At 58.6% G+C, this 229,483-nt stretch carries 206 protein-coding genes, 3 tRNA genes and 4 pseudogenes (2 of these 213 running past the window's edge); 102 read left to right on the top strand and 111 right to left on the bottom strand.

What is annotated here, in order from left to right; all coding sequences use genetic code 11:
- The 8 genes from hutH to hutC form a co-directional block, all read right to left on the bottom strand.
- A protein-coding gene (hutH, locus tag ACEN8E_RS01235) for a histidine ammonia-lyase (RefSeq protein WP_495591113.1) crosses the window boundary here: on the bottom strand, positions 1–214 show its 5' portion. 1,310 nt of this gene lie to the left of the window's left edge; 214 of the gene's 1,524 nt are visible here — the first part of the coding sequence; the start codon lies at positions 212–214; its stop codon lies off the left edge, out of view.
- Between the two features lie 141 nt (positions 215–355).
- The gene (locus ACEN8E_RS01230; protein ID WP_008018926.1) at positions 356–1,186 is read right to left on the bottom strand and encodes a quaternary amine ABC transporter ATP-binding protein; all 831 of its coding nucleotides are present in this window, start codon (positions 1,184–1,186) and stop codon (positions 356–358) included.
- Complete coding sequence (locus ACEN8E_RS01225; protein ID WP_034148578.1) at positions 1,183–2,034, bottom strand: ABC transporter permease; 852 nt, start codon at positions 2,032–2,034, stop codon at positions 1,183–1,185. Before ACEN8E_RS01225 ends, ACEN8E_RS01230 begins: the two co-directional genes overlap by 4 nt.
- Before the next feature lie 70 nt (positions 2,035–2,104).
- Positions 2,105–3,073 (bottom strand): ABC transporter substrate-binding protein, encoded by a 969-nt coding sequence (locus ACEN8E_RS01220; RefSeq protein WP_085717910.1) that lies wholly within the window; start codon positions 3,071–3,073, stop codon positions 2,105–2,107.
- Positions 3,074–3,142: 69 nt separating this feature from the next.
- On the bottom strand, positions 3,143–4,615 hold the full coding sequence (locus ACEN8E_RS01215) for a purine-cytosine permease family protein (RefSeq protein WP_495591112.1): 1,473 nt from the start codon (positions 4,613–4,615) through the stop codon (positions 3,143–3,145).
- Positions 4,616–4,769: 154 nt separating this feature from the next.
- Positions 4,770–6,452: a urocanate hydratase gene (hutU, locus tag ACEN8E_RS01210; RefSeq protein ID WP_008018930.1), complete on the bottom strand. Its 1,683-nt coding sequence runs from the start codon at positions 6,450–6,452 to the stop codon at positions 4,770–4,772.
- A gap of 496 nt (positions 6,453–6,948) precedes the next feature.
- Positions 6,949–7,518, bottom strand: coding sequence for a HutD/Ves family protein (locus tag ACEN8E_RS01205; RefSeq protein WP_495591111.1), 570 nt, complete (start codon positions 7,516–7,518; stop codon positions 6,949–6,951).
- Positions 7,515–8,225 carry a histidine utilization transcriptional repressor HutC gene (gene hutC / locus ACEN8E_RS01200; protein WP_162135916.1) on the bottom strand — a complete coding sequence of 237 codons (711 nt, stop codon included), beginning with the start codon at positions 8,223–8,225 and terminating at the stop codon, positions 7,515–7,517. The genes ACEN8E_RS01205 and hutC overlap by 4 nt, the downstream gene beginning before the upstream one ends.
- A 146-nt stretch (positions 8,226–8,371) precedes the next feature.
- Here hutC and ACEN8E_RS01195 point away from each other — a divergent pair, with 146 nt between their 5' ends.
- Entirely contained in the window at positions 8,372–9,736 is a 1,365-nt protein-coding gene (locus ACEN8E_RS01195) for a formimidoylglutamate deiminase (protein WP_495591110.1), read from the top strand.
- Between the two features lie 109 nt (positions 9,737–9,845).
- Here ACEN8E_RS01195 and ACEN8E_RS01190 read toward each other — a convergent pair whose 3' ends face one another.
- Together ACEN8E_RS01190 and ACEN8E_RS01185 are read right to left on the bottom strand one after the other, a co-directional pair.
- Positions 9,846–10,415, bottom strand: coding sequence for a lipocalin family protein (locus ACEN8E_RS01190; protein WP_495591109.1), 570 nt, complete (start codon positions 10,413–10,415; stop codon positions 9,846–9,848).
- A gap of 30 nt (positions 10,416–10,445) precedes the next feature.
- Positions 10,446–10,700 carry a hypothetical protein gene (locus ACEN8E_RS01185; protein ID WP_007975531.1) on the bottom strand — a complete coding sequence of 85 codons (255 nt, stop codon included), beginning with the start codon at positions 10,698–10,700 and terminating at the stop codon, positions 10,446–10,448.
- Positions 10,701–10,731: 31 nt separating this feature from the next.
- On the opposite strand from ACEN8E_RS01185, the pseudogene ACEN8E_RS01180 reads away from it, so the two are divergent.
- Positions 10,732–12,021, top strand: a pseudogene (locus ACEN8E_RS01180) (HAMP domain-containing protein); the annotation flags it as partial.
- A 90-nt stretch (positions 12,022–12,111) separates the two neighbouring features.
- Positions 12,112–12,876 (top strand): methyl-accepting chemotaxis protein, encoded by a 765-nt coding sequence (locus ACEN8E_RS01175; protein ID WP_407515169.1) that lies wholly within the window; start codon positions 12,112–12,114, stop codon positions 12,874–12,876.
- Positions 12,877–12,993: 117 nt separating this feature from the next.
- Here ACEN8E_RS01175 and ACEN8E_RS01170 read toward each other — a convergent pair whose 3' ends face one another.
- From ACEN8E_RS01170 to ACEN8E_RS01150, 5 genes are all read right to left on the bottom strand, one after another.
- The gene (locus ACEN8E_RS01170; protein ID WP_495591108.1) at positions 12,994–13,596 is read right to left on the bottom strand and encodes a DUF924 family protein; all 603 of its coding nucleotides are present in this window, start codon (positions 13,594–13,596) and stop codon (positions 12,994–12,996) included.
- A gap of 3 nt (positions 13,597–13,599) precedes the next feature.
- On the bottom strand, positions 13,600–14,610 hold the full coding sequence (locus ACEN8E_RS01165) for a class 1 fructose-bisphosphatase (protein WP_495591107.1): 1,011 nt from the start codon (positions 14,608–14,610) through the stop codon (positions 13,600–13,602).
- Positions 14,611–14,884: 274 nt separating this feature from the next.
- Positions 14,885–16,258 carry a DUF3999 domain-containing protein gene (locus ACEN8E_RS01160; RefSeq protein ID WP_495591106.1) on the bottom strand — a complete coding sequence of 458 codons (1,374 nt, stop codon included), beginning with the start codon at positions 16,256–16,258 and terminating at the stop codon, positions 14,885–14,887.
- Positions 16,255–19,437 (bottom strand): DUF2339 domain-containing protein, encoded by a 3,183-nt coding sequence (locus tag ACEN8E_RS01155; protein ID WP_495591105.1) that lies wholly within the window; start codon positions 19,435–19,437, stop codon positions 16,255–16,257. Before ACEN8E_RS01155 ends, ACEN8E_RS01160 begins: the two co-directional genes overlap by 4 nt.
- 194 nt (positions 19,438–19,631) lie before the next feature.
- The gene (locus tag ACEN8E_RS01150; protein WP_495591104.1) at positions 19,632–22,082 is read right to left on the bottom strand and encodes a glycogen/starch/alpha-glucan phosphorylase; all 2,451 of its coding nucleotides are present in this window, start codon (positions 22,080–22,082) and stop codon (positions 19,632–19,634) included.
- Between the two features lie 257 nt (positions 22,083–22,339).
- On the opposite strand from ACEN8E_RS01150, the gene ACEN8E_RS01145 reads away from it, so the two are divergent.
- Positions 22,340–22,777, top strand: a complete 438-nt coding sequence (locus tag ACEN8E_RS01145) for a YkgJ family cysteine cluster protein (protein ID WP_008018944.1) — start codon at positions 22,340–22,342, stop codon at positions 22,775–22,777.
- A 189-nt stretch (positions 22,778–22,966) separates the two neighbouring features.
- On the opposite strand, the gene typA is transcribed toward ACEN8E_RS01145, so the two are convergent.
- Together typA and thiI are read right to left on the bottom strand one after the other, a co-directional pair.
- Positions 22,967–24,787 carry a translational GTPase TypA gene (gene typA, locus ACEN8E_RS01140; RefSeq protein WP_429369727.1) on the bottom strand — a complete coding sequence of 607 codons (1,821 nt, stop codon included), beginning with the start codon at positions 24,785–24,787 and terminating at the stop codon, positions 22,967–22,969.
- Between the two features lie 139 nt (positions 24,788–24,926).
- The gene (thiI, locus tag ACEN8E_RS01135; protein ID WP_495591103.1) at positions 24,927–26,381 is read right to left on the bottom strand and encodes a tRNA uracil 4-sulfurtransferase ThiI; all 1,455 of its coding nucleotides are present in this window, start codon (positions 26,379–26,381) and stop codon (positions 24,927–24,929) included.
- 330 nt (positions 26,382–26,711) lie between these two features.
- On the opposite strand from thiI, the gene glnA reads away from it, so the two are divergent.
- The 6 genes from glnA (at position 26,712) to ntrC (ending at position 32,626) form a co-directional block, all read left to right on the top strand.
- Positions 26,712–28,118 carry a type I glutamate--ammonia ligase gene (glnA, locus tag ACEN8E_RS01130; RefSeq protein WP_429369729.1) on the top strand — a complete coding sequence of 469 codons (1,407 nt, stop codon included), beginning with the start codon at positions 26,712–26,714 and terminating at the stop codon, positions 28,116–28,118.
- Positions 28,119–28,297: 179 nt separating this feature from the next.
- Positions 28,298–28,720, top strand: coding sequence for a cupin domain-containing protein (locus ACEN8E_RS01125; RefSeq protein WP_495591102.1), 423 nt, complete (start codon positions 28,298–28,300; stop codon positions 28,718–28,720).
- A 25-nt stretch (positions 28,721–28,745) separates the two neighbouring features.
- The gene (locus ACEN8E_RS01120) at positions 28,746–29,261 is read left to right on the top strand and encodes a DUF4124 domain-containing protein (protein ID WP_495591101.1); all 516 of its coding nucleotides are present in this window, start codon (positions 28,746–28,748) and stop codon (positions 29,259–29,261) included.
- Positions 29,258–29,878 (top strand): DUF4124 domain-containing protein, encoded by a 621-nt coding sequence (locus ACEN8E_RS01115; RefSeq protein ID WP_495591100.1) that lies wholly within the window; start codon positions 29,258–29,260, stop codon positions 29,876–29,878. The genes ACEN8E_RS01120 and ACEN8E_RS01115 overlap by 4 nt, the downstream gene beginning before the upstream one ends.
- 229 nt (positions 29,879–30,107) lie before the next feature.
- Positions 30,108–31,193, top strand: a complete 1,086-nt coding sequence (glnL, locus tag ACEN8E_RS01110; protein ID WP_008018951.1) for a nitrogen regulation protein NR(II) — start codon at positions 30,108–30,110, stop codon at positions 31,191–31,193.
- The gene (gene ntrC, locus ACEN8E_RS01105) at positions 31,190–32,626 is read left to right on the top strand and encodes a nitrogen regulation protein NR(I) (protein ID WP_495591099.1); all 1,437 of its coding nucleotides are present in this window, start codon (positions 31,190–31,192) and stop codon (positions 32,624–32,626) included. Before glnL ends, ntrC begins: the two co-directional genes overlap by 4 nt.
- A gap of 555 nt (positions 32,627–33,181) precedes the next feature.
- Here the strand turns inward: ntrC and ACEN8E_RS01100 are convergent.
- Positions 33,182–33,622, bottom strand: a complete 441-nt coding sequence (locus ACEN8E_RS01100) for a hypothetical protein (protein ID WP_495591098.1) — start codon at positions 33,620–33,622, stop codon at positions 33,182–33,184.
- On the opposite strand from ACEN8E_RS01100, the gene ACEN8E_RS01095 reads away from it, so the two are divergent.
- Complete coding sequence (locus ACEN8E_RS01095; RefSeq protein ID WP_495591097.1) at positions 33,621–34,076, top strand: tRNA (cytidine(34)-2'-O)-methyltransferase; 456 nt, start codon at positions 33,621–33,623, stop codon at positions 34,074–34,076. The genes ACEN8E_RS01100 and ACEN8E_RS01095 overlap by 2 nt on opposite strands.
- 131 nt (positions 34,077–34,207) lie before the next feature.
- Here the strand turns inward: ACEN8E_RS01095 and secB are convergent, their stop codons facing one another.
- From secB to ACEN8E_RS01080, 3 genes are read right to left on the bottom strand one after another with little or no spacing between them, the layout of a single operon-like run.
- A complete protein-coding gene (gene secB / locus ACEN8E_RS01090) occupies positions 34,208–34,693 on the bottom strand; it encodes a protein-export chaperone SecB (RefSeq protein ID WP_057397192.1) in 486 nt (161 codons plus the stop codon).
- A gap of 56 nt (positions 34,694–34,749) precedes the next feature.
- Positions 34,750–35,004: a glutaredoxin 3 gene (grxC, locus tag ACEN8E_RS01085; protein ID WP_008018956.1), complete on the bottom strand. Its 255-nt coding sequence runs from the start codon at positions 35,002–35,004 to the stop codon at positions 34,750–34,752.
- A gap of 1 nt (position 35,005) precedes the next feature.
- Positions 35,006–35,419: a rhodanese-like domain-containing protein gene (locus tag ACEN8E_RS01080; RefSeq protein WP_495591096.1), complete on the bottom strand. Its 414-nt coding sequence runs from the start codon at positions 35,417–35,419 to the stop codon at positions 35,006–35,008.
- A 152-nt stretch (positions 35,420–35,571) separates the two neighbouring features.
- Here ACEN8E_RS01080 and gpmI point away from each other — a divergent pair, with 152 nt between their 5' ends.
- The 4 genes from gpmI (at position 35,572) to ACEN8E_RS01060 (ending at position 40,774) form a co-directional block, all read left to right on the top strand.
- Positions 35,572–37,101, top strand: coding sequence for a 2,3-bisphosphoglycerate-independent phosphoglycerate mutase (gene gpmI, locus ACEN8E_RS01075; RefSeq protein WP_495591095.1), 1,530 nt, complete (start codon positions 35,572–35,574; stop codon positions 37,099–37,101).
- Between the two features lie 241 nt (positions 37,102–37,342).
- Positions 37,343–38,638 (top strand): murein hydrolase activator EnvC family protein, encoded by a 1,296-nt coding sequence (locus tag ACEN8E_RS01070; RefSeq protein ID WP_495591094.1) that lies wholly within the window; start codon positions 37,343–37,345, stop codon positions 38,636–38,638.
- A gap of 34 nt (positions 38,639–38,672) precedes the next feature.
- Positions 38,673–39,995, top strand: a complete 1,323-nt coding sequence (locus tag ACEN8E_RS01065) for a S41 family peptidase (protein WP_495591093.1) — start codon at positions 38,673–38,675, stop codon at positions 39,993–39,995.
- Between the two features lie 2 nt (positions 39,996–39,997).
- Positions 39,998–40,774 carry a divergent polysaccharide deacetylase family protein gene (locus tag ACEN8E_RS01060; RefSeq protein WP_495591092.1) on the top strand — a complete coding sequence of 259 codons (777 nt, stop codon included), beginning with the start codon at positions 39,998–40,000 and terminating at the stop codon, positions 40,772–40,774.
- A 147-nt stretch (positions 40,775–40,921) separates the two neighbouring features.
- Here ACEN8E_RS01060 and ACEN8E_RS01055 read toward each other — a convergent pair whose 3' ends face one another.
- The 7 genes from ACEN8E_RS01055 to ACEN8E_RS01025 form a co-directional block, all read right to left on the bottom strand.
- Entirely contained in the window at positions 40,922–41,677 is a 756-nt protein-coding gene (locus tag ACEN8E_RS01055; RefSeq protein WP_495591091.1) for a substrate-binding periplasmic protein, read from the bottom strand.
- Between the two features lie 78 nt (positions 41,678–41,755).
- Positions 41,756–42,526 carry an imidazole glycerol phosphate synthase subunit HisF gene (hisF, locus tag ACEN8E_RS01050; RefSeq protein ID WP_007897430.1) on the bottom strand — a complete coding sequence of 257 codons (771 nt, stop codon included), beginning with the start codon at positions 42,524–42,526 and terminating at the stop codon, positions 41,756–41,758.
- 9 nt (positions 42,527–42,535) lie between these two features.
- Positions 42,536–43,273, bottom strand: a complete 738-nt coding sequence (gene hisA / locus ACEN8E_RS01045; protein WP_007972753.1) for a 1-(5-phosphoribosyl)-5-[(5-phosphoribosylamino)methylideneamino]imidazole-4-carboxamide isomerase — start codon at positions 43,271–43,273, stop codon at positions 42,536–42,538.
- A 42-nt stretch (positions 43,274–43,315) separates the two neighbouring features.
- Positions 43,316–43,576 (bottom strand): DUF2164 domain-containing protein, encoded by a 261-nt coding sequence (locus ACEN8E_RS01040; RefSeq protein WP_495591090.1) that lies wholly within the window; start codon positions 43,574–43,576, stop codon positions 43,316–43,318.
- Complete coding sequence (gene hisH / locus ACEN8E_RS01035; protein WP_495591089.1) at positions 43,577–44,215, bottom strand: imidazole glycerol phosphate synthase subunit HisH; 639 nt, start codon at positions 44,213–44,215, stop codon at positions 43,577–43,579.
- The gene (gene hisB, locus ACEN8E_RS01030) at positions 44,215–44,808 is read right to left on the bottom strand and encodes an imidazoleglycerol-phosphate dehydratase HisB (protein WP_003186751.1); all 594 of its coding nucleotides are present in this window, start codon (positions 44,806–44,808) and stop codon (positions 44,215–44,217) included. Before hisB ends, hisH begins: the two co-directional genes overlap by 1 nt.
- A gap of 264 nt (positions 44,809–45,072) precedes the next feature.
- Positions 45,073–46,737: an OFA family MFS transporter gene (locus ACEN8E_RS01025; protein ID WP_495591088.1), complete on the bottom strand. Its 1,665-nt coding sequence runs from the start codon at positions 46,735–46,737 to the stop codon at positions 45,073–45,075.
- A gap of 228 nt (positions 46,738–46,965) precedes the next feature.
- Between ACEN8E_RS01025 and ACEN8E_RS01020 the strand changes: the two genes are divergently transcribed.
- From ACEN8E_RS01020 to ACEN8E_RS00970, 11 genes are all read left to right on the top strand, one after another.
- Positions 46,966–47,370 carry an acetyl-CoA sensor PanZ family protein gene (locus ACEN8E_RS01020; RefSeq protein WP_495591087.1) on the top strand — a complete coding sequence of 135 codons (405 nt, stop codon included), beginning with the start codon at positions 46,966–46,968 and terminating at the stop codon, positions 47,368–47,370.
- 78 nt (positions 47,371–47,448) lie between these two features.
- Entirely contained in the window at positions 47,449–49,680 is a 2,232-nt protein-coding gene (locus ACEN8E_RS01015) for an AsmA family protein (RefSeq protein ID WP_495591086.1), read from the top strand.
- Positions 49,677–50,744, top strand: coding sequence for an A/G-specific adenine glycosylase (gene mutY / locus ACEN8E_RS01010; RefSeq protein WP_495591085.1), 1,068 nt, complete (start codon positions 49,677–49,679; stop codon positions 50,742–50,744). Before ACEN8E_RS01015 ends, mutY begins: the two co-directional genes overlap by 4 nt.
- The gene (locus ACEN8E_RS01005) at positions 50,741–51,013 is read left to right on the top strand and encodes an oxidative damage protection protein (protein WP_007972770.1); all 273 of its coding nucleotides are present in this window, start codon (positions 50,741–50,743) and stop codon (positions 51,011–51,013) included. Before mutY ends, ACEN8E_RS01005 begins: the two co-directional genes overlap by 4 nt.
- Before the next feature lie 103 nt (positions 51,014–51,116).
- Positions 51,117–51,192 (top strand) — tRNA-Phe (locus ACEN8E_RS01000).
- Positions 51,193–51,355: 163 nt separating this feature from the next.
- Positions 51,356–51,799, top strand: a complete 444-nt coding sequence (locus ACEN8E_RS00995) for an Arm DNA-binding domain-containing protein (RefSeq protein WP_495591084.1) — start codon at positions 51,356–51,358, stop codon at positions 51,797–51,799.
- Positions 51,786–52,994, top strand: coding sequence for a tyrosine-type recombinase/integrase (locus tag ACEN8E_RS00990; protein WP_495591083.1), 1,209 nt, complete (start codon positions 51,786–51,788; stop codon positions 52,992–52,994). The genes ACEN8E_RS00995 and ACEN8E_RS00990 overlap by 14 nt, the downstream gene beginning before the upstream one ends.
- A gap of 97 nt (positions 52,995–53,091) precedes the next feature.
- Positions 53,092–53,790, top strand: a complete 699-nt coding sequence (locus tag ACEN8E_RS00985) for a hypothetical protein (RefSeq protein WP_495591082.1) — start codon at positions 53,092–53,094, stop codon at positions 53,788–53,790.
- A 125-nt stretch (positions 53,791–53,915) separates the two neighbouring features.
- Entirely contained in the window at positions 53,916–54,134 is a 219-nt protein-coding gene (locus ACEN8E_RS00980; RefSeq protein ID WP_495593258.1) for a helix-turn-helix transcriptional regulator, read from the top strand.
- Positions 54,134–55,006, top strand: a complete 873-nt coding sequence (locus ACEN8E_RS00975) for a toprim domain-containing protein (protein ID WP_495591081.1) — start codon at positions 54,134–54,136, stop codon at positions 55,004–55,006. The genes ACEN8E_RS00980 and ACEN8E_RS00975 overlap by 1 nt, the downstream gene beginning before the upstream one ends.
- On the top strand, positions 54,985–56,835 hold the full coding sequence (locus tag ACEN8E_RS00970) for a DUF927 domain-containing protein (RefSeq protein ID WP_495591080.1): 1,851 nt from the start codon (positions 54,985–54,987) through the stop codon (positions 56,833–56,835). Before ACEN8E_RS00975 ends, ACEN8E_RS00970 begins: the two co-directional genes overlap by 22 nt.
- A 1,130-nt stretch (positions 56,836–57,965) precedes the next feature.
- On the opposite strand, the gene ACEN8E_RS00965 is transcribed toward ACEN8E_RS00970, so the two are convergent.
- The 9 genes and pseudogenes from ACEN8E_RS00965 to ACEN8E_RS00925 form a co-directional block, all read right to left on the bottom strand.
- Complete coding sequence (locus tag ACEN8E_RS00965) at positions 57,966–58,568, bottom strand: Cap15 family cyclic dinucleotide receptor domain-containing protein (RefSeq protein ID WP_495591079.1); 603 nt, start codon at positions 58,566–58,568, stop codon at positions 57,966–57,968.
- Between the two features lie 8 nt (positions 58,569–58,576).
- On the bottom strand, positions 58,577–59,134 hold the full coding sequence (locus ACEN8E_RS00960; RefSeq protein ID WP_495591078.1) for a mCpol domain-containing protein: 558 nt from the start codon (positions 59,132–59,134) through the stop codon (positions 58,577–58,579).
- An 851-nt stretch (positions 59,135–59,985) separates the two neighbouring features.
- Positions 59,986–60,939, bottom strand: coding sequence for an anti-phage phospholipase (locus ACEN8E_RS00955; RefSeq protein ID WP_495591077.1), 954 nt, complete (start codon positions 60,937–60,939; stop codon positions 59,986–59,988).
- A 34-nt stretch (positions 60,940–60,973) separates the two neighbouring features.
- Complete coding sequence (locus tag ACEN8E_RS00950) at positions 60,974–62,101, bottom strand: nucleotidyltransferase family protein (protein ID WP_495591076.1); 1,128 nt, start codon at positions 62,099–62,101, stop codon at positions 60,974–60,976.
- Between the two features lie 632 nt (positions 62,102–62,733).
- Positions 62,734–63,324: a hypothetical protein gene (locus tag ACEN8E_RS00945; protein ID WP_495591075.1), complete on the bottom strand. Its 591-nt coding sequence runs from the start codon at positions 63,322–63,324 to the stop codon at positions 62,734–62,736.
- Positions 63,325–63,418: 94 nt separating this feature from the next.
- On the bottom strand, positions 63,419–64,192 hold the full coding sequence (locus tag ACEN8E_RS00940) for a DUF4062 domain-containing protein (protein ID WP_495591074.1): 774 nt from the start codon (positions 64,190–64,192) through the stop codon (positions 63,419–63,421).
- 115 nt (positions 64,193–64,307) lie between these two features.
- Positions 64,308–64,481 (bottom strand): hypothetical protein, encoded by a 174-nt coding sequence (locus ACEN8E_RS00935; protein WP_495591073.1) that lies wholly within the window; start codon positions 64,479–64,481, stop codon positions 64,308–64,310.
- A 570-nt stretch (positions 64,482–65,051) separates the two neighbouring features.
- Positions 65,052–65,996: a hypothetical protein gene (locus ACEN8E_RS00930; protein WP_495591072.1), complete on the bottom strand. Its 945-nt coding sequence runs from the start codon at positions 65,994–65,996 to the stop codon at positions 65,052–65,054.
- 401 nt (positions 65,997–66,397) lie between these two features.
- Positions 66,398–66,742, bottom strand: a pseudogene (locus tag ACEN8E_RS00925) (LexA family protein); the annotation flags it as partial.
- 181 nt (positions 66,743–66,923) lie between these two features.
- Between ACEN8E_RS00925 and ACEN8E_RS00920 the strand changes: the two are divergent.
- A complete protein-coding gene (locus ACEN8E_RS00920; protein WP_495591071.1) occupies positions 66,924–67,745 on the top strand; it encodes an HNH endonuclease in 822 nt (273 codons plus the stop codon).
- A 75-nt stretch (positions 67,746–67,820) separates the two neighbouring features.
- Here the strand turns inward: ACEN8E_RS00920 and ACEN8E_RS00915 are convergent, their stop codons facing one another.
- Positions 67,821–68,615: a hypothetical protein gene (locus ACEN8E_RS00915; RefSeq protein WP_495591070.1), complete on the bottom strand. Its 795-nt coding sequence runs from the start codon at positions 68,613–68,615 to the stop codon at positions 67,821–67,823.
- A 1,019-nt stretch (positions 68,616–69,634) separates the two neighbouring features.
- On the opposite strand from ACEN8E_RS00915, the gene ACEN8E_RS00910 reads away from it, so the two are divergent.
- The gene (locus tag ACEN8E_RS00910) at positions 69,635–70,714 is read left to right on the top strand and encodes a hypothetical protein (protein ID WP_495591069.1); all 1,080 of its coding nucleotides are present in this window, start codon (positions 69,635–69,637) and stop codon (positions 70,712–70,714) included.
- 71 nt (positions 70,715–70,785) lie between these two features.
- Positions 70,786–71,592: a TSUP family transporter gene (locus ACEN8E_RS00905; protein WP_495591068.1), complete on the top strand. Its 807-nt coding sequence runs from the start codon at positions 70,786–70,788 to the stop codon at positions 71,590–71,592.
- A 30-nt stretch (positions 71,593–71,622) separates the two neighbouring features.
- Here ACEN8E_RS00905 and ACEN8E_RS00900 read toward each other — a convergent pair whose 3' ends face one another.
- Positions 71,623–72,072, bottom strand: a complete 450-nt coding sequence (locus tag ACEN8E_RS00900; protein WP_495591067.1) for a carboxypeptidase regulatory-like domain-containing protein — start codon at positions 72,070–72,072, stop codon at positions 71,623–71,625.
- Positions 72,073–72,324: 252 nt separating this feature from the next.
- On the opposite strand from ACEN8E_RS00900, the pseudogene ACEN8E_RS00895 reads away from it, so the two are divergent.
- From ACEN8E_RS00895 to ACEN8E_RS00880, 4 genes and pseudogenes are all read left to right on the top strand, one after another.
- A pseudogene (locus ACEN8E_RS00895) lies at positions 72,325–73,382 on the top strand (PDDEXK nuclease domain-containing protein).
- Between the two features lie 68 nt (positions 73,383–73,450).
- Positions 73,451–74,413, top strand: coding sequence for an alpha/beta hydrolase family protein (locus ACEN8E_RS00890; RefSeq protein WP_495591066.1), 963 nt, complete (start codon positions 73,451–73,453; stop codon positions 74,411–74,413).
- A gap of 38 nt (positions 74,414–74,451) precedes the next feature.
- On the top strand, positions 74,452–74,868 hold the full coding sequence (locus tag ACEN8E_RS00885; protein ID WP_495591065.1) for a hypothetical protein: 417 nt from the start codon (positions 74,452–74,454) through the stop codon (positions 74,866–74,868).
- Between the two features lie 6 nt (positions 74,869–74,874).
- Positions 74,875–75,324, top strand: coding sequence for a hypothetical protein (locus ACEN8E_RS00880; protein ID WP_495591064.1), 450 nt, complete (start codon positions 74,875–74,877; stop codon positions 75,322–75,324).
- A gap of 71 nt (positions 75,325–75,395) precedes the next feature.
- On the opposite strand, the gene gabP is transcribed toward ACEN8E_RS00880, so the two are convergent.
- A complete protein-coding gene (gene gabP, locus ACEN8E_RS00875) occupies positions 75,396–76,787 on the bottom strand; it encodes a GABA permease (protein WP_495591063.1) in 1,392 nt (463 codons plus the stop codon).
- Positions 76,788–76,944: 157 nt separating this feature from the next.
- Positions 76,945–77,235, bottom strand: coding sequence for a hypothetical protein (locus ACEN8E_RS00870; RefSeq protein WP_495591062.1), 291 nt, complete (start codon positions 77,233–77,235; stop codon positions 76,945–76,947).
- Between the two features lie 115 nt (positions 77,236–77,350).
- Between ACEN8E_RS00870 and ACEN8E_RS00865 the strand changes: the two genes are divergently transcribed.
- From ACEN8E_RS00865 to ACEN8E_RS00795, 15 genes are all read left to right on the top strand, one after another.
- Positions 77,351–78,124, top strand: coding sequence for an ABC transporter ATP-binding protein (locus ACEN8E_RS00865; RefSeq protein ID WP_007972784.1), 774 nt, complete (start codon positions 77,351–77,353; stop codon positions 78,122–78,124).
- Positions 78,125–78,137: 13 nt separating this feature from the next.
- On the top strand, positions 78,138–78,884 hold the full coding sequence (locus tag ACEN8E_RS00860; protein WP_495591061.1) for an ABC transporter substrate-binding protein: 747 nt from the start codon (positions 78,138–78,140) through the stop codon (positions 78,882–78,884).
- 78 nt (positions 78,885–78,962) lie between these two features.
- Positions 78,963–79,658, top strand: coding sequence for an ABC transporter permease (locus ACEN8E_RS00855; protein ID WP_085717865.1), 696 nt, complete (start codon positions 78,963–78,965; stop codon positions 79,656–79,658).
- The gene (locus ACEN8E_RS00850; protein WP_495591060.1) at positions 79,655–80,344 is read left to right on the top strand and encodes an ABC transporter permease; all 690 of its coding nucleotides are present in this window, start codon (positions 79,655–79,657) and stop codon (positions 80,342–80,344) included. The genes ACEN8E_RS00855 and ACEN8E_RS00850 overlap by 4 nt, the downstream gene beginning before the upstream one ends.
- Positions 80,325–81,554, top strand: a complete 1,230-nt coding sequence (locus tag ACEN8E_RS00845; protein WP_495591059.1) for a methyltransferase — start codon at positions 80,325–80,327, stop codon at positions 81,552–81,554. Before ACEN8E_RS00850 ends, ACEN8E_RS00845 begins: the two co-directional genes overlap by 20 nt.
- A gap of 343 nt (positions 81,555–81,897) precedes the next feature.
- Positions 81,898–82,722, top strand: coding sequence for an FkbM family methyltransferase (locus ACEN8E_RS00840; RefSeq protein WP_495591058.1), 825 nt, complete (start codon positions 81,898–81,900; stop codon positions 82,720–82,722).
- Positions 82,723–82,800: 78 nt separating this feature from the next.
- Positions 82,801–82,876 (top strand) — tRNA-Thr (locus tag ACEN8E_RS00835).
- Positions 82,877–83,036: 160 nt separating this feature from the next.
- Positions 83,037–84,356: a tyrosine-type recombinase/integrase gene (locus tag ACEN8E_RS00830; RefSeq protein ID WP_495591057.1), complete on the top strand. Its 1,320-nt coding sequence runs from the start codon at positions 83,037–83,039 to the stop codon at positions 84,354–84,356.
- Positions 84,357–84,433: 77 nt separating this feature from the next.
- Positions 84,434–84,847 (top strand): hypothetical protein, encoded by a 414-nt coding sequence (locus ACEN8E_RS00825; protein ID WP_495591056.1) that lies wholly within the window; start codon positions 84,434–84,436, stop codon positions 84,845–84,847.
- Positions 84,848–84,925: 78 nt separating this feature from the next.
- Entirely contained in the window at positions 84,926–85,198 is a 273-nt protein-coding gene (locus ACEN8E_RS00820; RefSeq protein WP_495591055.1) for a helix-turn-helix transcriptional regulator, read from the top strand.
- Positions 85,199–85,273: 75 nt separating this feature from the next.
- Positions 85,274–85,684 carry a virulence-associated protein E gene (locus ACEN8E_RS00815; protein WP_495591054.1) on the top strand — a complete coding sequence of 137 codons (411 nt, stop codon included), beginning with the start codon at positions 85,274–85,276 and terminating at the stop codon, positions 85,682–85,684.
- Positions 85,681–86,991 (top strand): AAA family ATPase, encoded by a 1,311-nt coding sequence (locus tag ACEN8E_RS00810; RefSeq protein ID WP_495591053.1) that lies wholly within the window; start codon positions 85,681–85,683, stop codon positions 86,989–86,991. The genes ACEN8E_RS00815 and ACEN8E_RS00810 overlap by 4 nt, the downstream gene beginning before the upstream one ends.
- The gene (locus ACEN8E_RS00805; protein WP_495591052.1) at positions 86,988–87,284 is read left to right on the top strand and encodes a hypothetical protein; all 297 of its coding nucleotides are present in this window, start codon (positions 86,988–86,990) and stop codon (positions 87,282–87,284) included. Before ACEN8E_RS00810 ends, ACEN8E_RS00805 begins: the two co-directional genes overlap by 4 nt.
- Positions 87,281–87,580: a hypothetical protein gene (locus ACEN8E_RS00800; RefSeq protein ID WP_495591051.1), complete on the top strand. Its 300-nt coding sequence runs from the start codon at positions 87,281–87,283 to the stop codon at positions 87,578–87,580. Before ACEN8E_RS00805 ends, ACEN8E_RS00800 begins: the two co-directional genes overlap by 4 nt.
- 275 nt (positions 87,581–87,855) lie before the next feature.
- On the top strand, positions 87,856–88,341 hold the full coding sequence (locus ACEN8E_RS00795; protein ID WP_495591050.1) for a hypothetical protein: 486 nt from the start codon (positions 87,856–87,858) through the stop codon (positions 88,339–88,341).
- A gap of 207 nt (positions 88,342–88,548) precedes the next feature.
- Here the strand turns inward: ACEN8E_RS00795 and ACEN8E_RS00790 are convergent, their stop codons facing one another.
- The 3 genes from ACEN8E_RS00790 to ACEN8E_RS00780 all read right to left on the bottom strand — a co-directional run bounded on the left by ACEN8E_RS00790 (position 88,549) and on the right by ACEN8E_RS00780 (position 90,882).
- Positions 88,549–88,884, bottom strand: a complete 336-nt coding sequence (locus tag ACEN8E_RS00790) for a hypothetical protein (RefSeq protein ID WP_495591049.1) — start codon at positions 88,882–88,884, stop codon at positions 88,549–88,551.
- 712 nt (positions 88,885–89,596) lie between these two features.
- The gene (locus ACEN8E_RS00785) at positions 89,597–90,043 is read right to left on the bottom strand and encodes a hypothetical protein (RefSeq protein WP_480458897.1); all 447 of its coding nucleotides are present in this window, start codon (positions 90,041–90,043) and stop codon (positions 89,597–89,599) included.
- A 383-nt stretch (positions 90,044–90,426) separates the two neighbouring features.
- A complete protein-coding gene (locus ACEN8E_RS00780; protein WP_008020769.1) occupies positions 90,427–90,882 on the bottom strand; it encodes an Hsp20 family protein in 456 nt (151 codons plus the stop codon).
- A gap of 588 nt (positions 90,883–91,470) precedes the next feature.
- Between ACEN8E_RS00780 and ACEN8E_RS00775 the strand changes: the two genes are divergently transcribed.
- Positions 91,471–91,833, top strand: coding sequence for an NUDIX hydrolase (locus ACEN8E_RS00775; protein WP_495591048.1), 363 nt, complete (start codon positions 91,471–91,473; stop codon positions 91,831–91,833).
- Positions 91,834–92,436: 603 nt separating this feature from the next.
- Here ACEN8E_RS00775 and ACEN8E_RS00770 read toward each other — a convergent pair.
- From ACEN8E_RS00770 to ACEN8E_RS00725, 10 genes are all read right to left on the bottom strand, one after another.
- Positions 92,437–93,147: an SDR family NAD(P)-dependent oxidoreductase gene (locus ACEN8E_RS00770; protein ID WP_057712436.1), complete on the bottom strand. Its 711-nt coding sequence runs from the start codon at positions 93,145–93,147 to the stop codon at positions 92,437–92,439.
- A gap of 44 nt (positions 93,148–93,191) precedes the next feature.
- Positions 93,192–93,848, bottom strand: coding sequence for a DsbA family oxidoreductase (locus ACEN8E_RS00765; protein WP_495591047.1), 657 nt, complete (start codon positions 93,846–93,848; stop codon positions 93,192–93,194).
- A complete protein-coding gene (locus ACEN8E_RS00760) occupies positions 93,845–94,066 on the bottom strand; it encodes a tautomerase family protein (protein WP_111286693.1) in 222 nt (73 codons plus the stop codon). The genes ACEN8E_RS00765 and ACEN8E_RS00760 overlap by 4 nt, the downstream gene beginning before the upstream one ends.
- 279 nt (positions 94,067–94,345) lie before the next feature.
- Positions 94,346–94,636: a helix-turn-helix domain-containing protein gene (locus ACEN8E_RS00755; RefSeq protein ID WP_495591046.1), complete on the bottom strand. Its 291-nt coding sequence runs from the start codon at positions 94,634–94,636 to the stop codon at positions 94,346–94,348.
- Entirely contained in the window at positions 94,636–94,950 is a 315-nt protein-coding gene (locus ACEN8E_RS00750) for a hypothetical protein (protein ID WP_495591045.1), read from the bottom strand. The genes ACEN8E_RS00755 and ACEN8E_RS00750 overlap by 1 nt, the downstream gene beginning before the upstream one ends.
- A 168-nt stretch (positions 94,951–95,118) precedes the next feature.
- Entirely contained in the window at positions 95,119–96,405 is a 1,287-nt protein-coding gene (locus ACEN8E_RS00745; RefSeq protein WP_495591044.1) for an OprD family porin, read from the bottom strand.
- Between the two features lie 259 nt (positions 96,406–96,664).
- On the bottom strand, positions 96,665–97,336 hold the full coding sequence (locus ACEN8E_RS00740; RefSeq protein ID WP_495591043.1) for a DsbA family protein: 672 nt from the start codon (positions 97,334–97,336) through the stop codon (positions 96,665–96,667).
- Positions 97,337–97,564: 228 nt separating this feature from the next.
- Positions 97,565–97,777, bottom strand: coding sequence for a hypothetical protein (locus ACEN8E_RS00735; RefSeq protein WP_085717852.1), 213 nt, complete (start codon positions 97,775–97,777; stop codon positions 97,565–97,567).
- 244 nt (positions 97,778–98,021) lie between these two features.
- Positions 98,022–99,128, bottom strand: a complete 1,107-nt coding sequence (aguA, locus tag ACEN8E_RS00730) for an agmatine deiminase (RefSeq protein WP_495591042.1) — start codon at positions 99,126–99,128, stop codon at positions 98,022–98,024.
- A 275-nt stretch (positions 99,129–99,403) separates the two neighbouring features.
- Positions 99,404–102,316: an aminotransferase gene (locus ACEN8E_RS00725; protein ID WP_495591041.1), complete on the bottom strand. Its 2,913-nt coding sequence runs from the start codon at positions 102,314–102,316 to the stop codon at positions 99,404–99,406.
- Positions 102,317–102,506: 190 nt separating this feature from the next.
- Between ACEN8E_RS00725 and rfbC the strand changes: the two genes are divergently transcribed.
- The 4 genes from rfbC to ACEN8E_RS00705 all read left to right on the top strand — a co-directional run bounded on the left by rfbC (position 102,507) and on the right by ACEN8E_RS00705 (position 106,840).
- Entirely contained in the window at positions 102,507–103,052 is a 546-nt protein-coding gene (gene rfbC / locus ACEN8E_RS00720) for a dTDP-4-dehydrorhamnose 3,5-epimerase (RefSeq protein WP_495591040.1), read from the top strand.
- A gap of 93 nt (positions 103,053–103,145) precedes the next feature.
- A complete protein-coding gene (locus ACEN8E_RS00715) occupies positions 103,146–104,954 on the top strand; it encodes a sensor histidine kinase (protein ID WP_495591039.1) in 1,809 nt (602 codons plus the stop codon).
- The gene (locus ACEN8E_RS00710; RefSeq protein WP_495591038.1) at positions 104,951–106,345 is read left to right on the top strand and encodes a sigma-54-dependent transcriptional regulator; all 1,395 of its coding nucleotides are present in this window, start codon (positions 104,951–104,953) and stop codon (positions 106,343–106,345) included. The genes ACEN8E_RS00715 and ACEN8E_RS00710 overlap by 4 nt, the downstream gene beginning before the upstream one ends.
- A gap of 39 nt (positions 106,346–106,384) precedes the next feature.
- On the top strand, positions 106,385–106,840 hold the full coding sequence (locus tag ACEN8E_RS00705) for a thioesterase domain-containing protein (protein WP_495591037.1): 456 nt from the start codon (positions 106,385–106,387) through the stop codon (positions 106,838–106,840).
- Between the two features lie 65 nt (positions 106,841–106,905).
- Here the strand turns inward: ACEN8E_RS00705 and cysQ are convergent, their stop codons facing one another.
- Positions 106,906–107,733, bottom strand: a complete 828-nt coding sequence (gene cysQ, locus ACEN8E_RS00700) for a 3'(2'),5'-bisphosphate nucleotidase CysQ (protein ID WP_495591036.1) — start codon at positions 107,731–107,733, stop codon at positions 106,906–106,908.
- Positions 107,730–108,296, bottom strand: coding sequence for an ADP compounds hydrolase NudE (nudE, locus tag ACEN8E_RS00695; RefSeq protein WP_008019034.1), 567 nt, complete (start codon positions 108,294–108,296; stop codon positions 107,730–107,732). The genes cysQ and nudE overlap by 4 nt, the downstream gene beginning before the upstream one ends.
- A gap of 88 nt (positions 108,297–108,384) precedes the next feature.
- Between nudE and yrfG the strand changes: the two genes are divergently transcribed.
- Positions 108,385–109,047, top strand: coding sequence for a GMP/IMP nucleotidase (gene yrfG, locus ACEN8E_RS00690; RefSeq protein ID WP_495591035.1), 663 nt, complete (start codon positions 108,385–108,387; stop codon positions 109,045–109,047).
- Positions 109,048–109,140: 93 nt separating this feature from the next.
- Here yrfG and lysM read toward each other — a convergent pair whose 3' ends face one another.
- Complete coding sequence (lysM, locus tag ACEN8E_RS00685) at positions 109,141–109,581, bottom strand: peptidoglycan-binding protein LysM (protein WP_495591034.1); 441 nt, start codon at positions 109,579–109,581, stop codon at positions 109,141–109,143.
- 128 nt (positions 109,582–109,709) lie between these two features.
- On the opposite strand from lysM, the gene ACEN8E_RS00680 reads away from it, so the two are divergent.
- From ACEN8E_RS00680 to ACEN8E_RS00665, 4 genes are all read left to right on the top strand, one after another.
- Positions 109,710–110,597: a LysR family transcriptional regulator gene (locus ACEN8E_RS00680; protein WP_495591033.1), complete on the top strand. Its 888-nt coding sequence runs from the start codon at positions 109,710–109,712 to the stop codon at positions 110,595–110,597.
- Positions 110,598–110,689: 92 nt separating this feature from the next.
- Positions 110,690–111,529: a formate dehydrogenase accessory sulfurtransferase FdhD gene (fdhD, locus tag ACEN8E_RS00675; RefSeq protein WP_495591032.1), complete on the top strand. Its 840-nt coding sequence runs from the start codon at positions 110,690–110,692 to the stop codon at positions 111,527–111,529.
- On the top strand, positions 111,526–113,874 hold the full coding sequence (locus ACEN8E_RS00670; RefSeq protein WP_495591031.1) for an FdhF/YdeP family oxidoreductase: 2,349 nt from the start codon (positions 111,526–111,528) through the stop codon (positions 113,872–113,874). The genes fdhD and ACEN8E_RS00670 overlap by 4 nt, the downstream gene beginning before the upstream one ends.
- Positions 113,875–114,234: 360 nt before the next feature.
- Positions 114,235–114,720 carry a glycine zipper domain-containing protein gene (locus tag ACEN8E_RS00665; protein ID WP_495591030.1) on the top strand — a complete coding sequence of 162 codons (486 nt, stop codon included), beginning with the start codon at positions 114,235–114,237 and terminating at the stop codon, positions 114,718–114,720.
- A gap of 68 nt (positions 114,721–114,788) precedes the next feature.
- Here ACEN8E_RS00665 and ACEN8E_RS00660 read toward each other — a convergent pair whose 3' ends face one another.
- The 3 genes from ACEN8E_RS00660 to ACEN8E_RS00650 form a co-directional block, all read right to left on the bottom strand.
- Positions 114,789–115,211, bottom strand: coding sequence for an acyl-CoA thioesterase (locus ACEN8E_RS00660; RefSeq protein WP_495591029.1), 423 nt, complete (start codon positions 115,209–115,211; stop codon positions 114,789–114,791).
- Between the two features lie 91 nt (positions 115,212–115,302).
- Entirely contained in the window at positions 115,303–116,529 is a 1,227-nt protein-coding gene (locus ACEN8E_RS00655; protein WP_495591028.1) for a 3-hydroxyacyl-CoA dehydrogenase, read from the bottom strand.
- 145 nt (positions 116,530–116,674) lie between these two features.
- On the bottom strand, positions 116,675–118,609 hold the full coding sequence (locus ACEN8E_RS00650; RefSeq protein ID WP_495591027.1) for a RecQ family ATP-dependent DNA helicase: 1,935 nt from the start codon (positions 118,607–118,609) through the stop codon (positions 116,675–116,677).
- 455 nt (positions 118,610–119,064) lie between these two features.
- Between ACEN8E_RS00650 and ACEN8E_RS00645 the strand changes: the two genes are divergently transcribed.
- From ACEN8E_RS00645 to ACEN8E_RS00625, 5 genes are all read left to right on the top strand, one after another.
- The gene (locus ACEN8E_RS00645; RefSeq protein WP_495591026.1) at positions 119,065–119,355 is read left to right on the top strand and encodes a hypothetical protein; all 291 of its coding nucleotides are present in this window, start codon (positions 119,065–119,067) and stop codon (positions 119,353–119,355) included.
- A 405-nt stretch (positions 119,356–119,760) separates the two neighbouring features.
- Complete coding sequence (locus ACEN8E_RS00640; protein ID WP_495591025.1) at positions 119,761–120,057, top strand: hypothetical protein; 297 nt, start codon at positions 119,761–119,763, stop codon at positions 120,055–120,057.
- Between the two features lie 204 nt (positions 120,058–120,261).
- Positions 120,262–120,756 carry a helix-turn-helix domain-containing protein gene (locus tag ACEN8E_RS00635; protein ID WP_495591024.1) on the top strand — a complete coding sequence of 165 codons (495 nt, stop codon included), beginning with the start codon at positions 120,262–120,264 and terminating at the stop codon, positions 120,754–120,756.
- A complete protein-coding gene (locus ACEN8E_RS00630; protein ID WP_495591023.1) occupies positions 120,753–122,030 on the top strand; it encodes a type II toxin-antitoxin system HipA family toxin in 1,278 nt (425 codons plus the stop codon). The genes ACEN8E_RS00635 and ACEN8E_RS00630 overlap by 4 nt, the downstream gene beginning before the upstream one ends.
- Complete coding sequence (locus ACEN8E_RS00625) at positions 122,027–122,380, top strand: DUF1493 family protein (protein ID WP_495591022.1); 354 nt, start codon at positions 122,027–122,029, stop codon at positions 122,378–122,380. Before ACEN8E_RS00630 ends, ACEN8E_RS00625 begins: the two co-directional genes overlap by 4 nt.
- Positions 122,381–122,437: 57 nt before the next feature.
- On the opposite strand, the gene ACEN8E_RS00620 is transcribed toward ACEN8E_RS00625, so the two are convergent.
- The 3 genes from ACEN8E_RS00620 to ACEN8E_RS00610 form a co-directional block, all read right to left on the bottom strand.
- Positions 122,438–123,979 (bottom strand): phosphoenolpyruvate carboxykinase, encoded by a 1,542-nt coding sequence (locus ACEN8E_RS00620; RefSeq protein ID WP_495591021.1) that lies wholly within the window; start codon positions 123,977–123,979, stop codon positions 122,438–122,440.
- 180 nt (positions 123,980–124,159) lie between these two features.
- Positions 124,160–125,062: an Hsp33 family molecular chaperone HslO gene (hslO, locus tag ACEN8E_RS00615; RefSeq protein WP_495591020.1), complete on the bottom strand. Its 903-nt coding sequence runs from the start codon at positions 125,060–125,062 to the stop codon at positions 124,160–124,162.
- Between the two features lie 216 nt (positions 125,063–125,278).
- The gene (locus tag ACEN8E_RS00610) at positions 125,279–125,683 is read right to left on the bottom strand and encodes an RNA-binding S4 domain-containing protein (protein ID WP_495591019.1); all 405 of its coding nucleotides are present in this window, start codon (positions 125,681–125,683) and stop codon (positions 125,279–125,281) included.
- Positions 125,684–125,898: 215 nt separating this feature from the next.
- On the opposite strand from ACEN8E_RS00610, the gene rimB reads away from it, so the two are divergent.
- Entirely contained in the window at positions 125,899–126,378 is a 480-nt protein-coding gene (gene rimB, locus ACEN8E_RS00605) for a retropepsin-like aspartic endopeptidase RimB (protein WP_495591018.1), read from the top strand.
- Positions 126,375–127,280, top strand: coding sequence for a 30S ribosomal protein S6--L-glutamate ligase (gene rimK / locus ACEN8E_RS00600; RefSeq protein WP_007972871.1), 906 nt, complete (start codon positions 126,375–126,377; stop codon positions 127,278–127,280). Before rimB ends, rimK begins: the two co-directional genes overlap by 4 nt.
- A gap of 168 nt (positions 127,281–127,448) precedes the next feature.
- Here the strand turns inward: rimK and ACEN8E_RS00595 are convergent, their stop codons facing one another.
- On the bottom strand, positions 127,449–128,762 hold the full coding sequence (locus tag ACEN8E_RS00595; RefSeq protein ID WP_008003227.1) for an ATP-binding protein: 1,314 nt from the start codon (positions 128,760–128,762) through the stop codon (positions 127,449–127,451).
- Positions 128,763–128,877: 115 nt separating this feature from the next.
- Complete coding sequence (gene ompR, locus ACEN8E_RS00590) at positions 128,878–129,618, bottom strand: osmolarity response regulator transcription factor OmpR (protein WP_007972873.1); 741 nt, start codon at positions 129,616–129,618, stop codon at positions 128,878–128,880.
- Between the two features lie 361 nt (positions 129,619–129,979).
- Between ompR and ACEN8E_RS00585 the strand changes: the two genes are divergently transcribed.
- The 7 genes from ACEN8E_RS00585 (at position 129,980) to tauD (ending at position 138,358) form a co-directional block, all read left to right on the top strand.
- A complete protein-coding gene (locus tag ACEN8E_RS00585) occupies positions 129,980–132,301 on the top strand; it encodes a Tex family protein (RefSeq protein WP_495591017.1) in 2,322 nt (773 codons plus the stop codon).
- Positions 132,301–132,684, top strand: a complete 384-nt coding sequence (locus ACEN8E_RS00580) for a PaaI family thioesterase (protein WP_007972875.1) — start codon at positions 132,301–132,303, stop codon at positions 132,682–132,684. The genes ACEN8E_RS00585 and ACEN8E_RS00580 overlap by 1 nt, the downstream gene beginning before the upstream one ends.
- 255 nt (positions 132,685–132,939) lie before the next feature.
- Positions 132,940–134,523, top strand: coding sequence for a glutamate--cysteine ligase (gene gshA, locus ACEN8E_RS00575; protein ID WP_495591016.1), 1,584 nt, complete (start codon positions 132,940–132,942; stop codon positions 134,521–134,523).
- 239 nt (positions 134,524–134,762) lie between these two features.
- Positions 134,763–135,740 carry a taurine ABC transporter substrate-binding protein gene (tauA, locus tag ACEN8E_RS00570; RefSeq protein WP_495591015.1) on the top strand — a complete coding sequence of 326 codons (978 nt, stop codon included), beginning with the start codon at positions 134,763–134,765 and terminating at the stop codon, positions 135,738–135,740.
- Between the two features lie 15 nt (positions 135,741–135,755).
- Positions 135,756–136,550, top strand: a complete 795-nt coding sequence (gene tauB / locus ACEN8E_RS00565; RefSeq protein ID WP_495591014.1) for a taurine ABC transporter ATP-binding subunit — start codon at positions 135,756–135,758, stop codon at positions 136,548–136,550.
- Positions 136,547–137,380 (top strand): taurine ABC transporter permease TauC, encoded by an 834-nt coding sequence (gene tauC, locus ACEN8E_RS00560; RefSeq protein ID WP_495591013.1) that lies wholly within the window; start codon positions 136,547–136,549, stop codon positions 137,378–137,380. The genes tauB and tauC overlap by 4 nt, the downstream gene beginning before the upstream one ends.
- A 135-nt stretch (positions 137,381–137,515) precedes the next feature.
- A complete protein-coding gene (gene tauD / locus ACEN8E_RS00555; protein ID WP_495591012.1) occupies positions 137,516–138,358 on the top strand; it encodes a taurine dioxygenase in 843 nt (280 codons plus the stop codon).
- Positions 138,359–138,496: 138 nt separating this feature from the next.
- Here tauD and mgrA read toward each other — a convergent pair whose 3' ends face one another.
- The gene (gene mgrA / locus ACEN8E_RS00550) at positions 138,497–139,534 is read right to left on the bottom strand and encodes an L-glyceraldehyde 3-phosphate reductase (RefSeq protein WP_495591011.1); all 1,038 of its coding nucleotides are present in this window, start codon (positions 139,532–139,534) and stop codon (positions 138,497–138,499) included.
- A 237-nt stretch (positions 139,535–139,771) separates the two neighbouring features.
- On the opposite strand from mgrA, the gene ACEN8E_RS00545 reads away from it, so the two are divergent.
- A complete protein-coding gene (locus ACEN8E_RS00545; RefSeq protein WP_495591010.1) occupies positions 139,772–140,032 on the top strand; it encodes a hypothetical protein in 261 nt (86 codons plus the stop codon).
- 24 nt (positions 140,033–140,056) lie between these two features.
- Here the strand turns inward: ACEN8E_RS00545 and betT are convergent, their stop codons facing one another.
- Together betT and epsC are read right to left on the bottom strand one after the other, a co-directional pair.
- Positions 140,057–142,018: a choline transporter BetT gene (gene betT, locus ACEN8E_RS00540; protein ID WP_495593257.1), complete on the bottom strand. Its 1,962-nt coding sequence runs from the start codon at positions 142,016–142,018 to the stop codon at positions 140,057–140,059.
- Between the two features lie 355 nt (positions 142,019–142,373).
- A complete protein-coding gene (gene epsC / locus ACEN8E_RS00535; RefSeq protein ID WP_429369867.1) occupies positions 142,374–143,300 on the bottom strand; it encodes a serine O-acetyltransferase EpsC in 927 nt (308 codons plus the stop codon).
- A gap of 190 nt (positions 143,301–143,490) precedes the next feature.
- Here epsC and ACEN8E_RS00530 point away from each other — a divergent pair, with 190 nt between their 5' ends.
- The 11 genes from ACEN8E_RS00530 (at position 143,491) to ACEN8E_RS00480 (ending at position 155,018) form a co-directional block, all read left to right on the top strand.
- Complete coding sequence (locus ACEN8E_RS00530; RefSeq protein WP_495591009.1) at positions 143,491–144,483, top strand: D-cysteine desulfhydrase; 993 nt, start codon at positions 143,491–143,493, stop codon at positions 144,481–144,483.
- Positions 144,484–144,817: 334 nt separating this feature from the next.
- Positions 144,818–145,618: a cystine ABC transporter substrate-binding protein gene (tcyJ, locus tag ACEN8E_RS00525; protein ID WP_495591008.1), complete on the top strand. Its 801-nt coding sequence runs from the start codon at positions 144,818–144,820 to the stop codon at positions 145,616–145,618.
- A complete protein-coding gene (gene tcyL / locus ACEN8E_RS00520; protein ID WP_495591007.1) occupies positions 145,618–146,283 on the top strand; it encodes a cystine ABC transporter permease in 666 nt (221 codons plus the stop codon). Before tcyJ ends, tcyL begins: the two co-directional genes overlap by 1 nt.
- 4 nt (positions 146,284–146,287) lie before the next feature.
- The gene (gene tcyN / locus ACEN8E_RS00515) at positions 146,288–147,043 is read left to right on the top strand and encodes an L-cystine ABC transporter ATP-binding protein TcyN (RefSeq protein ID WP_495591006.1); all 756 of its coding nucleotides are present in this window, start codon (positions 146,288–146,290) and stop codon (positions 147,041–147,043) included.
- A gap of 484 nt (positions 147,044–147,527) precedes the next feature.
- The gene (locus ACEN8E_RS00510; protein ID WP_495591005.1) at positions 147,528–148,292 is read left to right on the top strand and encodes a hypothetical protein; all 765 of its coding nucleotides are present in this window, start codon (positions 147,528–147,530) and stop codon (positions 148,290–148,292) included.
- 231 nt (positions 148,293–148,523) lie between these two features.
- Positions 148,524–149,756: an SfnB family sulfur acquisition oxidoreductase gene (locus tag ACEN8E_RS00505; protein WP_495591004.1), complete on the top strand. Its 1,233-nt coding sequence runs from the start codon at positions 148,524–148,526 to the stop codon at positions 149,754–149,756.
- A gap of 23 nt (positions 149,757–149,779) precedes the next feature.
- A complete protein-coding gene (locus ACEN8E_RS00500) occupies positions 149,780–150,973 on the top strand; it encodes an SfnB family sulfur acquisition oxidoreductase (RefSeq protein ID WP_495591003.1) in 1,194 nt (397 codons plus the stop codon).
- Positions 150,973–152,331, top strand: coding sequence for an LLM class flavin-dependent oxidoreductase (locus ACEN8E_RS00495; RefSeq protein WP_495591002.1), 1,359 nt, complete (start codon positions 150,973–150,975; stop codon positions 152,329–152,331). Before ACEN8E_RS00500 ends, ACEN8E_RS00495 begins: the two co-directional genes overlap by 1 nt.
- A 119-nt stretch (positions 152,332–152,450) precedes the next feature.
- Positions 152,451–153,260, top strand: coding sequence for a MetQ/NlpA family ABC transporter substrate-binding protein (locus tag ACEN8E_RS00490; protein ID WP_492587438.1), 810 nt, complete (start codon positions 152,451–152,453; stop codon positions 153,258–153,260).
- A gap of 2 nt (positions 153,261–153,262) precedes the next feature.
- Positions 153,263–154,384 (top strand): methionine ABC transporter ATP-binding protein, encoded by a 1,122-nt coding sequence (locus tag ACEN8E_RS00485; RefSeq protein ID WP_495591001.1) that lies wholly within the window; start codon positions 153,263–153,265, stop codon positions 154,382–154,384.
- On the top strand, positions 154,374–155,018 hold the full coding sequence (locus ACEN8E_RS00480; protein WP_057712488.1) for a methionine ABC transporter permease: 645 nt from the start codon (positions 154,374–154,376) through the stop codon (positions 155,016–155,018). The genes ACEN8E_RS00485 and ACEN8E_RS00480 overlap by 11 nt, the downstream gene beginning before the upstream one ends.
- 145 nt (positions 155,019–155,163) lie before the next feature.
- On the opposite strand, the gene ACEN8E_RS00475 is transcribed toward ACEN8E_RS00480, so the two are convergent.
- On the bottom strand, positions 155,164–158,013 hold the full coding sequence (locus ACEN8E_RS00475; RefSeq protein WP_495591000.1) for an RHS repeat-associated core domain-containing protein: 2,850 nt from the start codon (positions 158,011–158,013) through the stop codon (positions 155,164–155,166).
- A gap of 152 nt (positions 158,014–158,165) precedes the next feature.
- Here ACEN8E_RS00475 and ACEN8E_RS00470 point away from each other — a divergent pair.
- From ACEN8E_RS00470 to ACEN8E_RS00460, 3 genes and pseudogenes are all read left to right on the top strand, one after another.
- A pseudogene (locus ACEN8E_RS00470) lies at positions 158,166–158,252 on the top strand (outer membrane lipoprotein carrier protein LolA); the annotation flags it as partial.
- Positions 158,253–158,615: 363 nt separating this feature from the next.
- Positions 158,616–158,954: a DUF6124 family protein gene (locus ACEN8E_RS00465; protein WP_495590999.1), complete on the top strand. Its 339-nt coding sequence runs from the start codon at positions 158,616–158,618 to the stop codon at positions 158,952–158,954.
- Between the two features lie 156 nt (positions 158,955–159,110).
- Positions 159,111–159,740: a class I SAM-dependent methyltransferase gene (locus tag ACEN8E_RS00460; RefSeq protein WP_495590998.1), complete on the top strand. Its 630-nt coding sequence runs from the start codon at positions 159,111–159,113 to the stop codon at positions 159,738–159,740.
- 103 nt (positions 159,741–159,843) lie between these two features.
- Here the strand turns inward: ACEN8E_RS00460 and ACEN8E_RS00455 are convergent, their stop codons facing one another.
- Genes ACEN8E_RS00455 through ACEN8E_RS00445 form a run of 3 tightly spaced genes read right to left on the bottom strand, consistent with a single transcriptional unit; the run spans position 159,844 to position 165,052 of the window.
- Entirely contained in the window at positions 159,844–162,891 is a 3,048-nt protein-coding gene (locus ACEN8E_RS00455; RefSeq protein WP_495590997.1) for an efflux RND transporter permease subunit, read from the bottom strand.
- Positions 162,888–163,952 (bottom strand): efflux RND transporter periplasmic adaptor subunit, encoded by a 1,065-nt coding sequence (locus ACEN8E_RS00450; RefSeq protein ID WP_495590996.1) that lies wholly within the window; start codon positions 163,950–163,952, stop codon positions 162,888–162,890. Before ACEN8E_RS00450 ends, ACEN8E_RS00455 begins: the two co-directional genes overlap by 4 nt.
- Positions 163,949–165,052, bottom strand: a complete 1,104-nt coding sequence (locus ACEN8E_RS00445) for an efflux RND transporter periplasmic adaptor subunit (protein ID WP_429369898.1) — start codon at positions 165,050–165,052, stop codon at positions 163,949–163,951. Before ACEN8E_RS00445 ends, ACEN8E_RS00450 begins: the two co-directional genes overlap by 4 nt.
- A gap of 175 nt (positions 165,053–165,227) precedes the next feature.
- Here ACEN8E_RS00445 and ACEN8E_RS00440 point away from each other — a divergent pair, with 175 nt between their 5' ends.
- Both ACEN8E_RS00440 and ACEN8E_RS00435 read left to right on the top strand, forming a co-directional pair.
- Positions 165,228–166,424 carry an AAA family ATPase gene (locus ACEN8E_RS00440; protein ID WP_495590995.1) on the top strand — a complete coding sequence of 399 codons (1,197 nt, stop codon included), beginning with the start codon at positions 165,228–165,230 and terminating at the stop codon, positions 166,422–166,424.
- Positions 166,425–166,952: 528 nt separating this feature from the next.
- Complete coding sequence (locus ACEN8E_RS00435) at positions 166,953–167,915, top strand: IS110 family transposase (protein WP_495589505.1); 963 nt, start codon at positions 166,953–166,955, stop codon at positions 167,913–167,915.
- A 92-nt stretch (positions 167,916–168,007) separates the two neighbouring features.
- Here the strand turns inward: ACEN8E_RS00435 and ACEN8E_RS00430 are convergent, their stop codons facing one another.
- The 10 genes from ACEN8E_RS00430 to ACEN8E_RS00385 form a co-directional block, all read right to left on the bottom strand.
- Complete coding sequence (locus tag ACEN8E_RS00430) at positions 168,008–168,790, bottom strand: MetQ/NlpA family ABC transporter substrate-binding protein (RefSeq protein ID WP_007972924.1); 783 nt, start codon at positions 168,788–168,790, stop codon at positions 168,008–168,010.
- Between the two features lie 178 nt (positions 168,791–168,968).
- Positions 168,969–173,675 (bottom strand): RHS repeat domain-containing protein, encoded by a 4,707-nt coding sequence (locus ACEN8E_RS00425; protein ID WP_495590994.1) that lies wholly within the window; start codon positions 173,673–173,675, stop codon positions 168,969–168,971.
- Positions 173,676–173,707: 32 nt separating this feature from the next.
- Positions 173,708–174,796: a hypothetical protein gene (locus tag ACEN8E_RS00420; RefSeq protein ID WP_495590993.1), complete on the bottom strand. Its 1,089-nt coding sequence runs from the start codon at positions 174,794–174,796 to the stop codon at positions 173,708–173,710.
- Positions 174,797–174,968: 172 nt separating this feature from the next.
- A complete protein-coding gene (locus ACEN8E_RS00415) occupies positions 174,969–175,895 on the bottom strand; it encodes a sigma 54-interacting transcriptional regulator (protein WP_495590992.1) in 927 nt (308 codons plus the stop codon).
- Between the two features lie 54 nt (positions 175,896–175,949).
- A complete protein-coding gene (locus tag ACEN8E_RS00410) occupies positions 175,950–176,531 on the bottom strand; it encodes an alpha/beta hydrolase (RefSeq protein WP_007972928.1) in 582 nt (193 codons plus the stop codon).
- 285 nt (positions 176,532–176,816) lie between these two features.
- Positions 176,817–177,218, bottom strand: a complete 402-nt coding sequence (locus ACEN8E_RS00405; RefSeq protein ID WP_007972930.1) for an ExbD/TolR family protein — start codon at positions 177,216–177,218, stop codon at positions 176,817–176,819.
- A gap of 1 nt (position 177,219) precedes the next feature.
- Positions 177,220–177,945, bottom strand: a complete 726-nt coding sequence (locus ACEN8E_RS00400; protein ID WP_495590991.1) for a MotA/TolQ/ExbB proton channel family protein — start codon at positions 177,943–177,945, stop codon at positions 177,220–177,222.
- 44 nt (positions 177,946–177,989) lie between these two features.
- Complete coding sequence (locus tag ACEN8E_RS00395; RefSeq protein ID WP_495590990.1) at positions 177,990–178,799, bottom strand: energy transducer TonB; 810 nt, start codon at positions 178,797–178,799, stop codon at positions 177,990–177,992.
- A 261-nt stretch (positions 178,800–179,060) separates the two neighbouring features.
- Entirely contained in the window at positions 179,061–181,421 is a 2,361-nt protein-coding gene (locus ACEN8E_RS00390) for a TonB-dependent receptor (RefSeq protein ID WP_495590989.1), read from the bottom strand.
- Between the two features lie 133 nt (positions 181,422–181,554).
- Positions 181,555–182,475, bottom strand: coding sequence for a TauD/TfdA dioxygenase family protein (locus ACEN8E_RS00385; RefSeq protein ID WP_495590988.1), 921 nt, complete (start codon positions 182,473–182,475; stop codon positions 181,555–181,557).
- 183 nt (positions 182,476–182,658) lie between these two features.
- On the opposite strand from ACEN8E_RS00385, the gene ACEN8E_RS00380 reads away from it, so the two are divergent.
- Positions 182,659–183,579 (top strand): LysR family transcriptional regulator, encoded by a 921-nt coding sequence (locus ACEN8E_RS00380; protein ID WP_495590987.1) that lies wholly within the window; start codon positions 182,659–182,661, stop codon positions 183,577–183,579.
- A gap of 121 nt (positions 183,580–183,700) precedes the next feature.
- Here the strand turns inward: ACEN8E_RS00380 and ACEN8E_RS00375 are convergent, their stop codons facing one another.
- Positions 183,701–184,714 (bottom strand): ABC transporter substrate-binding protein, encoded by a 1,014-nt coding sequence (locus ACEN8E_RS00375; protein WP_495590986.1) that lies wholly within the window; start codon positions 184,712–184,714, stop codon positions 183,701–183,703.
- 404 nt (positions 184,715–185,118) lie between these two features.
- Between ACEN8E_RS00375 and ACEN8E_RS00370 the strand changes: the two genes are divergently transcribed.
- From ACEN8E_RS00370 to ACEN8E_RS00360, 3 genes are read left to right on the top strand one after another with little or no spacing between them, the layout of a single operon-like run.
- Positions 185,119–186,717 (top strand): ABC transporter permease, encoded by a 1,599-nt coding sequence (locus tag ACEN8E_RS00370; RefSeq protein ID WP_495590985.1) that lies wholly within the window; start codon positions 185,119–185,121, stop codon positions 186,715–186,717.
- The gene (locus ACEN8E_RS00365; protein WP_495590984.1) at positions 186,714–187,529 is read left to right on the top strand and encodes an ABC transporter ATP-binding protein; all 816 of its coding nucleotides are present in this window, start codon (positions 186,714–186,716) and stop codon (positions 187,527–187,529) included. Before ACEN8E_RS00370 ends, ACEN8E_RS00365 begins: the two co-directional genes overlap by 4 nt.
- Positions 187,530–187,544: 15 nt before the next feature.
- On the top strand, positions 187,545–189,155 hold the full coding sequence (locus ACEN8E_RS00360) for an arylsulfatase (protein WP_495590983.1): 1,611 nt from the start codon (positions 187,545–187,547) through the stop codon (positions 189,153–189,155).
- Between the two features lie 102 nt (positions 189,156–189,257).
- Here the strand turns inward: ACEN8E_RS00360 and ACEN8E_RS00355 are convergent, their stop codons facing one another.
- Entirely contained in the window at positions 189,258–190,331 is a 1,074-nt protein-coding gene (locus ACEN8E_RS00355; RefSeq protein ID WP_495590982.1) for a fatty acid desaturase, read from the bottom strand.
- Between the two features lie 100 nt (positions 190,332–190,431).
- On the opposite strand from ACEN8E_RS00355, the gene ACEN8E_RS00350 reads away from it, so the two are divergent.
- Positions 190,432–191,436 carry an AraC family transcriptional regulator gene (locus tag ACEN8E_RS00350; protein ID WP_495590981.1) on the top strand — a complete coding sequence of 335 codons (1,005 nt, stop codon included), beginning with the start codon at positions 190,432–190,434 and terminating at the stop codon, positions 191,434–191,436.
- Here ACEN8E_RS00350 and ACEN8E_RS00345 read toward each other — a convergent pair whose 3' ends face one another.
- The 3 genes from ACEN8E_RS00345 to ACEN8E_RS00335 all read right to left on the bottom strand — a co-directional run bounded on the left by ACEN8E_RS00345 (position 191,437) and on the right by ACEN8E_RS00335 (position 193,706).
- The gene (locus tag ACEN8E_RS00345; RefSeq protein ID WP_495590980.1) at positions 191,437–192,663 is read right to left on the bottom strand and encodes a type II toxin-antitoxin system HipA family toxin; all 1,227 of its coding nucleotides are present in this window, start codon (positions 192,661–192,663) and stop codon (positions 191,437–191,439) included. It lies immediately after the preceding gene.
- On the bottom strand, positions 192,656–192,904 hold the full coding sequence (locus tag ACEN8E_RS00340; RefSeq protein ID WP_495590979.1) for a helix-turn-helix domain-containing protein: 249 nt from the start codon (positions 192,902–192,904) through the stop codon (positions 192,656–192,658). Before ACEN8E_RS00340 ends, ACEN8E_RS00345 begins: the two co-directional genes overlap by 8 nt.
- Positions 192,905–193,019: 115 nt before the next feature.
- Positions 193,020–193,706, bottom strand: coding sequence for a Crp/Fnr family transcriptional regulator (locus ACEN8E_RS00335; RefSeq protein ID WP_495590978.1), 687 nt, complete (start codon positions 193,704–193,706; stop codon positions 193,020–193,022).
- 83 nt (positions 193,707–193,789) lie between these two features.
- Between ACEN8E_RS00335 and ACEN8E_RS00330 the strand changes: the two genes are divergently transcribed.
- On the top strand, positions 193,790–194,320 hold the full coding sequence (locus tag ACEN8E_RS00330; protein WP_495590977.1) for an Mpo1 family 2-hydroxy fatty acid dioxygenase: 531 nt from the start codon (positions 193,790–193,792) through the stop codon (positions 194,318–194,320).
- A gap of 9 nt (positions 194,321–194,329) precedes the next feature.
- Here the strand turns inward: ACEN8E_RS00330 and ACEN8E_RS00325 are convergent, their stop codons facing one another.
- The gene (locus tag ACEN8E_RS00325; protein ID WP_495590976.1) at positions 194,330–196,087 is read right to left on the bottom strand and encodes a sensor histidine kinase; all 1,758 of its coding nucleotides are present in this window, start codon (positions 196,085–196,087) and stop codon (positions 194,330–194,332) included.
- 31 nt (positions 196,088–196,118) lie between these two features.
- Between ACEN8E_RS00325 and ACEN8E_RS00320 the strand changes: the two genes are divergently transcribed.
- Both ACEN8E_RS00320 and ACEN8E_RS00315 read left to right on the top strand, forming a co-directional pair.
- Positions 196,119–196,772, top strand: coding sequence for a response regulator (locus ACEN8E_RS00320; protein ID WP_495590975.1), 654 nt, complete (start codon positions 196,119–196,121; stop codon positions 196,770–196,772).
- 186 nt (positions 196,773–196,958) lie between these two features.
- On the top strand, positions 196,959–197,579 hold the full coding sequence (locus ACEN8E_RS00315) for a LysE family translocator (protein WP_495590974.1): 621 nt from the start codon (positions 196,959–196,961) through the stop codon (positions 197,577–197,579).
- Between the two features lie 117 nt (positions 197,580–197,696).
- Here ACEN8E_RS00315 and ACEN8E_RS00310 read toward each other — a convergent pair whose 3' ends face one another.
- The 6 genes from ACEN8E_RS00310 to dibA all read right to left on the bottom strand — a co-directional run bounded on the left by ACEN8E_RS00310 (position 197,697) and on the right by dibA (position 203,957).
- Positions 197,697–198,686 carry a sulfate/molybdate ABC transporter ATP-binding protein gene (locus ACEN8E_RS00310; protein ID WP_495590973.1) on the bottom strand — a complete coding sequence of 330 codons (990 nt, stop codon included), beginning with the start codon at positions 198,684–198,686 and terminating at the stop codon, positions 197,697–197,699.
- A gap of 3 nt (positions 198,687–198,689) precedes the next feature.
- Positions 198,690–199,559: a sulfate ABC transporter permease subunit CysW gene (cysW, locus tag ACEN8E_RS00305; protein ID WP_008019109.1), complete on the bottom strand. Its 870-nt coding sequence runs from the start codon at positions 199,557–199,559 to the stop codon at positions 198,690–198,692.
- Between the two features lie 12 nt (positions 199,560–199,571).
- Positions 199,572–200,390: a sulfate ABC transporter permease subunit CysT gene (gene cysT, locus ACEN8E_RS00300; protein ID WP_007972956.1), complete on the bottom strand. Its 819-nt coding sequence runs from the start codon at positions 200,388–200,390 to the stop codon at positions 199,572–199,574.
- Positions 200,391–200,459: 69 nt separating this feature from the next.
- The gene (locus ACEN8E_RS00295) at positions 200,460–201,473 is read right to left on the bottom strand and encodes a sulfate ABC transporter substrate-binding protein (RefSeq protein WP_223463259.1); all 1,014 of its coding nucleotides are present in this window, start codon (positions 201,471–201,473) and stop codon (positions 200,460–200,462) included.
- 73 nt (positions 201,474–201,546) lie between these two features.
- Positions 201,547–201,729 (bottom strand): sulfur starvation response protein OscA, encoded by a 183-nt coding sequence (gene oscA, locus ACEN8E_RS00290; protein WP_007975618.1) that lies wholly within the window; start codon positions 201,727–201,729, stop codon positions 201,547–201,549.
- Between the two features lie 287 nt (positions 201,730–202,016).
- Positions 202,017–203,957, bottom strand: coding sequence for a phosphodiesterase DibA (gene dibA, locus ACEN8E_RS00285; RefSeq protein ID WP_495590972.1), 1,941 nt, complete (start codon positions 203,955–203,957; stop codon positions 202,017–202,019).
- Between the two features lie 148 nt (positions 203,958–204,105).
- Here dibA and desA point away from each other — a divergent pair, with 148 nt between their 5' ends.
- Together desA and ACEN8E_RS00275 are read left to right on the top strand one after the other, a co-directional pair.
- Complete coding sequence (gene desA / locus ACEN8E_RS00280) at positions 204,106–205,290, top strand: delta-9 fatty acid desaturase DesA (protein ID WP_008019116.1); 1,185 nt, start codon at positions 204,106–204,108, stop codon at positions 205,288–205,290.
- 216 nt (positions 205,291–205,506) lie between these two features.
- Positions 205,507–206,496: a sensor domain-containing diguanylate cyclase gene (locus tag ACEN8E_RS00275; protein ID WP_495590971.1), complete on the top strand. Its 990-nt coding sequence runs from the start codon at positions 205,507–205,509 to the stop codon at positions 206,494–206,496.
- A 130-nt stretch (positions 206,497–206,626) separates the two neighbouring features.
- Here ACEN8E_RS00275 and ACEN8E_RS00270 read toward each other — a convergent pair whose 3' ends face one another.
- The 3 genes from ACEN8E_RS00270 to gabD form a co-directional block, all read right to left on the bottom strand.
- Entirely contained in the window at positions 206,627–207,841 is a 1,215-nt protein-coding gene (locus ACEN8E_RS00270; protein ID WP_495590970.1) for an HDOD domain-containing protein, read from the bottom strand.
- Positions 207,842–207,977: 136 nt separating this feature from the next.
- Complete coding sequence (gabT, locus tag ACEN8E_RS00265) at positions 207,978–209,255, bottom strand: 4-aminobutyrate--2-oxoglutarate transaminase (RefSeq protein ID WP_008019119.1); 1,278 nt, start codon at positions 209,253–209,255, stop codon at positions 207,978–207,980.
- A 184-nt stretch (positions 209,256–209,439) separates the two neighbouring features.
- Entirely contained in the window at positions 209,440–210,882 is a 1,443-nt protein-coding gene (gene gabD / locus ACEN8E_RS00260; protein WP_495590969.1) for an NADP-dependent succinate-semialdehyde dehydrogenase, read from the bottom strand.
- Between the two features lie 348 nt (positions 210,883–211,230).
- On the opposite strand from gabD, the gene ACEN8E_RS00255 reads away from it, so the two are divergent.
- A tRNA-Arg gene (locus tag ACEN8E_RS00255) sits at positions 211,231–211,307 on the top strand.
- A gap of 580 nt (positions 211,308–211,887) precedes the next feature.
- On the opposite strand, the gene ACEN8E_RS00250 is transcribed toward ACEN8E_RS00255, so the two are convergent.
- The 4 genes from ACEN8E_RS00250 to ACEN8E_RS00235 all read right to left on the bottom strand — a co-directional run bounded on the left by ACEN8E_RS00250 (position 211,888) and on the right by ACEN8E_RS00235 (position 219,032).
- A complete protein-coding gene (locus tag ACEN8E_RS00250) occupies positions 211,888–212,478 on the bottom strand; it encodes a hypothetical protein (RefSeq protein ID WP_495590968.1) in 591 nt (196 codons plus the stop codon).
- Between the two features lie 98 nt (positions 212,479–212,576).
- Entirely contained in the window at positions 212,577–215,945 is a 3,369-nt protein-coding gene (locus ACEN8E_RS00245) for a tetratricopeptide repeat protein (RefSeq protein ID WP_495590967.1), read from the bottom strand.
- A gap of 57 nt (positions 215,946–216,002) precedes the next feature.
- Entirely contained in the window at positions 216,003–217,166 is a 1,164-nt protein-coding gene (locus tag ACEN8E_RS00240) for a patatin-like phospholipase family protein (RefSeq protein ID WP_495590966.1), read from the bottom strand.
- 30 nt (positions 217,167–217,196) lie between these two features.
- Positions 217,197–219,032, bottom strand: a complete 1,836-nt coding sequence (locus tag ACEN8E_RS00235) for a hypothetical protein (RefSeq protein WP_495590965.1) — start codon at positions 219,030–219,032, stop codon at positions 217,197–217,199.
- Positions 219,033–219,338: 306 nt separating this feature from the next.
- Here ACEN8E_RS00235 and ACEN8E_RS00230 point away from each other — a divergent pair, with 306 nt between their 5' ends.
- Positions 219,339–219,521 carry a hypothetical protein gene (locus ACEN8E_RS00230; protein WP_495590964.1) on the top strand — a complete coding sequence of 61 codons (183 nt, stop codon included), beginning with the start codon at positions 219,339–219,341 and terminating at the stop codon, positions 219,519–219,521.
- A gap of 580 nt (positions 219,522–220,101) precedes the next feature.
- Here ACEN8E_RS00230 and ACEN8E_RS00225 read toward each other — a convergent pair.
- The 4 genes from ACEN8E_RS00225 to ACEN8E_RS00210 all read right to left on the bottom strand — a co-directional run bounded on the left by ACEN8E_RS00225 (position 220,102) and on the right by ACEN8E_RS00210 (position 221,711).
- On the bottom strand, positions 220,102–220,410 hold the full coding sequence (locus tag ACEN8E_RS00225) for a type II toxin-antitoxin system RelE/ParE family toxin (RefSeq protein ID WP_495590963.1): 309 nt from the start codon (positions 220,408–220,410) through the stop codon (positions 220,102–220,104).
- Positions 220,407–220,706: a type II toxin-antitoxin system Phd/YefM family antitoxin gene (locus tag ACEN8E_RS00220; protein ID WP_495590962.1), complete on the bottom strand. Its 300-nt coding sequence runs from the start codon at positions 220,704–220,706 to the stop codon at positions 220,407–220,409. The genes ACEN8E_RS00225 and ACEN8E_RS00220 overlap by 4 nt, the downstream gene beginning before the upstream one ends.
- Before the next feature lie 118 nt (positions 220,707–220,824).
- The gene (locus ACEN8E_RS00215; RefSeq protein WP_495590961.1) at positions 220,825–221,094 is read right to left on the bottom strand and encodes a hypothetical protein; all 270 of its coding nucleotides are present in this window, start codon (positions 221,092–221,094) and stop codon (positions 220,825–220,827) included.
- Positions 221,095–221,150: 56 nt separating this feature from the next.
- The gene (locus tag ACEN8E_RS00210) at positions 221,151–221,711 is read right to left on the bottom strand and encodes a YbhB/YbcL family Raf kinase inhibitor-like protein (RefSeq protein WP_495590960.1); all 561 of its coding nucleotides are present in this window, start codon (positions 221,709–221,711) and stop codon (positions 221,151–221,153) included.
- A 139-nt stretch (positions 221,712–221,850) separates the two neighbouring features.
- On the opposite strand from ACEN8E_RS00210, the gene ACEN8E_RS00205 reads away from it, so the two are divergent.
- Positions 221,851–223,383 carry an FAD-dependent oxidoreductase gene (locus ACEN8E_RS00205; protein WP_495590959.1) on the top strand — a complete coding sequence of 511 codons (1,533 nt, stop codon included), beginning with the start codon at positions 221,851–221,853 and terminating at the stop codon, positions 223,381–223,383.
- A 69-nt stretch (positions 223,384–223,452) separates the two neighbouring features.
- Here ACEN8E_RS00205 and ACEN8E_RS00200 read toward each other — a convergent pair whose 3' ends face one another.
- The 6 genes from ACEN8E_RS00200 to ACEN8E_RS00175 all read right to left on the bottom strand — a co-directional run.
- Positions 223,453–224,958 (bottom strand): YdgA family protein, encoded by a 1,506-nt coding sequence (locus tag ACEN8E_RS00200; protein ID WP_495590958.1) that lies wholly within the window; start codon positions 224,956–224,958, stop codon positions 223,453–223,455.
- 286 nt (positions 224,959–225,244) lie between these two features.
- The gene (locus ACEN8E_RS00195) at positions 225,245–225,880 is read right to left on the bottom strand and encodes an NADH:ubiquinone oxidoreductase subunit N (RefSeq protein WP_495590957.1); all 636 of its coding nucleotides are present in this window, start codon (positions 225,878–225,880) and stop codon (positions 225,245–225,247) included.
- A gap of 92 nt (positions 225,881–225,972) precedes the next feature.
- Positions 225,973–227,421 carry an efflux transporter outer membrane subunit gene (locus ACEN8E_RS00190; RefSeq protein WP_495590956.1) on the bottom strand — a complete coding sequence of 483 codons (1,449 nt, stop codon included), beginning with the start codon at positions 227,419–227,421 and terminating at the stop codon, positions 225,973–225,975.
- Positions 227,418–228,305 carry an efflux RND transporter periplasmic adaptor subunit gene (locus ACEN8E_RS00185; protein WP_495590955.1) on the bottom strand — a complete coding sequence of 296 codons (888 nt, stop codon included), beginning with the start codon at positions 228,303–228,305 and terminating at the stop codon, positions 227,418–227,420. Before ACEN8E_RS00185 ends, ACEN8E_RS00190 begins: the two co-directional genes overlap by 4 nt.
- On the bottom strand, positions 228,302–228,511 hold the full coding sequence (locus tag ACEN8E_RS00180; protein ID WP_007987399.1) for a DUF1656 domain-containing protein: 210 nt from the start codon (positions 228,509–228,511) through the stop codon (positions 228,302–228,304). Before ACEN8E_RS00180 ends, ACEN8E_RS00185 begins: the two co-directional genes overlap by 4 nt.
- Positions 228,508–229,483, bottom strand: partial view of an FUSC family protein gene (locus tag ACEN8E_RS00175; RefSeq protein WP_495590954.1) — the 3' end only. Its footprint extends 1,097 nt past the window's final position; only the last 976 of its 2,073 coding nucleotides appear in the window; the start codon falls outside the window, past its right edge; its stop codon occupies positions 228,508–228,510. Before ACEN8E_RS00175 ends, ACEN8E_RS00180 begins: the two co-directional genes overlap by 4 nt.

The raw sequence follows: 229,483 nt of genomic DNA, 5'->3' as shown, positions 1-229,483 counted from the left end.
GCAGCGAAACGTTGCACAACGCGCCCAGGCCGGTGTTGATGCCATAGGCACGTTCGCCGCTGGTGACGATGCGCTGGACGATGGCCTGGGCGTTTTCGATACGCGCCCAGATCGGCGCCGACAGCTCAAGCTGTGCGCCATGACGAGCCACGGCGACCACATCCCGCCAAGTGACCTGCGCCTCGGTGATAACGATTTTTTCGGCCTGGGACATCATTAACCTCGTGCGTACAACCTGAATATTGATGCAGCTCTGCCGCCGCCTTCGCGAGCAGGCTCGCTCCCACATTGGAACGCGATCAACTGTGGGAGCGAGCCTGCTCGCGAAGGGGCCAGCACAAGCACCGCAAGTTTCTTAAACCACCGCCGCCCGACGCTGCACAAAGCGGTCGACATACTCATCCGCCGGCGAATGCAGGATCTCTCTCGGCGTGCCGACCTGGATCAGGCGGCCGTCCTTGAGGATCGCGATGCGGTTGCCGATGCGCACGGCCTCGTCGAGGTCGTGGGTGATGAAGACGATGGTCTTGTGCAGGGTCTTTTGCAGTTCCAGCAACTGATCCTGCATCTCCGCGCGGATCAGCGGGTCGAGGGCGCTGAACGCTTCGTCCATCAGGATGATGTCGGTGTCCGCCGCCAGGGCGCGGGCCAGGCCCACACGCTGACGCATGCCGCCGGAGAGCTGGTGCGGGTATTTGTTTTCGTAGCCCTTGAGGCCCACGGTGTTGATCCAGTGCAGCGCGCGCTCGGCGCACATGGCTTTGCTTTCGCCACGGATTTTCAGGCCGTAGGCGACGTTCTCCACCACAGTCTTGTGCGGCAACAGGCCGAAGCTCTGGAACACCATGCTGATCTTGCGTCGACGAAATTCGCGCAGCGCTTCCATGTCGTATTGCAGGATGTCCACACCGTCCACCAGGATCGCGCCACTGGTCGGGTCGATCAGGCGGTTGAAGTGGCGTACCAGGGTCGACTTGCCGGAGCCGGACAGGCCCATGATCACGAAGATCTCACCGCTGCCAATGCTCAGCGACAGGTCGTTCACACCGACCACGCAGCCGGTTTCGGCCAGCACCTGGTCCTTGGTCTTGCCCTGGCCGACCATGGCCAGCGCGTCCTTGGCACGGTTGCCGAAAATCTTGAAGACGTTCTTGACTTCGATCTTGCTCACGGTTGCGTTGTTCATTTGCTCACCTCATGCCGTGCGCGACCGTACGCCTGTGTAATGCGGTCGATCACTACAGCCAGAATCACGATCGCCAGACCGGCTTCAAGACCACGTCCGACGTTGAGGGTCTGAATCCCCACCAGCACGTCTTCACCCAAGCCACGGGCACCGATCATCGAGGCGATCACCACCATCGACAGGGCCATCATGGTGGTCTGGTTGATCCCGGCCATGATGCTTGGCAGGGCCAGCGGCAGTTGCACGCCGAACAGTTGCTGCCAGCGGTTGGCACCGAAGGCGTTGATCGCTTCCATCACTTCACCGTCGACCTGGCGAATGCCCAGATCGGTCAGGCGGATCAGCGGTGGCGCGGCGTAGATCACCGTGGCGAAAATCGCCGGGACCTTGCCCAGGCCAAACAGCATCAGCACCGGGATCAGGTACACGAAGCTCGGCATGGTCTGCATGATGTCCAGCAACGGCATCAGCACCGAACGCAGGCGATTGCTGCGTGCCGAGAGAATGCCCAGCGGAATGCCGATCAGTACCGAAATGATCGTCGCCACCATCATCAGCGCCAGGGTCTGCATCAGCTTGTCCCAGAGGCCGACCGCACCCACCAGGAACAGCAGGCCGACGATCACGGCCGTGGTCACGACTTTACGGGTCGCGTGCCAGGCCACGCCCGCCACGATCGCCAGCATCAGCCACCAGGGCGCTGCGCGCAGCAGGCCTTCAAGATTGACGATGGCCCACAACAGGGTGTCGGAGATGTGCCGGAACACGTCGCCGTAGTTGGTGACCAGTGAATCGACCCAACCGTTGACCCAGTCGGCGATGGAAAAGGTAAAGCTTTCGGGAAACATAAGAGACTCTCAATCAAGGGGTTGCGATCAAGCATTCGGCTGCCGCTTGTGGCAGCCGGAGAGGCTCGACCTACAAGGCCGCGTCGATTTTCTTGGCTGCGTCGTCGCTCACCCACGCGTGCCAGACTTCAGGATGTTCCTTCAAGAAGATCTTGGCCAGTTTTGGCGACTCGATTCGCTCTTTGGTCATGCGACCCAGGTTCTGGTTCAGCAGGTCGATCGGCAGGTTGACCTTTTCCAGCACGGCCACCAGTTCCGGAGCTTCGTCGTGGAAGGTCTTGGACAGGCCGACCTTGATGGTCACGCTTTTGTCCACGCCTGGCTTCTCTTCCAGCTTGACCACGTCGACCTGGCCCATCAGCGGGGTTGGCGACCAGTAGTAGAACAGGATCGGCTCGCCACGCTTGTAGCTCGACAGCACGGCGGCATCCAGCGCCGGGCCGGTGCCTGGGCGGAAGTTGGTGTAGGTGCTTTCCAGACCATAGCTTTTCAGCATTTCACTGTTGTCCAGCTCACAGGTCCAGCCAGCCGGGCAGTTGTAGAAACGGCCCTTGGAGGGTTCTTCGGCGTCCTTGAAAATCGCCGAGTACTTGCCCAGGTCTGCAATGTTTTTCAGGTCCGGCGCCTTGGCTTCCAGCTTGCGCTTGGCGTCGCCTTCGATCACGTAGCGCGGTACGTACCAGCCTTCAACGGCACCCACCACTGGCGCGCCGACACCGACGACCTTGCCGGCCTTCTCAGCCTTGTTCCAGACTTCGCTGCGGCCGACCCACTCTTCGGCAAACACCTGGATGTCGTTGCTGCTCAGGGCGTTTTCCATGGTGATGGAGTTGCCCGGCAGGCTGTCGGTCTTGCAGTCGTAGCCTTTCTCCAGCACGACTTGCAGCACGTCGGTCAGGAGCATGGCGCTTTCCCAGTTCAGGCCGGCAAATTTCACCGGTTTGCCCGATTCGCACCAACCCGCCGCCTGAGTGGCGCCAGCGCTGGCCAGCAGGCCCATGGAAAGCAATGTGGTCAGCAGGGTCTTGTTCGATTTCATTGTTGTGACGCTCCTAATCATGAATTGGCTTACGGCAGTCAAGAGGCATCCAGCCCTGTCCACGTCCAATCAGGCCTGCGCCGCAGCGCGACCGGCTTCGCTTTTTTTAGGTTGTACAACGCTGTCCTGCTCGACCGGCAGAATCAATTGATCAGGCACTGTGCCGTGCCATTTTTTAGCACACAGGTAATACAGGGCTGCGGGTAGCACCAGGCCGATGACCCAGGAAATATCCACATCACCCAGGGCCGCCACCAGCGGGCCGGTATAGAACTTGGTGGAAATGAACGGCAACTGCACCAGCACACCGAACACATAGACGCTGATACCGAGAAGGTTCCAACGACCATAGCGACCATTCGGATCGGCCAGCGCCGGTACGTCATAGCGCTCGCGAGTGATGCAGTAGTAGTCCACCAGGTTGATCGCGCTCCAGGGGGTAAAGAACGCCAGCAAGAACAGGATGAAAGATTTGAACGCGCCGAGGAACGAGTGCTGACCGAGCAACGCCATCAGGGTCGCAGCACCGACGATAACCAGCACGAAGACCAGACGCTGCAAGCGCGTTACCTTCAGGTCACCACGGAAACCGCTGATGATGGTCGCGATGCACATGAAGCTGCCGTAGGAGTTCAGCGTGGAGATGGTGACCTTGCCGAACGCGATGCTGAAGTACAGCAGCGCAGCAGTGGCACCGGTACCACCCAGACCAACGATGTAGGCCACTTCGTGGCCGGCGTATTGCCCGTTTGCCGAAGCGGCAGCGAACACGCCGAGGACCATCGCCACCTGCGCACCAATGACCGAACCTGCACCTGCGGCAAAAAAAGTTTTCACCGCGGAAATCTTGCTCGGCAGGTAGCGAGAATAGTCAGCCACATAAGGGCCGAAGGCGATCTGCCAGGACGCCGCGAGCGATACCGCGAGCAAGAAACTGCTCCAGCTGAAGTGGCGGATTTGCAACAGTGCGCCAACGTCAACCTGGCTCATCAGACGGCTGAACAGATAAACAAATGCAATCACGCCAATGACACTGGCAACACGGCCGATCCAATGGATCACCCGATAACCGAGCACCGTGACCAGCACGATGACACTGGCGAAAAGGAGGATGCCGACGGTGTCGCTGACGCCAAACAACTGGCCCAGCGCCTGACCGGAAAGTACGGTGCCCGTTGCAGTGAAACCGAGGTACATCAGACAGACCAGCACGATCGGGATGGCCGCGCCATAGACGCCGAACTGCACACGGCTGGAGATCATCTGCGGCAGGCCAAGCTTGGGACCTTGCGCCGCATGCAGCGCCATGACGCCACCGCCGAGCAGTTGCCCGATCAACAGTCCGATCAGTGACCAGAACACATCACCGCCCAGCACCACGGCCAGGGCCCCGGTGACAATCGCGGTGATTTGCAGGTTGGCACCCATCCACAGGGTGAACTGGCTAAACAGACGACCGTGTCTTTCCGCTTCCGGGATGTAGTCGATCGAGCGTTTCTCGATCAACGGTTTGCTGCCTGCACGCTCGCTGTTAACAGCCATGGTTCAACCTCTGTGGATTGTTCTAATGGTTCACTGAGAGTCTGTTGCTTCTTTGTGGGAGCGGGCTTGCCCGCGATGACGTCGGCACCTTCAACATCAATATCAGCAGTGCCACCGTCATCGCTGGCAAGCCAGCTCCCACAGTTTTTTTGTGTTATTTGCCGGTAATCATCGGCAGGTTCAGCCCTTGTTCCTTGGCGCAGTCGATGGCGATCTGGTAACCGGCATCGGCGTGACGCATGACACCTGTGGCCGGGTCGTTATGCAGGACGCGAGCGATACGCTCGGCCGCTTCATCAGTACCGTCGCAGACAATCACCATGCCCGAGTGCTGGGAGAAGCCCATGCCGACGCCGCCGCCGTGGTGCAGGGACACCCAGGTCGCACCGCTCGCGGTGTTGAGCAGGGCGTTGAGCAGTGGCCAGTCGGAGACGGCATCGGAACCGTCCTGCATCGATTCGGTTTCGCGGTTCGGGCTCGATACCGAACCGGAGTCCAGGTGGTCGCGACCGATCACGATTGGTGCGGACAACTCACCGCTGCGCACCATTTCGTTGAACGCCAGACCCAGCTTGGCACGCAGGCCCAGGCCAACCCAGCAGATACGTGCCGGCAGACCCTGGAAGCTGATGCGCTCGCGGGCCATGTCCAGCCAGTTGTGCAGGTGGGCGTCGTCCGGGATCAGTTCCTTGACCTTGGCGTCGGTCTTGTAGATGTCTTCAGCGTTGCCCGACAGTGCAGCCCAACGGAACGGGCCGATACCGCGGCAGAACAGTGGACGGATGTAGGCCGGTACGAAGCCTGGGAAGTCGAATGCGTTTTCCACGCCTTCTTCTTGTGCCATCTGACGGATGTTGTTGCCGTAGTCGAAGGTCGGGATGCCTTGCTTCTGGAATTCCAGCATCGCCTTGACGTGCACGGCCATCGATTGCTTGGCGGCTTTGATCACAGCTGCCGGCTCGGTCTTGGCACGAGCGCGGTACTCTTCCCAGGTCCAGCCAGCCGGCAGGTAGCCATTGAGCGGGTCGTGGGCGCTGGTCTGGTCGGTGACCATGTCCGGACGCACACCGCGACGGACCAGTTCCGGCAGGATTTCTGCCGCGTTGCCCAGCAGGGCGATGGAAATCGCTTTGCCTTCTTTGGTGTATTTGGCGATGCGCGCCAGCGCGTCGTCGAGGTCTTTGGCTTGCTCGTCGACATAACGGCTTTTCAGGCGGAAATCGATGCTGACCTGCTGGCATTCGATGTTCAGCGAGCAAGCGCCGGCCAGGGTTGCAGCCAGAGGCTGGGCGCCACCCATGCCGCCCAGGCCAGCGGTCAGTACCCACTTGCCGGTCAGGTTGTCGTTGTAGTGCTGGCGACCGGCTTCAACGAAGGTTTCGTAGGTGCCTTGGACGATGCCCTGGCTGCCGATGTAGATCCAGCTGCCGGCGGTCATCTGGCCGTACATGGCCAGGCCTTTAGCGTCCAGTTCGTTGAAGTGTTCCCAGCTCGCCCAGTGCGGTACCAGGTTGGAGTTGGCGATCAGCACGCGCGGGGCGTTGCTGTGGGTCTTGAACACGCCGACCGGCTTGCCGGATTGCACCAGCAGGGTCTCGTCGTCGTTCAGGTTGGTCAGGCTTTCGACGATCTTGTCGTAGCATTCCCAGTTACGGGCAGCGCGACCGATACCACCGTAAACCACCAGTTCTTTAGGGTTCTCGGCAACTTCCGGATCGAGGTTGTTCATCAGCATGCGCAGCGGTGCTTCGGTCAGCCAGCTCTTGGCGGTCAGCTTGTTACCGCGGGCAGCACGGATTTCAACGTCACGAAACTTAGTAGGTTTATTGTCAGTCACGAAAAGAACTCCTCAGCAATCAATCCAAACCAACCCAGGCAGTGGGCGAGCAAGCCAATGGGCATCAGTGCACACCGGCGAATCAGTGGACGATGGTTGAGTCCTCGCGACTCATACACATACGTCTTTACTTGTACATACAAGCATATGCAATCAAGCGGCCAACTTGTTGGATGCGCATTCAAGAAAAAATCGGAAATGGCTGCAGAGCGCCTGGAACAAGGGTTTTGGCGTAGATGAAATTTTTCGGGGGGATTTTTTGGAGGATAGCCGGGTTGTTACTTGAGCGTGGTTTTGCGCCACGCTGGGGCGTTCGGTAACAAAGTGGTGCGCAGGGGGAAACGATCTGAGGGATAAAACAACATCGCGGGCAAACCACGCTCCCTGTAGGAGCGAGCTTGCTCGCGATGGTCGTGAACGATAACGCGTAGAACCAGATGCCCAGCGGCGAATTTGGTTTTTTCGCGAGCGAGCTCGCTCCTACAGGGATGGTGTATCAGCGTGCAGTCAGCTCGATCACACAGCAGGCAGCATTGCTGGCGACTTCCAGCAGGCCAGTGTTGCCGACAAGTTGCAGGCAATCATGACGACCCAGCTGCGAAGCACTGTTACCGACCTTCACCTCAAGCGCATCGCTGACACTGAACACCAGCACAGTCCCGGCCTCGCTGAAGAACCGCTGCTCACCGCTCAGCCATTGCAGCCGTGCGCTGTAACGCTGCGGCGCGTAGATCAGGTTGAAATCGCGAATCGGCCCACCCAGCAAGGTGCAGGACACCTGGCTTTCACCGCTGAAGGCAAACGGATCGATGGGTAACAACGCCCGCGTGACCTGACCATCCACGGACAAAGTCATGCCATCACCCTGCAACACGGTGATGATCCGCTCGTAACCGGCGAAGGTGGAAAACCCGCCCGACTCGCCGATGTCGGCAATCGACAGGCGCCAGCCAAACCCGTCCAGGCCGGTGCCGGCATCGCGGGTGATTTCTTCAGTACTGCCGCCGCCGTTTTTCCAGGGCATGCGCGGGTAATCGACTGCTCTTAAAACCTTCAGGCTACTCATTTGTGAAACCGACCTTCCAGACGATGACGGGAACCGGGGTGGATCAAGCGGGCGGCGGTCACCGGCTGGCGGCCGGACCAGGTGCGGCGACGGATCAGCAGGCACGGCTCGCCCTTTTCAATCTGCAGCAACTTGCACTCGGACGGCTCGGCCAGGATGGCCTCGACCACGTGCTCGCCTTCGGTCAGCGGCGCGACCTGGTTGAGATAGGCGTAGGGCGTTTGCAGGGTGAAGTCCTGCTTGAGGTAGTCCGGCGCCACCAGCGCATTGACGAAACGGTCTTCGATTTGCACCGGAATGTCGTTTTCGAAATGCACGATGAGCGAGTGGAATACCTTCTGCCCTTCGCGCATGTCCAGGGCCAGGGCGCGCTCGGAGCCGGCGGCCTCTTCTTCAAGGGTGATGACCTTGCAGGTGTGGCGATGACCGCGAGAGGCGATTTCGTCGGCGATGTTGTGCACTTCGAACAGAGCGGACTGGCTTTTCGGCTCGGCGACGAACGTGCCGACGCCTTGCATGCGCACCAGCAGACCGTCGGCAGTCATCTCGCGCAGTGCGCGGTTGATGGTCATGCGACTGAAGCCAAGCTGGCTGACCAGCTCGCTTTCCGACGGCACGCGGTAGTGCGGCGGCCAGTTTCCACTGTCGATTTGCTGGGTGATCATCTGTTTGACGCGGGCGTACAAGGGCGCCGGACTGTCGCCCATGTTCGCGGCCAACGGAGAAACTGGAGGCGGAGTCGGCACGGTTAATCCTTGTTCGTTGAAAAGAGATTGCTAGCTTGCCGGAGTTTACCGGGCAGGCAAACGTCTGTATATGTATATACAAATAACACACGATGGGGTGCTGAACCATGTCCGCCTTCTTTGCCGAACGCGCGCTGCTGCCTAGTGGATGGGCCAACAATGTACGTCTTGAGGTCAACGCCGACGGCGTATTGACCCATATCCAGGCCGATTCCCATGCAGATGGCGCCGAGCGGTTGAGCGGCCCGCTGCTGCCGGGCATGCCGAACCTGCACTCCCACGCCTTCCAGCGGGCCATGGCCGGGCTGGCGGAAGTGGCGGGCAATCCGAACGACAGTTTCTGGACCTGGCGCGACCTGATGTATCGCCTCGTCGGAAAAATCAGCCCGGAGCAACTCGGCGTCATCGCTCGTCAGCTGTACATCGAAATGCTCAAGGCCGGGTACACCTCGGTAGCAGAATTTCACTACGTGCATCACGACAGCAACGGTCAGCCTTACGCCGATCCGGCCGAACTGGCCCTGCGCATCAGCCAGGCTGCCAGCTCAGCCGGTATCGGCTTGACCCTGCTGCCGGTGCTCTACAGCCACTCCGGTTTCGGAGGCCAGGCGCCGAACGACGGTCAGCGCCGTTTTATCAACAGCACGGAAAATTACCTGAAGTTGCAATCGCGCCTGCAACCGGTCCTGGCGCAACAACCGGCGCAAAGCCTGGGCCTGTGCTTCCACTCGCTGCGCGCGGTCACGCCGCAGCAGATCAGCGAAGTGCTGGCGGCCAGCGACAAGCAATGCCCGGTGCACATCCACATCGCCGAACAGCAGAAAGAAGTCGACGACTGCCTGACCTGGAGCGGTCGTCGTCCGCTGCAATGGCTGTACGAAAACATCGACGTCGATCAGCGTTGGTGCCTGGTCCACGCGACCCATGCCAACGCGGAAGAAGTCACGTCGATGGCCAAGAGTCGCGCCATCGCCGGCCTGTGCCTGACCACCGAAGCCAACCTGGGGGACGGGATTTTCCCGGCGGTGGATTTCCTCGCCCAGGGCGGCCGCATGGGCATCGGTTCCGACAGCCATGTGTCATTGAGCGTGGTGGAAGAATTGCGCTGGCTGGAATACGGCCAGCGTCTGCGCGACCAGCGGCGTAATCGTTTGTATGGCGCGGATCAGCCAATGGTCGGCCGCACGTTGTTCGATGCGGCGCTGGATGGCGGCGCTCAGGCGCTGGGCCAGCCGATTGGCGCACTGGAAGTCGGCAAACGCGCCGACTGGCTGGTGCTCGACGGCAACGATCCGTATCTGGCGACAGCCAGCGGCGACGGGATTCTCAATCGTTGGTTGTTCGCGGGTGGCGATCGTCAGGTGCGGGATGTACTGGTCAATGGCCAGTGGGTGGTGCGGGATGGGCGGCATGCTGGCGAAGAAGAAAGTAGCCGCGCCTTCACCCGGGTACTGCGCGAACTTCTAGGCTGACATCGAACAATACTGTAGGAGCGAGCTTGCTCGCGATGGAGTGTCAGTCGGCACCAATGCGCCTGATACACCATCGCGAGCAGGCTCGCTCCTACAAGGGTATGTGCAATCAGTCCGAGGTCTTGGCCATCTGCTGTTCCGACGCCCGCCAGATCAGCCTCGTGGTGTCGTAACCCTGTTGACGCGCCTTGCTCAGCAGCTCCTCACGCACCACACCGTTCACGGTCGGCGAGCGCGACAACAGCCACAAATATTTCCGGCTTGGATCCCCGACAATGGCGGTCTTGTAGTCATCGCTGACGTACAGCACCCAGTATTCGCCCTTCGCCGTACCCGGAATCAGCCTGGAGAACCAGGTATCGAATTCGACCCACAGCTTGTCGTTCTTGCCGGGTTCCTGTGGAAAAGCCGTGCCCTTGACCTCTTCCCATTGCCACTGCGCCGTCAGGCAGCGGTTCAGCACCGCTACGTTACCGTCAGGCTTGAGCGTGTAATGGGCTTCGGATTGCGCGCAGTCGCGCTGGAAGTACATCGGCATGCGGGCCAGCTCGTACCAGGTGCCCTGGTAGCGCTTGAGGTTGACGCTTTTGACAGTCTTGGGGGCCAATGAGTCCTGGCCAGGCGTGGCACAGCCGGCCAACATCAGGCCGGCAAAAAGGATGATCAATAACTGTTTCATTATTTTTCTCCCGTGGGCAAACGCCCCGGTTTACTTCAGGCCTTGGCCGGAAAACATCAGCACTTTGTCACCGGCGAACTGCACGCTGATAAAGCTGTTCTTGTCGCCCCAGGTGCAGCTGGACATGCCGAGCGCGCCTGAACAATCGGCGGGTTTGCCCAACAGGGTTTCCACATCGGCCTTGGCCATGCCGGCCGAGAGCTTCGAATAGTTTTCCTGATTGACCTTGCTGCAGGCAGCCAGCAACACGCAGAACGAAAGCAGGGCGATGGAACGCAACGACATGGTGAAACTCCGGGGGGCGTAGGGGATTGGCATGGCTGCCAAGCTGAAGCTTAGAAGAGAAAACCCCTGTGAGGTTCCGTGCCCCGCAGGCTATTTATCGGGCCATTCGTCTACCTTTTGCCGAAAATCAACCAACTTCCTTGTTCATCGAACATTTCGTCGTTTTTCAGCAAATCCGCCTAATCTTTGGCGCCGTTCAGTCGACATACAGGCAACGCAAAGCCACGTCGCTGGCATTTGCTCCCCCCCTTTTGTAGACCAGCCCCTCTGCGGTAGCTCATCCATGACCAGAAACATGAAGTTCAGCCACAAGATCTTGTTGGCTGCCGCCCTAGTGGTGGCCGTCGCATTCGCTTGTTTCATCCTGTTCAACGACTATCGCCAGCGCGAAACCTTGCGCAACAGTACCGAAGCCTCGATGCAGGAACTCGGCAGCCTGACCACCAGCAACATCCAGACCTGGCTGGAAAGCCGCATGCAATTGCTGCAGTCCATGGCCCAGCAGATCACCGCCGATGGCAATGCGCCCGCTGGCCTGAAACGGATCATCGACCTGCCCGCCTACACCGGCAATTTCCAGCTCAGCTACTTCGGTGGCTCCGACGGCGTGATGTTCTCGGTTCCGGCGGGCAACCGCGCGGCGGACTACGACCCTCGCGCCCGAGGCTGGTACAAGGCAGCCAATAGCGCCCAGCAGACCATCGTCACCGAACCGTACATTGCCGCGTCTTCCGGCAAGCTGGTCATCACCGTGGCCACCCCGGTGCAGCATCAGGGCCAGATGATCGGCGTCGCTGGCGCCGACATTGACCTGTCCAGCGTCAGTGCGATCATCAATTCATTGAACTTCGGCGGCCACGGTCATGCGTTCATCGTCGGTGCCGACGGCAAGATCCTGATTCACCCCGACAGCAAGCTGGTGCTCAAGAGCCTGGCCGAGGCCTATCCGAGCGACACCCCCAAAGTCAGCCCCGGCATGAAGGAAGTCGAGATCGACGGCAAGCGCCAGTTCATCTCGTTCACCCACGTCAACGGCGTGCCATCGGCGGACTGGTATGTGGCGCTGGTACTCGACCAGGCAACGGCGTTCTCGATGCTCAGCGAATTCCGCACCTCGGCGATCATTGCCATGGTGATTGCCGTGGTGATCATCATCGCCCTGCTGGGCATGCTGATCAGCCTGCTGATGCAGCCGCTGCTGACCATGGGCCGCGCCATGCACGACATCGCCGAAGGCGAAGGTGACCTGACCAAACGCCTGACCATTCACGGCCACGACGAATTCGGCGCGCTGGGGCTGTCGTTCAACCGCTTCGTCGAGCGAATTCATGCCTCGATCATCGAAGTGTCCTCGGCCACCGGCCAGGTCAACGAGGTGGCCTTGCGCGTAGTGGCCGCGTCGAACTCGTCGATGTTCAACTCCGACCAGCAAGCCTCGCGCACCAGCAGTGTGGCAGCGGCCATCAACCAGCTCGGCGCCGCCGCCCAGGAAATCGCCCAGAACGCCGCCCTCGCCTCGCAACATTCCAGCGATGCCCGCAGCCTGGCCGAAGACGGCCAACAGGTGGTGGATAAGACCATCGCGGCAATGCAGCAGCTGTCGGCCAAGATCAGCGATTCGTGCGGCAACATCGAAACCCTCAACAACAACACGGTCAACATCGGACAGATTCTGGAGGTAATTACCAGCATCTCCCAGCAAACCAATCTGCTGGCACTGAATGCCGCCATCGAAGCAGCGCGAGCCGGTGAAGCCGGTCGTGGTTTTGCCGTGGTGGCCGATGAAGTGCGCAACCTCGCTCACCGCACCCAGGACTCGGCGCAGCAGGTGCAGACGATGATCGAAGAGTTGCAAGTCGGCGCCCGGGCAGCGGTGGGCATCATGACCGACAGCCAGCGCCAGAGTGAAAGCAGCGTCGGTATCGCCAACCAGGCCGGCGAACGCCTGGGCAGCGTGACCCAGCGCATCGGTGAGATCGATGGCATGAACCAGTCGGTGGCCACTGCGACGGAAGAACAGACGGCGGTGGTGGAGTCGATCAACGTCGACATTACCGAAATCAACACGCTGAACCAGGAAGGTGTGGAGAACCTGCAGTCGACCTTGCGGGCGTGCGCCGATCTTGAGCAGCAGGCGGCGCGGTTGAAGCAGTTGGTGGGTAGTTTCAGGATCTAAGGCGCTCTTGCGGGCCCCTTCGCGAGCGGGCTCGCTCCCACAGTAGATCGCCAGTGCGACAAAGATCCCTGTGGGAGCGAGCCTGCTCGCGAAGACGGCATCAGCCGCAACGAAAAACTAGAACCGAGACCCGGGTTTCGACAGAAACGCCAACTCCTCAGCCGTAGACTCCCGCCCCAACACCGCATTGCGATGCGGAAACCGTCCAAACTGCGCAATCACTTTCTGATGCCGCTCGGCATAGTCCAGATAATCGCTGAACAGTGCCCGATCAGTCTCCGGTTGCTGCGCCACCAATTCGATGTAGCGCGAGACACCTTCGTTCTGCACCGCGAGGTTTTCGCTGTGCTCGAACACCAGGAGGATGAATACCCGCTGAATCGGCTGCAATTGCCGGTCGAAATCCGCGGCAATGCCTTGGGCTACCAGTTTCTGCGCCCGCAGGTCGCCTGCAAAGGCTTTGGGAGTATCGCGAAAGATCATTCGCGGGAGTTGATCGAGCAGCAGCACCAGGGCCAGCCAACCTTCGGGACGTTGCATCCACTCGGTCAATCCGCCGGCCAGAGCCTGCTCGACCCAGTCCCCGAAACGCTCGCGCGCTTCGAGGTCCTGGCTATCGCGCTTGCCGAACCATAACCTGCCCTTCTGCGCCGCCACTTCGCTCGCCGATCCGGAGCTTCCGAACCACCAATCAAGCAACGGCTGCCAAGGCGCGGTCATGGTTTATTCCTTGTGGTAAGCCGTGACGCGGGCAACTTCTTCTTTCGAACCGAGGAACACCGCAACACGCTGGTGCAGGCCTTCCGGCTGGATGTCGAGGATGCGCTGGTGACCGTTGGTGGAAGCGCCGCCCGCTTGTTCCACCAGGAACGACATCGGGTTGGCTTCGTACATCAGGCGCAGTTTGCCCGGCTTGGATGGCTCGCGGCTGTCGCGTGGGTACATGAACAGACCGCCGCGGGTCAGGATGCGGTGCACGTCGGCGACCATCGCAGCGACCCAGCGCATGTTGTAGTTCTTTTTCAGCGGGCCTTCATCGCCTGCCAGCAATTCGCCGACGTAGCGCTGTACCGGTGCTTCCCAGTGACGCTGGTTGGACGCGTTGATGGCAAATTCCTGGGTGGATTCAGGAATGGTGATGTTTTCGTGGGTCAACACGAAGCTGCCCATTTCACGGTCCAGGGTGAAACCTTTCACGCCGTGGCCCAGAGTCAGGATCAGCATGGTCTGCGGACCGTAGATCGCGTAACCGGCAGCTACTTGCTGGGTGCCTGGCTGCAGGAAGGCCTTTTCATTCAAGGGCTCGTTCTGGCTCAGGTATTCGTTCGGGCAACGCAGCACCGAGAAGATGGTGCCGACCGGGGCGTTGATGTCGATGTTCGACGAACCGTCCAGCGGGTCGAATACCAGCAGGTAGGCGCCTTTCGGGTATTTGCCCGGGATCTGGTAGGCGTTGTCCATTTCTTCGGACGCCATGCCGGCCAGGTGACCGCCCCATTCGTTGGCTTCGAGCAGGATCTCGTTGGAGATCACGTCGAGTTTCTTCTGCACTTCGCCCTGGACGTTTTCAGTGCCCATGCTGCCCAGAACACCACCCAGGGCGCCTTTGGACACGGCGTGGTTGATCTCCTTGCAGGCACGCGCCACCACTTCGATCAGGAAGCGCAGATCGGCAGGAGTGTTGTTGCTGCGGGTCTGCTCAATCAAATAGCGACTCAAGGTAACGCGGGACATGGACGGCTCCGGTGGAATGGGGGGGCTAAAAACCCGCGCAGTTTAACGCGAGTCGGGGCGCATTTCCTCCTATCAGACGTGATCGGCTGAAGAGAGTTCATGCGCGGGGATGAGCGTAGTTGGAAAAGGGCTGGATGTGGGCCTGGGAATTGCGGTCATTTCGGCATTCTCAGTGACTGGGCGAATGCATTCGCGAGCAGGCTCGCTCCCACAGGGGTACGAATTCCAACTGTGGGAGCGAGCCTGCTCGCGATTGGGTGCGCAGCACCCACTATCAGGATTTGGCCGGTGGTTTGCGCAGCAGACTGAACGCCATCGCCACCAGGAACACCACGCAGAGCAACAACACCGCCCACAAGCCGAATTTTTTCCAGTTGGTGTCGATCGGCGCAGGCGTGGTGCCTGTCGACGGCTTCGTTGCCACCGACCCGACATCCACCATGGCCCGGCCCAGAGTCGCGAGTTTCGCCGGGCTGTAATCCGGAATCAGCGTCGACAGCGGCAAGTTCGCCGCCTTCGCCGTCGAATTCCCCACGGCCAGCGTGTAAGGCCCTGGCCCGCGCGCCAGAAACACCAGTTGCGTGGCGCGCACGGCAAACCTCAGCGTCGGTGCCTGATCACCCAGGCCGCCGCCGCGTTCGTCCACGTCCAGTTTCAATTGCTGCACGATTTGCCCTGACAACTGCAATTCGTTTTGCACCACATCCTGACCGTTCTGGGCCAGCCGATAGAGCAGACCGCTGCCCAACGGCTGCCATGGCAGGCTGCTGTCGCGCCGACCAGCCAGGCTCACCGGCGCCAGGCTGTTGGGCTGGCTCAACTCGACCTGTACTCGCTCGACATTCAGCCCCATCGGCAACTGCCAGGTATATTCACCCGCCTTTACGCTGCTGCCGGCCAACGCCTGGGACCAGACCAACGGCAATGGCAGGCTGCGGGTACTGGCGCTTAGCAGTTGCGCCGAGGTCAGTGTCGGCGCCGAATGCGGCGTGATCCACAACAATCGCAAGTAGCGCGCCGACTGGCCCGGCAAGCCGACTTCATGCTGTTCGACCCGCTCGTCGGAAAAAATCAGGCGCGCCACCTGCCCTTCGCCCCAGGACTGCCAATGTTGCAAATCGTCGCTGGCTTCGAGGGTGAAACGCTGGAAGCCATCGCGCTCGTTGGTCCAGTCGAGAATCAATTGCTGCAACGGTGCCTTGATCGCGGACGCGTCGAGCAACCAGCCGCGCAACTCCTCTTCACCCGCTTCCAGCTGACTGGAGGGCTGCACTTCGATCAAGGTGCCATTGGTATTCGATTGCACTCGCACGCTCGGCGCGGTTTCAGTGGCGTCCACCGAGCTGTACAACGGAAACCATTTCACCTCGTTCAAGGTGCGGGTTTCGCTGCTCTGCGCCGCCTCACGGGCCAAGGCATAAGCCTGGACATCGCCCACGGCATTGAACACACGCACATCGCTCAGGTCAGCCTGTCGTGCATTCAGTTGTACGCTCAGGGGCAGTTCAAGGCGATACCAAGGGCCTTCACCCGCCACCGCCAAGGGCACCTGAGTGGTGAAGTCCGCCGGTTTTTCCTGAGCAACCGCCGACAACACCACACCCATTGCAACAACGCCCAGCCAACCCAGCTTCAGCTTCTGACTCAAGACGACACTCCTTCGGATTCCGGGGCCGGTTTCTCTGTATCCAGCACAGCTTCGGCGCGTTTTGGCGGCAGCGGGGCGAAATAGCCCACCACCAACAGCAACACGCCGACTCCGATAAACGACACGATTCGCGCCAGCCCGCCGCGATTGCTCAATTCAACAAAAAACAGCTTGGCCACGACCACGCCGATCAAGGCAGCACCGATCAGCCAGACTTCACGGCGGCGACGCAAATGGCCGCCGATCATCAGGCTCAGGGCCATCAAGGTCCAGACGATGGACAGGCCGGCCTGCACACGCATCGACTCCAGCAACGGACCCAGCTCGAACGGCACCCCGCTCCAATGGTGCGCCGTACGCATGACCAAGGAAGTGAAGAACATGAACAGCGAGGCACCTGCGACCCCTTGCGTGATTTTAGTGGCGTAATCCTCGCGGACCGCCAGTTGTGTCATGGCGCTGCGGGACCAGACGTAGACACCGAACAACGCGAACAACAGGCCCAGTTCCAGCGGGTTGATCAATGGCAGGTAGGGCAGTGGCTCGGCATTGCCGTCACTGGCGACATTCGCCAGCCAGAACCAGCCGAGCATCAGCAACGCCAATGGCGCGGCAGCGTATACACGGTATTCCCTCGAATACGTCGACACTGGCCACGGCCACGCACGAGGTGCCGCCGCCAACAGCAGATAAAGACTTGGCAAGATCGCCCAGCCCAGCCAGCGCCAGGCGTTGTATTGCTCGGACAACACCAGCAAGCCGTAACGCAGCTCCAGAGCCAGCACCCCCATCAACAGCCAGCAGCCGAGCACATGGGCGACGCTTGGCACGAGCGCCGGCAGCACGGCCGCCAGGCGTCGCAGGGACACGAAATGCACGACGAACACGGCGGCCCACGCCAGCCAGCCGAAGTTGGCCGCCGGGTGATAACGCGGATGCCAGGCCGCGAGCAGCACCAACGCCGCCGCGGGAATCAACACCGTGCAGAGCACCCCCAATGACGGCCAACTCAGGCGCAGTGCCAATACCGTCCACAGCGCAACACTTGCGGCAGCGATGCTCAACAACAAGGTCGCCTGCATCGGCAACGACGCAAAATGCTGCACCTCGATGACCCAGGCCAACGCCCACCAGCCTGCGCCCCACACCAGCAACGCCCGGGACAACCACAACAGACTCGGCCCTTCCAGCGCTCCACGCACATGACCCATCTGCAAACGCCAGGCTCCGACCATCGCAGCCAGCCCCAGCATCAGCGGCGCCCAGAACCCGCCATGGGCCAGGGGGCGCAGGTCTTCACTGAACAACGGTCCTGTCGTCAGGAACAGCGCGCCACCCAACAATTGCACAGCGAGTGCGGTGTACACGAATGTGCGCGATGCCAGGTGCAATCCCGCAAACAGCGTCAGCGCCCCGGCCAAGGCCCAACTGATCACCGTGCCGTGGCTGAAGAAAAACAACGGCGCCAGCAAATAGAGAAACGCCAGCCCGAGGCAAGCCAGGACTGGCAGGCCTTTCGGTTCCCAAGGCCTGATCTGTTCCGGCAAGGCTTTACGCAACTGGTAGAAGCTGAACAGCAACGCGACACCCAGCAACAGAGCGCCTAACGGTACACCGCCGAGCAGGCTGCTCTCGCTGCTGTGCAACTCGCCGAGAAACGCCAGCGCCGCCGCCAATTGCAGCAGCAAGGCAAAGGCCCGGGCCAAGGGCCTTTGCTGGCGCAGACCGAGCCAGAAGATCCCCGCGCCTTCCACCGCCCACGCCGCCGTCGTCCAGCGTGCATCGAGCCCCAGCGGAATCGCCAGACTGGCGAAGATCACGCCCAGGGCCAGGCAGGTTTCCCCCAGCAACAGGGTGCGCCCGGCCATCAGCCAACGGGCGAGCCCCATGTAAATCATGCCCAGCGCCAGAGCGCTGAACGCCGCAGCGAACTCCAGATGCTGCACCAGTGCGAACTGCAAGCCGAAACCCACCAGCGGCGGGCCGAACAGCAACGTGCCGTCGACGTAATCACCCTTGCGCGCCGACCACTGCAGCAGCGCTTCGCGACTGCCCTCCACTGGTGCATCGCTCATCTCCATTAGCTTACGCCGGGCGAACAGCAGACCGATGGCCAGGTACATCAGGAAAAACACAATCAGGAACGGCTCGGTGCTCCACAGCAACTCCGGCGAGTAGGAACGCAGGCCCCAGGCGAAACCGATGCCGAAAGTGCCGGTGAACCCGATGACATTCAACGGCCGCCAGGCCTTGAACCAGGCGATGACAAGGATGCCGGCATTGAGCAGGACAAAGTAGCTGAACAGCGCGACATGACTGCCGGCACCGGTGGAGGCCAGGATGGGCGCGGCGAATCCGCCCAGTGCGGCAGCGGCGGCCAGCCCCAGGGAGTCCTGGGTAATGGCGAGAATCGCCGAACAGACCGTCACCGCCACCAGCAGACCGAACGCCGCCGAAGGATCGAGTAACGGATGCAGGCGCATCGCGGCAAACACTGTCAGGTACAACACGGCAATCCCGGCGCCTTGCAGGATCAACGCGTAACTGCTGTTGCGGGCCCGCAACCACCAGCCCAATCCGAGCAAGCCCAAGGCTGCGGCGGCCACGCCGGCGTAGCGCAACTCAAGCGGCACCACCATGCCTTCGGTGGCGTAGCGCAGCAGAAAGGCCAGGCCGAGGAACAGCAACACCACGCCGACCCGCAGCACGGTATTGCCGCCGAACAGCCAGGCCCGTGCGCGGCTGATGGCGCGATCGACAAGGTTCGGGCCACGTGGCGTGACAGGCGGTTGCGCCTGGCGAGCGGCCGGCTCGGATCTCCAGGCATCGACAGTCGGGCGACTGATTTCGCTGGCCGCTGCGGGGATCGGCTCGAGTTCGGGTGGCAGTTCCCAGATCAATTCCGGGGTTGCGGCAGGGGCTTCATCAAGGATGGCTTCAGGGGATACAGGCGATTCGTGGGTTTCCGGCGCCTTGACGCCCGAGGCTTCGAGCACCGCCAACCGTTGCTCGACCGCTTGTAGCGCACGTTGCTGCTCGGCTGCCCGAATGTCCATACGAGCAATTCGAACGGCCTGGCCGATACCCAATCCGAGTAGTGCGCCCAGCAGTACGGCACTGAATGACTCGTCGAGCATCCAGCCGAGCACCAGCCCTGTCAGCATGAAAATCCATTGCATGGTCGATATCCCTAGGCAGCCCCATCATGGGGCAAGTCCAAGCGGTACAGCGTCTGATCAGTCTAGTGTGAAAACGCCACAATCCCTTGTGGTGCGTTCAGAATCCGATCAACCCTGCCGCCCGGTAATCCGGCGCCTAGTATATCGATCCGGCCCGGCAACAACCGGGCCTTGCTCGCAGTTCCGGCTGAAAACTACTCCAGTGCCTTCCAGATTTCCGTGGCGTACTCGCGAATGGTCCGGTCCGACGAGAACCAGCCCATCCGTGCCGTGTTCAACACTGCTGAACGCCACCATTCCTTGGAATCGTGCCAATGGGCTTCGACGCGCATCTGCGCGTTCCAGTAGGAGTCGAAATCGGCGCAGACCAGGAAGCGGTCGTAATCCACCAGCGAATCGATCAACCCGGTGTAACGGGACGGATCATCCGGGGAGAACACCCCGCCTCGAATCGCTTGCAGCACATCGTTCAGACGATGGGACGCAGCGATGTCCGGTACGGCACTGAATTCATGGTTCTGCTTGCGCGCTTCCACCTGCTGCGCGCTGAGGCCGAAGATGAACATGTGCTCGGCGCCGATGCGTTCGCACATTTCCACGTTGGCCCCGTCCAGGGTGCCGATGGTCAGCGCGCCGTTCAGGCCGAATTTCATGTTGCTGGTGCCTGACGCCTCGAAACCGGCGGTGGAGATCTGCTCGGACAAATCCGCCGCCGGAATGATGCTCTCCGCCAGGCTGACGTTGTAGTTGGGCAGGAACACCACTTTGAGCAAACCGCGCACGGTCGGGTCGTTGTTCACTACCCGGGCGATGTCGTTAGTCAGTTTGATGATCAGTTTGGCCTGGTGATAACTCGCGGCAGCCTTACCGGCGAAGATCTTCACCCGTGGCACCCAGTCGATTTCAGGTTCCGCGCGGATCGCCTGGTACAGCGCCACGGTGTGCAACAGGTTGAGCAACTGGCGTTTGTACTCGTGGATTCGCTTGACCTGCACGTCGAACATCGCCGCCGGGTTGACCGCCACACCCAGCCGCTCATGGATCAGGTACGCCAGGGCTTTCTTGCTGTGCAGCCGTTGCTCGGCAAACGCCTTGCGAAAGGCACTTTTCTCGGCGAACGGTTCGAGGGCGAGCAAACGCTGTTCCGGGTTGTCCCGCACTTCGGAGCCCAGGGTGTCGACCAGCATCGAGGTCAGCTCGGGGTTGGCCTGGTACAGCCAGCGGCGGAAGGTGATGCCGTTGGTCTTGTTGTTGATTCGTTCCGGGTACAGCTTGTGCAATTCGGAAAACACCGTCTTGCGCATCAGTTGAGTGTGCAAACCGGACACACCGTTGACGCTGTGGGAGCCGAGAAACGCCAGGTTGCCCATGCGCACCCGACGACCGTTGTCCTCCTCGATCAGCGACACCGCGCGCAGCACGTCGAAGTCATGGATACCCTTGGCTCGAAGCGAGTCGATATGATGGGCGTTGATCAGGTAAATGATCTGCATGTGCCGCGGCAACATGCGCTCCATCAAGCCGACCGGCCAGGTTTCCAGCGCTTCGGGCAGCAATGTGTGGTTGGTGTAGGACAGCGTATCGACTGTGACCTGCCATGCCGCATCCCACGCCACGTCATAGACGTCGACCAGTTGCCGCATCAGTTCAGCCACGGCAATCGAGGGGTGAGTGTCATTGAGCTGGATCGACGCGTGATCGCCCAGGGTCAGCACCGAGGTGTGCATGTTGCGATGGCGGCGCAGCAGATCCTGCAATGAGGCGGCGACGAAGAAATATTCCTGACGCAGGCGCAGCTCCTGGCCGGCCTCGGTGCTGTCCGCCGGGTACAGCACCCGGGAAATACTTTCGGCCCGGGCCACTTCAGCCACGGCGCCCAGGTGGTCACCGGCGTTGAAACGCTCCAGATGCAGGTCTTCCATGGCCCGGGCACGCCACAGGCGCAGCGTATTGACACTCGCCCCGCGCCAGCCGACCACCGGTGTGTCATAGGCAATGGCCCGTACGGTTTCCGCAGGGTGCCAGACTTGCCTGGACTTGCCGTTTTCATCGGTCACGGTTTCAACGCTGCCGCCAAAACCGATCGGGTACACCACTTCCGGCCGCTCGAACTCCCACGGGTTGCCGAAGTCCAGCCAGTGTTCGGTCTGCTCCTGCTGCCAGCCGTCGACAATCGCCTGGCGGAACAACCCGTGTTCATAGCGGATGCCGTAGCCATGACCGGCGATGCCGAGGGTCGACATGCTTTCCAGGAAACACGCCGCCAGACGCCCGAGGCCGCCGTTGCCCAAGGCCGCATCGGGCTCCAGCAAGCGGATGCGCTCAAGGTCGACGCCGAGTTCGGTCAGGGCTTCGCGGGCCACGTCGAGCAGGCCGAGGTTGCTCAGGCTGTCGAACAGCAGCCGACCAATGAGAAACTCCAGGGAAAGGTAATAGACGCGCTTCTGACCCTTGCGGTAGATCTGCCGCGTATGGTCCATCCAGTGCTCGACCATGTGGTCCCGCGCGGCCAGGGCAATGGCTTCGAACCAGTCATGGTCGAAGGCGTGATCCGGGTCTTTACCCACTGCATAAGTGAGTTTGGTCAAGACGGCGTCGCGGAATGCGGCCACCTCTGCTTCGCGAACAAGTGGTTCTTGAGTCATCGATAGGACCTCGAGCGAGCTTGGAATTGTCTGAGCCTAGACGGTCTGACAGGTGGTAGAGGCTCTGGTTCGGCAGTTTTTCCCTTGAATACGAGCTGGATCGACAATGCGTTGTCATGTGTCTGAATGAATGCAGGGCCCGTGCCGTTTTTTCCGATTATTTGCACCGCTTGCGAAAAAAACTGGCGAAAGGTTGTTCAAAAATCCACCAGTCCCGGTATGATCGCGCGCCCTGATGCACACGCTGGTAACAAACCATGATGAAGCCGAACCTGATCGCTGCCGCAGAGATCGACCGCCTCGATACCTGGGCCAAGTACTCTGCCCCGATGTGCGGCTCGTGCATGTCCAGCTGCTGCACCCTGCCTGTCGAGGTCAAGATCAAGGATCTGATCCGCATCGGCGTGGTCGACGAGTTCGAGCTGGGCGATCCGCCGAAGAACATCGCCAAACGTCTGCAAAAGGAAGGTCTGGTCGAACGTTTCAACCAGAAGTCCGGAATCTTTACCCTCCAGCGCATGAGCAACAACGATTGCCTGTACCTGGATCGTAAGAGCCGTCTGTGCACTATTTATGAAAAGCGCCCGGATACTTGCCGCAACCACCCGAAAATCGGCCCGCGGCCGGGGTATTGCGCGTACAAGCCGAAAGAAGTGGAGCGCGAGCGCAATTCGCGGAGTATCGAGCGGTTCTGATACCTCCCGAAATTTTCGGCGGCTGATCGGCCGCCTTCGCGAGCAGGCTCGCTCCCACATTGAAATGCATTCCATTGTGGGAGCGAGCCTGCTCGCGAAGAGGCCGACACAAACACCGCACAAATCGCAGACAAACAAAAACGCCCCCGGTCTCTCGACCGGGGGCGTTTTTTTAAGCCTGGCTAAATCTTACGCCTTGGCTTTCTTGGCAGCGCGGGTACGCTCGCTTTCGTCCAGGATCTTCTTGCGAAGACGGATGGACTTAGGAGTCACTTCGCACAGCTCGTCGTCCTGGATGAATTCCAGAGCCTGTTCCAGGGTGAAGCGAACAGGTGGAACCAGGGCGATGGTTTCGTCTTTACCCGAAGCACGCATGTTGTCGAGCTTCTTGCCCTTGGTAGGGTTGACGCCCAGGTCGTTGTCACGGCTGTTCAGACCAACGATCTGGCCGTTGTAGATTTCCTGACCGTGTTCAACGAACAGCTTGCCACGTGCCTGCAGGGTTTCCAGGGAGTAGGTCAGAGCCTTGCCGGTTTCAACCGAAACCAGAACGCCGTTCTGACGGCCGGACATGTCGCCGGACTTCATCACGTCGTAACGGTCGAAGATCGAGGTCAGGATGCCAGCACCGTTGGTCAGGGTCAGGAACTGGTTACGGAAACCGATCAGACCACGAGCAGGGATGTTGTATTCCAGACGTACACGGCCCTTGCCATCCGGCACCATGTTGGTCAGGTCGCCCTTACGCAGGCCCATCTCTTCCATCACCTTGCCCTGGGATTCTTCCGGCAGGTCGATGGTGACGTTTTCGTACGGTTCGTGCTTCACGCCGTCAACCAGACGGATGATCACTTCCGGACGGCCTACAGCCATTTCGAAGCCTTCGCGACGCATGGTTTCGATCAGTACCGAGAGGTGCAGTTCGCCACGGCCGGAAACCTTGAACTTGTCAGCCGAGTCGCCTTCTTCAACGCGCAGTGCAACGTTGTACAGCAGCTCTTTGTCCAGACGCTCCTTGATGTTACGGGAGGTCACGAACTTGCCTTCTTTACCGCAGAATGGCGAGTCGTTTACCTGGAAGGTCATGGAAACGGTTGGCTCGTCGACGGTCAGAGGCTTCATCGCCTCCGGGGTGTCCAGCTGGCACAGGGTGTCGGAGATGAACAGCTCGTCCATACCGCTGATGCACACGATGTCGCCTGCAGCCGCTTCTTCAACGTCTACACGGTGCAGACCGTGGTGACCCATCAGCTTCAGGATACGACCGGTGCGCTTCTTGCCGTCGGCGCTGATAGCAACAACCGGAGTGTTCGGCTTGACGCGACCACGAGCGATACGACCAACGCCGATAACACCCAGGAAGCTGTTGTAGTCCAGTGCGGAGATCTGCATCTGGAACGGACCTTCACGGTCAACAGCCGGCGCCGGTACGTTGTCGACGATCGACTGGTACAGCGGGGTCATGTCGTCAGCCATTTCGTTGTGGTCCAGACCGGCAATACCGTTCAGGGCCGAGGCGTAGACGACTTTGAAGTCCAGCTGTTCTTCGGTGGCACCCAGGTTGTCGAACAGGTCGAAGATCTGGTCCAGAACCCAGTCCGGACGCGCGCCTGGACGGTCAACCTTGTTGATGCACACGATCGGACGCAGGCCGGCTTCGAAAGCCTTCTTGGTCACGAAACGGGTTTGCGGCATAGGGCCGTCTTGAGCGTCAACCAGCAGCAGAACGGAGTCGACCATCGACATTACGCGTTCAACTTCGCCGCCGAAGTCGGCGTGGCCCGGGGTGTCCACGATGTTGATGTGGTAGCCGTTCCAGTTGATGGCGGTGTTTTTCGCCAGAATGGTAATACCGCGCTCTTTTTCCTGGTCGTTGGAGTCCATCACGCGCTCGTCGTTGAGCTCGTTGCGCTCCAGGGTGCCGGATTGACGCAGGAGTTTGTCTACCAGGGTGGTTTTACCATGGTCAACGTGGGCAATGATGGCGATGTTGCGTAGATTTTCGATCACTTGTGTATCTCGATCAGAGGATTCGGTGTGCTGACAAGTCTTGGCAGCGATTAACAGTAGCGTCCGTGAAAGCCGTTACAGCTTGACGGCGGCATCGGGGGGCCGGTGACGCAAGCCACAGGCAAACAGCCCCGGGCACTTAGCTCGGTCGATAAACGCGCACATTGGCATGCCCCTCACTGAGCAAATGGTGGGCATGCAGGCGACTCATCACGCCTTTGTCGCAATACAGCAGGTACTGGCGAGTAGGGTCCAGTTCCTTGAAACGAGCGTTCAGTGCATAAAACGGCATCGTTTGTACCTCGATGCCAGCAAGGTCCAGCGGGTCGTCTTCAGCGGCATCCGGGTGACGGATGTCGATGACGATCTGACCGGCCAGCGCTTCGCTGACTTCTTCAATCTGCAAGTCCTGGCCCAATTCGTCGATCACGCGATCGATCGGCACCAGCTTGGCGTTTTCGAGCGCACGCTCGAGCACCGCCATATCGAATTCTTTCTCTTCGTGCTCGACACGGTAGCGTTTGGCGGCCGTCTTCGGATTGACCGAGATGACGCCGCAGTACTCCGGCATGTGTCGGGCGAAATCGGCGGTGCCGATCTCGTTGGCCGTGTCGATGATGTCCTGCTTGTGGCTGGCGATCAGCGGGCGCAAGACCAGTTTGTCGGTCACGCAATCGATCACGGACAAGTTCGGCAACGTCTGGCTCGACACCTGGGAGATCGCCTCACCGGTCACCAGCGCTTCGATGTGCAGTCGATCGGCAATTTGGGAGGAAGCGCGCAACATCATACGCTTCAATACTACGCCCATATGACTGTTATCGACTTTGCCGAGAATTTCTCCCAGCACTTCTTCGAAAGGCACACTGACAAATAACACGCGTTGGGAGCTGCCGTACTTCTTCCAGATGAAATGCGCGACTTCCATCACGCCCAATTCATGGGCTCGCCCGCCCAGATTGAAGAAGCAGAAATGCGCCATCAGGCCGCGACGCATGATCTGGTAGGCCGCAACGGTGGAGTCGAAGCCGCCGGACATCAATACCAGCGTCTGCTCCAGGGCGCCCAACGGATATCCGCCGATGCCGGTGTGCTGGCTGTGGATCACGAACAACCGTTGGTCGCGAACTTCGATCCTGACTTCGATTTCCGGCTTTTTCAGGTCGATCCCGGCGGCACCACACTGACGGCGCAACTGGCTGCCGACATATTTTTCGATATCTATCGAGCTGAATGGGTGCTTGCCGGCGCGCTTGCAACGTACCGAGAAAATCTTGCCGGCCAGCGCATCACCGTAGTGCTGCTTGCACTTTTCAACGATGTCGTCGAAGTCGCCCAGCGGGTACTCGTCGATTTGCAGGAAGTGCGCGATGCCTGGCATGCAGCTCAGGCGCTCGCCCATCTCTTTCAGGGCCTTGGGGTCGCTGATACGGGTTTCCAGCTCGAGGTTGTCCCACACGCCGTTCACCACCACGGCCGGGTCCAGATCGCGGAGCACGGCACGGATGTTCTTGGCCAACTGGCGGATGAAACGCATCCGTACCGGGCGGCTCTTGATGGTGATCTCTGGGAAGACTTTTACGATTAATTTCATGGAAACAGCGCGCGCGAGGCCTGCCGAAAAAGGGGGGCGCGGATTATAGCGGAAATTGCTCAAGGTTTAACCAGTTAATGTGCAGAAACCTTTTCGCGCACCAAAACGGGTCACTTTTCAATTTCGGCGCTACATTAAGGGGCGGTATTTTTCGCCTTGAAAGAGCTTTGCACCTCTATAAGCGTGAAATTGGGGCAAAAAACCCATGCTGGGGCACTGGCATGCAATTTGCTCCCTTGTGAGGCAGGTTGCCTTGGCAGAGTATTCGCGCCGGCATCACAAACATTAAAGGGCATCCACTACCCGCCCTAATCCACCCCGGAGGACAGTATGTCGAAGTCGGTTCAACTCATTAAAGATCATGACGTCAAGTGGATTGATCTGCGCTTCACGGACACCAAAGGCACTCAGCACCACGTGACCATGCCGGCTCGCGACGGGCTGGATGAAGACTTCTTCGAAGTCGGCAAGATGTTCGACGGCTCCTCCATCGCTGGCTGGAAAGGCATCGAAGCTTCCGACATGATCCTCATGCCGGACGACAGCACTGCCGTACTGGACCCGTTCACCGAAGAGCCGACCCTGATCCTGACCTGCGACATCGTCGATCCTTCGAGCATGCAAGGCTACGATCGCGACCCACGTGCGATCGCCAAGCGCGCTGAAGAACACCTGAAAGCCTCCGGCATTGGCGACACCGTATTCTGCGGCCCGGAGCCAGAGTTCTTCATCTTCGACCAGGTGAAGTTCAAGTCCGACATTTCCGGTTCCATGTTCAAGATCTACTCCGAGCAAGGTTCGTGGATGTCCGACCAGGACGTGGAAGGCGGCAACAAAGGCCACCGTCCAGGCGTCAAAGGCGGCTACTTCCCGGTTCCACCGTTCGACCACGACCACGAAATCCGTACCTCCATGTGCAACGCACTGGAAGAAATGGGCCTGACCGTCGAAGTTCACCACCACGAAGTGGCAACTGCCGGCCAGAACGAAATCGGCGTCAAGTTCAACACCCTGGTGAAGAAAGCCGACGAAACCCAAACCCTGAAGTACGTCGTGCACAACGTTGCCGATGCCTACGGCCGTACCGCTACCTTCATGCCTAAGCCGCTGTACGGCGACAACGGTTCGGGTATGCACGTACACATGTCGATCTGGAAAGATGGCAAGAACACCTTCGCAGGCGAAGGCTATGCCGGCCTGTCCGATACTGCCCTGTACTTCATCGGCGGTATCATCAAGCACGGTAAGGCCCTGAACGGCTTCACCAACCCGGCGACCAACTCCTACAAGCGTCTGGTTCCAGGCTTCGAAGCTCCGGTAATGCTGGCCTACTCGGCTCGCAACCGTTCCGCTTCGATCCGTATTCCTTACGTGTCGAGCCCGAAAGCCCGCCGTATCGAAGCGCGCTTCCCGGATCCGGCTGCCAACCCGTACCTGTGCTTCGCCGCACTGATGATGGCTGGCCTGGACGGTATCCAGAACAAGATCCACCCTGGCGATGCCGCTGACAAAAACCTGTACGACCTGCCGCCTGAAGAGGCGAAAGAGATCCCACAAGTTTGCGGCAGCCTGAAAGAAGCCCTGGAAGAGCTGGACAAAGGTCGTGCGTTCCTGACCAAAGGCGGCGTTTTCAGCGACGACTTCATCGACGCTTACATCGCTCTGAAAAGCGAAGAAGAAATCAAGGTTCGTACCTTCGTACACCCACTGGAATACGAGCTGTACTACAGCTGCTGATCCGGTAGCGCCTGCGCAAGCGGCGTGACAAAAAAGAGGCCTTCTTCGGAAGGCCTTTTTTGTGGGCAACTTCCGACAATAAAGTTAGACATCTCTTCGGGCACACACAGCATCGTCCGGCATCAACTCATCTGAATGACTCGTAGGCTGTTCGCTACCTGCAATCAACGGATGGAATGATGAAAACCTTCCCACTCAAGGCTCTACTTGCCGCTCTCGCCGCACTTACCCTTCTAGGCTGCACCACAAAATCCCCATCGACGGACATCAAACGAGAAATACTGCTTCAAAGCAGCAAGTCGTGGGATGGCACACCTTACATTCGCTACCCGGATACCGCGCCCGAACTGACCGTGCTCAAACTCGTGATCCCCGCCAATACCCAACTCCCCTGGCACACCCACCCCATTCCCAATGCGGGCTACATTCTCTCGGGCGAACTAATGATCGAGGACAGGAACAGCGGCCAGACCAGACGCCTCAAACAAGGCGAAGCGCTGGCCGAAATGGTCAATATCACTCATCGCGGAGTCACCGGCGATGAACCGGTAGAACTTGTTGTGTTCTATGCTGGCAGCGAGGGCATCCCATTAGCGGAGTAGCCTTTGCTCCACACAGGGAGTCTGAATGCGGCCACTTTTATTACTTCTACTGCTGTCCTTCATGTTTCCTGTGATGGCCCAGATCTACAAATACACCGATGCCGTCGGCAATACCGCCTACAGCAATCAACCGCCCGATGGCGTTGACGCCCGGGCCGTTGATTTGCCACCGATCAACAGCATCGAGCATCAACCGCCCGTCGATCCGGCACAACCTCTGACAGGCAATAACACCGAGCCGGCCCATCACGCCTACGAAAAACTGGAACTTACCGGCCTGCCCACCAAAGCAGCGCTACGCGCCAACAACGGCACTTTCACGATTAACGTACTGATCAAACCGCGCCTGCAAGGCTCCCATCTGTTACGTCTGCTGCTGGATGGCCAGCCCTACGGCCAGCCAGGTAATGTACCGCTCCTGCAACTGGTGAACATCGATCGCGGCGAACACCGCCTCGCCGTGCAAGTGATCGACGGCGAAAAAGTAGTGCAGCAAAGCCCCACCACGACCTTCACCGTGCAACGAGTACATGCGCCTTGAAGACCTGGTTGCTGATCGCCTGCTTCATCGCGCTGCCCGCGTCGGCGCAGGTCTTTACTTACGTTGACTCCCAAGGCAATCAGGTTTTCACCGACCAGCCCAAACCCGGTAACGCCAGGCGTGTACCGCTGGCAAAGAGCATTCGAATGGCAGCCGACCCCACCCGTGCCGAGCCGTTGATTGCCCAAGGCAACCCTGAAGCACAAGTGCCGTTCCACTATGACGTGCTGCGCATTCTGGTCCCGGAACCCGATGCGACCATCCGCAGCAACGCCGGCGAAGTCATCGTCAGCGCCACCAACGAGCCCGGCCTGCAACACGGTCACCGCTACCGGTTGTTGCTCGACGGCCAACCCACTGCCGAACCCGGCCCGAGCCCGGTATTTCCGTTGAGCAACATCGATCGCGGCAGCCATACCTTGTCCGTGGAAATCCTTGATGAGCAGGGACGCATCGTCGAACGTACCGCCAGCCAACCCTTCCATATGCAGCGCACATCCCTCGCCCAGAAGCGCAAGATCAAACCCTGCACCCTCGATGACTACGGCCGGCGGCCGGAATGCCCCGTCAGCGACAAACCCGCCGAAGAAAAAAATCCTTTCTTGCGACTTTTTTAACCTCGTTCAGGTTTGCGCACTATATTGGTGCAATAGCTTGCACCGTACTCACATTCCAACCCATTTTGGTTCGAAACTACCCGCGAAAGCTGACAAAGCGCCACGCAAACGAGCGTCAAACGCCTGTTTCAGGCGCCGAACGCTTCTTTTCGGAGCCTTGGTTTGGTTTTTGCATTTTGCCCGTATCAGCGCTGTTTCTTGCGCATGCTCTGCCCAAAAAGAGGTCCCGATGACCATTAGCGACGCACTCCACCGTTTGCTACTCGATAACCTCACCACCGCCACCATCCTGCTCGACGCCGAACTGCGCCTCGAGTACATGAACCCGGCGGCGGAGATGCTGCTGGCCATCAGCGGCCAGCGCAGCCATGGGCAGTTCATCAGTGAATTGTTTACCGAATCGGCCGAAGCGCTGAATTCGTTGCGCCAGGCCGTCGAACAAGCGCACCCGTTCACCAAGCGCGAAGCCATGCTCACCGCCCTCACCGGCCAGACCCTGACCGTTGACTACGCAGTAACGCCGATCCTGAGTAATGGCGACACGATGCTGCTGCTCGAAGTTCACCCTCGTGACCGCTTGCTGCGGATCACCAAGGAAGAAGCGCAGCTGTCCAAGCAGGAAACCAGCAAGATGCTGGTGCGTGGCCTGGCCCATGAAATCAAGAACCCCTTGGGCGGGATTCGCGGTGCGGCACAATTGCTGGCCCGCGAGCTGCCGGAAGAAAGCCTGCGTGACTACACCAACGTCATCATCGAAGAAGCCGACCGCCTGCGTAATCTGGTGGATCGCATGCTCGGCTCCAACAAGTTGCCGTCACTGGCCCTGTGCAATGTCCACGAAGTGCTGGAGCGTGTCTGCCAGCTGGTGGAAGCCGAAAGCCAGGGCTGCATCACCTTGGTGCGCGACTACGACCCAAGCATCCCCGACGTGTTGATCGACCGCGAACAGATGATCCAGGCCGTACTGAACATCGTGCGCAACGCGATGCAGGCCATCAGCAGCCAGAACGAACTGCGCCTGGGCCGCATCAGCCTGCGCACCCGTACCATGCGCCAGTTCACCATCGGCCATGTGCGCCATCGCCTGGTGACCAAGATCGAGATCATCGACAACGGTCCGGGCATCCCTGCGGAACTTCAGGAAACCATTTTCTTCCCCATGGTCAGCGGTCGTCCGGACGGTACCGGGCTGGGCCTGGCCATTACCCAGAACATCATCAGCCAGCACCAGGGCCTGATCGAATGTGACAGCCACCCCGGCCACACCACTTTCTCGATCTTTCTGCCACTGGAACAAGGAGCCACATCGACATGAGCCGTAGTGAAACCGTGTGGATCGTCGATGACGACCGTTCTATCCGTTGGGTCCTGGAAAAAGCCTTGCAACAGGAAGGCATGACCACGCAAAGCTTCGACAGCGCCGATGGCGTGATGAGCCGCCTGGCGCGCCAGCAACCGGACGTGATCATTTCCGACATCCGCATGCCCGGCGCCAGCGGCCTGGACCTTCTGGCGCGGATTCGCGAACAACACCCACGGCTACCGGTGATCATCATGACCGCGCACTCCGATCTGGACAGCGCTGTCGCGTCCTATCAGGGCGGCGCCTTCGAGTACCTGCCCAAGCCGTTCGACGTCGATGAAGCGGTTTCCCTGGTCAAGCGCGCCAACCAGCACGCCCAGGAACAACAAGGCCTGGAAGTCGCCCCGACCCTGACCCGCACCCCGGAAATCATCGGCGAAGCACCCGCGATGCAGGAGGTGTTTCGCGCCATCGGCCGCCTGAGCCACTCCAACATCACCGTGCTGATCAACGGCGAATCCGGTACCGGTAAAGAACTGGTGGCCCACGCCCTGCACCGTCACAGCCCGCGGGCAGCTTCGCCATTCATCGCACTGAACATGGCGGCGATCCCCAAAGACCTGATGGAATCCGAACTGTTCGGCCATGAAAAAGGCGCGTTCACCGGCGCAGCCAACCTGCGTCGCGGGCGCTTCGAACAGGCGGACGGCGGCACGCTGTTCCTCGATGAAATCGGTGACATGCCGGCCGACACCCAAACCCGCTTGCTGCGCGTACTGGCCGATGGCGAGTTTTACCGCGTCGGCGGTCATGTCCCGGTGAAGGTCGATGTGCGCATCATCGCTGCGACTCACCAGAATCTGGAAACCCTGGTGCATGCCGGGAAATTCCGTGAAGACTTGTTCCATCGCCTCAACGTGATCCGCATCCACATCCCGCGCCTGTCGGATCGTCGCGAAGACATCCCGACCCTGGCCAGGCACTTCCTCAGCCGCGCAGCGCAGGAACTGGCCGTCGAGCCGAAGTTGCTGAAAAGCGAAACCGAGGAATACCTGAAGAACCTGCCGTGGCCCGGCAACGTGCGGCAGTTGGAGAACACCTGCCGCTGGATCACGGTGATGGCTTCGGGTCGCGAAGTGCACATCGGCGACCTGCCGCCGGAGCTGCTGAGCCTGCCGCAGGATTCGGCCCCTGTGACCAACTGGGAACAGGCCCTGCGCCAGTGGGCTGACCAGGCACTGGCTCGCGGTCAGTCAAGCCTGCTCGACAGTGCCGTGCCGGCCTTCGAGCGGATCATGATCGAGACTGCGCTCAAACACACCGCCGGCCGCCGCCGCGATGCCGCTGTTTTGCTGGGCTGGGGGCGCAACACCCTGACCCGCAAGATCAAGGAATTGGGGATGAAGGTGGATGGCGGGGATGATGATGAGGGGGATGAGGGTTAATTAACCCGGTTCTTCACTGACAGTCACATCCCATTCGCGAGCAGGCTCGCTCCCACAGTGGATTTACAGTGTATTCACTATCGGGTGAACACTACCGAACCCTGTGGGAGCGAGCCTGCTCGCGAAGCTTTTAGAGCTATCAATGCACCGCCGCAATGCACCGTGAACCGCAATCGCGCACAGCAACCGATCCGAAACCCTGCCTGCGTTCACAACCGAACCCCTATTGAAAAAACACGAAAGCCCCGGATTACGGGGCTTTCGGCGTTTTTAGGCGTTTATTTGTTTCACAGTATTAAAACCTGGCACGCCCCCTGCAATAACCCTTTCAGGTGAATCAGTTCACCTGACCGGTTTCGGGGGCCTTGGTACAGGCAGGCCGGGGATTCCCCTCTTTACACCGGGCTCACACCGCCTCCGCGACGAGCCCAACCGTTTTGGGGCCCTTGATACAGGCAGGTCAGGGGTTCCTTCTTTACTCCAGGCTCAAACCGCACTCGCGACGAGCCTCCCGTTTCGGGAACCTTGGTACAGGCAGGCCGGGGATTCCCTCTTTTATTGCTCCCGGAGATGGATCTCCAGCCGCCAGCGGTCGTTGACCTCGCTACCAGCCCACTCGCCCTGCAGGGGCCGGGCCGCCACCAGTGTCAGCAACACCCCCCCATCGCTCAAACGCACCCGCCAGTTCACGTCCTTGCCGTCGAGCTTGAGCTGGCCTTTCTGCGCCTTGCCCTCGGCGCCAAACAGCAGCGCGACACTGCCATCAACCATTTCGCCGTGGGTCTTGGGTTCATTGTTGAACCACACCACCAGCCCATCGTTCGTCACCTCGACCTGCTGCAACTGACTGGGGTCTGGCGTAGTCAGGCGACCGATCATCATCCCGACCATCACACCGACAATCGCCAGCGAGCCCATCACCGGCAGGAATAGTTTCGAACGCACGCCTTCTGGCGGCGTAGAATGCGCGTCATCTTTACCTTCGGAGCCGTGCATGTTTCACGTCATCCTTTTCCAACCAGAAATTCCGCCGAACACCGGCAACGTTATCAGGCTGTGCGCCAACAGTGGCTGCCACCTGCATTTGATCGAACCGCTGGGCTTCGAGATGGACGACAAGCGCCTGCGCCGCGCCGGTCTCGATTACCACGAGTATGCCACCCTGCAACGCCATGCGGACCTGGCCAGCTGCCTGGAAAGCCTGGGCAATCCGCGAGTGTTTGCCTTCACCACCAAGGGTTCGCGTCCGTTCCACGACGCCAGTTTCGTCCCCGGCGATGCGTTCCTGTTCGGCCCGGAAAGTCGTGGACTGCCTGCCGAGGTGCTGGACGCCTTGCCCTCCGAGCAACGCCTGCGTCTGCCGATGCGCGAAGGCTGCCGCAGCCTGAACCTGTCCAACACCGTGGCGGTGGCTGTTTACGAAGCCTGGCGCCAGAACGGCTTCACGTAACAGCGCATAACAAATGTGGGAGCGAGCCTGCTCGCGAAGAGGGTGTGTCAGGCGACATTGATGTCATCTGATACACCCTCTTCGCGAGCAGGCTCGCTCCCACATTGAATTTGCTGCGGTACTTGAGCCGTTTACTGAACGGTCGGAGTCTCGCCAGCAGCCTGCATGCGTTGCAGCTCTTGTGCGTACAGCGCGTCGAAGTTCACCGGAGCCAGCATCAGTGCCGGGAACGAACCACGGGTCACCAGGCTGTCCAGGGTTTCGCGAGCGTACGGGAACAGGATGTTCGGGCAGAACGCACCCAGGGTGTGGCTCATCGAAGCATCGTCCAGGTTCTTGATCAGGAAGATCCCGGCCTGTTGCACTTCGGCGATGAACGCCACTTCGTCACCGTTTTTCACGGTAACCGACAAGGTCAGTACGACTTCGTGGAAGTCGGCTTCCAGGGTCTTCTGACGGGTGTTCAGATCCAGAGCGACGCTCGGCTCCCACTGCTGGCGGAAGATCGCCGGGCTTTTCGGAGCTTCGAAGGACAGGTCACGCACATAAATGCGCTGCAAGGAGAATTGCGGTGCAGTTTCTTCTTCGTTCGCAGCAGTGTTCTGTTGGTCAGTCATCGCAGATCCTTCTTGATCCAGGGTTCTTGTAGGTTTGCTTGTTTGGGGTATTGCCGTCAGGCCTTGAGCAGCGCGTCGAGCTTGCCGGCGCGCTCCAGGGCGAACAAATCATCACAACCGCCGACGTGGGTGCTGCCGATCCAGATTTGCGGCACGGACGTACGTCCGGCTTTCTGGGCCATTGCAGCGCGCACCTGCGGCTTGCCATCGACCTTGATCTCTTCGAAGGCCACGCCTTTGTTCTCGAGCAGGTACTTGGCTCGCGAGCAGTAAGGGCAGTAATCGCTGGAATAGACGACGACGCTGCTCATATCACTTCACCAGCGGCAGATTGTCGGCTTTCCAGCTGGAAATACCGCCGGACAGCTTGGCGGCAGTGAAGCCGGATTTCATCAGTTCGCGAGCGTGGGTGCCAGCAGTCTGGCCCATGGCGTCGACCAGGATGATGGTCTTGGCCTTGTGCTTTTCCAGTTCGCCAACGCGGGCGGCCAGTTTGTCCTGGGGAATGTTCACCGCACCGACAATGTGACCGGCGGCGAAATCCTTGCTCGGACGAATGTCGACCACGACGCCCGCGTCCTTGTTGACCAGGCCGGTCAGTTCGCCAGTGCTCAGGCTGCGGCCGCCGCCCTGCATTTGATAGGCCAACAGCAGGGCCGCCAGAACGACGAAGATACCGACGAGAATGTAGTGGTTAGTGGCGAATTCAATCAGGTGAGCAACCATCGAAGGAGGTTCCAGGGCGTTAAAATGTCGGCCAGTATACACAGCCCCTATGGTGGGCCAAACCCCGTCCGGCGGTGACGTGGCCGGAACTTCGCTTTAAACTGCGACTCCCTTTTCCATTACCCCTTTTACCTCAGCCACGAGTGGATTCCATGACTACCACGCCTAAACCTTTGGTCCTGATGATTCTCGACGGCTTCGGTCACAGCGACAGCCCCGAATCAAACGCCATTTTCGCGGCGAAGAAGCCTGTACTGGACCGCCTGTGGGCCACTGTGCCAAACGGCCTGATCTCGGGCAGCGGCATGGACGTCGGCCTGCCGGACGGCCAGATGGGCAACTCCGAAGTCGGCCACATGAACCTGGGTGCCGGCCGCGTGGTGTATCAGGATTTCACTCGGGTCACCAAATCGATCCGCGACGGCGAGTTCTTCGAGAACCCGACCATCTGCGCCGCCGTGGACAAAGCCGTCGCCGCCGGCAAAGCCGTGCATTTCATGGGCCTGCTGTCCGATGGCGGCGTGCATAGCCACCAGGATCACCTGGTCGCCATGGCCGAACTGGCCGCCAAGCGCGGCGCTCAGAACATCTACCTGCACGCCTTCCTCGACGGCCGCGACACTCCGCCGAAAAGCGCACAATCGTCGATCGAACTGCTCGATGCGACCTTCCAGGCCCTGGGCAAAGGCCGGATCGCCAGCCTGATCGGCCGTTACTACGCCATGGACCGCGACAACCGTTGGGACCGTGTGTCCCAGGCCTACAACCTGATTGTCGACGGCCAGGGCGAATTCAACGCCGCCACCGCTCAGGACGGCCTGCAAGCGGCCTACGAGCGTGGCGAGAGCGACGAGTTCGTCAAAGCCACATCCATCGGTGAGCCGGTAAAAGTCGAAGACGGCGATGCCGTGGTGTTCATGAACTTCCGCGCCGACCGCGCCCGCGAGCTGACCCGCGTGTTCGTCGAAGACGGCTTCAGTGAGTTCGAGCGTGCCCGCCAGCCGAAACTGGCCGGTTTCGTCATGCTGACCCAATACGCCGCCAGTATCCCTGCACCATCGGCCTTCGCCGCCGGCAGCCTGGAAAACGTGCTGGGCGACTACCTGGCGAAAAACGGCAAGACCCAGCTGCGCATCGCCGAAACCGAAAAGTATGCTCACGTGACCTTCTTCTTCTCGGGCGGCCGCGAAGAACCGTTCCCGGGCGAAGAGCGCATCCTGATTCCATCGCCGAAAGTCGCCACCTATGACTTGCAGCCGGAAATGAGCGCACCGGAAGTCACCGATCGCATCGTCGAGGCCATCGAAAACCAGCGTTACGACGTGATCGTGGTCAACTACGCCAACGGCGACATGGTCGGCCACAGTGGCGTGTTCGAAGCGGCGGTCAAAGCCGTTGAATGCCTGGACCTGTGCGTGGGCCGCATCGTCGATGCACTGGAAAAGGTCGGCGGCGAAGCCTTGATCACCGCTGACCACGGTAACGTCGAGCAAATGTCCGACGCCTCCACCGGCCAGGCGCACACTGCGCACACCACCGAGCCGGTGCCGTTCATTTATGTCGGCAAGCGCGACCTGAAGGTCCGCGAAGGCGGCGTGCTGGCGGACGTGGCGCCCACCATGCTGAAGTTGCTGGGCCTGGAGCAGCCGGCGGAAATGACCGGGACTTCGATTCTGGTGTAATCCAGCCTTACCAGCGCCGCAATACCCTGTGGGAGCGAGCCTGCTCGCGAATACGGACTGTCAGTCGACACCGACGTTGCCTGACACCCCCTATTCGCGAGCAGGCTCGCTCCCACAGTAGTTTTAGGGTGTTTTCAAATGCAACTTTGCTCCAGTTATCACACAGTCAGAAATGGGCATTTTTTTTGCCGCCCATGGCGGGCATACTAGGCCGTCCCTTTCCCTGGTGCCGCCCGCCCCTATGCTTCGCGTCCTGATAGCCCTAGCTCTGACATGCCTGCTCCAACCGGCCTTTGCTGACGAGCGCGCAGAAACCCAACAACAGTTGGACGCCACGCGTCAGGACATTGCCGAGCTGAAGAAACTGCTGGGTAAACTGCAGGAAGAGAAGTCCAGTGTGCAGAAAGAGCTCAAGGGCACCGAAACCGAAATGGGCAAGCTCGAGAAGCAGGTCGAAGCCCTGCAAAAAGAGCTGAAGAAAAGCGAAGCCGAGCTGCAGCGCCTCGATGCAGAGAAAAAAAAACTCCAGAGCGCGCGTACTGAACAGCAACGACTGATCGCCATGCAGGCCCGCGCGGCCTACCAGAACGGTCGTCAGGAATACCTCAAACTGCTGCTCAACCAGCAAAACCCGGAAAAGTTCGCCCGCACCCTCACCTATTACGATTACCTGAGCCAGGCTCGCCTGGAGCAGCTGAAGAGTTTCAACGAAACCCTGCGCCAACTGTCCAATGTCGAGAAAGACATCGCCATGCAGCAGGCGCAACTGCTGGTTCAGCAAAGCAGCCTCGACACCCAGCGTGGCGAACTCGAGAAAGTCCGCCAGGAGCGCCAGCGAGTCCTGGCCAAACTCAATGACGACGTAAAGGCTCGCGATCAGAAACTGGCGGCGCGCGAGCAGGATCAGGCAGACCTGTCTAAAGTCCTTAAAACCATTGAAGAAACCTTGGCCCGCCAGGCCCGTGAGGCAGAAGAAGCGCGGCAAAAAGCGCTGATTGCCCAGCAGGAAGCTGAAAAAAAGCGTTTACGTGAGGCGCAGGCGCTGGCAGATGCCAACGACGATGCCCCACGCAAACCGGCCAGGTCGACTCCCGGCGCACTGGTTTCCAGTTCCGGCGAGACCTTTGGCGGCCCGTTTGCATCAACCCGCGGCAAACTTCCCTGGCCTGTCGATGGTCGACTGTTGGCGCGCTTCGGTGAAAACCGTGGCGATGATGCCCGGACCAAGTGGGATGGTGTGATGATCGGCGCGTCCGCCGGCAGTGCGGTGCATGCCGTACACGGTGGTCGCGTGGTGTTCGCCGACTGGTTGCGCGGTGCCGGGCTGCTGGTGATCCTCGACCACGGCAACGGTTATTTGAGTCTGTACGGTCACAACCAGACGCTGCTCAAGTCTGCGGGTGATGTTGTAAAAGCCGGTGAGCCTATTTCCACTGTCGGTAACAGTGGCGGGCAGGACACACCAGCGCTGTATTTCGCAATTCGTCAGCAGGGTCACCCGAGTGACCCGGCGCAATGGTGCCACGCGCAAGGATAGGCGTTGAGTCACCTACATTAGGAGTTCGTTCGACATGCTGCATTTGTCCCGCCTTACCTCGCTGGCCCTGACGATCGCCCTGGTGATCGGCGCGCCTCTGGCGTTTGCCGCACAACCAGCGCCGGCGGTTGCGCCTGCAGGCACTGCTGCGACCACCAAGGCACCTTTGCCGCTGGATGAGTTGCGCACCTTTGCCGAGGTGATGGACCGGATCAAGGCCGCTTATGTCGAACCGGTAGACGACAAGACCCTGCTGGAAAACGCCATCAAGGGCATGCTCAGCAACCTCGACCCGCACTCCGCCTACCTCGGCCCTGAAGATTTCGCCGAGCTGCAGGAAAGCACCAGCGGGGAATTCGGCGGCCTGGGCATCGAAGTCGGCGCCGAAGACGGCTTCATCAAGGTGGTGTCGCCAATTGACGACACGCCAGCCTCCAAGGCCGGCATTCAGGCCGGCGACTTCATCGTCAAGATCAACGGCCAGCCTACCCGTGGCCAGAGCATGACCGAAGCCGTCGACAAGATGCGCGGCAAGATCGGCCAGAAAATCACCCTGACCCTGGTACGCGACGGCGGCACGCCGTTCGACGTGACCCTGGCTCGCGCCGTTATCCAGGTCAAGAGCGTGAAGAGCCAGTTGCTGGAATCTGGCTACGGCTACATCCGCATCACCCAGTTCCAGGTCAAGACCGGTGAAGAGGTTTCCAAGGCCCTGGCCAAGCTGCGCAAAGACAACGGCAAGAAGCTCAAGGGCATCATTCTCGACCTGCGCAACAACCCGGGCGGCGTGTTGCAGGCGGCGGTGGAAGTGGTCGACCACTTCATCACCAAGGGCCTGATCGTTTACACCAAGGGCCGCATCGCCAACTCCGAGCTGCGCTTCTCTGCCACCGGCAAGGACGAAAGCGAAGCCGTGCCAATGGTCGTGTTGATCAACGGCGGCAGCGCCTCGGCTTCGGAAATTGTCGCCGGCGCCCTGCAGGACCAGAAGCGCGCCGTGCTGATGGGCACCACCAGTTTCGGTAAAGGCTCGGTGCAAACCGTGCTGCCGCTGAACAATGACCGCGCATTGAAGATCACCACGGCGCTGTATTACACGCCGAACGGTCGCTCCATCCAGGCCCAGGGCATCGTCCCGGACATCGAAGTGCGCAAGGCCAAGATCACCAGCGAACAGCAAGACGGCGACTACTTCAAGGAAGCTGACTTGCAGGGCCACCTGGGCAACGGTAACGGCGGCGCCGATAAACCGACCGGCTCCAGCAGCAAAGCCAAGCCGATGCCACAGGACGATGATTACCAATTGGCCCAGGCCCTGAGCCTGCTCAAAGGGCTGAGCATCACGTCCGGCCGTTGAGGGTGCGCCTGCGTTACGTTCTCGGTCTGCTTTGCTGTCTGGCGGGTGTTGTTCACGCAACGCCCGCCTCGACCACGCCGCAAAAAGCCTACCTGACCCTGATCATCGATGACCTGGGGCAGAACCTGCCCCGGGATCGCCGTGTGCTGGCCCTGCCCGGCCCGGTGACCGTGGCAATCATGCCCGACACACCCCACGCCACCGAATTTGCCCGCGAAGCCCATCGCGCCGGCAAAATCGTCATTCTGCACATGCCCATGGATCCGGCCACCGGACCGTTCGCCTGGCACCCCGAGCTGCCCATCGATGAGCTGGAAAAGCGCCTGAATGCGGCGTTCAAGATGGTCCCGTACACCAGCGGCATCAACAATCACATGGGCAGCCGCATGACCGCACAACCCGCCGCCATGGCCTGGCTGATGGCGGACCTGCAACGACGGCACAAGCTCTTCGTCGACAGTCGCACCAGCGCCCAGACCGTGGCTGCTGCCGAAGCGCAGAAGATTGGTCTGGCGAGCGTGTCGCGGGATGTTTTTCTCGACGATGAACGGACTGAAGCGGCAATCTTCACCCAGTTGCAGACCGCGATCAGCCTCGCGCACAAGCAGGGCTCGGCAGTGATGATCGGGCACCCGTATCCACAGACGCTCGCGGTGCTTGAGCGCGAATTACCCAAGCTCAAGGCTCAGGGGATCGACTGGATCGACATCAAGCAGATGATCAGCGTACGCGGCAATCGGGCAACGGCCGCACATGGGAAGGACGGGGTGTACCGCTAATCCGCTACACCACCAGACAACTGTGGGAGCGAGCCTGCTCGCGAAGGGGTCATCACAGTCGATGCATATGGCGACTGTCAAACCGCTTTCGCGAGCAGGCTCGCTCCCACATGGAATTGTGCCCGGCACAAGATTTGGCGATTGGCGTTAGAGATACTGCGCCATGATCTCGTCCACCCGCCCTTCCTTGCGCATCTGATCCAGCGCCGCCTGGAGCTTGGCCACCGTCTCGTCCGGCACGTCCTTGTTCAGTGCCAGGTACAGTTCGGCACTGTTGAAGCGCAGTACGGTTTTCAACCCGCTAACCCCTTCCTGGCGCGCCAGATAGCGCCCGGCCGGATCGCCAGTGGCCCACAGGTCGATCTGACCGTTGACCAGCTTCTTCGCATTGTCCTGATCGCGCAGCACGACGATCGGATTGAGCCCCTGCTTGGCCAGCGTCTCGGCGATCGCATCGCCCTTGTAGGCGCCAATCTTGTATTTACGTGCGTCATTCAGGGTTTCGAGGGTGATCTTGCTGTCAGCCTTGGCCAGCATGATCCAGTCGTCCGGGCCGATCGGACCGACCCACTTGAATAGCTTTTCGCGATCCGGCAGCCGCGCCATGACGAATACGCCGTAACCGGGTTTCTCGAGGGTGAGTTTGTAGATCCGCTCCCAAGGGAAACGCAGCGTCAGGCTGTAGGTAATGTCGGCGCGCTTGAATATCTCGCGGACGATATCGGTGGCGATGCCATTGATGTTCTCGTCCTGAGCGAAGTTCTTGCCATTTTTCGCCATGTTGTACGGCGGGAAGTTTTCCGTCAGCAACACCATGTCGGTATCGGGACTGTCTTTAGCGTGCGCCCCGGTGACCAACAATAGAGAAGCACTGGCGAGGGCTAGAAGGAGGCGTCTAAGCATGTCTGGCTACCGAAATCCATGGCGTACCCAAGAGTGCCTTGAGCACGCCATGATGTCCACTGGCCTGCATTGGATTGTCTAACGCATCACAATGCCGCGATGGGCCATATAGGCCTTGGCTTCCTGCACGGTGTATTCGCCGAAGTGGAAAATACTCGCCGCCAATACCGCGCTGGCGTGGCCTTCAAGGATGCCGTCGGCCAGGTGTTGCAGGTTGCCGACACCGCCGGAGGCGATCACCGGAATGCCCAGCGCATCGCTGATGGCGCGGGTAACGCCCAGGTCGAAACCGTTTTTCATGCCGTCCTGGTCCATGCTGGTCAGCAGGATCTCACCGGCGCCCAGGCCTTCCATCTTCTTCGCCCACTCAACGGCGTCGAGACCGGTTGGTTTACGACCGCCGTGGGTGAAGATTTCCCAGCGCGGGGTTTCGCCCGGCCCGGAAACCTTCTTCGCGTCGATGGCAACCACGATGCATTGCGAACCGAAATGCTGCGCGGCTTCGCCGACAAACTCCGGGTTGAACACTGCGGCGGTGTTGATCGAGACCTTGTCCGCGCCGGCATTGAGCAAGTTGCGGATGTCCTGCACGGTGCGTACGCCGCCGCCCACGGTCAGCGGGATGAACACCTGGCTGGCCATGCGTTCTACGGTGTGCAGCGTGGTGTCGCGGCCGTCGACACTGGCAGTGATGTCGAGAAAGGTAATTTCGTCGGCGCCCTGCTCGTCGTAGCGACGGGCGATTTCCACCGGGTCACCGGCGTCGCGGATGTTTTCGAACTTCACACCCTTGACCACCCGGCCGTTATCCACGTCCAGGCAAGGGATGATGCGTTTGGCCAGCGCCATGGTCAGTCCTCAGCCTTTGTACGAATCGCAGAAAGCTTGCGCTTCAGCAACGTCGAGGGTGCCTTCGTAGATCGCCCGACCGGTAATGGCACCGATGATGCCTGGCGCCTTGGCGTCGAGCAGGGTCTTGATGTCACCCAGGTTGTGGATACCGCCGGAAGCGATCACCGGGATCTTCGTGGCAGCAGCCAGCGCGGCGGTGAACGGCACGTTGCAGCCCTGCATCATGCCGTCTTTGGCGATGTCGGTATAAACGATCGCGGATACGCCGTCGGCTTCGAACTGTTTGGCCAGGTCGATCACCTGAATGGTGCTGATTTCAGCCCAGCCGTCGGTAGCCACGAAGCCATCTTTGGCGTCCAGGCCGACAATCACCTTGCCCGGGAACGCACGGCAGGCTTCAGCGACGAACGCTGGATCCTTCACCGCTTTGGTGCCGATGATCACGTAGCTCACGCCCGCTTTCACGTAGTGTTCGATGGTTTCCAGGGAACGGATGCCGCCGCCGATCTGGATCGGCAGGTTCGGGTAGCGCTTGGCGATGGCAGTGACCACTTCGCCGTTGACCGGCTGACCTTCGAAGGCACCGTTCAGGTCGACCAGATGCAGACGACGGCAACCGCCCTCCACCCACTTGGCAGCCATGCTCACCGGGTCATCGGAGAACACTGTGGAATCTTCCATGCGGCCCTGGCGCAGACGAACACAGGCACCGTCTTTAAGATCGATAGCGGGAATAATCAGCATCTGGCAAACCTTCAAAATTGAATGTTCAGCTTGGCTCGGAAATCAGTTTTTCTCGAGCGCCCACAGGTCGCTTTCGATGCTTTCGAACCTCTCTTTGAGGTGCGCCTGCACATCGAAAATCGCCCTGTTGTAATAGTGCGGAGCAATTTCGCGGGTAAACAGCTCAAGAATTTCAGCTGCTTCGAACGAACCCAGGTCCAGTTCGAAGCGATCCTCCATGAACCGCTTGATCTTGCGATTGGCCTCGCTCTCCTGTTCAGGAGTGAGGGTCAGGATCGGCGGTTTGGATTTCTTGGCGGCCATTTACCAGCGACCGTCCCACGCAGCGAAGTTCTGCAGCAACTGCAGGCCATGGGTATGGCTTTTCTCCGGGTGGAACTGCACGGCGAAACGCGAGCCTTCGGCCAGCGCCGCGGCGAAATCGACACCGTAGTGACCGCCACCCACCACCTGCCGCGCGTTGGCGGCAGTGATGTAGTAGCTGTGCACGAAGTAGAACCGCGCCAGGTCCGGGATGTCGTGCCACAGCGGGTGACTCACCTTCTGCTTCACTTCGTTCCAGCCCATGTGCGGGACTTTCAGGTGTTCGCCGTCCTCGACCAGATCCTTGCCGAAGAACTTCACCTGACCCGGGAACAGGCCAATGCAGTCGACACCGTCGTTTTCTTCGCTGGTGTCGAGCAAGGCTTGCATGCCCACGCAGATACCAAGGAACGGACGGTCCTGGCTGACTTCACGTACCAGCGAATCGAAACCGAGGCGACGGATCTCCGCCATGCAATCGCGAATGGCGCCAACGCCTGGGAAAACCACCCGGTCGGCCTCGCGAATCACGTTCGCATCGCTGGTGATCAGGACCTTGCCGGCACCGACGTGCTCGAGGGCCTTGGCCACCGAGTGCAGGTTGCCCATGCCGTAATCGATAACCGCGACTGTCTGCATTACAGCACGCCCTTGGTCGAAGGCATTTGCCCGGCCATGCGGTCATCGAGCTCGACGGCCATGCGCAGGGCACGGCCGAAAGCCTTGAACACGGTTTCGATCTGGTGGTGGGTGTTGTGCCCACGCAGGTTGTCGATGTGCAAGGTGACATTGGCGTGGTTGACGAAGCCCTGGAAGAATTCCTGGAACAGGTCAACGTCGAAGCCGCCGACGGTGGCACGGGTGTACGGAACATGCATCTGCAGGCCTGGACGGCCGGAGAAGTCGATCACCACGCGCGACAGCGCTTCATCGAGCGGCACGTAAGCGTGACCGTAGCGACGGATGCCTTTCTTGTCGCCGATGGCTTTGGTGAAAGCCTGGCCGAGGGTGATACCGACGTCTTCCACGGTGTGGTGGTCATCGATATGCAGGTCGCCCTTGCTGACAATATCCAGGTCGATCAGCCCGTGACGGGCGATCTGGTCCAGCATGTGCTCAAGAAAAGGAACACCGATATCGAATCGGGCCTTTCCGGTGCCATCGAGGTTGATCGAGGCTTTGATCTGGGTTTCCAGAGTGTCGCGCTCGACAGACGCCTTACGTTCGGCCATCACCAGCTCCGCAAAATCATTGGGCGAAAAAGGCAGCCATTATAGGCGTGCGGGCGCCAAACAGAAACACGGGAGGTGATATCGCTGACGGAATGAATCCGGGGGTGTCGGCGATGTACATGTCCATACAAGCCATCTAGAGGCAACATAAAAATAATTGTGGGAGCGAGCCTGCTCGCGAAGAGGCCCTCACATCCAACATCACTGTCGACTGTCAGGCCGCATTCGCGAGCAGGCTCGCTCCCACAAGTGCGATGCGATTACTTAGTGGAACAACACTGCTGTTTTTTGCAGGGTCACCCACACACCCCACGCCAACGGAATGCCAACCACCAACCAGGCTGCAACAGCCAAAGGCTTGGTGCCGGCAGCCGCTTTCCACTCCAGCACGGTGCTGCTGTCAGCGCCCTTGTCATGGCCCAGCGCCTGTTCAGCGGCCAGTTCGGCGTCGGTCATGAAGTATTTGTCGGCCACCGGACGAACCAGCAGATTGCACAGGAAACCCAGCACCAGCAGGCCGGCGAGGATGTACAGGGTGATGTCGTACGCCGCTGCCCGCTCGACGCCAATGCTCAGCTGATATTCACGCAGGTAGTTCACCAACACCGGACCCAGCACGCCGGCAGCAGCCCAGGCGGTCAGCAGACGACCGTGGATCGCACCGACCATTTGTGTACCGAACAGGTCCGCCAGATACGCCGGAACAGTCGCAAACCCACCGCCATACATGGACAGGATGATGCAGAACGCCGCCACGAACAGCGCGATGCTGCCCAGATGACCAAGGTTCGGAATCAGTCCGTACAGGGCAAAGCCCAGGGCGAAGAACACGAAGTAGGTGTTTTTGCGGCCCAGGTAATCCGAGAACGAAGCCCAGAAGAAACGCCCGCCGATGTTGAACAGGCTGAGCAAACCGGTGAAACCGGCTGCGATGGCAGCAATTGAAGCAAGCTGCGAGGCGTCGAGCTGACCGAACGCCAGGTCATTGCCCAGCAACTTGCCCGCGAACACTTCCTGCAACAGCGGCGACGCCATGCCGAGGATGCCGATACCGGCGGATACGTTCAGGCACAGCACCAGCCATACCAGGCGAAATTGCGGCGTCTTCCAGGCCACATTCACGTGAACATGACGATGAGTGATCATCGCGTTGGCGGCTTTTTTCACCGGGGCGGTCCAGCCTTCCGGCTTCCAGCCGGTTGGCGGAACGCGGTAGGACAGCGCGCCACCGATCATGAACACGAAGTAGATCGCGGCCATCACCAGGAAGCTCTGCCACACGCCGACGCTGGTTGGCGAAGCGAAATGCCTCATCAGCGCCGCCGCCAGCGGAGCGCCGACCATTGCGCCGCCACCGAAGCCCATGATCGCCATGCCGGTCGCCATGCCGCGCTTGTCCGGGAACCATTTGATCAGGGTCGAGACCGGCGAGATGTAGCCCAGGCCCAGGCCGATGCCGCCAATGACCCCGGAGCCGATCCACATCAGCCAGATCTGGTGGGTATACACACCCAAAGCGGAAATCAGCAGGCCGCCGCACCAGCACAGAGCCGATACGACACCGGCCTTGCGCGGTCCGGCGTGTTCCAGCCAGCCACCCCAGATGGCAGCCGAGCAGCCCAGGAAGATGAAGAACAGGGTATAGATCCAGCCGAGCATCGAGATCGGCCAGTCACACTGGGTCGAAAAGACTTGTGCGATAAAACCCGTGCCTGGCGCACAGGCCACCGGGGCGGTGATGCCCAGCGCCTTGGACAGCGGCAGCCAGAACACCGAAAAGCCGTAGGCCATGCCGATGCACAAGTGAATGGCCAAGGCGGCCGGTGGTACCAGCCAGCGGTTGAAACCGGGCTTGGCGATGATCCGCTCTTTGGACAGGAACGCAGGCTGGCTGGCACTGAAGCCGTCCGCCGTGATGCTCGTAGTCATTGTGTTTCCCCCAATTATCAGTAGGGTTCGCCAGCCACGGTCTACTCCAGGCCTTTATGTACGCAGGCATGACCTTTTTTCTTGGAGCGTCTTGTTGTGCGACAACATGCCGCAGAATGGCGGACGAACGGGCAAAGGTTACCATCTGCAAGTGGCAGAAAAACCAAACTGACATCACCTTTTGTACGTTATCCGATCTCTTTCACCCATGACCTCACAGGAATCACCATGCCGATCATTGTCGAGCCGCTGAACCAAGCCACGCCCCAGGATCGGCAGGATCTGCAGAAGATCTACCGCGACGCTCCAGACTGGCTGTTCACTCCGTTTTCCGGAGAAGCGCAATTGATCGAAGACTGCTTGCGAGACGGCACACTGATCGCCGGACGCTTCAATGATCGCCTGCTGGGCGCGGCCCGTTTGCAACGGCACCAAGACGCCTGGCACTTGTCACAAATTTGTGTGCGGAAAATTACCCGTCGCCGAGGTGTTGCCGAGCGCCTGGTGGCCGAAGCCCTGAAAATGGCCGCGCAATCGGGCATGCCCCTGCGCCTGCTCGCGCCTGCCGGGCATCTGGAGGCACAGGCACTGGCCGCCAAGCTGAAATTGCCGCTGGATGCACTGCCGCAGTGATCGCTGACCGGTCGTCCGTTCCGGGGCGCTATACTCCTCGGCTAAATTTTGAATTCGACTATCTACAAGGACTCGCCCATGAAAGCGTTCGGCAAAATCCTGGGTCTGGTACTTCTCGGGCTGTTGCTGATCATTGTGGCGCTGGGCTTTGCCCTGACCCACCTCTTCGATCCCAACGACTACAAAGACGAGATTCGCCAGATTGCCCGCGACAAGGCCCACATCGAGCTGACGCTCAATGGCGATATCGGCTGGAGCCTGTTCCCGTGGCTGGGTCTGGAACTGCACGACGCCAGTGTCGCGACCATGGTCAAACCGACCGAACCGTACGCCGACTTGCAGATGCTCGGCCTGTCGGTGCGTGTACTGCCACTGCTGCGCCGTGAAGTGCAGATGAGCGACGTGCGCGTCGAAGGCCTGAACCTGCGCCTGAACCGCGACAAGGATGGTCACGGCAACTGGGAGGACATCGGCAAGCTGCCTGCAACGGCCAAGACCGACGCGACCAGCACCCCGCCAGCCGCTGTCGAACCTGCGCCCGAAGCCAGCGTCGCGGCGGAAAAGCCGCCTCAGCCGATCCGCCTGGACATCGACAGCCTGACCGTGAACAACGCACGGGTTGAGTACACCGACGAACGAACCGGCAAGAGCTTCAGCGCCGAAAGCATTCAGTTGAGCACCGGCGCGGTTCACGACTCCGTCAACATTCCGCTCAAGCTCACGGCGTTCCTGTCTGCCAACCAGCCGGCACTGCGGGTTCGTACCGAGCTCAATGGTGAGGTGCGTATCGCACGTGCCCTGCAGCGTTATCAGTTCGAAGACATGAAGTTGTCCGGTGAAGTGAGCGGCGACCCGCTGCAAGGCAAGACCATGACGTTTTCCGCCCAGGGCCAGCTGGTGCTGGACAAGGCCGCCAACGTTGCCGAGTGGACCGGTATCAAGATCTCCGCCAACCAACTGCGGGCGCTGGGTGAACTGAAAGTCAACGACCTCGACAAGACCCCACAAGTCAGCGGTGGTATCTCGATTGCCCAGTTCGACCTGGCGAAATTCGTCGACAGCATCGGCCAGAAACTCCCGGCCATGGCCGAAGGCAGCCTGAGCAAAGTCGAGCTGGTCAGCCGATTGGCCGCGACACCGACCAGCCTGGCGCTCGACAACCTTAACCTGAAAGTCGACGACAGCACCTTCAGCGGCCGCATTGCCGTCGAAGACTTCGCCAAGCAATCGCTACGCGCTGTGCTCAAGGCCGACACCTTCAACGTCGACCGTTACCTGCCACCGAAATCCGCCGAGGCCAATACCGCCACGCAGGTACGCCAGGCCGAAGTCGCCAGCACCGAAGCCGACGCCATGGCTGGCGCGGGCAGCACACCACTGCCACCCGCACCGACCAAGGAAGCGTGGAGCAGCGAGCGTCTGTTGCCAGTGGAACGCTTGAGCAAGCTCGATGTGGACGCCGACCTGACCTTCGGCCAGTTGACCCTGAAAAAACTGCCGATCCATAACGCAGCGCTCAAGGCCACCGGCCAGGGCGGCCTGCTGACGCTGGCCAACCTGCGCGGCGATCTGTACGAGGGCAACTTCGAAACCGCCGGCACGCTCGATGTGCGCCAGCCAGTGCCGGCGCTGAACCTGCAGACGAAGATCAGCCGGGTGCCGGCAGAAAAAATCCTCGAAAGCCAGGGCAAGAATCCGCCGGTCAAAGGCCTGATCACGCTCAACAGCAACCTGACCGGCAACGGCAACAGCCAGAAAGCGCTGATCGAAACCCTCAATGGCAACGCCAGTATCGTCATCAACAATGGCGTGCTGCTCAATGCCAACCTCGAGCAACAGCTGTGCAAAGGCATCGCCACGCTCAACCGCAAAACCCTCAGCGGCGAGCCGCGGGGCAAGGACACACCGTTCCAGGAGCTCAAGGGCAACCTGACCTTGCGTAATGGCGTAGCCAGCAACCCGGACCTGAAAGTGCGCATCCCGGGCATGGCCGTCAACGGTGACGGCGATATCGATCTGCGAGTGCTGGGCATGGACTACCGCGTCGGCATCATCGTCGAAGGCGATACCAGCGCCATGCCGGACCCGGCCTGCCAGGTCGGCGACAAGTTTGTCGGTATCCAGTGGCCACTGCGCTGCCGCGGCCCCCTGGAGCTGGGCGCCAAGGCTTGCCGCGTGGATAACGAACGCATGAGCCAGGTCGCGACCAAGGTGGCTGGCGACAGGATCAGCGAAAAAATCGAGGAAAAATGGGGCGACAAAGTCGACCCGAAACTGAAAGACGCACTCAAGGAACTGTTCAAGCGATGAGAGCCGAGCAGTTTTCAACGGCGGTGCTGGACTGGTTCGACCGCCACGGCCGTCACGATTTGCCTTGGCAGCAAGGCATCAACCCGTATCGGGTATGGGTCTCGGAAATCATGTTGCAGCAGACCCAGGTCAGCACCGTGCTGAACTACTTCGACCGCTTCATGGCCTCGTTGCCAACGGTCGAAGCCCTGGCGGCGGCACCGGAAGACGAAGTGCTGCACCTGTGGACTGGCCTGGGTTACTACACCCGTGCGCGCAATTTGCAGAAGACCGCGAAAATCGTCGTCGAGCAGTACGGCGGCGAATTTCCCCGGGACGTGGAAAAACTCACTGATCTGCCGGGCATCGGCCTGTCCACCGCTGGCGCGATTGCCAGCATCAGCATGGGCCTGCGCGCGCCGATCCTCGACGGCAACGTCAAACGGGTGCTGGCGCGCTTTACCGCGCAAGAGGGCTACCCCGGTGAACCGAAGGTCGCGAAACAGCTCTGGGCCAACGCTGAGCGCTTCACGCCGCACGACCGGGTCAACGCCTACACCCAGGCGATGATGGACCTCGGTGCCACGCTCTGCACCCGCAGCAAACCGAGCTGCCTGTTGTGTCCGCTGGAAAAGGGCTGTGAGGCGCACATGCTTGGCCTGGAAACCCGCTACCCGATCCCCAAGCCACGCAAGGCCATCCCGCAGAAGCGCACGCTGATGCCGATGCTCGCCAACGCCGACGGCGCCATCCTGCTTTACCGTCGCCCCTCCACGGGCCTGTGGGGCGGCTTGTGGAGCCTGCCGGAACTCGACGACCTCGACGACCTGCCGCACCTGGCAGCGCAGCATTCGCTGGAACTGGGCACACAACAGGCTTTGCCGAGCCTGGTGCACACCTTCAGCCATTTTCAGTTATCCATCGAACCCTGGCTGGTTCAGGTCCAGGAGACCGGCCATCTCGTGGCCGAGGCCGACTGGCTCTGGTATAACCTCGCCACCCCGCCGCGCCTGGGCCTTGCCGCCCCGGTCAAGACCTTGCTCGAACGCGCGGCCGCCGTATTGAACGCAGGAGAGTCGTCATGACCCGCACCATCATGTGCCGCAAGTACAAAGAAGAATTGCCAGGCCTGGAGCGCGCGCCCTTCCCGGGCGCCAAAGGCCAGGACATTTTTGACCACGTCTCGGCCAAGGCCTGGGCCGACTGGCAGAAGCACCAGACCCTGCTGATCAACGAAAAACGCCTGAACATGATGAACGCCGAAGATCGCAAATATCTGCAGGGCGAAATGGACAAGTACTTCTCCGGCGAGGATTACGCCAAGGCCGAAGGCTACGTGCCGCCGTCGGAATAACCCCGATTTATCGGGGGTCGGAACGTAAGCGACGGTAATAATTAAATTTTTTTTGAAAACTTGCTTGACGACCCCCTGAAAAACCCGTTTAATGCGCCCCGTTGCCCAGATAGCTCAGTCGGTAGAGCAGGGGATTGAAAATCCCCGTGTCGGCGGTTCGATTCCGTCTCTGGGCACCACCTTTCGTTTTCAGGTGATGCCAAGCACACCTGAAAACATACGAGAAGCCCGCCTAGTGCGGGCTTTTTGTTGTCTACGCTTTCCATAACGTCCCTTGCAAGCCCAAACAAATGGGGGCTTAATCGGGGGCATCTCGGTTCGGTCGAAAAATAGGCCCCCAGAATGGACGCAAAACTGGACAGCAAGGCCCCCGCAGCGCTACCGCCCAAAGCAAGATCGTACAAAACGGCAATCCGCCAAGGGCGTTATCTGCTGACCACGCCGACCAGTCCCAAGCTGTGGCACTTCAAGTTCCACTTCCAGCGCCGGGAGAAAACCCTAGCCGTTGGCGCCTTCCCTCCTGTCACACTGGCGCCGGCCATCCGGGCCAGGGACGACGCCCGTACTGCCATTAGGGCCGGCACCACCCCCTCCGCTACCCACAAAGCCGAACACACCACGCTGCGACCCCGCGCAAAAGCCTTTCGCCTGGTGATGACGCGAGAAAACTCATTGGCCATCGACACACCCCGCCAGATTCTGAACCTGACGCCCAAGCAGTCCGCCACCGGCCGCGCCCTCCTGCTTGCGGTTGAAACGGAGGGCACCCGCCATGCCGCTCACTGATAGCGCAATCAAGACCGCCAAGCCCAAGGAAAAGCCGTACAAGCTGGGCGACGCCCAAGGGCTTTATCTGGAGATCACGCCAAACGGCTCCAAGCTGTGGCGCCTCAAATACCGAATAGCCGGCAAAGAGAAAAAGCTGGCCCTTGGCATCTACCCCAGCGTCACCCTCGCCCAAGCCCGTCAAAGACGCGAGACAGCGCGCGGGCAGCTGGCCGAAGGCATCGACCCCGGCGAGCAGAAGAAGGCCGCCAAACAAGCGCATAGGGTCACGGGACTTACCTTCGAGACGCTGGCGCGGGAGTGGTTCACCTACAACTCGCCCCGCTGGGCAGAAAGCACGGCCCGTAAAGCCAAGCTGTATTTGGAAAACGACCTGATCCCCGGTACCGGATCGCGCCCAGTGAAAACCATAACTCGGCCCGAGCTGGTGGAGTTGGTGCGTAAGGTGGAAGCACGGGGTTCGCTGAACGCAGCCGGCAAGGTTCGCCAATGGCTACACCAGATTTTCCGCTTTGGCTTGGCCAGCGGCGCGGTGGACACCAATCCGGCCACCGACCTGAGTGTGTTAGCAGCCCCAGCAAAAGCCGTACGCCGGCACCCGCACATTACCTTTGCCGAATTGCCCGAACTGCTGGGCAAGATCGACAGCACCAATATCAGCAGACTGACCCGCTGCGCCATTCGACTGCTTGTGCTCACGGCCGTGCGCCCTGGCGAATTGCGTGCCGCTCAATGGTCAGAGTTCGACCTTGATGGCGACACCTGGACGATACCAGCTGAACGGATGAAAGCCCGCCGCCAGCATCTGGTACCCCTGCCGCATCAAGCCGTAAAAATCCTGCGCCAACTGCAAGAGATCACCGGGAAATATCCGCTGCTTTTCCCCGGTCAGCAGAAAGCAGATCGGCCAATGAGCGAGAACACCATCAATAAGGCGCTGCGCCTTATGGGCTACGCAGGCCGTCAAACTGGCCACGGCTTCCGCCACCTTCTGAGCACCGAACTTAACGAGCGTGGCTACCACAAGGACTGGATTGAGCGCCAGCTGGCCCATGGCGACGAAGACGAAATCCGCGACACCTACAACCACGCCACCTATTTGCCGCAGCGGGAAATCATGATGCAAGAATGGGCCGACTTAATCGACGCCCTGTGTGCGGGCGCCAACGTGGTGAGCATCAAGCGCAAGGCTTAACGGCATTGGCTGGCCAAGCCCAGTGGGGCGAAATGCGGGCCCCCACCCGCTTGGCCAGCCGATCAATTCAGGATGGGGCGCCTGGGAGGGCGTGACGATGGAGAAGCTGTATCGGGTTTTTGAGTGGCTGGAGTATGAACAAGCCAAGGATTACTTAACGCGCCTTACCGGGGTGCCAATTGATACAGACGCAATGTTTCAATTGATCGAGGAGGGCGGACTCCCAACTTGGTGTGACATGACCTTTCAATGCGGGATTACTGACTCCGAACCGGAGGAATACATCTTCCCGGTTGAGCGTTACGTCAAAGTTACCCGCTATCAGCACGGCTTAATTTACTTCACCAATGGCGACGGTGAGCAAGCGACGGTCACCTCGGGATTTTACGACTCCGGAACGCCAAATGAGGCTGGGGTGTGGAGATTCAAACCTGCCGACGTCGAAGCCCTTGCCACCAAAATGAATGCGACAGCAGAACAATCAAGCCCCTATGCCGCCGAGATTGAAGACCTGCGCCAAAAACTTGAACAGGAACAAGCTGCTAGAACCGCCGTCGAACAGCAATCGCCGGCGACGGATAAAGCCATTGACCCACGTGAGCGCGCCACCTTTGAGCGCTTACTGTATGTACTTGCGCGAGAGGCTAAATACCGACTTGAGCAGCCGTACGCCGACGAGGCATTGATCCAACAGTTCGCCGCCACCATCGGCGCGAAAGTGCCTACAGGGAAAGGCAAAATTGCCGAAAAGCTGAAAGCCGCCGCAGCCCGTTTTGATAAAGACCGGAACGAATAGTCCAACCCTAGTAGGGAATTGCGCGCCCCTAGTAGGGAATTGCCCGCCCCTACTAGGACACAACCCCACCCCCGATCCATACCGTGTGAGCCATGTTCACAACGCCACCCAAGGAGGCGCACAACATGGCCGCAACCACCACCCCACTACCCCGCCGCTTTATCAAGCTGGCCGAAACTAAAACCCTGACCACTCTTTCCACATCCGAAATCTACCGGCGCATTGCCGCTGGCACCTTCCCCACTCAAGTCAACCTCGGCCCGAAGTCCGTTGCATGGATCGAAGCCGAGGTACTGGCCTGGTGCGAGGCGCGCATCGCCGCCAGCCGTGGGGAGACCGTATGATGGATAGCACAGTTGCTTTCCGTGATGCCTTGCAAAACGTCTATGGGCCACTTGATTGGCTGCCGATACCAGACGGCGCCATCCAGCGCTTCCATGTGCCAGGCGACAATCCAAGTACCCGGAACGGCTGGTATGTGCTGTTTCTGGATGACATCGCCTGCGGCGTGTTCGGGAGCTGGAAAGCGGGAGGCTCGCAGACCTGGCGTAGCCGCAAGCCAGCTGATCATTTGGAGACTCAGTTAGTCGACCAGCGCATCGAGCAGGCCCGACGTCAGCGGGAAGCTGATCAGCACCAGCGCCAGCAGGTTGCCGCCGAATATGCCAACGGACTGTGGCGCAACTCCCGCAGTGCCGATCCCAAGCACCCTTATCTAGTGGCAAAAGAGGTGCGTTCTTATGCCCTGCGTCAGGCCGGTGACGTGCTGCTGGTGCCGCTGACTCGTGACGACCGGTTGGTAAACCTGCAACGCATCTACCCGAACGGCGCTAAGCGCTTCTTGCGTGGAGGCATGATCAAGGGCTGCTGCTCACTTATCGGCACGATTCAGCCGGACCAGCCGCTCTACATCTGCGAAGGCCGGGCAACCGGCGCAACGCTCCACGCCGAAACCGGCGCCACCGTGGCCTGCGCCATGAATGCCGGCAACCTGCTGGAAGTCGGCCAACGCCTCCAGCGCCAGCACCCAGATGCCGTGTTGATCGTAGCCGGCGACGACGACCGCATGACCGAAGGCAATCCCGGACGCACTTACGCCATCAAGGCAGCCGCTGCGCTTGGCTGTCCCATGGTCTTTCCACCCTGGTGCGGCAGTGAGCCGCTGACCCTTTCTGACTTCAACGACCTGCGCCAATGGCAGGAGGCCAACCAATGACCCTGACGGATGAAAGTGATCTGGCCTTCGATTTTTCCGAGGGAGCCGAGAGAACCGAAGGAACCGCCAGAAATGGCGGGGTTTCCAGCGGTTCCCTCAGCGAAAAGGTAGAGGGCGCCAAGGGAACCGCACTGGTGCCCGAGGCCAAGCATCCGGAGATCGAGCGCCCCGCCTTTCGCGTCTATGACCATCCAGACAAGACCCTGGGCGGCACCTACTCGGCAGGCGTGTGGTGGCATGGCACCAAGGAGGAAAAGGGCAAGCCGGTAAACTATGACAAGCGCGTATGTTCGCCGCTGCACGTCGAGGCTGTCACCTCAGGAGACGGGGTCGACTTCGGGCGCCTGCTGCGTTTTCGCAACACCTTGGGCTACTGGCGCGAATGGGCCATGCCCATGCAATTGCTCAAGGGCAGTGGCGAGGATATGCGAGGAGAGTTGCTGAACATGGGGGTGGAAATCGACCCCGACGCTTTCAAGCTGCTGAACCGCTACATTCAGGGCCAGCACCCCAAGCGCCATTTCGTTGCAGCCACTTCCACCGGCTGGCATTCACCTACCCTGTTTATTATGCCCCGACAGAACATCGGCAAGGGTGACGCCATCTATCAGAGCGAGACGGCGAACTTCGACGACTACCGCCAGGCCGGTACCCTAGAGGGCTGGCAAGCCGAGATCGGTACACGCTGCGCCGGTAATCCGTTGCTAATGTTGGCCGTCTGTACAGCCTTGGCCGGGCCGTTGCTGTATCACTTGCAACGCCACGGTGGCGGCTTCCATATCGTCGGGGACAGCTCCACCGGCAAGAGCAGCGCCATTCAGGCCGCCGCCTCGGTCTGGGGACATGGCGAACAGTTCAAGCGTACCTGGCTCGCCACCGGCAACGGCCTAGAGGGGATAGCCGCCCAGCGTAATGACACACTGCTGGCTCTGGACGAGATAGGTGAGGCCGACCCACGGGAGATTGGCGCCGTGATCTATTCCCTGGCCAACGGCACCGGCAAGGCCAGAGCCGGGCGTACCGGAGCCGCACGGGCGACCCGGCGTTGGCGGGTAATCCTGTTGTCGTCTGGCGAGCTGGGGCTGTCCGCGCACATGGCCGAGGGCGGAAAGCGCAGCCGGGCCGGGCAGGAAATCCGTCTGCTGGACATACCGGCACGTCGCACTTTTGGCGCCTGGGATGAGCTGCATGGGCTGCCGGGTGGACGGGAATTTTCCGACGCCATTCAGCGCGCCAGCGTGACCCATTACGGGCACATCGGCCCGAACTTTATCCGCAAGCTGCTGGAGTGCGGCGAGGCCGACGATCTGCCGGCAGTGCTCGCCAAGCTGTGCGAGTCATACCCCAGCGGCAGCGGCCAGGAAAGCCGCGCGGCTGAGCGGTTTGCCATTGTTGCTTTGGCGGGAGAGCTGGCCATTGAGTGGGGATTGCTGCCGACCCCGGCTGGCGCTGCCCGTGACGCCATGCTGGTGCTGTTTGATGCTTGGCGAAACAGTCGGGGGCAAGGCCAGGGCGAGGACGCGACAATCCGAGCCAGTTTGTGCGACTTCATCTCTCGCCACGGCGATGCGCTGTTCTCTGAGCTGGGCGGGGACGCCATAGTCAGAGATCGCGCCGGCTGGTGGAAAAATGAGGGGGAGCGCCGCGTCTGGCTGTTTACCCCCGAAGGGCTGCGCCGAGCGGTGCCTGGCTTCGATGTGACGCGCATCCTGGACGCCATGGACGCTGCCGGGTGGATCACCGAACATAACGCCGGCAAGCGTGCCAAACGAGTAAAGGTGGATGGGCGCAATCCATCGCTGTATCACCTCGCCCCACTGGAGGTGTGACATGGGTCGGCTCTTGGACTTAGCCAACCGCCTGGCCGGGGCAGCAGTTCCCCCGGTTCCCTCACTGAAGTTTCAGAGTGAACCGCTACAACCCGCGCCAGTACTGGAGGTTCCCCCGATTCCCTCGGCTCCCCCAGAAAAACACAAAGTCGAGCAGCCAGCGCAACCCGGCGCGAACGACCACCCAGCTCAGGGGCCATCCAAATTAGAGGCAAGTCGATGGCTTGGTCATGTTGCTCGCCTGCTGGGATGCTCGCCGGCATATCTGCTGGGGCGGGGTTTTCTGACTACTGATGACGTGGCCGAGCTGTGCGGCACACACCCACGCTTTGCCGCCCGCCTGATCCGTAGCCATCCGGCATGGTCACCACCAGCACCAATGGCTAACCCGACAATCGAGCAGCATGACGCCGGGGAGCCGAAGCACATCTACCACAGCGCCGCAATGGTATCGCCTGAATGGCTCGAGGCCCGTGACCAGTACCATCGCCACTTGTTCGCCTGCCGCACCTGCTATGCGCCGGCAGACCATTACTGTGTAACAGGTGCCGAGTTGCACGAGCGGTATAACCAGACGCCAATGGAGCCAAGACCATGACCCAGAATATCGTAATCACCCCGGCCGCTATCGCATCAAGCCAGGCACCTGCTACCCGATTTGTTCATGACGTGTTCGGGCCGAAGCTGCTGCCACAACTGCGCGCAACGTGAGGGGCGTCGTTAGCGAAGTCGACTGGCACTGGGGGCCTTGGGGAAATGCAAAAGGTACTCCCAAGACACCACCCCATTGCGGGTAAAACGTGGGCTAATGCTGGATTACATACGACTCGGCCAGGAATGGCGGTGGTTGTTTAGTTGTCCGGCATCAACACCCACCTACCGGACGCTTGGGATGACCAAAGGGCCACCTTGGGCAGGGGGTGTTGATTTGCTTTTGATGTCGAAAGCATCAGGAATGTACCTTCCCCCTCTAATCGCGTTGAGTACGTTTTGACGGGCAGAGAACGGCCAGAAGCGGTCATTGCGTACCTGCGACATCCCTGTTCGCTGGGGCGTCATTCCACCCATTTTTGTCCGTTTACCTCCTCTGTAGATGTACCGAAGGAATAAGCTAAAACCACTCTTAGGCGTCAATAATAAGAAACGTCGGCATTAATATCTGTAGATACGCGCTTTATTGATATTCTGCCGACTGACTTTCGGTCAGTATAATACTTTCCTGAAAGCACAAGCGCTGAGCCATCCTCAATAACATCAAAAATTGTCGAGCCAACGTAATCTCCCCATGATGGGTTTTTGGGTGTGGACCGATAGACATAGTAGAGCTTCTTTTTGTTAAGCTCTATCGTAGGCGTTGTTTCAAGAGTTACAGACTTCACTGTTTCGCCATGCATATCTATTTCAGTGACTAGAAGGGCTTGCTTTATAATGGCTCTGACCTCAAAACTCTTTTGCTCTTCTGTAGTAACTTGACCAACCCATACACCATTTAAATCTGGATAAAGGTCTTTTTTGAAAACCCTTGCTACAAACCAGATTTTCCGAGACATAAATGGCGATAATAATATAAACATCACCACCGTGGATGCAGCAGTCGAGATCGCCGTAAGCTTAGAGATACTTATATTAGCGCCAGTTAGCTTTTGCACAATAACGTATGCTGCAACCGCAATAAAAATAGAGATCAAGACGACAAATTTTAATAGCAAATCAAATCTGACAATTCTAAACATGTATCGCCCTATTTAAGTGAGCTAAAGTTTGAAATTTGATTCTTTCCGTTACTTTTTGAGTTTATCAAAGCCACATACGCCTCCCTCAAACTGGAGCCAACGCCTGCTGAAAAGGTAATTTCGTTAGTGGGGCACGAACTTATGACAAAGAACAGCTCCTCGAAATTGCAATCAGTGTTTGTTCTTGCAACAACACCGTCTGCGGCTCTAAAAATCACATCAAAGCCTTTTGATTCTAATAAGGCTGCAATTTTTAAGGTGGACTCTTCAATCTGCCTGCTAATTAGCTTTAACTTGCCCACGTCGTTGCTTAGGTAGCAGGATGTTATTTTTCTTCCTATATCATCGCCGTCAATAGATATATATTTCAAGGTTATAGTTCGCAAAGGGACCAAGTCACTGATCATATCATGGTTTGCAGGCGCATTTGTGACGCTGTAAACAGCACCGAAGCGCAGCGAAAGGAACCAAGCTAGAGGAAAGTTTGGCTCCGGTTGACTGCTGTGGTAATCATCACCACGCAGACGCCCAGAAGAAACTTGCAAGGACCATGCGGGCTGCAGCATCAACTTGCACCCATGACTCAAGAATGGCTGAGGGAGGACGCTGCTCTGCCAGTTGGAGAAGGAAGGCTTTAGACGCCACAGCAGGTCTGGATACTGCTTCCTTGAATGGTTCTGACGTTGCTGCCCTGAGCGCTTTGACTTCGCGCTCAAACTCTGCCTCAACTGGACCTGCCCTGAACCTCTTGATGATGGGCACGAGCGTGCGAATATTGTCATGAACTAGAATCACGAGCACTGCTGCAGCAATTGGCCAGGCGAGTGATTCAACGAGCTTAGAAACGAAGGCATCCAGTCCATATGTGGGGCCTCACTATAGGTAGAGGTAGGCGACAGAAGTGGCGTAATATTTTTCGCCATTTGTGTCGCATTACATTCCTTGTCCATGCGCAATCGCAGTAGCGATCATCGAGCACGACGATGGCTCATTGTCTGGGTGCCTGTCCCTGACTCTTCAAAGTATTCAAATCGCGATTGGAGTATATGGTTTTAGTTGAAGGATGATACAAAACACCTGTACGGCGTCAAAACCGGCAAGCGTCTGATAACCTTAAATTATCCAAGTGATGCCAAGAGCCACAAAACTAAACTTTCGGTCGAAAAATCGCCGAGAAACTTTCCATAGGTGGAACCCGACAGGGACCCAGCAGATCACTACCGGTATAGTCTCGATTGAGTGAAGTGATGAAGCCCGACGGCTGCATTGGGTTGCCAATGATCATTCGCGATAGACCGTTTCGACCCAGAGCGAATGGCCAGATTGGCTACCGAGCCAAGCAAGAATCATGACCCCACTCTGCCAGAAATATATTTCGGTGCTGATAATCGCTGCATTTACAGCCTAGTCAAAATGCTTAGGGACTCTCCATTAAATAAGACCTAAGCGTATTTTCACGCTGCGAAAACGAGTCTCGACCACGCTGAAATAGTATATCGAGCTTATCTAGATTATGCTCCAGCAAATCGGTGGCCATATGAGGCTCAGTAAATGAATCGCTAATTCTTATCGTTTCAATGTCATTAAACAATATACTCCTTAGCTGATCCATAGACTGGGTATTTATCTCCAGTGTTTTCTGGAGCAACCGGACGCTAACCATGCGACTGACGAGTCTTTCAATAATAGAGCCCCTTGGTTTCGGATAAAATCCAACCCCAACACTTACAACTCGAATGTCAGACTTTGATTTATTAAGACTTTTTACTGCGTCTGCGATGGCGTAGAGAGTCGGGTTGTTAGCGCAAAAGCCGCCATCAATCAGTTGGATTTTTTCTCCGAGACTTGTGCAAACGGTGGTAGGCTCAAAAAAAGGAAAGGCCGAGCAGGATGCTCTGATTGCATCTTTCATCGGAACACCGAAGCCGGGAACAAAGCTAGCCTGCCTTCCGTGAGCCTGCTTCGGGTCACTTTTGAAAATCATCGGACGCTCTTGAACCCAGCGAGAAGCGACAACTCCAAGGCCTGTTTTAACATCACTAAATGTGGTTTGCCCAAACACCTCTTCAGCCAGTTTTAAAAGTGACGCAGTTCGACCGGAGCGCGAGTTATGTTTCATCACCTTCGGAACATGCTCGCGATACAGTTTCAAAATACAATCAACGTCATATCCGATGGCAATTAGAGATGCAATAATCGACCCTGTACTTGTCCCAAAAACCAAATCAAATGTCTGATGAAGTTTCTTGCCCGTTAGAGATTCGATTTCCTTAAGCACTCCTAGTGTATAAAACCCTTTCGCCCCACCTCCGTCTAAAGAGAGAATCCTGAATGGGCGCGCTGTTGTATTCTGCGTCTCATTATCAGTCATAATAAAAATCCCGATCCTGTAGTGCCAGGCTTAATTAGTCAAACACTGTATCCGCCACGATGCGGCGTTCAAGGATGCTAGTATCAACGGTGGTATTCCAAGGCTCAATCTCCTTGGCGATAGAAAGTGAAAGTTCTCGAAGCTCGTTTCTAATCAAAACCAAAGCAGGTAATCGTGCTGGAGTATCAAAGATTTTCCGGGTGCCATTCGGTACGCTGAGTGAGTTGCGATATTCAGGGGCACCGATCAAAAAAGTAAAGAAATCCTCGACTCTAAGGACCAATGCAACACGTTGATAAACTGGTACGTTAAGGCGGTCTCCCATATGGAAGGCTAACGCCGTTAGGTCATAACTAGACAAACCTTTCCCAATTTTCTTGTCTGTCTCGTCCATGTCTGAAACAAGAGTTTTCAATAATCTGATTACACACTTAACATTCCCTGAGTAACGAGAGTCCTTGAGGTTGACCTCTTCAATATGTTTGAACGGGAAGTTTGTAATAAATGCATCGTCAGACTTGCTAAAGATCTTTATTCCTCGATCAGCCTGGCTTCTAGTGCGCTGATAATCAACACCATCAAACCAAACGGCAGGAACAATGTCTACTGGAACGCGGAGGCTTCCCCCGTCCATGGCTATGGATTTGTCATTGTTTACGATATTTGCAACAGGGAAGTTTTCAGGAAGAATTATTTCAGATTTCTTCCGAATATCTTTTATTATCTGTAAAAGAGACCGAGAGTCGCTAGCAGCCACGTACGCAGTTGAACTAACGTGAGGACGTTCTACGAACAGCGTGTCACGTTCGACGATGAGCATGTCAACGTCAGAAGCCCCTTTGATATGTATGTTTAACGCCACTGACCCTTGAAGTACACTAGTAACGTTCTCATTCCGTGTCTCAAGAGATTTTATGAGACTATTAGCGACTCGCTGCCCCTCAGATTTTGAAATTTCAGTGCCTCGCTTAGAAACTGGTGCCATCGCGCCGACCACGTACTTTATACCTATCGACTCCTTCAGGCCTTCATAACTCTCAAATGATTCGTTAAGAGATTTTGAAAGCGATCCATTTATTGAATCAAGAGCGACTCCAGTGCTTGCCGATTCGGTGAAGGCGCGGCGCTGTCTTAGTGAGTTGAGCCTACGGTTAAAATCCATTTATTTTCCCAGTGATAATTAATGTGTTGTATAAGCCACCGAAGCAATCACTTCAGGCGCTCTTGCGTTACATAAAGAAGAGGTGTCGTGGCCCAATCGCCTCTCCGATCCACTCTGTATACCAATCCATTTCTGTCTCTGACTCTTGGGCTGACCTCTGCCTTCGGTGAAGCTTTGACGGCTCGCGATCCAACCTTCGCAATCCTGTTCCACCTAAGCAGCCCTGTTCAAACGGTGCCTCAGAATCTCACGACGTTTGCGCATGGGCAATACGCCATTACGCTGATAAGAGTCGTTGAGTGAGTCCTGAATTTTAGCCAGCAGTTTCCAGATGGAGAGGACCGTTTCTGCCGTTCGCCAAAGGCAGCTATGGGTCCAGGCTTTGTGAAAACGTCATCGCCGAATCGAACAGGGCGTTTCTATATGAAATCCGTAAGTGTTTGGCTGGTTGGCAGCGCTAGATTTTGCGTATAGGCGTGATTTTCGCCCTGTTTATGGACGCCCTAAAGGCTCGGCTACGTTTTCACACAGCCTGGGTCGATTTCGGCCGGTTGCGACAGGCAGAAACGACCCTTTGCAGGCATTCATAACGTTTTGGCTAACGGGGCGCGGGACACGGTCACAATGAGCGGCTAGTTAGCCCATGGCACATTCGACCCATCAGGTATGAGGATAAAGTGGGCCTCACCGTCTGGTGACGCGAATGTTTTGGGTAAGAACAAATTCAGAAAAGGGAAATGGTGAATATTCTGAGAGCGATAATAGAGAAGAAGCAGGACGAGTAATGCGGCGCTGGCATTTAGAACATTTTTGAGACTCGCCTGCTTGAAGTGCTCGGATCGATGGTGCTTAACTTTGTTGTTACCTTTCCACCAATCTGGAGGTGATTCATTTTCCTCCCAGTTTGACCAAGGACGGAATACCATGCCATACCTAGGCATCTCAACAACTGCGAACGGCAGCATAGGTAATGCTTCGCACAAGACTGATTGGTAGGAATTAATGCTAATAGCGTTACGTGCTGGGGTAATGCTCTTACAAAGACTCTTTGCGATTACATCGACTTCAGCGGCCGCAGTCATTAATAGGCGTGCAAGCTCAATGGAGTAGACACCTTCATTCTCTGGAGAAAATTCAATCCAGCGTGAGAGGCCTTGAATGTCTGCCTCAAGACAAAGAAAGTAGTTCAAATAAGGATGTACTTCGTGGTGGACGATGCTCATGCGGAGCCCTCTTGGGGTTAACGTTTAGGTTAAAGGGGCGGTGGCAGGTCGTCCCTGAGAGCGAAGCAAACGATTTGAACCGCTAGTTAGGTATTCATTTACTGGATTCTGACCTGTGGCGTTGAACAATATTGACTAGGATTTTTTCGACTGCCATGAGTCCGTCGACAGCATCGTCAAGAGGCATTGTGGTGCCACGGCTCAGTACAAATGCTGCCGCCATATTGTCACCGCCGATGATGAGTTCAAGCGCTTCACGCAATATAGAGTCCGGCACGTCATGCTTGAAAATCTCTGAGGTCTGGCTCTTGAGGTACTCAAAGCGCGGTGGTGTGAGTGGATGCCGCTTGACTACGTTAGCAGCAAGCTGGGATAGGACTTGAGCTGTGGGTTGCTTTGCCATCGCCCTAAGCAACCGCACAATATCCTGAGTGACTTTTGCGGTTAGATCTTCGGCTGACGAGAAGAAATTGATAACATGAGTGCTCTTTAGCTTTTCTTTTAAAGAGAGTAGCTTCTCCGCTGAAGCGCCAGTATCAACATGTTTTGGAAGTACAGGGTGTGTACTCTCGTCAATTATGTAAATAAGACTTGGGAGACGAAGTGCCTGGGCCTCCTCATACTCTAGTTGAGTAAGAGACTTATAAGATACTGGGTCGATATACCCGTATCGCATGGAGAAAATCCCAATATACGCGCTGGATGAGCGAACGAGGCGGAGGCATTCCTCTTTGGGTGTGTCGGGGAGAGCACCGAAAACCTCCATTGCTTTAGAGTCAATCTCCAGTTTGGAAATGGCTTCGCGTACAAGTTGGCGATGCCGTTCTAAGTCTACAAATGTGGAGCTAACGAAGATCGATTTTGGCATAGGAAATCTAAATATTAAATTAAGGGGTAGCGACACACCGTTCCAGCGAATGAAATGGACGGCTCCAGGGCCTTGCCAAGCTTCCGATATTGAGCAAGATAACTGCTAGAGTTAGTTACTCGCCATGTTCAAAGCAATCACCTTGATCCATCTCGTCATCATCATTGTTTCCTTGGTATGCGTCATTGTTTGGGTTGAGTTGATTGGAGTGATTATCCATGCTTGAATCATAAGCATCATTGTTTGGGTTCATGCAATCACTACGGTCATCATTCGGTGTTCTGCTCATCTTGTTGCTCCATTCGTAATGGTATTTGCGGAAAGTAAAGCGACTTTCATCGTTCGGTGACAAAGAAGCCCAACTCTAAATAGACCCCAAATGGGTCGATAGCGCCTTCACGAGCCTGGTGGATAACATTCTTTGCTCCCTCATCTATCCCTGACTAGCTCGGGCATCGAGACGGTCGGGTGACCACTGAAGGAAGTTACGCACCATGGGCGGAAAGCCCGATCAACTCCGACAACCATCCAAGCATAGCTGCTCATTTGCTGATCGCTCCGTCCACCGTCTACTTTTGGCCGATTTCTGCCCCTTACGAAGGGCTCTGATCGACCCAAAGCCGCCCTTCGTGAAGGGCGGAGATCGGCCAGAAGCAGTCAGTGAGGAAAGTCAGCTTTCGACCCATAACTCCCCTTCAGGAAGGGCAGATAACGGCCTGAAGTGGACTGTCCTCAGCGGCTTAGTAGGCCTCGACTAACGCTTTAAGGTAGCTACTAGAGACGATTCATCAAGCGGATAGGATGCTGAAAGCGCAGCCCATCCGAGGTGTTGGTCAGCGCCGCTCACGGCAAAACACTTTCAGGAGTAGGGATTAAGGTTCGGGTTGAGCATTTCGGCTGAAATTCCCATCTCGCCCAAAGTGCTAATTAGTAGCTCGCGCTTTCTTTTCGCGATTTCTGCCGACACCTCAGGTGGAATGTCGTAATCTAAACTTAGCCATAATGATTGGAATACTTTAAGTCCTTCGAATAGTGCCGGTTGGCCATCCTGGATCTTACTGTGAACCGCTCTAATAATATGTAGTTCTTCGTATTCGCCATCCGCGCTGGGAGATTTTTCGGCTAAGTCAGCAAGGATTCTATTGGCGTACAAGCGCTTCTGAACTTTGAATGCTCTGTCGATGATAGTTCGCGGCTCCATCGCTTTGCGATATGCCTGTTCGCCCCCTATTGAGCCATCTTGAAGGCCAAACTGGACTTCGAAAAACGACAACATCCCGCTGATGCAGATAGACACCCGCTCGTTCGCTGGTGGGTATTTTGGCGAGGTGATATTGAAATAAGTACAGGACAGAGTGGCCAAGGCCGAGGCCAGCGCATCGAGGCGGCTTCCAGCATTTTTTGCGCCCGGAAGGTCGCCGAAACGCAGCAGCGTCTTGTCGCCAATGGTCATAACAACCATAGCTAACTTCGTGCCGAAATAGTCCGCCCACATCTCTAGAGCTCGTGACTCTAAGACTGACTCGTCGCGGTGCTCGTTATGACGATGAAGGTAGTGGGCTGTTTCATGCCCTAGTATCAATAAAAGAAGTGCCAGATCCTCGAAGGAGTCGACCGCTTTCTCCAGCATTTCCACGGGTAACTGGATGCGTGCAGTTGGGCCAGACCCTTTACACGTTGGAGCGAAGCCCGATGTCTCCACACGTAGTTCAAAATGATATCCCGTCTCGAAAAAGTCCTCGATGTCGGCCTTGAACGCATCAACTACATCTTGTCCAGTCAGGGTAGACTCTAAATCGCTCATGGGGAAACTCATGTCCGGTAAATAGGACGCCAGCTTAACGTTTTCAAATGAAAACCGTCTTGAAAAAACGAGTGTCCGTTTCTGGCCGTTCTCTGCCGATCATGGTTACAAAGCGTGCTGGTCAAATCCGATGCAATCGGTGGTCAGAACGAATGCAAATGACTGGTCAGATCGAATGCAAGCGGATGGTCAAGTGGAGTGCAATTTCGCAGTAGGCTCACCTGGCCCAAAAAAGCCGCTTCAACTAACGTTGAAGCGGTTCTTTTTGAAAAAAAGTTACTTTGCGAAAAAAATTTCCTATATAGGTCGTCGGAATTGAGTGCGTTTTTATAAAGCGTGATGAGCGTGGTTGCCGGGTACGCGAAACCCTTTATCTTTACGGCTTTCAGCGCGGCGGATATTTGGGGGTTTTCAGACAGCAAAATCACTTCGGTACCGCGCACGCACAGCCGTTTGCACACCGGCTCATTGTTGAGCAGAGCCACCACAATATGGCCGTGGACGGGCTCCAGCGAGCGGTCGACCACCGCCAGATCCCCGTCAAATATCCCCGCACCTTGCATGCTGTCGCCGCTGATCGAAGCCAAGTAAACATGCGGCGTCCGAATGTTCAGGACTTCATCCAGCGAGATCTGCTGTTCGATGTGATCCGCCGCCGGCGACGGAAACCCGGCCGGGATTTTGAACAGGCACAACGGCAGCGGCACGCCACCTTGGAGCAGTTGGCCATGGATGGAAAAACTCATAACGCACGACTTCAGTTAGCTGTACGGATGTACAGTTAGCTGCGCTCCGTGCTTGCGGTCAATTTTATCTGTGTTTGGCAGACCAACGGACGGACACATCTTTTTTATAGGAGTGCTATGACCAAGACGGAAAATGGCTGATTGATAGCGTAGACATACTGCAAATAAGAAACTATTGTACGTGCAAAATAAGCATCTACTACAAAATGGTAAGTATATGAGTGGGTATTTAACAGCTTGTCATGTTTTTAATTTTTCTGAGTCGTACGCATATGCTGACAAGGTGCGAAAAGCAATTTTTGAAAATGACTTTCCGGTTGATCCATTAGATGTTGCCAATGATTTGGAAGTGCAAGCCGCGAAACCTCAGCAGAGAACTATTTTACACGATTACATTGATTATGTAATTCGTGAAGACTTGAGTTTTTATTTTGGCGGCAGTGGATGGGAGTATGAAGATGTAACTCCTGTGTTTGCCATGCTGGATTCGCATGGCATTCACTATATGACATTAGAGGAATATGTAGCGGAACAATATCGCGACGATGAGACGGGAGAAACGGTAGCAGTCACAAATGATCTTATGGATAAGATGAAATTTCAGTACCTTAGTGAGTATTTAGAAGATATCGCTATGGACGGCCTCTCTTCTCTATTGGTGACAGAAGTTTTTACATTGCTTTTTGCTGATCGTGAAGCAATGAAAGCTTTTAATCTCAGGATAGCTGATAGCCTGGAAGAGCGAACGCCTCGATGCACGTACTGGCCGAAATGGCTAGAGCGGGCGTTATTTTGTAGAGAAAAAGGTCTATGTGCAATTTGTAAGACGGATTTAACATCTTTGTTCCATACCTATGGAAAACTGGCTATTGACCATATAGTTCCTATCGCCCTTAAAGGGGTGAATGACCCTACCAATTTGCAAATTCTTTGCGGAAAGTGCAATGGTGAAAAAAGTGGAATAACAGTGGTTACGTCAAATTCTATGCCAGTATTTTGGTAGGTATTTTCCTAAAAATCATACGTCTATACATTTTGGCGTCGACCTTATGGCGCCATAATGCTAAGCCGCAGACCTTTAACTGTTGCGAGTTTCCTCGCGTGCAGGGGCACCGCCGGACTCTGAATTGACATACATTTTCAATAGATCAAAAAACCGCTGAGATTCGGTGGGTAACGACGACTGCGCACAAATTCCATCATAATAAACACCGACGGCCTCACGTGCCGTTTCCAGGCTGGAAGACTTTGCGTATTCATTTTTTAAAAGTTCGGAAAACTTTGCGCGACTCATTTTCATTTCCACCTCGTTGTAGGCGAGACGCACAATTGTGGTTAATGAGTTTGTAAGTTCAAAGTTAAAGTAAATCGAAAACAGCGCAAAGAGTCCGCTCATTTCAGCCGTAATTTCTCGGAAGTCTGCGTAAGCTGAGTGCGCTTGTTCCATATACTCTTGGTGCTTATCCCAATACATTTTGTGCGCGGCACTGTTTTCTTCATCTTTCGTAATGCCGGCCGCAGCAAGCGCTAACTCCCGCTCAGAAATCAGCATTTGATATCTTTTAACTAAATTTATAACTTTCGCTACGTCGGTTACAGATTTTTTGAATGTCTCAATTTTTAATTTTGATTCTTCACGTGCCCAAAGGTGCGCTTGTTGCTCTTGCCATAATGTAAGTTTGTAATTCTCAAACTGCTTGGCATGTTCACCTTTGACTGATTCGATTTTATCGGTAATTGCTTCTATGTCTTCCTTGGTAGCTAGATTTTTCCCTTTCTCTCTTGAGTAGCTAGTTAAGTAATACTGTGCGATCAAAAATATTGCACCACCACTCACAAAACTCATAAATTGAGTCAACTGTTCCGAAGCCATCCAACTATCCTCTAAATTACAAATTGCCGTGATCGTATGGCAAATGCCGAAGCAATACCAAACTCTATGTCAAAAGCACGCATTCGTGCCGAATGCGCCGGTTACTCCGGCGTTTGCAGCGCTACCACTGCCGCCTCACCTGTGGTTGCCGCTCGTCTGGCCCTAGGTTCTTTAGTTCCATGCGATCTACCGCGAACGATCGCTATGGGTCGAAAACGGCTATTCACATATGGCTGCTCTTGGCCGTTTTCTGCCCGTTACCACAGGCAGCTTTTGGCCGATTTGTGCCGGTCACGATCGATACTGAGCAGCCTGAGCTGACGATCAAGGTTGTCTACGAAACCAGGGGCGATTCACTGGTGCTGCTTGAAAGAGGCCTTAGGGAGGGGGCAGGGCAAAAGTCTGGAGCCTTCGCTTCAAAGACCGCTCCGGAAGGCCTGTCCTCATAAATCCGTTGAATTTTCTGGCAGCGATGATCCAAACCGGCATTACGACTACCAGACTTAAACAGTGGATTGTCGAAAGTCTGCCTCGTGCATGCATGTAGTCGGTAAAGTGGTGGGAATTGTCAGCGTGGATCGATCTGGAGAACGGGGGTACTTTTCATATTGGGGGCCTTTTTGGGGGCACCAAAAAACCCCATAAAGGCTCACCGCAAGCAAATACGTGGCCTGCAGCCTATGGTTCGATTCCGTCTCTGGCACCAAATACCGAAAACCCTGAATCGCAAGATTCAGGGTTTTTTTATGCCTGCGATTTGATCAGGCACCGGCCCAGTCACCTTCGAAGCGACAATTCCCCACGTCCTATCGCCGCCCCTACTGGCATCCGCATCGGTTGCCGGGGCCGACTCCTGAAAAACTTCCGGTATTGAAGATCCCCCTTCCTGGCAGTTTCTGGCTTTAGGAACGCTCCGTATGCTTTAACGGAAACGGATGACATACGCTGATCATCGGCTTGTGCAGAATCGGAGGAGGAGCTGCCAGATAACCGGGAGCAGATTCACAACAGGGAAGACAATGACAGAGGCCATTCATCCAGACGTCGAAAGCACTGAGTTTTTTACCGAACAGGAAATCAGAACTTTCAGCTTTGATACTCAGCAGTCAGCATTGCTTCACAAATTCGCCAAAAAACTGGCCGCCATCGGCGGGCCCCAGGCGCCAGGAGCCAAGTCCAAGGCGTCTCTGGCAGCGACCGAGTTAAAATTCTCGTTTTCGAAAAACCAATGTGAACTGCTGGCCGCTTATTCCGATGGCCTTGTCTCCGTGTTGATTTTTGAAGGGCTGCAAAAAATCACCGATGTCAGCCCTCCAAATGAACTGCCAGATCTGGCATCCCTGGAAAATCGTTATGACATCCTTTGCCTGGCTGCCCGCAATCAGATCTTGTTGAAACTGGTGGATAACATTGCCTTTGCCTACGACATGGACAATGAAGGAAAACTGGTTCGACTGGTGGCCAACTTCAAGGGCGGCGGACTGACCAGAATCCCTGCCGAACCGGACATCAAAGAACTGAGTTCCCATTCCGGCCTCGCGCTTGGCCCGCATACAGAGGCGCCTTACTGGTGCGCCGTGAACGCGAAAGACGGGCATTCACCCTCTCCGTCGTCGCTCATACTTTCCGCCCTGTGGAACCCGAGCCTGGAGCCTACGCGAGTCATTCCACTACCTCCCATTCTCGAAAAAATTGGCGTCACCAACTGCCTCGCTCTGACCACGGAGAACTTCCGCTTCACTCGTAGTGACTCCTTTGTCATTGGCAAAGGGGAAGATGGCCGCAACGTTTCGATTCTGGAGTTCGACGACAAGACAGGGTTCGCAGCCCGCTTTAACTCGTATCGCTTTTCGGTCAATGACAACGTCTCGACCTTTGTGAAAAGGGCTTACACCGCCCTTTGCCAAGGTGTGGGTGAAGCAACTCCGGTCGAATACACGCTGACCCAGGAGTCAGCCATGGTCATCAACAACATCCGGGCTCTGCACTGTCGCGATGTCATCAAAGACAACAGAAGGGTCCTGGTTCGTATTTTCGGACTTTCAAAATTTTCTTCCCCCCTCGTTGTTTCACAGGACCCGCTAGTGCTGCAGGGCTGATTTTCATGTGTTCAGGCAGTTGAACGACCCGTCATGCGGTTACTGGTCAATAACCATAAAGAGAGAATGTAATGTCCTGGGATGTAATTGGCATGTTGGCGCTCGTCGCTTTTTGCGCCGGCTTTTTTGATGCGATTGCCGGTGGTGGCGGTTTGATCACCTTGCCTGCATTGTTCCTGGCAGGTGTAGATCCGATCAGTGCAATTGCCACCAACAAATTCCAGGCGGCTTCGGCAACTGTTTCGGCAACTGCAACCTTTGCCCGAAAAGGAATGATCGAGTGGCGCGAAGGCCGATTCCTGGTTATCTGCGGATTTATTGGCGGTGCCAGTGGTGCCTTGCTGGTCAGCTCTATTGATAAGCGCTATCTGGAAGTCTGCGTGCCTATCATGCTGATTCTGGTAGCCATCTATTTTGCGCTCTCTCCAAAGTTGGCCAGTGAAGATCGACGCAAGAGAGTCGGTGTTCTGCTCTTTTCGTTTACCGTGGCGCCGATCCTGGGCTTTTACGACGGCATATTTGGCCCCGGTGTGGGCTCATTCTTTACTGTCGGATTTGTCATGCTCTGCGGCTTGGGCATGATGCGGGCCATGAGCTTTACCAAACTTGCCAATGCCTCATGCAATCTCGGCTCTCTGTCGGTCTTCATTACCAAAGGTGTGATTATCTGGCCGGTAGCCATAGCCATGGCTTTGGCAGCCTTCGTCGGCGCTCAATTGGGCGCACGGGCTGCTGTCCGGGTAGGACCACGGTTGATCAAACCCATGTTGATCGTGGTCTGCTGCGCCTTGGCCATCAAGCTGCTGAGCGTAGAAACCAACCCTTTACGCGTTGCACTCATCCAAGCCTACGCGGGTGTTAAAAACGAAAAGCCCTGAATCGCAGGATTCAGGGCTCAGAGCCTCTCGTCAACTCGCATCCTTCCAGTGGAAAACCAGACTACGGGCTGCACCACTGCCAACATCGGCAACGTCATGCCGTGTTTCGCCGTTGCGCGTCGCAATGACCGTGTATTTGCCGGCTGGCAGTTTCACGTAAACCAGCGGACCGGCGTCATTGAGCGTCAGCACGGTTTGCCCCGGGGCTTTCTGGATAACGACGCTCACGTCGGGAATGTATTCATTTTGCGATCCGACCGAGAACGTCATGTGCAGGTTATAGCCGGTGGTTCGCTGGATGGCCTTGGACTCATCCTGGCCGATACCGCCGGACAGGTAGGCGATGCCGTTTTGCTCCTGCCGCTGCACCTGTACGCCAGCGTTGTCGACTGGATCAAGGCTGGCGGCGGGCAATATCGAAGGAAACATCAGCACGCCGACGGCGGTGAGAGGTAACAGAAGTGAATGGAGGGGTTTCATGATGACGCCTCCCGGGTTCCGCAGAACCCAATCGTTACACTCTTTGGATTTCCGGGTGGAGGGGGCGTTTTAGATTGATTGGGCCTGAGTACGAAACGTACTACACCATTTGTTCCTCAGCCCTCGCCCGGATTTAGACCCGTCCTGCCGAAGAGCCCGGTATTTCCTGCCTGCTTTTCAGTAACTCCCGGCATCCTCGAAGGGCGGTCACTTGCCATGCTCTTCGCTGCTCAATCTGCTGCGGAAGACCTCATGACAGCCCTTACACCCAACGACACTCACGACCCTCATCTCGCATCACTGCTTGGCAACCTTGGCAAATTGATCCATCAGGCACGTCAGAAGGCGCTTCGGGCGGTCGATACCGTTCAAGTGCAAACCTGTTGGCAGATCGGTCGGCACATCGTTGAGTTCGAACAGAATGGCGCGCGACGGGCGAGGTATGGCAAAGAGTTACTGTCAACCTTGGCAAAAGTGCTGACTGAAAAATTCGGAAAAGGATTTGACGCCTCCAACCTTCGTTACATGCGCCTGTTCTATCAAGCCTTTCCAATTCGTGACGCACTGCGTCACGAATTGAGCTGGACCCACTACCGTCGCCTGCTTCGGGTCGACAACGACAGTGCTCGCCTCTGGTACATGAACGAATCAGCCACCCAAAACTGGTCCAGCCGCGCTCTGGAACGCCAGATCAACACACTGTATTACGAACGCCTGCTGGCAAGCCGTGATCGCAGCAGCCTCAAGCAGGAGGCCGCTACCAACATTCAGAACATGAAAGCCAGCCCCGGGATTTCATCCGTGATCCGGTAGTGCTGGAGTTTCTTGGTCTACCCAATGCCGGAAAGCTTCAGGAAAGCGAGATCGAACAAGCGTTGATCGAACAACTGCAGAGCTTCTTGCTGGAGCTGGGCAAGGGCTTCGCGTTCATTGCCCGCCAGCAACGCATCAGTACGGACAGCAAAGACTTCTACATCGACCTGGTGTTCTACAACTACCTGCTCAAGTGCTTCGTCATCTTCGATATCAAGCGCGGTGAACTGACCCATCAGGATGTGGGGCAGATGGACATGTACGTACGCATGTACGACGACCTGAAACGCGGCGTGGAAGACGGCCCCACTGTCGGCATCATTCTCTGTGCGCAAAAGGATGAATCCGTGGTGCGTTACTCGGTGCTTGAAGGAAACGAACAACTGTTCGCCAGCAAGTACAAGCTTGTCCTGCCGACTGAGGAGGAACTCCGTAACGAGCTGGATCGGGAACGGGCGGCTCTTGAAGAACGACTGCTCGATCAACCACGGCGTTGAGGCCAATGGATTGTTCATCAACGCCATGAAGACTATCGTTGGCAGCTACCCGCAAAGGACTGACGCCAATGAATTTGCAGGACACGCCTTCACTGGCCCCCACTCCCGTCGAGTTGCCGCGGCCGACTACCACGCCCGGCGAACCGTTCAAGGAAACCGCCGCGGACGGTTTCATCCTCGGCGGCTTCACCTGGCGGCACCCCTCCCTGGACGCCGCTCGCCCGGTCGTCATCATCAATGCCGCCACCTCGGTCCGTTGTCGCCATTACTCGCGCTTTGCCGACTACCTGTTCGCCCACGGCTTCGATGTCATCACCTATGACTACCGCGGCATCGGCGAGTCGCGGCCAGGATCGCTCAAGGGGCTTCAGGCCTCGTGGTCCGATTGGGGTGCGCTGGATTTCGAGGCGATGCTCAAGCGCGCACAGCGTGAATTCCCCGAGCAGCCGATCAATGTGGTCGGCCACAGCTTTGGAGGCTGTGCAGCGGGCCTGGGAGCCTCCGGGCAACTAATCCGGCACTTGGTGACGGTCGGCGCACAATTCGCTTACTGGCGCGACTATGCGCCCGCTCATCGCTGGCGGATGTTCGGCAAGTGGCATGTGGTGATGCCGCTGGTGACGATGCTGTGCGGTTACTTCCCCGGCAAACGGCTCGGCTGGCTGGAAGACACACCTGCCGGCGTGGTCCGTGACTGGAGCACACCCACCGCTCGCTACGAGAAGCGCCCCAGCGGCCAGGGCATCCATGTCAGAAACTTCGCCGCCGTCACCGCAAAAGCCCTGGCCATCAGCATCAGCGACGATCCCTATGGCACAATCCCGGCGATCGAACGCCTGCTCGCCTACTTCACTGGCAGCACAAACACCCACCTGCGCATAGCTCCCGAAGACATCGGCGAAAAAGAAGTTGGGCATTTCGCCTTTTTTCGCAGCGCATACCAAGCCACACTATGGCCCATTGCATTGTCCTGGCTGCAAAACGGCGAGCTGGCCCCCGGCACACCCGGGCAAACGGTGCCACGCAGCTGAGCCGCACGCCCCTTTCAACGAATGACGGAACGACACCCATGGCCTCCGCCAACAAGCAGCACAAACGCGCCTCCCGCGCCAAGGCCAAGGCCAAGCAGAACCGCACCCAGCGGGCTGCCGCGCCGGTCGAACTGGACCCGAACGATGATCGCATCGACTTCGAATCGGTGGACCTGACCGAACTGTTCAAGAAAATGATCGACGCCGAAAAGATCAGCCAGCAAGCCATGTGCATAGCCTTCCTCGAAGACCCGCTGCTGGAACTGGTGTACGAGCAGGAAGGCGAAGAAGGCGCGATGGACTTCATCCTTGCCGCGCTGATCGAGTATCGCCAATGGTCCACTGAAACCGACGAGGCCGGCGCCCTGGCGTGGATCGAATCACCGGCCTTCCAGGCTGACTACGTGGCGGCGTCCGACGCCATTGCCGCGCAAACCCAACAGAAACCGGACTGAGTTCCCATGGCCTCCCTGAACAAGCAACAGAAACGCGCCAAGCGCGCAAAAGCCAAAGCCAAGCAAATCCGCATGGTCGGCCGTAAATCCCCGGCACTGGACAGCGACCTGGATCTCCCGGAGCCGATCCCGGACTACACCCTGGCGATGTTCAGCAAAATGCGTGACGCGGAAGCCATCAGCCGCAGCGAAATGCTCTCCGTGCTGCTGACGAACCTGGCCTTCATCATCATCGACCATCCAGAACTGCTGGACATGGAAAACGCCGACGACGAAGGCATGGCCGCCACCCACCTGGCCGCCGACATGCTGATCGACTACCGCATGTGGGCCGACGGCATGGACCGCGACGCCGCCCAGGCATGGCTGAGCGAGCCGCAGTTCATCGCCGATTTCGGCGCTGCACTGGATGTCTACCGCGAGTCGCTGGAAGCGCCGGAAGAAAAAACCGAGTAAAGGTTACGACTCAAACAAAAACGGCCGCTTGTCATCACTGACAGCGGCCGTTTTGCGTTACGCGGTATGAATCAGTTCAACACCACCGCGCCACTTTTTTCCAGCTTGCGACGGCGAGCCACCAGCAAACCAGCAGCCACCACCAAGACACTGAGCAGGCCAGTCGCGAGGATTTCCACGCGATGAGCTTCCTGGAACAACATGATGGTCAGGGCGCCCACGATGAAAATGATCACCGCGTAGGTCAGGCCCGGGAACAGCCACATGCTGAAGACGATTTTCTCGCCACGAGCCATGCGCTGTTTGCGCATGCGCAGTTGCGAAATCGCGATCACCAGGTACACCAGCAGCGCGATGGCGCCGGAGCTGGCCAGCAGGAACTCGAACACCGCCGCCGGGGCCACGTAGTTGGCGAAAGTTGCCAGGAACGCTGCGCCAGTGGACATCATCACCGCCCAGTAAGGCGTGCCACTTTTGTTGGTGCGGGTGGACATGGCCGGCGCATCGCCGCGCTTGCCCAGGGAGAACAACATCCGCGACGAGGTGTAGAGCGCCGAGTTCAGGCAGCTGGTCACAGCGACCAGTACCACGATGTCGACGATCATCTTTGCGTTAGGGATGCCCATGCGCTCAAGCACGGTCTGGTAGGAGCCCAGGCTTGCCAGAACAGGGTCGTTCCACGGCACCAGGGCCACGACGATGAAGATCGATACGAGGTAGAACAAACCGATCCGCCAGATCACCGAGTTGGTGGCCTTGGAGATTTGCTTGCCAGGGTTCTTCGATTCCGCGGCCGCGATGGTCACGATCTCGGTGCCCATGAAGGAGAACATGGTGGTCAGGATGGCACCCAACACTGCGCCCATGCCGTTTGGCAGGAAGCCCTGGGTGTCGAACAGGTGCGAAACACCGCTGACCTGGCTGCCCGGCAGGAAGCCGAAGATCGCCATGACGCCCAGAACGATGAAACCGATGATGGCCAACACTTTGATCAGGGCGAACCAGAACTCGAATTCACCGTAGTTTTTTACGCTGAACAGGTTGGTCACGGTCAACAGCATGGTGATGACCAGGGCGAAGGCCCAGATGTCCACGCCAGGGAACCAGGCGTGCAGGATGGTCGCGGCGGCGTTGGCCTCCAACGGGATCACCAGGACCCAGAACCACCAGTAGAGCCAGCCGATGGTGAAGCCGGCCCAGTGACCGATCGCGCGATCGGCATAAGTCGAGAAGGAGCCGGTGTCTGGCGATGCCACCGCCATTTCACCGAGCATGCGCATCACCAACACCACCAGCATGCCGGCAGCAGCGTAGGCCAACAGTACGGCCGGGCCTGCGGCCGCGATGGCGTGACCCGAGCCGACGAACAGGCCGGCACCGATAACCCCGGCAATCGACAGCATGGTCACATGACGCGGTTTGAGCCCCTGTTCGAGGCCGTTAGAGCTTTGGGTACTGCTCATTGAAACTACCTTTGTAAGGAAAAGCGAATGCGTGCATCCCGTTCCGGTTTCTCTCTTGTAAAAAGAAACCAACGGGCTGTTCCGGAATCTGCACGCAATATTTGCGCCAAAATGTTTCAAAAGCGTCTACCCCGGCGATTTCGACTCGACCGGACAGTCATCGCAAGCCCTTGAAATCAATGGCACTTTGCCAGAACGTTACCCTGCGACCCACTTTGGGAACGAAATTGCACACCGGAAACACATCTAAAAACGACACGGCGCACGATAAAAGTGCGGATCTGCCACGTTCGGCCGGATAGCGCTTCCAACCCCCCGCCAAAGCTGGCAACATCGCGCCTTTTTTTGCGGCAGCCACCACGCTTTCCATCGACAGGCAAGGTTCAAACGGCCGTTCGGTTGTTGATGGGGCGACAGTCTGCTGCGCCGATGCGACAACCTGCCACACGCCAGCCGTTTACCGTCCGTAGCGCTGTTGGCTGCCATTGAAACGCTATGCTAGGTTGGCCGCCTCGCCAGGAAGGCCGGCAACAGCAGGAGCGCAACATATATGAGGAACGCACATGGCTGAGGCCACGCCCGCGCTTGAAATCCGCAACTTGCACAAACGCTACGGTTCGCTGGAGGTGCTCAAGGGCATCTCGCTGACCGCCCGCGACGGCGACGTGATCTCGATCCTGGGTTCTTCCGGCTCCGGCAAGTCCACGTTCCTGCGTTGCATCAACCTGCTGGAAAACCCGCACCAGGGCCAGATCCTGGTCGCCGGTGAAGAACTCAAGCTCAAGGCCGCGAAGAACGGTGAACTGGTTGCCGCCGACGGCAAGCAGATCAATCGCCTGCGCAGCGAAATCGGTTTTGTGTTTCAAAACTTTAACCTGTGGCCGCACATGAGCGTGCTCGACAACATCATCGAAGCCCCGCGCCGCGTGCTCGGCCAGAGCAAGGCCGAAGCCATTGAAGTCGCCGAAGCCCTGCTGGCCAAGGTCGGCATCGCCGACAAGCGTCATGCCTACCCCGCGCAACTGTCCGGTGGCCAGCAACAACGGGCGGCGATTGCCCGCACCCTGGCCATGCAGCCCAAAGTCATCCTGTTCGATGAACCGACCTCCGCGCTTGACCCGGAAATGGTCCAGGAAGTACTTAATGTCATCCGCGCACTGGCCGAAGAAGGCCGCACCATGCTGCTTGTGACCCACGAGATGGGCTTCGCCCGCCAGGTCTCCAGCGAAGTGGTGTTCCTCCACCAGGGCCTGGTAGAAGAGCAAGGATCGCCACAGCAGGTGTTTGAAAACCCGCTTTCGGCGCGCTGCAAACAATTCATGTCCAGCAACCGCTAACGGAGCTACCCACATGCAGAAGTACAAAAAGGCCTTCATGGCTGCAGCCGTCACCCTGGCGTTCAGCGCCGGTGCCATGGCCGATACCCTGAAGATGGGCATCGAAGCGGCTTACCCGCCGTTCAACAATAAAGATGCCAGTGGCAATGTCGTCGGCTTCGACAAAGAAATCGGCGACGCCCTGTGCGCCAAGATGAAAGTCGAGTGCACCGTGGTCACCTCCGACTGGGACGGCATCATCCCGGCCCTGAACGCCAAGAAGTTCGATTTCCTGATCTCCTCGATGTCGATCACCGACGAGCGCAAGCAAGCGGTGGACTTCACCGACCCGTACTACTCCAACAAGCTGCAGTTCATCGCCAAGAAAGACATCGACTTCAAGACCGACAAGGATGCGCTGAAGGGCAAAGTGATCGGCGCCCAGCGCGCGACCCTGGCCGGTACCTGGCTCGAAGACAACATGCCGGGCGTTGAAACCAAGCTCTATGACACCCAGGAAAACGCTTACCTCGACCTGACTTCCGGTCGTCTGGACGGCATCCTGGCTGACAAGTACGTCAACTACGAGTGGCTGAAAAGCGACGCTGGCCGTGACTACGAGTTCAAGGGCGATCCGGTGGAAGAAAGCGACAAGATCGGTATTGCCGTGCGCAAGAAAGACCCGATCCGCGAGAAGCTGAACGCCGCGCTCAAAGAAATCGTCGCTGACGGCACCTACAAGAAAATCAACGACAAGTACTTCCCGTTCAGCATCTATTGATTCTGACCTGCCGGACCGGCGCGACCGTTTGACGGCGCCGGTTCTCGGCATTGCCTGCCGCGATTTGAAAAGAAATCCATGATTATCGACCTCTACGGATTCGGCCCGGCGCTCGCCGCTGGCGCGCTGATGACTGTGAAACTGGCACTCTCGGCCCTGTGCCTGGGGCTGGTGCTCGGTCTGCTCGGCGCCTTGGCCAAGACTTCCCCGTACAAGCCGCTGCAGTGGCTTGGCGGCACCTATTCGACCCTGGTTCGCGGCATCCCGGAATTGCTCTGGGTGCTGTTGATCTACTTCGGCACGGTCAACCTGATGCGCGCCCTGGGCGAGTTCTTCGGCAACCCCGACCTTGAACTCAATGCCTTTGCCGCCGGCGTGATAGCGCTGGGCCTGTGCTTTGGCGCCTACGCCACGGAAGTGTTTCGAGGTGCGATCCTCGCCATCCCCAAAGGTCACCGTGAAGCAGGCGTGGCGTTGGGCCTGTCGAAATTGCGCATCTTCACCCGGCTGATCATGCCGCAGATGTGGCGTATCGCCCTGCCCGGGCTGGGCAACCTGTTCATGATCCTGATGAAAGACACGGCGCTGGTATCGGTGATCGGCCTGGAAGAAATCATGCGTCATGCGCAAATCGGCGTGACCGTGTCCAAGCAACCGTTCACCTTTTATATGGTCGCCGCGTTCATGTACCTGGGCCTGACGATTCTTGCCATGACCGGCATGCACTTCATGGAAAAACGCGCCGCTCGCGGCTTCGCGAGGAGCGCCCAATGAACTGGGAAGTCATCATCAAGTGGCTGCCGAAGCTGGCCCAGGGCGCAACGCTGACCCTGGAACTGGTGGCCATCGCCGTGATCGCCGGATTGCTGCTGGCCATTCCGCTGGGCATCGCCCGTTCGTCGCGCCTGTGGTGGGTGCGCGCATTTCCCTACGGCTACATCTTCTTTTTCCGTGGCACGCCGCTGCTGGTTCAACTGTTCCTGGTCTACTACGGCCTGGCGCAGTTCGACCTGATCCGTAACAGCTCGATGTGGCCGTACCTGCGCGATCCGTTCTGGTGCGCCACGGCGACCATGACCCTGCACACCGCCGCCTACATTGCGGAAATCCTGCGCGGCGCCATTCAGGCGATTCCACCGGGTGAGATCGAAGCGGCACGGGCGCTGGGCATGTCCAGACCCAAAGCGCTGTTCTACATCATGCTGCCGCGCGCCGCGCGCATCGGCCTGCCGGCCTACAGCAACGAAGTGATCCTCATGCTCAAGGCCAGTGCCCTGGCCAGCACCGTGACCTTGCTGGAACTGACCGGCATGGCCCGCACCATCATTGCCCGGACCTACCTGCCGGTGGAGATATTCTTCGCCGCGGGCATGTTCTACCTGCTGATGGCCTATGTGCTGGTGCGTGGCTTCAAGTTGCTGGAGCGCTGGTTGCGCGTCGATGCCTGCCAAGGGCGTTGATAGCTGCGTGTTGACGGGCGAGGCGCTACTCGCCCGCTTCACTGCGCTGGATGCTTTTCTCACAGAGCATCAGGCGTTGTGGAAACCTCGCCCGTTCACTTATCTGCAACTACCTTGGGAAGCGTCCTACCCGGAGCTGGCCGGATGGCTACGCGGGCGAACGCTGGAAGACGCCGAAAACGCTCACAACCAGCCGGCTCTACTGCACGCCCCCGAACCCTTTGCATCGCTGGCAACGAAGTCAGTTGCTTTAAGTGCAGTGGATGAATTGCCTGCACGCACGCTCGAAGCGGCCAGCCATCGATTGAACGTCGATGTGCCGGGGCGCAAATGGCAACAGATCGAAGCGTTCGCCAGCCGCTTGCAGTTTTCCGAGACACCACAGCATTGGCTGGACTGGTGCTCGGGCAAGGGACACCTGGGGCGCCGCCTGCTGCAACCGGGGCAGCAACTGACGTGCATGGAATACGACCCGGCCCTGGTAACCAGCGGTCAGGCACTCAGCCAACGCCATCACCTGCGCGCGCTGCATATTGAACAGGATGTGCTCGCAGCAAACGCAGCCTCCTTACTGAGTGCCTATCACACCCCCGTCGCGCTTCACGCCTGCGGTGACTTGCATGTGCGACTGATTCAACTCGCCAGCGCCAAAGGCTGCAAACAACTCGCCATTGCGCCGTGCTGCTACAACCGGATCAGTCTTGCCGAATACGCGCCGATTTCCTCGACCGCCCAAGCCTCCGGCTTACAACTCTCCCTCGACGACCTCGCGTTGCCCATGAGCGAAACCGTTACCGCCGGTGCCCGCGTGCGACGTCAACGCGACACCTCCATGGCCCGGCGTCTGGGTTTCGACTTGCTGCAACGGCAACTGCGCGGCATTGACGAGTACTTGCCTACCCCTTCCCTACCCACTGCCTGGCTGGACAAAACCTTCGCCGATTACTGCCATCATCTGGCCGCACTCAAAGAGTTATCCACAATCGGCCCGCAAGACTGGCCAGGCGTCGAAGCTGCCGGCTGGCAGCGACTGGCCGAGGTGCGCAACCTTGAGCTATTACGCGGACTTTTCCGACGTCCGCTGGAGCTTTGGCTGGTCCTTGACCGGGCACTTTTCCTCGCCGAACAGGGTTACAGCGTCCGCGTCGGCACCTTCTGCAAAACCCCGCTCACGCCGCGTAATTTTCTGCTCCTGGCCGAACGCGCTTAAACACGCCCAGCCTGTGGATAACTCTGTTGATGGAATTATCGTGGATCCAAGATCCATGCCAGTTTCAGGGCAAAAACAACACTGTTCATTTTTTGTACACACGCATAAAAAATCGAAAAAACAGGCATTTGCGGACAAATGAGAACAGCTCCACAAATTCGGCCTAAACCCAGTGCGCTTCCAACGGCATTGTGCATAAGCATTTAATGAAAACGACATAAACGCCTAATCCCGGACCGCGGACAGGGGGATTTGCGCCGTTTCATTACTCTTGTTATACACACACGCAAGGGCGCCAACAGCGCGGCCACGAACAAGAACATTCTTCCGACAGGATGCGCCAGTGACGTTCATTTCCTACGCACAGAATTTCGAAGACATACGCCTGTGGCGCGCCCTCAAAACCATCGAGAACGGCTTCTACATCGACGTAGGGGCAAACGATCCCACCCATGACTCGGTCACCAAGGCGTTCTACGACAACGGCTGGAGCGGCATCAACGTCGAACCGATGCCCAACTACTTCCAAGCCCTGTGCCAGCAACGCCCCAAAGACACCAACCTGCAATGCGTGGCCGGCGAAAGTGCCGACAGCCTGACTTTCTACGGCATCGCCGGCACCGGCCTCTCGACCGCCGACCCGGCCATGGCGCAAATGCACAAAGACGCCGGCATGGACGTGCGCAGCCAGACCGTCCAATCCCGCACCCTGGCCTCCATCTGCGAAGAACACGCCCGGGGCCGCGCCATTCACTTCCTGAAGATCGACGTCGAAGGCCACGAAGAGACCGTCCTGCGCGGCATGGACTTCACCCGGTGGCGGCCGTGGGTCATCCTCATCGAAACCCCGTGGGAGCGCGACCAGACCTGGGAAACCCTCGTCACCGGCGCCGGCTACCAGTCCATCCTGTTCGACGGCATCAACACCTACTACCTCGCCGAAGAACACCTGAACCTCAAACCCGCCTTCGACATCCCGCCGTGCAACCTGGACGAGTTCCAGTTCTGCAAAGGCCACAACTTCAGCCACCCCGTGAGCGACGCCGAACACCAACTCGCCGCCGCCCTGCAGCGCGCCGAACAGGCCGAAGCACAGCTGCGCGCAATGCAAAACAGCCGAGCCTGGAAAGCCATTCAGAAACTCAAGAAAACCCTGCTGCGCGCCTGAGCTGAAGCCCGAACAAAAATAGTCAAAATTCAGGGGTTTACAGAAGCTATCCAATCGCTATAATCGTCGCCCTGACACGCCGGTATAGCTCAGATGGTAGAGCAACTGACTTGTAATCAGTAGGTCCCGGGTTCGATTCCTGGTGCCGGCACCATTATCATGCTTTCACATGCTCACGCATGACCAGAAAGCAGTCACAAGCCCCGCCTAGTGCGGGGTTTGTCGTTTCTGGGTGTATATTTATGCACCCGGATACCTTCACTGTTTAAGGGTACGTGAAGGGGTACGCCGGTTCGATTCGGAGACATACCCCTATGGCGCGCACCGCAACCCCCCTTTCCGACTCCAAGTGCGAGGCAGCCAAGCCCCTCCGCGACAAGGATGACAAGCTATTCGACGGCCAAGGCCTGTACCTGCTGATCAAGCCCTCTGGCGTGAAGACTTGGCGGTTCAGGTTCTTCCGGCCTGATGGCCGCGAGGGGCTGGCTACGTTCGGCAACTATCCGGCGCTAGGGCTGAAGGCTGCACGACAGCGTCGAGCGGAAGCCCTGGAGCTGCTGGCCCACGGGCAAGACCCCATGGAACACGCCAAGCAAGCGAAGGTCGAGGCGTCCAACGCCCGCAACCACACCTTCAAGGCGCTGGCGCTTCAGTGGCACGCCACGAACGCCCGCAAGTGGTCGGAGGGTCACGCGCATAACGTCTTGCGCCGACTGGAAACCCACCTCTTCCCCAGCCTTGGAGCCCGCCCCGTCTCCGATTTGAAAGCCCGCGACCTGCTGACTCCGCTCAAGGCCGTGGAAAAGCTCGACTCCCTGGATCTAGCCAGTCGCCTGCGCCAGTACCAGGACGGCATCATGCGTTACGCCGTCCAACACGGGCATATCGACAGCAACCCGGCCCGCGACCTGGTAGGCGCGACCGCCACGGGCAAAACCAAGCGCCGCCCAGCACTGCCCTTCGATCAAATCCCCGACCTACTGGATCGGCTCGAAGTCTACAAAGGGCGCCCACTCACTCGGCTGGCGGTTCACCTGGCGCTGCTGTTGTTCATCCGTTCCAGTGAACTGCGCTTCGCTCGCTGGCCTGAGATTGATCTGAAGCGGGGTGTCTGGACTATCCCCGGCGAGCGGGAGCCCATCGAGGGCGTGAAGTACTCCCACCGGGGCGCCAAGATGGCCACGCCCCACGTGGTGCCGCTGAGCCGACAGGCCATCGCCATGCTTAAGCAGATACAGCAGATCACCGGACACCTTGACCTGGTGTTTGCCGGCGACCACCACCACTGGAAGCCGATGTCGGAGAACACCGTGAACAAGGCCCTCAGCCTGATGGGGTACGACACCAAGACGGAATTGTGCGGCCACGGCTTCCGGGCTATGGCCTGTTCAGCCCTGACGGAATCCAGGCTGTGGAGCATGGACGCGGTAGAGCACCAGATGAGCCACCAAGAGCGCAACAAGGTGCGTGGTGCCTACACCCACCTGGCTGAACACATGGAAGAACGCCGGCTAATGATGCAGTGGTGGGCCGATTATCTGGACGCCAATCGGAAACAGCACATTACCGCATACGACTTTGCCCACCCCCAGGCCGAAGGCGCCGACAACGTGGTGTCGATCCTGCGCGTCTAACTCACTCTCGAAGGCGCACCTCTATCTGACCTGTTGATCTACTCTTCACACAGGCTCATGTAGAGGAACGCCGACCCATGAAAGAAGACGAAAAACAGCAGGCGCTCAACGAGCTTTCCCAGCGACTCGCTCAGCCGTTTCAACAAATCACTCAGATACTTCAACCCCTCGCCAAGTCAATGGAGCGCATAGGTGCCAACCTCCATGCCGCTAAAACCGAGATATATAGGCATCTTGACGAATTAACACTTGATGAATGTCTGGATCTCATACAGCACCTGGAGCGGTTGCGCGAACAAAGAAAAGCAGGCGGACATGCGAGAGGTGAGCAGCGGAAACAAGAAGCCCAGGTGAAGCGCGACAAAGTAACAACCATGTGGGAAAGCCTGAAAACAACACCTGAGCGTGATCGCGTTGGAATTATTGTCCGGAAAACCGGCATTCCCAAGAGCACTGTAATGGGGTATTTGAAGTCCGAATGGCTCAAGTAAAAAAGGTGCGACAAGCTTAAGCATGTGGAACTTGTACCTCCTAAGGTCTGGTTGTACCGACCAACTAGGAGATAAAACATGTTCTCATACGCGCCTCTCGAAAATCGTCTGATCCCGCAAACAGCCTTCTATGCAGCGCTGGGAATGTCTCGCTCTGGCGGGGAAAAACTCAAGCAAAAAGACCCCACGTTTCCAAAACCAATCAAGTTCAGCGAGACCCGCCAGGGTGCCGTTTACTACTCCCTGGCCGAGGTCGAAGCGTACCTGGCGGCCAAGATCGCAGCACGCGACACTGGGTACAAAATGAGTAAGGAATCAACCCCCAACTCGCCTCCTGAACAACCCCTGTAACCGCCCATAACGACCCAACTTGCATATCAGCGGGGCGCTCCCGGCTTGCCCGGAAAACGCCCCGGAGGACTGGCCATGTCCAAAAAACAGATATCCCAAAAACAAAGCCCGCTGGGGAACGGGCTGGATAAAGTGCTTAGTTGTCTCGGCAAAGTTAAACCTGCTGGAACCAACAAGTGGAAGGCTTGCTGTCCAGCACATGACGACAAGAACCCAAGCTTGGCAATTACTGAATCTTCGGACGGTACGGTTTTGCTCAAGTGCTGGGCCGGGTGTACCGCTCAAAGTATCGTTTCGGCTATCGGTCTGGAGTTGCGCGATTTGTTCCCTGGTTCAAAGCAGGAGCGTCGCGGGCCAAGTAAGGCAGCTATTGAACATGAGCGCATGGTCTATCTGATCGGCCAGTCTCTCCAGCAACAGGGGAAGTTGGCCGGTGACGATCTGGAACGCTTCAACCTCGCCAAGCAACGCTTGGGGGTCATATGACTGCTGATCGTTTTGCTAACGAGTGGGCAGAACCCGAAGCATCGGTGTGGAAGGTCAATCTGGTGAGTGCGGCCAATATCAAACCGGTGGCGATTCGCTGGCTTTGGCATGGGTGGTTGGCCAAGGGGAAGTTGCACATCCTGGCTGGCGCTGGCGGTGCGGGTAAAACCACTCTGCTGATTGGCCTTATCGCAGCAATTACCAAAGGTGGGCGCTGGCCGGACGGGAGCCGCTGCAATGAACCAGGCAACGTCATTATCTGGTCAAGCGAGGATGACCCCCGCGACACGCTGGTGCCGCGTTTGATTGCTGCGGGTGCTGACCTGAACCGGGTTCACATCATCCGAGGTTGCCTCAACGCTCAGGGCGAGGCTGACCCATTCGATCCATCGAACGATATCGGCTTGCTGCGCGACAAGGTGCGCGAGCTGGGCGGTGTATCGCTGCTGATGCTCGACCCCATCGTCAGCGCCGTGAAGGGGGATATGCACAAGGCCAATGACGTGCGTCGGGCACTGCAAGGCGTGGTGGATTTTGCCGAGCAGAACCTTTGCGCCGTAGTGGGGATATCTCACTTTGCCAAGGGTGGCGCTGGATCGTCGCCGGCTGAACGGGTGATCGGCTCACAGGCATTCTCGGCGCTGGCGCGGACGGTGCTGGTAGCTGCCAAGCAAGAAGACTCCGATATGCGAGTGCTGGCGCGGGCGAAGTCCAACATCGGCACAGATGAAGGTGGCGTGTCCTACACCATCGAGCTAGTGGATATAGGCGAAGGGATCGAAACCACTCGGGTGGTGTGGGGCGATCTGATCGAGGGATCGGCCAGGGAGATTCTCGGAGGTGTGGAGGCTACGGGTGATGAGGAACCGACAGACACAGACGACCCGGGCGATTGCCTCTATCGAATATTGAAAGATAAGCCGCTGGAAAGTAACGAAGCCAAGTCACTGATGAAGCGGAACGGGTACACCGAAAAACAGATCCGCCGCGCGCGGGAAAAACTGTTTGTTGTGACAGCAAGAACGGGTAATAACAAAGATGTTAAGTCCTACTGGTCACTCCCTCAGGCAGGCGGCCCATTCGCGCTCTTTCCTCCACTCATGCCCTCGGAGTCCCGCTCGTGCCCATCCTTAGGTGTGGGCACGAGTGAAGAAAAAGGGCACGAGCGGATAAAAGGGGCACCAGTGCTTGGCTCAGAAGACCACCAAGAATCTATGAAGACCGCCAGCCAAAACAGTGAAGGCCTTCTGGAAAAAGTGACTTCCTTCGAAGAAGCTGAAGTGGGCGATGATGAGGTGGCCATATGAGCACCGCCATCGACTACTTGGCGCAGTTCGGATTGTCGGCCCGTAAGAAGGGGAGCCGGGTTGTGGTATCGCCCCGGACATTGGTCACGGATGACCTGCTGAAGTACATCCGCGCCCACCGCTTGGAGTTACTTGCCGAGCTGTCAGCGAATGACGGTGTTGAGCGTAGGTGTTTCTGGCACGTCGTTCGCAATGGCAAATCGATCTGCACGATGGTCGGTGAGCCGAGCACCTACGCGGAAGCAACCCAGGAAGTGAAAGCCCGATGGATTGATGCCGAGGTGAAGCGATGATCTGCGCAATGATTGCGGGGCATCTGAGAAAGCACCCGGCGGGAAAGGTTTGCCTAAAGAAAACCACCGAGCTGTTTTACGTGACTCACCCAAAGGTGCCAAAGACGCTGCTGGGGCCATTTCTGACCAAGGCCGATGCCGAGTGCGGCCTTGTGGTTATGCGCTGCGCCGATGCCATGGTGACGGCCTGCCTGGTCGATTCAATCGACGACATTACTTACGGCCATGCCGTGAACAACGGAAGGGTTTGTCGGGCCTTTGCGGGCGCTGATGGCGAGGAGGTGCTCCATGGCTAGTGTCATCCCAATGAAGCGCAAAGTGACCCACCAGGTAAGCACATCGACAGCACCAGCTATACGCTACTGGTAGAAACCCTGGCCGGCTTCATGGATCTGCGCCAATAGCGGGATGCCAATCAAGTAATGCCGCTGACTCCAGGGGCTGAGGTAGCCCTTATCAAACGACCAGAGCAGCGAGGGTCCTTGCCTTCAGAACGTTATCAACCAAACTCTTCTGGCCTGTTAGGCACCAGTGAGGGGTCTATTTTTCATTAAGCTTTCTGAGGAACCATATGTCGCATCTAGAAGATCTCATTGCCGAGTACTACGACTGGTCTGGTTACTTGGTAAAAAGGAACCTCAAGGTTGGCAGACTCACTCATGGGGGCTGGGAGATGGAGTTGGACATTCTGGCATTTCATCCAACAACCAAACACCTTGTCCATGTAGAGCCATCCATCGACGCGCACTCGTGGGAAACCAGAGAACGCCGATTCAAAAAGAAATTTGAGTCAGGCGAGCGACACATGTTCATCAGCGTATTCCCGTGGCTAGACCCGACAACTCCAGTTGAGCGAATCGCCGTGCTTGTCTCTCATCCTAAAGATCGAAACGAGCTATGTGGCGCGAAGATCCTGTCAGTTGACGAGTTCATGTTTCAGGTAAAAGAACGGGTGAGCGCCTGCGGAAAAATGGTAAGGAACGCTATTCCTGAGCAGTACCCATTGCTCCGCACCATTCAACTAACAATGCAGGGCTATTACAAATGCATAGACTGACGGAAAAACCCAGGCATCCATATTCACAACACCTCGCCTCATAGCGGCACGTCATTTACGTGCGCCCCCCGGGTATAGGTTCTCCTGACCTGAAACCCATCACGGGTAATTCGAAGGCCGATATTCGCCGAGTTCATTACGAAAAACTAGTGACCAGTAACAGGCTAGATTCCCCAGCCCACACCCCAGTAGAGTGGGACACCTCTGTCATCCTCGACCACGCATGCGCAGGAATATCCGCAACTGCTCGCAGCGAATATCAGCCTCCAACTCTGGCGTAGCCCGCCGAACTCTCTCGCGCCCGACGTCCGCCTCAAGCAACCCCACCGCAGTGTCGTACTGCTTGGACTTGATTGCAGCTTGCTGCACCGCGCTTCGGACCGGCGCCAGCCTGCTATACAGCTTTTCCACTAACCCCCCGAATCCGGGCAGGCGTGCGGGGTAGGAGATGCCTGCGCCGCAGAAGAACACCACGCGCCCCTCCTCGTGCGCCTGCAGCAAGCTTTCGGGAATGTTGGGGCCATTTTGGACGAACTGCGGCATTCAGCGGACCTCGGAAATCATCCGCACCAAGGTAACTGGCAGCAGCGAGACGCCGGCTTCAGTGATAGCGGGGGGCTTGATCTTAAGGGAAGCGACATCGCCTGGCTGGCGGTCGAAGGGTTTTCGGTTGGCCCGGGGAGCCACGGGATTTGCACCGGTATCAGGCTGTGTGATCAGTCCATCTCGCATTGGCTCTCCCTGAGTACTTTCCAGACGGCATAAATCACGAAACCACCAGTCTGGCACAAACAGTCATATGTATGTGCAGTCGACGTCGGCAGTTTCGGCGTGTGCACGACCATTGCGAGTTCACCTCCCCTAGAAGGTTTTCTCGGAAAAGCTTCGTCGGTCAACAACGTCCGCTTTGGGTCGCTTTCAACCGGTTGCGACAGGCAGAAAACGGCCAGAAGCTGCCTCTCACCAAGGGCAGCCATCAGCCAGTAGCGGACGGTGGGCAGAGTGACGGCAAATCGGTTGTAGGGATGATCAGCTTCACAAGCACGGCAGCGTTACAAAACGCAAAGCGAGCATAACCACGCGTTGCACCTCTTCATCGCCCTCGATACCAGCGAAGGCAACAATGCACTGAGGTAGAACGATGTATGGAGTGTGGCTAAATTCGTTTTTTAACGGTTGTGGTTAGACGCTCTACCAAAAGTAGAACTTGGTCAGGGTTATCGCGTCGCACGAGGTGTGCCAGCGGGTGTAAATCTCATTGACGGCGCTCTTTGGGCTTCGAGGCTAGCTTGGTCTCCAACTCAAAAATCTGCCTATCAATTTCTGCCAGCAGAGCACGTAACAATTTCTGCTGTCCTCTGCAGAAGTCCAAGCGGTATTGATTTTCAGGCTGTCGTCGCTCAGTAAGAAACGTTTTGAAGTCGTCTTCAAGGGCAGCTACAGAGTTGGCGTAAGATTTACTGGCTTCTTTGGTATTTTCTGCACCAGTCCTGGAGGTGCCAGAAGAATGGATAGCGTACCTATCAATCCAACTATTGAGGCTGGTAATGTTGGTTTCGTATGGTTCGCCTTTTGAGTTCATAACAAACTTACGCTTATTAGGTTTCTCGCCAGCAGCTGTAGCTTGAGCAACATGCTCTAACCACTTTTCAAGTACCAGTCTCCTCTTCGTTTCCCGCTCCAGCATCACCGACCAAGACATATTGCCTCCCCTGCTCTGCGTTGGACCGCTCTCAACGTCCGTGAGCACAACCCTTAAAGTGTAGCTCAAGCCGCCCAGCCGGGTGAAATCAAGCCGGGCTCAAGCAAGCCTAATACTTAATGATTTGCAATATAAAACTGTCTAACGGACTGCTATCGGCCAAAAGCTACCTCTCATATGGGCTCTACGATATCGGGACCGATTCATCCTGATCTGCCAGGCCATCGACTCCAATCTGGTGGTTCGTAAAGCTAGACTATGCTCGTGGAATCGTTCAATTAGGAGATATTCGTGGGATATCTTTTGAGAGGCCAGAGAATGTCTTTTATTGGCCGATTCTGCAGTTAAGAAAGGCGCTCCGAAGAGCGCCTCGTTTACTGCTATCAGTTGATTTGTTTCAGATCAGACTTCCCCGAGCCATCAATGTTGATGCGCCGAGGCTTTGCTTCCTCTGGTACAACCCGCAGCAGATCAATGCTCAACAGCCCATTGGACAACGATGCATTTTGAACCTCAATGTGATCCGCTAAACGGAAAGACAGTCGAAATGCACGTTGAGCGATTCCCTGATGAAGGTAAATCGTCTCCTGATCGCTTTCTCGCTTGCCACCGGCGATGGTCAAAACCTCCTTCTCGACTTGAATGTCCAAATCCTCCTCACTCAGACCCGCCGCAGCTATGACGATTCGATAATGATCGTCACCGTGCTTCTCGACGTTATGAGGTGGGTAGGTAGTCGAGGCCGCCTCGCTGCGTAGCGCGGATTCAAAAAGGTCGTTGAAACGATCAAAGCCTACCGACTGACGGAACAGTGGGGCCAACGAAACGGTACTAGCCATAGCTAAATCTCCTGAGTTTTCTCCAAGTGATTTATGGCGCGACCCGGTTTCGGCATCGCGTACAAAAATATATAGCGATGTGAGAAAAACGATTCAAGAGGAGCAAAAATAATTTTTTATTCTCAAAAGACGAAGGCATCAACGAGGTCATTTATATTGGCCAAAGGCATCGGCTTGGCACGCCCTTTATCGCTTCGAAAGCTGACTGGTTGCCGGAAGGGCAAACACTACAACCGGGACGACCTCAATAACCAATACAGAGCTAGACAACTTACTGAGAAACGAAAGCCCCAAAGTCGCAGTTAAAGTTATTGACGTTTGCCAATCTGGACCCCCTACATAAAAGATGAATCGCCCCTGATTTTGTAGACGCAAATGACTGGCAGCAATGGGTCGGTTGCGGCCCTTCGCGACAGGCAGCAATCGGCTGAAGCGGTCAGTCGCCAAAGTCATATCAAATTCACTGATTGGTAAAGCAATCTGGCATTTTTTCGAGTTAGGTTGGCTCTTATATTGCATTCGTCGAGAAACGCGCCCTAAAAATGGCATTTTCATTACAATTCAATGACAAGCGTTTCTGGCCAGAAGATGAAAATCAGAGCTACAGTCATATGCGAGAGAGATAGGGAGATCTTGCTCGTTCGCAAACAGAAATCAAAATGGTCTTTGCCTGGTGGCAAGGTGGAGGCTGGCGAAGCTATCGCTGGAGCTGCCGCCCGAGAACTCCAAGAAGAAACCGGGCTAAATGTTGATCAGCTCCTGTACATTTTTGAGTTCGATGCAGGCAACACTCGCCACCATGTTTTTGAGGCCTCTGTTCCAGATACCGAAACCGCCGCACCTCAAAACGAGATTATTGAGTGCATTTGGCATTCCTTGAGTACGATTCAAGACCTAAACACAAGTGAAGCTACGAAATCAATTGTCAGATCATTTCTACGGCGCCTCTAGTCCCCGTTGAATCACCCCTTCGCATCATTCCGAATGACAGCAATGGGTCGGCAGTTGCCGTTCATGATGACCAAATATGTTAGGAGTCGCCGCAGCGCATAGTTAGGACTTCAACCCCGTATCCAGTCTTAAGATACAAAAAGAGTGACCATCTGTCCTACGCTTGCAGAAAGCCAGCAGTAAGGTGAACAGTCATGCAGTGCACTATCAGCGAGATCGCCCGCCGCGCTGGCATATCGAAGGCCGCGATCATTAAGGCGCGCAATGAGGGACGCCTTCCCGAGTCACTGTTTACCATGAACGAGCTCGGTATCACCTGTATCGCGGATACTGATCTGGCAGAGCGGGTACTACGGCGAACCATTGGTCAAAGGATCAGTAGCACGATACGTATGCCTAGATGCTGCTGACCATACGTCGCCTCGAAGTACTTTCTTTTTTAGAGGTACGCGAAGGGGTACGTCGTTGCTTTCAACCTAGCACTTACCAGTGCTTATGCGGCCTACAGGTACCATGTTCGATTCCTGGTGCCGGCACCATACAAAACAAAGCCCCTGCAGAAATGCAGGGGCTTTGTTGTTTCCGGGGTTTGGCAAAGCGCTTTCAGTGACCCGCGCTCTGACCACCGTCCACGTGCAGGATTTCGCCAGTGACGAACTTGGCGCCGTCCAGATACACGACCGCTTGTGCAATATCATCGATCTCGCCCATATGCCCGACCGGGTGCAGGTTGCCCAGCGCTGCGTGGGTTTCTTCGCCGTGCATCGGGGTTTTGATGATGCCCGGGCTGACCGCGTTCACGCGAATCCCGCGCTTGGCGTATTCGATGGCCAGGGATTTGGTTGCCGCGTTGAGACCGCCTTTGGTCAGCGATGCCAATACCGATGGCACGCCGTCGATGGCGTGGTCCACCAGGCTGGTGGTGATGTTGACGACGTGGCCGCTGCCCTGCTTTTCCATTTCGGCGATGGCGAGTTGGGTGATGTAGAAGAAGCCATTGACGTTCACCGACAGCACATTGGCGTAGTCTTCTGCGGTGTACGCGGTGAACGGCTTGGCGATGAAGATCCCGGCGTTGTTGACCAGGGTATCGATGCGACCGAAACGGGAAATCGCTTCACGGATGACGCGCTGGGCGGTTTCCGGCTCGCCGATGTCGCCGGCCACGGTGAGAATGTCCGGGTCGGTGGACGGCTTGATCGAGCGCGAAGTGGCGACGATGCGGTAGCCGAGTTCACGAAAGGCTTTGACCATACCGTCGCCAAGCCCTTGGGATGCGCCGGTGATTACGATGACTTTTTTCGAAATGCTCATGATGAAGACCTCTGACAATAAAAAGTGGGGTAGAAAATCTGTAATCAGGCTTCGGCCGGTGCCTTGGCCATTTGTCGCAACATCTGTTCGTAGTACTCGACCGATTGCGAACCGGACACCAGGTGGCGACCGTTGAGCACCATGGCCGGGACCGAATTGATGCCGCGCTGCCGGTAGTACGCTTCAAGTTCTCGCACCTCTTCTGCGAACGCGCCGGACGCCAGCACCTCTTGCGCCCTTGCCCCATCCAGCCCCGCTTCAGTCGCCAGACGCACCAGCGTCGGCTGATCACTCGGGTTCTGGCCTTCTCTGAAGTAGGCTTGCAGCAGCACCTTCTTCAACTCGATCTGCCGCCCTTCCTGCAACGCCCACAGCAACAAACGGTGTGCATCGAAGGTGTTGTAGAAATGCGTGCGCTTCTCCAGATCGAATTTGAAGCCGATGGCCTCGCCGCGAGCGACCTGCATGGCCTTGCCGGCGGCGACGTCGGCGGCCGTTCTCCCGTACTTGCGCATCAGGTGCTCGACCGCTTGCTCACCCTCGGCCGGCATATCCGGGTTCAACTCGAACGGTTTGTAGGTCAGCTCGACCGAGATGTCCCCGGCCACGTTCTCGATCGCTTGCTCCAGCGCCGTCGCCCCCAGTGCGCACCAGGGGCACACCACGTCGGAGATGAAATCGATGGTGACGGAGGACGTCATGATTTCCCCTCCGCCTCGGCCAGTTGCTTGCGGTACTGGGTGGTGGTGATTCCGGCGTAACCCCAGTTATCGGTGTCGACTTCCTCGATCACGATGTGGGTCAGGTCAGGGCGTTTGTTGAGGACGCGTTCCAGTGTTTCAGTGATCTCGGCAATCACCTGAGCTTTCTGCTCAGTGGTAACGCCATCGCGGGTGATGCGTACGCTTACGAAAGGCATGAGGGAAACTCCAGTGACCTTCCCGTCGGGATGATGGGAGAGGCGTTGGAGCTCAATTTATGGAGTTTGCTGGAAGGGATAAAGGTGGGGGCGGGAACTTCATTCGTTACGTAGTGTAATGAGTTGGGCATGCCTGGAAAGGCAGGGCTGTAAGAGTCATCCCGGACACGTCCAGATCAATGTAATCCGTCGTCCAACAGAAAACGCAGCCTGAAGTGGCTGCGCTTTTTGTGAAGGGGGGACATGAAACGCTGAAATCATTAAGCTGAAATCGACTGATCAGCAACCCAACGCTGCAAGTACATGCTCCGGGTCGTTATGAATCGCTCGCAACAGTGCACGGGCTGGTCCCTCAGGATCACGACGTCCCTGCTCCCAATTACGCAATGTTCCCACGGGAACATCAATTCGCTTGGCAAATGCGGCCTGGGAAAGTCCCGTTGCGAGGCGAATTTTTTTGACCTGTGCAGCATCGACATGGAATTCACGCGATGGTTGCCGCTCACCACGGTCGATCTCATCCATCTGCGTCATGCTTTCAACAAGACGATCGAAGAGATTTTTCTCCATTATTTCCATCCTTTATTGATGGCACAAAGAACTGCTTTTTCTCTATCCGAAAGGGAATCTTGAATCCCTTTGCGGTAAATCAGTAGCAAACGTATCTGAAAAGCAGAGGTTACGTGATAGTAGATCACTCTTACGCCACCGCTTTTGCCCCTGCCATGCGCGGCCCAGCGGATTTTTCTAAGCCCGCCGGTACCCTCGATCAAAGCGCCAGCCTCGGGATGTTCGGCGAGATACTGCTGAAACTCTCCATATTCGTGATCGCCCAGATGACTTGGTAGGTCAGCGGTAAAAATCGGCGTCTCGATGAAGATCATGCAGTCCCTGCTGTGCGTCAATGGCGTATAGCATGAATTCTAGGTGCCAGGATAGATAAGGGGCAATTAGTCTTTCGTTTCAGCGTTTTTATTCAAAAAAAAGCCCCGAACCAGTCGGAGCTTTTTCATTCTCAGCCTTTGATCAGGCCTCGATTCCGCAACCGATCATCAAAAGACGTTGATCGGGTAATCCACGAACACACGCACTTCGTTGCCGCTGACATTGTACTCGCTCGATTTCTGCGACACGCGCAGGACCGAGCTGCGCAGTTTCACGCTGAGGTCTTTGGCCGGGCCGCTTTGTACGACGTATTTGAACTGGTTGAAGATCTCGCGCTCGGTGCCGCCTTCGCTGGTGGAGGTGGTGATGTTGTCACCGCGCACGTAGGCCACGTTGTAGCTCAGGCCCGGTACACCGAAGGTGCTGAAGTCCAGGCCGTAGCCGACCTGCCAGCTGCGTTCGTCTTCAGCGTTGAAGTCGGACCAGTAGGAGTTCGCCAGGTAGATGGTGTTGCCACCGTCGCCAATGCGGCCTTGGTCTTTCTGGTAGCCGCCGTAGGCGTAGCCCAGGTTGCTGTCGCCGGTGCTGCGCTGGTGCGCGAGGGTGAACGAGTGCGGGCCGGAGATGAAGGTCGCCGCCAGGCTCCAGATCTTGTTGTCGTCGCCGGTGATACCGTTGTCGCGAACGTAGGAATCTTCCAGCTTGGTGCGGTAGCCGTTGAAGTCCAGGGTCAGGGACTGATCCTTGTCGATCGGGAACACGTAGTTGGCGTTCACGTATTGTTTCTTCAGCACGTCTTCGACGTCGGAAGCGTACAGCGCGGCCTTGAATTGCTCGGTGAACTGGTAGCTGCCGCCCAATACGTTGATCGACTTCAAGCCACCGCTGTCACGACCTTCAGCACTTTTGCGCGATTCGGCGGTGAAACGCCCGGCGTCCAGTTGCAGGCCTTTGATCTCTTTGGAGGTGATCAAGGTACCGGTATAGCTTTCCGGCAGCAGGCGCGAGTTGTCGTAGTTCAGCACCGGCAGGGCCGGCATCTGGTCGCCGTAGGTCAGGGTGGTGCTGGACAGGCGGAACTTGATCGCCGCGCCGCCCTTGGACAGATCGTCAGCCGGCTGGCCGCTGTCGCCCTTTTTGAAAAAGTCGATGCCTTGCGCGCCGCTACGGTCTTCGCTGCGTTCCAGGTTCAGTGCGTACAGACCGAAAGCATCCACACCCACACCGACGGTGCCTTGGGTGAAGCCGGACGAGAACGTGCCGATGGCTGCCTGGCCCCACTCGGATTTATCCGGGTTGCCGTCTTTGAAGTCACGGTTCATGTAGGCGTTGCGCAGCAGCACTTTGAGGCTGCTGTCTTCAACAAAACCCTTGGATTGGGCCTGGTCGTTCGCCATGGCCTGTGTAGCACTCAACATCCCCAGAGCGATCAGGCTGATTCGCTTGTTCAACATTTTGTTTTTTCCTTGATTCGGTAGATACGCGCTGTGTCGAACGGCCGAATCGGCGCTATCGCGCTCTTGTTTCAATGCGAAAACAAAAAGGCCCGCCCACGATTTCTCGCGGCGGGCCTTTTATTGTTTTTGAGTTGTGGCGGTCGGCCACAGGCGTTGGGCCGAATCGTAGCTGCGCCCTCAATAATGTGTCAATTTCATGAATCGTCTTTAAATAGGCAAAAAACGTCTAAGAAACTGCTTTACGTGGCAGGAATATTCAATCAACACAGCCATCCAGGCCACAGGCTGCTACAGCAATGGATGCCCCCTGATCGGGCAGCGACTGACTCAGCCACTGCGCAAATGCCTGGGGTTTGCCCAGCCATGGTCCGATATCGATCAGGGTGAACTGGTCATTGTCCTCAAGCACCAGGGTCGGAAAACCCTGCCCGCCCACCTTGGCCAGGAAAGCCCGGCTGTTGCGGATATGGCCTTCGGTGTCGGCCGCCCTGAAGGCTCTTTCGAAGGCTTGACGGTCCAGCCCCATGCCGTGGGCCAGTTCAAACAGTACCGATTCGTCGGCGATGCGGCGCCCCTCCACGTAGTGAGCACTTTGCAGATGCCCCAACAACTCCAGCCCGCGACCTCCCATCTGCTCGGCAGCCAGCACCGCAGCGATGGGTGGGGCCGAATCGAACACAGCGGTGTGATCACGCAGCAAACCTTCGAAATAGGCCTCACCGAACGGCTGTCCGCTGTATTCGGCAATGCGCCGGTCATGGGGCAAAACGTAATTGCGCAGCTGTGGCGAAACCTTTTGCCGATTGGCCCCCGTCATCATGCCGCCGCCGTGGGCAATCACGGGCAGCACAGCCTGGGCGGCCTGCACCAGCGGTTTGGCGCCGTAGCACCAACCGCACAACGGGTCGTAGATGTAATGCAGGATCATGGAAAAGCTCCGACAGAAATGCAGGAAAATTCGATGTCGGCAGATTAGTGCCATAGCGGCCCCGGAAAAATGCCGGATTGGCTTTCAGTCTGTTGCTTGAATCGGTCGAATGGCAGGATTAAGGCAGTTGTTCCCCCAATGGTCAGTGGTGACTGAAAAAATCCGCAAGCAAAAAAAAACGCTGCCATCCCGGCAGCGCTTTTTTTGATCAATCCGTTGTTGTTCTTCTTATCCTTCCATTACATCCCACAACGCATCCAGTTCTGCTTCGCTGAATAAACCAGCAGGGTAACGCTCGATCATCGTCCGGCGCGGATCAGTTTCGCTGATCTGACGCGTTCCATTGGACTTGAACCAGTGCGCCAGAATCTGGAGCGATTCACTATTGACTGCCAGGGGATGCAACGCCTTGTCGCTCACTACATTTACTTCGGCGTTCATTTCAACGCTCTCTCCCGGTTTGTGAGCGGCTAACTTATCCAAGGTTTATGACAGAACATCGAAGTCCTCCCCCTCCCCGAGTTGCAACAGCAGGGATACAAGAGCTGTGCCAAGGTTTCTGAAGTGTGACAAAACGGATACAAAAAAGCCCGCAACCCTGAAGGGCTGCGGGCTCTGAGCAATTCAGCGAGCTGATTGGCAGCCTGAGGGATTTCGCAATCAACTCAAGCTGTTACAACCTCACTCACTCGTTGTGCGGCGCGGGTTGTTGCTGGGTAAGGCAGTGAATATTGCCGCCCCCCAGTAACAGTTCCCGACCGGGCACCATGACCACTTCGTGTTGCGGGAACAGGTTCTGCAAGATTTCCTTTGCCGGGCCATCCTGCGGGTCGTCAAAGCTCGGCGCGATGATGCCGCCGTTGACGATCAGGAAGTTCACATAGGAACCGGCCAGACGAACCGTCGGGTTACGCTCCTGGGTCCCATCGACCGGATCGACACCGGCACATTCTTCCTCGGTCGCAAACAGCGGACCCGGAATCGGCATCTTGTGCACCGTGAACGGGCGGCCCTTGGCGTCGGTGCTGCCTTGCAGCACTTTCATCGCGGCCTGGCAGCGCGGGTAGTTAGGGTCCTGTGGATCATCGGTCCATGCCAGCAGCACTTCGCCCGGGCGCACATAGCAGCAGAAGTTATCCACATGGCCATCGGTTTCGTCGTTGAACAAGCCATCCGGCAGCCAGATGATTTTATCCACAGCCAGGTTCGCACTCAGGACTGCTTCGATTTGCGCGCGATTCATGTGCGGGTTGCGATTGCGGTTGAGCAGGCACTCTTCGGTGGTGATCAGCGTGCCTTCGCCGTCAACGTGAATCGAGCCGCCTTCGAGCACGAAGCCTTCGGTGCGGTAGCGCGCGCTGCGCTCGATCTCGAGGATCTTGCCGCCGACCTGCGAGTCTCGGTTCCACGGTGAATACAGACCGCCGTCAAAACCGCCCCAGGCATTGAAGTCCCAGTTCACGCCACGGACTTCGCCACTGTTGTTGATGACGAAGGTCGGACCGGAGTCGCGAACCCAGGCGTCGTCGCTGGACATTTCCACCAGGCGAATATTCGGCACGTCCAGACGGGCACGGGCGTTTTCGTATTGGCCGGCGGAAACCGCCACGGTCACCGGTTCGAAACGGGCGATGGCTTTGGCCACTGCCACGTGCGCGGCTTGCGCCGGCTTGCCTCCCAGGCGCCAGTTGTCCGGACGCTCGGGCCAGATCATCCAGGTCTGGGTTTGGGGTGCCCATTCGGCTGGCATGTAGAAACCGTCGGCGCGAGGGGTGCTGTTCAACGTGGTCATGGCTCAGGACTCCGGAGTGGCATTGATACCTGACAGAAATGGAAGCGTATGTGTAAACGCCGTGGGCTGTGGCGACTTTATATCCGATAAATATCGGCTTTTAAAGCACCATCAATCCACAGTTACAAAAATTATCGACAAAAAGCCGATATCAATCGAACAAACACTGCCCTTTATGTGGGAGCGAGCCTGCTCGCGATGGGGTCGTGTCAGTCAACAGAGACTTCGACTGTCAGACCGCTTCGCGAGCAGGCTCGCTCCCACAAAGGGCGTGTTTACAGACCTTCCGCCAGCACCTTCGACAGCATGTCCACAAAGAAATCCACGCTCTGGCGCGAAGTGACCATCGGCGGCTTGATCTTGAGGATGTTCAGGTAATCGCCGGTCGGTTGCATGAAGATCCCCAGTTCACGCAAGCGATCGCACAGTGCTGTGGTTTCTTCGGTGGCCGGCTCCAGGGTTTCGCGGTTGCGGATCAGTTCGACGCCCAGATAGAAACCGGAACCATGTACCGCGCCCACTAACGGATGAATATCGATCAACGCTTCGAGGCGCTTCTTGAAGTGCCCGCCAACGACCTGGGCGTTCTCCCAGAGTTTTTCCTCTTCCATCACATCCAGCACGGCCATGCCGACCTGGCAACTGACCGGGCTGCCACCGGCGGACGAGAAGAAGTAACCCTCGGCCTCCAGCGCCTCGGCGATTTCCCGGCGGGTGATGACCGCGCCCAGTGGCTGGCCGTTGCCCATGCCCTTGGCCATGGTGATGATGTCCGGCACCACGCCCTGCTCTTCGAAGCCCCAGAAGAACTCGCCCATGCGCCCGTAGCCGACCTGCACTTCGTCGGCGATGCACACGCCGCCCTGGGCCCGAACCATTGCATAGACTTGCTGCAAATAGCCCGCCGGCAGCGAAATACCGCCGGCATTGCCGTACACCGGCTCGCAGATGAACCCGGCCAGTTGGCGTTTCTGCCCGGCGATTTTCGCCAGGTTGTGCTCGACGCTTCGCACATAATCCGGCGCGCTGTCCGGCCCGCGGAACTCACCGCGATAGGTGTTTGGCGCGGTCACCGGATGCACCCAGTCCGGGCGGCTGCTCAAGGCCTTGGGGTTGTCGGCGATCGAAGTCGACACCGAGTCAGCCCCTACCGTCCAGCCGTGATAGGCCTCCAGCACACTGAGCATGTCGCGGCCGCCGCTGTAGGCCCACGCCAGGCGAATCGCCAGGTCGTTGGCCTCGCTGCCGCTGTTGACCAGGAACACACGGTCCATGCCATCAGGGGACAGCTTCAGCAAACGTTCGGAAAACTCGGCCACGGCCGCGTAGTTGAAGCGCGAGTTGGTGTTGAGCAATGACCACTGGCGACTGGTAACCGCCGCCATGCGCGGGTGACCGTGGCCCAATACCGCAACGTTGTTGAGCATGTCGAGGTAGGAACGCCCCTGCATGTCGATCAAATGGTTGCGCCAGCCACGCTCGATGCGCGGCGGGTCGACGTAATAGTGCTTTTGCGTACGGGCGAAACTGGCGTTGCGGCGGGCCAGCAAGGTCGCTCCGTCGAGTTCTGCTTCGGCGTCACAAGCCAGCCCCAGCAGCGCGGCAGGTGATGGGCACAGCGCCTGCCAGGCGGCTGCGCGCGATGGCGTGCAGAACAACGGCGCACCGATCGAGTCGCCACGGCACAACTGCACGATCAAAGGCCCGTTGACCGAACCCAGCACCTGGCCTTTGACCAGCGCCGCGCCGCTGTGCAGCGACGGCGTGACGCCCCAAAGCCGCACACTCAAGTGCGGACCGTCCAGTTGCAGCACGCCGGCGGATGGGTGATGCACCACCCCGGCAAACGGCGCTTCGACCGCCGTGCCCTGAGGCACACGCAACTCGACGTGCAACGGGCAAGTATCAGGCTCGGTGGCATTGTCCGGGCGGGTGCGGGACAAGCGGTATTGTCCGTAGCGACTGGCCGCCAGGCCATGTGCCGCAGCCGCTTCATCCAGCAGGCGCTGGTCGACGCCCTCCTGCTCCCAGTTCCCGGCCTCGAAATGCGGGCTGAGCACACCCAGGTCGATCAAGGCGAACTCACGCCCCACCAGGCTCGGCAACAACGGCGCAAAACCTTCACTGCCGATGGCCGGGAGACTCTGGCCGACGGCCGTGAGAATCGCCGCCTCCATCAATGCCAACGGCACCGACGTGGCCACACGGAAGATTTCCCACTCATGGACCAGGTTATCGCGGCTGTAGGCATTGCCCGGATCGATGCTGACCTGCTGTTCGCCACTGAGTACCAGCACCGCTGCACGAGCAACGATCAGCGGCCACAGCGCCAGCAGTTCTTCGTGTTGTAACGGATTGACCGCGTGATACGCCTGTACCGCTGGCAAGATGCAGAACGGATCGCCCTCGCCATGATGCAGCAGCGCGGCGCAGGTCACCGACAGATCGGTTATGCGCCAGGTGCGCACCAGGTCGCCGAAATCGATCACGCCTTGCAGCTGCCAGTGGCGTTGCGCATCGCGCTGCCACACCACGTTGTCGTCGGTGATGTCCATGTGAATGGCCTGCACCGGCAGTTTGTCTTCCAGTGCCTGCAAATGCCGCTCGGCTTGCCCGGACGCTTCGACGATCAGTTTGCGCTGGCCTTCATCCTTGATCACCGGCAGCAAGTGCGCGATCAGGGCGTGAGCATGGCGGGCGTCCCACTGCAGGGTTCGCACCAGCCCCGGATGGTCGAAGTCCGCCAGGGCCAGGTCCATTTCACCGCACAGGCGACCGAAGCCGGACACCACCGTCGGGTTGAAATGGCTGAGGTTCGTCAGCGGCTGGCCTTCGATGTAATCGAGCAGGCGAACGTGCACTGCCTGGCCGCCAACGTCCAGAGACAGCAGGTCTGCACCGTTTTTCGCCGCGATGACACGCGGCACATGGACATCGGGATGCTCGCCCAGGTGCTTGAGCCCGGCATGCTGCGCCTCAAGCTCAAGTACCGAGTAGTCGCCACGGCAGATTTTCAGGACGAAACGTCCCCGCTCGCTATCAACGCGGTAGTTCAGGTCTTGCTGGCTGCCAAGGGCCTGCAACCTGCCGCTGAGCCCGTAGTGTTCTTCCAGCAGCTCTAGCGCTTGCTCCGCAGACACCTGCGGGCTGGGCAAACTGGCGCGATGAATCAACGTGGCGAGCGACATACAACGACCCCTGAAATTTTATTAGGTGCCTATATCGCCACTGCTCAGGGCGATACGCAACCCCCCGGGGCCGGTACTCGTCGTTTACAGGGTCTGGAACAGGCCGGCAGATTTTTACTTGAACACTCGCCCCTGTCGGCGCTTTGCGCAAGAATGGCGGCCATCAAACGCACGCTGCTGGAGAACCACCATGAATGTAGTGACCACCGACCTGCCCGGTGTTCTGATCCTCGAACCCAAGGTCTTTGGTGACGAGCGTGGTTTCTTCTACGAAAGTTTCAACGCCCGGGCCTTCAAGGAGGCCACCGGACTGGAGACTGAATTCGTTCAAGACAATCACTCCCGCTCACAGAAGGGCGTGCTGCGCGGCCTGCATTACCAACTGGAAAATACCCAGGGGAAACTGGTTCGCGTCACGGTCGGTGAAGTGCTGGACGTAGCCGTGGACATCCGTCGCAGCTCTGCGCACTTCGGTAAATGGGTCGCTGTGCGACTGTCCTCCGACAATCATCGTCAGCTCTGGGTCCCGGAAGGTTTCGCCCACGGGTTCGTGGTATTGAGCGAATTTGCCGAGTTCCTTTACAAAACCACCGACTACTACACGCCATCCGCCGAGCGCAGCATTCGCTGGGACGATCCGGACCTGGCCATCGACTGGCAACTGGAAGGCACGCCGCAGCTATCGGCGAAAGATCAGGCCGGCGTATTTTTCAAGGACGCCGACGTTTTTGCCTGAAAGGCCGGCTGAAGCGCTCCTATCAGGATGCACCTGACCCAAGGTGCGCAAGCCTAGGCATAATGCGCCTGTACCCACAGGCGCATGCTGCTCATGAAACCGACTCTCCCCCCCAGACCCCGTTGGCGCAGCCTGGCCCTGCTGGCACTGTGCCTGGCGCCGCTACTGTGGCCACTGGAGCATCTCGCCGAGCGTTATTACCGCAGCGAGCTGGCCAGCCAGAATCGTCAGACCCTGGACCTCTACGTCGCCAACCTGCTGGGTACCCTGCACCGCTATGAAGTGTTGCCGCAGATCCTCGGCGACCTGCCGGCCCTGCGCGCCGTTCTCGGAGCACCGGACGATGGCGTCACCCAGGGCAACGCCAATCGCCTGCTGAAAAACATCGCGACCCAGACCGGCGCCGAAGTCATGTACCTGATGGACGCCACCGGCAAGACCCTGGCCGCCTCCAACTGGGACAAGCACGACAGTTTCGTCGGGCGCAATTTTTCCTTCCGGCCGTATTTCAGCGAAGCCATGGCCGGGAAGCTCGGGCGCTTTTTCGGCCTGGGCACCACCTCAGCCAAGCGCGGTTACTTCTTCGCCGCCGGTGTGCGCGACGGCGAAAAAATCGTCGGTGTGCTGGTGGTCAAGGTCGACCTTGACCACACCGAGAGCCTCTGGGGTAAAACCCCTGAACAACTGCTGCTGACCGACCACAACGGCGTGGTCATTCTCACCTCGCGGCCGGAGTGGCGATTCCGCTCGACCCGCCCGTTGAACGAGGAAGAAAGCAAAGCCATCACTGCGATTCAACCCTACCCGACCCGCGAGCCCAAATCGCTGAAGCTCAATCCCAATGCCTGGCTGACCCAGACCCAACAGATCGCCGAAACCGGCTGGAATGTCAGCATCCTCGCCCCGCGTACTTTGATCGACCGCCCGGTGCGCACGGTAGTGGCCATCGGTGGGGCAACGCTGCTGGTATTGATGCTGTTGCTTGGCCTGATGATGCAGCGCCGTCGCCATTACCTCGAACGCATTGCCTTCGAAGCCAAGGCCCGCCGCGAACTGGAAGGTCGGGTCGCCGAACGCACCAGCGATCTCGAAGGTCTGAACCGGCGCCTGAAACAGGAGGTGCTGGAGCGCGAACAGGCCCAGCAGGAGCTGGTACGCGCCCAGGATGACCTGGTGCAGGCCGGTAAATTGTCGGCACTGGGCACCATGTCGGCGAGCATCAGCCACGAACTCAATCAGCCGCTGGCAGCGATTCGCAGCTATGCGGAAAACGCCGAAGTACTGCTCGATCACCAGCGCACCGACGATGCCCGCGGCAACCTCAAGTTGATCAGCGAGTTGACCGGCCGCATGGCCTCGATCATCGCCCACCTGCGCGCCTTCGCCCGGCGCGACCGCCACGCCCCGGAAAGCGTCGCCCTGCAACCGGCGCTGGACGATGCCCTGGCCTTGCTGGCCAAGCGCCGACGCAGCATGGACGTCGAACTGATCCGCGACTTGCCCGCCGCCACCCTGTGGGTCGAGGCCGGGGAAACCCGTCTGCGTCAGGTACTCGGCAACCTGCTGGCCAACGCCCTGGATGCCCTGACGGAAAAAGGACCGCCACGTAAACTCTGGTTGAGTGCCCAATCCACCGCCGATGGCGTCAACCTGTACATTCGCGACAACGGCCCCGGTTTTTGCCTGGAAGCCCTTGGGCGCGCCAGCGAGCCGTTCTACACCACCAAGACCCGCACCCAGGGCCTGGGTCTGGGGTTGGCGATCTGCGAAACACTGATGCGCGCCTTCGGCGGTGAACTGTCGTTCGCCAATCACAAGGAAGGCGGCGCCCTGATTACCCTGAAGCTGCGCGCAGGCGCACCGGGCGTGAGCCTGCAACCGTCCGAGGACCGAAGTGCATGACCATCGACAACCGCATTCAGGTCGTGTTGATCGACGACGATCCCCACTTGCGCCAGGCCTTGAGCCAAACGCTGGATCTGGCCGGCCTGAAAATCCTGCCGCTGGCCGAAGCCAAGGGCCTGGCCGCGCAACTGGAGCGCGACTGGCCGGGCGTGGTGGTCAGCGACATCCGCATGCCCGGCATGGACGGTCTGGAGCTGCTGACCGAACTGCATGCCCAGGACCCTGAGCTGCCGGTGCTGTTGATCACCGGCCACGGCGATGTACCGCTGGCAGTGCAGGCCATGCGTGCCGGGGCCTATGACTTTCTGGAAAAACCCTTCGCCAGCGACGCCCTGCTCGACAGCGTGCGCCGCGCGTTGGCCCTGCGCCGGCTGGTGCTGGACAACCGCAGCCTGCGGCTGGCCTTGAGCGACCGCAATGAGCTAAGCGCCCGTCTGGTTGGCCACTCACCCTCGATGCTGCGCCTGCGCGAGCAGATCGGCGCCCTGGCCGCGACCAAAGCCGATGTGCTGATCCTCGGCGAAACCGGCGCTGGCAAAGAAGTCGTGGCCCGGGCACTGCATGATTTATCGAACCGTCGCAGCGGACCGTTCGTGGCGATCAATGCCGGTGCCCTGGCCGAATCAGTGGTCGAAAGCGAGCTGTTCGGCCACGAGCCGGGCGCCTTCACCGGCGCGCAGAAACGGCGCATCGGCAAGTTCGAATTCGCCAACGGCGGCACCTTGTTCCTCGATGAAATCGAAAGCATGAGCCTGGATGTGCAGGTCAAATTGCTGCGCTTGCTGCAAGAGCGGGTGGTCGAACGCCTGGGCGGCAATCAACTGATCCCGCTGGACATCCGCATCATCGCCGCCACCAAGGAAGACCTGCGCCAGGCGGCGGACCAAGGACGTTTCCGTGCCGACCTGTATTACCGCCTGAATGTCGCGCCATTGCGGATTCCACCGCTGCGTGAACGAGGCGAAGACGCCCTGATGCTGTTCCAGCATTTTGCCGATGAAGCCAGTGCCCGCCACGGCTTGCCGCCCCATGAACTGCAACCGGGGCATCGGGCCTTGCTACTGCGCCATACCTGGCCCGGCAACGTGCGCGAGCTGCAAAATGCGGCGGAGCGTTTTGCCCTCGGGCTGGAACTGGCCCTCGACAACAGCACGCCCGATGGCAGCGCTGGCAACAGGGTCGAAGTCATCAGCGGCGGTTTGAGCGAGCAGGTGGAGAACTTCGAAAAAACCCTCATTGCCGCCGAACTGGCACGCCCGCACAGCTCCGTGCGCAGCGTCGCCGAAGCCCTCGGCGTTCCGCGCAAGACCCTGCATGACAAACTGCGCAAACACGGTTTGAGCTTCTCGGACAGTGGTGCCTCGGCCCACCCCGACGACCTCGACTGAGCTACCGTCCAATCATCCACTTCAAGCAAGAGGCCCCTAATGAGCCGCGACAGTCGACAACTGGAATCAGTCCTCCATCACGACATTCCCCTCACCCGGGACATGGGCCTCAAGGTGCTCGACTGGCATGACCAGCAACTGCGCCTGCACTTGCCGCTGGAAGCCAACGTCAATCACAAGAGCACCATGTTCGGCGGCAGCCTGTATTGCGGCGCGGTACTGGCCGGTTGGGGCTGGCTGCATTTGCGCCTCAAGGAAGAAGGCATTACAGACGGGCACATTGTGATTCAGGAAGGGCAGATCAGTTACCCGCTGCCGGTAACGGGCGATGCCAACGCCATTTGCCAGGCGCCGGATCCGGTGATCTGGAAGAAATTCCTGAGCACCTTCCAGCGATACAGCCGAGCGCGATTGACGCTGCATACGCGGGTCGTCAATGAAGGCCGTGAAGAGGATGCGGTGAGGTTTGTCGGGCAGTACGTTCTGCACCGCTGATTCGCATTGGGTACATAACTTGTGGCGAGGGAGATTGCCCCCCTTGCCACAAAGTCAGGGCAATTTCAGGACCGGGCCAACTCCAGCAGTTTCTCCCGCCACGCTGCCTTTGCCGGCAACGCCAGGAAGAATGAATTCAACAGCGATTCCCGCGCCGGATAGCTGAACGGCTCGCCGCTCAACTCCAGCACCTCGCCGCCGGCACCTTCCAGCACGCCTTGCGCTGCCGCCGTGTCCCACTGCGAAGTCGGTGCCAGGCGCGGATAGCAATCCGCGGCCCCTTCGGCCAGCAGGCAAAACTTCAGCGAACTGCCGATATTGGCCAGTTGCAGCTCGCCCAGGCTGGCGCTCAATCCAGCCAGCAAACGCTCCTGCTCCGGGCTCGAATGGCGACGGCTGGCCACCACGGTGAACGACTCGCCTGGCGCTAACGCATCACGCACCTGAATCACCACAGGCGTGCCACCTTTATCGCCGCGCCAGGCACCGAGGCCGGCGCCACCGACATAGAAGCGGCCGTTGGTCGGCATCGACACCACACCGAACACCACTCGACCGTTTTCGATCAGGGCGATGTTGACGGTGAACTCTTCGCTGCCGCTGATGAACTCCTTGGTGCCATCCAGCGGATCGACCAGCCACCAGCGCTGCCAGCCGGCACGCACGCCTTGGGGAATATTGGCGTCCTCTTCGGAGAGCACCGGGATGCTTGGATCGAGCGCCGTCAGCCCGGCCAGAATCAGGTGGTGCGCGGCCAGGTCAGCAGCGGTCACCGGCGAATCATCAGCCTTCGCCGTAACGGCCGTGCCTGTACGCCAGAACGGCAGGATCGCCTCACCAGCCTGCAAGGCCAGCTCGATGACCGGTGCCATCAATGGATGCGGAAAATTCATGGCTGGAACGCTCCACGCTGAGTCAACAGGTCTCGGGCCAGATACAGCGCCGCCAAGGCACGGCCTTCGGTAAATTGCGGGTTTTGCGCCAGCGCCGAGAGTTCACGCAGATTGACCTTGTCCACCCGCATCGGCTCGGGCTCGTCGCCTTCCAGGCGCTCTTCGTAGAGGTCGGTCGCCAGCACCACCTGAATTTTCTGGCTCATGTAACCGGGGGACAGCGATAACTCGGTCAGGTGCTCCAGCTGCCGCGCGCCGAACCCGGCCTCTTCCTTGAGCTCACGCTCGGCTGCCGCCAACACGTCTTCACCCGGCTCGATCAAACCCTTGGGCAAGGACATTTCATATTCGTCCGTGCCACCGCAATACTCCTCGACCAGCACCGCATGCTCGGCATCGAGCATCGCCACGATCATTACCGCGCCGTACCCGGCCCCTTTGCCGACCAGGCGCTCATAGGTGCGTTCCACGCCATTGGCAAAGCGCAACTTCAGCTCCTCCACGCAGAACAATCGACTGGTGGCGACAATTTCGCGGGCGAGTATGGTGGGTTTCTGGCGCATGCAAAGCTCCTTGGCGTGAACGCGCTACTATAACGCGGCTTTCCCGATTGTTTACGCCAGAAATCTTTCTACTGCCCGAGACGTTGCCATGCCTTCATTACCCTGGTCCGACATCGATACCGTTCTGCTGGACATGGACGGCACGCTGCTGGATCTGCATTTCGACAACCATTTCTGGATGGAGCACCTGCCCCGGCGTTACGCCGAACTGCACGGGGTCAGCCGGACCATGGCCGAGATGGAATTGCAGCCATTGTTCGAGCGCAATGCCGGCCAGTTGCAGTGGTACTGCCTGGACTTCTGGAGCGCGGAACTGAAGCTGTCGGTGCGCGACCTGAAACTGGAAACCGCGCACCTGATCGCCCTGCGCCCGGATGCCGACACCTTTCTGGCGGCGATCAAACGAGCCGGCAAGCGCGTGGTGCTGATCACCAACGCCCATCGGGATGCGCTGTCGTTGAAGCTGGAAAAAATCGAACTGGCGCCCTACTTCGAACGCTTGATCAGTTCCCATGACTACGGCTTCCCCAAGGAAAACCCGCAGTTCTGGGATGCACTGCAAGCCGACATCGATTTCGATCCGGCGCGCAGCCTGTTCATCGACGATACCTTGCCGATCCTGCGTAGCGCACGGGACTTTGGCGTGGCGCACCTGTTGGCCGTGCGCGAACCAGACAGCCACAAAGGGCCGAGGGATACGGCGGAGTTTGCAGCGGTTGGGGATTATCGGGATTTGATAGCTGGTCTGTGAGACCGGGTCGCCTGCTTCGCGAGCAGGCTCGCTCCCACAAAAAACGCACCTGGCCTGTGGGAGCGAGCCTGCTCGCGAAAGCGGTCTTGAAGGTTACTCAGGAATCCGCAACGACTGCCCCGGATAGATCTTGTCCGGGTGCGACAGCATCGGTTTGTTGGCTTCGAAAATCTTGTTGTACTGGTTGGCACTGCCATACACGGCCAAGGATATGGCACTTAGCGTGTCGCCCTTTTTCACGACCACAAAACGCGCGGCAGCAACTGCAGGCCCGGTCACGGTAATCTGATCATCCACGCTGCCAACCCCGGCAATATTGCCCACCGCCAGCAGGATCTTTTCCTTCTCTTCCTGGCTCGCCACTTCGCCAGTCACCGTCACCTTGTCACCATCGACCGTCGCCTGCACATTCGGATTACCCAGGCCGACTTTGCTGATGTGTTCTTTCAACTGTTCACTGGCATTGGCATTGCCTGGCGTCAGAAGATCCAGCAGTTTTTCACCTGCTTCCTTCACAAAGCTCAAAAGACTCATGGTGCGCTCTCCTTGGGTTTGAGGTTCCAGACGTCAAAGCCTAGACCACGGCTGTCACCTGCGAATCCAACCCGACCAATGACCCCGCTTGCGATAGAATCCGCCCCTTCACGCGCCCAGGAGCGAAGATGGACATCAAGCAGCTGAAATTCCTCATCGCGCTCGACGAAACCCGCCATTTCGGCCAGGCCGCCGCACGCTGCCACATCACCCAGCCGACCCTGTCCATGCGCCTGCGCAGCCTCGAAGAAGAACTCGATTTGCCGCTGGTCAATCGCGGCCAGCGCTTCGAAGGCTTCACCGCGCCGGGCGAGCGGGTGCTGGCCTGGGCACGTACGGTGCTGGCAGCCTATGACGGTTTGTACGCCGAAGCGGCCGCCTGTCGTGGCAACCTGGTCGGCACCTTGCGCCTGGGCATGGTGCCGCTGTCGAGCTTCGACCCACTGCCGCTGCTGCAACGCCTGCATGCCGAGCACCCGAACCTGCGCTTCGAGCTCTCGGCGCTGAGTTCGGAGCAAATCCTCGAACAACTGGCGAACAATCGCCTGGACCTCGGTGTTTCCTATCTGGAACGCCTCGACGCCGAACATTTCGATTCCCTGGCCTTCAGCGAAACCCGCATGGGGTTGCTCTACGACCAGCGCTTCTTCACCTTTGGCGAGGCACCGCTCAGCTGGGAATCATTGATCGAACTGCCACTGGGCATGCTCACCAGCGGCATGCACTTTCGCCAATCCATCGACCATAACTTCCACAGCCGCGGCCTCACCCCACAACCGTTGCTGCAGACCGACGCCGTTCATCAACTGCTGCAAGCCGTGCATGGCGGCCTGTGTTGCGCCGTGATGCCATTGGAGGGTGGCCTCGAAGGGCTGACCGAACACCTGCGCCTGCAACCGATCGAGAGCGCCCAGACCCTTGGCCGCCTGGGGCTGATCATGCGACGCAGCGCGCCACGCTCGGCCCTGGCGGAAGCCTGTTTCGCGATCTATCGGCAATCGCAGACGAACTCTTGATCGACGGCATCTATCGGTAGATCAGTAATAGCGATTAGACGCGACAAGTTGCCGCGCCTAGTCTTAAAGCTGATCAATCCGTCGGTGATGCCATGAACGCCAAGCGCCCAGCCTGCGCGGCGCCTGCCCCCCAAACGCCCGCGCCCGCCGCAAGCCAGACGTACAGTTACAGCAACCTTGAATACTCGGAATCGGACAGCACCGCGCTGGCCGAGGAAGTCGCGTTGGCGATTGCCTACAACGGCATCAGCCAGGCCGTCATGCTGGTGACGCCAACGGACCTCGAAGACTTCATCGTCGGTTTCAGCCTGGGCAGCGGCATCATCATCGACGCCACTGATATTTATGACCTGCAACTCAGCGGCTCAGGGTCAGCGCAATACGCGCAAGTGACCATCGCCAACCGCGCCTTCTGGAACCTCAAGCAACAGCGTCGGCAACTGGCCGGCACCAGTGGTTGCGGGTTGTGCGGTGTGGAAGCGGTCGAGCAGGCATTGCCAGACCTTCAGGTATTGCCTGGCGCCCCGCTGCCGCCGGCTGAATGGCTCGATGGCCTGCGCCAGCGCATCGGCGCCTTCCAGCCTTTGGGCCAGCATTGCGGTGCGGTGCACGCGGCGGTGTTCATGAACGGTCAAGGCGAGTTGCTGCTGGGGCGCGAAGACATCGGTCGGCACAACGCCCTCGACAAACTGATTGGCGGGCTGATCCGGCAAAAAATCCCGACCGCTGGCGGGTTGGTGATTGTCACCAGTCGTTGCAGCCTCGAATTGATCCAGAAGGTCTTGCGCGCCGGCATCCAGACCCTGGTCAGCCTGTCGTCGCCCACCGGCCTTGCCGTGCAATGGGCCCGCCGCCACAACCTCAACCTCATCCATTTGCCACAGAAGAATGCACCGCGGGTGTACAGCCCAACGTCGGAGAACCAAGCGTGAGTCAACACCGTCAAGCCGACCAGACACCTGTTCCTCGCTACAAACCCTACAAAGGCCCGGCCGGTGGCTGGGGCGCACTGATCAGCGTCGCCCAGGCCTGGTTGACCAGCGACAACGCACTGAAAAACCTGCGCATCATGCTCAAGACCAACCAGAACGGTGGCTTCGATTGCCCGGGTTGCGCCTGGGGTGACTCTCCGGAAAAGGGCATGGTGATGTTCTGCGAGAACGGCGCCAAGGCGGTGAACTGGGAAGCGACAAAACGCCGGGTCGACGCCAGATTCTTCGCCAGGCACAGCGTCACCTCGCTGCTGGAGCAAAGCGACTACTGGCTCGAATATCAGGGCCGCCTGACCGAGCCGATGAGCTACGACGCCGAAACCGACCGCTACAAGCCGATCAGCTGGGACGACGCCTTCGCGCTGATCGCCAAACACCTGAACGGCTTGTCGAGCCCGGACCAGGCCGAGTTCTACACCTCGGGTCGCGCCAGCAACGAAGCAGCCTATCTTTATCAGCTGTTCGTGCGCGCCTACGGCACCAACAACTTCCCTGACTGCTCGAACATGTGTCACGAGGCCAGCGGTGTCGCGTTGTCGCAAAGCGTCGGCGTCGGCAAAGGGACCGTGACCTTCGACGATTTCGAACACGCCGATGCGATTTTCGTCTGGGGCCAGAACCCCGGCACCAACCACCCGCGGATGCTCGAACCACTGCGCGAAGCGGTGAAGCGCGGCGCTCAGGTGGTGTGCATCAACCCGCTCAAGGAACGTGGCCTGGAACGCTTCCAGCACCCGCAGCACGCATTCGAAATGCTCACCAACGGCGACAAGCCAACCAACACCGCGTTCTTCCGCCCGGCCCTGGGCGGCGACATGGCGATCATGCGCGGCATGGCGAAATTCCTCCTGCTGTGGGAGCGCGATGCACAGCGCAGCGGCGCCCCGGCGGTGTTCGACCACGAATTCCTCAATGAGCACAGCGCCAATGTGCTGGAGTACCTGGCGACCATCGACGAAACACCGTGGGAACAGATCGTCGAGCAGTCGGGCCTGACGCTGGTAGAGATCGAACAAGCGGCGCGCATGTACGCCAAGAGCAAGAACGTCATCATGTGCTGGGCCATGGGCATCACCCAGCATCGCCACTCGGTGGCGACCATCCAGGAAATCGCCAACCTGATGATGCTGCGCGGCAACATTGGCCGGCCGGGTGCCGGTCTGTGCCCGGTGCGCGGCCACAGCAACGTGCAGGGCGACCGGACCATGGGCATCAACGAACGGCCGCCGGCGGCGTTCCTCGATGCCCTGGAACGTCGCTTCCAGTTCAAGGTGCCACGCCACAACGGCCACAACGTGGTCGAAGCCATTCATGCGATGGCTGAAGGCCGGGCGAGAGTCTTCATCGGTCTGGGCGGCAATTTTGCCCAGGCAACGCCGGACAGCCCGCGCACGTTCCAGGCCCTGCAAAACTGCGACCTGACCGTGCAGATCAGCACCAAGCTCAACCGCAGCCATTTGACCCATGGCAAGGACGCACTGATCCTGCCGTGCCTGGGTCGCACCGACATCGATATCCAGACCGAAGGCCCGCAAGCGGTAACCGTCGAAGATTCGTTCAGCATGGTCCACGCCTCCAATGGTCAGCTGCAGCCACTGTCGAACCAGATGCGCTCGGAACCGGCGATCCTGGCCGGCATCGCCGCCGCAACCCTGGGCAACCACCCGGTGGACTGGAACTGGCTGGTAGCAGACTACAGCCGTATCCGCGACCTGATCGCCGAGACCATTCCAGGCTTCACGGATTTCAATGAGAAGGTCAGGAATCCGGGCGGTTTCTACTTGGGCAACAGCGCTGGCGCACGCAAGTGGAGCACCGCCTCAGGGCGGGCCAATTTCCGTCCGAACGTGCTGCCCGAAGACCTGGTGCACGAACGCACCCGCGCCACCGGTGTGCTGCCGGACCTGATCATGCAATCGATGCGCTCCCACGATCAGTACAACACCACCATCTATGGTCTCAATGATCGTTATCGTGGCGTCAAGGGCCAGCGCGATGTGCTGTTCGTCAACGAAGCGGACATCATCCGCCTGGGCTTCAAGCCGGGGCAGAAGGCGGACATCGTTTCGCTCTGGGACGATGGCGTTGAACGTCGGGTGAAGGGCTTCACACTGCTGGCGTTTGACATCCCGGCCGGGCAAGCGGCGGCCTACTATCCGGAAGTGAACCCGTTGGTGCCGCTGGAAAGCATCGGTGATGGCAGTCATACACCAACATCGAAGTTCGTGGCCATCCGGCTGGAAGCGGCAAGCGAAACCGGGTTGATCATGGCCAGGTCGGCGTAACACGCTGTCTGAACTGCCCCCTTCGCGAGCAGGCTCGCTCCCACATTTGAGCTTCGGCGAACACAGCATTTGTGTTCTACCCGGTTCTACTGTGGGAGCGAGCCTGCTCGCGATGGCGTCGGATGATTCAATGCTGATTTCAGCACCGCTTGAACCATTTCCAATAACCCACAAAAAAGGCCGTTTCCTCATGAAAACGGCCTTTGCGAAGTAGTAAAAGACCCGCAAAAAAACGTTAAGTTCCGCCCAAAAAACAGTAACTTGCAATATTGTATACAGGTCGTGTTATTCGTCGGATTTCGATTGTCACGCCCATTCCAGAGCCTCAGGATCGCGCCGTCATCCCCTAGAGGTTCCTCCATGAAGTACTCCTCGATTCTCTTGTTGTCCCTTGGCCTGGTCAGCGGTATCGCGTCTGCTGGCGGCACCACCGAAGCCGGTGTAGGCGGCGCATTGGGCGGGGTTCTAGGCTCGGTCGTCGGCCAGTCGCTAGGCGGCAGTACAGGTTCCACCATCGGCGCGGCCCTGGGTGGCGCGGGTGGTAGTGCCGTCGGCGCAAACAAACACAGCCGTGGCGAAGCAGCCATTGGCGGTGCCTTGGGTGCTGCAGGCGGTAACGTGGTCGGCCGCAGCATGGGCGGCACCACCGGCAGCCTGATCGGCGCCGCAGCAGGCGGCGGCGTCGGTGGCGCGCTGGGTAACCACATGGGCAAAGAGTACGATGATGAGGGCAGCGATCGTCGTTACTATCGCGGCCATGACGATCGTCGTTACTACCGTGACGGCCACCGTCACCACGGTCATGCCTATGGCCACCGCAAGCATCGCTGGCACGACGACGACTAAGGCATCCATCGCCTCGCTATAACTGGTCCAGCAAAAATCGCAGCCCAAGGGCTGCGATTTTTTTTGCCTTACTGAACCACCAGACGTTCCAGCGCCCCACGCAACCCTGAAGGAATCGCCACGGGTTGATTCGACGCGCGATCGACAAACACATGCACGAAGCGCCCCGCCGCACAGGCTTCATCTTCCCCTTGCTTGAACACCGCCAGTTCGTATTGCACTGAGCTGTTGCCCAACTTGCCCACCCGCAGGCCGATCTCGATGCGATCCGGGAAGGCAATGGAAGCAAAGTAATCACAAGCCGAGCTCACCACGAACCCCACCACCTCGCCGTCATGGATGCTCAGGCCACCGACTTCGATCAGGTAGGTGTTCACCGCTGTATCGAAGAAGCTGTAGTAGGTGACGTTGTTGACGTGACCGTAGGCGTCATTGTCGTGCCAGCGGGTGGTGATGGGCTGGAAGTGCGGGTAGTCGGTGCGTTGGGGCATTAGCGTTGATTCCTCGGTGGGTTCGCCAGTCTAAGGCGAAACCGCGGTGTATTCATCGCGAGCAGGCTCGCTCCTGCAAGCGCCACATCAATCACTTGTCGGCAAAGCCCTTGCCGGCCGCCTCCAACTCCCCGATCAACCGCGCCGGTTGCCAGTGATCGCCCTGACGCGTTTCAAGGTCCATCAAGCGCCGATGAATGTCCGCCAACCCTTGCTGATCCGCCCAGGCCATCGGCCCGCCCTTGTCCGCCGGGAAACCGTAACCGTTGAGATAGACCAGATCAATGTCATGGGCTGACCCGGCAATGCCTTCCTGCAGGATCTTCGCGCCTTCATTGACCAGCGCCAGCAAGCAGCGCTCGAGAATTTCCTCCGGGCCGATCACACGACGGTGGAACCCCAATCTTTCGCTGACTTCCAGCACCAGCGCATCCACCTGTGGATCATGTTCAGCCTGACGACTGCCCGGCTCATAGTGGTAATAGCCATTACCACTCTTCTGACCAAAGCGCCCCATCTCGCACAGTCGGTTATCCACCTGAACCTCTGGCGCGTCCTGCCCGACACCGGACAGTTGCCGGGCGCGCCACTGCAGGTCGACGCCGACCACGTCGAACATGCGGAACGGTCCCATGGCGAAACCAAACTCTTGCAGCGCTGCGTCCACCTGATAGGGATAAGCGCCTTCCAGCAGCATTTTTCGCGCTTCGAGCACATAGGTATTGAGCATGCGGTTGCCAATGAAACCGTCGCAGTTGCCCGCCACCACACTGACCTTGCCCATGCGCTGGCCGAGCGCCAGCGCGGTATCGAGCACTGCTGGCGTCGTTCGTGCACCGCGGACGATTTCCAGCAGCTTCATGATGTGCGCCGGGCTGAAGAAATGCAGGCCCAGCACTTGCTGCGGCCGGCGCGTGACCGCCGCGATAGCGTCGATGTCCAGCGCCGAAGTATTGCTCGCCAGGATCGCTTCAGGTTTGAGCAGGCCATCGAGCTCGCGGAATATTTTCTGCTTGAGCTCAAGGTTTTCGTACACCGCTTCAATGACCAGGTCGACATCGCGGATGGCCGCATAATCGTCTGCCGCCTTGATGCGGGCGACACGGGCATCGGCTTCACCCCGCTCAATCCGGCCCTGGCGCACGTTGTGGGCGTAAGTGTCCGCCACGGTGGCCAGCGCTTGGTCCAGCATTTGCGAGTTGTTGTCGACCCACTGCACGGCCACGCCGGCATTGGCCAGGCACATGACAATGCCACGGCCCATGGTGCCCGCGCCGATCACGGCGGCGCGCTGAATGTTCGACGGTGTCTGGCTCATGCTTTGTTCTCTTGTTGGCGATCCGAAGACAGCCATCACCATAGTCAGCCACCGGGCTTTTTTGAAATTTATTCCTGTGATGAGCAACATTCAGCGGATGGATGTGCCCCATTGAATACACCGCAAAACCCTGTGGGACCACAGTTCAGCCTGCCAGATGTTGCTCTGCCCACTCGCGCACCTCGGCATACGGGTAATCCTCCAGCGCCGCGAACCCGGCAACCATCCGCGCCTTGAGCCTGGTGAACAGCGGCACGCTGATCCCGCACAGAAACCGTGTCACGCGCTCAGCCGAGGGCACATTGCCCGCGTGCTGCTCGTGCCTGTGGATAAAACCGCCACACAGCGCCTCGAAATTTTTATCCACAAGCGCCGGCAATTCCGGTGGAGCCGGTAGCCGCGCCACTTGCCCATGACACACCGAACAATGGCCACATTGCTGCGGGGCATTGTGATCGCCGAAGTACTCGGCCAGGCGATAACCCAGGCATTGGTCGGTGGCGAACAGATCCAGCATCGCGTGAATCCGCGCGATCTCGGTGTGCTCATGGCGAGTGAAACAGCCGTGCAGTTCCTCGCTCAACGCGACGCTGTCGAACCCGTTTTGCAGCACGCTGTAGACCTCGGTCATCTGCTTGCTTTCGAGCTCCACCCAGCCCTTCTCCTGGAAGTAATCCAGCGCCTTGACCACCCGAGTGCGCTCGGCCTGATACTGCTCGTACAACGCCTCGAAATTCACCGTTGCCCAGGTACGGGCGCGGCTGGAGGTCTGGATGATCGCCGCGACAAAATCCCTGCGCTCGCCTTCGAAATGCGCCAAAAGTGCCTCGGGCTCCTGCACATATTTGAATCGGTACTCGGCGTAGTACGCATAGCGCGGGGCAATCAACCCGCGCAATTCGAGTTGCACCAGCAAGGTCTTGAGCGGCAACAGGCGAATATTGCTCTGATCCGCCAACGGTCCCAGCAGAAACTCCCACTGCCCTTCGGGGGCTGCGGCATGCATCTCGTCCAGCACGCAACGGATGCCATCCAGCTCGGGCGTGTCACCGTAGACGAAGTTCTCCAGCACGTTGAGGCTGTCGCGGTTGGCCAACACCAGGCAATCCGACGGCTGCCCGTCACGTCCGGCGCGGCCGATTTCCTGGCTGTAGTTTTCGATGGATTTTGGCAGGTCGAAATGCACCACGTTGCGGATGTCGCTTTTGTCGATGCCCATGCCGAAAGCGATGGTGGCGACGATGCAATTGGACTGCCCGCCCATGAATCGCCGCTGGATCGCTACCCGTTGTTCATGGGGCAACCCGGCGTGATAGGCCTCGGCCTGAATGCCATTGCGGTTCAGGTGTTCGGCAATCTGCTCGGCGGTTTTCTGCAGGGTAACGTAGACGATGCTCGGCTGATCCGGACGCTGGCTCATCCACTCGACCAGGCGTCTGCGCTTGTCCGCTGCGCGAACCGGCTCCACCAGCAAATTCAGGTTCGGGCGATAGAAACCGGTGGTCACTACGTCCTCGGCGGCGATGGCGAATTTCGCCTGCATGTCGGCGATGACCTTGGGTGTCGCCGTGGCGGTCAGCAGCAGCACCTGAGGAATATTGAACTGGCGTTGATAGTCGGGAAGCTTGAGGTAGTCCGGACGAAAGTTATGCCCCCATTCGGAGATGCAGTGCGCCTCGTCCACCACCAGCAGCGAGATCGGTACTTGCTGCAGGAAATGGCGAAAACGCTCGTTCTTCAAGCGTTCCACCGAGATCATCAGAATCTTCAACTCGCCGGACCTGGCACGGGCCATCACATCGCTGGCGTCATCGCGGCTCTGGGCCGAATCGATACTGCCCGCCGAGATGCCATGGCGTTGCAGGAACGCCAGTTGATCCTGCATCAACGCCAGCAACGGCGAGACCACCAGCGTCAGGTGCGGCAGCAACACCGCTGGCAATTGGTAGCAAAGGGATTTGCCGGAACCGGTGGGGAAAATTGCCGCCGCCGAACGCCCGGCCAGCACGGCACTGACCGCCGCCTCCTGACCAGGTCGAAACTGTGGATAACCGAAAACCTGTTCCAGGGTGTTGTGCATAAGCTGTCACTCCGTTGACCGCCGCAGCGCCAAAAGCCTGGCCGGCGATCGCAGCGAGTCGAGAAAAGGTCGGGGGCAAAAACGATACGGGATGATACAGCGGATGGCTGGAAAGGCTTGAGGAATCGGGTAACCGACAGATCGCTTTCGCGAGCAGGCCAAAACACCCACCGCAAAACTCGAAACACCCGACATTGTCCGAGACCCCCTCTACCGAGATTGACTGCGAAGCAACTGAAACCGCTGTAAGCATTTTTACCCATCGCCATTTCACGTTGAAAACCCACCAACAACCTGTAGTCCGCTTCCTCTAAATATGACAAAACCCTTACAAAGCCTGTCGATCTCAGCCGTATTGTCCCGTAACACCATACCCTCCTATAGTTTCCGGCGCGGCTGAAAACAGTGTCTCGGCCTGCCGGGAACACTTGCCGATTTCGCACAGGACCCACTCAATGAAAAACCCCGACTCACTGACAGCCCGCTACCGCCCACTCAAGACCCGCTACAGCGAAACCCCGGTGCTGGTCATCGATACCGAGGCCGACCCCTTCGAGATCCTCGACGCTGCCCGACAACGCATCCGCGCCGCCAGCGACCTGCTCGAAACCCTTTATTGCACGTGCTTCAACCAGGCCGAAGCGAGCGACATCCCCAAGATCGTCAGCGCCCTGTACTTGCTGACACAGGACGGCAACGACCTGCTCGACATCGCCCGGCAGCGCTTGCCGAAACTCGCCATCTGAAAAACACCGCAATCCCCCTGTGGGAGCGAGCCTGCTCGCGAAGAACGATAACGCGGTGCAGTGTGGATAAGTCCGTCAGCAACGACCTATGAAAGCTTCGGCAAGGTCCTACAAAACAAGACACCTTGTCGGCTGTCACCAGCCATTGGCAAAAACATATAGTCCGGCCTATCGCTGCCAAATAAGCGATCAGGTTTGGTCACCTGAGAACAACGCACATAGTTGTGCCATCATTCGCGCCGCGGACATCCATGTCCTCACAGCGCGTTGTCATGGCGGCTGTGTGCGGGACGCCTTCGGGCGAGCCGATTTGTTGTTCTCGGTTGACCAAGCCTGCGCACAGTCCGCCTCCCATCGTTTGGTCACGGTGCTGGCGGTTACTTAACAACAAACCGAGTACATGCCATGCCAACTCTGAACCCGTTTCCAAATCGCTACCGCCCACTCCACACCAACCTCACCGATTCCCCGCCCCTGATCATCGACACAGAAGCCAACCCGCAAGACATCCTCGAAGCCGCCCTGCAGCGCATACGGGCCTCCAGCGGCTTGCTGCAAACCCTGCACTGCCAATGCTTCAAGCACGGCGACCTCGAAGACATCCCGCACATCACCCATGCCCTCTACCTGCTGACCCAGGACGACTGCGACCTGCTCAAGGTTGCCCAGCAACGCATGCTCAACTGGAAAGCCCCAGCCTGACGCCAATCATCAGAGCGAAAAAGTGGAATTATTCTGACTGTTTCAATATAAAACAGCTGGAATAATGGCAGTTACAAGGCACTCCTTAAGGAAATCAACGTCAAGAGAATGGTGCCTTTTTCAATACCCCAATCGCAGCTCACCCTTTCCTTTAAGTGCTATTATTCTGGCAGTTATAGCGCCTTAATGAAGGAATATTGGCACATGGCCAAGAAGACAGCTCCACTCTTGCCCGCCACTTCCAGACTACTTTCCGAGTTCGGCGAGCGGCTGAAACTCGCTCGCCTGCGCCGCAAACTCACCGCCAAACAAGTCGCCGAGAGGGCGGGCATGTCACTGACAACCTTGCGCTCCCTGGAATCAGGTGGCTCAGGGGTGACCATCGGAGCCTACCTGTCTGTCATGCAGGTTCTGGGTCTGGAAAAAGACTTGAATAGGCTCGCGGCAACCGATGAGGTGGGTCGTCAACTGCAGGACGCACGACTGAAACCCAAGGCAACCTCAGTGAAAGACTCGAACCGACGAGTACGCAGAATAAGCGCAGTTAAAAAGACCTCTCCAATACCTGAAAAAGACACTGGCGCAATTGAAAGTGCCACCCGGACAGAGGATCTCTCCGCTGACTTCCCCTTCAACACCCACTCACTTTCCAGTCTGTTGACCAAGAAAAAAACCAAGCCCGCGACAGGTGAAAAATGACGCAGATTGCGGTGTATGCCGATTGGGAATCCTTGAACGGGCCCAGACGCCTCGGTTTCTTGCACGCCCGCAAGACCCGCTCCTCGGATGTCTTCGAATTTGAATACGACGCTGTGGCGCTGGCAGATCCCGAGTTGAACTTCACACCGCTGGACCCTCGAATCGGCCTCTATGAAGGTCGTCAGTTCCCAGGGCAACATCAAAGCCGGTTTGGCGTGTTCGCTGATTCAAGCCCGGATCGGTGGGGTCAATTGTTGATGAAGCGGCGGATGGAGCGAGATGTTCGCGATGGATTGCTTGCAAAAGGTAGCAAGCTTTACGAGTCGGATTTCCTGTTAGGCGTACATGATCTCTATCGGGTCGGCGCGATCCGCTACAAGCTCAATGACGAAGGCAACTTTCTCGATGATCGCAATGGCGTGGCCGCTCCACCGTTCATTGAGCTGCGGGCTTTGGAGCAAGCAAGCCGAGCTCTGGAAAACGACCCGGACAACACCTCACTCGACGGCCGAGAGTGGCTGAGAATGTTGATCGCACCCGGAGGTTCGCTGGGTGGCGCCCGCCCCAAGGCCAGCGTTGCCGACGAGCGCGGTCACTTGTGGATCGCCAAGTTCCCCAGCACACGCGATGACTATGACATTGGCGCTTGGGAGCTCGTGGTAAATGCCCTGGCCAATCATTGTGGCCTGCGAGTCGCGACCGGCATCGCCCGACGCTACACCAGCGATCATCACTGCTTCATGGTCAAGCGCTTCGATCGCACCGAACGGGGCGACCGACTGCACTTTGCCTCGGCCATGACCATGACTGATCGAGTTGACGGTGACGATGCCTCTGTCGGCGCGAGCTACCTTGAATTGGCCGAAGTGCTCATGGAACATGGTTCGCAAACCAACGCAGACCTGCGGGAGTTGTGGTCTCGCATTGTCTTCAACATCCTGGTTTCCAACACTGACGATCACCTGCGCAACCATGGCTTTATCCTTGATCCGGGTCGGGGATGGCGATTGTCTGCCGCCTATGACATGAACCCGGTGGCCCACGCCGACGGCTTGAAGCTCAACATCACCGATACCGATAACGCACTGGATCTGGAACTGGCCCGGGAAGTGGCGGAGTATTTTCGGGTCGGTCGTGCGGATGCAGAAAACATCATCGACAATTTCAAACAAGTCGTCAGCCAATGGCCAACGCTAGCGGGCGCTCTGGGGCTGTCGAAACGTGAGCAGGACAATATGACGCCTGCATTTCGATTGGCGGAACCTACGCAATGAACCTCGCCCCCAACTTCCCCGACGACCACTCAATGCAGCAACTCATGCAACTGCTGCACGAAGAAATCGGCCTGCCCGAGCGCAAAACAATCAGCCTTGCCACCTCGATCAATTTCGACCTCGGTTGCAATGGCGTCGATGCCCGGCACTTGATCGAATGCCTGGAAGATCTATTCGCCATCGATTTCGTGGATTTCGACAGCTATCGCTACTTCCAGCCCGATGGCTTTGACGTGAATCTAAAGCGAAAAGCCAAGGGTCGCGGCGAGAAGTTGCCCTTGACCATCGACATGCTCTACCAGGCCATCAAGGTCCAACGTTGGGACACGCAGGTGTTGGAAGGCCAGTAACGACGGACACAAAAAAGCCGCCCCAAGGGGCGGCTTTTTCTTTAGCTCAATCCAGCATTACAACTTTGGACCGGCAGCCTTGATCGCGTCGCTCACTTCGAACTTCTTGAAGTTCTCGATGAACAGGCCGGCCAGTGCTTTGGCGGCTTCGTCGTAGGCGGCCTTGTCGGCCCAGGTGTTGCGTGGGTTCAGCAGGCCAGTCTCAACGCCCGGTACGGCCAGTGGCACGTCGAGGTTGATGGTGTCCAGGTGCTCGGTCTCGGTACCGATCAGCGCGCCGCTCTGGATCGCTGCGATCACTGCGCGGGTGGTCGGGATGTTGAAGCGTTTGCCGACGCCGTAGCCACCGCCGGTCCAGCCGGTGTTGACCAGGTAGACCTTGGAGCCGAAGCCGCGGATGCGCTTGATCAGCAGTTCAGCGTATTCACCGGCCGGACGCGGGAAGAACGGTGCGCCGAAGCAGGTGGAGAAGGTCGACTTGATGCCGCTGCCCGAACCCATTTCGGTCGAACCGACCAGCGCGGTGTAACCGGACAGGAAGTGGTAGGCCGCTTGCTCTTCGTTGAGGATCGACACTGGCGGCAGAACGCCGGTCAGGTCGCAGGTCAGGAAGATCACAGCGTTAGGCTCGCCACCGAGGTTCTTCTCGGAACGCTTGGCAACGTGCTCCAGCGGGTACGCGGCGCGGCTGTTCTGGGTCAGGCTGACATCGGCGTAGTCGGCGTGCTTGGCGTCGTCGATAACGACGTTTTCCAGGACCGCGCCGTGCTTGATGGCTTTCCAGATAACCGGCTCGTTCTTCTCGGACAGGTCGATGCACTTGGCATAGCAACCGCCTTCGATGTTGAACACCACGCCCTCGCCCCAGCCGTGCTCGTCGTCACCGATCAGGTAACGGCTTTCGTCGGCGGACAGGGTGGTCTTGCCAGTGCCGGACAGACCGAAGAACAGGGTCACGTCGCCTTCTTCGCCGATGTTGGCGGCGCAGTGCATTGGCAGCACGTCAGCGGCCGGCAGCAGGAAGTTCTGCACCGAGAACATGGCTTTCTTCATTTCACCGGCGTAACGCATACCGGCGATCAGCACTTTCTTCTGGGCGAAGTTGATGATCACGCAACCGTCGGAGTTGGTGCCGTCACGCTCTGGTACGCACTCGAAGTTGGCAACGTTCAGCACCTGCCACTCTTCACGACCGGCCGGGTTGTACTGGGCCGGGTTGATGAACAGGCAACGGCCGAACAGGTTCTGCCAGGCGGTCTGGGTGGTCATCTTCACGGCCAGGTAGTGGTCGGAAGCCGCACCTACATGCACGTGGGAAACGAAATGCTCTTGCGCGTTGTTGAATGCCTCAACGCGAGCCCACAGGGCGTCGAACTTGTCGGCCGGGAACTTGCGGTTGATCGGGCCCCAGGCGATAGCGGCCTGGGTGCTTGGCTCTTCAACGATGAAACGGTCGACTGGCGAACGGCCGGTACGGTGACCGGTACGAACAACCAGTGCGCCGGTATCGGCAAGCTCGCCTTCACCGCGGTTGAGGGCTTCTTTAACCAGATCATCAACACTCAGATCGGTGTACACGGCGTTATTGGCTTGCGTCATGAGGTTCCCCGTCGGCCAGTGGCCGAGTGCTCCAAACGTTTTTGTAGTAGAAAGTCGTGCACTACTACCGCGAAAAAAGTGGGCCGGATTATGCCAGAAAAGCCCAAAAAGAGTAGGCCCCTCCTGTCGTAACGGCGTTAATCCGGCGGCAGCCAGTGAATTTACCTGCGCTGAACCGTTTTAGTGACGGGTATCTGACGGCGTCTCGACACCCGCACCGATAAACAATTGGGTGACATCGGCAGTATCGAACAGGTAGCGCTGGTTACAGAACTGGCAATCGATCTCGATGTTGCCACCGTGCTCCACGACCAGTTGCTGCGCGTCTTCCTTACCCAGACTGACCAGTGCATTGGCCGAACGTTCGCGCGAGCAGCTGCAGCGAAAGCGCAGTTTTTGCACGTCGAACAAGCGCACCTGCTCTTCATGATAGAGACGATGGAGCACGGTTTCGTTGTCCAGGCCCAGCAGTTCATCAGCGGTCAAGGTAGTGGCCAGGGCGGTGAGGTGCTGCCAGCTGGCGGCGCGTTCTTCTTCGTCTTTCAGGCGGTCGGCGGGCAGTTGCTGCAGCAACAGGCCACGGGCGCGACGGCCATCGGCGCAGAGCTTGATGCGCGTACCGATCTGCTGCGACATGACGAAATAGTTGGTGAAGCAGTCGGACAAGGTTTCACCGTCAAGATCGACCACGCCCTGGTAACGCTGGCCCTGTCTCGGGTCGATGGTCAGCGTCAACGAGCCATCCGGCATCAAATCGGCCAGGGTTGCGTCGGGAGCGATACGGTCCGCGTCGTAACGGGCCAGGCCACGGATGTCGCGCTCGCTGGAGCACTCGATCATCAGCAGCGGGATCGGGCCTTCGGAACGGGCTTGCAGAATCAGCAGGCCATCGAACTTCAACGTGCCGACCAGCAACGATGCGGCCGCCATCAGTTCGCCGAGCAGTTGCGCGACCGGCTCCGGATAGGCGTGCTTGGCCAGGACTTCAGCGTAGCTGAGCTCCAGCGAAACCAGCTCGCCACGGGTGTCGCTGTCATCGAAGATGAAGCGTTGGGTGAAGTCGTTATCCGGTAAGTCGGTCATAAGTCTGGTATCTGAAGTGGTGACAATAGTGGTTACAGAATTCGACGCTAGGCCTTGGCTATAGCGCATTGCTGCCTGGTTATGGCTTACAGGTCGGTGGCTGTGCGCGCTTTTCGACGAATGGCACATGCACGACAGGCCAATTACCTCATATGGCTACGCGCGGGTGCAATTACAAGTCTTGTGCTGATCGATGTGATCAGCGGCCCCGGCCAATCATTCGTTGCTGCCACCGCGAAACTTGAACAGATCCCGTCGCTGTTTCTTGCTTGGTTTACCGTCGGTGCTCACGCCCAGGGCTCCTGCCTTTCTTTGTGCCGCGGCCTCTTCGCGCTTGGCAATGCTGGCCTGCGTTTCGGCATACAAGGTCTGCGCCTCCGGAGCGCCACGGCGAACGATCGACAATACCTGGACCACCACCGTGCGCTCATCGAAACCGGTGCGAATCACAAATTCATCTCCGACCCGTGGCTCTTTACCCGGTTTGCAGCGTTCGCCCCGGCAATGCACCTTGCCGCTTTCAATCGCCGCCTTGGCCAAGGCGCGGGTTTTGTAAAAGCGTGCAGCCCACAACCATTTATCGAGGCGGACTTTATCGTCCTCTTCGTTTTTTTGTGCCATGGGATTTCCTCATTCTGAAATATTGGTGAACTGTACTACCGTTTCTGTCGTACCAAGAATTTCACCGTCCCGGATTACAATGCTGACATTCCATAACCTCCCGGGGTGCTGGAAATCCGGGCCGTAGATATCTGTCGCCTTTTAACCATTATTCTGCGTGAATACCGCGAATCTGGCCGCCTGCGGCCACCGCGGTTTCTACCGGTTGAGCAATTTTGAAGACATTTGACCATTTGACCGTTGTCGGTCTGCGCGAGTGGGTGGCGCTCCCGGATTTGGGAGTCGCGGGCCTGCGGGCAAAAATCGACACCGGAGCCAGCACCTCCAGCCTGCACGCCACCGACATCGAGACGTTCGACCGCGAAGGCGAGCCGTGGGTGCGCTTCACGGCGCACCTGGGCACCGTGGTGCAGTTGCGTCATCGCCGCTGCGAGGCACCGCTGGTGACGAGAAAAACCATTAAAAGCTCTAATGGTCAGGCGCAGGTGCGATATGTGATCAGCACCACCCTGGCCCTCGGTGATCGGGTCTGGCGGGTCGAGTTCACCCTGGCCTGCCGCAAGTCCATGCGTTATCGCCTGCTGCTCGGCTCCAAAGCCCTGATCGATGGCCAGTTGGTGGTCAATCCGGGCATTAAATATGTACAAGACAAGCCGGTGTTCCCGGTATCTACCTTCTCCACAGGTGTTGCATGAAGATCGCTGTGCTGTCGCGGAACCCGCGTCTGTATTCCACCCGCCGCCTGGTTGAAGCCGGTACTGAACGCGGCCATGAAATGGTGGTGGTCGATACCCTGCGTGCCTACATGAACATCGCGAGCCACAAGCCGCAGATCCACTACCGCGGCAAACCGCTGGAGGGTTTCGATGCGGTGATTCCACGGATCGGTGCATCCGTGACCTTTTATGGCTGCGCAGTGCTGCGCCAGTTCGAGATGATGGGAGTATTTCCGCTCAACGAATCGGTGGCCATTGCCCGTTCACGGGACAAGCTGCGTTCGCTGCAATTGCTGTCCCGTCGCGGGATCGGTTTGCCGGTGACCGGATTTGCCCACTCCCCCGATGACATTCCCGACCTGATCGAAATGGTCAACGGCGCGCCGTTGGTAATCAAGGTGCTGGAAGGCACCCAAGGCATCGGCGTGGTGCTGTGCGAAACCGCCACGGCCGCAGAATCGGTGATCGAGGCGTTCATGGGCCTCAAGCAGAACATCATGGTTCAGGAGTACATCAAGGAAGCCGGCGGTGCGGACATTCGCTGCTTCGTCGTCGGTGACAAGGTGATTGCAGCGATGAAGCGCCAGGCCAAGCCCGGCGAGTTTCGCTCCAACCTGCATCGCGGTGGCAGCGCGAGCCTGATCAAGATCACACCCGAAGAGCGCATGACAGCACTGCGTGCAGCAAAGGTCATGGGGTTGGCGGTGGCCGGGGTGGATATCCTGCGTTCCAATCACGGGCCGCTGGTGATGGAAGTGAATTCCTCGCCCGGCCTTGAAGGGATTGAGACCACCACCGGGAAGAATGTCGCGGGGATCATCATTGAACATCTGGAGAAGAATGGTGGGCCGAACATGACCCGGACCAAAGGGAAGGGTTAACCTTCGGGCCCTGTGGCGGCAGTGAGGCCGCCTTTGCGGGCAAACCCGCTCCCACAGGGTTCTTCAGTGGACATAAAATTTGTGTTCAACACGATCATTGTGGGAGCGGGCTTGCTCCGGGCGGCGATCCGACGAAGAGGCCATTAGCCTCACCGAAGAAATACGGCCTTAAACGGCATCCCGCGGCAGCATCAACCCCAACGGCAACCGCACTCGCGCTTCCAGGCCACCACCCGAGCGGTTACGCAGTTCAACGTTACCGCCATGCATCGAAGCAATCCGCTTCACGATTGCCAATCCCAACCCGGTGCCTTTGCCACCCCGGGCACGATCACCCCGGGTGAACGGGTTGAAGATCGCTTCCAGTTCCGACGGATCAATACCGGCACCACGGTCCATGACACTCAGCACCACATACGGCGCGCTGGTATCCCCGGATACATACGCCGCCACCTCCACACCACTGCCGGCATGATGCAACGCATTGCCGATCAGGTTGTTCAGCAGTCGTTTCATCGACACCCGACGCAACGGAAACGGCTGAATCGGCTCCAGGCGCAGCCGCACTTTCTCTTCATTCTGGTTGTAGGGCGCAGCGACTTCGCGGACCAGGTCGCTCAAGTCAACTTCTTCCACCGACTCGTCGCGCCCGTCGCGAATGAACGCCAGGAACTGATCGAGAATCGCATCCATGTCTTCGATGTCGCGCACCATGTCGTCGGTCAGATCGGTGCGATCACCCATCAACTCCAGGGACAGGCGCAAGCGGGTCAAGGGCGTTCGCAAATCATGGGAAACACCGGCCAGCATCAGCTCACGCTCGCGACCGGCCTGTTCGACGTCTTCGGCCATCTGGTTGAAGGCACGGTAAACCTCGGTCATCTCGCTCGGCGTATCACTGATCGGCAGGCGCACGCTGCGCCCCTGGCCGAGTTGCCTTGCGGCATACACCAGACGCTTCAACGGTTGATTGAGCTGGCTGACGAAGATCCAGGCCGAAGCGGTGGAAAGCAGACCAATAGCGAGGAACCAGCCCAGCACGTTCCAGATTTTCTGGCCGCGCAACGGATGGGGGTAAAGCGGTACTTTCAGCCAGCCATCACCCAGGCTTGGCGCCCGAACCCACAGCGCCGGTGGCGAATGCATGCGCAGCCGGACTTCAGTGTCGGCCCCCAGCTCCGCCTGCATCTGCCGCTGGTAGATCTCGCTGTAAGGCCAGTGTTGTTCGCCTTCCGGCACACCGGCACCCACCACCCGGATCAGGGTCGCGGCCTCGGCGATCTTGCCGCGGCTTTCTTCATCGGCAGCCCAATAGGCGCGCAGCGTCAGGGCGACGCCATGGCTGTACTGACGGTCCACCAGCACATCTTCGTTCATCAGCAGATAAACCAGGGTCAGCGCCTTGGAGAAGAGTACGACGATCAGCACCAGCCAAAGGGTGCGGGAGAAGAAGCTCTGGGGGAACCAAACGGGGGTTTTCATGGATAACCGTTAAACACTTGCAGGAGCGAGCGATGCTCGCATATTGCGGATCGCGAGTCTGCGGGCGTGATCAATTGATCCCTTGCCCGCTGGACCCGCTCCTACAAATCGCCAATCACTTGGTGGCGGTTCCATCCGGAACAAACACGTAACCCACACCCCAGACAGTCTGGATGTAACGCGGTTTGGAAGGATCGGGTTCGATCATCCGGCGCAGACGGGAAATCTGCACATCGATGGAACGCTCCAGGGCATCCCACTCGCGGCCACGGGCCAGGTTCATCAACTTGTCGCGGGTCAACGGTTGACGCGCGTTCATCACCAGGGCCTTGAGCACGGCGAACTCACCGGTGGTGAGCATGTGCACTTCTTCGCCGCGCTTGAGCTCGCGGGTGGCCAGGGACAACTCGTAGTCACCAAAGGTCACGCTTTCGTCTTCGCTGCCCGGGGCGCCCGGCACCGGCGCCGACTGGCGACGCAATACCGCTTTGACGCGAGCCATCAGCTCATCCGGGTTGAACGGCTTGGCCAGGTAATCGTCGGCGCCCAGTTCCAGGCCCTTGATGCGGCTCAGCTCGTCGCCCTTGGCGGTGAGCATGATGATCGGAATCTGGTTGTTCGCGTTGCGCAGGCGGCGGCAGGCGGTCAGACCGTCTTCACCGGGCAACATCAGGTCGAGGACGACCAGGTTGAACACTTCGCGCGCCAGCAGGCGATCCATTTGCTCAGTGTTCGGTACGGCGCGGGCGCGATAGCCCTTGCTGACGAAAAAACGTTCCAGCAGGCTGCTCAGCCCAGGATCGTCGTCAACGATAAGAATTTTTTCGCCTTCAGCAGTTTGTGCAGTGCTGCTCATTGGATGCTCCTTTGATCTCGGCACGCATTATGGCGTAGCTGCCGTTATACGCACCGTGTGCATTGTTAGCAGATTTTTCCTTCAACGCCAGAAAACCGGCCATTGCACCGGCAACCCGCGATGCCCCCGAATGCCATAACGCTGGTTATAATGCGCGGCCTTTTGTGTCAGGCAACGTCAGACAGGTACTACAGACGGACGCTATTTTTTTTCATGGCGTCGGCAGTAATTGTTCGATTTCACGGGTCAACGGGATACCTTTTGATCCAGGTAGCGGCGCAGGCCAGGCCGCTCAACCAGACTCGCCAAGGCCCTATCTCTGCGCCTGCGAGCCTGCTTTCACAATTTGTCAGGTGGTTTTATGGACAGCATCAACAGCCGCATCGCCGAGGAACTCGGTGTACGCCCACAACAGGTCGAAGCGGCCGTCGCGCTACTCGATGAAGGCTCTACCGTTCCCTTCATCGCCCGTTACCGGAAAGAAGTGACCGGCAGCCTCGACGATACGCAATTGCGTCATCTGGAAGAGCGCCTGCGCTACCTGCGAGAACTCGACGAACGGCGTATCAGCATCCTTGCCAGCATCCAGGAACAGGGCAAGCTGACGCCGCAACTGGAACGCGACATCAAGCTCGCCGACACCAAGACCCGTCTCGAAGACTTGTACCTGCCGTACAAGCAGAAACGCCGCACCAAGGGTCAGATCGCCCTGGAAGCCGGCCTCGGCGAACTGGCCGACGGCCTGTTCAACGACCCGTCCCTGAGCCCGGAAAGCGAAGCGGCACGCTTCATCGACGCGGAAAAAGGCGTGGCCGATGTGAAGGCTGCCCTCGAAGGCGCCAAGTACATCCTCATGGAGCGCTTCGCCGAAGACGCAGGCCTCCTGGACAAGCTGCGCAACTACCTCAAGCAGGAAGCCACCCTCAGTGCCCGTGTGATTGCCGGCAAGGAAGAGGAAGGTGCGAAGTTCCGCGACTACTTCGAACACGACGAACCGCTCAAGAGCATGCCATCGCACCGTGCGCTGGCGATTTTCCGTGGCCGCAACGAAGGCATTCTCAGCTCCTCGCTGAAAGTCGGCGACGAATTGCCGGGCACCATGCACCCGTGCGAGGGCATGATCGGCCAGCAATTCGGCATCCAGAACCAGAACCGCGCCGCCGACAAATGGCTGGGCGAGGTGGTGCGCTGGACCTGGAAGGTCAAGCTCTACACCCATCTGGAAACCGACCTGCTGGGCGAGTTGCGCGATGGCGCGGAAACCGAAGCGATCAACGTCTTCGCCCACAACCTGCACGACCTGCTGCTGTCGGCCCCGGCCGGCCCGCGCGCCACCCTGGGCCTCGACCCGGGCCTGCGCACCGGTTGCAAAGTGGCCGTGGTCGACTCCACCGGCAAGTTGCTGGATCACGCCACGGTTTACCCGCACGTACCGCACAACAAGTGGGACCAGACCCTCGCCGTGCTCGCTGCGCTGTGCGCCAAGCACTCGGTGGACCTGATCGCCATCGGCAACGGCACCGCCAGCCGTGAAACCGACAAACTGGCCGCCGAACTGATCAAAAAATACCCGGCCATGAAAATGACCAAGGTCATGGTCTCCGAGGCCGGCGCATCGGTTTACTCGGCGTCGGAACTGGCTTCCAAGGAATTCCCGGACCTCGACGTGTCGATCCGTGGCGCGGTCTCCATCGCTCGTCGCCTGCAGGATCCACTGGCGGAACTGGTGAAGATCGACCCGAAATCCATCGGCGTCGGCCAGTACCAGCACGACGTGTCGCAGCTGAAGCTGGCCCGCGGTCTGGATGCGGTGGTCGAGGACTGCGTGAACGCCGTTGGCGTGGACGTGAACACCGCTTCCGTGGCGCTGCTGGCACGGATCTCCGGCCTCAACGCGACACTGGCGCAGAACATCGTCAGCCACCGCGACGAGCACGGCGCGTTCAAAACCCGTGCAGCGCTGAAGAAAGTCGCACGCCTGGGTGAGAAAACCTTCGAACAGGCCGCCGGATTCCTGCGCGTCATGAACGGCGAAAACCCGCTGGACTCGTCAGCCGTTCACCCGGAAGCCTATCCACTGGTTCAGCGCATTGCCGCTGAAACCGACCGTGATATCCGCTCGCTGATCGGTGACGCCGCGTTCCTCAAGCGTCTCGACCCGAAGAAGTACACCGATGAAACCTTCGGCCTGCCGACTGTCACCGACATTCTGCAAGAGCTGGAAAAACCCGGTCGCGACCCGCGTCCAGAGTTCAAGACCGCCGAGTTCCAGGAAGGCGTGGAAGATCTCAAGGACCTCGAACTGGGCATGATCCTCGAAGGCGTGGTAACCAACGTGACCAACTTCGGCGCCTTCGTCGACATCGGCGTGCATCAGGACGGTTTGGTACATATCTCCGCACTTTCGGAGAAGTTCATCAAGGATCCTCGCGAAGCGGTGAAGGCCGGCGACGTGGTGAAAGTGAAGGTCATGGAAGTCGACATCCCGCGCAAACGCGTAGGCCTGTCGATGCGCATGAGCGACACCCCGGGCGAGAAGATCGACGGCGCTCGCGGCGCACGTCCGGGGTCGGCGCCACGCCAGTCCCAGAACACTGCCCCGCGCAAGGAAACCACGGCAGCACCGGGCAACAATGCCATGGCTTCACTGTTCGCCAACGCCAAGCAGTTGAAGAAACGCTGATGGACATTCCCGCCGGACTGACCGAAAGCGCGTTTTTCAAGCTGTTGGGCTGTCGCCTGCACAGCCTGGAAACCGGGGTGGCGCAAGTCGCCCTGGCGCTGGAACCGGAGCTGCGCAATCGCGGCGGCAAGCTGCACGGCGGGGCCTTGTTCAGTCTGGTGGACATTGCCATGGGGCTGGCCTGCTCCAGCACACACGGTTTTGATCAGCAGAGCGCGACCATCGAGTGCAAGATCAACTACATCCGCGCCGTCTCCGACGGCGAGGTGATGTGCACGGCGCGGGTGATCCACCCGGGTCGCCGCACGCTGGTAGTCGAAGCCGATGTGATGCAGGGCGACAAACTGGTCGCAAAAGCACAAGGCACGTTCGCTGTCCTGTAGCTAGTCGTCATCGATTTGAGTTAATTTCAGCGTAATGACCTGTAGGAGCGAGCTTGCTCGCGATGAACGTCAGGGCGCCGTTTGCACTCAGGCACCCCTCGTTATCGTTAACCTCCATCGCGAGCAAGCTCGCTCCTACAGGGTATGGGCCTGCGCGGTCCGAAAACCAGGCGAAAACGCCAGTTTCAACTTCACCCTTGTAGACCGTCTTGCCCACCCCCATATTGGGGCGACTGACGCGTGAAGGAATCCAACTTGAGCGAACTTCTCAACCGCCGCCTGGCCCTGCTCGGCGAGCGCGCTAACCTCTCTCTGCTCGAACAGTGCCTTCACGGCATCGAACGTGAATGCCTGCGCGTGACCGGCGAAGGTCGCCTGGCGCAAACGCCGCACCCGGAAGCATTGGGTTCCGCGCTGACCAACGAACAGATCACCACCGACTATTCCGAGTCGCTGCTGGAGTTCATCACTCCGGCCCTGCCCGACCCGGCGGACACGCTGGCGAGCCTGGACAGCATTCACCGTTTTGCCTACAGCAAGCTCGGCAACGAGTATCTGTGGAGCCCATCGATGCCGTGCCCGTTGCCGGCCGAGGAAGACATCCCGATCGCCTATTACGGCACGTCCAATATCGGGCAGCTCAAGTACGTGTACCGCAAGGGTCTGGCCCTGCGTTACGGCAAGACCATGCAATGCATTGCCGGCATCCACTACAACTTTTCCCTGCCGGAAAAACTCTGGCCGCTGCTCAGGCAGGCCGAAGGCTTTGTCGGCACCGACCGCGACTTTCAGTCGTCGTCCTACATCGCACTGATCCGCAACTTCCGCCGCTACAGCTGGCTGCTGATGTACCTGTTCGGCGCCTCGCCGGCACTGGACGCCGGCTTCCTGCGCGGTCGCTCGCATCAGCTGGAGCAACTGGACCCGAGCACCCTGTACTTGCCGTACGCCACAAGCTTGCGCATGAGCGACCTGGGTTACCAGAGCAACGCCCAGGCCGGCCTGACGCCGTGCTACAACGATCTGGCCAGCTACACCGACAGCCTGCGCAAAGCGGTGGCCACGCCGTATGCGCCGTACGTCGAAGTCGGCACCCACCAGGATGGCGAGTGGGTACAGCTCAACACCAACATCCTGCAGATCGAAAACGAGTACTACTCCAACATCCGCCCGAAACGCGTGACCTACACCGGCGAGCGTCCTATCCAGGCGCTGATGGCCCGGGGCATCCAGTACGTTGAAGTGCGCTGCCTGGACATCAACCCGTTCCTGCCGATGGGCATCGACCTTACCGAGTCACGCTTTCTCGATGCGTTCCTGCTGTACTGCGCGCTCAATGACAGCCCGCTGCTGACCAACACCAGTTGCGGCAACGCGACTTCGAACTTCCTCAGCGTGGTCAAGGAAGGCCGTCGTCCAGGCCTGCAACTGCAACGGGATGGCCATCCGGTTGACCTGAAGGAATGGGCCGGCGAGTTGCTGGAGAAAATTGCGCCATTGGCCGCGATACTCGACCAGAGCCATGGCGGCGATGCCCACAGCAAGGCGCTGGACGCCCAGATGGCCAAGGTCCAGGACTCGTCCCTGACGCCGTCGGCACAGGTGTTGGCGGCCATGGCCGAGCACAATGAGAGCTTTGCCCAGTTCTCCCTGCGCCAGAGCCAGGCCCATGCCGAGTTCTTCCGCAGCGAGCCGTTGGCGCCTGAGGAGCAAGCCCGCTTCGAAGAACTGGCGCGTTCATCGCTGGCTCAACAGGCTGAGCTGGAGCAGAACGAAGTCGGTGATTTCGATGTGTTTGTCGGGGCCTACCAGGCGAGCATTCTGGCGATCAGTAATTAACCTCTGAAGGTCCTTCGGACCTTATCGTCGGAACGCCGCCCGGAGCAGGCTCGCTCCCACAGTGGATCTTCACCATAGAACCCTGTAGGAGCAAGCCTGCTCGCGATTGACCGCAAAGCGGTCACTCTTACAGTCTCCCGTTACTAAGCTAATTCGAAAAAGTTATTTATTTTAGATTTCTTAGATCATTTAGTCTCTTTCTCACGCCGACACTCGGTCGCATGATAAGGAGCTTTCTGATGAAACTGACTTTCCCTCTACGCTTGCTGGCGGCCGCTTCCCTGGCGACAGCGAGTTTCCTGGCCCAAGCGGCCGACATCACCGTCGCCTACCAGACCACCGTCGACCCGGCGAAAGTCGCCCAGGCCGATGGCGCCTACGAAATAGCCACCAAGGCCGATATCAGCTGGCGTAAATTCGACAACGGTGCCGACATCATCGCCGCCATCGCCTCCGGTGACGTGCAGATCGGCTACCTCGGCTCCAGCCCCCTGACCGCCGCCATCACTCGCAAAGTCCCGGTGGAAACCTTCCTCATCGCCACCCAGATCGGCGCCGCCGAAGCCCTGGTCGCCCGCGACGGTTCCGGGATCAAGACCCCGCAAGACCTGATCGGCAAGAAGATCGCCGTGCCGTTCGTGTCCACCGGCCACTACAGCCTGCTCGCCGCGCTGAAGCACTGGAACATCGACCCCTCGAAAGTCACCGTACTCAACCTGGCTCCGCCCGCGATCATTGCCGCCTGGAAACGCGGTGACATCGACGCCACCTACGTCTGGGACCCGGCCCTTGGCGTGGCCAAGGAAAACGGCAAGGTACTGATCACCTCTGGCGAGCTGGCCAAGTTCGGCGCACCGACCTTCGATGCCTGGATCGTGCGCAAGGACTTCGCCGAGAAGCACCCGGAAATCGTCACCGCGTTCGCCAAAGTGACCCTGGACGCCTACGCCGATTACCGCAAGGACCCGCAAGCCTGGCTCGCCAACCAAGGCAACGTCGACAAGCTGGTGAAACTTTCCGGAGCCAAGGCCGGCGACATTCCTTTGCTGCTGCAAGGCAACGTCTACCCGCTGGCGGCTGACCAGGTGATCACCCTCGGCACGCCGACCACCAAAGCCATCACTGACACCGCCGCGTTCCTCAAGGAACAAGGCAAGGTCGAGGCGGTACTGCCGGACTACGCGCCATACGTCAGCGCCAAGTTCATCACCAACTGATCGGGAGTCAATGCGATGGCCTTGCTACAGCTGGAGCGCATCAGCGCACAGTACCCCGGCAGCCCTACACCTGTGCTGGCGGATATCTCCCTGAGCCTTGGGCCCCGGCAACTGCTGGTCGCCCTTGGCCCGTCCGGCAGTGGCAAGACTTCGCTGTTGAACCTGATTGCCGGTTTCGTCGAGCCCAGCGCCGGGCGCATCACCCTCGACGGCGTGCCCGTCAAAGGCCCGAGTGCCGAGCGCGGCGTGGTGTTCCAGGACGACGCGCTGCTGCCGTGGCAAGACGTCCTGGCCAACATAGGCTTCGGCCTTGAGCTGGCCGGCATCGCCCGGGACAAGCGCGAGGCCCGCGCCCGGGAAATGCTCGCCCTGGTCGATCTTTCCGGGTTTGAACAACGCCGCATCTGGCAGCTTTCCGGCGGCCAGAAGCAGCGCGTCGGCCTGGCCCGCGCCCTCGCCGCCGACCCGCGTGTGTTGCTCATGGACGAACCTTTCGGCGCCCTCGACGCGTTCACCCGTGAACAGATGCAGGAGCTTTTGCTGCAAGTCTGGCAACGCACCGCCAAACCGGTATTCCTGATTACCCACGACATCGAAGAAGCCGTGTTCCTCGCCACCGACCTGATTCTGTTGGCGCCTAGCCCGGGGCAAATCGTCGAGCGCCTGAGGCTCGACTTCGGTCAGCGTTATGCCGCCGGTGAGTCGGCACGGGCGATCAAGTCCGACCCGCGTTTTATCGAAACCCGCGAACACGTACTCGCCAAAGTGTTCTCCCAACGCAGCGCCGCCACGCGGCAGGAGCGCGCATGAGCAGTTACGAAATTCCCGTCGCAGCGATAGAGCCAGGCACTCCCGTGACTGCGGCACGACGCAGCTTGAGCACGCGCTGGATCAGTGTGCTGACACTGGTCGCCCTGGTTGTTTTCTGGTGGGCCGTAACGGCAACCGGCTTGATCGAGCCGTTGTTCTTGCCACCGCCTTCCGCTGTCTTGCAAAAAGGCTGGCTGCTGGCGACCTCGGGTTACATGGACTCAACCCTGTGGCAACACCTCGGCGCAAGCCTGGGCCGTATCGGTCTTGGCCTTGGTTTTGCGATTCTCACCGCCGTGCCGGTGGGAATCGCCATCGGCGCCAACCGTATCGCCCGTGGCGTGCTCGATCCGCTGATCGAGTTCTACCGGCCGATTCCACCACTGGCCTACCTGCCACTGATCGTGATCTGGTGCGGCATTGGTGAGTTGTCGAAAGTGCTGCTGATCTACCTGGCCATTTTCGCCCCGATCGCCATCGCCACCGCGACCGGCGTGCGGACTGTCGACCCGGCGAAATTGCGCGCTGCACAGTCCTTGGGCGCGACACGGGCGCAGTTGATTCGCCACGTCATCCTGCCGAGTGCCTTGCCGGACATCCTGACCGGTGTGCGCATCGGCCTCGGCGTAGGCTGGTCGACGCTGGTCGCCGCCGAACTGATCGCCGCCACCAGTGGCTTGGGCTTCATGGTGCAGTCGGCCGCACAGTTCCTGGTCACCGATGTGGTGGTACTGGGGATTCTGGTGATCGCACTGATCGCCTTCGCCATGGAGATGGGCCTGCGCGCCCTGCAACGCAAACTGGTGCCGTGGCATGGCCAGGCGCACTGATAACTGAACAAGCCCCTGTAGGAGCGAGCTTGCTCGCGATAGCGGTACATCAGTCAAAGCCATATTGCCTGACACACTGCAATCGCGAGCAGGCTCGCTCCTACAGTTGGCACCTCCAGATTTAAGAGAATCACCATGAGCCAACTGACCATCGTCCCCCTAAGCTCTGCCCTCGGCGCGCAAATCAGCGGCATCGACATCAGCCAGCCGCTGAACGTTGAACAGCGCGATACCATCGAGCAGGCACTGCTCAAGCATCAGGTGCTGTTCTTCCGCGACCAGCCGATCACGCCCCAGCAACAGGCACGCTTCGCCGCGAACTTCGGCGACCTGCACATTCACCCGATCTACCCCAATGTGCCGGAACAACCGCAAGTGCTGATCCTCGACACCGCCGTCACCGACGTGCGCGACAACGCGATTTGGCACACCGACGTGACCTTCCTGCCGACCCCGGCCCTGGGTGCGGTGCTCAGCGCCAAGCTGCTGCCGGAGTTTGGCGGCGACACGTTGTGGGCCAGCGGGATTGCGGCGTATGAAGCCCTGTCCGCACCGATAAAAGCCTTGCTGGAAGGGTTGACCGCCACCCACGACTTCACCCGCTCATTCCCGCTGGAGCGCTATGGCAACACGCCCGAAGCCCTGGCCCAATGGGAAGAAGCACGGCGCAAGAATCCGCCGCTGTCACACCCGGTGATCCGCACGCACCCGGTCAGCGGGCGCCGCTCGTTGTTCGTCAATGAAGGCTTCACCTCGAAGATCAACGAACTGTCGGAAACCGAAAGCGAGGCGATTCTGAAGTTTCTGTTTGCCCACGCCACGCGACCTGAATTCACCATTCGCTGGCGCTGGCAACAGGACGACATCGCGTTCTGGGATAACCGCGTGACCCAGCATTACGCGGTGGATGATTACCGGCCAGCGCGGCGGGTGATGCAGCGGGCGACGGTGTTGGGGGATGTGCCTTTCTTTCGCTGAAATCTTTGCTGTCAGGACTGGCCTCATCGCGGGCAAGCCCGCTCCCACAGTGCCCGTGTCGTACACAAAGTCTGTGAACACAGCTGAACCTGTGGGAGCGGGCTTGCCCGCGAAGGGGCCGGAACAGACGCTGAAAAATTATTCGGCTGTAGAAGGCTTCTCCCAAAGATTGATCCCGCCCTCTTGGGCAAACCGGTCAATCTCCGCCAGTTCCTGCGCACTGAAGCTCAGGTTCTTCAACGCCCCGACGTTCTCGATGATCTGCTCCGGCCGGCTCGCGCCGATCAATGCCGAAGTCACCCGCGGATCGCGCAGGGTCCAGGCCAGCGCCAGTTGCGCCAGGCTCTGGCCACGCCGCTGGGCGATTTCATTGAGTGCCCGCACCTGGGCGATGTTGTCCTCGGACAAGTGCGACGCCTGCAACGAACCACCACCCGGGCGATTGACCCGCGCATCCGTCGGCACGCCGTTGAGGTATTTATCGGTCAGCAATCCCTGCGCCAGCGGCGTGAAGGCAATCACGCCCGTGCCGAGTTCGTCAGTGGTGTCCAGCAAGTCTTTTTCAACCCAGCGATTGAGCAGGTTGTAGGCCGGCTGGTGGATCAGCAACGGGACTTTCCATTCCTTGAGCAACGCGGCCATTTCCCGGGTTTTCACCCCGGAATAGGACGAGATGCCGATGTACAGCGCCTTGCCCTGTTGTACCGCTGTCGCCAGTGCGCTGGCGGTTTCTTCCAGCGGCGTGTCCGGGTCGAAACGGTGGGAGTAAAAGATGTCGACGTAGTCCACGCCCAGGCGTTGCAGGCTCTGATCGAGGCTGGCCAGCACGTACTTGCGCGAGCCGCCACCTTGACCGTAAGGCCCCGGCCACATGTCCCAACCGGCCTTGCTGGAGATGATCAGTTCGTCACGGTACTGCTTGAAGTCTTCGCGCAGTAGACGGCCGAAGTTGATCTCGGCACTGCCATACGGCGGGCCGTAGTTGTTGGCCAGGTCGAAATGGTTGATGCCCAGGTCGAACGCCGTGCGCAGTAACGCGCGCTGGGTATCGATCGGCGTGCTGTCGCCGAAGTTGTGCCACAGGCCCAGGGACAGCGCCGGCAGCACCAGCCCACTGCGGCCCACGCGGCGATAAGGGATGGAGTCGTAGCGGTTTTCGGCAGCGGTGTAAGTCATCGAATCCTCTCTTGTCTGTCTTGAATCTGGTATCGACTGCTTCACGAGTCGCCCAGCATACGCCCGCACGGACAGCAAAAAACCGCGGATTCGACTAAATGCTGAATCGTTTCACAAAAAATTGATCAGCTCGCAGAATTCAACAAAACAGCGACAGGCTTGCGTGATCAGGGGCGACTGGAACAAAGTCGCCAAAGCAACGAAGAAGCGATAGCTATCGCAAGGAGGGAAGCCGCCATGCACACCACGATCATCATCACCTTCGGCCTGGCCTTGCTCGCCCTGATGCTGTTCATCGGCGAGAAAGTCGGCTTCAGCCGCCAGACCCTGACCTACGCTTTTGTGGTGCTGTGGCTGGCGCTGACAGTGATCAATGGTGCCATCGGCGTGGTGAGCGCGGGCCAGTCGTTGAGTACGGAACTGGGGATCGGCACGGTGGTGTTCAGCATTCCGGTGGCGGCGCTGGTGTTGTTCATGGTGCTGAGCGCCGAGGGCTGAAAAGCCCCGGTGCCCTGCCCGCGATCAACGCACCAGATGCAGGAACTGCATGTGTCGTTCGTACTGGTCGAGAATGTCGTTGATGATCTGTTCCTTGGTGTAACCCACCAGATCGTAGTCCTGGCTGCCCTCGCTCAAATGCACTTCGGCCCGGTAGTAACGGCGGTTGTTGAGTTGCTTGGAACCCATGCCGCCACGGGCAAACGACGGCGTGAAATAGCCGCGCATCTGCACTTGATAAACGAACGGATGCTGATCGCCATGGCCGATTTCCAGGCTGACGCTGTCATTGGCCGGGCCCGGGTGCATCTCGACGTGCAAACCCTTTTCGACGAATACGGCAGACACCTCTTCAATGGCCGGGCGCACTGTCGTATCGAGGAAACGATAGACCTCATCCCGCGAAGGGAAATGCACCGCCTGGCTCAAGCGCTGGCGCCAGCCGCCCTTGCCACGTCGGGATCCCGAGACCGGTGCCAGTGAATGCATCTGCGCAATCCGCTTCTGCGATTCCAGGTAAAACGCCTTGTGCAACCCCCACATCATCAACAGCAAGATCAACGAGAACGGCAGCGAGGTCAGGACCACCGCGGACTTCAACGCATCGATGCTGCCCGAGAACAGCAATGCACTGGTCACCAGCGCAGTCATTGCGCCCCAGAACACCCGCAGCCATTTCGGCCCGTCTTCATCGTGATTGCCGCCCTTGGCGGACAGCGTCGACAGCACCACGGTGCCGGAGTCGGCGGAGGTGACGAAAAACACGAAGCTGATGAACACCGTCACCGCGATGACGGTTTTGCTCCACGGGTAGGTTTCCAGCAGCAAGTAGAGCGTCATCGACGGGTTGTCGATGGCCGACATGCCGAGCGCGCTCATGCCATGGTTGAGCACTTGGTCGATGGCGCTGTTACCGAAAATCGACATCCACGCCAAGGTGAAGCCGAGCGGAATCAGCAGCACGCCGAAAACGAATTCGCGGATGGTCCGGCCACGGGAAATGCGTGCGATGAACAGGCCCACGAACGGCGACCAGGCAATCCACCAGGCCCAGTAAAACACGGTCCAGCCACCCAGCCAGTCGCTGGGTTTGTCGTAGGCGTACAGGTCGAAACTCTTCATCGGCAAGGCGCCGAGGTAATCGCCGAGGTTCTGGATCAGGGTGTTGAGCAAGTGCTGCGTGGGGCCGGCGAACAACACGAACAGCAACAGCGCACAGGCCAGCAGCATGTTGATGTCGGACATGACCCGCATGCCCTTGTCGACGCCGGATACGGCAACGATGATCGCCGCCCCCATCATCAAGGTGATCAGGCCGACCTGAATCCATTGGGTATGGGCGATGCCGAACAGGTAGTCCAGGCCCGAGTTGAGGTGCAACACGCCGAAGCCCATGTCGGCACCGAGGCCGAACACCGTGGCAATGATGCCGAAGCCATCCACTGCATAGCCGATGGGGCCATTGATGCGCTTGCCGATCAGCGGGTACAGCGCCGAACGCAGGGCCAGGGGCAGATTATGCCGGTAGGCAAAGTAGGCCAGCGCCATGCCGACAAAGGCGAACACGCCCCAGCCATGCAGGCCCCAGTGCAGAAACAGAATCTGCATTGCCTGGCGCGCCGCATCCGCGGTACCCGCCTCGCCTTGCGGCGGTTGCAGCATGTGGGTCAGGGGCTCGGACACGCAGAAGAAAAACAGGGTGATGCTGATCCCCGCGGCGAACAGCATGCCGGCCCAGGACAGATAACTGAATTCGGGCTCGTCGTGGTCGGCACCGAGCTTGATCTTGCCGTAGCCGGACAAGGCGGTGACCACCACGAAGACCAGATACAGGGTCATCGCCAGCAGGTAATACCAGCCGACCGTGTTGGCCGCCCAGTTTTGCGCCGCCAGCAACCAGGCACCGGCCTGCTCGGGCATGGCGATGACAACGACACCAAACAACAGAATGAAACTCGCCGAGAACCAGAACACCGGCGGATTCATGCGGATCAGACCGCCTGGAGGGATGGACGATGCACTCATGTACGGTGCACCTCGAAGGGTAGAAACGTGGCTGTGGAAATCGGACTCAGCAAAGGCAAGCCTCCTGTTGTGAGCGGGCAGCGAACCGCCGGTTTAACTTGAATGAACGTTCAAGTTAAACATGGATAGGGGGCTAAGGACTAATCGCAGGGCTGGGCGGTACTGGTTGTACGCTAGCTCAAGGGAGGAAACATGGGGGATTTAAAAGCTTCGCGAGCAGGCTCGCTCCCACAGTGGATTTGTGACCGATGCACACACCCTGTGGGAGCGAGCCTGCTCGCGAAGAGGCCGGATCATTCAGCGAAGATCCCGCCCCTTACTTCTGCGCCCCATCATCATGCTGCAGATTCGCCTGGGTCAGGTTGCTGCCCGCCGGCACGCTGCGGGTCAACCAGACATTGCCGCCGATGGTCGAGCCCTGGCCGATGGTGATCCGCCCCAGAATCGTCGCCCCGGCATAAATCACCACGTCATCCTCGACAATCGGATGCCGCGGCTGGCCCTTCTGCAGCTGACCGTCTTCGTCGGCCGGGAAGCGCTTGGCACCCAACGTCACCGCCTGATAAATCCGCACGCGCTCGCCGATGATCGCGGTTTCGCCGATCACCACGCCAGTACCGTGGTCGATGAAGAAGCTGCGGCCGATCTGCGCGCCGGGGTGAATGTCGATGCCGGTGGCCGAGTGGGCGATTTCCGCACTGATCCGCGCCAGCAACGGCAGCCCGGCACGGTACAAATGGTGGGCCAGGCGATGATGAATCACCGCCAGAATCCCCGGGTAGCACAACAGTACTTCATCGACACTGCGCGCCGCCGGGTCGCCGTGATAGGCCGCCAGCACGTCGGTGTCCAACAGACTGCGCAATCCCGGCAGGGCGAGGGCGAAGTCCTGAATGATCTGGATGGTCCGGGATTCGACTTCGGTATCGGCCTGGGCACTGTGGCGCGCGGCGTAGCGCAATTCGAGCCGCGCCTGGGCCAACAGCGCATTCAGCGCTACATCCAGCGTGTGACCGACGTAGAAATCTTCGCTCTCTTCGCGCAGGTCAACCGGCCCCAGGCGCATCGGGAACAGAGCACCGCACAAGGCTTCGAGAATCTCTGCCATGGCCGCCCGGGAGGGCAGTTCGCGGCCGCCCTGCTCGCCGCTGGCCCGGCCGTTTTGTGCGCGCCACTGTTCACGCGCCGTGCGCAGCTGGCTGACGATGGTCTGCAATTGCCAATGGCTGGAACGCTCACTCACGGTAAAAACTCCTCACGGGCGACCGGACTGTCTGGCCGCACTGACGGCAATTACTTTACGGCAAGGGTCGCAAGGCAAATTAAGAACCAATAGTGCTGTGCTCAGTTCGATTGGCTATAAGCGATTGGCGGTTGCCCAGGCTTTGGGGCGTGCCTATAGTCCTGAGATCTTCAACGGCCAGTACGGACCCATGATCAAACAACAGCTCGCCCGCTTTAACCGCCTTGACCTGCTCGGTCAGCCCACCGCCCTGGAAAAACTCGAACGCCTGTCGACCTGGCTGGGTCGCGACGTGTACGTCAAGCGCGATGACCTGACGCCGCTGGCGATGGGAGGCAACAAGCTGCGCAAACTCGAATACCTGGCCGCCGATGCGCTGGCCCAGGGTGCCGACACCTTGATCACCGCCGGCGCGCTGCAATCGAACCACGTGCGCCAGACAGCCGCCATTGCCGCCAAGCTGGGTCTGGGCTGCGTAGCCCTTCTGGAAAACCCCCTCGGTACCGATGACAGCAATTACACCGGCAATGGCAACCGACTGCTGCTCGATTTGTTCGATGCCAAGGTCGAACTGGTGGAAAACCTCGACAACGCCGACGAACAATTGCAAGCCCTGGCCGGCCGGCTGCGCAGCAACGGCAAGAAGCCGTACCTGGTGCCGATCGGTGGCTCCAATGCGCTGGGTGCTCTGGGTTATGTGCGTGCGGGGCTGGAACTGGCCGAACAAATCAAGGACACCGGCCTGACCTTCGCCGCCGTGGTCCTGGCCTCGGGCAGCGCCGGTACCCACAGCGGCCTGGCACTGGCCTTGAGTGAAGTGCTGCCGGATCTGCCAGTGATCGGCGTGACAGTCTCGCGCAGTGATGAAGATCAGCGGCCCAAGGTTCAAGGCCTGGCCGAACGCACCGCCGAGCTGCTGGGCGTGAACCTGCCGGAGGCTTTCAAGGTCGAGCTATGGGATGAGTATTTCGCCCCGCGTTATGGCGAACCGAATGCCGGAACACTGGCGGCAGTGAAGCTGTTGGCGGGTCAGGAAGGCTTGCTGCTGGACCCGGTCTACACTGGCAAGGCCATGGCGGGCTTGCTGGACGGGATCGGGCGTCAGCGTTTCGACGAAGGACCGATTATCTTCCTGCACACCGGTGGGGCGCCGGCGTTGTTTGCCTACAAGGATTTCCTCTAACGGCGACAACCCTGTGTAGGAGCGAGCCTGCTCCGGGCGGCGTTCCGACGATGGACGACGGTGCACCGCGGGGTGTCTGGTTGCCAGCGTTATCGTTGACGACCATCGCGAGCAGGCTCGCTCCTACAGTAAAAAACGTAATCTATTCCAAAATAGAATAACCAGAAGATTAATTATTATTTTCTAATCTAAAAACGCCATCATATAGTCATGCTGCAGGCGAATTTCGCGAGAGACGCATACGCTGCTTTAAGGCAGGATATCGCAGTCGTCAAAATCCCGAATTTGCCAAATTTCCTTAAGCGTCTTCCATAAGAAAACACAGGGGCTTGTCATGAATTTTTCCGCACTACGTCGCAATCTGCTGGTGGGCTCGCTGGGCCTGGCACTGAGCGCCGGCCTGATTGGCCAAGCCGTTGCCGGTGAGCAACTGAAACAGATCAAGGATAAAGGCGTTATCAACGTCGGCCTGGAAGGCACTTATCCACCGTTCAGCTTCGTCGACGCCGATGGCAAGCTTTCGGGTTTCGAGGTCGAGCTCTCCGAAGCCCTGGCCCAGAAGCTGGGCGTCAAGGCCAAGATTCAGCCAACCAAGTGGGACGGCATCCTCGCCGCCCTGGAGTCCAAGCGCCTGGACGTAGTGGTCAACCAGGTGACCATCTCCGAGGAGCGCAAGAAGAAGTATGACTTCTCCGAGCCGTACACCATTTCCGGGATTCAGGCGCTGGTGCTGAAGGACAAGGAAGCTGCGCTGAACATCAAGAGCGCCGCTGACCTGACCGGCAAGAAAGTCGGCGTGGGCCTTGGCACCAACTACGAACAGTGGGTCCGCGCCAACGTGCCGGGCGCCGACGTGCGCACCTATGACGATGATCCGACCAAGTTCGCCGACCTGAACAACGGCCGTACCGACGCCATCCTGATCGACCGCCTGGCCGCCCTTGAATACGCCAAGAAAGCACCAAAAACCGTCGCTGCCGGCCAGGCGTTCTCTCGCCAGGAATCCGGTATTGCCCTGCGCAAAGGCGAGCCGGAACTGCTGGCTGCCGTGAACAAGGCCCTCGACGAGCTGCGTGCCGACGGTACCCTGGCGAAGATCTCGGAAAAGTACTTCCAAGCTGACGTCACCAAATAATGGAAGCAGCTTTCCAACTCGCACTGGACTCCGCGCCCTTTCTGCTCAAGGGCGCGTATTTCACGGTCATCCTCAGCCTGGGCGGGATGTTCTTCGGCCTGGTGATGGGGTTCGGCCTGGCGCTGATGCGCCTGTCGCGCTTCAAATCGGTCAGCTGGCTGGCCCGCATCTACGTGTCGTTCTTTCGCGGCACGCCGTTGCTGGTGCAACTGTTCGTGATCTATTACGGCTTGCCGCAATTGGGTCTGGAACTTGATCCGCTGCCGGCGGCCCTGATCGGCTTCTCGCTGAACATGGCCGCCTATGCCTGTGAAATCCTGCGCGCCGCGATCGGTTCGATCGAACGCGGCCAGTGGGAAGCCGCTGCCAGCATCGGCATGACCCGCGCGCAAACCCTGCGCCGGGCCATCCTGCCGCAGGCCATGCGCACTGCATTGCCGCCGCTGGGCAACAGCTTCATTTCACTGGTCAAGGACACGGCGCTGGCAGCCACCATCCAGGTGCCGGAGCTGTTCCGTCAGGCGCAACTGATTACCGCCCGGACTTTTGAAGTCTTCACCATGTATCTTGCCGCCGCACTGATCTACTGGATTCTGGCCACGGTGCTGTCGCACCTGCAGAACCAGTTGGAAGCGCGGGTCAATCGGCACGACCAGGAGTCCTGACCCGATGATTGTCGTGGAAAAACTGACAAAGCAGTTCAAGGGTCAAGTGGTGCTCAACGGCATCGATCTTGAGGTCAAGGAAGGCGAGGTGGTGGCTATCATCGGCCCAAGCGGTTCGGGCAAGACCACCTTCCTGCGTTGCCTGAACTTTCTGGAAGAACCCACCAGCGGCCGGATCAAGGTCGGTGATATCGAGGTCGATACCAGCCGTCCCCTGAACCAGCAGCAGAGCCTGGTGCGGCGCTTGCGCCAGCACGTGGGTTTCGTGTTCCAGAACTTCAACCTGTTCCCCCATCGCACCGCCCTGGAAAACGTCATCGAAGGCCCGATCGTGGTGAAAAAGATCCCGCGCGCCGACGCCGTTGCCCTGGGTAAAAAACTCATGGCCAAGGTAGGCCTGGCGGGCAAGGAGGACGCCTACCCGCGTCGCCTCTCCGGTGGCCAGCAACAGCGCGTGGCGATTGCCAGGGCGCTGGCGATGGAGCCCGAAGTGATCCTGTTCGATGAGCCGACCTCGGCCCTCGACCCGGAGTTGGTGGGCGAGGTGTTGGCGACCATTCGCGGCCTGGCCGAAGAGAAACGCACCATGGTGATCGTCACCCACGAAATGGGTTTTGCCCGCGACGTGGCCAACCGTGTGGTGTTTTTCGACAAGGGCGTGATTGTCGAGCAAGGCGAAGCGAAGGCGTTGTTTGCCAATCCGAAAGAAGAGCGAACCAAACAATTTCTGAGCAAGTTCCTGAATAACGGTCACAACTAACTACCCTGCACAACAACGGTTAACTTCCATGGATGGAAGTGACACCCCTCGAAATGCACCTCATTAATACCAAACTAAACCCATCCATTCGACACACATACCCTGTACGCGCACGCGGTACATATATATGCATCGCAACAATTAAACAGCGCCATTCCAATTAGACTCTTCATGACAGGACTGTGCCAATTACTGGCACAAAACCACCCGTATCTCGCCGCTTTCAGCAGACAAATTCGACGCAGTGACATGGTTTACTTACTTGGCAGCGTAGGAACTTTCTGAATAACAGTGCGCACCACTTATGACTAACAAATCTTATTGACAGCGGATCTTCCTGACTCTTATCTAGTCTCCTGCCAGCAACATTCATCACGCTTGAACCATTATTTCAACTCGAAGTAATGAATGGCTTTTTCGCTTCGATTTTTAGTTTTTTGATATTCCAGAAACGGACTTCGTTGCAAGACTTCAAGGAGACTTCATGAAAAGCACCTCGAACAAATCCGGGTTTGCCGCCCCGACCCTGGCGCAATCCAACAAGGCCGGCATCAACGTCACTTGTGCAGCGCACCTGCTGATCGATGTGGCGCCCTACCCCGCCATGGACGCAGGTGACCTGGTCGAACTGTTCTGGGACAACTGCTACGTGGCCTCCCGCGTGCTGACGGCCAGCGATGTCGGCCAAACGGTGCAACTGAGGGTGCCTGAAAGTTTTGTCGCCAACGGTACTTCGCGCCTTCACTACCGGGTCATGCAGGTTGGTCGGGGCCCGGCGATTTCGGAAAGCCGCAACGTGCAGATCAAGCTCGACTGCCCGGGCGGCCAACCCTCAGCGCTGTGCGGTGATGAAAACCAGTGCCTGGCACCGGTGAGCATTCCCGAGGCGATTCGCCGTCAGGGAGTCAATCCGAGTCAGGTCAAACGCGGTGTTCCCTTGACCATCGAGCCGTACCTGAACATGGCCGTCGACGACGAAATCACCCTGCGCTGGGGCGATGTGCGCATGGACCTGCCACGACTCAAGCCCGCCGATGTGGGCCAGCCGATCCAGGTCTGGATACCGCCGGCCATCATCCTCGAAGCCGGCGAGGATCTGCGACTGGAAGTGACCTACTGCATTCTCGACAGGGTGGGCAACAACTCGCGCTGGGCACCGCCCCGCACGCTGAAGATCGGTTGCGCCAATCCTTATCTGAAAGTCCCACCGAAAAAAGCGCTCAAGGCCGCCGAATCCCGCAAGCAATGAATACAGGGGTCCCTCACATCAGCGGGATCATCCTTCTATCTATATTCCTATAAGTTAGTTCAAAAAATATTTATACACGTTTAGGGTATATGAACCGGACCACCGGACATTCTTGTTTTCATGCGCTGCCACAAGCGGCGCTTCCATGAGATGTGAGGTAGGTATGGTCCGGAACACAATCACCCCAGTGCAGATCGCCAGGGCATTGCGTGCAGCCAAGGAGCGGCACTGATGTCCAGTCTGGCAGATGCAATCGTCCAGAGTGACCTGGACATCGCCCCCCTTTTGTTGCCCGCACAAGTCTTGCGCAACGATGCCCAAGCCATCAAGGCGGCCCATGAACTGGCGCAGGTGGCCCGCCTGCAAGCGGCCAAACGCGACCAGCAGCGCAAGCTCCCATGGTCTGAAATCGAACAGTTCACCCGCAGCGGCCTGGGCAGCATTTCCATCCCCCGCGAGTACGGTGGCCCGCAGGTTTCGTTTGTCACCCTGGCCGAGGTCTTCGCGATCATTTCCGCCGCCGACCCGGCGCTGGGGCAGATCCCGCAAAACCAGTTCGGCATTCTTAACCTGATCCTCGGCAGCGCCACCGAAGCGCAGAAAAGACAACTGTTCAAAAGCGTCCTCGATGGCTGGCGCATCGGCAATGCCGGGCCGGAACGCGGCACCAGAAACACCCTTGAACTGAAGGCACGCCTCACCGCCGATGGCATCCTCAACGGCCAGAAGTTCTATTCCACCGGTGCCCTGTTCGCCCATTGGGTTGCGGTCAAGGCATTGAATGACGACGGCAGGCAGGTGCTGGCGTTCATCCGTCGTGGCACGCCGGGATTGCGCATTGTCGATGACTGGTCCGGCTTTGGTCAGCGCACCACCGCCAGCGGCACGATCTTGCTCAACAACGTGCGAGTCGACTCCGAACTGGTTGTGGATAACTGGAAGATCAACGACACGCCGAACATTCAGGGTGCCGTCTCCCAGTTGATTCAAGCGGCCATCGACGCCGGTATCGCCCGAGGCGCCATCGACGACGCCATCGACTTCGTGAAAACCCGCGCCCGGCCGTGGATCGACGCCAAGGTCGAGCGGGCCAGCGATGACCTGTACGTGATCGCCGATATCGGCAAATTGAAAATCGAATTGCACGCCGCCGAAGCACTGCTGCGCAAGGCCGGCCAAGTACTTGATCAAGTCAGCGCCGCGCCGCTCACCGCCGAGTCCGCCGCCCGCGCCTCGATTGCCGTGGCCGAAGCCAAGGTACTGACCACCGAGATTTCGTTACTGGCCAGTGAAAAGCTGTTCGAACTGGCCGGCAGCCGCGCAACCCTCGCCGAATTCAACCTCGACCGCCACTGGCGCAATGCCCGCGTGCACACCCTGCACGATCCGGTGCGCTGGAAGTATCACGCCATCGGCGCCTATCGCCTCAACGGCACGCTGCCTAATCGGCATTCCTGGATCTGACGACCAGACATCTGGAGAACAACATGACAAATTCTCAGCACGTCGCGGTCATCACCAGCGATGAACAAGCCCTGATCGTCGCCAGCGACCTGGCCGAAGACTTCAGACGCGACAGCGCCCTGCGTGACCGCGAGCGCCACCTGCCACACCCGGAACTGGAAGTATTTTCCCGCTCGGGCCTGTGGGGCATCAGCGTGCCGAAAGAGTATGGCGGCGCCGGCGTTTCCAACGTCACCCTGGCCAAGGTCATCGCCTTGATTGCCCAGGCCGACGGCTCGCTAGGGCAAATCCCGCAAAACCATTTTTATGCCCTCGAAGTGTTGCGGGTGAACGGCAACCACGCGCAGAAAAAACGTCTTTATGCCGAAGTACTGGCCGGCCAGCGCTTCGGCAATGCATTGGCCGAACTCGGCACCAAAACCGCACACGATCGCATCACCAGCCTGACTCGCGACGGCAGCGGCTATCGCATCAATGGTCGCAAGTTCTACGCCACCGGTGCGATTTACGCCCAACGCATTCCCACCTCGGTGGTGGATGAAAACGGCGTGCAGCAACTGGCGTTCGTCCCGCGCAACAGCAAGGGCCTGAGCGTGATCGACGACTGGAGCGGCTTCGGCCAGCGCACCACCGGCAGCGGCTCGGTGGTCTTTGAGGATGTGTTTGTTGCCGCTGAAGATGTGATCCCCTTTCAAAGCGCCTTCGAGCGCCCGACCCCGGTCGGCCCGCTGGCGCAAATTCTCCATGCCGCCATCGACACCGGTATCGCCCGCGCCGCGTATGAAGATGCGCTGCATTTCGTGCGCACCAAAACCCGGCCGTGGATCGACGCCACCCACGAAAAAGCCACGGACGATCCGCTGACCCTCAAGAGCTTCGGCCACCTGAGCATTCGCCTGCACGCCGCCGAGGCTCTGCTGGAGCGTGCGGGCGAATACCTCGACAAGGCCCAGGCCGACACCCATGCCGAGACCGTCGCGGCCGCGTCGATTGCCGTCGCCGAAGCCCGCGCCCTGAGCACCGAAATCTCCCTGGCCGCCGGCAGCACGCTGTTCGAACTGGCCGGCAGCCAGGCGACCTTGATCGAACACGGCCTCGACCGCCACTGGCGTAACGCCCGGGTGCACACCCTGCACGATCCGGTGCGCTGGAAGTATCACGCCGTAGGTAATTACTACCTCAACGATGAAAACCCGCCACTGCGGGGGACCATCTGATGGCCGGCACTAAAAAGAAGATCCTGCTCAATGCGTTCAACATGAACTGCATCGGGCACATCAACCATGGCCTGTGGACCCATCCACGGGATAACTCGACGCAGTACAACACGATCGAATACTGGACCGAACTGGCACAGTTGCTGGAGCGCGGGCTGTTCGACGGCCTGTTCATCGCCGACATCGTCGGGGTCTACGACGTCTATCAGAACTCGGTGGACGTGCCGCTCAAAGAGTCGATCCAGTTGCCGGTCAACGACCCGCTGCTGCTGGTGTCGGCCATGGCGGCGGTAACGAAAAACCTCGGTTTCGGCCTGACCGCCAACCTCACCTACGAAGCGCCATATCTGTTCGCCCGACGCCTGTCGACCCTGGATCACCTGAGCCGTGGCCGAGTTGGCTGGAACATCGTCACCGGCTATCTCGACAGTGCGGCCAAGGCCATGGGCCTGAGCGAACAGGTCGAGCATGACCGTCGCTACGACCAGGCCGACGAGTACCTGGAGGTGCTCTACAAACTCTGGGAAGGCAGTTGGGAAAACGGTGCGGTGCTGAACGATCGGCAGCAACGGATCTACGCGCAGCCCGAGAAAGTGCACAAAGTCGAGCACAAGGGCGAGTTCTATCAGGTCGAGGGTTATCACCTCTGTGAACCCTCGCCGCAGCGCACGCCGGTGCTGTTCCAGGCCGGCAGTTCGGATCGCGGCTTGCTGTTCGCCGGGCGCCATGCCGAGTGCGTGTTCATCAGCGGCCAGACCAAGGCGTCGACCAAGGCGCAGGTGGACAAGGTGCGCGCCAGCGCCGTCGGCGCCGGACGCAACCCCGAGGACCTCAAGGTGTTCATGGGCCTGAATGTGATCGTCGGCGCCACCGAAGACCTGGCCTGGGCCAAGCACGCCGAATACCTGAGCTACGCCAGCGCCGAAGCCGGCGTGGCGCATTTTTCGGCGTCCACCGGGATTGATTTTTCTCTGTATGAAATCGACGAACCGATCCAGTACGTGAAGAGCAACGCGATCCAGTCCGCCACCAAACACCTGCAAAACAACGACTGGACCCGGCGCAAATTGCTCGAACAACACGCCCTCGGCGGTCGCTACATCACCGTAGTGGGCTCGCCTGAGCAGGTGGCCGATGAGCTGGAATCGTGGATCGCCGAAACCGGGCTGGATGGCTTCAACCTGACCCGCATCGTCACGCCGGAAAGCTATGAGGATTTCATTGAGCTGGTGATTCCTGAACTGCAACGGCGGGGGTCGTACAAGACTGCGTACGACAGCGGCAGCTTGCGGGAAAAGCTGTTTCGCGAAGGGGCGTTTTTGCCTGAGCAACACACGGGATCGGCGTTTCGCCGCTAGAAGCTTCGCGAGCAGGCTCGCTCCCACATTTGGAATGCATACCCCTGTGGGAGCGAGCCTGCTCGCGAAGAGGCCCGACCCAACACCACAAATTCTATGCACTGACTGGATAACTCATCATGAAAAAGCACTACCTCTCTCACCCAGTCAAAGCACTGGCCCTGGCCCTCGGCCTGTTCAGCTCGGTGACTTTCGCCGCCGACGCGCCACTGAAAATCGGCACCACCGCCGCCTTCGCCATTCCCCTGGAGGCGGCCGTCGAAGAGGCCGGCAAACAAGGCCTGAAAGTCGAACTGGTGGAGTTCACCGACTGGATCGCACCGAACGTCAGCCTCGCCGCCGGCGACATCGATGTGAACTACTTCCAGCACATCCCGTTCCTGGAAAACGCCAAGGCCGCTTCGGGCTTCGACCTGGTGCCTTTCGCACCGGGAATCATCAACAACGTCGGCCTCTATTCGAAAAAATACAAAAGCTTCGACGAGCTGCCACAAGGCGCCAGCGTGGCCATCGCCAACGACCCGATCAACAGCGGTCGCGGCTTGCAGCTGCTGGCCAAGGCCGGGCTGATCACCCTCAAGCCCGGCGTCGGCTACAAGGCCACCGAAGAAGACATCATCGCCAACCCGAAGCACATCAAGATCCTCCAGGTCGAAGCCGTGCAACTGGTACGTGCCTATGACGATGCCGATCTGGTGCAGGGCTACCCGGCCTACATTCGCTTGTCGAAAACCTTCGATGCAGGCTCCGCGCTGCTGTTCGACGGCCTCGATCACAAGGAGTACGTGATTCAGTTCGTGATCCAGCCCAAGAGCAAAACCGACCCGCGCCTGATCAAGTTCGTCGACATCTACCAGCACTCACCCGCAGTGCGTGCCGCGCTGGATAAAGCTCACGGCAAGCTGTATCAAGCCGGCTGGGAAAGCTGAGCATGACTGCCGCCATCCAACGGCGACTGGAGATTCCAGAGCCGCAAAGTGCCGAACGCACTGAGCTGCATCCCGAGCTGAACCATGCCCACGTCCGCTTCATCGGCCTGGGCAAAACCTACAACGGCCAGCAAGGGCCGGTGGCTGCCCTGCACGGCATCGACCTGGCGATCCAGCGTGGCGAAGTGTTCGGCATCATCGGCCGCAGCGGTGCCGGCAAATCGTCGCTGATCCGTACCATCAACCGCCTGGAGCAACCGAGTAGCGGTCGGGTGCTGATCGATCAGGTCGACATCGGCGAGTTCGACGAAGACCACCTGGTGGCGCTGCGTCGGCGCATCGGCATGATCTTCCAGCACTTCAACCTGATGTCGGCCAAGACTGTTTGGCAGAACGTCGAGCTGCCGTTGAAAGTCGCTGGCGTGCCGAAGGAACAACGCGAGCAAAAGGTCCGTGAACTGCTGGAACTGGTCGGCTTGCAGGCCAAGCACATGGCTTACCCGGCGCAGTTGTCCGGCGGGCAGAAACAGCGCGTGGGCATTGCCCGGGCGCTGGTGCATGACCCGCAGATCCTGCTGTGCGACGAAGCCACCTCGGCGCTGGACCCGGAGACCACGCAATCGATCCTCGGCCTGCTGCGCGAGATCAACCGGCGCCTGGGGCTGACCATCGTTTTGATCACCCACGAGATGACGGTGATCCGCGAGATCTGTGATCGGGTGGTCGTGCTCGAACACGGCCGCATCGTTGAGCAAGGGCCGGTGTGGGAAGTCTTCGGCAATCCACAGCATGAGGTCAGCAAGACGCTGCTCGCGCCGTTGCAACACGCATTGCCGCAAGAACTGCAAAGCCGTCTGTTGGCGCAAGCGACATCCCCCGATGCCGCTGTGGTCCTGCGCTTGCAGTTCACCGGCAGCCAACGCGACGAACCGGACCTGGCAGCACTCTTCAGCGCGCTCGGTGGCCGAGTGCGCTTGCTGCAAGGTGGCGTGGAAAGGATTCAGGGGCATGTGCTTGGGCAACTGCTGCTGGCGGTGACGGGCTCTTCCCTCGGTGCCGAAGAATTGCGTCAGCGCGCCAGCCAATGGGCGCAACAGGTGGAGGTACTGGGTTATGTGGTTTGATCGCTTGCTGCAGGGTTTTATCGACACCTTCCTGATGGTCGGCGTGTCGTCGTTGATTGCGTTGTTGGCGGGCATTCCGCTGGCCGTGATTCTGGTCACCAGTTCCAAGGGCGGCATCTACGAAGCCCCGGCGCTGAACCGCGCTTTGGGCGCATTCGTGAACCTATTCCGCTCGGTTCCTTTCCTGATCCTGATGGTCGCTTTGATTCCGTTCACCCGGCTCATCGTCGGCACCACTTACGGCGTATGGGCTGCCGTGGTGCCGCTGACCATCGCGGCTACGCCGTTCTTTGCGCGTATTGCCGAGGTCAGCTTGCGCGAGGTCGATCACGGATTGGTCGAAGCGGCGCAAGCCATGGGCTGCCGACGCTGGCACATCGTCTGGCATGTGCTGTTACCGGAAGCGCTGCCCGGGATTGTCGGCGGGTTCACCATCACCCTGGTGACCATGATCAACTCCTCCGCCATGGCCGGGGCGATTGGTGCGGGTGGCTTGGGGGACATTGCGTATCGGTATGGGTATCAGCGGTTCGATAGCCAGATCATGTTGACGGTGATTGTGCTGCTGGTGGCGTTGGTGGCGGTGATTCAGTTGGGTGGGGATCGGTTGGCGCGAGGTCTGAACAAGCGTTGAACCAGTTGAATCTGAGCGGGTATATCGGTCCCGCTCAGGTATTGATGCAGGCGCCTCTTCAGAAGCTGTGCTCGATAACTACCGATGGCGCTCAGGACATTCCATTCGCAACCCCACGCAAGACTCGTTGAAAAAATCGGAGGCTTCAGTAGTAGGCAATAAAGTTTCCAATGCCTCTATCTGGAGCGCCAGGAGTTGAACGCGTCATGAGAAATGCACCTTCTTCGCCGACAACCCCAAGCGCAACCGAAAAACCTCCATCAAGATTTACCGACTGCCCACCAGCCCTGTTTAACCTGTCGAGCCTGGCCATAACCATGGACCATTCGGGCATTGTATAACCTGGAGATAATGGAGTTCGTAGCGTGGTTGCGCCCATTGCTAACCGTGTACGTTGCCCAGCGACCAATGGCTCCGGAAGGCTGATTGCGGAACGGGCATTGGGTTCACTCGCATGACCCAGTTTGCCCGGCGTACTGGCGTGTTCAGCGTACCGAAACCTCGGCTCGCTCAGCATCTCCTGGGTGAAGGTCGCCTTCCCTTGCCTTGAAAGCACAGGTCCAGAGTGAATCATCGATTGGTCGCTCATCCGGATCTTCGCGTAATTCGATCTATAAACTGAAGGAACATCGACATACTCTCTTCGTTTATGGTCAATAACATTGAAACCCACTGACGCATAAGTCGGGATATTCATGCTTACCCGGTGGTCCATGTTGAAAAAACCGCCGTTTATATACGCGACAGAGCCCTCACTTCTTATTTTGGCCTCCGCCTTGATAGCACTCCCCGATAATGATTGGAGATGAACCGGACGAACGCCTCCGGCAATTTTTCCTCGCAAGGAAACATCAATCGACAAGTACGAAAGCCTCCTGTCACTGTCAATATCCCGTGTGAGGCCAACGCCCATGCGGTTGAACAATTCATTTCCGCCAGCGATATCAACAGCGATTATTCCCTGTGCGACGGTTCGAACCCGAACTCCAGTATTGGAAGTCGCCACTGCAGCGTAAACTTCTCTCCATCTCCGTCTCGCCGATTCTGCTGTCAATCCGTCAGGATCAAAAAAATTCATCGGATTGTTGCCGACCATCTCGAATACGTTGAGTCCGTCCCTTGCCGGATCTGGGCTCACCCACCGCAGCAACCACGGCGCGTAGTACCGATAACCGTAGTAATAGAGCCCCGTTGCATCCAACTCTTTGCCCGAATAACGGATGGTCTTGTACTGCGCCACCAGCGCACTTTTGCCCGCCCAGCAGGCTGTGCCACCGAAAGGATAGTAGTGTTCCCGGGTCAGTACGCCCGCCTCGTCGTCCAGTTCCAATGTACTGGAACCGAGGTGATCACTGAGGCTGTAGCGCAGTTGATCGTCGTGTGCGCCTTGGGGCCAGTGCAGCGCCCGCACGTTGCTGCGCCCGGCTTCGACGCTGATGACGTGATGTTCTTCACCATCGGCCTGACGGTGGATGTCCAGACCGGGGAGGTAACGGACCTCACTGCGCAGGGTACGGCCGCTGCTGTGGGCGAATCTCGTTTTACGCAAGCGATGGCCGGGGCGGTCGTAGCGGTAGCATTCGTAGTCGTCGGGCCCGGTTTCGCGCTTGACCAACGTCACGCGGTTCAATTGGTTGCGGATGTCCCAGAGCATGGATTGCCCGCGTTGCAGTTCCCGTTGGTTGCCACCTGCATCGAAACCCAAGGCGATTTCAGGCTCGCCCGGCAGCGAGCCGTCGTCCCGTTGCGCGAGGCTGCGGTTACTTCGTGCCGAGGTGAACATCGAGAAGCCGGGCGCCCCGCTGTGCTGGCGGGTGAGCAGATTGCCGCCCCGGTCGTACTCGAAGCGTTGGGTGTAATGGCGCCGCTGGTTGGGGTCCAGCGGTGTGGGCAACAGTTCCGGTAGCGTCGGGCCATGGCTCGGTTGGCTGACCTTCCAGCCGTTGGCTTCGACCAGTTGATACAAGCTGTCGTAGCGGTAGCGGTTAATCGGCTCGATGCGCTGGTTGTTGAAATGGCTGACGGGTTGGGACCGGTCGTGCAGCTCGACGATGTTACCCACCGGGTCGTAGAAGTAGTTCAGGTCCTGCAAGGGTTTCTGGTTGCCGACCGCTGCCGTTAGCCGGATCAACCGCCCGTCATCGGCAGCGTAGTCGGCGCGGGATATCACGCCATTGCCGGCGGTTTCGCGTTCGACCTGATCCTGGGCGTTGTAGCGGATGTCGTTGACCAGGCGTTGCGGCAGTTTTCCAGAGGCCGCCAGTTGTAGCCAGGCCCCACTAAGCTTGCTGGCCACGTCGTAGCCAAAGCTGCGAACGTTGCCCATCGCATCGACTTGTCGCTGAAGCTCTCCGCCAGGGTTGAACGTGTGGCGAGTGGTGAACGCTTGATCTTCCAGCCTTGTCTCGCGCTCCTCGATGCCCGGGGGCCAATCCGGTAATTCGAGGTCCGCGAGAAAACGTCGATCTTCAACCAGCACGGCACCGGCAAGCCCGTAGGCTCGGCAGATTTGAACGCCGGTCGGATCGTCATGGCGGATCAACTGCCCGCACTGGTTATGTTCGGCGAAAACAGGATCGGCGCCACCATAGGTCAAGCGCTCCACCACGCGAGGCAGTTCTCCTGCAGCCCGCTCCGTGACGGAAACCGGACGTTGCTGATCGTCAAAATCAATGTGACGCTGACTGCCTCGTGCATCCCAGAACGAACCGGGCGAACCTGCCTGATCCAGCAAACTCAACTGCCAGCCGGCATCGACGCTGTCTGTCAGCAACGGTTGAGCGCTCAGGCTGTAGAGCGTGGTCAGGTTCGGTGCCGTGCCCCACAACCGCGGATCCCAGGACTCGACCAAGCGCCCTGCCGCGTCGAAGCCTTGCCGGGTGATGCGTGGATCAATCACCGGGAGGTCGGGATGACGGCAATAGCCGACGCTGCGAACCGACAGGGTACGTGGATCGACGACCGACAGCGTGGGGGTCGCAGCGTGGGGGTTCATTGCGTTGTCGGTCCTTCGCTCTGCCTGAGAACAGACTGAGCCTTTTTTCGCCGGACCGAAACTGTAAGAAGTTACAGTTCGGCGCCTGTGAAATCGCCATCGTCGGAACGCCGCGCGGAGCCTCGACAAGCGGTAGCTCTGTAGGAGCGAGCATGCTCGCGATGGAGGTCAACGATAACGCGGGCAACCTGATTCCCCGTGGCGCCCTCAGGTTTTTCGCGAGCAAGCTCGCTCCTACACGAGTGGCGGTTCAGACGATATTTCGTACAAAGAAATCAGCGTTTCCGAAGGCTCGTTCCCTTTCCTTTGCAGGACATTTCCTAGATCATTTCGCTCGCTTGCGCCTGCCAAATCCGGTGGCTAATCTCGGTCCGTCACTGCTCATCAGTGATCGGGTTTAGTAGCCCGGAACAATAGGCGCATAGCGATTCCATGCTCATGTCCGGCGATTTGCCGCATGCAGAATTTGGTGGCTGTGCGTGGGGCATCTTCGGGTGCACCGGTTTTCCTATTGACCGGCCTACTAACCTGCGTACAGCCGCCACCCAATCGTTTAGTAGGCGATACGTGATGGCTCCGATGCAGCAATAGGAGTGACACTCATGGAAAAATCCGTACCCGATCCGCCTCCGGAAACATCCGCCGACGAAACCAGAGATCGATCAGCGCTCTACCGTGCGATTGATTTCTACCTGACCGGCGATCAACCCACCCGACCTGATGAACTGCGCTTCTACAACGTCAGCAAAGACGTGAGTTTCGAAGACACCCAGCTCTATGTTGCCGATCTGCTGCGCTGTGCCTCGGTCAATGCGTACCAATGTGGCGATCAACTCAAGGGCGCCGACCGTGCGATGGTGTACTCGATCTGGCATTTGCTGGAGATTGCCAAGGCGATGGTGGATCACTCCATTGAATGCCTGGGGATGAAAAAGGACTGAGCCATTTGTTGTCAGTTCCACCGCCATCGCGAGCAGGCTCGCTCCTACAGGGGTACGCGATCAACTGTGGGAGTGAGCCTGCTCGCGATGGGCTGCGAAGCAGCCCCCGGCGCCATGGCGTATATTCGACAAATCCCAATTGCCTGCGCAGCCGACATGAAACAGACGCCCATCGATCTTGAGCAGATCACCGCCACCACTCTCGGCCACTACAACGCGGTCGCCGAAAGCTTCCGCGAAGGCACCCGCGACCACGACGTCAGCCAGAACATCGATGCGCTGTTGCGGCACATTCAGGGCGAGGCGCCGTTCGACATTCTCGACTTTGGCTGTGGGCCGGGCCGGGATTTGCAGACGTTCACTCGGATGGGCCACAAGGCAGTCGGTCTCGACGGTTCGGAAAAGCTCGCGCAGTTGGCCCGTGAAGACAGCGGTTGTGAGGTGTGGCAGCAGGATTTCCTGAAGCTCGATCTGCCGACCGAACGCTTCGACGGGATCTTTGCCAATGCGGCGCTGTTTCATGTGCCGCGTCAGGAATTGCCACGGGTGTTGAAGCAGTTGTGGGGAACGCTGAAACCGGGTGGCGTGTTGTTCAGTTCCAATCCCCGTGGTGACAATCAGGAAGGCTGGAACGGGCCACGTTATGGGTCGTACCACGACCTGGCGGCCTGGCAGCAATTGTTGATCGAGGCGGGGTTTGTCGAGCTTGAGCATTACTACCGGCCGGCAGGGTTGCCGCGGGAGCAGCAGCCCTGGTTGGCGAGTGTCTGGCGTAAATATGCGTAGTCAGTTCGGCCGCCTTCGCGAGCAGGCTCGCTCCCACAGGTGATCGCGTTCAACCTGTGGGAGCGAGCCTGCTCGCGAATAGAGCGCGCAGCGCTCGCCTTTACTACGCCGCTTTCTTCGGCTCGCGAATCTTGTACCAGGCCACATACAGCGCCGGCAAAAACAGCAGCGTCAGCAAGGTGGCGATGACGATCCCGCCGATCATGGCGTAGGCCATCGGCCCCCAGAACACTTCCCGGGCAATCGGGATCATGCCCATGCTCGCCGCTGCCGCGGTCAGCAGGATCGGCCGACGCCGATGCTCGGTGGCCTGCACCACCGAGTCCCACGGCGTATAACCCTTCTGCTCGTACTCCTCGATCTGGGTCACCAGGATCACCGAGTTACGGATGATGATACCGATCAGCGCCAGAATACCGAGGATCGCCACGAAGCCCATGGGCGTACCCGTAGGCACCAGCGCAAGCACCACGCCGATCAGCCCCAGCGGCGCGACGCTGGCCACCAGGAACAGCTTCTGCACGCTGTGCAACTGGATCATCAGGAAGGTCGCCATCAAAAACAGCATCAGCGGCACAACCTTGGCAATCGGCCCCTGGGCCTTGCCGCTTTCCTCCACCGTACCACCGGTGGCGACCTTGTAGCCCGCCGGCAATTTGGCCGCGAAATCGTCGATGGACGGCTTGAGGATTTTCACCAGGTCCGTCGGCTGGATGTCATCGCGTATCGCCGCCTTGATGGTGATGGTCGGCAGGCGATCGCGACGCCACACCAGCGGCTGCTCCAGTTCGTAGCGCACCGTGGCGAACGCCAGCAGCGGAATCGACGTGCCGCCAGGCGTGACGATTTGCAGGTTCTGCAGGGTTTCCGGCGTTCCGCGCTCGGAATCCACCGCACGCCCGACCACGTTGATCAGATAGATGTCGTCATCGACCTGGGTCACCGTCTGGCCGCTGACGATGCTGTTCATCAGGTTGGCCACATCCTCGGAAGACAACCCCAACTGCCGCGCCTTGTCCTGGGCGATGTCGATGCGCAGGACTTTGCCCGGTTCGTTCCAGTCGTAGATGATCTCGCCGATGTGCGGATTCTTGTCCAGCTCGGTGGCCAGGTCGATGGCATGTCGGCGCACCTGATCGATGTCCTTGCCGCTGACCCGGTACTGGATCGGACGCCCTACCGGCGGGCCCATTTCCAGTGCATGGACATAACCGCCGATGCCGACGAAGTCGTTGCGCAAGCGCTCGCTAAGCTTGTGCATCATGGCCTCGCGGGTATGGCCTTTGCTGACGATCACCAACTGCGCGTAGAACGGGTTTTGCAGTTGCTGGTCCAGTGGCAGATAGAAACGGATGGCGCCCTGACCGATGTAGGTGCTCCAGCGCACGATGTCCGGATCGTCCTTGAGCGTGGCTTCGAGTCGATCGACGGCCCGGCGGGTTTCGTCGATCGAGGCGTTTTGCGGCAGGTTCAGATCCACGAGGATTTCCGGCCGGTCCGACGACGGGAAGAACTGGTTCTGCACGTAGCGCATGCCAAACACCGCCAGCACAAAGCACAGTACGGTGACGCCAATGGCCCACCAGCGATTGCGCATGCACCACAGCAGCCCGCCATTGAACGCCTTGCCGATACGCCCCGGCTCGCCTTCATGGGGTTTCACGTTGGCACTGAGGATGTGCACGCCGATCACCGGCGCAAACAGCACGGCCACCACCCACGACACCAGCATCGCACAGGCAATCACCGCGAACAGGGTGTAGGTGTACTCGCCGGCGGAGCTGGCGTTCAGGCCGATCGGCACGAAGCCCGCCACCGTGACCAGCGTACCGGTGAGCATCGGGAACGCCGTGGAGGTATAGGCGAAGGTCGCCGCCTGCTCCTTGGTCTCGCCCATTTCCAGGCGCGTGACCATCATCTCCACGGTGATCATCGCATCGTCCACCAGCAGGCCGAGGGCGATGATCAGGGCACCGAGGGAAATCCGCTGCATGGTGATGCCGCTGTATTCCATGAACACGAACACCATCGCCAGCACCAGCGGGATCGAGCACGCCACCACCAGCCCGGCGCGCACGCCCAGGCTGACGAAGCTGACCAGCAGCACGATCACCACAGCTTCGAACAAGGCACTGGTAAAGCCGCCGACGGCTTCTTCCACCACCACGGCTTGGTCGGAGACGTTATAGATGCCGACCCCCACCGGCAGGTCGGCGGTCAACTGATCGATACGGGTGTGCAAAGCCTTGCCGAACGCCTGGACGTTGCCACCGGTCTGCATGGCAATCGCCAGGCCGATGGCCGGTTTGCCGTTGAAGCGGAATTCCGGCGAGGACGGATCGACATAGCCGCGACTGATTTCGGCAATGTCGGCCAGACGATAGTAGCGGTCGTTGAGCTTGAGGTTGACCTCGGCCAGGTCTTTCTCCGAAGCGAATTTCCCTGAAGTTCGCACCGAAATCCGCTCCGGCCCGGCTTCGATGACACCCGCCGGGGTCACGGCGTTCTGCGATTGCAGGCTCTGCACCACCTGACGCTCATCGATGCCCAGCGCGGCGAGTTTGCGCGTGGAGAAGTTCAGGTACAGCACTTCGTCCTGCTGGCCGACCATTTCGATCTTGCCCAGCCCCGGCACGCCGCGAATTTCCATGCGGGCCTGTTCCACGTAATCGCGCAACTGGCGCATGGTCAGGCCGTCGGCGGTGAAGGCGTAGACCGACCCGAAGACGTCACCGAACTCATCGTTGAACGACGGCCCCTGTATGCCTTGTGGGAACTGGTATTTGATGTCGGCGATCTTTTTGCGCACCTGGTACCAGATTTCCGGGATGTCCTTGGCACTGGTAGTGTCGCGCAGATATACGTACACCGTGGACTCACCGGGGCGCGTGTAGCTTTTCACGTAGTCGAGAGAATCCAGCTCTTCGAGCTTTTTCTCGATCCGGTCGGTGATCTGCTTGAGGGTTTCCTCCTGGTTCGCCCCCGGCCATTTGCTCTGGATCACCATGGTCTTGATGGTGAACGAAGGGTCTTCTTCGCGACCCAGGTTGAAGTACGAGAACACACCCATCAGCAACGCGACGAACATCAGATACCAGATGAACGACTGATGCTTGAGGGCCCATTCCGAGAGGTTGAAAGGCCCTTTCATTGACTGTCCTCGTCGATTTTCACTTGTTGCCCCGGTTTGAGGCTGTTGACTCCGGCACTGACCACTCGCTCGCCGTTCTTCACGCCGCCGGCCAGCACCACGGTGTTGCCGGTGCGGCTGATCACGGTGATGTCACGGGGGGAGACGGTTTTGCTCTGCGCATCGATCACCCAGATGCGCGGCTTGCCATCCACCTCCTGCAGCGCGGTCACAGGCAACTCGATGCGCGGCTTGATCGCCGAGCTCAAGGTGACGCTGATTGCCGTGCCCAAACGAAAGCCGGCTGGCGTTTCGGCCAGGGTCAGGCGGGCGCGACGGGTGCGCGTGGCGCTTTGAGCCTGAGGTTCGATTTCGCGGATGACAGCCGTGGTGTTGATGCTCGGATCAAGTTGCGCAGCGACCAGAAACACCACGTCTTTGGGCAATTGATCGACCAGGGTATCGGGCAGGTCGATCACCGCTTCCTTGATGTCCGGTTGTGCCAGGGTCACCACTTGCTGACCGGCCGAGACCACTTGCCCGGCCTCGGCGCTCCACGCGGTGACCACGGCTTTATGATCGGCGCGCAACTCGGTGTAGCCCAGTTGGTCCTTGCTCTGGTCGACGGCTGCCCGGGCCTGATCGAGGGAGGCCTGGGTGGTTTTCAGGTCAGTGTTGGCCGCATCGAGTTGCGCTTGCGCGCCAACCCCGCGGTCAAACAAGGCTTGCTGACGCTGGGCAGTGGCCTTGGCGTTGATCAGTTGCGCCTGGATCTTCGACAGGTCGCCCTGAGCCGAGCGCAATTGGTTCTGCTGATCGGAAGGATCGAGGGTGGCAAGCAACGTGCCCTTCTCGACCTCGGCACCGACATCGACGTTACGGCTGGCGATTCGCCCGCCCACGCGGAACCCGGTATTGCTTTCATAGCGAGCCTGGATACTGCCGGCGAAGCGGCCCAGGTCCTCTTCGTTCAAGGTCTGCACCTTGATCGACAGCACCGGCCGTACCGGTGCCGGCGGTGGTTCGCTTTTGGAACAGGCGCTCAGCACCAGCCCGATGGACAACGCCCATAAAGGCTTCATGGCTTGGCTCCCCAGGTCAGATCCTTGTAAGTGTTTTCGGCAATCTCGACTTCCATGTCCGGGTGCAACAACTGCCCGCCTGCGACGATGACTTTATCCCCTTCCTTCAACCCGTCGCTGATGATGACCTTGCCGGTCAGGTAGCGGCCGACCGTCACCGTATGCAGTTGGGCCTTGCCCTTGTCGTCGACAATCCAGACCGCAGGTTTACTGATGTTCTTGGTCAACGCCGACCACGGCAGCTCGATGGCCGCCTTGCCCGAGCCCTGGGCCGTGGCACTCACCACCGAGCCCAACTGCATGCCTTCAGGCAGCTTGTCGAGGCCGACCTTGACCTGCACGGTGCCCGATTGCGCCGACACCGACGGGGTGACTTCACGTACGGTGCCAGTGGTTTTGATGGCGGGATTGTCGACCAGACTCAGGACAATGGTCTGATCCTTAGGCTTATGGGCCAGCAGCGATTCATAGACGTTGAACACGGCATCCCGGTCGCCGTCCCGGGCCAGGCTGAAGACCGGCATCGTCGCCTGCACTACCTGGCCGACTTCCGCCTGGCGTTCGGTAATGATCCCCGGCGCATCGGCAACCAGCGCCGTATAGCTCAACTGATCCCTGGCATTGGCCAGCTGCGCCTGGGCAGCGCTCAAGGCGCTCTGGCTGCTGTTCAAGGCCGCCTGGGCCGAGTCATATTCGCTCTGGCTGGTGTAGCCCTTGGGCAGGAGTTTTTGCTGACGCACGAACGCCGCCGCACTCTGCTTCACTCGCGCCTGTTCGGCGACCACTTGTGCCTGGGCAGAATCGACACTGGCCTGCAGATCCTTGGGATCGAGCCGGGCGAGCACTTGCTTGGCGGTCACGCGATCTCCGACGTCCACCGAACGCTGGATGATCTTGCCGCCCACACGGAAAGACAGCTCCGTCTGTACCCGCGCCTGGATATCGCCTGTGAGGGTGACCGAAGCGGCGTAATCCGTTGGCTTGACGACTTGTACGAACACCCGCGGCAGGTATTCCTGCACGGGCTTTTTCTCCTCGCACGCCGTTAGCAGGGTGACGACACTCAAGGCCATTACTACTTTCAGTCCGGGAACCGCCATGCAAACTCCTTGGCCTTTTTTATGGACAACTCGACAGAGAGCTTAGAACAGGATTTCAACCTTGCACGTTCGTCTTATGAAGAAAAAATTCGCCGCGCTTTACCCCTGAAACACTTGCCATAGACACCTGCGCATGCCTGACAATGACCCCCGGTCGACCCTCTCAGGAACCCACATGCTCAACACGCTCGCAGTGGCCAATTACCGCTCGATCAACAAACTGGTGATCCCGCTGGGCCGACTGAATCTGATCACCGGGCCCAACGGCAGCGGCAAATCCAACCTGTACCGTGCGCTGCGCCTGCTGGCGGAGACCGCCCACGGCGGGGTGGTCAATGCCCTGGCCCGTGAAGGCGGGCTGGATTCAACCTTCTGGGCCGGCCCGGAAACCCTCTCCCGGCGCATGCGCACGGGCGAAGTCGCCATCGAACCCAGCGTGCGCCAAGGCGTCAAACGCCTGCGCCTGGGGTTTGCAGCAGAGGATTTCGGCTACTCGATCAGCCTCGGCCTGCCCGATTCCAATGGCCACTTCATGCTGCCCGGGCGCAGCACGCCGATACCGTCTTATTTCAGCCTCGACCCGCAGATCAAACGCGAATGCCTGTGGGCAGGCGCGTTCTATCGTCCGGCCAGTCTGCTGGTCGATCGTGACGGCCCGATGATCCGTGCCCGCGCCGATCGTCGCTGGGATGTGCTGGCGCAACACACGCCAACGTTCGACAGCCTGTTCGATCAGGTCGGCAGCCTGCGCAGCTCTCCGGAAGTGCTGGAGATGCGCGAGTTCATCCGCCGTTGGCGCTTTTACGATCACTTTCGCAGCGATGCCGACGCCCCGGCGCGTCAACCGCAACTGGGCACCCGCACGCCGGTGCTGCATCACGACGGGCGCGATCTGGCGGCGGCCTTGCAGACGATCATCGAAATCGGTGATCCGGACGCTTTGCGGGCTGCGATCAGCGATGCGTTTCCCGGTGCACGACTGCACATCGAACCGCTGGCCGGCGGACGCTTTGCCATCGAGTTCTATCAGGAAGGATTGTTGCGCCCGCTGTCGGCGGCGGAGTTGTCAGACGGGACGTTGCGTTACCTGCTGCTGGTGGCGGCGCTGCTGACGCCCCGGCCGCCGACGCTGATGGTGCTGAACGAACCGGAAACCAGCCTGCACCCGGATCTGCTGCCGGCGTTGGCGCGCTTGATCATCCGTGCATCGGAGCAGTGCCAGGTGTGGGTGGTGTCCCATGCCCGGCGCTTGATTTCGGCTTTGCAGGAAGATCCGGAATGCAATTGCATCGTGCTGGAGAAGAATCTCGGGCAGACCGGGATTGTCGGGCAGCGGATGCTGGATGAGCCGGCGTGGTATTGGCCGGATTGAACGGCGCGTGATTTGACGGGAGATGGAAGACGTCTATTTTCCCTTGAACCGTAGGAAGGATCTTTTTTTCGAAACGCAGCTCCAAGGACGAACCACTTTTGGCCAGACTCCCGGCCACAATCTCACAAGGACGAGAACATGGCAGACGTACAACCGCCGCAACGGCTGGATCCGCAGGACATTCTGAAACTCTTGATCGCCTTGCGCAGGGCCTTGGAGGCCAAGGTAGCCTGACCTGACCCTGTGGGAGCGAGCCTGCTCGCGAAGGCGGCGTATCAGCAAACATCAGTGTCGATTGACACGCCCTCTTCGCGAGCAGGCTCGCTTGTATGTTTAGACTTGAAGGGGTGGGCGGGACTAAAAGCTCGATTCCGACTCTAGCCAGTACGGACCGTGGGAGACTTCTCGTTCCGCCCTTTCTACCTAAAGCGCCGATAAGGAATTCATCGGTTAATACCGACGATAGAGGCAAGCCAGCGCTACGGTAGACCCCGACAAGCACTTAAACCCTAGCTCCGAGGATTCGTCATGACAATCCTTACCTCGCCAACGGTGGTTGGTGTCGATGTGGCCAAGGCAGAAATCGTCGTTTACCGCGAAGATCTGAAAATCACTCAGTTCATCAACAACGATCGCACAGCTATTGGGCGCTGGCTCAAATCCCTGCCGGCGCAAAGCTCGATTGCCTTGGAAGCCACCAGTCTCTACCACCTGGATACCGCTGAACTGGCCCATGGCATGGGGCACCGAGTTTACGTTGTGGACCCTTATCGGGTGAGCCACTACCGCGAAAGCATTGGCCAGCGAGCAAAAACCGACCCCTGTGATGCGCGTTTGCTGGCACGTTACCTGACCAGTGAGCAGGATCGGCTTCGCATCTGGAATCCACCTCCGAAGCTCTACACCGTGTTGAAAAGCCTCCTCAACAAACGTGCAGAACTGATGAAAGCCCGGGTTAGCATCATGCTGAGTTGGTCGAGTGAGCCCCTTCTCAAAGACCTTCTGGCCCAAGAGCTGGAGCACTTCAAACAGACTGATCAGGCTATTCAGAAATTGCTGCGCAAAGCCAGCCAAGAGGCCGGGATCACCGAAAACATCAGGCGTTGTCAAGCGATTGAAGGGATTGGCGAACTCACGGCCACCGGTCTGGCAGCCACTTTTATGCGTGGTCAATTCGCCAGTGCCGATGCGTTTATTGCCTTTTTGGGAATGGACCTGAGGCCGAAGGACTCAGGAAAGAAGCACAGTCCGCGCCACTTGAGCAAAAAAGGCGATGGGGAGCTGCGGCGTCTTGCGCACAATGCAGCAATGGCGGCTTGCCGGTCTCCCGTCTGGAAACCGCTCTATGAGTCTTACTTGGCAAGAGGCCTGGCCAGAACTCAGGCTCTGGTCATCCTCGCCCGCAAGCTCTGCCGGGTGGCATTCGCCCTCATGAAAAATCAGAGCGAATACCAGCCAAATTTAAGGCTGCAGGGTTCCCCTGCAACATAGAATCTCCCACATGCAATGTGCACACGCAAAAAAACGCCGACGCTATTGCTAGCCGCCGGCGTTTGAAACCTTGAATGGGTTTACTTCGCGAATCAGAACGCCGGCAATACCGCGCCGCTGTACTTCTTCTCGATGAAGGCTTTCACTTCCGGGCTGGTCAGAGCCTTGGCCAGTTTCTGGATGGCAACGCTGTCCTTGTTGTCCGGACGAGCCACCAGGAAGTTCACGTAAGGCGAATCGGCGCCTTCGATCACCAGCGCGTCTTTAGCCGGGTTCAGACCCGCTTCCAGCGCGTAGTTGGTGTTGATCATGTCCAGGTCGACCTGATCCAGCACACGCGGCAGCATGGCCGATTCAAGCTCCTTGAACTTGAAGTTGTGCGGGTTCTTGGCGATGTCTTTCGGCGTGGCCAGGGCGTTTTTCGGGTCTTTGAGCTCGATCAGCCCAGCCTTCTGCAGCAGGATCAGAGCACGGCCGCTGTTGCTGCCTTCGTTCGGGATGGCGATGGTCGCGCCGTCTTTCAGCTCAGCCAGGGTTTTGACTTTCTTCGAGTAGCCGCCGAAAGGTTCGACGTGCACACCGATCACGGTTTCCAGGTGGGTGCCTTTGCCTTCGTTGAAGCTCTTGAGGTACGGCAGGGTCTGGAAGTAGTTGGCGTCCAGGCGCTTCTGGTCGACCTGCACGTTCGGCTGAACGTAGTCGGTGAAGACTTTGATTTCCAGGTCCACGCCTTCTTTGGCGAGGGTTGGCTTGATCAGCTCAAGAATCTCGGCGTGTGGAACCGGGGTTGCCGCAACCACCAGTTTCTCGCCAGCCTGGGCCAGACCCGCAGTCAGGGCAGCCGCCAGTGCGGTGAACAACAGAACCTTTTTCATGCAGTGTCCTTATCGAAAATCGCAATCGCTTGTGGCGACGGCTTGAAAATGAGAGTGCCAGTGAAGTGCTATCGCTGGCGTGAAGCGGACAATACCGGGATTTTTTATTCCAGAACAATAACTTTTATTCTGATTGATATTCCATTTTGAAAGCATGAATAGCTATGGTCATCATTGCTCAACTGCCACGCAGTGTGACGATCTGTTCGCCAATCTCATGGGTGAATGACTCCAGTGCGTCCATCACACCGTCCCGCAACTTTTGAGCACTGAAGTCCTCGGCCAGTGATGGCCAGCGATTTTGTAGAAATGCATCGGCTTTGGCTGCGTACTTTTCAGAATTCGCAACCAAGAACGCTGATGTGGCAGCGATACTCCCCCCACTGATTACCGTTTTTGCCGTCAGCACGTTATTGAGCCGGCCCTGCAATTTGACTGTGCTTCTCAATGCCTCATTTGCCGTAGAAGCAGCAGCATATAGACGCCGCCCCACTGCCACGCGCGCAACGCCTTGCTGTGCAGTCACTACGTCCGCCAGGGCGCCCACACTTTTCGTCAACGCAAAGCCAATGCCTTTACTGCCAATTTTTGCAACCGCGGTGGCCCCGAGCGACACCACGCCCAGCGCTATCGACGAGTAGGTCAATATCTGGGCGCCAACGGTATCCGGAGCCAGTTCTTCGACAACCGCCGATGCGATTGAAACCGTCGCGGAAATGACCTCCAGTGTTAACAAGGCGAAGGCATTGGCCGAGATCGGCACGAGTGGCGCGGTTGCGCCCATGGTAACGACCGTCAGGGCAATCGCGGCGGCGGCCAGGGCAGCGGTCACACCGATTTTCACCCACCCCAGGGTCGAGATATGCCCGGTGGGGTCCTTGAGATTGATCGGGTCTCCCAGACAATAGGCATAGGCATTGATGCCGCCACCCTCGAAGGGGCTCCAACTGTCGGGGCTGTGAAATCGCATCAATCGGGGGTTGTAGGCCCGATAACCCCTGCCGAGCAGATAACACCCGGTTGAAGGGTCCAGTCGCTCACCCTGAAACCCCAGCAGGGCGCCAAGTCCGCTTGATGCTGGGCGATCACCATAAGGAACATAGGACAAAACAGATTCGTCTTGAGATCCGAGGCGCGCAAGGGCCGTGCCCTGACCATCCGTGACAAACAAGACGACGTCGTCACCTTGCTGCTCGGCCAAGAAACTGCCATCGCCTGCCAACAGGCTGCGTCGGTGGTTGCCCGCGACTTCGCTGCAAAGCGCATGCTCACTATAGAAAAACCTGATCAGCTCTCCGGATTCGGTGGCCACCGCATGCAATTGATCTTCGCCATCGAATTGGTAATTCGCACGACCGCCATCGCTGGCCCCACTTTCGAGCCGACTCAGAGTGTCATACCTGAACGTGCGCCCTTGATCATCATTGAGCAGATTGCCGTTGGCATCGTAGTCGAAGCTCACTTGCCCGGGTTGATAGTGCGCGTGACTGTGAGTCAGCGAACTCAACTGGGTTTTGTCAGGGCGATCATAAGAAAACCTGCACAGGTTCTCCTCTCCATCGAAACCTGTACGCACCGTCAACAGGTTATCGAGGTAGTCGTAGGTGAATTCCTGGAAATCAATACGTTTTCCCCAGGCATCGGTCGGTGCCTGCGTGCCTTCGCAGCCATAGCGTTTCAGGCGCCCGCGCCTGTCGTAGGCGAAGGTTTCTGTACGTGATTGCGCACCGGACACCAACGATCGCTGCTGAAGTTTGTCATCGGCCCCAAACACATGAAGGATTTCCAGGCGAGATCCGTCGCCGAACTGCGAAACACGCTGGATCTCACGACCGAATGCATCGTGAGTCAAGGTGGTCGTCAGCGAACGTTTCGCGGCAGTGTCCTCGACACTCAATGTCAGCAATTGGCCCTGGGCACCGTAGACGTACTTCGCCAGAACCGGCCCCTGCCGAACTTCTACGGGACGCGCCGCAGCGTCATAGACATAGGTAGTTTCTACATCGTTAACATCGGTGAAGCTGATGGGCAGCCCATTTAATGAGCGGGTAGTGGTGGTGCCGAAGCAGCCTTCGCTGGAGATCCACTCCTGGGACTTCTCTTTGCCTGACCTGGTGTACTCAACCCGGCGCTGGATGGCAGGGCTGGAGGTTTCGACGAGTTGCCCGGTCAATGGATCAAATCGATATCTGGCTGATTGAGCGTGGCTGCCCATCCGCTCGGTCACTGCTCCATTGAGCATGGGATCAAGGGCAAACCTGAAAATATCGCCCGCCGCCGTCACTTGCTGCAAAGCTTGAGCGCCCCCACCCTCATAGGCCTTTGTTTCGGTTCTGCCGCCGACGGTCGTACGGGTGGCACGCAACAAACCGTCATAGGTCCGGGTGCCCAACACGTAGTCATCGGCACTGATTTCGATCGGATGGTCACCTGTTCTCAGAGGGTCATACTTTTTTTTTATCGAAGTACCATCCGGCAGAATCGTTTCGATCAAACGACCGAAAAGGTCATAACGGAAGCTCGTTTCGAAACCTGCCTCGTTGGTTTGCGTCAGGCAACGCCCAAGTCCGTCGTAGGAAAAAGACGCGGTAATCGTGACCACACCTTCTGAGTCGATGCGTTCTTCCCGATCTGGCTTACCGAACGCGTTCAACACGGAACGGGTTTTTCCAGCACCGTCGCACCAGCGTGTTCGAGTCAATGAAACCGGGTCAAACACATCGTTCACCCCGACACCATCAGGACCTACCGTTCTATATACGCGCCCCCAGCCGTCGTGGCTGTAGGTCGTGATTGCCGCAGTGGCCTTGCCATCGAACCAGTCCTGGCTGACTTCGCTTACCAGTCGACCAAAATTGTCGTAGTGCGCCTCATAGCTCAGACGCATTGGCTTGTCGGGTGAATCGACATCCTGAACTTTGACTTTGATCGTACGCCCGACCCCGTCGAGCCAAATCTTGCTCAGCACACCCCGTATGCTGGTGATGCCGACGGTTGCACCGTCCTCTGGCTGGCTTTCACCGTAGAATTCGGTGATGCGTGACGCGATATCCGTTCCATCGAATGCCGCCGTCTCGCGAACAACGCGGTTCAGATTGTCGTACTTCTTCACCAACTCATTGCCGGCCCCATCCCGAGCCTTGACTTCTTGTCCGATCAATCGGTCATGCCAAACTTTGCGATCATGCCTTTCATTCCCCACATGCAATTGTTGAAGGGTTTCCACCCGATCTTCATCAATTGAATATTTGAATTCGAGACGGCGATTGCCATTGTGCTCGGCTTGCGAGCGACTCTTGAGGCGTCCGTAGAAGGCATCACTGGCATCATCGATGTACTCGAATCGAGTATCCACGCTTGGTTTTGTATTCCCGCCTTCAAACAGCTTTTCGCTTTGAAGCAACAAAAACCGATGACCGCCCTCGCGCATGGACGGCAAGTCAATGTAGGAAAAACGGGCAATGATCGTCGGCGCCGGGGCAAATTCAGGTGACGGCGTGACCGACCGCTCCTTCAATGCCGTGATGAAACCCAGTGGGTTGGGGGGGCAACCCTCGGCACCCTCTGCCGGATAATAGACATAAGTCTCCCGGGCTCCACTCGGATTGATCTGCGTTAGCAGATTGCCGAATTCATCATAGGTCGTATGGGTGGTTTCGGTTCGGGGCGCGGTGTTCGTAGAAGTATCGACATAACTGACGACAGATGTTTTCTGCAGTTGGAAATTAGCGGGCTGATCGGAGAAGTCCAGACCGTCAACATCGTGATAGGCAGTCGTTCTTTGCTGCACCTTCGCGTTGGAAACGGACTTTTCCGAAATCATCAGGTGGAAGCGGTTGTAGGTTCTTTCGATGCGACTCAGTTCAACGGTCTTGTCGCCCTCACCCGCAACCAGGCGTTCGGTGCAGGAGTAAGTGTAAGGCCCTTTGTGCCCATGTAGATGGTCCCCGTCCTGCGCCCAGCGAAGTCCCGATTGATAACCGAGGAAATTTTTGTCGGAGTATTCGTAGACGCGGGTGATCGTCGGCAACCCTGCACCTGGCGTCAAAACACTGCGCCGGACTGCCGGCAAAGCCTTGATTGGCGCCCCGAGTGGCAACCGATGCTTTTGAGGAGTGTACTCAATTCTCTCGACACTTCCGCCAGGCGCGCGGACATCCGTCATGACCAGAAAACCATCAACTAGTTGGTAATCGAATGACCATGCAAGATGCTCGGCGGGCCCGTGGTCAAGGGTTATCCGCCGGAGCCACCCATCGCGAACCCGTAAAACAAACTTCAAGCGTCTTTGCGGATGATCAGGCCATACGGTGATGCTGGCGGGTTGATCTTTCGTTTCATAACTCAGGGCCACGATGCGGTGTTGCTGATCGTGAATTTCGTGCAGGACGCGGCGACCCCGTACCAACATGTATCTCAGACTGATCGAGCGCCCTTCGTTGGAGTAAACATGTTCGGGCAACCATTCGTCATACGTTTCATCCGGCCTGACCAACCTCTCGATCAGACCGTTTTTATGGCTGACAACCAGATTGTCACCGTCGAGCGTAACCCAAGTGTCTTGAAGCTTTTTATCCTTGACGACGAGCCGCCCTCGGCTGATGTAGACACGATAAGAAACTCCGCTTGCAAGGGTCAGCTTACGGGTCTTCTTGTTGTAGGAACTCAAACCCAATGACCAACCGCGTCCCCAGCCGAGATCTGTTGAGCGGAAACTATCGAATGAAATACCAAGGGATATCTGCGGACCGTTGAGATTGTTAGCCATCCAGCCAGCGAGATTAATGCTGGTGCTGTAAGAGCCGGTACGGACATCAACTCCAGACTGGATAAATTCAGAAAAATTGAACGCGTTTGATTCCACTTCTGACACTGCTGTACTCATCATCACTCCTTGATTCTGCAAATACAGTAAAGTTAAACAACTTCAATCATCGAAGGATTGCCGGCATTCATTGCGACATCAACTTCATGCCTATTTCCATACATATCCCGAACAAGTATTTTCACCAATAAATTATCATACCGGATCTGGGAATTTCCGCCTTTTCTGGCAAAATGCATCAACAGAGTAACTTTGCCTTGCTCTTCATGCTTGACCGCAATCGTATCGACTGTTTCCCACGGTATTTCATGCCAATGATTAACTTTGACCCCATTAAAATATCCAACGGCGTAATACCCTAGATAGTCGGAGTTTTCACTACGTGCATGCAATACGCCGGTAAGCGTGCAACTGACGAATTTTATATTGTGCTGATCAACCAACAGGTCCAGAACATATCGATCAACCTTGGCAACGTCCTCTGTCGGTTCCCAGTTGCTGGATAGACGTTTAACCCTGAACTGTTCTTTTCGATAGATCGGCGGTGGAACGGTCCTCAGGCTTATTTCACCGAATTCCGAGGTTTCTTCCGAATAGAATGCCTCCCCGTCCGAGCGGGTAATGGCTGCAATCAGCTTGATGGATTCGGGAGAGTTGCTGCTGACGTAGAACTCCTTGAGAAAGATGCCTTTTCCCCGCAAAACCGGACCATGCAGTTCACCCGAGTAAGGAAACGACTGGAATGACAAGTTTCGTTCCAGAGAGCACTTCCACACCGGCCCCTCGCCGTCTCGAATAGTGTCTATCGGCAGGGCTTTGCCGGAATAGGCATCCAGCAGTTGAATGCTGTCGAACTCGACATTGGAAATTTCTACGACCTTTTGCCCATCGTCTACAGCTTGCACAACCACTATCAATTTCAGTTGCTGAACCCCATTGGCGTAAATTACATTGCCACCTGAAGTTGAGAAGACTTGAAATCGTTTGAAGTCTACCCACTCAGGAAAACCAGACTCATGAGAAGACATGGGCGCCATCCCCGGATCAGCAGGCATATAACCATCGGCAAGTTCATTGGCATCTTTAAATTCATCGCCGGCACTCGGGACCATCGCAGCATTATTTTCAACAAGCCTCACAGAAAATTCCTTTTTCATATGACGTTTAACAATTACGGGCATCAATTACACCCAGGAGAAATTAAAAAATACGTCAAAGCTCATCAGCCTGCAAAATGCAAAATTGTTACAGTCACACTGCACACATTACAAAATATAACAGCAAGGATCAGCCAAAAAAGAAAACCAAGCAACTATCAATTGCCTGGCTTCGCGATAAAAACAATCAATTAGATTATATATTGACGCTTGTGAAATATTTTTTCAGCGCCTGGACTTCAGCGAAATCGCCATATTGAACAAGTTGATCTATCCATCCTTGTATGAGGACCGCAGATGGCCGGGCAACCGACAGATTCAAATGTTCAGGCAAGATTTCGTCACCAGTACTGACCAGCAATGCAAAGTGAATGACGTTCTCCAGCTCCCTGGTATTGCCCGGCCAACTGTGACGCTCCAGCACAAGCTGCGCCGCTTCACTGATCAGCGGCACCGGCAAGTCGAGGCGCTGGCTGTAGATGCCGAGGAAGTATTCGGCCAGCGAGAGGATGTCACCCGTGCGCTCGCGCAGTGCCGGCAGTTCGAGCTGGCCTTCGCTGAGGTAGTGATAGAGCCGTTCATGGAATTTTCCGGCGGCAACCGCCTGGGCCAGATCGATGCTGGTGGCCGCCACCAGACGCACATCCACCGGGCTCGGCTGATGTGCGCCAACGCGGGTGACTTCATGGTTCTCCAGGGCGGCGAGCAGTTTGATCTGGATCGGCAGCGGCAGGTCGCCGATTTCGTCCAGGTACAGCGTGCCGCCATTGGCCGAGCCGAACCAGCCGGCACGACTGCTCGCTGAACCGCTGTAACTGCCCGCGGCGTAGCCAAACAACTCGGCGTCGGCATAGGTCGGGCTGATGGCGCCGCAGTTGACCGAGACGAATAACCCGCCGCGATCACTGGCGCGGTGGATATGCCGGGCCAGCAATTCCTTGCCGGTGCCGGTTTCGCCACGGATCAGCACTGACACTGAACGCGTGGCCAGTTGTTCAAGGTCTTCGCGTAATTGCCGTGAACGCGGATCGACAAACACCAACGCCTTGGCGCGGATGCTCAGGGGACTTTTCTCGGCATCGGGAAAGGTCAGCAGCGGCTGACCGAAGGTTTCAAAGCTCATGGCAGACTCCCGCCCAAACCGCCGGGAGACGGAGGCGTTAAATAAGGAAAATGTTCAAGCGCGGCGCAGGGCGTGGTGTTCCATGCGGTTTTGCAGGCGATAGAGATAGGCAAAACCCTGCTCCCAGCGCTGGTGGCCGGACTTCACGTTGATATGCCCCGCCCCCGCCAGAATCCCCGCCTCGGCACCCCAGTTGCGCGCCAGCTCCAGGGCTCGCGGTGCACTGACGGCGCTGTCGTTGTCAGAGCTGACGACCTGGCTCGGGAATGGCAGCAGATCCGTCGGGATCGGCGCGAAATTGCGCAAGGCCGGCGCGCACGCCGGGCGTTCGACGTCCGCCGGTGCGACCAGCAAGGCACCGCGCACCTGACGCAAAAACTGCACAGGCGCGGTGGCCGCCCAATGAGCAACGGTGATGCAACCCAGGCTGTGGGCAATCAGGATGACCGGCGTGCTGTCGGCGGCAATCGCCTCGGCCAGCGCCGCGACCCAGTCTTCACGGCGTGGCGTCAGCCAGTCGGCCTGCTCCACCCGTGCGCTGTTCGGCAGGCTGTTCTGCCAGTGGCTTTGCCAATGATCTTCTGGCGATCCTTGCCAGCCCGGCACAATCAGGTAGCGAATTGATTCGTTGCGCATGGGGAAGCTCTCCTGCGTGTCTGTTCCCGGTCGAGTATAGGGAGTCGAGATATATCCGTTAAGGAATAAGAAGCTATTTATTAAGACCTATATCGAATATTAAACAAATCCCCTGTAGGAGCGAGCCTGCTCGCGATAGGGCCCGAACATTCAACATCGATGTCGTTTGATCCACCGCCATCGCGAGCAGGCTCGCTCCCACAGGGAACAGTGCTTCCGAGAAAATCGAGGCAAAAAAAGGGGCCGCACCCTGCCAAGGAGACGGCCCCGGAAAACGAAAATCCGTTAACGCGCAGTAATCACCGACAGCTTGGTAATCCCGGCCCGCTCGATCGACGCCATGGCCCGCGCCACTTCGCCGTAATTCACACCATCGTCCGCCTGCAACTGCACGCGCACCTCGGGGTCCTTGGCCTTCGCCGACTTGAGGTTGAACTCCAGCAGATCCGGCTGTATCTCGTCCTTGTTGATAAACAGCTTGCCGGCACCGTCGATGCTCACCACCAACGGGTCTTTCTGCTCCACCGGCGCCACCGCCTCGGTCTTGGGCAGGTTGATCGGAATCGCGTTGGTCAGCAGCGGTGCCGTGACAATGAACACCACCAGCAGCACCAGCATCACATCCACCAGCGGCGTCACGTTGATCTCACTGAGCACCTCATCAGTGTCTTGCGTGGAGAAGGCCATATCAGGACGCCTCCTTCACTTTCTGCGCGCTGCCCTGGGCTGCCACCTTGTGCGCCGTCGGGTGGATCAGCACACGGAACGAACTCTTCTGCGCCAGGCTGTAGAAGTCATGGGCGAAGTCATCCAGGTCCGCCGCCGTCAGTTTCAAACGGCGCAAAAAATAGTTGTAAACCAGCACCGCCGGCACCGCGACGGCGATCCCCACGCCGGTGGCGACCAGCGCCGCACCAATCGGCCCGGCGACCGTTTCCAGGCTGGCCGAGCCCGCCGCGCTGATACCCTTCAACGCTTCCATGATTCCCCACACCGTGCCGAACAAACCAATGAACGGCGAGGTGCTGCCAATGCTCGCGAGCACCGCCAACCCGGTTTCCAGCGACCGGCGCTCGCGCACGATCTGCTGGCGCAAGGCACGCTCCAGACGATCCTGATGATTGATCGCCTGGCTCAGGTCCGCCGCCTGTGGCGCCTCGCCCACCTGGATTGCCGCATAACCAGCCTGCGCAACCCGGGCTGCCGCTCCGGGCCGGGTTTCGCTCAGCTCGGCCGCCGAGTCGAGACTCGAAGCGGCCCAGAACTGTTGATGAAACTTTCGATCCTGTGCCTTGAGGCGACCGAACTGCACGCCCTTGAGCAATGCCAAACCCCAGGTCGCGACGGAAAAAACCACCAGCAGCCAGATCACCGCGCTTTCGATGGATTCAAGTGGAGATGCCAGTAACGTCATGGTGTATTCCTCGTGTAAACGTTTCGCGCGAATTTGGTTTCGGTTTAATGAATCTTGAAATCGATGGGCACGCTGACCCAGCCGTCCTGTTCGACATCGCCTTGCTTGGCTGGCACGAAACTCCAGCGTTTCACCGCATTCAGCGCCGCTTCGTCCAGCGCATCGCGACCGCTGCTTTTCTGGATCTGGATCTCGCCGGGCTTGCCGCTGGCCAGCACATGCACGCGCAACAACACCGAGCCTTCCCAACCGCGACGCTGGGCCAGCGACGGGTATTCCGGCGCCGGGTTTTTCAAATAGCCAGCCGTGGCTGAGGCCGGTGTCACAGGCGCGGGCGCCGGCGGTGCAGTTGGCGCCGGGGCCGCAACAGGCGCTGCCGGTTTCACTGACGCGGGTGGTTGCTCGACAGCCTTTGGCGCTGGTTTCGCTACCGGTTTGGCAACAGGCTTGGGTTTGGGCACCGGCTTCGGTGGCGGAGGCTTCACGGCCAGCTCGTCTTCCACCGGCGGTGGCGGCTCAACCACTGGCTGCACAGGTTGCGGTGGCGCAGGCGTAACCACCGGTGGCGCCGGACGCGAAAACTCGATGGTCATCGGCGGAATCTGCGGCGGCACGACAGGCAGCACTGCGGTCGGCTGTTGATTGACCCAGTAAATCACCGCGCCATGCACCAGCAACGCCAACACTCCGAACAGGATCGTCTCCCGTCGACTCAAGATGCCCTTGGGCGCGCGCTGCAAACGCAACTGGCCCAAGGGCACCCGGTGCGGTCGACCGAGGTCGACCAGTTCACCACCGGGTGCCTGGCGCCACAGCACTTCATGTGCACTGACGGCGGTCTGGACATTGCCCATTGCTTCACTCCCTGCGGTCTCTTTGCGGATAACCCGAAACGTCGTGTGAACATCCCCCCGACGACATCCCGGTGGAGAAATCATTGGCTGGAACGCTTAGTTCTTAAAAGTAATTTTTCATGACTTATTTAGATCAAAAAAACATATACGAAACCCGTCGATCAGTGCCAGATCCCGCTATTCAAGGGCTCTGGCCCGATGGCGAAAAACCGATGCCTTGCCTGCATTGAAAATATTCATCCAAGGCATGCTTTTCAGCCGTCAGAAGTCGTATCGACCGGTCACGCCCAGCGTTCGTGGTGTGCCGAGCAGGCCTTCATAACCGCCATTCGCGGCCGCCCACAGCGTCGTGTAGTAGGTTTTGTCGAAGGCGTTTTTCAGCCACAACGAAACGTCCCACTGCCCCTGGTTGAAGTCGCCGCGCAGGCCGGTGGACAGGTTGACCAGCGCATAACTCGGGATCTGGCCGAAGTCGGAATCTTCCACCGTGCCCACCGCTTTGGAGCGGAACGCATAGCTGGCGGTGACGTACTCCTCGAAGCCGTTGCTCAGGTTCCACTTGTATTCGCCGTTGGCGTTGCCGATCCATTTCGAAGCCCCCACCACTTGATGCCCGGTGAGGTCGCAGGATGCCGGAGCGCCTGGTGCCAGGCTGACTTCCGGCGGGCACGGCGCATCCTTGTACGAGAGGTAGCTGACATCGTTGTACGAGCCATTGATGTTCAGCGTCAGGCCGCGCAACGGGATCAGGGTGCTTTCCAGTTCCACGCCACGGGAGCGCACCGAGCCAGCGTTGGTCAGGAACTGCACACGATTGACCTCGTCGAACGCGTTGGTCTGATAGCCGTTGACCTGGGTCCAGAACACGTTGGCATTCAGTAGCAGGCGACGGTCCCACAGGGTGCTCTTGAAACCGAGTTCGGCGTTGTTGGCGCGCTCGGTGCCGATCAGCAGCGAATCGGGGCCGGCCACAAGCGCCGTACCGACAGCCAGATTGACCCCACCGGATTTTTCGCCATGGGACAACGTGGCATAGGTGAGCAGGTCTTCGGTGAGGTGGTAGCTGAGGTTCAACAGGCCCGAGGGACTGGCGCTGTACTGGTTCAGATCGCCGGAATCGAAGGCCCCCGCACGAGCGCGTCGTGCCGCGGCCGCCGCACCGGTGACCGCGACACCGCCGGCAGGTGCATCACGGGTCACTTGGGCGTTTTTCTCTTCATAAGTGCCGCGCAGACCGGCGGTGAAATCCAGGCGCTCGGTCAGGTGCCAGGTGCCTTGGGCGAAAAGCGCGAAGCTGTTGGTTTCGATATGACCGTTGCCGATGCTGTCGACATTGTTCAGTGCACCGTTGGGGGTGCCGTTCCAGATGTCCGCTTGCGGGCCATTGAAGGTGAAGGATTTGTTGTCCAGGTCGGAACCGAAGTAATAGGCGCCGAGCACGTAATCGAAGAATCCGCCGGTGGGCGAGGCCAGGCGAAATTCCTGGGAATACTGCTTGTCCTCAACCGAAACACCGGCGTTGAAGAAGGCTGACACGTTCAGGCCATCATCATTGCGCGGGGTGAAATTCCACCAGCGATAGGAGCTGATGGACGTCAGGGTGAAGTCGCTCGGCAGCGCCCAGTTCGCCTCGACCGAGGTGCCGCCCTGATGCACGGTGACGTGCTGGTCATTGTTCAGGTTGACCTTGCGGTGCGTGCCGTCAACCAGTGTCGCGCCCGCCGCATCGGCCCGGCGCTGGTAAAGGTTGACGCCATTGATGGTCGGCCCGGTGTTGAACAGCACACGGGTGCCGGCGCTGGAGTCTTCTTCGTTGTAGTCGCCGATCCAGCGCAGATTGAACGCTTCGTTCGGCTTGAAAAGCAACTGGGCGCGAAAGCCGTCGCGGGAGCCACCGTTGAGGTCATGGCCGTCGAATTCGTTCTTGATGTCGCCGTCGCTACGTGTGCGATACGCAGAGAAACGTCCGGCCAGCTCGTCGTTCAGCGGCCCGGAAATCGTGCCCTTGGTCTGGAAATAACCGTCCTCGCCCACCGACGATTCGATGCTGCGCTCAGGGGTAAAGGTCGGCGCGCGGGTGCTGATGTTGATCACGCCGGCGGTGGTGTTCTTGCCGAACAAGGTGCCTTGCGGACCACGCAACACTTCGAGCTGCTCGATGTCCATCAGGTCGAACACCGCCATGCCCGGCCGGCCGAGGTAAACGTTGTCGAGGTACAAGCCGACACTGCCTTCCAGGCCATCGCTGGCCGGGTTGTTGCCCAAGCCACGGATCGACACGCTGGACTGGCGCGCATGCATGTAGGCGACGTTGACGCTGGGCACCAGTTGCTGCAAATCCTGGATGCGATAGACCCGCTGGATTTCCAGCGTCTGGCCACTGACCACACTCATGGGCGTCGGCACATCCTGCGAGCTTTCTTCGCGGCGGCGCGTAGTGACCGTCACGGTTTCCAGTTGCGTATTGTCGGCCGTGGCGGTTTTTGCGGAGGGGGTTTCAGGGGTGGTGCTGTCGGCCGCATAGCCTTGGGTCCAGCCGGCGCTTCCTGCCAGTAACAGGGCCAGAGGCAGGCGCTTGAGCCGTTGGGGTGATGAGGTTTGAGCGAAGTGCAACGGACTCATAAGGCGGGGTTCCCGATCAAAAGAAATGCTTTATTGCTTGCCAGGCCGCCATCGCGGGCAAGCCCGCTCCCACAGGGATCTCCAGTGTTCACACGGTCAGTGTGGGAGCGGGCTTGCCCGCGATGGCGTCAGTTCAGACGCCTTCGATATCCGGCCCTTTCACGGTCTGACTGACCTGCCCATTCACACCCACCGGCACTTCGCCCTTGAGCGTCACCCGGCGCACGATCCGGTCCTGGGTCCCGTAGTCATCCACTGCGTAATGCTGGGTGGAGCGGTTGTCCCAGATCGCTACATCGCCCGCCTTCCAGCGCCAGCGCACGATGTTTTCCTGGCGTATCACATGGCTTTGCAGCAAGCCGAACAGGTGCGCCGAATCGGCCTGGGAATAGCCCTTGATGCGTTTGACGAAATGCCCCAGCAACAGGCTCTTCTCGCCACTGATCGGGTGCACGCGGACCACCGGGTGCTCGGTCTCGTAGACGGTCGAGGTGAAGATCTTGCGATAGCGCTCCAGTTTCTCGGCCGAGACGTCCGGCCGGGTGCCGGCGTAGTCGTATTCGTTGCTGTGTACGGCGACCAGTTTGTCGGCCAGCTCACGCAGCTCCGTCGACAACCCGTCATAGGCGGTGGCGGTGTTGGCCCACAGGGTGTCGCCGCCGAACGCCGGGGCCACCACCGAGCGCAGGATCGAGGCTTTGGGGTAGGCCTCGACGAAGGTCACGTCAGTGTGCCAGGAGCTGGCTCGCTGGCCTTCGGCACCGTCCAGTTCCAGCAGAAAACGCGTACCTTCGCGCACCGGTACGGTCGGGTGCGCCACCGGTTCGCCGAGCAGGTGAGCGAACGCCTCCTGGCGCTGATCGTCGAGTTGGACCTGCTCACGGAAGAAGATCACTTTGTATTGCAGCAGCGCCTGTTGAATGGCTTCAACAGTGGCGGCATCCAGCTCGCCCGAAAGCTGTACACCACGGATTTCGGCACCGATGCGACCGGCCACCGGGTGGATTTCAAGCGCGTGAACAGTGGGTTGTACTGCGAAAGCGGCATTGCTCATGGGTAGACCCTCATCAGACTGCTTGCGGTTGAACCGGCCGCGAAACACTGCTCTATCTATATTCAATTTAGATCTAATAGATATCAACATGCTTCGTTGACGGAATAAGAGGTTGCATTTAAAACCTCAGTCAACCCTCGTCGCAAATGCCTTCGAGCTATTTTTAGGATGCCGGAAAAGCATATGGATCTTCGCCAGTTGCGTTACTTCATCGCCCTCGACGAACACCGCAGTTTCGTGCGCGCAGCCGAGGCCATGGGTATTACCCAGCCTGCCTTCAGCCGTAGCATTCAGGGGCTGGAACAGGAGTTCGGCTGCGTCCTGGTGGACCGTGGCAACAAGGATTTGCGTCCCACTCCCGAAGGCCTGGTGGTGCTGCAACATGCCCGCAGCCTGGTGCAGGGCGCGGCGTTGCTCAGTTGCGAAGTGACGCAGATGACCAAGCTCGATGCCGGTGAGCTGCGCTTTGGGTGCGGCCCGGCACCGGCGGTGAAACTGGTACCGGATGCGGTGGCGCAATTCATCAATGCGCACCCGAAAGTGCGCACCTGTTTCGAAGTGGATAACTGGGAAAAACTCAGCCGCGCCCTGAGCCGTGAGGAGATCGAATTCTTCATCGCCGACATCCGCCATTTCGAGTCCGATCCGAATTTCCAGACCCAGCCTTTGACGCCCAAGCGCGGCGTGTTTTTCTGCCGCCCCGGGCATCCGCTGCTGGCCAAGGAGAGCCTGTCGACCAACGATATGTTCGATTACCCGCTGGCGACCACGAAGATTCCGCCAGGCATTCGCAAACTGCTGGCAAACCTCAGTGGCCGGGTGGACTTTTCGCCCACCCTCGAGACCGAACATTTCCCGGCGCTGGTGAAAGTGGTGCTGCAATCCAATGCCATCGGCGTGGGAACGCAGGAGGCGTTTATCGAGGACGTTGCCCAGGGGTCGCTGGTGCTGCTGCACTGGCGCAACCTGCCGCAGAACATCGAGAGCATGAATGCGCGGTGCGGGATCGTCAGCCGCACGGGGTTCCGCTTGTCACCGGCGGCGCGGGCGATGATCGAGACGTTGGTGGCGGTGGACCGGCAGCAGATCAGCGTCGCGGTTTAGGGCCTCATCGCTGGCAAGCCAGCTCCCACAGGGATCTTCAGTGAACACAAATCTTGTGAACACCAGAAAAACCTGTGGGAGCGGGCTTGCCCGCGATGAGGCCTGTGAGCTCACTGAAGATTCAGAGCCTGGCAGCCGCCAACTGCGGCGCCACCCAATCACTGACCTTGAACGACTTGCGAATCAGCTTCTGCTGCCAAGCCAGATCCACCGCATCCTGCAACTTGCCAAGGAACACCGGATCAAGCGTCGAGGGGAACACTTCGCTCAGTTTCTGATCCTTCAGATCCTGCGTGAGGATCACCGCCGGATAACTCGCCAGCCCCGACACCAGCTGAATGTAGGCGTCCTTGTTGCCTTCCTGGGTCAGCCACGTCACCGCTTGCTGTTGGGCCTTGAGCAGTGTGGCGACCGCCTCCGGGTGCTCGTCGACAAACTTCCCGGTGCCCACCAACACCGCCTGCACACTGCCAGCACCCTGTAGATCCTTGGTATTGAGCGGCAACTCGGCCAGCCCCTTGGCCTGCAACGCCGTGAGCCCGGAGCCGCCCCACGAGGCATCGATCTGCTTCGCCGCCAGCGCCGCGACCGCTGCGTTGAAGTCGAGGTTGATGACTTTCACGTCTTTCTCGCTCAATCCCTGGCTGGCCAGCGCCGCATCGAAGGACAGCTGGCTGGCGGTGCCACGGAAGATGGCCACGCGCTTACCCTTGAGGTCTTGCAGGGTCTTGATCCCCGAACCCGGCACCACGCCGAGGTAATGCTTGACCCCGCGCGCCGAGGCGCTGAGCAACCGCGTATCCAGGCCATTGGACTTGCCGATGATGGCTGCCAGATCGCCGAGGTAGGCCAGGTCCACCTGACCGTTGGCGAACGCCTCGTTGATCACCGGGCCCGCGCCCTTGAAGAAGCTCCACTGAATCTTGATGCCCTGTTCGGCAAAGGCCTTTTCGAAGATCTGTTGATCACGCAGTACGTCCACGACACCGCCACCTGAGTGCTGGGTACCGGCACTCAGGTCCGGCACCGCGATGCGGATTTCCTTGAGCTCACTGGCGTTGGCCGTAAAGGCCAGCAAACCCGCCAGGGCCGGTGCGGCGAACAGACTGATGACACGTTTGAAGGGAAGGTTCATGGGTGCGGCTCCTTGGGCAACGGGCGTTGAGAAGCCGAAAGTAGGCTGAAGGAGTACCAACACTTAAATACTATAAATTCACATTTTTAGATTATTTAGATCTATACCAACACCTGTGGACCTCTCCGTGGCGTATGCCTTGGCAGCATCGAAAATATTCTTCGAATGCATTGGATGTAGCGGCTTATGGAGGCCTTAAATGGTCTCGCTTATCTCTCAATAGTATTGATATAAATTTTTATAGATCAATTTTGCATACACCTTGAACCCTTGTAGGAGCGAGCCTGCTCGCGATAGCGGTGTGTCATCCAGCACATAAGTCGCCTGACACGCCCTCATCGCGAGCAGGCTCACTCCTACAAAAAAGGCAGGCCTGTATTGCAACCCGACAACGGAGGTCACCCATGGCCCGTGTTTCTCTGCTCAGCCTGCCATTGCCCGCACCGTCGCTTGAAAGCAAGCAGCGCTGGCCGAGCCTGAACCATCGGCTGTTGCCATGGTTGTTGCCAACTCTCCTGTTCAGCCTCTGGTGGCTCGCCAGCCGCAACCACTGGATGAGCGAGCAGATCCTGCCGGCGCCGAGCCTGGTCTGGGGCAGCACACTGGAACTGTCCCAAGGCGAGCTGTGGAGCCACTTGTGGATCAGCCTGCAACGCTTGCTCTGGGGCTTGCTGGCCGGGATCAGCGCAGGCGCTGTCCTGGGTGCGGCACTGGGTTTCAGTCGTCGACTGGAACGCCTTGTGTTTCCAACCTTCGCCGGGTTGGCGCAAGTCCCGACCCTGGCCTGGATTCCCTTGTTCATGGTGTTTTTCGGCATCGGTGAAGTGCTGAAACTGGTGGTGCTGATCAAGGCCATCGTGGTGCCGGTGACCCTGCATACGCTGGTCGGCGTGCGCGATGCACAACCAAAGTTGCGTGAAGCTGCCGCCGTGTTGCGCCTGCCCAGACACCTGTTGATCCGACGCCTGGTGCTACCTGCCGCACTGCCGGCCTTCATGGCTGGTGTGCGCCTCGCGCTGGCCGCCGGCTGGACTTCGCTGCTCGCTGTCGAACTGCTCGCGTCCAGCGAAGGCATCGGTTACCTGATGGTCTGGGCACGACAGTTGTTCATGCTCGACATCGTGTTCGTGTGCATTGTGGTAATCGGCTTGATCGGCGTGACGATGGATCGCGGCATCGGTCTGCTGGACAGGAAACTGGTGCACTGGCCGCACCCCGCCACCGCCGAAATCCGTCGCGGGGCGCGTTATCAAGGCTGGCAACGCCTGCAACCATGGTTGCTGCCGCTGGCGCTTCTGGCGTTGTGGCAACTGACCTCGGATCAGCAGTGGGTTGACGCAAACATTCTGGTCAGCCCTTTGGCGGTCTTGCAGACCACTTGGAGTGGTTTGCTCGACGGCACACTGCTTGGCGGCATGGGCCTGAGCCTGGGCCGAACCCTTGGCGGGTTGCTGCTCGGTGGCGGGGCAGGGTTTGCCCTGGGGCTGCTGCTGGGGTTGTCGCGCACCAGTGAACGGCTGCTCGGCCCAACCCTCGCCGCCATGCGCCAGATCGCCATTTTCGCCTGGGTGCCGCTGCTCACTGCGTGGTTCGGCCTGGGTGAATTGTCCAAGTGGGTGTTCGTTGCCCTTGCCGCATTTTTCCCGCTGTTTATCGCCACCCAACGCAGCGTCGCCCATCTGTCGCCGCAACTGAATGAGGCCGCGCAGGTGTTGCGCCTGAACCTGCACCAGCGCCTCGGTCGACTGGTGTTGCCGGGCGCCGCGCCGGGGATTTTCGCCGGGCTCAGGCTGAGCCTGATCTACGCCTGGCTCGGCACCATCGGCGCCGAATATTTCATGCCGTCCAACGGCGGCATCGGCAGCCAGATGATCGGCGCCCAGCAACTGCTGCGCATGGACCTGATCATGGCCGGCATGTTGCTGGTGGGCCTCACCGGCGCCCTGCTCAATCTCATTGGCCAACGCCTGGAAATCCGCGCCACTCGCTGGAGACACGCATGAACGCACCCATTGTCAGCTTCAATCACGTGGGCAAAACCTTCGACGTCGACGGCTTCGAACTGGAGGCCATTCGCGAATTCAACCTGGACATCGCCGAGGGCGAGTTCGTCGCCATCGTCGGCTCCAGCGGTTGCGGCAAATCCACGTTGCTGCGGCTGCTGGTGGGCCTCGATACGCACTTTCGCGGGCAGATCAGCGTGGATGGCAAAGCCGTCACGGGCATCGGCGGCGAGCGCGGCATCGTCTTCCAGGAGCACCGCTTGTTCCCGTGGCTGAGCGTGGCCGACAACATCGGCCTGGGCCTGGTCAACGAGCCATTGAGCGCGGCGCAAAAGCAAAAGCGCATCCATGATTTCATCGAACTGGTGGGCCTGGGCGACTTCGCCCGCGCCTATCCGCACCAACTCTCCGGCGGCATGGCGCAGCGCGTGGCCATTGCTCGCGGCCTGGTGGCCAGCCCACGGATCCTGCTGCTGGACGAGCCCTTTGGCGCCCTCGATGCGCTGACCCGCCAGCAGATGCAGGACGAACTGCTGGCGATCCGCGCGCGGGCAAAAATCACCACCGTGCTGGTCACCCACGATGTCGAGGAAGCGATCTTCCTTGCCGACCGCGTGGTGGTGATGGAGCCGCGTCCGGGGCGGATCAAGCAAGTGGTCGACATTGCCCTGCCCCATCCGCGCCAGCGCAGCAGCTTCGACTTCCACCAATTGCGCGAAGAACTGCTTCACGAGCTCACCAGTGACGATCACTACCAGCCCCCGGTGCCGGTGCAGGTCCGCGATCTGCCGCTGTCCTTCATTGCCTACTGAGAAAGGAAATTCCTGATGCCGCAACGCCCCAACTTTCTGGTGATCCTGGCCGATGACCTCGGCTTCTCCGACCTCGGCGCCTTCGGTGGCGAAATCAACACGCCGAACCTCGACGTGCTGGCCAACAATGGCCTGCGCCTGACCGACTTTCACACCGCACCGACCTGCTCGCCGACCCGTTCGATGCTGCTGACCGGTACCGATCATCACATCGCCGGCATCGGGACCATGGCTGAAGCCCTGACCCCGGACCTGATCGGTAAACCGGGTTACGAAGGGCACTTGAACGACCGCGTGGTCGCCCTGCCCGAGCTGCTGCGCGAGGCCGGTTACCAAACGTTGATGAGCGGCAAATGGCACCTGGGCCTGACCGCAGAACTGGCGCCCTACGCCCGGGGTTTCGAGCGTTCGTTTTCACTGTTGCCCGGCGCGGCCAACCATTACGGCTTCGAGCCGACCTACGATGAAACGACGCCACGGCTGCTGAAATCGACGCCGGCGCTGTACATCGAGGACGACCAATTCATCGACGAACTGCCGAAGGATTTTTATTCTTCCGATGCCTTTGGCGACAAGCTGCTGCAATACCTCAAGGAGCGTGACCAGACCCGGCCGTTCTTCGCTTACCTGCCATTTTCCGCACCTCACTGGCCATTGCAGGCGCCGGCCGATGTGGTGGAAAAATACCGCGGGCGCTATGACGCCGGCCCTGAAGTGCTGCGACTCGAGCGCCTGGAAAAACTCAAGAAACTGGGGCTGATCGAGGCCGATGTCGAACCCCATCCGCTGATCCAGCTGAGTGCACAGTGGGATGCCTTGAGCGACGAACAACGGCAGATCTCCGCTCGCGCCATGGAGGTTTATGCGGCAATGGTCGAGCGCATGGACTGGAACATCGGCCGCGTCGTCGACTACCTGCGCCAGCAAGGGCAACTGGACAACACGTTCATCCTGTTCATGTCCGATAACGGCGCCGAAGGGGCATTGCTGGAGGCGTTCCCGAAATTCGGCCCGCAGCTGCTGACCTATCTCAACCAGCATTACGACAACAGCCTGGACAACATTGGCCGCGCCAATTCCTATGTCTGGTACGGGCCGAACTGGGCGCAAGTAGCGACCGCGCCGTCACGCCTGTTCAAGGCCTTCACCACCGAAGGCGGGATTCGTGTGCCGGCGCTGGTGCATTACCCGCAGCTGCCGCTCAAGGGCCAGATCAGCCACGGTTTCGGCACCGTGATGGACATCACACCGACCATTCTCGACCTGGCCGGCGTGCGTCATCCGGGTAAGCAGTGGCGCGGCAAACCCGTGGCAGAAGTTCGTGGGAAGTCGTGGCTCGGGTTTCTGTCGGGCGAGACCGCGCAAGTGCATGACGAGCACACCGTCACCGGGTGGGAATTGTTCGGTCGGCGGGCGATTCGACAAGGGCAATGGAAGGCGGTGTACATCCCGGGACCGGTGGGGCCGGCGACCTGGCAGCTGTATGACCTGGGCAATGATCCGGGGGAGATTCATGACCTGGCGTCGAGCCAGCCGCAAAAGCTCAGTGCCTTGATCGAGCATTGGCAGCGGTATGTGGATGAGACCGGGGTGATCTTGAGTGAGTCACCGTTTCAGCCGGATTGATATCGCCTGATCCGGCCCCATCGCGAGTAAGCTCGCTCCCACAGGGTTGTGCAAATCCTGTGGGAGCGGGCTTGCTCGCGAAGAGGCCCTTGCAAACAGCCCTCAAGCCCGAGCCGTACGCACCTTGTCCGCAGCCACTTCATCCTTGCGCTCAAACCGGTTGGCCCGTGCAAACGTACCGAAATCATTGAACCGCACGCCCATCTCGCGCATCACCTTGTGCCCCACCGGCACGGTGAGCTGCCGAATGTAGAACGGTTCCTTCACCACAAAGTGATGGATCCCGTGGCTGCTGCCGAAGTTGAAGCAGAACGCCTGCAGCGGCCACAGCCACCGTGCGTTCAGCACCTGGCACTGCTGCATCACGTTGCCCGGCTCGATGTCACCGTAGTAATGCATGTTCGAGCTGATGAAATGCAGGCAGAACGTGCGCAACACGTTCGGGCCGATGATCACCACTGCCGCGATGTCGATCACCTGCATCACCGACAACGTCGTCGCCGACCACTCGATCGGTGCGCCCATCAGATGCGCCACGCCATTGGCTGCGTGGAAACCGAGAAACACGTACCACGCGCCCCAATGCATCAATGCCAGCGGCGCATAGACCTTCAGCGTGCGCTGGAGGATGCTGAATTTCATGGCCCAGCTCTTGGCCCGCAGCATGCGGATCAATGACGACATGATGTTGTCGCCAATCATCAGCAACCGTGCGAAACCCCATGGCTCGCCGTTGGTGATGGCGCGTTCCTCCATGTCGGTTTCGGAGCCGGAGACCTTGTGGTGATTGAGGTGCAGGTGGCGGCGAATCCACGGGTTGATGGTGCTCGGCCGCGCCAGCCACACCAGGCCCATCATCAGGTTGTGCGGCACCTTCTGCTTGCGAAAGTACATGCTGTGGATCAGGTCGTGTTCCAGCTCGTGAGTCAGCGAGGCAAAAAAAGCGTTGAGCAGCAGGCACGCCCACCAGGCCATGTGCCCGGTCAGGTAGAGCGCGGCCGAACCGATCATACCGGCCAGGGCGAAGGCGAGAATGCCAGCGCCGAGGGCGTCCTGATGCTTGAGAATCGGGTACTGCGCGCGCAATTCGACGCCCCTGGCCAGCACCACTTCACGGATATGGGCTGATCGTTGTGCTGCATTCAGTCGTTGGGGGCTTGCAGAAGTACGGTCCATGCTTCCATCCTCTGGTTATTGATGGTTGCATCCTGCCTTGCGTACCTTCGCAACGCGGTAGCCGAGAACGCCAACCTGTTGACTGGAAGCGCCAATCAGCATGACCGAACCGACCTCTCTCGCCAGCTGGACCCGCGCCTTGTGCAAGCAACTCGATGCCCTGGGCATCGACAGCACCGCGCTGTGCCATCAAGCCGGGCTCGATCCACAGTTGATGGACGACCCGAACGCCCGATACCCGCTGTCCGGCACCACGCAGCTGTGGGCGTTGGCGGTACAGGTCAGCGGCGACCCGGCGATCGGCTTGCGGGTTTCGCGCTTCGTCAGCCCGACCACCTTCCATGCGCTGGGTTATGCGCTGGTGGCCAGTGGCAGTTTGCGGGAGGTGTTCGAGCGCATCGTGCGTTATCACCAGGTGGTCAGCGATGCCCTGGAACTGGAACTGACCCGCGCTGAGGATCGCTACCATTTCCGCCTGAAAATCCCTTCCGGCAACCCGGCCCCGGCCTTCGAAGCCATCGATGCGTTCATGGCGATCTACGTGCGCACCTGCCGCAATCGCCTGGGCCGCGAATACGCGCCGCTGGCGACCTACCTGCGCCGTCCGGAACCGGCAGACTCGCACCAATGGCATAAAGTCTTTCGCTCGCCCGTGCACTTCGGTGCCGAAGAAGATCGACTGGAATTCTCCCTCATCGACTTCGACAGCCACCTGGATGACGCCAACCCGGAGCTGGCCGAACACAATGAAACCGTGCTCAAGCGAACCCTGGCGCAACTCAAGCCGCTGACGTGGGAGCGCAAGGTCCGCGACGCCATCGAAGAACAACTGCCCGAGGGCGAACCCAGCGCCGAGCATATCGCCAAGGCCCTGCACCTGAGCCTGCGCAGCCTGCAACGGCACCTGGCGGATGAAGGCTGCCGTTTCGATACGCTGCTCAACGAAAGCCGCGAAAACCTCGCGTTGCTGCACCTGCGTGACCCTCAAGTCTCGCTGAGCGAAATCAGTTACCTGCTCGGGTTTGCCGACACCAGCAGCTTCAGTCGCGCGTTCAAGCGCTGGACGGGGATGACACCGGGGCAGTTTCGGGATGGGTTGCGGTGATTAGCCTTTGACCAGGCTGCGTGCCATGCCCTCGTTCCACTGCTCCAGCATCACCCCACCAACCTCGGCAAAGGCACTGTTTGCCTGAATGTGTTGGCCCATCTCACCCATCGCCATTGCCATCCCATGGATGACTTGCTGCAGCAATTCGTTGCAGCGCCCCTCGGTCAAATTGCAGGCGGAACGGCCAAATCGCATCAGCATCTTGTACTTGGGCCATGCCTTCGAACCGCCCAGTAACAACGCCATGCTATCGGTCTTGATGTAGACCGACGTGGTGATGATGTCGTAGGCAGGTGCCAGCTTTATTGGCGCATCGGCACCACAGTCTTCGTACAGGACGCCAAAATTCTTGAGGTGCGCGTCGCCATTTTTCAAACCCGATGACAGCGCGACGATTTTGAAGAACGACTCCAGTGCCTGATTGAGCAAAGGCGGAGAAACAAACGCCTTGATCTGCTTGGCCGCACCTTCGTAAGAACCATCGTATTTTGCTTTTGATGGCCACGCATTGAGCACGCAGAAGTCCTCGAACCCCAGGTAACCTTTTTCATTCAGGTCGAAACGTTCAACGATCAAAAACTTGCCGTGCTCACTGAGCTCGAACTTTGGCACCTCAAGACCCGAATGCAATGCCGCCCGCATGCAGAAGTATTCATTGGCAGCGAGCTCCGGGTATTGCTCCGGGCGAAAGGCTTTGACCAAGTGCGTTGCCCCCCGATGGGACAGCCGATCGACGGAGGACGCACTGTCCCGCACCAGCACTTTCGGCTGCACACCAGAAACGCCCGAATACTGGCCATAGGTCTGCAAGAGGTCTTCGAACAGACCTTGCGCACCGTCATGCACAAGAAGGTCCGCCAGGCTGGTTTCAGGTGGCTGATCACGGGGATCCTGCGGCTTTGAAATGCCGACTCTTCCGAGCTGGTGCGGGCCAACGATGGCAAGCATCGAGAAATCGTCAAACCCTCGCACAGCCTTGCTGAAACGACGAGTCAATTCATCGCGCAAGGCTCCCTCTGGCAAATTCATTTCAAAAACCGGTGGAACACCTGGTTCCCACACGTAACTCTCAAGGCGCACCGGCATGGTCAACGAGACGGCGTTTTGTTCAGCCGCGTTTTCGGCGTAGGCAAATACGGTATCGATGGGAGACTCGCCACGACCGAGAGTTCCGACTGCGCTGTTGGAAACGCTGATAGCCAGTCGAACCTGCAACTCATCCATGGAAATCCACCTTTTTGAGGGTGTCCAGCGTCGGCCGCTTCGATTGACGCGGCACGGCGGTCAGCTCATAACCAAACCCGTTTAGGATCGCCTCAACCTTGCGCAGACCAATTTCAGAGATGGTGTTGTTTTCGATACCGGAGATCGTCGCACGACTCATTCCGTACTTCTGTGCCAAAGCTTGCTGGGAGAGTTTTCTCTCCTTGCGCAAGATTCGGATCAGCTCGCCAAGGTTTTCCATTTCACCACCATGCATTATATACAGTGCATATCGTATTAAATTAACGGTTATGCATTGTATATAGTGCAGACACGGGTCGAAGTCCAACTACATTTACTGACGCCCATAGCACGTATCAAACCATCGCCAACCGCCGCAACCGCTCGGCATCGAGAATCTCGATTTCGCCGTAACTCAGCCCGATAATCCCCTGCCCCTGCAGCTCCTTGAGAATCTGGTTGGTGGTCTGGCGCGACAGCGACAACATTGAAGCCAGCTGCTCCTGGGGCAGTTGCAGGACACGGCGCGCAGGGACGGTCTCGCCATAGCCTTCGGCGATCATCAACAAGCGGTGCGCCAGCCGTGCCGGGGCCGGCAACAGGCTCAATTGTTCGAGGCTGATGAAGGTCATGCGCAATTTCTGGCTCATCAGCAACGCCAGTTGCCGCCAGTGCTGCGGATGCTCGTCGAGCAGCGCCAGCAAGGTGTTCTGGGGAATGTGCAGCAACGTGCACTGGCCCACACCGTACGCATCGTGGGTACGTGGCTGGCCATCGAACAGGCAGATTTCACCGAACCAGTGCGGCGGCTCCACCAGGCTCAGCAGCGCTTCCTTGCCCTGCTCGCTCACGGCGCCAACGCGCACCGCGCCTTCCAGTACCGCGTACAGGCCACAGGGCGGATCGCCACGTTTGAACAGCCGCTGGCCCGCAGACAAGCGCCGCACCCTGGCCACCGACAGCAGACTATCCTGTAGGGAAACAGGCAAATGGCTGAACCACTGGCCGCTCATCAGGCGTGGACGCCAAACCTGCATATCCATGAAAACTCCTAGAGATTGTCGCCTGGCTGACAGAGCGGGAAGTGGCCCCGGGGCATGATCAGTCACCCCACAGGAGAACAACAATGAAAAGCCTCGTCGACCATCTCAGTCAATACGCCGCCTACCACCGTGACCCGCGCAACATTGCATCGCACTTTATCGGCATTCCGCTGATCGTGGTTGCTGTCGCGGTGTTGCTGTCTCGGCCGCAATGGTCGCTGGGCGGCGTGTGGCTGTCACCGGCGGTGCTCGTCTCGCTGGCGTCGGCGTGGTTTTACCTGCGTCTGGAGTTGCGACTGGGCGTGTTGATGACCGTGTTGCTCGGGTTGAGCATCTGGGCCGGTCATGCGCTGGCACAGCAAAGCACGCTGGTGTGGCTGGGCAGCGGCGTGGCGATGTTCGTGATCGGTTGGGCGATCCAGTTTGTCGGCCATCACTACGAAGGGCGCAAACCGGCATTTGTCGATGACGTGACCGGGCTGATTGTCGGGCCGTTGTTCGTGGTGGCGGAGTTGGCGTTCATGCTGGGGATGCGCCATGACCTCAAAGAGCAGATCGAGCAACGTTCAGGCCCGGTCCGGACACTGGCGCACGGGCGCTCTGGCAGCGTCTGACGAGCGCTTTCAACCCACTCGCCGAGACTCCAGGCACGCCTTCAGGCTGTCGCGCAGCAACCTGGCATCGAGGGGTTTTTGCAGCACACGGAAATTGCTGGCAGCCGTCTCTTCAAGACAAGCCGATGACGTGTCGCCGGTGATGATGATCGCCGGCACCGGTGCCTTGAGATAGCTGCGCACATGACGGATTGCCTCCAGGCCATTCATGCCGTTCAGGCGAAAATCGCTGAGAATCAGGTGCACGGCGGCCGGTCCGGTTTCGGCCGCCTTGCCATGCTGATCGCACACCTCCTGAACCGATGCACCGGCATACACTGTATGCCCCCAGACTTCGAGCAATTGACGCAAGGCGTCCAGCACCGTGCGCTCATCGTCGATGATCAGGATTCCGAGGTTGTCACCCTGCGCCGCCGCGACGATGTGAGGCTGCGTCAAGGCTGGCGCGGCGACCAAAGGGACCTTCACCGAGAACATCGAACCTCGCCCTTCGGCTGATGTGACGCGAATCTCATGCCCCAGTAGCCGCGCGGTGTGCCGCACGATCGCCAACCCCAGGCCAAGCCCCTGACTGCGATCACGTTCGGCGTTATGCAACTGAACGAATTCTTCGAAAATCTGATCGCGATACTCGCTGGCAATCCCCGGCCCCGTATCGAAAACCTGTATTTCAAGACTGTGCCGGCTGCGCCGGCAGCCGAGCAAGACACCGCCCTGATCGGTGTAACGAAAGGCGTTGGACAGCAAGTTGTCGAGCATGCGCTTGAGCAGCACCGGGTCGGTATCGATCCAGAGTTGGCCTGGACGCACCCGCCAGCGCAGGTTTCGCGCCTTGGCATTGGCGCTGAACTCGTCGGCAAGGTCGGCAAACAGACGCTCCACCGACACCCTTTCCCGGGTGACGGCGACTACACCGGCGTCGAGGCGGGAGATATCGAGCAGGCCATTGAGCAAGCCACTGAGGTTGCCGATGACCGTCCCCAGGCGAGTTGCCAGATCCCGAGCCTTTTCTGCCGCTACCGCGCCACGCTCGGCCAATGACGCAAGCCCTGCGACAAACAGCCCAAGGGCGTGGATCGGTTGGCGCAGATCATGACTGGCCGCCGCCAGAAAGCGTGACTTGGCCTGGTCGGCCGCCTGCGCGCGATCACGTTCCTGTTCCAGCCGCCTGACCAGATCGACGTTTTCCAGGCGCAACCTGATGGTCTCGTGCAGTGTTCGCCAGGTAACGCGGCTGTAATACAGATTCACCCCCGCCAGGCAGGCGAGGAAAAACAGGTACGTGGTGTAAACCTCCCCGGAGGTCATCAGACACTGTAAGGTGATGGGGGCCAGCATCGCTATCAACGAGCCGGCATACGCCGCCGGGAACGCCGACAACGAAGGCACGGCACCACACACCAGGCCGGTCAGCACCACACAGGTGAAGGCCTGCAACTGCGGGTCACCCGTGGCAAAACCGACCCAGCCCAACGCGCCCCAAAGCAGGCTCGACAGCCAGGACAGCACCGCCGCCAGCCAGCCCCATTGCTGCGGCCGCAGTGGGACTGCCCGTTTTGATTGTCCAAGATAGCGACGCGAGTGCAGGACACGGCAGGCCGTCAAACCGTACATGGCCAGAATCCATACGGCGCTCCAGCTCAAGGGCACGGCGTGCCTGAACACGTAGGCCACCGGCCAGGGTATGACAAAGTTGGCAAATAACACCGCATAGGATTGTCGAAACAACAGATCGACGAAATACTTGCGCGCAACGATCTCGGGCATGACGACATCTCAAAAATAAGAGCGACTGCAAATGGAAGTGAAGCGCCTGAACGTCCTGATTGCCGATGACCATAGCATCGTGCGCGATGGTCTGAGATTTCTGCTCTCGACCCGGGACGACTTGCAGGTCGTCGCCGAGGCCGCCAACAGCGACGGCATCCTCGATGCACTGGCAGCGCAGCGCATCGACCTCCTGCTGCTCGACCTGGGCATGCCCGGGGTCAATCGCCTGCAATTCATCCGCGAGCTGCGCGCCGATTACCCTCGATTGAAAATTCTGGTGCTGACCGCCAATGTCGAACTGAACACCATTCGTGGCGTGCTGGATGCCGGTGTGCAGGCTTACGTGACCAAGGCTGATGAAAGCCAGGAGCTGCTCGATGCCATCGATGCCATCCAGCAGAACAAACGCTACCTGGCGGTCGCCGTGCGCTTCGCGGTGGATGGCCATGGCAGCAGCAATCCCGGTGAGCACCTGATTGCAAACGCCGTATTGACCAAGCGCGAACAACAAATCCTCAGCCTGGTCGCACAAGGCTCCTCGGCGCGCGCCATTGCCGACGCCCTCCACATCAGCCCGCTGACCGTGCGCAAGCATCGGGAAAACCTGATGCGCAAACTCGACCTGCACAACACCGCCGAACTGGCGGTGTATGCCGTTCGACTCGGCCTGCCTGTGGGCTGACGTGTTGTGCACAGCATCCTGCGCGCACGTCGCGGATAAAATACGGCAGCTGTCGTATTTCTGCTTCACGGCCCCCGCCATAACCTTGCAGCACTGGTAACGCGCTGCCTGTAGTCAATCTGCCTCCCCTGTTCAGCGTCTTCCAGAACATGCCTCGCGGCACTCACTCAATGGAAGAGCCTCATCATGTCACTGCAGCTCTGGATTCCCTTCGCCACCGCCACGCTCGCCTTCGCCTGCATGCCTGGCCCCGCCATTCTCTACATGACCAGCCAAACCCTGGCCCACGGCCGACGCGCCGGCTTGAAAGCAGCGCTGGGCATTCATCTGGGGTGTTATGCGCACATCGCCGGCGCGACATTCGGCTTGTCGGCGTTGCTGCATGCCGCGCCCATGGCGTTTGACATGATACGGCTGGCCGGGGCGGGATATCTGATCTGGCTGGGCGGTTCGATGATTGTCAAAAGCGGGCGCGTCATCGAAACCGTTCAAGGGCTGGAACCTGGCGTACTGCGCGACAGCGTGGTGGTTGAAGTCCTCAACCCGAAGACCGCGCTGTTTTTTTTGACCTTTCTGCCACAGTTTGTCGATGTCACCAGTTCGGCACCGGCGTGGTTGCAGTTTCTATTGCTGGGCAGCTTTGTGAACCTGGTGTTTTCCCTTGCCGATGTGGCAGCGGTACTGGGTGCATCGCTATTGCTCGGGCCTTTGTCGACAGCGCGTTGCCAGCGATTCGTACCGCGGTTCAGCGGTACGATCCTGATCGGGTTGGGGTGTGTACTGGTGCTGCAAAGCGGCTTGATGTGAGCAGCGCAAGCCGGAGGTGAAGTGTCGTCTGTCCCGACGCTTTCGCGGGCAAGCCCGCTCCCGCAGGTTTTGTGTACGACACAGATCCCTGTGGGAGCGAGCCTGCTCGCGAAGCTCTTAGATGTTGGCGAGTTTCTGCCAGACCTTCGGCTTGAAGAACAACGTCTCGCCCTTCGCCAACCCGATCAGGCTGTCGTGATCCTTCACCACTTCGGCCTCGATCAAGTCTGTCTGTCCTTCGACCTTCAGTGTCACCCGCGTCGTCGCACCCAACGGACGGATATCCCGTACCTCGGCCGCGTGGTGATCTTCCAGTTCATGGCGCGACAGCGACACCTCGTGCGGGCGGAACAGCACGTGGTTGTCCTCGCCCAGGTGCAGTCGGTTCGAATCACCGAGGAAGTGATAGACGAAATCGCTGGCCGGGTTTTCGTAGACGTCGCCCGGAGAACCGATCTGCTCGATCACTCCCTTGTTCATCACCACGATACGGTCGGCGACTTCCATCGCTTCTTCCTGGTCGTGGGTGACGAACACCGAGGTCAGGTTGATGTCTTCGTGCAGCCGCGCCAGCCAGCGGCGCAGTTCCTTGCGGACCTTGGCGTCGAGGGCGCCGAAAGGTTCGTCGAGCAGCAGCACTTTCGGCTCCACCGCCAAGGCGCGGGCCAGTGCAATGCGCTGACGCTGACCACCGGAGAGTTGTTCCGGGTAGCGATCCGACAGCCAGTCCAGCTGCACCATGTTCAGCAGTTCGTGGACTTTGGTGGCGATCTGGCTTTCGCTTGGGCGCTGGTTTTTCGGCTTCATGCGCAGGCCGAACGCGACGTTGTCGAACACCGTCATGTGGCGGAACAAGGCGTAGTGCTGGAACACGAATCCGACGTTGCGATCCCTCACGTCATGACCGGAAACGTCTTCGCCGTGGAACACGATGTTGCCCTGGTCCGGGGTTTCCAGGCCGGCGATGATCCGCAGCAGCGTGGTCTTGCCGCAGCCCGACGGACCAAGCAACGCGACGAGCTCGCCGCTCTGTATGTCCAGGCTGATGTTGTCCAGCGCCTTGAACGCATTGAAATTCTTGCTGACGTTACGCACTTCGATCGACATGAATTATTCCTCCGCGGCGCTGGCGCGCAGGCGGTTGATACGGTTTTCGCTCCACTGCTTGGCCAGCAGGATGAAGAGCGCCAGGATCAGCAACAGGCTCGCCACGGCGAACGCGGCCACGTGGTTGTATTCGTTGTAGAGGATCTCAACGTGCAGCGGCAAGGTATTGGTTACCCCGCGAATGTGCCCGGAAACTACCGACACCGCACCGAACTCCCCCATGGCCCGCGCGGTACACAACACCACGCCGTAGATCAGGCCCCATTTGATGTTGGGCACGGTGACGTGCCAGAACATCTGCCAGCCATTGGCGCCGAGCAGGCGTGCGGCTTCCTCTTCCTGAGTGCCCTGTTCCTGCATCAGCGGGATCAGTTCACGGGCCACGAACGGCACGGTGACGAAAATCGTCGCCAATACGATGCCCGGCAAGGCGAAGACGATCTGGATGTCGTGATCCTGCAACCACGGGCCGAACAGGCCCTGGGCACCGAACATCAGCACATAGACCAGACCGGCAATCACCGGGGATACCGAGAACGGCAGGTCGATCAGCGTCACCAGCATGCTCTTGCCGCGGAACGAGTACTTGCTCACGCACCAAGCGGCGCTGACGCCGAACACCAGGTTCAGCGGCACCGAAATCAGTACGGCGATGACCGTGAGTTTCAGTGCCGATAGCGCGTCCGGCTCAAAGATCGCGGTGAAAAACGCACCGAGGCCGAGCTTCAGGCCCTGGGACACCACGATGAACAGCGGCAGCAGCAGAAACAGCGCAAAAATCAGCCAGCCAAGGCCGATCAGGATTCGCCGCGAGGTCGCACTGCCACGGCGGGCAGCGTTCGAGGAAGCGGCAGCAATAGACGATTGGGACATGGGTGCGCCTCCTTATGGGGTTTCGATGCGCCGCTGCAACAAGTTGATCAGCAGCAACAGGACGAAGGAAACCACCAGCATCAGTACACCAATGGACGTAGCGCCGGTGTAATCGTATTGGTCGAGTTTGACCATGATCAGCAGCGGCAAAATCTCGGTTTTCATCGGCATGTTGCCGGCGATGAAAATCACCGAACCATACTCGCCGACCCCGCGGGCAAAGGCCAACGCGAAGCCGGTCAACCACGCGGGCAGCAGCGCTGGCAGCAGGATATGGCGGAAAACCTGCAACGGCTTCGCACCCAGGCACGCAGCCGCTTCTTCCACTTCACGGGGAATATCGGCCAATACTGGCTGTACGGTACGTACTACGAATGGAAGTGTCACAAAAGTGAGGGCAAGGGTGATGCCCAAGGGGGTGTAGGCGATCTTGAAACCCAGATCCGCTGCAAACTGACCCACCAGGCCGGTAGGGGTGTACAACGCTGTCAGCGCGATACCGGCCACCGCCGTGGGCAATGCGAACGGCAGGTCGATCATGGCGTCGATGACTTTGCGTCCAGGGAAGGTATAGCGCACCAATACCCAGGCCAGCAGCGTGCCGATGATGCCGTTGATGATCGCGGCACACAGGGCGGTGCCGAAACTGAGCTTCAACGCAGCCAGCACCCGTGGCGCCGAGATGATTGCCCAGAACTGATCCCAGGTGAGTTGAGCGGCATGCACGAACATCGCCGCCAGTGGTATGAGCACAATCAGGCTGAGGTACACCAAGGTGTAGCCCAGCGTCAGCCCGAAGCCGGGTATGACGGGGGAGATACGACGCGACATAAAAGTCCTTGGTTGAGAACGCAATAAGCCCCGGAGGCGAATCCGGGGCTCGTTGATGGCTATTTAAGATTACTGCGCCTGGTAGATCTGGTCGAACACACCGCCGTCATTGAAGAATTTCGGCTGCGCGGCTTTCCAGCCACCGAAGTCCTTGTCGATGCTCACCAGTTCCAGTTTCGGGAACTGCTGGGCGTATTTGGCGGCGACATCCTTGTCCCGTGGACGGTAGAAGTTCTTCGCCGCGATTTCTTGGCCGGCCGGGCTGTACAGGTGCTTGAGGTAGGCTTCGGCGATCTGCTCGTTGCCCTTTTTCTCGGCGTTCTTGTCGACCACTGCCACCGGTGGTTCGGCGAGGATCGACAGCGAAGGCACGACGATGTCGAACTTGTCGGCGCCGCCTTCTTCTTTCAACGCCAGGAAGGCTTCGTTTTCCCAGGCCAGCAATACGTCGCCCTGACCGTTGTTGACGAAGGTAATGGTCGAGCCGCGAGCGCCGGTATCCAGCACCGGCACGTGCTTGAACAGGGTTTGCACGTATTCCTTGGCCTTGGCTTCGTCGCCGCCGTTGGCTTTCAGGCCGTAGGCCCAGGCTGCGAGGAAGTTCCAGCGCGCACCGCCGGAGGTTTTCGGGTTCGGCGTGATCACCGAGACGTCATTCTTGACCAGGTCACCCCAGTCCTTGATGCCTTTCGGGTTGCCCTTGCGTACCAGGAACACGATGGTCGAGGTGTAAGGCGTGCTTGCGTCCGGCAGGCGCTTTTGCCAGTCCGCCGGCAGGGTCTTGCCGAGCTTGGCGATTTCGTCGATGTCGCCGGCCAAGGCCAGGGTCACGACGTCCGCACGCAGGCCGTCGATCACCGCCCGGCCTTGCTTGCCCGAGCCGCCGTGGGATTGCTGGACTTTCACGGTGTCGCCGGCATGGTCCTTCTGCCAGAACTTGATGAACTCGGCGTTGTAGTCCTGGTACAGCTCGCGGGTCGGGTCATACGACACGTTGAGCAGCTCGTAGTCCTTGGCAACCGCGGAACCGGCAAAAAGGGCGCTGGCCAGGGCGGCCAAAGCGAAGTGGCGAATCGACGACATGGTGAAAGCTCCTGGAATTCTTGGTTTGTTGGCTTTTTTATGGAGTATCGGAAATCGCGGTGCCTGGTTCGCCTCAGCCCGGCTTGTTGCCCGGCTGCTGCAAACGGAATTTTTCTTTGCGTTCGATCTGCACCACCTGAGCGTTGTGCACGGTGATTTCCACGGCACCAAAGCGCAGGTCGCGCAGGGCACTCTGGATTTCACGCAGGATGGTGGCTTCGTCTTGACCGTCGACGCTACGCAGGGATGCGCTCATATTGCTGCTCCTTCAACTGAGAGGTTGCCTCGCAGTGTCGGCACTGCTTGCGGCTTGAGAGCAATACTAGAGAGGTGTAGATATTCTTAAAAAGACTATTTAAGAATGTTTATATAACCAGAAAACATTATTTGGCGGGACAAGGGTTTGCGGTGAATTGACCTCTTTCAGGCGCAGAAAAAACCCTGTGGGAGCGGGCTTGCCCGCGAAGAGGCCGGCACATTCAAGATCCCTGTCGCCTGACAGTCCGCCTTCGCGGGCAAGCCCGCTCCCACAGGATTTGTGTATTACCGAGGCGCAGAGGTAAATGTTCCAATCACCGGCGCCCGCAACCAATCCAGTTGCCCAGCCGGCACCGGCCGCCCGAACCAATAGCCCTGCCCCAGCTCGCATCCCTGTTCGAGGAGGAAAGCCGCCTGCTCGACCTGCTCGATCCCCTCGGCATGTACTTGCATGCCCATGCTCTGGGCCAGCGCGATGATCACCCGCGAGATCGCCGCATCATCCTCATCCCACGGCAATCCGGCGACGAAGCCCTGGTCGATTTTCAACTTTTGCACCGGCAGACGCTTGAGCCGCAGCAGCGATGAATAACCCGTGCCGAAGTCGTCGATGGCCAGGCGCACACCCAACTCGCGCAGGCGATGCATTTGCTCCAGCGCGACTTCCGGATCCTCCATCACCGCACTTTCGGTCACCTCCAGCTCCAGGAACGCCGGTTCCAGCCCGGTTTCGCGCAGGACCTGCGCCACCTGCCGATACAGCTCACGACGGGCGAACAGGCGCGAAGAGACGTTGACCGCAACGAACGACAGCACCACGCCGTCCTGCTGCCACTGGCACATCTGCCGGCACGCCTGCCGCATGACCCAGGCATCGATTTCAGCAATCAGACCGGTTCGTTCGGCGACCGGGATGAATTCCGCCGGCGACACCAATCCCCGTTGCGGGTGCTGCCAACGCACAAGTGCCTCGACACCCATCAGGCGACGCGTCCTGAGGTCGTGAACCGGCTGGTAATGAACACGCAGCTCTTGCTGGTCCAGGGCGCGGCGCAATTCGAAGGCAATCTCGACCCGTTGCTGGGCGTGGGCCGTCAGCTCTTCGGTGTACAAGGCATAATCATTGCGCCCCGCACTCTTGGCCTTGAATAGCGCAGAGTCGGCATTGCGCAGCAGTTGCTCGACGCTCAGGGCATCGCTGGGGAACAGGCTGATGCCGATGCTGGTGTTGATGAACAGCTGGTGCCTATCAATGAGGAACGGCTCTTTAAGGCCATCGATAATCCGCTGGGCCAACGCAGCAGCCTGAACCAGTTGCGGACAGCTTTCGGCGAGTACGGCGAACTCATCCCCACCCAACCGCGCCAGGGTGATGCCCGGACCAAACATGGCGCCCAGGCGCTCGGCCACTGCCTTGAGCAATTGATCGCCGATGGTGTGCCCGAGGCTGTCGTTGATCATCTTGAAATGATCGAGATCGATCATCAGCAGCGCGCAGCCACGCTTGTGGACCTGCGCCGAGGCCAGGGCCTGTTCGGCGCGGTCGGTGAACAGTAGACGGTTCGGCAGGTCGGTCAGCGGATCGTGGTGCGCCAGGTGCATCAGTTCATGTTCGGAGTTCTTGATTGCACTGATATCGGAAAACACCGCCACATACTGGCTCGGCTGGCCGTAGTCGTCGTGGATCAGGCGGATCGTTTGCCATTGCGGGTAAATCTCGCCGCTTTTGCGCCGGTTCCAGATTTCTCCACTCCACTCTCCGACACTGGCAAGCGCGGCAAACATCGCCCGATAGAATTCAGGGGAATGCCGCCCGGACTTGAACAGATTGGGCCGTTGCCCCAGCACGTCCTCACAGCCGTATCCGGTGATCTCCATAAAGGCCCGGTTCACATGGACGATCACACCTTCCCGATTGGTGACCAGCACGCCTTCGCGGGTACAGTCGAACACGGCCGCTGCCTGGCGCAAGCGCATGCGATCGGCATCGCGTTCACGCAATTTGGCGCCGATACCCAGACACCGCAACAACCGCGCCCGGGCAATGAAGATCAACCCGGCGCTGAACAGCACCCAAACGTAACCGTTGATCAGTTGCCATCGCAGTCGCTCGGCAGAGCTATCGAATAAACTGTTCAATAAATAACCACTGATCTGCAGCCAAACCACAGAAAGCAACAGGTAAAGCAGCGCTGCACGCAAGGCATCGCGATAGGTGGCAGACATCCGGCGATCCATGTCCCTACAAAAAGGTTGGAATTATAGTCTGAAGACACATCCCGCCACTCTTATCTGAAAGGGCGACTGGTTTTCTGTGTGGGCTTAGTGATAATGCAACGGCTGTTTTTTTCTTTCATCGAGGGCCCTATAGCCTATGTGGTACGAAGGTTTTCTTGGCTTGTCGCCCTGGGCACTGGTAGCAGTCACCCTGCTGATGACCCACATCACGATCATCGCCGTCACGGTCTATCTGCATCGTTACTCGGCCCATCGCTCCCTGGAGCTGAATGGGGGCCTTAAGCATTTCTTCCGTTTCTGGCTGTGGCTGACCACGGCGCAGAACACCCGCGAGTGGACTGCCATCCACCGCAAGCATCACGCCAAATGCGAAACCGTCGATGACCCGCACAGCCCGGTCATCAAGGGTTTGTCCACGGTGCTGCGCAAAGGCGCCGAGCTGTACCGCGCCGAAGCGGAAAACCCCGAGACGTTGCGCATCTACGGCAAGAACTGCCCCGAAGACTGGATCGAGCGCAATCTCTACAGCCGCTTCCCGCTGCTGGGCGTGGCGATCATGGGCGTTATCGACCTGCTGCTGTTCGGCACCATCGGCATCACCATCTGGGCCATCCAGATGATGTGGATTCCGGTGTGGGCCGCCGGCGTGGTCAATGGCCTGGGCCATGCCATCGGCTACCGCAACTTCGAATGCCGCGATGCGGCGACCAACCTGGTGCCGTGGGGCATCCTGATTGGCGGCGAAGAACTGCATAACAACCATCACACCTACCCTAATTCGGCAAAACTGTCGGTGAAGAAGTGGGAATTCGACCTGGGCTGGGCGTGGATTCAAGTCTTCAGTTTCCTGCGCCTGGCCAAGGTTCAACGGGTTGCGCCGATTGCCCACCGCGTCGAAGGCAAGGGCAACCTGGACATGGACACCGCCATGGCGATCCTCAACAACCGCTTCCAGATCATGGCCCAGTACCGCAAATTGGTAATCGGCCCACTGGTCAAGCAAGAGCTGGAAAAGGTCGATCACTCGGTACGTCACCAGTTCCACCGGGCCAAACGCCTGCTTTCGCGCGAGACCAGCCTGCTGGATGACAAACACCATGTGCGCATCCAGAACATGCTCGAGCACAGCCAGGCACTGAAGGTAATTTACGAGAAACGCCTGGCCCTGCAGCAGATCTGGGTCAAGACCAGCTCAAATGGCCACGACATGCTGGCTGCCATCAAGGATTGGGTACACGAAGCCGAAGCCAGCGGGATTCAATCCCTGCGCGACTTCGCCGATCAGTTGAAGACCTACTCTCTGCGCCCTGCCGCTGTCTGAAAAAAACCTGTGGGAGCGGCGGTGCCGCTTCCACATTGGTATGCGGCGTGATCGCAATGTCGCGCCGTCAGTACCGCCCGGCGGGAGCAAGCTTCCTCGCCACATCAGGCGGGAACTTCATCTGAAAAGCCCTATCTCAAAGACACTTCGCCATCCATGGCGGGCTTGGTGTTGGCCGCTATCGAACACGCGGCATGCCCTTTGAGATTTGTGTCGATGGCCCCAAAAAACCTGCAAGACTCATCTCCGTCCCATTGGCCCGAGGCCGCTCAGCCCCTGATAGCGCTGATGCAGACCCAAGGCGAAGTCGCACGCCTGAGCGAACGCGAACAGTTGTTCAGCACCTTGCTGGCAAGCATCAACGCGGTGCTGTGGGCACTCGATTGGGAAACCCGCAAGGTGCTTTACGTCAGCCCCGCCTATGAACGAATCTTTGGCCGCTCGGCCGATCTACTGCTGGCCGACAGCAATCAATGGCGCGACAGCATTCACCCTGACGACCTGGATCATGCCGAACGCAGCCTGGCCGAAGTGCTGGACAAAGGCGCCGTCGAAGACCGCGAGTACCGAATCATCGCCGCCGACGGCCAGGTGCGCTGGCTAAGCGACAAATGCTTCATCAACCGGCTCGCCGAGCCGGGACAACCGGTGATCATCGTCGGCATCGCCGAAGACATCACCAACAAGAAGCAAATGGAAACCGAGCTGCATCGCCTGGCCACCATCGATGCACTGACCCAGAGCAGCAACCGCCGTCATTTCTTCGAATGCGCCCACCGCGCGTTCGCACATGCCCGGCAACAGGGCGAGCCGCTGTCGTTTCTGATGCTGGACATTGATAACTTCAAAGCAATCAACGACACCTACGGTCACCAGGAAGGCGACAACGTGTTGCAATGCATTGCCGAAAGCGGCCGAGCAGCGTTGCGCCGTCGTGACCTGTTCGGACGCATTGGCGGTGAGGAGTTCGCCGCGGTGTTTCCCGGGTGCACGCCACAGATGGCCCTGCAAGTGGCTGAACGCCTGCAACGGCAGATTCAGCAATTGAGTTTCAACCATGAGGGCCGCACGTTCGGCATCACCGTCAGCCAGGGCCTGACCAGCCTGACCGCCGCGGACGAAAACGTGGAAACCCTGTTTTCCAGGGCGGATGCCGCGATGTATCAGGCCAAGCGCGAGGGCAAGAACCGGATTGTCACTGCCTGACGAATCCCCTCCCTGTAGGAGCGGGCTTGCTCGCGAAAAACCTGAGAGCAACACTGTTATTCAGATTTCCCGCGTTATCGTTGACCTTCATCGCGAGCAAGCTCGCTCCTACAAGGGGTGTGCATGAGCCTCATTTCTTGCGCAAACGCATCAGCTCCGGCAAGCCGATCTTGAGCAACCTCGCCGTCCGGCTCTTCGCCAGCGCCTCGATGCCCTCATGCTCGCTCAGGCGCGCCATCTGCGCCGCCATGTTCATCACCAGCGCTTCGCGGGAATAAACCCCGCCACCGAGCTGGTAGGCCGCTGCAATCAGCTCCCGCAACTCCAGTGGCAGGCGCCAGCGCGTGCGCAGCGCCGAACCATAGGCCGCACCATATTCAGCCAGCGCTTCACCCACCTCCTCCCACTCGTCCAGTTCGCCACCGGCCTGTTTCCACTCCTGCAAACAACGCAGCAATGCCAGATCGCCGAGGCGATGCAACATGCCGGCGCAATAGCAGCGCTCCTGATCCAGATCGAGCAAGCGCGCCAGCGTGCGGGCGTATTCGGCGGTGTGCAGGGACAGATTCCAGTAGCGCTCGGCATAGTCAGCCAACTGCGGATCGCTGAGCCGGGCACTGCGCTTGAGCGCCAACCCGAGAATCAGGTTCATGCTCTGCCCGGTGCCCAGGCGATGCAACGCCTGAGACAGGGTTTGCACCCCAACACCGCGGTGCTGGGCCGCGCTGTTGGCAGCGGCGATCAACACGGCCGTAACCTGCGGATCGGTGCGAATTTCGTCTTCCAGCACCGTCAGATCGAGGCCATTGGGATTGAGGCTGCGCTTGACCGCCACTTGCACGTCAGTCATCAGCGGCGCGCCTTCGGCCAATTCGCGTCGACGCTCCAGATACACCGGCAACGTCATGCCCGGCGCCAGCGATGGCACCTCGCACAAGACTTCTTCGCCAGCGTGCAGCAGTAACCCCTGCAACCGATGGGTCAGGCTTTCCATGTTCAAGGGCTTGGTCAGGTACGCGGCCGGCGCCAGAGGCAAGGCCTCGCGCACGCTGGCACTGTCGCTGCGACTGCTCATCAGAATGAATGGCATCGGCGGATTGCGTTTGCGCTGACGGATGCTGCGCAGGACATTCAGGCCATCGACGCCGGGCAACTCCCAGTCGGCGATCACCAGGTCATAGGGGTTGGCCGCCAACAACTCCAGCGCTTGCTGACCATCGGCGCACAAATCCAGCCGCGCATCGCAGCGTACGTTCAACAACACTTCCTTGAGCAGATCCCGGGACCAGGGGTCGGCCTCGGCGATCAGCACTCTCGGAACCGCGGGTAAAATGACGGTTGTCATACAGCTCTCCCTAGCAATGCAGGAACCTTAGCCAATGCCGGCCATTCGATACAGCGCTAATGCGCGGGATGTGCTTCAAGGGGCATGAAAAAACCCGCCGAAGCGGGTTTTTTGTGGATCAGGTCACACTGGGTGATCAGAGCTCGGAGAAGCACTCTTCGATGATCGCCAGGCCTTTGTCCAGTTGCTCGTCCGGCGAGGTCAGCGGTACCAGGACGCGCAGAACGTTGCCGTAGGTGCCGCAGGACAGCAGGATCAGACCCTTGTCGCGAGCCTTGGCCACAACGGCTGCTACCGCAGTCGGGTTCGGCTTGTGGCTGTCGCCGCCTTCGAACAGCTCGACAGCGATCATCGCGCCCAGGGCACGAACTTCACCGATCACCGGGTACTTGGCCTGGATGGCCTTCAGGCCGGTTACCAGACGCTCGCCGACTGCCTTGCAGCGATCCAGCAGGTGCTCTTCTTCGAACACTTCCATCACGGCCAGGGCCGCGGCGCAAGCGATCGGGCTACCGGCGTAGGTGCCGCCCAGGCCGCCTGGTGCGATGGCGTCCATGTATTCGGCCTTGCCGCACACACCGGCCAGCGGGAAGCCGCCAGCGATGGATTTGGCGAAAGTGGTCAGGTCGGCAGCAACGCCCATCTGTTCCATGGCGAAGAAAGTACCGGTACGGCCAGCGCCAGTCTGTACTTCGTCAGCGATCAGCAGGATGCCGTGCTGGTCGCACAGGGCACGCAGACGCTTCATGAACTCTTTCGGAGCGACGTAGAAACCACCTTCGCCCTGAACCGGCTCGATGATGATCGCGGCGATGTCTTTCGGCTCGGCGTCGTTCTTGAAGATGCGTTCGATGCTGGCAATCGAATCGTCGATGCTCACGCCGTGCAGTTCGTTCGGGTACAGCGCGCGGAAGATGCCGCCTGGCATCAGGCCCATGCCGGCCGAGTAAGGCACGACTTTACCGGTCAGGCCCAGGGTCATCATGGTGCGACCGTGGTAAGCGCCGGTGAAGGCGATCACGCCGGCACGGCCAGTGGCGGCACGAGCGATCTTGATGGAGTTTTCAACGGCTTCGGAACCGGTGGTCACCAGCAGGGTTTTCTTGGCGAAATCACCTGGCACCTTGGCGTTGATTTTTTCGCACACTTCTACGTACGGCTCGTAGGCCAGTACCTGGAAGCAGGTGTGGGTCAGCTTGTTCAGCTGCTCGGTCACGGCAGCGATGACTTTCGGGTGCACGTGGCCGGTGTTCAGCACGGCGATACCGCCGGCGAAGTCGATGAACTCACGACCTTCAACGTCGGTCACGGTCGCGTTCTTCGCGGAATCAGCGAAGATCGGGTGAATCTGGCCAACACCACGTGGAACTGCAGCGGTACGGCGGGCCATCAAATCAGCGTTAGTCTTGCTCATACATTCCTCATTCACCGCTCATCGGGCGGCGTGGTTCAAGGATTAAGCGGCGGGGAACTACAGCGGCAGCATGCGATGATCGACTGCCACAGTGTTCCCGGCCACCGAGAAAAATTCGTTTGAAGCACGCAAAGGGACAGCGCTCTCGTGCCCTTTGCGTTTGAAGCGATGCCTTTTTCCGGGCTTAGATGCCCAGGCAGAGGTATTTGATTTCCAGGTAATCTTCGATGCCGTACTTGGAGCCTTCACGGCCCAGGCCCGAGGCCTTGATGCCGCCGAACGGCGCGACTTCGTTGGAGATCAGACCGGTGTTGACGCCGACCATGCCGTATTCCAGGGCTTCAGCCACACGGAACACACGACCCAGGTCGCGGGCATAGAAGTACGAAGCCAGACCGAACTCGGTGTCGTTGGACATCGCGATCACGTCGGCTTCGTCTTTGAAGCGGAACAGTGGAGCCAGTGGGCCGAAGGTTTCTTCCTTGGCCACGGCCGCGTTGTTCGGCACGTTGGTCAGGATGGTCGGCTCGAAGAAGTTGCCTTCCATCGGCTTGCCACCGGCCAGTACGGTCGCGCCTTTGCTCAGGGCGTCGGCGATGTGTTCCTGCACCTTGGCCACGGCCTTTTCGTCGATCAGCGGGCCAGTGGTGGTGCCTGCTTCCAGACCGTTGCCGATCTTCAGCTTGGCGACAGCCACTTTCAGCTTCTCGGCGAATGCATCGTAGACACCTTCCTGGATGTACAGGCGGTTGGCGCAGACGCAGGTCTGGCCGTTGTTGCGGTATTTGGAAATGATCGCGCCTTCGACGGCCTTATCCAGGTCCGCGTCGTCGAACACGATGAACGGTGCGTTGCCGCCCAGTTCCAGGGACACTTTCTTGATGTCCTTGGCGCATTCGGCCATCAGTTGACGACCGATTTCGGTCGAACCGGTGAAGGACAGCTTGCGCACGATCGGGTTGCTGGTCAGCTCGGTACCGATGTCGCCGGCGCTGCCGGAAACAACGCTGAACACGCCAGCCGGGATGCCGGCACGCTGGGCCAGTTCGGCCAGGGCGAAGGCGGAGTACGGGGTTTGCGAAGCAGGCTTGAGCACCATGGTGCAACCGGCGGCCAGGGCCGGGCCGGCTTTACGGGTGATCATTGCAGCCGGGAAGTTCCACGGGGTGATTGCAGCGGTCACGCCGATTGGCTGCTTGATCACGATCAGGCGCTTGTCTGGCTGGTGGCCCGGAATCACGTCACCGTAGATACGCTTGGCTTCTTCGGCGAACCATTCGATGAAGGAAGCGGCGTAAACGATTTCGCCCTTGGCTTCAGCCAATGGCTTGCCTTGTTCCATGGTCATCAGACGAGCCAGGTCGTCCTGGTTCTCGATCATCAGTTCGAACCAGCGACGCAGTTTGCCCGCACGTTCTTTGGCGGTCAGTGCACGCCAGGCCGGCAGCGCCTTGTCGGCAGCTTCGATCGCACGGCGGGTTTCGGCAGCGCCCATTTTCGGCACGGTGCCCAGAATTTCGCCCGTTGCCGGGTTGTTGACCTTGATCGTCTGACCATTGTCCGCATCAACCCACGCGCCATCGATGAAGGCTTGCTGGCGGAACAACTGGGTGTCTTTAAGCTGCATGTCGGCTTTCCTTAACAGCACCGCAATGAATGCGGAGCAAATTATGATTGTAGAAAGGCGCCTCGATAGGCTGCCGTCAGGGAAATCATTCACCGGGCTGAAGCACATAAATAGCGCACGGATTGGACTCGCGCGGTTCAGCACCCAGACAAGAGCGTTTGAAATCTCAAACGAATCCTAGGATCAAAGGGGGTAAAGGACAATAGCCTGTTCGAAAAAAAGAACGAAAACGACGCTTTTGCCTGGTTTTTCTGATCAACGTAGCAGGCGCGCGTTACGCTTGTAATAAACGTAGGCGATTCAGCAGCATGGACGCCTTCAATGCATATGAGTATCATGGCGCCCGCTGCACCAGTAGCTCAGCTGGATAGAGTACTGCCCTCCGAAGGCAGGGGTCGTGGGTTCGAATCCCGCCTGGTGCACCACACAAATCAAGGGCTTAGGTGAAAACCTAGGCCCTTTTGTTTTGGGCTGTGCCAATTCTGTGCCTAAACCGTGCCTTGAGGTCTGGCACTCCCATTCGGCGAGTCAGACTTTTGAGAACTAGCCATAAGCCGGACTGTAGGCTGCAACTCTGTACCGATTTGAGGGCAACCACCTCAACTGGTAGTAGACGAGCGGCCTTGTTCGCCGCACCAACTACCCTCAGAGAGGCACCGACAGCGGTGTTTCGTTGCTAAGGCCGTCTGTCACAGGTCTGAACTGTTTAGTGATCGATTAAACGTCCGGCGTCCACATCGGCTAGGCAAGACTGCCCCACCACCAGATCTACACAAACCCAGTACAGGCAATGGTTCGCAAGGAATCAGTTAATGGGTGAGTGAGATCTCGGCAGCTGGGTCAATTCGGCGTCAGCGCCAACATCGACTCGCTACTTTCAAAATCGGCCGTGGACGAAATCGGCCAGAAACTCGTCCAAACTACTCGATTGCACTGCGAGACTGGTTCGGAGTAAACCTTAAGCCAGATCTCGTCGATCACTTCACGGAGGAACCAATTAAAGCTTCAATCTGTTAGGTAGTCCTCAATTGGCCGATTTACAGAGGAAGTTAAAAGAAGAATAACCCCGAGTAATGTGCCCAGCGAAATTATGCAGAATGCAGAAAAAATGCTTATATGACTATAGAGGACCATTAAGATGACAATCAAATATGAGGTCTGAGTACCCAAGGATGGAAGTATAATATAAGAGCCGTTTGTTTCCACAGCCTTCTCAATTCCGACCACGGAGGGGCATGCTGTAAAGTATGACCACAGGAGCATAGGAACAATAATTCCCGGCATATATTTTTTTGAAAACAGAAGAAGAGCAAAGCAGCAATACGCGGCAATGATAACCATATACAAAACCACAAAGGAATAGTGTTTAACCCTACCTCTTGATTGAAGTGACGACTTATAAGCTGGCAATAACTTAACTGGCATGAATAATTTGTCAATGACAAGCCCCTTAGCAACCATGCATAAAAGGCCAAGTCCTATCACGCCCCACTCACCAATCCATGAGAGCCAAATAAGCGTAATGAGAGCGCCAACCGTGTTTATTACAAAGATAATAGCTGTTAATATTTTCACCAATCTAAAGATCAATTTCATAATCCGCTACCAATTTCCTTAAAATACGATGCCAATGAAGGCTCATGATTCCATATAGTTTAAAATAGGATTAATCGCCACTCTCCAGCACTCTATTATTATTTTACAAAACATGTGAAAACCAACTTGCTCAGCTGCCGCGCAGCGGTTAGAGATGCGAGTGGATCTTTAAAAAAAACCTTTATTCGCGCTAAGTACAGAATTGCAAGCTGCGTAACGCGCGCCAATATGAGAGGATGTCCACCTGGCAAGGTTTTCTTAGAAATCCCAATGGCCTCAAGGTATAGAGGTTCAGCCTTCACCTCTAAGTCATGGCCACAGTAAAAATCCCCAATACGCCAGAGAATTAATGCGAGCTCAGGATGCCCATTGGGTAGTACTTTACGGTACATATCTAAAGCCTCAAGAAAAAGGCCTTGCGCTTCCTCGTAGCGTTTGTCTTCATTGTAAGCGCCTGCCAAATTTAGGATGGCTTCTGCAATATCTGCATGTGGCGCGTCCAAGGTTTTACGGCGAACAGATAAGGCATTCAGGAGTTCCGAATGTTTGTCAGTGGAATAAAAAAGACCTGTTGAACTTTCAAACGAAGTTGATATCTTGCGAAGTCTGTCTACAAACTTCAAAGTCTTAAATGCCTCTTGAACTTTGAAGTGGCTCTCAGGCAGCGACCTGTGATAGATTCTAAGAGCCTCATAACTCAAAGCATCAGCCTCGTCTAGTCTGTTTTGTTTTCTATATAGTTTTGAAAGAAGGTCTAAGCACCTAGCATTGTCAGGATGTTCTGCAGACAAAGTATTACGGTGAATCGCTAGAGCATTCAATATCAGAGCTTCAGCCTCATTAAAGCGCTCAGTATAACTATATACTTCTGCCAAGCTCGAAAGAAAACGAGCTAATTCTGGCCGTCCATCTACTAACAACTCTGGGAAGTGCGACCTTATATTCTCTAACAGAGATTCAGCAAGTTCAAATTTTTTCTGCCTAATATAAACACCTATAAAGGCAAGAGAGGTTTTTACGATGTACGGCCGCCCCCCTCTTAATTTGCAGTAAACTTCCAAAGCGTCTTTAAATAACGTCTCCGCCTCTTCAAGCCGATTTTGGTCAAAAAATATATTTGCCAAACAGCAGTGAGCGATAGCAATATTTACGCTATCCTCAGACAAGGGAGTAGATAAAATGCCAATTGCTTGTTGCGCTTTTTTTTCAGCCTCCTCTAGCCTTCCTAAAGAGCGATATCCTTCTGCTAAATTCACAAGACTGAGTGCGATACTATAATCATTTATCGGCAGATATTTTTTTGATACTTCAAAGCTTTGCTCAGCCCAAACCACTCCAATATTCAAAAATGAATTATCAAGAAGCCTCGTCGCAACTTCCTTATTCAATACACATAAGGAAGGAGGCACGCCAAACTCTTTCTGCCAACTAACAATCAAAGCGCTTGTATGGTGATTGATCTCTGAACTGCCGGCCCCTAGAGATCTCAACGCAACCATGAGAGTGCCCGGATCGACCTTGTAACATTTTATTAAAGTTTCAGGAAACGAAAACTCTTTTACCAGATGCTGCTTTGATCCCGACTTAAACTGGAGATTAGATAATAAGGTGTGCTGGTGGACGCGCTCAGTTACATCCAAATCACTATTGCTGACAGCGCCATCTATCAGCCGATTTCGTAGTGTCCGCTCATCGCAATAGTTGAGAACTGCGGATTGCAGCGCACTATGCATTAACTGCTCACGTCCCGCCCTACGCAATAAGTAGGGACGGAGCACAGAAAGAAGTTGGCTGAGCAGTTGCCGAGGAAGACGGGGTCTTCCTGATTGACTATCAATTGGATCAGCTTGAGAAGCCATGAGCTCCCCAAGCTGATCTTCCGACAAACCAACCCTAGACACTGCCAGCAAACCTGCGAGGCCGCTGACCAGTTTTGGATGCCGGCGATCGCTGAGATCCCGATCCCATGTCTCTAGAAGGTGTTGGAACAGGTCGCCTACGTTGGTGTATTCCAAAAGCGTTTCAAGGTCTTGGGGTAAACTTTCATGGACAGCTCGGACCCGCAGTTGCTCCAAAACAACTCTAAGAAAAAGAGGTAACGAAACGGCCGACGATGCTGTTATTCGTCCAACTAGGGAATCCGCCAGACCTTTTCGGTAGTTACGAGTATAAGCTCCGATCATGTCCCGAAGTTGAGTCGTATCAGGCTTACTAAGCTGGTAGCACTGAACACAGGATTCATTGACCTTTACATCTAGCGTTCCAGATAGAATTAGTATGACTTCAGGCGGTATCGATATTCGTTGTAACTGATGCAGCGATACAGAAACATCCATCGCCTGATTGAGCGCATCTAATAGCAAAATGAGAGGTTTACCCTTGCGATTGCTTGATACACTCTGAAGCGTTGATTCCAATACCCGCCAGGGATTCATGTCCCAAAGTCTCTCGGATTTTTGCACCACGTCAGCATTTGGGGGGGTGAGCAGAGTGATTAATTCATCTCGCCACTGCTCAATGCTGCTATGACCATCGGCTCCTATGTAATAGTCAATAACTTCCGCACCTTCAATCTGCGTAGGCAGGTAGCCTGCCAGGTCGGCCATTAATGCGCTCTTGCCCAAGCCGGACTCGCCCTGAATAAGGAAACGATTGCTCTCTCCTAGGCTCAGTCGCTGACGGCAATAGTCAAGAACGTCTCGTCGTGCATTGGCTAACGGCACATAGCAGGTCAATCGCGTGCGGGAAAAATTTATGTGGGGCCGGCGAAGTCGGATGCGAATATCGTCGCTTTCGCTTGCTGGATAGCGGAGATCTAGCTCTGCTAAAAGTTCCTCTTTGATCGACCCACCAAAGAGCTCAACAGTTGCGTAGTTGTCAACCTTGATGAGGCCGCTTTGACGCAGGCGTCGCTTAAGAGCCCCCAACTTTCCATCGCCAGCATCGTAAAAGTCGCTGCTTCGCTTAGCCCCAAATTTTTGGAACAATTTCTGCGATAAGTCAGGATGGCGCAGATAGAATAGAGCTTCGACATGGTGGAGGTGCTGTCCCTGAAGCGCATACTGAAACTCAAGCTCAGTGACGCTGATGCCCGCTTCCAGAGCTTTCTCGATCTCCGCGCCGTACTCATGCAGGTCCTTAAGTGCTAGATAGCTGGCTAGGTCGTTACGGTTCGGAACCCAGCCATATCGCTCACCCACAAAGCCGATAAAAAATGGAGGAAACCCACGGCAACGATCAATTTCGCTAAGGCAAATCGCGATTGTGGTGCCGTTTTTGGCTTCCTCCTCGGTGACCCCCCAGCGCAAATCTATTTCAGTGAAACCAACACCACGCTCGGCACAGCGCTCCCGGACTTCGGGAAACACATGTTTTAGCAGGTAATCTCGTTCAACCTGCATATCCTTGAAAGTAGATGATAGAAAAACTCGAATCTCGCGTTTTGTATCTATGTCAGTGTTTGGCACCGAAACGTCCCTGTCTGTATGCGATAAAGGATTGTGCGACCTGAGAGGTGCCTTTTATCAGCAAGCCTGTCGTTGCTCGAGCCCTGTCGACTGCTCGATAAAATTACCGAAATGTTCTAGACGGACTCGGCTTTTGGCCACAGCACGGCCTACAGCTTGCATGTCATGAATCAAGTCGATGGCGTCCAGGCTGTGTAGGTTGCGGCCAATCATCTTTTCGCAACCGATCGAGGTGAGACCTTGCCCTGTCAAGTCGACGTTGTACCGTGCATATGTAAAGCAGGGCGAAGGCGTTGCACCGCGAACATCGCCAATCATATCGCCCAACTCACTGTCTAGTGGATCACCGGCAACACATTTGCCAAGAGCCCTACAGAGCATGTCTTGCTGGTTAGCCGAAGCGAACATCAAGGCCATTGGTGTCGAAGTCGCAGTGTAAAGAAGGTTCATCCGGCGAGGCGTCAAATCTGGTGCGGACGCCGGGTGCAAGCCAGTACCCACCGACACCACCAGCATGTCGTCTACGCCAGTCTTCCAACCTATGCGGTAAGCAGGCAGTGTGGCGTTGAGGTAAGTAATAAATGCCGGATTATTGTATGGCGTAAGGCCACCATCAACAAAGACGAACGGTTTTTTCAGCCCAGGAAAGTGGATAGTTTCTGGGGCGAAAAAGGTCGGTGCAGCCGTACTGGCTCGCACAATACGCCACAAAGGGAGGTCCAGATTATTTCCAGGCCCGGGCTGGTTGAATTGTGCGTAGGGATTGTTGGTGAGTAGCCAGGGCGAGTCCGTTGTGGCGTTCTTAAGCACCACCATCAGCAGGGATTTCAGTCGATCAGAGCCCAGAGTAGTGTGCTCACCGAAGCGCTCCTTCATCAGACGCTCTAGTTCATAATGAACGTAACGATGAAAACCTATCCGTTGCCACCAGCCTGCCCGCTGAAACATCCGTTGGCCGGACACGCTATACAGTTCGCGCAACTCTGCCACTTCCATGCCTAATGACAACCCAGTAGCTAGAATCGCACCAGTGCTACAGCCTGACATAAAGTGGAACCAGTCGGATAAGCGCAGTTGCGGATTACCAGTCCCCAGGCGGAGCAAACGCTCAATCTCGGCGAGAATTTCGACCGCGATAACGCCGCGGATGCCACCGCCGTCGATCGTCAGGAGGCGCTTTTTGCCTTGGCTTTGCACAATACCTTGGATGACGGGATTCACTATGTATTCCTTGTAGTTTTTGCTTGCTGATCACCCACCATGTGCGGGGACGATCGTCTTACGTTCAGTGGTGGCAAGCCATTGCATATGCTCACGGGATAACTCAACTCCTACTGCCTCAAAAACCGCCGAGCTAATACCTTCAGCCAGCGGGGTCATCAACAGTGCCTCCACTCGTTCAAGGTAATGCTTGGTTGTCTCGTACTGGGCGTGCAGCTCTTTGATAGAGGTGTTGCTGGCGTGCAGTTCGAGCACCGCCCCGACAACCGGGATCCAGCCTATGCAAAAAACAATGAGATCTTTCCATACCAACTCCAGACCAGGCAGTGCGGTGTGTTTAAAGAAGGAGTAAAAGCAAAGCAACAGCACGCAAAGGACCACCGGAATACAAATGGTCGCTTTGACAATGCGCTCTATTTTCTTGTGGCTCTGGTGCAGGCGGTGACTAGCTTTGTGGTAGTACGCACGCTGCGTCGCGATCCAGTCGTGGAGAATTTTGCCGCGATCGACGGCACTGGCTCCACCGTCATTGCCACCCAGAGAGGATTGTCTGATCAAAGAAACGATGGTGTTACGTTTATCCGAGCCTTGGCCCGGCAGGCGTTGAGCGAGTGAAGCGTGGCCCTCCGGATCAACCAGGCCAAGTGCTTGCCAGAAAAACTCTATGCGTAAGGACTCGGAAACAGCGCGATAGAAGGCATAGCGGAACTTAGTTTGGTTAGGCTTGATTCGGAGGTACCAAAGCAACGAGAGTACGAACAGACAGACATAGCCAGCTAGTATCAGCGGTGATTGAAGGATTTTGGCGTAGAACAAAAAAAGGCTGGTCAGTATTAGAGTCAGCACCGCCACCAACCTGTGGGTATGGATGGTCTTGAGCTGAAACGCATTTGCCAGCCCGTCAAACCGCCGAAATAGCTCCGCGATTGACTTTAAGCCGCGGCAGCTTTGATTATAGTTAGAATAATCGTCACATGGCCAATAGCCTTGGCTGTCGCTATTTTCGATAAGGGCCCGACTTGAGCGGTTAAGTTCGCTCAGATGTTCGGTGGTTCGGGCTGGTGGCTGCTTGGTAACGTTGATACCTTCAGCGTTCGCGTTCAGCACGTAGCCACAGTGCTCATCGACCGCTTCGGCAGACTGGCGATTAGCGCTGATCCGAAATACCGGCAAGGTCCCAGAGTCGTGCAGGTAGCTGTTAATTTCGTTCAACAGTTGCCCAGACGTACTCTGGGTGCGCGCCAACAAGCCCAGTGGTTCGATCGCCTGTAAGGTTATGTATTCGGTACCACCAGGCTTCGGCAGTTCGCCACGAATGCTCGATAGGTTACCGTCCCAGATCACTACCAGAATATCGGACTTGTTGAGCAGGTAGTCGCCTAGATTGGTATAGGCCTGCTGGCGCTCAGTCACCGCCGACAACTCCAGTACCGGCAATTGAAGAGCTATGTGCTCTGCGTGGAGCGCATCGAAAGCCGCGAGTGCCGAGCCATAAAAGTCCTCGCGGTATTGCGCCAGCGGCATTGGGTAAACCGCCACCGGCTGTACCGGCAAGCCTTCTCTGTGCAAGGCCAGGGCTGTCCTGGCTACCAATTGATCGGCACCTTCGGCAAGACCAGTAATCACACGTAACCCGAGATCAGGGTATCGCTTAACCAATCCTGTAATTAGCTCGCGGAACTGTTGTTCGATTCTAGCCGTGTCCTGCGCAAGAAGGTCGCGGTGTCCGGTGACACCGATAACTATGGAGAGTGGCTGAGTCATACCATTAGATTCACTTAAAAGCTGGAAAAGCACTTGGCACGCACGATCGGCGGTTTGCTCAGAAGCAGGCCGGAAGGCAGGTTTTTTCAAAACACGGCTCACGTCGATATTCCTCGATGTGAGTCATGCAAGCATACCCTCGAAGGGTACAACTACAAAAAAAATAATAGCTGAACGCCATCATTGCTTTTAACTTTCACAAAATCACTGAAGGGTCCAAATTTCGGTGCCGATCATCCGCAGCAAATCCTCACTTAATGCGCGAATCTAGCGATGCCTAGAAAAACTCGCTAGACCCTACTGTATTTTGTTGGCCAGTTCGGAGTTCTGATCGTTGAGGGTGCTGGTGGCCGTTAGCGCCGGCCAATCCATAGGGAGGCGATCCATGATCGCAGGGTGTTGGCGCTGATGAGATTTTTAACCAGACTGCCGGAATTTATTGACCCACCCGAATACACAAAAATGGTGGTCTTGCGGGATATTTCAGAGTCAGAAAATGGGTCAGTCAATATCAGCAACCTGGCTCAACATCGCATCAGCGCCAACACCGGCGCACTGCTTCTCCACTTTGCACGTAAATATCAGCTCTAAGGGAAAGGAATCTTTCCTCTAAACGCATAAAACACCAGCAAGGACAAATATTCTTTACTTAATCCTAAAGCTCTACGCGCAGCGTAAGCTGCACACCCAGGTACGAAATGCAGCCACCGAACCACCCGATTGAATCGGAATTTTCCAGTATCGGGGCGTATGGGGACATCTGTAAGGTACCGAAGTTTTGTTTACACCTTGGGATCTCAGAGCGACGGCTGAACAGCAATACGATGATCTAGCCCGATTAACTGGATTGGCTCAGCTGGAGATTTGAACCAGGGGCGGCTAGTGGTCAAAAATCGACTAAGCAAATTTCGTATTCTGTGCCCCCACCATTCACCCTTAAGTGCCGGTAGTCGCTTCTAATCACATAGTTCGCGTTTAGCTCAGAGCCTTACTGTGTGGGCCCTAGAGCCATTTAACGTCATCTTCGAATACCTAAGGTTCCTGTACCGCATTGCCCTCCGAAGGAGGGGTCGTGGGTTCGAATCCCGCCTGGTGCACCATAGATAGAAACGAGAAAGCCTCAGGCCCGATGGGTCTGGGGCTTTTTTGTGGGTGTTTGAAAGCTTCGCGCCTAATGATCAATGCTGTTTTTTTCAAACAGCTGGCCAATGTCTCTCGCACTATGCAGCACGCGTTCGACCTTGATCTCGTCGTCCATCAAACAGTAGAAAATCAGATATCGGCCATGGGGAAGCATTCGCAATCCCTTGGCGCAATCGTCTCTTGAAACACCCAGATTCGGTTGTTCGATCAACCGTGTGCATTGCATGCGTAGCTCGCCCACAAACGTCCGGGCCCACTCAGGATTGTCTCGGGCGATAAATCGAGCGACTTGCAGCAGATCGTCCCGTGCCAATGCAGAGAAAAGCAATTGCCTCATGGGCGGCTCTGCTCTGCTTCTACCTCATCAATCAGCGCATCAAGCTCGGCAAACATTGTGTCGGCAGCAACGGCCGGACGCGGATCGTTGCGGCTCGCGGCAATGGCTTCACGAAGTTCGGCAGCGTGCAGTCGATCCAGCAGCTGTTGATAGGCCGCGTGCGGTAAAAGATAGGCGGCTGGACGATTGTGGTTGAGTACGGCAACAGGCTCGGAACCAGCTTGCTCGATTACAGAGCTCGGGCTGCGCTTGAGCTCGGTGATGCTGACCGAGCGACTTGCAAGTAGCTGCTCCATGGCGGCTCCAATGGTACGTAAAAAAGTACCTTATAGTGTGCCATTCTCTGCATGAGGGTCAATGAGTCTCCGACCGCTGCTGTCCTGGCCCACAAAAAAACCGCCGAAGCGGTTTTTTTCATTCTGTTGTCCAGTCGAACTCGTCGTATTCATCATCGTCCTCGTCGTCCTCGAAAAACTCTTCTTCAAGGTCGTCGTCTTCAACAATGTCTTCCTCCGGCTGATTCAGCAGAAAATCCTTGCGACTCTCGGTAATCGCTCGCCGCAGTTCTTCACCCTTTTGCGGGCAGTTGAGCATTTGGGCGATGCGGTCGATTTTTTTTGCCACGGCATCCTCCAACGCATCGGCTATACCCTGATAGTGCGCGCTTTCGGGGGTGGATGCCAAATCCCCGGAATGCCGCGCACTTCAGTTTTCTGCAAATCCGCGGGGGCGATCAGCCTTTAGCGGTGATAACGCCGTACCACACTGCTGTTTCTCAGAACGTGGCCTTTGATTTTTTCCAGCAACTGCGCACGGCTCAGGCCGGCGGGCAAGGCTTCCGGGGCCAGGTCCAGGGCGAAGATCTGGATGATGTAGTGGTGCGCGCTGTCGCCAACCGGTGGGCAAGGGCCGATGTAGCCGGTGGTGTTTTTGCTGTTGATGCCGCCGAAGCCCTCGAGGCCGGGTTTGCTCCCGGCGCCGGCCGGGATCTGGTGAGTGGCGGCCTTGATGCCGTAATGCACCCACTGATCGACGCCCTGGCCCTTCTGGCCGTCAGGGTCGTGCATGACGATGGCATAGCTTTGGGTGGCTGCCGGACCGGCGTTCCAATTCAATGCCGGGGAAATGTTGTGTCCGCCGCATCCGGCGGAATCACTGGCGGCGGCCGACGTGAACAGACGGTCATCGGAGACACCGGGAATGTTCAGGGTGAAGCGTTCCTGAGCCTGCGCCGGGAACTGCACGCAAAGGGCGACTGCTACGGCCGCGAGCCAAGAGTTGATTGAGGTCAATCGGGTCATACCGGAGCACCTTGTGCGTGTTGGGCCGTCGTCGGCGTGCAAACTATAGCCGGACCGTTCACGCCTTGGCAGGGGGAATTGGCTGAACCTCGCGATAAGTACCAGACTCATAAGTGATACGTCTGTCTGGAGAGCGATCATGACTCTGCATCGCGTTGCGCGGGTCGCCAATGTACCTGAAGACCGGGGTCTGGAAGTACAGGTCCAGGGCAGCAAGATTCTGCTGCTGCGGACCGGTGAACAACTGCGCGCTTATCAGGCCGAATGCCCTCATGCCGGAGCCCCGCTGGCGGACGGCGCGGTATGCCATGGGCGCCTGACGTGCCCGTGGCACAAGGCGCAGTTTCGGATCGAGGATGGCGGGCTGTGTGAGCCGCCAGCCCTGGACAGCCTCAAGCGCTATCCCCTCGAAGTCCGCGACGGCGACATCTGGGTCGGCGACCAGCCGATGCCGGACGCCCACACGCCACCGGCCGACGATTCGCGGACTTTCATCATTGTCGGCGCTGGTGCGGCAGGTACGGCGGCGGCAGCGGCGTTGCGCGAGAAAGGATTCGGTGGCCGGTTGCTGTTGATCGACCGCGAAGCCGACGCCGGATATGACCGCACGGCGCTGAGCAAATACGTGATCGCCGGGGAGATGCCATTGAGCGAAGTCCCGCCGCTGCGCGACGAAGACTTTTACCACGAGCAGCGGATCGAGCGCCTGCAAGGCGAAGTGGCAAGCCTGGATGCACCAAACAGGACGCTGCGGCTGACTGACGGCCAATCACTGACATATGACGCAGCACTGCTGGCCACCGGCGGCGTACCCAATTCGCTGACGCTGCCCGGCGCCGACCTGCCGCAAGTGTTCGTTTTACGCTCCAAGGTCCATGCGCAGCAGATTCTGGACAGTGCCAGCGCCGGGCAACGGGTGGTGATCATTGGCGACAGTTTCATTGCCATGGAGTCCGCCTCGTCCCTGCGCCAGCTTGGCTTGAACGTGACCGTGCTGGCCCGCCACGAAGTACCGTTTTCCAAGCAGTTCGGCGACACGGTCGGCAAGGCCATTCGCGCGCGTCATGAAGCCAATGGCGTGGTGTTTCATACCCAGGGCAATGCGGCACGGATCGAAGGAACGGACAAGGTCGAAGCCGTGCACCTGGACAATGGCCAGCGCTTGCCGGCCGATCTGGTGCTGCTCGGCGTTGGCGTCACGCCAGCCACTGCTGCCTTTACCGGGCTGCCGAAAGCGCAGGATCACTCGCTGAATGTCGACGGTGGAATGCGCGTGACCGACGGACTCTGGGCGGCTGGCGACATCGCCACGTTCCCCCTGAACAACCAGCGCCTGCGCATCGAACACTGGCGGCTGGCCCAACAGCAGGCACGGATCGCCGCGGCCAATATGCTGGGTGGTGACGAGCATTACCTCGACGTGCCGTTTTTCTGGACCTGGCATTTCGGTAAAACCTACGACTACCTCGGCCACGCCGAGTCCTGGGGCGAAGTCGAGTTCAAGGGCGACCCATACGATCCGCCCTTTATCGGCCTGTTCGGAACAAATGGCATGGTGTCGGCGGCGGTGGCCTGCGAGATGGACCGGGTCATGGCGATGCTCGCCGAGCGGATGAAACAACCGTTGCCATGGGAAGAGGCATGGCGGTTGATCCGTGACGTTCCGTCGTGATGCCGGACAGCAAAACGCCCGGCGCCTGCGCGATGCAGAGGCCGGGCGTTACCGGATAAACGGCCGCCGTTATTCGGTGGCGCCAGCACCGGCGAACTTGCTCATCACAAAGCTGGCAAACTCTTCGACGGTCATTTTCTGGCCATTGAAGTCCACCTGATTGTTGGCGTAATGCAAATTGGTGACGATGTTATTGCCATCCAGTTTTGCCAGTTGGCTGCCGACCGCCATGCTGCTGAACATGTCTGCGGTGGCAGTGGCCTGGTCGGCAATCAGCTTGGCGTCGGTCTGGCCGTCGATTTGCGATTGCACGGTCAGTACATCGATCAGCATCGGTTTGGACACTTGCAGCTTGAAGTCCAGCAGCGCGATCAACTGCCTGACCAACTGATCGGTCGGCAGGTCGATGGCCTGTGGCTTGGTCAGGTCGAGCACCATGTTGGCGCGGCTCTCACCATTGGCGGTGTTGAACGACAGGTTTTCCAGGGCCACTCGCGGACCAGCCGCCAGCAGTTTTTCCAGGCTGGATTTGAGCAGTGCCTCTTCGGCTTCGGTCAGTTTCAGCTCCGGTGCCGGCAGACCGGCTGCCGTCGCTTCGGCCGCCGCCCGTTCATACGGCTGCAGCCTGGTCTGGTAAACCTGCATCAACGACAGGGTGGCCGGGATGTCGAGGTTCTTCAGGCTCATGGCCAGCGCACCGGAACCGACGGTCTTGCCGTTCAAGGACACTTCGCCGACCTTGTAATCGGCACGCCCGGAGGCGCTGCTGCCCGACTCTTCAGTCAGGTTTCTCATCTCGAATTTCTTGAAGTCCAGCACCGACTGCTTGACGCCAAAAGTCGATTTGCCGCTGACCAGTTCAAGGACGTTCTCGCCGATGTAGAACCCGTAGGTACTTTTTGTCAGGTTGCTGGCGAGGGTCAGGCCGTTCAATTCAACCTGCACCGGTGCCTGGTCTTCGGAAACGGTGGTTAACTTCAAGCTGTCCATGTAGCCGTTGGCCTTGACCTTCTGCGCCTTGGCACTGGCGTCGACGTCGATGCTCAGTCCGGAGAACTTCATGCTCGACTTGTCATCCAGCGCCATCTCCAGTGGCTGCAACTCAAGGGTGCCCTTGGTGGCGTTGTCATAACCGATGTTGACCACGCCGGTCAGCGGGGATTTGTCCTTGGCGGCGGCAAACCACTTCTCGGTGAGCGGGGTCTTTTCCAGTTCGTAGTGACTGGTCGCCAGGACCGGCAGCAATTTCAGCGACATCAGCCGCGAGAACGGCAACGGGCCGTGTTCGATGTGATCGACAAACAGCAGCTCGACCGGCGCTTCGCCGAACATTTCACCTTCGCCCTTGAGGCGATAGTGCGCGATGCTGCTGAATACATGACGCTCCAGCGACACCAGCTCCAGCGACGCGTTACCGTTGGAACCAACCATGGCCGCTTGCAGCTCCTTGTTGGCGTCGGCAATCGAGGTGTTCAACGCACCTTCGAGTCTGGTGCCGGTGAACCAGGCTCCGCCTGCGCTGATGGCAGCGATTGCGACAACGATTCCCAGTAGCACGCCTGCTGATTTATTCATGTATGACCCGTTCAATGTCCGTTGTTGAAAGTGAGGTCGTCTTCCCTGAACCCATGACGGGTTGCGGCTCGACTGCGCTGAAAGTGGAATGGAGATTAGCATCAGGCGCGACGAACGGCCCAATGATTAAAGGTGAAGGAGTGTCTTCGGGGGGTGTTCACAGGGTTGGGGATTATTTGCGCCCAAACAATCACCTTCGCGAGCAGGCTCGCTCCCACAGGGGAACGCATTCCAATGTGGGAGCGAGCCTGCTCGCGAAGGCGTCGGTACAGCCAATATCGAGATCTCAGGAGTATTGGACCTCGATCTCATCCAGTTGATGATCAAAGCTTTTGAGCCGCGCAGTCCAGGTGTATACCAGCACTTCGAAGTCGCGGTTGATCACCGCCCCGCCCGTCACTTCTGCGCGCGGGTCGCAGACGTCCAGTTGATAGCGTTCGCGGGCCATGGCCGTGGCGACATCGGCCAGTTCCCGGGCATTGTTGAGCCAGTGCCGACCGTCGTCAGCCACTTGCCGGTCCAGCGCCACGCATTGTTTTTTCAGGGTATCGAGGCTTTTTTCCAGCGGTGTGCCGGTCAATTCGCCCATGACTTCCTGAAACGTGCGCCCCGGTTGCCAGTAACTGCCCCAGAAATAACGGTCGAACACCGTTTCGACACGGCGCAACGCAACCTTGGTGTCCCAGATCAGGACCAGGGTCTTGCCTTGTTCGAGTTGTCTTTTCTTGATGCGTTGATTCTGGACCGAGGCCCAGGCCACCACCGCAATGGACATCACGGCAATCAGCGCGACGGTACTGTCGAGGAACGCCAGAGCCTTGTCGATCTGGTGGGCCAGCATGATGCCGTAGAAATAGGTAGCCGACAGCAGCACCAACGCCACGATGGCGCACCAGAAGCCGAGAGCGTAAGGGTTTTTCATTTATGGTTCCCCCTGACCTGCGCGAGCCTTGTGCGAAGAAAGGGCGCTTTGCACGGGGCGCCCTCCCAACACTTCAAAGCATAGCAACGGCCTCAGGGTTTGCCGGAGTTCGACGCTTGCGTTCGTCCGCTTTCCCAGCCGCCGCCCAACGCGAGGAACAAGTCGATCTGGCTGGCGGCAACCTGAGTGTTCGCGGCCGCCAGTTGCGCCGTGACATCGATGTAGGTTCGCGTGGCTTGCAGATCGGCCAGGAACGAGGCGCGGCCGGCCTGGAAGAAGCGGTGGGTCTGGTCGGCCGCCAGTTTTGCCGATTGCTCGGCGTCCGCCAGGGCATCGCGGCGTTGCAGTAACGCGGTGTACTGGGCAAGGCCGGTCTGGGTCTCGCGAATGGCGTTGAGCACCACCCCGTCGAAATGCGCCAGCGTTGCCTGGGTCACCGCTTCAGCTTCGCGGATGCGCGCCCGGGCGCCGTTGGTCGGCACCTTCCAGGTCAGCGACGGACCGAAGCCCCAGCGGTTGGTAGACGGGTCGCCAAGATCGTCCAGGATACCGACGGTACCGATGGTCGCGCCGATGCTGATGTTCGGATACAGCTCACCCGTGGCGACACCGATACTGGCCGTCGCGGCAGCCAGTCGCCGCTCGGCCTGTCGTACATCCGGGCGGCGCTTGAGCAACGCAGCGCCATCACCCACCGGAATCAGTTGGGCGATTTTTGGCAGTTCATCGCAGGTGGCGGTGCCGGCCGGCAGTTGGTCCACCGGCTTGGCCAGCAACATCGACAAGCGGTACAGCCCGGCCTGACGCGATGCCTCATAACGCGGCATGTCGGCGCGCAGGGATTTGAATTGGGTTTGCGAGCGGGTGACCTGGGTTTCGTCGCCACGCCCGGCATCACGCAGACGCTGGATCAGCGTGGTGCTCTGGGCTTGCAGGTCGAGGGAGTGCTGGGCAATTTCCCGCTCTTCATTGGCCGCGCACACTTGGGTGTAGGCCCGGACCACATCGGCCACTACGGTGATGCGTGCAGTATCGGCGGCGGCCTGCGTCGCATCGGCATTGGCCTTGGCCGCTTCGATACCGCGTTGCAAGGTCCCGAACAGGTCGAACTGGTACGACGCGCTGATGCCGATATCGCCGATGTTGGCCACCGGCACTTTTTCCGGCAGCAGGAACGCCTGGCCAGACTCCTGCAAGCGCTGGGCGCCCATCTGCACGCCGCCGCTCCAGCCACCCGCCGCTTCGGCCTCATCGACCTGCGCGCGAGACCGCGACAGACTGGCCGCCGCCACGCGCAAATCGGTGTTGGAGGCCATGGCCTGCTGCACCAACTGGTCGAGTCGCGGGTCCTGATACAAACGCCACCAATCGGCCGGCACCGGCGCGGACACCACCGGTTTGCCGTCGACCGCCAGATCGCCCTGGAAGTCTGGACGATGGACAGCCGCCTCTTCGGGCAAATGATAATCCGGCCCGACCATCTGACACGCCGACAGCAGCAAACCCATTCCGGCAACCGCCAAACCCGAGGCCTTGCTCATTGCGCCGGCTCCCGTTTCTGATCGTCGATGATCGATACCGTGGCGGTGCGCCCGGCGATCATGCGGAAGTCGTCCGGCACGTCATCGAAGGCGATGCGCACCGGAATCCGCTGGGCCAGCCGCACCCAGCTGAATGCCGGATTGACGTTGGGCAGCAGGTTGTTGCCACTGGTGCGATCACGGTCTTCGATACCGGCAACGATGCTCTCCACATGCCCGCGCAGGCGCGCATTGTCGCCGATCACCCGGATGTCGACGCTCTGCCCGATATGGATGCCGTTCAGCTTGGTTTCTTCGAAATAGCCGTCGATGTGGAACGAATTACTGTCGACCACCGACAACACCGGCCGTCCGGCGCTGACGAACTCCTGGGTCCGTGGCGCACGGTCGTTGACGTAGCCGTCCACCGGGCTGCGGATCACCGAGCGGTCGAGGTTCAGTTGTGCGCTGTCCACCGCCACCTGGGCTTCCATCAACGCCACTTGGGCGCGGGCCACCTTTGACTGGCTTTCTTCCAGTTGTTCACCTGGCACCAGGTTACCAAGGCCTTTGTTGCGCTTGGCCTCACGCTGGGCCTGGGCCAGGGTTTCTTCGCGGTCGGCGACAGCCGCTTTCGCTTGGCGCAGGGCCAGCTTGAAGCGGTCCGGGTCGATGCTGAACAGCACCTGGCCGCGCTTGACCAACTGGTTGTCGCGAACCTCCACTTGCTGGATCAGCCCGGAAACGTCCGGGGCGATTTGCACGATGTCGGCACGGATGTGCCCGTCGCGGGTCCAGGGCGCGAACATGTAATACATCACCATGCGCCAGACCACGACAACGGCGAAGCTCACGATCAGCAGGGTCAACACCACGCGACCAAGGGTTAGAAACGGTTTTTTCATGTCATCAGGTATCGACTGAGTGAATCCACGGCGCCAAGCAGCAGGGCGTAGAGGGCCACGTTGAACAATGCCCGGTGCCAGACCAGACGGTAAAAGTGCAGGCGCGTCAGCACCCCGTGCACCAACAGGTACAACACATACGTAATGCCCATCAGCACCAGCAGCGTGGGCAGGAACACCCCGCTAAGATCCAGGTCACCGATCATAGGGGCGCTCCATCAATGCCATGGGGAAGCGGTTCTTCGGGCTCGACGGAACCGACGAATTCAACGCCGGGCAACAAGGCCAGGCGCAGGCCGCTCAGGGCGTGCAGCAAATGCCGGCGGGTTTCATCGTCGCCGGCACCGCTGAGGGCGCGGCGCGTGCGGTCGAGGGTCATCAGCAACGGGCTCGGTGCCGGCAAGCGCTCGCCAGCCTTCAGGCAGGCCTTGAAGTACTCGCCAACCTCGGCCACCACCTGGCGCAGCAGCACCTGCGGCACACCGAGGACCCGTGGCGTATAAGCGAGCAGGTCCAACAGATTCAGCGCCACTCGCACTTCCCGCAGTGCCACGCCGGAGTCCTGGCCGGTCATGGCCAGCCGCGGCAGATGCTGCATCAGCCGATCGAGCATCTGTATGCCCAAAAGTCGATGCTCAGACAATGTGGCCGGTTCGGAGAGGCCAACAATGTCGCGCCAACTGAAGCGAGTCAGACGCTTGGCTGCCAGTTCGGCACCGAACGGCCGGGCGATCAGGGTCCAGATGAACGCGAACAACAGCCCCATGGGCCCGGCCAGGTTGGAGTTGGCGAAACTGAGGAAGTCCGCGTCGTAGGCACCCTGAATGCTGATGAAGGACGAGGTGTTGACCAGGGTCAGCAGCATACCCAGGTAAAACTGCGGTTTGACCGTCAGGGTACCGACGCAGATGAACGGCACGGCAAACGCCAGCACCAGCATCGGAAAGTCATGCAGGTTGGGCAGCACCAGAAACAGATAAAGGCTGGCGAACACCACCGACATCGCCGTCCAGAAAAAGAACCGGTAAATCTGCGGCGCCGGGTCATCCATCGAGGCGAAAAAGCTGCAGGCCACCGCCGCCAGGATCACTGCGCTGCCGCCATCGGTCCAGCCGAGCAGAATCCACAGCACCGAGGCCACGATAATCGCGGTCACGGTGGAGGCCGCGGAGTAGAAC

This window comes from Pseudomonas sp. Pseusp9 (assembly GCF_059491265.1).
The sequence above is the reverse complement of the archived record's forward strand: the minus strand, read 5'-3'. Positions and strand labels throughout refer to the sequence as shown.

Bases quoted from the DNA above. Each gene is read 5' to 3' on its own strand.
- ACEN8E_RS00595 (WP_008003227.1), bottom strand. From the start codon at position 128,762: ATGAAAACCCCCGTTTGGTTCCCCCAGAGCTTCTTCTCCCGCACCCTT.
- hisH (WP_495591089.1), bottom strand. From the start codon at position 44,215: ATGCAGACAGTCGCGGTTATCGATTACGGCATGGGCAACCTGCACTCG.
- ACEN8E_RS00940 (WP_495591074.1), bottom strand. From the start codon at position 64,192: ATGCCAAAATCGATCTTCGTTAGCTCCACATTTGTAGACTTAGAACGG.
- ACEN8E_RS01095 (WP_495591097.1), top strand. From the start codon at position 33,621: ATGTTTCACGTCATCCTTTTCCAACCAGAAATTCCGCCGAACACCGGC.
- ACEN8E_RS00530 (WP_495591009.1), top strand. From the start codon at position 143,491: ATGATCAAACAACAGCTCGCCCGCTTTAACCGCCTTGACCTGCTCGGT.
- ACEN8E_RS00200 (WP_495590958.1), bottom strand. From the start codon at position 224,958: ATGAATAAATCAGCAGGCGTGCTACTGGGAATCGTTGTCGCAATCGCT.
- glnL (WP_008018951.1), top strand. From the start codon at position 30,108: ATGACCATTAGCGACGCACTCCACCGTTTGCTACTCGATAACCTCACC.
- ACEN8E_RS00735 (WP_085717852.1), bottom strand. From the start codon at position 97,777: ATGAACGCCGAAGTAAATGTAGTGAGCGACAAGGCGTTGCATCCCCTG.
- ACEN8E_RS00465 (WP_495590999.1), top strand. From the start codon at position 158,616: ATGGAAAAATCCGTACCCGATCCGCCTCCGGAAACATCCGCCGACGAA.
- ACEN8E_RS00220 (WP_495590962.1), bottom strand. From the start codon at position 220,706: ATGGAGCAGCTACTTGCAAGTCGCTCGGTCAGCATCACCGAGCTCAAG.
- ACEN8E_RS00715 (WP_495591039.1), top strand. From the start codon at position 103,146: ATGAAACCGACTCTCCCCCCCAGACCCCGTTGGCGCAGCCTGGCCCTG.
- ACEN8E_RS00830 (WP_495591057.1), top strand. From the start codon at position 83,037: ATGGCGCGCACCGCAACCCCCCTTTCCGACTCCAAGTGCGAGGCAGCC.
- ACEN8E_RS00390 (WP_495590989.1), bottom strand. From the start codon at position 181,421: ATGAGTCCGTTGCACTTCGCTCAAACCTCATCACCCCAACGGCTCAAG.
- ACEN8E_RS00355 (WP_495590982.1), bottom strand. From the start codon at position 190,331: ATGGACCGTACTTCTGCAAGCCCCCAACGACTGAATGCAGCACAACGA.
- ACEN8E_RS00740 (WP_495591043.1), bottom strand. From the start codon at position 97,336: ATGATCCTGCATTACATCTACGACCCGTTGTGCGGTTGGTGCTACGGC.
- ACEN8E_RS00640 (WP_495591025.1), top strand. From the start codon at position 119,761: ATGCCAACTCTGAACCCGTTTCCAAATCGCTACCGCCCACTCCACACC.
- ACEN8E_RS00425 (WP_495590994.1), bottom strand. From the start codon at position 173,675: ATGAGTACAGCAGTGTCAGAAGTGGAATCAAACGCGTTCAATTTTTCT.
- tcyL (WP_495591007.1), top strand. From the start codon at position 145,618: ATGGAAGCAGCTTTCCAACTCGCACTGGACTCCGCGCCCTTTCTGCTC.
- rimK (WP_007972871.1), top strand. From the start codon at position 126,375: ATGAAGATCGCTGTGCTGTCGCGGAACCCGCGTCTGTATTCCACCCGC.
- secB (WP_057397192.1), bottom strand. From the start codon at position 34,693: ATGACTGACCAACAGAACACTGCTGCGAACGAAGAAGAAACTGCACCG.
- ACEN8E_RS01040 (WP_495591090.1), bottom strand. From the start codon at position 43,576: ATGGCCGCCAAGAAATCCAAACCGCCGATCCTGACCCTCACTCCTGAA.
- ACEN8E_RS01190 (WP_495591109.1), bottom strand. From the start codon at position 10,415: ATGAAACAGTTATTGATCATCCTTTTTGCCGGCCTGATGTTGGCCGGC.
- hisA (WP_007972753.1), bottom strand. From the start codon at position 43,273: ATGCTGATTATTCCCGCTATCGATCTTAAAGACGGTGCCTGTGTTCGT.
- ACEN8E_RS00440 (WP_495590995.1), top strand. From the start codon at position 165,228: ATGCTCAACACGCTCGCAGTGGCCAATTACCGCTCGATCAACAAACTG.
- ACEN8E_RS00340 (WP_495590979.1), bottom strand. From the start codon at position 192,904: ATGGAAAACCTTGGCGAGCTGATCCGAATCTTGCGCAAGGAGAGAAAA.
- ompR (WP_007972873.1), bottom strand. From the start codon at position 129,618: ATGAGCAGCACTGCACAAACTGCTGAAGGCGAAAAAATTCTTATCGTT.
- gabT (WP_008019119.1), bottom strand. From the start codon at position 209,255: ATGAGCAAGACTAACGCTGATTTGATGGCCCGCCGTACCGCTGCAGTT.
- ACEN8E_RS01120 (WP_495591101.1), top strand. From the start codon at position 28,746: ATGCGGCCACTTTTATTACTTCTACTGCTGTCCTTCATGTTTCCTGTG.
- oscA (WP_007975618.1), bottom strand. From the start codon at position 201,729: ATGAGCGCATCCCTGCGTAGCGTCGACGGTCAAGACGAAGCCACCATC.
- ACEN8E_RS00610 (WP_495591019.1), bottom strand. From the start codon at position 125,683: ATGGCACAAAAAAACGAAGAGGACGATAAAGTCCGCCTCGATAAATGG.
- ACEN8E_RS00850 (WP_495591060.1), top strand. From the start codon at position 79,655: ATGAACTGGGAAGTCATCATCAAGTGGCTGCCGAAGCTGGCCCAGGGC.
- ACEN8E_RS00860 (WP_495591061.1), top strand. From the start codon at position 78,138: ATGCAGAAGTACAAAAAGGCCTTCATGGCTGCAGCCGTCACCCTGGCG.
- nudE (WP_008019034.1), bottom strand. From the start codon at position 108,296: ATGCGCCAGAAACCCACCATACTCGCCCGCGAAATTGTCGCCACCAGT.
- ACEN8E_RS00755 (WP_495591046.1), bottom strand. From the start codon at position 94,636: ATGGAGAAAAATCTCTTCGATCGTCTTGTTGAAAGCATGACGCAGATG.
- ACEN8E_RS00400 (WP_495590991.1), bottom strand. From the start codon at position 177,945: ATGACGTTACTGGCATCTCCACTTGAATCCATCGAAAGCGCGGTGATC.
- ACEN8E_RS00945 (WP_495591075.1), bottom strand. From the start codon at position 63,324: ATGAGCATCGTCCACCACGAAGTACATCCTTATTTGAACTACTTTCTT.
- ACEN8E_RS01230 (WP_008018926.1), bottom strand. From the start codon at position 1,186: ATGAACAACGCAACCGTGAGCAAGATCGAAGTCAAGAACGTCTTCAAG.
- ACEN8E_RS00495 (WP_495591002.1), top strand. From the start codon at position 150,973: ATGGCCGGCACTAAAAAGAAGATCCTGCTCAATGCGTTCAACATGAAC.
- ACEN8E_RS00710 (WP_495591038.1), top strand. From the start codon at position 104,951: ATGACCATCGACAACCGCATTCAGGTCGTGTTGATCGACGACGATCCC.
- ACEN8E_RS00345 (WP_495590980.1), bottom strand. From the start codon at position 192,663: ATGGATGAGTTGCAGGTTCGACTGGCTATCAGCGTTTCCAACAGCGCA.
- ACEN8E_RS01020 (WP_495591087.1), top strand. From the start codon at position 46,966: ATGCCGATCATTGTCGAGCCGCTGAACCAAGCCACGCCCCAGGATCGG.
- ACEN8E_RS00985 (WP_495591082.1), top strand. From the start codon at position 53,092: ATGGAGAAGCTGTATCGGGTTTTTGAGTGGCTGGAGTATGAACAAGCC.
- ACEN8E_RS00270 (WP_495590970.1), bottom strand. From the start codon at position 207,841: ATGACAACCGTCATTTTACCCGCGGTTCCGAGAGTGCTGATCGCCGAG.
- ACEN8E_RS00185 (WP_495590955.1), bottom strand. From the start codon at position 228,305: ATGAAAAAACCGTTTCTAACCCTTGGTCGCGTGGTGTTGACCCTGCTG.
- rfbC (WP_495591040.1), top strand. From the start codon at position 102,507: ATGAATGTAGTGACCACCGACCTGCCCGGTGTTCTGATCCTCGAACCC.
- ACEN8E_RS00800 (WP_495591051.1), top strand. From the start codon at position 87,281: ATGATCTGCGCAATGATTGCGGGGCATCTGAGAAAGCACCCGGCGGGA.
- ACEN8E_RS00665 (WP_495591030.1), top strand. From the start codon at position 114,235: ATGAAGTACTCCTCGATTCTCTTGTTGTCCCTTGGCCTGGTCAGCGGT.
- ACEN8E_RS00275 (WP_495590971.1), top strand. From the start codon at position 205,507: ATGGCCCCAAAAAACCTGCAAGACTCATCTCCGTCCCATTGGCCCGAG.
- ACEN8E_RS00445 (WP_429369898.1), bottom strand. From the start codon at position 165,052: ATGGCGGTTCCCGGACTGAAAGTAGTAATGGCCTTGAGTGTCGTCACC.
- hutC (WP_162135916.1), bottom strand. From the start codon at position 8,225: ATGGGCGACAGTCCGGCGCCCTTGTACGCCCGCGTCAAACAGATGATC.
- ACEN8E_RS00380 (WP_495590987.1), top strand. From the start codon at position 182,659: ATGGATCTTCGCCAGTTGCGTTACTTCATCGCCCTCGACGAACACCGC.
- ACEN8E_RS00680 (WP_495591033.1), top strand. From the start codon at position 109,710: ATGGACATCAAGCAGCTGAAATTCCTCATCGCGCTCGACGAAACCCGC.
- ACEN8E_RS00785 (WP_480458897.1), bottom strand. From the start codon at position 90,043: ATGTCTTGGTCGGTGATGCTGGAGCGGGAAACGAAGAGGAGACTGGTA.
- ACEN8E_RS00320 (WP_495590975.1), top strand. From the start codon at position 196,119: ATGGAAGTGAAGCGCCTGAACGTCCTGATTGCCGATGACCATAGCATC.
- ACEN8E_RS01025 (WP_495591088.1), bottom strand. From the start codon at position 46,737: ATGACTACGAGCATCACGGCGGACGGCTTCAGTGCCAGCCAGCCTGCG.
- ACEN8E_RS01185 (WP_007975531.1), bottom strand. From the start codon at position 10,700: ATGTCGTTGCGTTCCATCGCCCTGCTTTCGTTCTGCGTGTTGCTGGCT.
- ACEN8E_RS01125 (WP_495591102.1), top strand. From the start codon at position 28,298: ATGAAAACCTTCCCACTCAAGGCTCTACTTGCCGCTCTCGCCGCACTT.
- ACEN8E_RS01150 (WP_495591104.1), bottom strand. From the start codon at position 22,082: ATGACTCAAGAACCACTTGTTCGCGAAGCAGAGGTGGCCGCATTCCGC.
- ACEN8E_RS00890 (WP_495591066.1), top strand. From the start codon at position 73,451: ATGAATTTGCAGGACACGCCTTCACTGGCCCCCACTCCCGTCGAGTTG.
- ACEN8E_RS00905 (WP_495591068.1), top strand. From the start codon at position 70,786: ATGTCCTGGGATGTAATTGGCATGTTGGCGCTCGTCGCTTTTTGCGCC.
- ACEN8E_RS00450 (WP_495590996.1), bottom strand. From the start codon at position 163,952: ATGAAGCCTTTATGGGCGTTGTCCATCGGGCTGGTGCTGAGCGCCTGT.
- ACEN8E_RS00630 (WP_495591023.1), top strand. From the start codon at position 120,753: ATGACGCAGATTGCGGTGTATGCCGATTGGGAATCCTTGAACGGGCCC.
- ACEN8E_RS00315 (WP_495590974.1), top strand. From the start codon at position 196,959: ATGTCACTGCAGCTCTGGATTCCCTTCGCCACCGCCACGCTCGCCTTC.
- ACEN8E_RS00825 (WP_495591056.1), top strand. From the start codon at position 84,434: ATGAAAGAAGACGAAAAACAGCAGGCGCTCAACGAGCTTTCCCAGCGA.
- ACEN8E_RS00310 (WP_495590973.1), bottom strand. From the start codon at position 198,686: ATGTCGATCGAAGTGCGTAACGTCAGCAAGAATTTCAATGCGTTCAAG.
- ACEN8E_RS00210 (WP_495590960.1), bottom strand. From the start codon at position 221,711: ATGACCCGATTGACCTCAATCAACTCTTGGCTCGCGGCCGTAGCAGTC.
- ACEN8E_RS00195 (WP_495590957.1), bottom strand. From the start codon at position 225,880: ATGAAAAACCCTTACGCTCTCGGCTTCTGGTGCGCCATCGTGGCGTTG.
- ACEN8E_RS00250 (WP_495590968.1), bottom strand. From the start codon at position 212,478: ATGAAATTGATCTTTAGATTGGTGAAAATATTAACAGCTATTATCTTT.
- ACEN8E_RS00180 (WP_007987399.1), bottom strand. From the start codon at position 228,511: ATGATCGGTGACCTGGATCTTAGCGGGGTGTTCCTGCCCACGCTGCTG.
- ACEN8E_RS00865 (WP_007972784.1), top strand. From the start codon at position 77,351: ATGGCTGAGGCCACGCCCGCGCTTGAAATCCGCAACTTGCACAAACGC.
- hslO (WP_495591020.1), bottom strand. From the start codon at position 125,062: ATGACCGACTTACCGGATAACGACTTCACCCAACGCTTCATCTTCGAT.
- hisB (WP_003186751.1), bottom strand. From the start codon at position 44,808: ATGGCCGAACGTAAGGCGTCTGTCGAGCGCGACACTCTGGAAACCCAG.
- ACEN8E_RS00725 (WP_495591041.1), bottom strand. From the start codon at position 102,316: ATGTCGCTCGCCACGTTGATTCATCGCGCCAGTTTGCCCAGCCCGCAG.
- ACEN8E_RS01215 (WP_495591112.1), bottom strand. From the start codon at position 4,615: ATGGCTGTTAACAGCGAGCGTGCAGGCAGCAAACCGTTGATCGAGAAA.
- ACEN8E_RS00620 (WP_495591021.1), bottom strand. From the start codon at position 123,979: ATGACGCAAGCCAATAACGCCGTGTACACCGATCTGAGTGTTGATGAT.
- tauC (WP_495591013.1), top strand. From the start codon at position 136,547: ATGAGCAGTTACGAAATTCCCGTCGCAGCGATAGAGCCAGGCACTCCC.
- ACEN8E_RS00935 (WP_495591073.1), bottom strand. From the start codon at position 64,481: ATGAGCAGAACACCGAATGATGACCGTAGTGATTGCATGAACCCAAAC.
- ACEN8E_RS00975 (WP_495591081.1), top strand. From the start codon at position 54,134: ATGGATAGCACAGTTGCTTTCCGTGATGCCTTGCAAAACGTCTATGGG.
- cysQ (WP_495591036.1), bottom strand. From the start codon at position 107,733: ATGAATTTTCCGCATCCATTGATGGCACCGGTCATCGAGCTGGCCTTG.
- ACEN8E_RS01015 (WP_495591086.1), top strand. From the start codon at position 47,449: ATGAAAGCGTTCGGCAAAATCCTGGGTCTGGTACTTCTCGGGCTGTTG.
- ACEN8E_RS00585 (WP_495591017.1), top strand. From the start codon at position 129,980: ATGGACAGCATCAACAGCCGCATCGCCGAGGAACTCGGTGTACGCCCA.
- ACEN8E_RS00350 (WP_495590981.1), top strand. From the start codon at position 190,432: ATGACCGAACCGACCTCTCTCGCCAGCTGGACCCGCGCCTTGTGCAAG.
- cysT (WP_007972956.1), bottom strand. From the start codon at position 200,390: ATGTCGCGTCGTATCTCCCCCGTCATACCCGGCTTCGGGCTGACGCTG.
- ACEN8E_RS00335 (WP_495590978.1), bottom strand. From the start codon at position 193,706: ATGGATATGCAGGTTTGGCGTCCACGCCTGATGAGCGGCCAGTGGTTC.
- ACEN8E_RS00980 (WP_495593258.1), top strand. From the start codon at position 53,916: ATGGCCGCAACCACCACCCCACTACCCCGCCGCTTTATCAAGCTGGCC.
- ACEN8E_RS00635 (WP_495591024.1), top strand. From the start codon at position 120,262: ATGGCCAAGAAGACAGCTCCACTCTTGCCCGCCACTTCCAGACTACTT.
- tauD (WP_495591012.1), top strand. From the start codon at position 137,516: ATGAGCCAACTGACCATCGTCCCCCTAAGCTCTGCCCTCGGCGCGCAA.
- ACEN8E_RS00815 (WP_495591054.1), top strand. From the start codon at position 85,274: ATGTCCAAAAAACAGATATCCCAAAAACAAAGCCCGCTGGGGAACGGG.
- ACEN8E_RS00330 (WP_495590977.1), top strand. From the start codon at position 193,790: ATGAAAAGCCTCGTCGACCATCTCAGTCAATACGCCGCCTACCACCGT.
- ACEN8E_RS00580 (WP_007972875.1), top strand. From the start codon at position 132,301: ATGGACATTCCCGCCGGACTGACCGAAAGCGCGTTTTTCAAGCTGTTG.
- ACEN8E_RS00490 (WP_492587438.1), top strand. From the start codon at position 152,451: ATGAAAAAGCACTACCTCTCTCACCCAGTCAAAGCACTGGCCCTGGCC.
- ACEN8E_RS00990 (WP_495591083.1), top strand. From the start codon at position 51,786: ATGCCGCTCACTGATAGCGCAATCAAGACCGCCAAGCCCAAGGAAAAG.
- mutY (WP_495591085.1), top strand. From the start codon at position 49,677: ATGAGAGCCGAGCAGTTTTCAACGGCGGTGCTGGACTGGTTCGACCGC.
- ACEN8E_RS01170 (WP_495591108.1), bottom strand. From the start codon at position 13,596: ATGACCGCGCCTTGGCAGCCGTTGCTTGATTGGTGGTTCGGAAGCTCC.
- ACEN8E_RS01005 (WP_007972770.1), top strand. From the start codon at position 50,741: ATGACCCGCACCATCATGTGCCGCAAGTACAAAGAAGAATTGCCAGGC.
- ACEN8E_RS00375 (WP_495590986.1), bottom strand. From the start codon at position 184,714: ATGAACCTTCCCTTCAAACGTGTCATCAGTCTGTTCGCCGCACCGGCC.
- ACEN8E_RS00395 (WP_495590990.1), bottom strand. From the start codon at position 178,799: ATGGGCAATGTCCAGACCGCCGTCAGTGCACATGAAGTGCTGTGGCGC.
- ACEN8E_RS00995 (WP_495591084.1), top strand. From the start codon at position 51,356: ATGGACGCAAAACTGGACAGCAAGGCCCCCGCAGCGCTACCGCCCAAA.
- betT (WP_495593257.1), bottom strand. From the start codon at position 142,018: ATGAATCCGCCGGTGTTCTGGTTCTCGGCGAGTTTCATTCTGTTGTTT.
- ACEN8E_RS00810 (WP_495591053.1), top strand. From the start codon at position 85,681: ATGACTGCTGATCGTTTTGCTAACGAGTGGGCAGAACCCGAAGCATCG.
- ntrC (WP_495591099.1), top strand. From the start codon at position 31,190: ATGAGCCGTAGTGAAACCGTGTGGATCGTCGATGACGACCGTTCTATC.
- tauA (WP_495591015.1), top strand. From the start codon at position 134,763: ATGAAACTGACTTTCCCTCTACGCTTGCTGGCGGCCGCTTCCCTGGCG.
- ACEN8E_RS01145 (WP_008018944.1), top strand. From the start codon at position 22,340: ATGATGAAGCCGAACCTGATCGCTGCCGCAGAGATCGACCGCCTCGAT.
- ACEN8E_RS00910 (WP_495591069.1), top strand. From the start codon at position 69,635: ATGACAGAGGCCATTCATCCAGACGTCGAAAGCACTGAGTTTTTTACC.
- ACEN8E_RS00965 (WP_495591079.1), bottom strand. From the start codon at position 58,568: ATGTTTAGAATTGTCAGATTTGATTTGCTATTAAAATTTGTCGTCTTG.
- ACEN8E_RS01155 (WP_495591105.1), bottom strand. From the start codon at position 19,437: ATGCAATGGATTTTCATGCTGACAGGGCTGGTGCTCGGCTGGATGCTC.
- glnA (WP_429369729.1), top strand. From the start codon at position 26,712: ATGTCGAAGTCGGTTCAACTCATTAAAGATCATGACGTCAAGTGGATT.
- hisF (WP_007897430.1), bottom strand. From the start codon at position 42,526: ATGGCGCTGGCCAAACGCATCATCCCTTGCCTGGACGTGGATAACGGC.
- ACEN8E_RS01205 (WP_495591111.1), bottom strand. From the start codon at position 7,518: ATGAGTAGCCTGAAGGTTTTAAGAGCAGTCGATTACCCGCGCATGCCC.
- ACEN8E_RS00505 (WP_495591004.1), top strand. From the start codon at position 148,524: ATGTCCAGTCTGGCAGATGCAATCGTCCAGAGTGACCTGGACATCGCC.
- ACEN8E_RS01165 (WP_495591107.1), bottom strand. From the start codon at position 14,610: ATGTCCCGCGTTACCTTGAGTCGCTATTTGATTGAGCAGACCCGCAGC.
- tcyN (WP_495591006.1), top strand. From the start codon at position 146,288: ATGATTGTCGTGGAAAAACTGACAAAGCAGTTCAAGGGTCAAGTGGTG.
- ACEN8E_RS00475 (WP_495591000.1), bottom strand. From the start codon at position 158,013: ATGAACCCCCACGCTGCGACCCCCACGCTGTCGGTCGTCGATCCACGT.
- ACEN8E_RS00745 (WP_495591044.1), bottom strand. From the start codon at position 96,405: ATGTTGAACAAGCGAATCAGCCTGATCGCTCTGGGGATGTTGAGTGCT.
- ACEN8E_RS00460 (WP_495590998.1), top strand. From the start codon at position 159,111: ATGAAACAGACGCCCATCGATCTTGAGCAGATCACCGCCACCACTCTC.
- ACEN8E_RS00780 (WP_008020769.1), bottom strand. From the start codon at position 90,882: ATGGCTAGTACCGTTTCGTTGGCCCCACTGTTCCGTCAGTCGGTAGGC.
- ACEN8E_RS00855 (WP_085717865.1), top strand. From the start codon at position 78,963: ATGATTATCGACCTCTACGGATTCGGCCCGGCGCTCGCCGCTGGCGCG.
- ACEN8E_RS00415 (WP_495590992.1), bottom strand. From the start codon at position 175,895: ATGAGCTTTGAAACCTTCGGTCAGCCGCTGCTGACCTTTCCCGATGCC.
- ACEN8E_RS00960 (WP_495591078.1), bottom strand. From the start codon at position 59,134: ATGCTGCAGCCCGCATGGTCCTTGCAAGTTTCTTCTGGGCGTCTGCGT.
- ACEN8E_RS00970 (WP_495591080.1), top strand. From the start codon at position 54,985: ATGGCAGGAGGCCAACCAATGACCCTGACGGATGAAAGTGATCTGGCC.
- ACEN8E_RS00365 (WP_495590984.1), top strand. From the start codon at position 186,714: ATGAACGCACCCATTGTCAGCTTCAATCACGTGGGCAAAACCTTCGAC.
- ACEN8E_RS00385 (WP_495590988.1), bottom strand. From the start codon at position 182,475: ATGAGCAATGCCGCTTTCGCAGTACAACCCACTGTTCACGCGCTTGAA.
- ACEN8E_RS01055 (WP_495591091.1), bottom strand. From the start codon at position 41,677: ATGCTTAGACGCCTCCTTCTAGCCCTCGCCAGTGCTTCTCTATTGTTG.
- ACEN8E_RS00750 (WP_495591045.1), bottom strand. From the start codon at position 94,950: ATGATCTTCATCGAGACGCCGATTTTTACCGCTGACCTACCAAGTCAT.
- ACEN8E_RS00880 (WP_495591064.1), top strand. From the start codon at position 74,875: ATGGCCTCCCTGAACAAGCAACAGAAACGCGCCAAGCGCGCAAAAGCC.
- ACEN8E_RS00805 (WP_495591052.1), top strand. From the start codon at position 86,988: ATGAGCACCGCCATCGACTACTTGGCGCAGTTCGGATTGTCGGCCCGT.
- thiI (WP_495591103.1), bottom strand. From the start codon at position 26,381: ATGAAATTAATCGTAAAAGTCTTCCCAGAGATCACCATCAAGAGCCGC.
- ACEN8E_RS00410 (WP_007972928.1), bottom strand. From the start codon at position 176,531: ATGCGCAACGAATCAATTCGCTACCTGATTGTGCCGGGCTGGCAAGGA.
- ACEN8E_RS00795 (WP_495591050.1), top strand. From the start codon at position 87,856: ATGTCGCATCTAGAAGATCTCATTGCCGAGTACTACGACTGGTCTGGT.
- ACEN8E_RS01100 (WP_495591098.1), bottom strand. From the start codon at position 33,622: ATGCACGGCTCCGAAGGTAAAGATGACGCGCATTCTACGCCGCCAGAA.
- grxC (WP_008018956.1), bottom strand. From the start codon at position 35,004: ATGAGCAGCGTCGTCGTCTATTCCAGCGATTACTGCCCTTACTGCTCG.
- ACEN8E_RS00405 (WP_007972930.1), bottom strand. From the start codon at position 177,218: ATGGCCTTCTCCACGCAAGACACTGATGAGGTGCTCAGTGAGATCAAC.
- ACEN8E_RS00790 (WP_495591049.1), bottom strand. From the start codon at position 88,884: ATGCCGCAGTTCGTCCAAAATGGCCCCAACATTCCCGAAAGCTTGCTG.
- ACEN8E_RS00325 (WP_495590976.1), bottom strand. From the start codon at position 196,087: ATGCCCGAGATCGTTGCGCGCAAGTATTTCGTCGATCTGTTGTTTCGA.
- ACEN8E_RS00360 (WP_495590983.1), top strand. From the start codon at position 187,545: ATGCCGCAACGCCCCAACTTTCTGGTGATCCTGGCCGATGACCTCGGC.
- gabP (WP_495591063.1), bottom strand. From the start codon at position 76,787: ATGAGCAGTACCCAAAGCTCTAACGGCCTCGAACAGGGGCTCAAACCG.
- ACEN8E_RS00845 (WP_495591059.1), top strand. From the start codon at position 80,325: ATGCCTGCCAAGGGCGTTGATAGCTGCGTGTTGACGGGCGAGGCGCTA.
- tcyJ (WP_495591008.1), top strand. From the start codon at position 144,818: ATGAATTTTTCCGCACTACGTCGCAATCTGCTGGTGGGCTCGCTGGGC.
- ACEN8E_RS00190 (WP_495590956.1), bottom strand. From the start codon at position 227,421: ATGAGCAAGGCCTCGGGTTTGGCGGTTGCCGGAATGGGTTTGCTGCTG.
- aguA (WP_495591042.1), bottom strand. From the start codon at position 99,128: ATGACCACGTTGAACAGCACCCCTCGCGCCGACGGTTTCTACATGCCA.
- ACEN8E_RS00655 (WP_495591028.1), bottom strand. From the start codon at position 116,529: ATGAGCCAGACACCGTCGAACATTCAGCGCGCCGCCGTGATCGGCGCG.
- lysM (WP_495591034.1), bottom strand. From the start codon at position 109,581: ATGAGTCTTTTGAGCTTTGTGAAGGAAGCAGGTGAAAAACTGCTGGAT.
- tauB (WP_495591014.1), top strand. From the start codon at position 135,756: ATGGCCTTGCTACAGCTGGAGCGCATCAGCGCACAGTACCCCGGCAGC.
- ACEN8E_RS00650 (WP_495591027.1), bottom strand. From the start codon at position 118,609: ATGCACAACACCCTGGAACAGGTTTTCGGTTATCCACAGTTTCGACCT.
- ACEN8E_RS00625 (WP_495591022.1), top strand. From the start codon at position 122,027: ATGAACCTCGCCCCCAACTTCCCCGACGACCACTCAATGCAGCAACTC.
- ACEN8E_RS00295 (WP_223463259.1), bottom strand. From the start codon at position 201,473: ATGTCGTCGATTCGCCACTTCGCTTTGGCCGCCCTGGCCAGCGCCCTT.
- ACEN8E_RS01195 (WP_495591110.1), top strand. From the start codon at position 8,372: ATGTCCGCCTTCTTTGCCGAACGCGCGCTGCTGCCTAGTGGATGGGCC.
- ACEN8E_RS01225 (WP_034148578.1), bottom strand. From the start codon at position 2,034: ATGTTTCCCGAAAGCTTTACCTTTTCCATCGCCGACTGGGTCAACGGT.
- ACEN8E_RS00435 (WP_495589505.1), top strand. From the start codon at position 166,953: ATGACAATCCTTACCTCGCCAACGGTGGTTGGTGTCGATGTGGCCAAG.
- desA (WP_008019116.1), top strand. From the start codon at position 204,106: ATGTGGTACGAAGGTTTTCTTGGCTTGTCGCCCTGGGCACTGGTAGCA.
- ACEN8E_RS00820 (WP_495591055.1), top strand. From the start codon at position 84,926: ATGTTCTCATACGCGCCTCTCGAAAATCGTCTGATCCCGCAAACAGCC.
- ACEN8E_RS00500 (WP_495591003.1), top strand. From the start codon at position 149,780: ATGACAAATTCTCAGCACGTCGCGGTCATCACCAGCGATGAACAAGCC.
- ACEN8E_RS00660 (WP_495591029.1), bottom strand. From the start codon at position 115,211: ATGCCCCAACGCACCGACTACCCGCACTTCCAGCCCATCACCACCCGC.
- ACEN8E_RS00420 (WP_495590993.1), bottom strand. From the start codon at position 174,796: ATGCCCGTAATTGTTAAACGTCATATGAAAAAGGAATTTTCTGTGAGG.
- ACEN8E_RS00900 (WP_495591067.1), bottom strand. From the start codon at position 72,072: ATGAAACCCCTCCATTCACTTCTGTTACCTCTCACCGCCGTCGGCGTG.
- fdhD (WP_495591032.1), top strand. From the start codon at position 110,690: ATGAACGCCAAGCGCCCAGCCTGCGCGGCGCCTGCCCCCCAAACGCCC.
- ACEN8E_RS00645 (WP_495591026.1), top strand. From the start codon at position 119,065: ATGAAAAACCCCGACTCACTGACAGCCCGCTACCGCCCACTCAAGACC.
- ACEN8E_RS00485 (WP_495591001.1), top strand. From the start codon at position 153,263: ATGACTGCCGCCATCCAACGGCGACTGGAGATTCCAGAGCCGCAAAGT.
- ACEN8E_RS00430 (WP_007972924.1), bottom strand. From the start codon at position 168,790: ATGAAAAAGGTTCTGTTGTTCACCGCACTGGCGGCTGCCCTGACTGCG.
- ACEN8E_RS00370 (WP_495590985.1), top strand. From the start codon at position 185,119: ATGGCCCGTGTTTCTCTGCTCAGCCTGCCATTGCCCGCACCGTCGCTT.
- ACEN8E_RS00950 (WP_495591076.1), bottom strand. From the start codon at position 62,101: ATGGATTTTAACCGTAGGCTCAACTCACTAAGACAGCGCCGCGCCTTC.
- ACEN8E_RS00765 (WP_495591047.1), bottom strand. From the start codon at position 93,848: ATGACGTCCTCCGTCACCATCGATTTCATCTCCGACGTGGTGTGCCCC.
- ACEN8E_RS01070 (WP_495591094.1), top strand. From the start codon at position 37,343: ATGCTTCGCGTCCTGATAGCCCTAGCTCTGACATGCCTGCTCCAACCG.
- ACEN8E_RS00230 (WP_495590964.1), top strand. From the start codon at position 219,339: ATGAGATTTTTAACCAGACTGCCGGAATTTATTGACCCACCCGAATAC.
- gpmI (WP_495591095.1), top strand. From the start codon at position 35,572: ATGACTACCACGCCTAAACCTTTGGTCCTGATGATTCTCGACGGCTTC.
- ACEN8E_RS00930 (WP_495591072.1), bottom strand. From the start codon at position 65,996: ATGAGCGATTTAGAGTCTACCCTGACTGGACAAGATGTAGTTGATGCG.
- ACEN8E_RS00225 (WP_495590963.1), bottom strand. From the start codon at position 220,410: ATGAGGCAATTGCTTTTCTCTGCATTGGCACGGGACGATCTGCTGCAA.
- yrfG (WP_495591035.1), top strand. From the start codon at position 108,385: ATGCCTTCATTACCCTGGTCCGACATCGATACCGTTCTGCTGGACATG.
- ACEN8E_RS00705 (WP_495591037.1), top strand. From the start codon at position 106,385: ATGAGCCGCGACAGTCGACAACTGGAATCAGTCCTCCATCACGACATT.
- ACEN8E_RS00760 (WP_111286693.1), bottom strand. From the start codon at position 94,066: ATGCCTTTCGTAAGCGTACGCATCACCCGCGATGGCGTTACCACTGAG.
- ACEN8E_RS00545 (WP_495591010.1), top strand. From the start codon at position 139,772: ATGCACACCACGATCATCATCACCTTCGGCCTGGCCTTGCTCGCCCTG.
- dibA (WP_495590972.1), bottom strand. From the start codon at position 203,957: ATGTCTGCCACCTATCGCGATGCCTTGCGTGCAGCGCTGCTTTACCTG.
- ACEN8E_RS00205 (WP_495590959.1), top strand. From the start codon at position 221,851: ATGACTCTGCATCGCGTTGCGCGGGTCGCCAATGTACCTGAAGACCGG.
- ACEN8E_RS01175 (WP_407515169.1), top strand. From the start codon at position 12,112: ATGTTCAACTCCGACCAGCAAGCCTCGCGCACCAGCAGTGTGGCAGCG.
- ACEN8E_RS01220 (WP_085717910.1), bottom strand. From the start codon at position 3,073: ATGAAATCGAACAAGACCCTGCTGACCACATTGCTTTCCATGGGCCTG.
- ACEN8E_RS00480 (WP_057712488.1), top strand. From the start codon at position 154,374: ATGTGGTTTGATCGCTTGCTGCAGGGTTTTATCGACACCTTCCTGATG.
- ACEN8E_RS00955 (WP_495591077.1), bottom strand. From the start codon at position 60,939: ATGACTGATAATGAGACGCAGAATACAACAGCGCGCCCATTCAGGATT.
- mgrA (WP_495591011.1), bottom strand. From the start codon at position 139,534: ATGACTTACACCGCTGCCGAAAACCGCTACGACTCCATCCCTTATCGC.
- ACEN8E_RS00455 (WP_495590997.1), bottom strand. From the start codon at position 162,891: ATGAAAGGGCCTTTCAACCTCTCGGAATGGGCCCTCAAGCATCAGTCG.
- ACEN8E_RS00915 (WP_495591070.1), bottom strand. From the start codon at position 68,615: ATGGCTTCGGAACAGTTGACTCAATTTATGAGTTTTGTGAGTGGTGGT.
- cysW (WP_008019109.1), bottom strand. From the start codon at position 199,559: ATGTCCCAATCGTCTATTGCTGCCGCTTCCTCGAACGCTGCCCGCCGT.
- ACEN8E_RS00775 (WP_495591048.1), top strand. From the start codon at position 91,471: ATGAAAATCAGAGCTACAGTCATATGCGAGAGAGATAGGGAGATCTTG.
- ACEN8E_RS00770 (WP_057712436.1), bottom strand. From the start codon at position 93,147: ATGAGCATTTCGAAAAAAGTCATCGTAATCACCGGCGCATCCCAAGGG.
- gabD (WP_495590969.1), bottom strand. From the start codon at position 210,882: ATGCAGCTTAAAGACACCCAGTTGTTCCGCCAGCAAGCCTTCATCGAT.
- ACEN8E_RS01065 (WP_495591093.1), top strand. From the start codon at position 38,673: ATGCTGCATTTGTCCCGCCTTACCTCGCTGGCCCTGACGATCGCCCTG.
- ACEN8E_RS01080 (WP_495591096.1), bottom strand. From the start codon at position 35,419: ATGGTTGCTCACCTGATTGAATTCGCCACTAACCACTACATTCTCGTC.
- ACEN8E_RS00885 (WP_495591065.1), top strand. From the start codon at position 74,452: ATGGCCTCCGCCAACAAGCAGCACAAACGCGCCTCCCGCGCCAAGGCC.
- ACEN8E_RS00510 (WP_495591005.1), top strand. From the start codon at position 147,528: ATGAAAAGCACCTCGAACAAATCCGGGTTTGCCGCCCCGACCCTGGCG.